The organism is Gluconacetobacter entanii (assembly GCF_013155425.1).
Classification (GTDB): Bacteria; Pseudomonadota; Alphaproteobacteria; order Acetobacterales; family Acetobacteraceae; genus Novacetimonas; species Novacetimonas entanii.
Map to the genome: position 1 here is coordinate 1 of NZ_JABJWD010000044.1, position 165783 is coordinate 165783.

At 65.0% G+C, this 165783-nt stretch carries 150 protein-coding genes and 1 tRNA gene; 65 read left to right on the forward strand and 86 right to left on the reverse strand.

The window, feature by feature from the left end; translation table 11 throughout:
• The first annotated feature begins 321 nt into the window (after positions 1–321).
• The 4 genes from HNH97_RS07840 (at position 322) to spt (ending at position 4939) form a co-directional block, all read left to right on the forward strand.
• On the forward strand, positions 322–1455 hold the full coding sequence (locus HNH97_RS07840; protein ID WP_110912892.1) for a sensor domain-containing protein: 1134 nt from the start codon (positions 322–324) through the stop codon (positions 1453–1455).
• A gap of 53 nt (positions 1456–1508) precedes the next feature.
• Entirely contained in the window at positions 1509–3245 is a 1737-nt protein-coding gene (locus HNH97_RS07845) for a fatty acyl-AMP ligase (protein ID WP_171790514.1), read from the forward strand.
• A 225-nt stretch (positions 3246–3470) separates the two neighbouring features.
• Entirely contained in the window at positions 3471–3722 is a 252-nt protein-coding gene (locus HNH97_RS07850) for an acyl carrier protein (RefSeq protein ID WP_003618505.1), read from the forward strand.
• 5 nt (positions 3723–3727) lie between these two features.
• Positions 3728–4939 (forward strand): serine palmitoyltransferase, encoded by a 1212-nt coding sequence (gene spt / locus HNH97_RS07855; protein ID WP_171790515.1) that lies wholly within the window; start codon positions 3728–3730, stop codon positions 4937–4939.
• On the opposite strand, the gene HNH97_RS07860 is transcribed toward spt, so the two are convergent.
• Together HNH97_RS07860 and HNH97_RS07865 are read right to left on the reverse strand one after the other, a co-directional pair.
• Entirely contained in the window at positions 4914–5900 is a 987-nt protein-coding gene (locus tag HNH97_RS07860) for a hypothetical protein (RefSeq protein ID WP_171790516.1), read from the reverse strand. The two genes, spt and HNH97_RS07860, sit on opposite strands and share 26 nt — an antisense overlap.
• A gap of 8 nt (positions 5901–5908) precedes the next feature.
• Positions 5909–6886, reverse strand: a complete 978-nt coding sequence (locus tag HNH97_RS07865; RefSeq protein WP_171790517.1) for a diacylglycerol/lipid kinase family protein — start codon at positions 6884–6886, stop codon at positions 5909–5911.
• Positions 6887–7069: 183 nt separating this feature from the next.
• Between HNH97_RS07865 and HNH97_RS07870 the strand changes: the two genes are divergently transcribed.
• The 8 genes from HNH97_RS07870 to HNH97_RS07905 all read left to right on the forward strand — a co-directional run bounded on the left by HNH97_RS07870 (position 7070) and on the right by HNH97_RS07905 (position 14217).
• Positions 7070–7984, forward strand: coding sequence for a metallophosphoesterase family protein (locus HNH97_RS07870; protein WP_171790518.1), 915 nt, complete (start codon positions 7070–7072; stop codon positions 7982–7984).
• Positions 7981–9219 (forward strand): LptF/LptG family permease, encoded by a 1239-nt coding sequence (locus tag HNH97_RS07875; protein ID WP_227744351.1) that lies wholly within the window; start codon positions 7981–7983, stop codon positions 9217–9219. The genes HNH97_RS07870 and HNH97_RS07875 overlap by 4 nt, the downstream gene beginning before the upstream one ends.
• Positions 9216–10334, forward strand: a complete 1119-nt coding sequence (locus tag HNH97_RS07880) for an LptF/LptG family permease (RefSeq protein WP_171790519.1) — start codon at positions 9216–9218, stop codon at positions 10332–10334. The genes HNH97_RS07875 and HNH97_RS07880 overlap by 4 nt, the downstream gene beginning before the upstream one ends.
• Complete coding sequence (locus tag HNH97_RS07885; protein WP_171790520.1) at positions 10331–11113, forward strand: sterol desaturase family protein; 783 nt, start codon at positions 10331–10333, stop codon at positions 11111–11113. The genes HNH97_RS07880 and HNH97_RS07885 overlap by 4 nt, the downstream gene beginning before the upstream one ends.
• Positions 11110–11892 carry a nucleotidyltransferase family protein gene (locus HNH97_RS07890; protein WP_110912799.1) on the forward strand — a complete coding sequence of 261 codons (783 nt, stop codon included), beginning with the start codon at positions 11110–11112 and terminating at the stop codon, positions 11890–11892. Before HNH97_RS07885 ends, HNH97_RS07890 begins: the two co-directional genes overlap by 4 nt.
• A gap of 40 nt (positions 11893–11932) precedes the next feature.
• Positions 11933–12463 carry an MmcB family DNA repair protein gene (locus HNH97_RS07895; RefSeq protein ID WP_320442950.1) on the forward strand — a complete coding sequence of 177 codons (531 nt, stop codon included), beginning with the start codon at positions 11933–11935 and terminating at the stop codon, positions 12461–12463.
• A 35-nt stretch (positions 12464–12498) separates the two neighbouring features.
• On the forward strand, positions 12499–13287 hold the full coding sequence (locus tag HNH97_RS07900; protein ID WP_171790521.1) for an inositol monophosphatase family protein: 789 nt from the start codon (positions 12499–12501) through the stop codon (positions 13285–13287).
• Positions 13288–13404: 117 nt separating this feature from the next.
• A complete protein-coding gene (locus HNH97_RS07905) occupies positions 13405–14217 on the forward strand; it encodes a lipid-binding SYLF domain-containing protein (RefSeq protein WP_456305399.1) in 813 nt (270 codons plus the stop codon).
• A 118-nt stretch (positions 14218–14335) separates the two neighbouring features.
• On the opposite strand, the gene mltG is transcribed toward HNH97_RS07905, so the two are convergent.
• From mltG to HNH97_RS07955, 10 genes are all read right to left on the reverse strand, one after another.
• Positions 14336–15325 carry an endolytic transglycosylase MltG gene (mltG, locus tag HNH97_RS07910; protein WP_171790522.1) on the reverse strand — a complete coding sequence of 330 codons (990 nt, stop codon included), beginning with the start codon at positions 15323–15325 and terminating at the stop codon, positions 14336–14338.
• Positions 15326–15377: 52 nt separating this feature from the next.
• Positions 15378–16664, reverse strand: coding sequence for a beta-ketoacyl-ACP synthase II (gene fabF, locus HNH97_RS07915; protein ID WP_110912803.1), 1287 nt, complete (start codon positions 16662–16664; stop codon positions 15378–15380).
• 72 nt (positions 16665–16736) lie between these two features.
• The gene (locus HNH97_RS07920; RefSeq protein ID WP_003618476.1) at positions 16737–16976 is read right to left on the reverse strand and encodes an acyl carrier protein; all 240 of its coding nucleotides are present in this window, start codon (positions 16974–16976) and stop codon (positions 16737–16739) included.
• Between the two features lie 272 nt (positions 16977–17248).
• Entirely contained in the window at positions 17249–18010 is a 762-nt protein-coding gene (gene fabG / locus HNH97_RS07925; protein WP_171790523.1) for a 3-oxoacyl-[acyl-carrier-protein] reductase, read from the reverse strand.
• A 72-nt stretch (positions 18011–18082) separates the two neighbouring features.
• Positions 18083–19003, reverse strand: coding sequence for an ACP S-malonyltransferase (gene fabD / locus HNH97_RS07930; RefSeq protein WP_244949367.1), 921 nt, complete (start codon positions 19001–19003; stop codon positions 18083–18085).
• A 117-nt stretch (positions 19004–19120) separates the two neighbouring features.
• Complete coding sequence (locus HNH97_RS07935) at positions 19121–19651, reverse strand: YdcF family protein (RefSeq protein WP_171790525.1); 531 nt, start codon at positions 19649–19651, stop codon at positions 19121–19123.
• Complete coding sequence (locus HNH97_RS07940) at positions 19648–20907, reverse strand: class I SAM-dependent methyltransferase (protein WP_171790526.1); 1260 nt, start codon at positions 20905–20907, stop codon at positions 19648–19650. Before HNH97_RS07940 ends, HNH97_RS07935 begins: the two co-directional genes overlap by 4 nt.
• Positions 20908–20916: 9 nt before the next feature.
• Complete coding sequence (locus HNH97_RS07945) at positions 20917–21678, reverse strand: glycine betaine ABC transporter substrate-binding protein (protein ID WP_171790527.1); 762 nt, start codon at positions 21676–21678, stop codon at positions 20917–20919.
• 120 nt (positions 21679–21798) lie between these two features.
• Entirely contained in the window at positions 21799–22665 is an 867-nt protein-coding gene (locus tag HNH97_RS07950) for a Dabb family protein (protein WP_244949361.1), read from the reverse strand.
• A 29-nt stretch (positions 22666–22694) separates the two neighbouring features.
• Entirely contained in the window at positions 22695–23519 is an 825-nt protein-coding gene (locus HNH97_RS07955; RefSeq protein WP_171790528.1) for an acyl-ACP desaturase, read from the reverse strand.
• A gap of 183 nt (positions 23520–23702) precedes the next feature.
• Here HNH97_RS07955 and sucC point away from each other — a divergent pair, with 183 nt between their 5' ends.
• The 7 genes from sucC to HNH97_RS07990 all read left to right on the forward strand — a co-directional run bounded on the left by sucC (position 23703) and on the right by HNH97_RS07990 (position 30621).
• Positions 23703–24905, forward strand: coding sequence for an ADP-forming succinate--CoA ligase subunit beta (gene sucC / locus HNH97_RS07960; protein ID WP_171790529.1), 1203 nt, complete (start codon positions 23703–23705; stop codon positions 24903–24905).
• Positions 24905–25777, forward strand: coding sequence for a succinate--CoA ligase subunit alpha (gene sucD, locus HNH97_RS07965; protein WP_110912810.1), 873 nt, complete (start codon positions 24905–24907; stop codon positions 25775–25777). Before sucC ends, sucD begins: the two co-directional genes overlap by 1 nt.
• A gap of 160 nt (positions 25778–25937) precedes the next feature.
• Complete coding sequence (gene bioB, locus HNH97_RS07970; protein WP_171790530.1) at positions 25938–26960, forward strand: biotin synthase BioB; 1023 nt, start codon at positions 25938–25940, stop codon at positions 26958–26960.
• Between the two features lie 31 nt (positions 26961–26991).
• Positions 26992–27627 (forward strand): 7-carboxy-7-deazaguanine synthase, encoded by a 636-nt coding sequence (queE, locus tag HNH97_RS07975; protein ID WP_110912812.1) that lies wholly within the window; start codon positions 26992–26994, stop codon positions 27625–27627.
• 1 nt (position 27628) lies between these two features.
• Positions 27629–28369 (forward strand): 7-cyano-7-deazaguanine synthase QueC, encoded by a 741-nt coding sequence (gene queC, locus HNH97_RS07980; RefSeq protein WP_171790531.1) that lies wholly within the window; start codon positions 27629–27631, stop codon positions 28367–28369.
• Positions 28362–28889, forward strand: a complete 528-nt coding sequence (locus tag HNH97_RS07985) for a 6-pyruvoyl trahydropterin synthase family protein (protein WP_110912814.1) — start codon at positions 28362–28364, stop codon at positions 28887–28889. The genes queC and HNH97_RS07985 overlap by 8 nt, the downstream gene beginning before the upstream one ends.
• Before the next feature lie 268 nt (positions 28890–29157).
• Positions 29158–30621 (forward strand): SulP family inorganic anion transporter, encoded by a 1464-nt coding sequence (locus tag HNH97_RS07990; RefSeq protein ID WP_171790532.1) that lies wholly within the window; start codon positions 29158–29160, stop codon positions 30619–30621.
• A 141-nt stretch (positions 30622–30762) separates the two neighbouring features.
• Here the strand turns inward: HNH97_RS07990 and HNH97_RS07995 are convergent, their stop codons facing one another.
• The 9 genes from HNH97_RS07995 to HNH97_RS08035 form a co-directional block, all read right to left on the reverse strand.
• Positions 30763–31677 carry a hypothetical protein gene (locus tag HNH97_RS07995; protein WP_320442951.1) on the reverse strand — a complete coding sequence of 305 codons (915 nt, stop codon included), beginning with the start codon at positions 31675–31677 and terminating at the stop codon, positions 30763–30765.
• Positions 31674–32630: an MlaD family protein gene (locus tag HNH97_RS08000; protein WP_171790533.1), complete on the reverse strand. Its 957-nt coding sequence runs from the start codon at positions 32628–32630 to the stop codon at positions 31674–31676. The genes HNH97_RS07995 and HNH97_RS08000 overlap by 4 nt, the downstream gene beginning before the upstream one ends.
• Entirely contained in the window at positions 32630–33325 is a 696-nt protein-coding gene (locus HNH97_RS08005) for a P-loop NTPase family protein (RefSeq protein ID WP_171790534.1), read from the reverse strand. The genes HNH97_RS08000 and HNH97_RS08005 overlap by 1 nt, the downstream gene beginning before the upstream one ends.
• Positions 33326–33327: 2 nt before the next feature.
• On the reverse strand, positions 33328–34242 hold the full coding sequence (locus HNH97_RS08010) for an MlaE family ABC transporter permease (protein ID WP_171790535.1): 915 nt from the start codon (positions 34240–34242) through the stop codon (positions 33328–33330).
• Positions 34239–36584: an adenylate/guanylate cyclase domain-containing protein gene (locus HNH97_RS08015; RefSeq protein WP_171790536.1), complete on the reverse strand. Its 2346-nt coding sequence runs from the start codon at positions 36582–36584 to the stop codon at positions 34239–34241. Before HNH97_RS08015 ends, HNH97_RS08010 begins: the two co-directional genes overlap by 4 nt.
• Before the next feature lie 151 nt (positions 36585–36735).
• On the reverse strand, positions 36736–37419 hold the full coding sequence (gene dnaQ / locus HNH97_RS08020; RefSeq protein WP_171790537.1) for a DNA polymerase III subunit epsilon: 684 nt from the start codon (positions 37417–37419) through the stop codon (positions 36736–36738).
• Entirely contained in the window at positions 37416–38024 is a 609-nt protein-coding gene (coaE, locus tag HNH97_RS08025; protein ID WP_171790606.1) for a dephospho-CoA kinase, read from the reverse strand. The genes dnaQ and coaE overlap by 4 nt, the downstream gene beginning before the upstream one ends.
• 44 nt (positions 38025–38068) lie before the next feature.
• Entirely contained in the window at positions 38069–38977 is a 909-nt protein-coding gene (locus tag HNH97_RS08030) for a shikimate dehydrogenase (protein WP_407716837.1), read from the reverse strand.
• A complete protein-coding gene (locus HNH97_RS08035) occupies positions 38974–39771 on the reverse strand; it encodes an N-formylglutamate amidohydrolase (protein WP_171790538.1) in 798 nt (265 codons plus the stop codon). Before HNH97_RS08035 ends, HNH97_RS08030 begins: the two co-directional genes overlap by 4 nt.
• Before the next feature lie 231 nt (positions 39772–40002).
• Between HNH97_RS08035 and argH the strand changes: the two genes are divergently transcribed.
• Together argH and HNH97_RS08045 are read left to right on the forward strand one after the other, a co-directional pair.
• Entirely contained in the window at positions 40003–41442 is a 1440-nt protein-coding gene (gene argH, locus HNH97_RS08040; RefSeq protein WP_171790539.1) for an argininosuccinate lyase, read from the forward strand.
• Positions 41439–41618, forward strand: coding sequence for a hypothetical protein (locus HNH97_RS08045; RefSeq protein ID WP_171790540.1), 180 nt, complete (start codon positions 41439–41441; stop codon positions 41616–41618). Before argH ends, HNH97_RS08045 begins: the two co-directional genes overlap by 4 nt.
• A 116-nt stretch (positions 41619–41734) precedes the next feature.
• Here HNH97_RS08045 and HNH97_RS08050 read toward each other — a convergent pair whose 3' ends face one another.
• Positions 41735–42157, reverse strand: a complete 423-nt coding sequence (locus tag HNH97_RS08050) for a cytidine deaminase (protein ID WP_171790541.1) — start codon at positions 42155–42157, stop codon at positions 41735–41737.
• Positions 42158–42249: 92 nt separating this feature from the next.
• Between HNH97_RS08050 and lysA the strand changes: the two genes are divergently transcribed.
• Positions 42250–43608 carry a diaminopimelate decarboxylase gene (gene lysA / locus HNH97_RS08055; RefSeq protein WP_110912903.1) on the forward strand — a complete coding sequence of 453 codons (1359 nt, stop codon included), beginning with the start codon at positions 42250–42252 and terminating at the stop codon, positions 43606–43608.
• Complete coding sequence (locus HNH97_RS08060; RefSeq protein ID WP_244949362.1) at positions 43605–46382, forward strand: DUF4175 domain-containing protein; 2778 nt, start codon at positions 43605–43607, stop codon at positions 46380–46382. Before lysA ends, HNH97_RS08060 begins: the two co-directional genes overlap by 4 nt.
• 176 nt (positions 46383–46558) lie before the next feature.
• Here HNH97_RS08060 and HNH97_RS08065 read toward each other — a convergent pair whose 3' ends face one another.
• The 7 genes from HNH97_RS08065 to glmU all read right to left on the reverse strand — a co-directional run bounded on the left by HNH97_RS08065 (position 46559) and on the right by glmU (position 55339).
• On the reverse strand, positions 46559–49186 hold the full coding sequence (locus tag HNH97_RS08065) for a cation:proton antiporter (protein ID WP_171790542.1): 2628 nt from the start codon (positions 49184–49186) through the stop codon (positions 46559–46561).
• Positions 49187–49439: 253 nt separating this feature from the next.
• Positions 49440–50072 (reverse strand): thiamine phosphate synthase, encoded by a 633-nt coding sequence (locus HNH97_RS08070; RefSeq protein ID WP_171790543.1) that lies wholly within the window; start codon positions 50070–50072, stop codon positions 49440–49442.
• Positions 50069–50842, reverse strand: coding sequence for a thiazole synthase (locus tag HNH97_RS08075; RefSeq protein WP_110093970.1), 774 nt, complete (start codon positions 50840–50842; stop codon positions 50069–50071). The genes HNH97_RS08070 and HNH97_RS08075 overlap by 4 nt, the downstream gene beginning before the upstream one ends.
• A 9-nt stretch (positions 50843–50851) precedes the next feature.
• Positions 50852–51049: a sulfur carrier protein ThiS gene (gene thiS, locus HNH97_RS08080; RefSeq protein WP_171790544.1), complete on the reverse strand. Its 198-nt coding sequence runs from the start codon at positions 51047–51049 to the stop codon at positions 50852–50854.
• Between the two features lie 25 nt (positions 51050–51074).
• On the reverse strand, positions 51075–52064 hold the full coding sequence (locus HNH97_RS08085; RefSeq protein ID WP_110912904.1) for an FAD-dependent oxidoreductase: 990 nt from the start codon (positions 52062–52064) through the stop codon (positions 51075–51077).
• Between the two features lie 54 nt (positions 52065–52118).
• Entirely contained in the window at positions 52119–53942 is a 1824-nt protein-coding gene (gene glmS, locus HNH97_RS08090; RefSeq protein ID WP_171790545.1) for a glutamine--fructose-6-phosphate transaminase (isomerizing), read from the reverse strand.
• Positions 53942–55339: a bifunctional UDP-N-acetylglucosamine diphosphorylase/glucosamine-1-phosphate N-acetyltransferase GlmU gene (glmU, locus tag HNH97_RS08095; protein ID WP_456305400.1), complete on the reverse strand. Its 1398-nt coding sequence runs from the start codon at positions 55337–55339 to the stop codon at positions 53942–53944. Before glmU ends, glmS begins: the two co-directional genes overlap by 1 nt.
• A gap of 81 nt (positions 55340–55420) precedes the next feature.
• Here glmU and HNH97_RS08100 point away from each other — a divergent pair, with 81 nt between their 5' ends.
• Positions 55421–56098, forward strand: coding sequence for an HAD family hydrolase (locus HNH97_RS08100; protein ID WP_227744349.1), 678 nt, complete (start codon positions 55421–55423; stop codon positions 56096–56098).
• Positions 56099–56107: 9 nt separating this feature from the next.
• On the opposite strand, the gene gyrB is transcribed toward HNH97_RS08100, so the two are convergent.
• The 6 genes from gyrB to mutM all read right to left on the reverse strand — a co-directional run bounded on the left by gyrB (position 56108) and on the right by mutM (position 64126).
• Entirely contained in the window at positions 56108–58576 is a 2469-nt protein-coding gene (gyrB, locus tag HNH97_RS08105; protein WP_216657575.1) for a DNA topoisomerase (ATP-hydrolyzing) subunit B, read from the reverse strand.
• Between the two features lie 98 nt (positions 58577–58674).
• Complete coding sequence (recF, locus tag HNH97_RS08110; RefSeq protein ID WP_171790547.1) at positions 58675–59799, reverse strand: DNA replication/repair protein RecF; 1125 nt, start codon at positions 59797–59799, stop codon at positions 58675–58677.
• Positions 59800–59824: 25 nt separating this feature from the next.
• Positions 59825–60949 (reverse strand): DNA polymerase III subunit beta, encoded by a 1125-nt coding sequence (dnaN, locus tag HNH97_RS08115; RefSeq protein ID WP_110912830.1) that lies wholly within the window; start codon positions 60947–60949, stop codon positions 59825–59827.
• A 112-nt stretch (positions 60950–61061) separates the two neighbouring features.
• Entirely contained in the window at positions 61062–62507 is a 1446-nt protein-coding gene (gene dnaA, locus HNH97_RS08120; protein ID WP_171790548.1) for a chromosomal replication initiator protein DnaA, read from the reverse strand.
• 379 nt (positions 62508–62886) lie between these two features.
• Entirely contained in the window at positions 62887–63156 is a 270-nt protein-coding gene (rpsT, locus tag HNH97_RS08125) for a 30S ribosomal protein S20 (RefSeq protein ID WP_003618383.1), read from the reverse strand.
• A gap of 103 nt (positions 63157–63259) precedes the next feature.
• On the reverse strand, positions 63260–64126 hold the full coding sequence (mutM, locus tag HNH97_RS08130; RefSeq protein ID WP_171790549.1) for a bifunctional DNA-formamidopyrimidine glycosylase/DNA-(apurinic or apyrimidinic site) lyase: 867 nt from the start codon (positions 64124–64126) through the stop codon (positions 63260–63262).
• 29 nt (positions 64127–64155) lie between these two features.
• On the opposite strand from mutM, the gene HNH97_RS08135 reads away from it, so the two are divergent.
• The 6 genes from HNH97_RS08135 (at position 64156) to HNH97_RS08160 (ending at position 71054) form a co-directional block, all read left to right on the forward strand.
• The gene (locus HNH97_RS08135) at positions 64156–64962 is read left to right on the forward strand and encodes a class I SAM-dependent methyltransferase (protein WP_171790550.1); all 807 of its coding nucleotides are present in this window, start codon (positions 64156–64158) and stop codon (positions 64960–64962) included.
• 13 nt (positions 64963–64975) lie between these two features.
• Positions 64976–66232, forward strand: coding sequence for a bifunctional phosphopantothenoylcysteine decarboxylase/phosphopantothenate--cysteine ligase CoaBC (gene coaBC / locus HNH97_RS08140; protein ID WP_171790551.1), 1257 nt, complete (start codon positions 64976–64978; stop codon positions 66230–66232).
• Complete coding sequence (gene dut / locus HNH97_RS08145) at positions 66229–66708, forward strand: dUTP diphosphatase (RefSeq protein WP_171790552.1); 480 nt, start codon at positions 66229–66231, stop codon at positions 66706–66708. The genes coaBC and dut overlap by 4 nt, the downstream gene beginning before the upstream one ends.
• A 74-nt stretch (positions 66709–66782) precedes the next feature.
• Positions 66783–68426 (forward strand): ABC transporter permease, encoded by a 1644-nt coding sequence (locus tag HNH97_RS08150; protein ID WP_390670400.1) that lies wholly within the window; start codon positions 66783–66785, stop codon positions 68424–68426.
• Between the two features lie 9 nt (positions 68427–68435).
• Positions 68436–69803, forward strand: coding sequence for an ABC transporter ATP-binding protein (locus HNH97_RS08155; protein ID WP_171790553.1), 1368 nt, complete (start codon positions 68436–68438; stop codon positions 69801–69803).
• A 126-nt stretch (positions 69804–69929) separates the two neighbouring features.
• Positions 69930–71054, forward strand: coding sequence for a class I SAM-dependent methyltransferase (locus HNH97_RS08160; RefSeq protein ID WP_171790554.1), 1125 nt, complete (start codon positions 69930–69932; stop codon positions 71052–71054).
• 399 nt (positions 71055–71453) lie between these two features.
• Here HNH97_RS08160 and HNH97_RS08165 read toward each other — a convergent pair.
• A tRNA-Cys gene (locus tag HNH97_RS08165) sits at positions 71454–71527 on the reverse strand.
• Positions 71528–71712: 185 nt separating this feature from the next.
• On the opposite strand from HNH97_RS08165, the gene HNH97_RS08170 reads away from it, so the two are divergent.
• The 4 genes from HNH97_RS08170 to msrA all read left to right on the forward strand — a co-directional run bounded on the left by HNH97_RS08170 (position 71713) and on the right by msrA (position 77701).
• Positions 71713–72411: a protein-L-isoaspartate O-methyltransferase family protein gene (locus HNH97_RS08170; RefSeq protein WP_244949363.1), complete on the forward strand. Its 699-nt coding sequence runs from the start codon at positions 71713–71715 to the stop codon at positions 72409–72411.
• 125 nt (positions 72412–72536) lie between these two features.
• Positions 72537–73973, forward strand: coding sequence for a TolC family outer membrane protein (locus HNH97_RS08175; protein ID WP_110913729.1), 1437 nt, complete (start codon positions 72537–72539; stop codon positions 73971–73973).
• Between the two features lie 295 nt (positions 73974–74268).
• On the forward strand, positions 74269–76965 hold the full coding sequence (locus tag HNH97_RS08180; protein ID WP_171790556.1) for a valine--tRNA ligase: 2697 nt from the start codon (positions 74269–74271) through the stop codon (positions 76963–76965).
• A 187-nt stretch (positions 76966–77152) separates the two neighbouring features.
• Complete coding sequence (gene msrA / locus HNH97_RS08185) at positions 77153–77701, forward strand: peptide-methionine (S)-S-oxide reductase MsrA (protein ID WP_171790557.1); 549 nt, start codon at positions 77153–77155, stop codon at positions 77699–77701.
• A gap of 54 nt (positions 77702–77755) precedes the next feature.
• Here the strand turns inward: msrA and HNH97_RS08190 are convergent, their stop codons facing one another.
• The 3 genes from HNH97_RS08190 to HNH97_RS08200 form a co-directional block, all read right to left on the reverse strand.
• The gene (locus tag HNH97_RS08190; protein ID WP_110913726.1) at positions 77756–78103 is read right to left on the reverse strand and encodes a hypothetical protein; all 348 of its coding nucleotides are present in this window, start codon (positions 78101–78103) and stop codon (positions 77756–77758) included.
• Positions 78104–78508: 405 nt separating this feature from the next.
• Entirely contained in the window at positions 78509–79477 is a 969-nt protein-coding gene (gene glk, locus HNH97_RS08195; protein WP_110913725.1) for a glucokinase, read from the reverse strand.
• Positions 79478–79685: 208 nt separating this feature from the next.
• A complete protein-coding gene (locus HNH97_RS08200) occupies positions 79686–80519 on the reverse strand; it encodes an SDR family NAD(P)-dependent oxidoreductase (protein WP_171790558.1) in 834 nt (277 codons plus the stop codon).
• 153 nt (positions 80520–80672) lie between these two features.
• On the opposite strand from HNH97_RS08200, the gene HNH97_RS08205 reads away from it, so the two are divergent.
• Positions 80673–81842, forward strand: coding sequence for a hypothetical protein (locus HNH97_RS08205; protein WP_171790559.1), 1170 nt, complete (start codon positions 80673–80675; stop codon positions 81840–81842).
• A gap of 166 nt (positions 81843–82008) precedes the next feature.
• Here HNH97_RS08205 and thiL read toward each other — a convergent pair whose 3' ends face one another.
• From thiL to HNH97_RS08260, 11 genes are all read right to left on the reverse strand, one after another.
• Positions 82009–82995 (reverse strand): thiamine-phosphate kinase, encoded by a 987-nt coding sequence (gene thiL, locus HNH97_RS08210; RefSeq protein WP_171790560.1) that lies wholly within the window; start codon positions 82993–82995, stop codon positions 82009–82011.
• 41 nt (positions 82996–83036) lie between these two features.
• On the reverse strand, positions 83037–83597 hold the full coding sequence (nusB, locus tag HNH97_RS08215; protein ID WP_110913721.1) for a transcription antitermination factor NusB: 561 nt from the start codon (positions 83595–83597) through the stop codon (positions 83037–83039).
• A gap of 85 nt (positions 83598–83682) precedes the next feature.
• Complete coding sequence (gene nrdR / locus HNH97_RS08220; protein ID WP_110913720.1) at positions 83683–84189, reverse strand: transcriptional regulator NrdR; 507 nt, start codon at positions 84187–84189, stop codon at positions 83683–83685.
• 131 nt (positions 84190–84320) lie between these two features.
• Positions 84321–86156, reverse strand: a complete 1836-nt coding sequence (gene recQ, locus HNH97_RS08225; RefSeq protein ID WP_171790561.1) for a DNA helicase RecQ — start codon at positions 86154–86156, stop codon at positions 84321–84323.
• A gap of 61 nt (positions 86157–86217) precedes the next feature.
• A complete protein-coding gene (locus tag HNH97_RS08230) occupies positions 86218–86592 on the reverse strand; it encodes an OmpA family protein (protein WP_110913718.1) in 375 nt (124 codons plus the stop codon).
• 152 nt (positions 86593–86744) lie between these two features.
• On the reverse strand, positions 86745–88442 hold the full coding sequence (gene cydC, locus HNH97_RS08235) for a thiol reductant ABC exporter subunit CydC (RefSeq protein ID WP_171790610.1): 1698 nt from the start codon (positions 88440–88442) through the stop codon (positions 86745–86747).
• Entirely contained in the window at positions 88442–90166 is a 1725-nt protein-coding gene (gene cydD, locus HNH97_RS08240; protein ID WP_171790562.1) for a thiol reductant ABC exporter subunit CydD, read from the reverse strand. Before cydD ends, cydC begins: the two co-directional genes overlap by 1 nt.
• A 96-nt stretch (positions 90167–90262) precedes the next feature.
• Positions 90263–92074, reverse strand: a complete 1812-nt coding sequence (locus HNH97_RS08245; RefSeq protein ID WP_390670335.1) for a sensor histidine kinase — start codon at positions 92072–92074, stop codon at positions 90263–90265.
• Positions 92075–92257 carry a NepR family anti-sigma factor gene (locus tag HNH97_RS08250; protein ID WP_110913743.1) on the reverse strand — a complete coding sequence of 61 codons (183 nt, stop codon included), beginning with the start codon at positions 92255–92257 and terminating at the stop codon, positions 92075–92077.
• A 176-nt stretch (positions 92258–92433) separates the two neighbouring features.
• Positions 92434–93006 (reverse strand): sigma-70 family RNA polymerase sigma factor, encoded by a 573-nt coding sequence (locus HNH97_RS08255; RefSeq protein ID WP_171790563.1) that lies wholly within the window; start codon positions 93004–93006, stop codon positions 92434–92436.
• A gap of 106 nt (positions 93007–93112) precedes the next feature.
• Positions 93113–93658, reverse strand: coding sequence for a sigma-70 family RNA polymerase sigma factor (locus HNH97_RS08260; RefSeq protein ID WP_227744536.1), 546 nt, complete (start codon positions 93656–93658; stop codon positions 93113–93115).
• Between the two features lie 99 nt (positions 93659–93757).
• Here HNH97_RS08260 and HNH97_RS08265 point away from each other — a divergent pair, with 99 nt between their 5' ends.
• The 3 genes from HNH97_RS08265 (at position 93758) to HNH97_RS08275 (ending at position 97949) form a co-directional block, all read left to right on the forward strand.
• Positions 93758–94495: a response regulator gene (locus HNH97_RS08265; protein WP_110913715.1), complete on the forward strand. Its 738-nt coding sequence runs from the start codon at positions 93758–93760 to the stop codon at positions 94493–94495.
• Positions 94496–94705: 210 nt separating this feature from the next.
• Positions 94706–96082 carry an alpha,alpha-trehalose-phosphate synthase (UDP-forming) gene (locus HNH97_RS08270; RefSeq protein ID WP_171790564.1) on the forward strand — a complete coding sequence of 459 codons (1377 nt, stop codon included), beginning with the start codon at positions 94706–94708 and terminating at the stop codon, positions 96080–96082.
• A gap of 55 nt (positions 96083–96137) precedes the next feature.
• Positions 96138–97949 carry an ABC-F family ATP-binding cassette domain-containing protein gene (locus HNH97_RS08275; protein ID WP_171790565.1) on the forward strand — a complete coding sequence of 604 codons (1812 nt, stop codon included), beginning with the start codon at positions 96138–96140 and terminating at the stop codon, positions 97947–97949.
• A 114-nt stretch (positions 97950–98063) separates the two neighbouring features.
• Here the strand turns inward: HNH97_RS08275 and HNH97_RS08280 are convergent, their stop codons facing one another.
• Entirely contained in the window at positions 98064–99077 is a 1014-nt protein-coding gene (locus tag HNH97_RS08280) for a Gfo/Idh/MocA family protein (RefSeq protein ID WP_171790566.1), read from the reverse strand.
• A 294-nt stretch (positions 99078–99371) separates the two neighbouring features.
• Here HNH97_RS08280 and secD point away from each other — a divergent pair, with 294 nt between their 5' ends.
• Together secD and secF are read left to right on the forward strand one after the other, a co-directional pair.
• The gene (gene secD / locus HNH97_RS08285; protein ID WP_171790567.1) at positions 99372–100925 is read left to right on the forward strand and encodes a protein translocase subunit SecD; all 1554 of its coding nucleotides are present in this window, start codon (positions 99372–99374) and stop codon (positions 100923–100925) included.
• A gap of 11 nt (positions 100926–100936) precedes the next feature.
• A complete protein-coding gene (secF, locus tag HNH97_RS08290) occupies positions 100937–101890 on the forward strand; it encodes a protein translocase subunit SecF (RefSeq protein ID WP_171790568.1) in 954 nt (317 codons plus the stop codon).
• A gap of 129 nt (positions 101891–102019) precedes the next feature.
• On the opposite strand, the gene HNH97_RS08295 is transcribed toward secF, so the two are convergent.
• On the reverse strand, positions 102020–102406 hold the full coding sequence (locus HNH97_RS08295; protein WP_171790569.1) for a hypothetical protein: 387 nt from the start codon (positions 102404–102406) through the stop codon (positions 102020–102022).
• Between the two features lie 200 nt (positions 102407–102606).
• On the reverse strand, positions 102607–103098 hold the full coding sequence (gene mscL, locus HNH97_RS08300; protein WP_171790570.1) for a large-conductance mechanosensitive channel protein MscL: 492 nt from the start codon (positions 103096–103098) through the stop codon (positions 102607–102609).
• Positions 103099–103405: 307 nt separating this feature from the next.
• Between mscL and rpmE the strand changes: the two genes are divergently transcribed.
• The 3 genes from rpmE to HNH97_RS08315 all read left to right on the forward strand — a co-directional run bounded on the left by rpmE (position 103406) and on the right by HNH97_RS08315 (position 105263).
• Entirely contained in the window at positions 103406–103636 is a 231-nt protein-coding gene (gene rpmE / locus HNH97_RS08305) for a 50S ribosomal protein L31 (protein WP_171790571.1), read from the forward strand.
• A 206-nt stretch (positions 103637–103842) separates the two neighbouring features.
• Entirely contained in the window at positions 103843–104433 is a 591-nt protein-coding gene (locus HNH97_RS08310; protein WP_244949364.1) for an Hsp20 family protein, read from the forward strand.
• Positions 104434–104684: 251 nt separating this feature from the next.
• Entirely contained in the window at positions 104685–105263 is a 579-nt protein-coding gene (locus HNH97_RS08315; protein ID WP_171790572.1) for a DUF1013 domain-containing protein, read from the forward strand.
• Positions 105264–105325: 62 nt separating this feature from the next.
• On the opposite strand, the gene HNH97_RS08320 is transcribed toward HNH97_RS08315, so the two are convergent.
• Positions 105326–105496 carry a YdcH family protein gene (locus tag HNH97_RS08320; RefSeq protein ID WP_110913707.1) on the reverse strand — a complete coding sequence of 57 codons (171 nt, stop codon included), beginning with the start codon at positions 105494–105496 and terminating at the stop codon, positions 105326–105328.
• A 163-nt stretch (positions 105497–105659) separates the two neighbouring features.
• Between HNH97_RS08320 and HNH97_RS08325 the strand changes: the two genes are divergently transcribed.
• The 3 genes from HNH97_RS08325 (at position 105660) to HNH97_RS08335 (ending at position 107596) form a co-directional block, all read left to right on the forward strand.
• A complete protein-coding gene (locus HNH97_RS08325; protein ID WP_110094011.1) occupies positions 105660–105860 on the forward strand; it encodes a YdcH family protein in 201 nt (66 codons plus the stop codon).
• 132 nt (positions 105861–105992) lie between these two features.
• A complete protein-coding gene (gene purE / locus HNH97_RS08330) occupies positions 105993–106451 on the forward strand; it encodes a 5-(carboxyamino)imidazole ribonucleotide mutase (RefSeq protein ID WP_110913739.1) in 459 nt (152 codons plus the stop codon).
• Positions 106448–107596: a 5-(carboxyamino)imidazole ribonucleotide synthase gene (locus HNH97_RS08335; protein WP_171790573.1), complete on the forward strand. Its 1149-nt coding sequence runs from the start codon at positions 106448–106450 to the stop codon at positions 107594–107596. Before purE ends, HNH97_RS08335 begins: the two co-directional genes overlap by 4 nt.
• A 117-nt stretch (positions 107597–107713) precedes the next feature.
• On the opposite strand, the gene HNH97_RS08340 is transcribed toward HNH97_RS08335, so the two are convergent.
• Entirely contained in the window at positions 107714–108403 is a 690-nt protein-coding gene (locus tag HNH97_RS08340) for a JAB domain-containing protein (RefSeq protein WP_171790574.1), read from the reverse strand.
• A 105-nt stretch (positions 108404–108508) separates the two neighbouring features.
• Here HNH97_RS08340 and HNH97_RS08345 point away from each other — a divergent pair, with 105 nt between their 5' ends.
• The gene (locus HNH97_RS08345) at positions 108509–109210 is read left to right on the forward strand and encodes an HAD hydrolase-like protein (protein ID WP_171790575.1); all 702 of its coding nucleotides are present in this window, start codon (positions 108509–108511) and stop codon (positions 109208–109210) included.
• Positions 109211–109213: 3 nt separating this feature from the next.
• On the opposite strand, the gene HNH97_RS08350 is transcribed toward HNH97_RS08345, so the two are convergent.
• Entirely contained in the window at positions 109214–109921 is a 708-nt protein-coding gene (locus tag HNH97_RS08350; protein WP_265176132.1) for a JAB domain-containing protein, read from the reverse strand.
• Positions 109922–110050: 129 nt separating this feature from the next.
• On the opposite strand from HNH97_RS08350, the gene HNH97_RS08355 reads away from it, so the two are divergent.
• The 5 genes from HNH97_RS08355 (at position 110051) to HNH97_RS08375 (ending at position 116744) form a co-directional block, all read left to right on the forward strand.
• Positions 110051–112291: an ATP-dependent helicase gene (locus HNH97_RS08355; RefSeq protein WP_171790576.1), complete on the forward strand. Its 2241-nt coding sequence runs from the start codon at positions 110051–110053 to the stop codon at positions 112289–112291.
• Positions 112288–113190, forward strand: coding sequence for a 50S ribosomal protein L11 methyltransferase (locus tag HNH97_RS08360; protein WP_110913704.1), 903 nt, complete (start codon positions 112288–112290; stop codon positions 113188–113190). The genes HNH97_RS08355 and HNH97_RS08360 overlap by 4 nt, the downstream gene beginning before the upstream one ends.
• Positions 113183–113704 carry a GNAT family N-acetyltransferase gene (locus HNH97_RS08365; protein WP_110913703.1) on the forward strand — a complete coding sequence of 174 codons (522 nt, stop codon included), beginning with the start codon at positions 113183–113185 and terminating at the stop codon, positions 113702–113704. Before HNH97_RS08360 ends, HNH97_RS08365 begins: the two co-directional genes overlap by 8 nt.
• A 61-nt stretch (positions 113705–113765) precedes the next feature.
• Positions 113766–115538 carry an aminopeptidase P family protein gene (locus HNH97_RS08370; RefSeq protein WP_110913702.1) on the forward strand — a complete coding sequence of 591 codons (1773 nt, stop codon included), beginning with the start codon at positions 113766–113768 and terminating at the stop codon, positions 115536–115538.
• A 177-nt stretch (positions 115539–115715) separates the two neighbouring features.
• Positions 115716–116744 carry an isocitrate/isopropylmalate dehydrogenase family protein gene (locus HNH97_RS08375; RefSeq protein WP_110527166.1) on the forward strand — a complete coding sequence of 343 codons (1029 nt, stop codon included), beginning with the start codon at positions 115716–115718 and terminating at the stop codon, positions 116742–116744.
• 194 nt (positions 116745–116938) lie between these two features.
• Here HNH97_RS08375 and uraH read toward each other — a convergent pair whose 3' ends face one another.
• The 15 genes from uraH to HNH97_RS08450 form a co-directional block, all read right to left on the reverse strand.
• The gene (gene uraH / locus HNH97_RS08380; protein WP_171790577.1) at positions 116939–117295 is read right to left on the reverse strand and encodes a hydroxyisourate hydrolase; all 357 of its coding nucleotides are present in this window, start codon (positions 117293–117295) and stop codon (positions 116939–116941) included.
• Positions 117292–117819 (reverse strand): 2-oxo-4-hydroxy-4-carboxy-5-ureidoimidazoline decarboxylase, encoded by a 528-nt coding sequence (gene uraD, locus HNH97_RS08385; protein WP_171790578.1) that lies wholly within the window; start codon positions 117817–117819, stop codon positions 117292–117294. Before uraD ends, uraH begins: the two co-directional genes overlap by 4 nt.
• A complete protein-coding gene (puuE, locus tag HNH97_RS08390) occupies positions 117816–118727 on the reverse strand; it encodes an allantoinase PuuE (RefSeq protein ID WP_171790579.1) in 912 nt (303 codons plus the stop codon). Before puuE ends, uraD begins: the two co-directional genes overlap by 4 nt.
• A gap of 4 nt (positions 118728–118731) precedes the next feature.
• A complete protein-coding gene (locus tag HNH97_RS08395; RefSeq protein ID WP_171790580.1) occupies positions 118732–119961 on the reverse strand; it encodes a pyridoxal-phosphate-dependent aminotransferase family protein in 1230 nt (409 codons plus the stop codon).
• Positions 119961–121229, reverse strand: a complete 1269-nt coding sequence (locus HNH97_RS08400; RefSeq protein ID WP_171790581.1) for an allantoate amidohydrolase — start codon at positions 121227–121229, stop codon at positions 119961–119963. The genes HNH97_RS08395 and HNH97_RS08400 overlap by 1 nt, the downstream gene beginning before the upstream one ends.
• The gene (locus HNH97_RS08405; RefSeq protein WP_171790582.1) at positions 121223–122818 is read right to left on the reverse strand and encodes a gamma-glutamyltransferase family protein; all 1596 of its coding nucleotides are present in this window, start codon (positions 122816–122818) and stop codon (positions 121223–121225) included. The genes HNH97_RS08400 and HNH97_RS08405 overlap by 7 nt, the downstream gene beginning before the upstream one ends.
• A gap of 6 nt (positions 122819–122824) precedes the next feature.
• Positions 122825–124192 carry an AtzE family amidohydrolase gene (locus tag HNH97_RS08410; RefSeq protein WP_171790583.1) on the reverse strand — a complete coding sequence of 456 codons (1368 nt, stop codon included), beginning with the start codon at positions 124190–124192 and terminating at the stop codon, positions 122825–122827.
• A complete protein-coding gene (locus HNH97_RS08415; RefSeq protein ID WP_407716838.1) occupies positions 124189–124419 on the reverse strand; it encodes a DUF4089 domain-containing protein in 231 nt (76 codons plus the stop codon). Before HNH97_RS08415 ends, HNH97_RS08410 begins: the two co-directional genes overlap by 4 nt.
• Before the next feature lie 42 nt (positions 124420–124461).
• Positions 124462–125928 carry an NAD(P)-binding domain-containing protein gene (locus tag HNH97_RS08420; protein ID WP_171790584.1) on the reverse strand — a complete coding sequence of 489 codons (1467 nt, stop codon included), beginning with the start codon at positions 125926–125928 and terminating at the stop codon, positions 124462–124464.
• A gap of 189 nt (positions 125929–126117) precedes the next feature.
• On the reverse strand, positions 126118–127074 hold the full coding sequence (locus HNH97_RS08425; protein ID WP_110913694.1) for a LysR family transcriptional regulator: 957 nt from the start codon (positions 127072–127074) through the stop codon (positions 126118–126120).
• Complete coding sequence (locus tag HNH97_RS08430) at positions 127071–127268, reverse strand: hypothetical protein (protein ID WP_171790585.1); 198 nt, start codon at positions 127266–127268, stop codon at positions 127071–127073. Before HNH97_RS08430 ends, HNH97_RS08425 begins: the two co-directional genes overlap by 4 nt.
• A gap of 45 nt (positions 127269–127313) precedes the next feature.
• Entirely contained in the window at positions 127314–128633 is a 1320-nt protein-coding gene (locus HNH97_RS08435; protein ID WP_244949365.1) for an amidohydrolase family protein, read from the reverse strand.
• A gap of 143 nt (positions 128634–128776) precedes the next feature.
• On the reverse strand, positions 128777–130264 hold the full coding sequence (locus HNH97_RS08440) for a Ppx/GppA family phosphatase (protein WP_110913693.1): 1488 nt from the start codon (positions 130262–130264) through the stop codon (positions 128777–128779).
• A gap of 80 nt (positions 130265–130344) precedes the next feature.
• Complete coding sequence (locus HNH97_RS08445; RefSeq protein ID WP_227744541.1) at positions 130345–132483, reverse strand: RNA degradosome polyphosphate kinase; 2139 nt, start codon at positions 132481–132483, stop codon at positions 130345–130347.
• Positions 132484–132761: 278 nt separating this feature from the next.
• Positions 132762–133535, reverse strand: a complete 774-nt coding sequence (locus tag HNH97_RS08450; RefSeq protein WP_227744539.1) for a P-loop NTPase family protein — start codon at positions 133533–133535, stop codon at positions 132762–132764.
• A 173-nt stretch (positions 133536–133708) separates the two neighbouring features.
• On the opposite strand from HNH97_RS08450, the gene purM reads away from it, so the two are divergent.
• Both purM and purN read left to right on the forward strand, forming a co-directional pair.
• A complete protein-coding gene (gene purM, locus HNH97_RS08455; protein ID WP_171790586.1) occupies positions 133709–134836 on the forward strand; it encodes a phosphoribosylformylglycinamidine cyclo-ligase in 1128 nt (375 codons plus the stop codon).
• Positions 134837–134838: 2 nt separating this feature from the next.
• Positions 134839–135465 (forward strand): phosphoribosylglycinamide formyltransferase, encoded by a 627-nt coding sequence (gene purN, locus HNH97_RS08460; protein ID WP_171790587.1) that lies wholly within the window; start codon positions 134839–134841, stop codon positions 135463–135465.
• 174 nt (positions 135466–135639) lie between these two features.
• Here the strand turns inward: purN and ndk are convergent, their stop codons facing one another.
• Positions 135640–136062, reverse strand: a complete 423-nt coding sequence (gene ndk / locus HNH97_RS08465) for a nucleoside-diphosphate kinase (RefSeq protein WP_110914326.1) — start codon at positions 136060–136062, stop codon at positions 135640–135642.
• A gap of 167 nt (positions 136063–136229) precedes the next feature.
• Here ndk and HNH97_RS08470 point away from each other — a divergent pair, with 167 nt between their 5' ends.
• The gene (locus HNH97_RS08470; RefSeq protein ID WP_171790588.1) at positions 136230–138122 is read left to right on the forward strand and encodes an ABC-F family ATP-binding cassette domain-containing protein; all 1893 of its coding nucleotides are present in this window, start codon (positions 136230–136232) and stop codon (positions 138120–138122) included.
• 289 nt (positions 138123–138411) lie between these two features.
• Positions 138412–139554: an AI-2E family transporter gene (locus HNH97_RS08475; protein ID WP_244949366.1), complete on the forward strand. Its 1143-nt coding sequence runs from the start codon at positions 138412–138414 to the stop codon at positions 139552–139554.
• 130 nt (positions 139555–139684) lie between these two features.
• Here the strand turns inward: HNH97_RS08475 and HNH97_RS08480 are convergent, their stop codons facing one another.
• The 4 genes from HNH97_RS08480 to HNH97_RS08495 all read right to left on the reverse strand — a co-directional run bounded on the left by HNH97_RS08480 (position 139685) and on the right by HNH97_RS08495 (position 144067).
• On the reverse strand, positions 139685–140266 hold the full coding sequence (locus HNH97_RS08480) for an HAD family hydrolase (protein ID WP_110914324.1): 582 nt from the start codon (positions 140264–140266) through the stop codon (positions 139685–139687).
• A complete protein-coding gene (locus HNH97_RS08485) occupies positions 140263–140754 on the reverse strand; it encodes a hypothetical protein (protein ID WP_110914323.1) in 492 nt (163 codons plus the stop codon). The genes HNH97_RS08480 and HNH97_RS08485 overlap by 4 nt, the downstream gene beginning before the upstream one ends.
• Positions 140755–140951: 197 nt before the next feature.
• Positions 140952–142091, reverse strand: a complete 1140-nt coding sequence (locus tag HNH97_RS08490; RefSeq protein WP_171790589.1) for a DegT/DnrJ/EryC1/StrS family aminotransferase — start codon at positions 142089–142091, stop codon at positions 140952–140954.
• Positions 142088–144067: a polysaccharide biosynthesis protein gene (locus tag HNH97_RS08495; protein WP_171790590.1), complete on the reverse strand. Its 1980-nt coding sequence runs from the start codon at positions 144065–144067 to the stop codon at positions 142088–142090. Before HNH97_RS08495 ends, HNH97_RS08490 begins: the two co-directional genes overlap by 4 nt.
• A 77-nt stretch (positions 144068–144144) precedes the next feature.
• On the opposite strand from HNH97_RS08495, the gene HNH97_RS08500 reads away from it, so the two are divergent.
• Positions 144145–145176 carry an MraY family glycosyltransferase gene (locus HNH97_RS08500; RefSeq protein WP_216657576.1) on the forward strand — a complete coding sequence of 344 codons (1032 nt, stop codon included), beginning with the start codon at positions 144145–144147 and terminating at the stop codon, positions 145174–145176.
• Between the two features lie 118 nt (positions 145177–145294).
• On the opposite strand, the gene HNH97_RS08505 is transcribed toward HNH97_RS08500, so the two are convergent.
• From HNH97_RS08505 to HNH97_RS08515, 3 genes are all read right to left on the reverse strand, one after another.
• On the reverse strand, positions 145295–145735 hold the full coding sequence (locus HNH97_RS08505; RefSeq protein ID WP_110914319.1) for a hypothetical protein: 441 nt from the start codon (positions 145733–145735) through the stop codon (positions 145295–145297).
• A gap of 111 nt (positions 145736–145846) precedes the next feature.
• Complete coding sequence (locus HNH97_RS08510; protein ID WP_390669887.1) at positions 145847–146269, reverse strand: MarR family transcriptional regulator; 423 nt, start codon at positions 146267–146269, stop codon at positions 145847–145849.
• A gap of 152 nt (positions 146270–146421) precedes the next feature.
• Positions 146422–147861: a leucyl aminopeptidase family protein gene (locus tag HNH97_RS08515; RefSeq protein WP_171790592.1), complete on the reverse strand. Its 1440-nt coding sequence runs from the start codon at positions 147859–147861 to the stop codon at positions 146422–146424.
• Between the two features lie 120 nt (positions 147862–147981).
• On the opposite strand from HNH97_RS08515, the gene HNH97_RS08520 reads away from it, so the two are divergent.
• The 3 genes from HNH97_RS08520 to fdxA all read left to right on the forward strand — a co-directional run bounded on the left by HNH97_RS08520 (position 147982) and on the right by fdxA (position 151447).
• On the forward strand, positions 147982–150612 hold the full coding sequence (locus HNH97_RS08520; protein WP_171790593.1) for a helicase-related protein: 2631 nt from the start codon (positions 147982–147984) through the stop codon (positions 150610–150612).
• Positions 150609–150941: a S4 domain-containing protein gene (locus HNH97_RS08525; protein WP_171790594.1), complete on the forward strand. Its 333-nt coding sequence runs from the start codon at positions 150609–150611 to the stop codon at positions 150939–150941. Before HNH97_RS08520 ends, HNH97_RS08525 begins: the two co-directional genes overlap by 4 nt.
• Before the next feature lie 176 nt (positions 150942–151117).
• Positions 151118–151447, forward strand: a complete 330-nt coding sequence (fdxA, locus tag HNH97_RS08530; protein WP_110094041.1) for a ferredoxin FdxA — start codon at positions 151118–151120, stop codon at positions 151445–151447.
• A gap of 132 nt (positions 151448–151579) precedes the next feature.
• On the opposite strand, the gene cyoD is transcribed toward fdxA, so the two are convergent.
• The 5 genes from cyoD to HNH97_RS08555 form a co-directional block, all read right to left on the reverse strand.
• Positions 151580–151912, reverse strand: a complete 333-nt coding sequence (gene cyoD / locus HNH97_RS08535; RefSeq protein WP_110914315.1) for a cytochrome o ubiquinol oxidase subunit IV — start codon at positions 151910–151912, stop codon at positions 151580–151582.
• Positions 151912–152517, reverse strand: coding sequence for a cytochrome o ubiquinol oxidase subunit III (cyoC, locus tag HNH97_RS08540; protein WP_171790595.1), 606 nt, complete (start codon positions 152515–152517; stop codon positions 151912–151914). Before cyoC ends, cyoD begins: the two co-directional genes overlap by 1 nt.
• Entirely contained in the window at positions 152517–154511 is a 1995-nt protein-coding gene (cyoB, locus tag HNH97_RS08545) for a cytochrome o ubiquinol oxidase subunit I (protein ID WP_171790596.1), read from the reverse strand. Before cyoB ends, cyoC begins: the two co-directional genes overlap by 1 nt.
• Positions 154512–154516: 5 nt before the next feature.
• The gene (gene cyoA, locus HNH97_RS08550; RefSeq protein WP_167400022.1) at positions 154517–155443 is read right to left on the reverse strand and encodes a ubiquinol oxidase subunit II; all 927 of its coding nucleotides are present in this window, start codon (positions 155441–155443) and stop codon (positions 154517–154519) included.
• A 721-nt stretch (positions 155444–156164) separates the two neighbouring features.
• Positions 156165–156944, reverse strand: coding sequence for a Bax inhibitor-1/YccA family protein (locus tag HNH97_RS08555; RefSeq protein WP_167400386.1), 780 nt, complete (start codon positions 156942–156944; stop codon positions 156165–156167).
• 277 nt (positions 156945–157221) lie between these two features.
• Between HNH97_RS08555 and thpR the strand changes: the two genes are divergently transcribed.
• The 5 genes from thpR to HNH97_RS08580 all read left to right on the forward strand — a co-directional run bounded on the left by thpR (position 157222) and on the right by HNH97_RS08580 (position 163346).
• Complete coding sequence (gene thpR / locus HNH97_RS08560) at positions 157222–157761, forward strand: RNA 2',3'-cyclic phosphodiesterase (RefSeq protein WP_110914311.1); 540 nt, start codon at positions 157222–157224, stop codon at positions 157759–157761.
• A gap of 467 nt (positions 157762–158228) precedes the next feature.
• Positions 158229–160451, forward strand: a complete 2223-nt coding sequence (locus HNH97_RS08565; protein ID WP_171790597.1) for a PQQ-dependent dehydrogenase, methanol/ethanol family — start codon at positions 158229–158231, stop codon at positions 160449–160451.
• A 51-nt stretch (positions 160452–160502) separates the two neighbouring features.
• Positions 160503–161903 carry a c-type cytochrome gene (locus HNH97_RS08570; protein ID WP_171790598.1) on the forward strand — a complete coding sequence of 467 codons (1401 nt, stop codon included), beginning with the start codon at positions 160503–160505 and terminating at the stop codon, positions 161901–161903.
• A 127-nt stretch (positions 161904–162030) separates the two neighbouring features.
• A complete protein-coding gene (locus tag HNH97_RS08575; RefSeq protein WP_171790599.1) occupies positions 162031–162735 on the forward strand; it encodes an NAD-dependent deacylase in 705 nt (234 codons plus the stop codon).
• Positions 162732–163346, forward strand: coding sequence for a uracil-DNA glycosylase family protein (locus tag HNH97_RS08580; RefSeq protein ID WP_171790600.1), 615 nt, complete (start codon positions 162732–162734; stop codon positions 163344–163346). The genes HNH97_RS08575 and HNH97_RS08580 overlap by 4 nt, the downstream gene beginning before the upstream one ends.
• 90 nt (positions 163347–163436) lie before the next feature.
• On the opposite strand, the gene HNH97_RS08585 is transcribed toward HNH97_RS08580, so the two are convergent.
• The gene (locus tag HNH97_RS08585) at positions 163437–164099 is read right to left on the reverse strand and encodes a MarC family protein (protein ID WP_227744544.1); all 663 of its coding nucleotides are present in this window, start codon (positions 164097–164099) and stop codon (positions 163437–163439) included.
• A gap of 178 nt (positions 164100–164277) precedes the next feature.
• Positions 164278–165783, reverse strand: a 1506-nt coding sequence (locus tag HNH97_RS08590) for a lysylphosphatidylglycerol synthase domain-containing protein (RefSeq protein WP_171790601.1), incomplete at its 5' end; no start/stop codon positions are given.

Genomic DNA, 165783 nt, shown 5'->3' on the forward strand with positions numbered 1-165783 from the left:
CCCCCCATTGTCAACGCCTTATGCAAACCCCGAAAAAACGGCGGAAAACCGGCAAACCCGTACCAAAAACTCCCATTCCCGGCACCATCCTACGAAAAAAAAGCAAAAAAAAGAGGAGGAGGCTCACGCCTCCCCCTCTCCCTTTCAGCTTACGCCACCAGCACGTCAGTCCGCGTCAACAGCATGCCCGTCAATCGGCGCCCTTATGTTGGGACATGATCAATGACAGGACACCCGGAACTTGTCTTTGTGCAGGCCTGTCCTCATACGTAAGGGGCTTTGCATCCCGCATCGCAATGACACAAATGGTCTGGATTGAACGTGCAGCGCGTTATTTTCCCTTATATTGGACATCCGCATCAGGAGTTCCATTCCCTTCCCATCGCAATGGAAATGGCCGCCCGCCACCCCGATGTCGAAGTCCATCTGGCAAGCCTGACGGAAAAACGCGAAGCGCACCTGCAATATCTGGCCAGCTTTTACCCAGAGGCACGGGTCCGATACGAACTGCTGAAACTGCCGCCCTTCATCCGCCGGCTGATCGACAGGCGCGGTCCGCAACCTGCAGACAAGATACTGGCCCTGTTTTTAAACAAAGAATATTTCCGAAAGTTTCAGGCAATCGTCGTTCCCGAACGCACCAGCCTGTATCTGCGCCGCATGGGCGTGCGGGAGCCCAAACTCGTCTGGACGCGGCATGGCGCGGGCGATCGGGCCGTCGGTTTTGCCAAGGATGTCCGGCACTTCGACTATATCCTGATGGCTGGCCACAAGGTGGAGCAGCGCCTGATGGCACAGGGCAGCCTGCGTCCCGGCCATTATAAAAATGGAATTTATGCAAAATTCGATCTGGTGCAGCGCATGAATATTCATCGCGACAGACTGTTTCAGAATGACCGCCCCACCGTCCTGTATAACCCGCATTTCAGCCGCCACTTGTCATCATTCCCAAAATTCGGCATTCAGATACTCGATTATTTTGCGCGACAGCAGAAATACAATCTGGTTTTCGCTCCGCACTACAGGTTGTTCGACAGCCATCGTACCCAGGCACAACGGCTGTTCCATCCGTACCGAAACTGCGGACATATGTTGTTTGATCCAGGTAGCGAGAAGAGCATCGACATGACCTATACCATGGGGTCTGACCTATATATGGGCGACGTCAGCAGTCAGGTCGCGGAATTCCTGACCACGCCGCGTCCGTGCCTGTTCCTGGATGCGCATGCGACCCACTGGCGCGACAACCCGAACTACACAAGCTGGTCCCTGGGGAACGTGATCCATTCCGTCGCGGATCTTGGCCATGAAATCGACAGGGCATTTACAATGCAGACCCAATTCCTAGACCGGCAGAAATCGTATATACATGACACGTTCGGCCATGCCGTGCCGGGGCCGAGCGCCGCAACTGCCGCGAATTCAATCATTGACTTTCTAAGGTCAAATGATTGATGACCGCGTTTTCTTCATTCCAAGTCCTGCCCGTGGAAGTCACATTACCGGAAATGACACGTCTCCCGACCCCTACAGATTCTGGCCAGCCGCGACGCTACGGCGATTTCGACACGTTCCTGCAGGCGCTCGATTACGCCGCGGAAGGCGAAAGTGGCTTCAATATCTACTCGGGCCGGGGTGAACTGCTGGAGGCTCTGCCCTACCGCACCCTGCGCGAACAGGCGCGCGAGGTTGCACAGCGCCTGCTGTCGCTCGGGCTGCAACCCGGTGAGCGCGTGGCGATCGTCGCGGAAAGCGATGGGGATTTCGCGCGCATCTTCTTCGGCTGCCAGTATGCCGGCCTGATTCCCGCCCCCCTTCCCCTGCCCGTCGCCTTCGGTGGGCGCGAGGGGTATGTGGCGACCCTGCGCGGCATGGTCAAAAGCGCGGATGCCTCGGCACTGGTCATCGCCTCCATCATCGCATCGTGGAAAGATGACCTGATCGAAGGGCTGGACCTGCGCTTTGCCGGTGTCCCCGAAGACCTGCTGGCCACGCCGATTACCGTGACCGACCTGCCTGAAGTCGGGCCGGACGACATTTCCTACCTGCAGTTTTCTTCCGGCAGCACGCGCTTCCCCATGGGGATCGCGGTGACACAGCGGTCGGGCATGGCGAATGCGCATGCCATCGCCCTCAACGGCCTGAAGGTCCGTGAAAAAGGCGACCGCTGCGTCTCGTGGCTGCCGCTGTATCATGACATGGGACTGGTCGGATTCTTCCTCACCCCCATGACGTGCCAGTTGAGTGTGGACCTGCTGCCGACGCGTGAATTCGCACGCCGCCCGCATGTCTGGCTGGACCTGATCAGCCGTAACCGTGGCACGATTTCCTACAGCCCGTCCTTCGGATATGAACTGTGCGCGCGCCGGGCGACGTCCATCTCGCTCGACCTGTCGTGCTGGCGGGTCGCGGGGATTGGTGGCGACATGATCCGCTATCATATCCTTGAGGACTTTGCCGAACGCTTCGCCGCTTCCGGCTTTGACAGCCACGCCTTTACCGCCAGCTACGGCATGGCGGAAACGACGCTGGCCATCAGCTTCGTGCCGCTTGGCTCTGGCATCCAGACCGATACGATCGACCTGCGCATCCTCGAGACGCAGGCCATCGCCTCGCCTTCCAATGATCCGTCGCAGATGCTGCGCACGTTCGTCATCTGCGGCGAAGTCCTGCCCGGCCATGAGCTTGAGGTCCGCGACAGCGAAGGCAGGGTCGTGAAGGACCGGCAACTGGGGACGATTTTCGTGCGCGGCCCCAGCCTGATGCAGGGCTATTTCCGCCAGCCGCAGGAAACCGCCAAGGTGGTCGATGCGGATGGGTGGCTCAATACGGGGGACCTTGGCTACATGCTCGATGGGCAGGTGGTCATCACCGGTCGCGCCAAGGACCTGATCATCATCAATGGCCGCAACATCTGGCCGCAGGACCTTGAATGGTCGGCGGAGACGGAAATCGCCACCCTGCGCAGCCGTGACGTCGCGGTCTTCTCCGTCGATGAAAGCGAGGGGGAAAAGATCGTGGCCCTGGTCCAGTGCCGCGCCACCACCCCCGAAGCGCGCGAGGCCCTGCGCAACGACACCGCCAGCCTGTTCCGGCGCCAGCACGGGGTTGATGTGTCGGTCATCCTTGTGCCCCCCCACACGCTGCCCCAGACGTCCTCGGGCAAGCTGACGCGCGCCCGGGCGAAGGCGATGCTGCTGTCGGGCGCGTTCAAGCCGATCGATACCAGCATTTCCGTGGCCTGATCCCACCGGCCCCCTGTCCGTTCCCGTCATGCGCCGGGAACGGATGTACTGCTGGCAGGTTAAAGCGGCACTGGTCAAAATACCGTTTTTCAATCATAAGGGGGGCCTTCATGGGGGGACACCATCAGGCGCGCCCCCTGTTCCGGAAAACCCCGGACTCTGGCAACGACACGCTGACCCCCTTTTCGGTGATATCCGGCAGGGTCATGCCATAAGGATGTAATAATGAGTGAAACGGTAGCGGACGTCTCGGCCATCATTGTGCAGACACTGCTGGCGAACCCCAAGGTTCCCCGTGACATCAATGGCGGCAGCAAGATCGTCGAGGATCTGGCGTTCGATTCACTGGCCGTCATGAACTTCGTCATGGAGATCGAGGACAAGCTTGACGTCTCCGTCCCCCTCGACCGGCTGGCGGATATCCGCACGATCGACGATCTTGCCGCCTGCATCGTCTCCCTCAAGCAGGCGTCCTGACCGGCATGTCCATTTTTTCGAAATATGAGGGGCTGTCACGTTCGCTTTCCGCCGTGACTGCCGAAGGTGGGCGCAACCCGTTCGACGTGGTGATCGAACGGCCGATTTCCTCGACGGTCGGGCTGATCGAAGGGCGCGAGACCCTTCTGTTTGGCACCAACAACTACCTTGGCCTCAGCCAGTCGCCCGCCGCGATCGAGGCCGCCGTGGAGGCCGCGCGCAAATATGGCGTCGGCACGACCGGTTCGCGCATCGCCAACGGCACGCAGGGCCTGCACCGGCAGCTTGAAGCCCGGCTGGCGGCATTTTTCCGCCGTCGCCACTGCATGGTGTTCTCCACGGGGTATCAGGCCAACCTTGGCACGATTTCCGCGCTGGCGGGCAAGGACGACTACCTGCTGCTCGATGCCGACAGCCATGCCAGCATCTATGACGGCAGCCGCCTGGGCCATGCGCAGGTCATCCGTTTCCGCCACAACGACGCCGACGACCTGCGCAAGCGTCTGCGGCGCCTTGATGGCACCCCCGGCGCGAAGCTGATCGTGGTGGAGGGGATCTATTCCATGATGGGCGACGTCGTGCCGATGGCGGAATTCGCGCAGGTCAAGCGCGAAACCGGCGCATGGCTGCTGGCGGACGAGGCCCATTCCGTGGGCGTCATGGGCGAGCACGGGCGCGGCGTGGCCGAGGCCGACGGGGTGGAAGACGACATCGATTTCGTTGTCGGCACCTTCTCCAAGAGCCTTGGGACGGTTGGTGGCTACTGCGTTTCCAACCATGACGGGCTGAACCTGATCCGGCTGTGTTCACGTCCCTACATGTTCACCGCGTCCCTGCCACCGGAAGTCATCGCGGCCACCATGGCGGCGCTGGACGAACTGGAAAACCGGCCCGAACTGCGCCACCAGTTGATGGACAACGCCCGTCGCCTGCATGCCGGGCTGAACGCTGCCGGCCTGCGCACCGGGCCGCAGGCCAGTCCGGTCGTCTCCGTCATCCTTGATGATGTGGAACAGGCCGTCGCCTTCTGGAACCGGCTGCTCGACCTTGGCGTTTATGTCAATCTCAGCCTGCCGCCCGCAACACCGGACCAGCACCCGCTGCTGCGCACCTCCGTCATGGCGACGCACACGCCGGCGCAGGTGGATCAGGCCGTCAGTGTGTTCGCTGCGGTTGCAGGCGAACTCGGCATCAATCGCGCCCCTGTTTCCGCCTGAAATACCCTGCCTGCCGCAGCGACCATAACAGGCGCGGCAGGCAGATCAGCGGGTGACGTTCGGCAAAGGGCGACAGCGGCAGGTCAATGCCGGAATGGCGCTTGATCTTCCATGCGATATAGCGCGCGCCCCCGGCGAAGGTGAATGCGCCCTTGGTCAGGCGGGCGATATTCAGCGGCTGCCCCATCCTGCGGCGCAGCCACCAGCCATCGCGCATGTCCTTGCGCCATGCGGCATCGACCGTCGGTTCCAGCACGTCCCCATGCTCCACGAAAGGCAGCCCGTCGGCCCGCCATGCCGCAGCCAGCAGCGCACGGTAACGCGCCTCGTGCCCCTGCACGATGGCACGCGGACGCTTGCGGCTGCTCTCGACCCGCAGTTCCGCGCCATAGGTGTTTGAAAACAGCGCGTTCCAGAATTCATCGGCCGTGCCCTGCCGGGGCCCCAGCGCCATGGCCCAGCGCGCGGCCATCGCCACCGCACGGATCAGGCAGCCAAGGATGGCGTCGGCCGCCTGCGCATCACGCACCCAGACCAGGCGCACGGGCTGGCAGAAGCGTGCCCATATCGTGGTGTCCAGCGTCCTGCGGCCGGTCATGTGGCGGAACTGCTCCAACGTCAGGATCGCGACCTTCGCGCGCACCATCCGTCCGTCCACGTGGCGTTCGTGATATTCAACGTTGGGGGGCAGCAGCCTGTTGGCCGTGCGCGCCCAGCCACCTGCGGGCCAGTCCGGCAGGCGTTCGACGATGATGTAGAAATCCAGCACCCCATCCAGGTCCGGCTGCCGCAGGGCGGAGCCATAGAACAGCACCCCGAGCGGGCGCGACGGACCGACCATGTCCGCGACAAAGGACGTGACGGCAGGAGGCACAGGCTGAACCAGTTCGGAGACCAGCAGGTGCGCGATCCCGCCTGCCGCACTGGCATCGGGGACAGGGTTCAGCGGGTGCGGGGCCATCTTCTCCCTCACGCCTGGATGAAATCGATGGGCGGCGTGACCGACAGGTAGGTCACACCATCGGGACCGGAATCCAGCACTTCGCCATCGAGCACGAAATCCTCCTTCATCTCCAGCCGGATGCGCCGGGCGCAGCCACTGTCATAGGCCGCATTGCGCCGCAGCCATGCGGGCACACGCCCGCGCAGCAGTGACAGCACCGCCCCCGTCAGGCGTGGCGGCATCCCCGCCACGTCGAGGTACCAGATGCCATCGTCATGCGAATCGTGCCCCTGCCAGAACGGCCACACGCCATGCGGCAGTTTCTGCAGGGTCGTCGCAAGGAACAGGAAACATGACCCGGCGCGCCGTGGCGCATCCTCCACCGTAAGCGCGACCCTGTCGCCCTGCATCCATTCCTGCCGGAAACGCCGCGACAGCAGATGCGCGATGGAGGAGCACAACGTCATGATCACCGCCATTTCATGCGAATACCGATCGAGAATCGCAGGCTGGTGCGCCAGTTCGATACCCCGCCGGAAGGCGGCCCCGCCATGGAACATGCCGACGACGGGGGAACGTTGCGGATCGCTCCAACTGACGACAAGGCCACGGCGGCGGCGGATGTTGCGCCGCATGTCGCCACCCGCCGCAAGGCGGTTGAGCCGTGACAGCGCCTCCATCCCGCGCAGCCCGAATCCCACATCCCCCGCGATCAGGTTCGTATTCCCCGAAGGCAGGATCGCGATCGCGGGCAGGTTGTCCGGGCTGTAATGACGATGCACCGCGCTCAGCACGTCACTCAGCGTACCGTCGCCGCCATCCACCACGATGCACTGCACATTGCGCCGCGCAAGGTCGGCCACGGCGCGCACCAGTTCGTCAGGTGCCTTGGGGGTCAGGAAATCATCCCCCAGCAACCGCCGCGCCATCATGCTGTATTGTTCGTTCCCGCTTCGATTCCGCCGACTGCGCGGATTATGGATAATGACGAAGCGTGGTGTCACGGACGGTCCCAATCGTTTAGAAATTTGACGTACGGGTCATAAGCAACCATCTGCCTCTTATTGCAAGCTAGGAAAACCCGCTTATCTCGACATATGGCCCGTCGGGATGGTGTGATCCATACATGACGAAGCCAGCAGACAAGCCGTCTGGCGCATCCAGATGCATCCGGGGGAAAGTGCCTTTTGACCGATATTCTCATTGCACATGCCTCCGATCTGCATCTGACACTCGACACCCTGCGCATCCGGGCGCGTGACCTGCTGAATAAACGCGCCCTGAGTTACCTGTCATGGCAGCGCCGGCGACTGATACACCGTACGGACGTCCTGCGGCGCGTGATGGCGGACATTGCGGCCCATGATGTTGACATGCTGGCGCTGACGGGGGACCTGACCAACCTTGGCCTGCCCGATGAATGCGCGCAGGCGGCACGCTGGCTGTCGGAACTGCCGATGCCGGTCACGGTGGTCCCCGGCAACCACGATGCACTCGTCAGCCACGACTGGCACCAGACCATCGGCAGGTGGGCTCCGTGGATGGGTCCCCTGCCCTTTCCCTTTGTCCGCCGGGTGGGGCCTGTTGCCCTGATCGGCATCAATTCCGCCCATCCCACCCCCTGTTTCCAGGCATATGGCGATATTGGCGCGCGCCAGGCCGCACGGCTTGCGGATGTGCTGGAGGAAACCGGCCGGCAGGGGCTGTGCCGTGTGGTCATGATCCACCACCCGCCCCTGGCCCGCCTGACACCGCGGCGCAAGTCCCTGCGCGATGCGGACAGGTTTGCCGCCTGCATCGCACGGCATGGGGCGGAACTGGTCCTGCATGGGCATACCCATGTCTCCACCCTTGCGACCCTGCCCGCGCCCGGTGGCCCGGTGCCCGTCGCGGGCGTGGCGTCCGCATCCGCGCAATCGTCAGACCCGGCGCGCGCGGCATCATGGAACCTGGTGCATATCTCCCCCCTTGATGGGGGATACCGCACGGAAATCACACGCAGGATCATGCTGCCCGATGGCAGGGCCGTCGCCACGCCACCGATTATTTTCACCACGGCCGCTTCATCCCCGACGCATTCGGGTATAAGCACGCCTCGATGAACCTTCCTCCGTCCATGCGCCGTGGTCTCCGGGGACTGATGCCCGGAACGCTGGATCATTACCTGCTGCAGCAGGTCATCCCGCCATTTTCCATCTCACTGGGCGTAGTGATGGCGGCGCTGCTGCTGGAACGGCTTCTGGCACTGTTCAACCTGCTGGCATCCAATGGCAGCTCGATGAAGACCTTCGTGTCGCTGCTGACGGACCTTGTGCCCCACTATCTCGGGCTGGCGCTGCCGGCGGCCATGTGCGTCAGCGTGTTTTCGGTCATCCGGCGGATGAGCCAGAACCACGAGATCGACGCCCTGATGGCCAGTGGCGTATCCATGTTCCGCATCGCGCGGCCCTTCATCGTCGTGGGGGCCATCCTCGGCGTGCTCAGCTTCTCGCTTTATGGGTTCATACAGCCTTATGCCCGCTACAATTACCGCTCGGCACTGTATTTCGCCAGTCATAGTGGATGGGCCCCGCACCTGCAATCGCACATGTTCGCGGCCCCCTCGCACGACCTGATGCTGACGGCGGAAAAGGTGGATGACGCGGGATCACGGATGTTCAAGGTCTTCATCCGCGACAACAGCAACCATGACCTGACGCGCTACATCACCGCGCGCAAGGGATACCTGTATATCCCCAACAATGACGAGAAGATCCGCCTCGACCTGGTTGACGGCACCATCATCACCGACCGGCATGACAAAAGCCCGAGCGTGATCCATTTCGACCATACGACGGAACTGTTTTCCCCCCACGGGCAACTCGACAAGCTGAAGGCCTACCGCACGCGCGGGCAGACGGAACGTGAACTGACGCTGCCCGAACTGTATCGCGGCATCCGCCACGGCATTGACGGGATCAAGCATTCCTATCTGGTCGCGGAACTGCATTTCCGCCTTGCGCGCACGGCGGCGATCCCGTTCATCCCCCTGCTGGCCTGTGCGCTGGCGGTCATGGCGAAGCGGCAGAAGCGCAGCATCGGCCTGCCTGTTGCGGCCATTGCGCTGGTGGGGTTCGACCATACGCTGCAGATGGGTCTCAGCCTTGTGGCGAACGTGCACATGTCGCCGCTGCTGGTAATCTGGCTGCCGACGCTGGTTTTCGGCACAGGCTGCGTCTGGGCGCTGGTCTGGCGCTGTGGGGGCCTGCGCATCCTGATGATGCCCGAACATCCCTCCAGCCAGCGTGAACTGTCGCCCGACGGCCTGCCGCGCCGCATCCAGGATGCACGCCCATGATCGGCTGGGCACGGCGCACCCTGCTGCCGGGCGGCAGCGTCCTGGTGGGATACCTGACGCGCGAACTCCTCTCCAAGGTCTTTGCCACCGCCGCCGTCATCATTGCGCTGATGGAGGTTCTGGCCCTGCTGGAGCAGGTCACGGAGATCATGAGTCGCCATCTCGGCCTGTCGGGGGTGCTGTATTACGCCGTGATCCGCCTGCCGCTGCTGTTTGGCAACGCCATGCCGCTTGCGGTGCTGATCGGGGCGCTGATCACGCTGGTGCAGCTTACAAGTTCGAACGAGATTTCCATCCTGCGTGCGGCGGGCCTTTCGACGCCGGGCCTGTTCCGCCTGTTCATGCCGGCCGTGCTGGGGCTTGGGCTGCTCTGTGTCGCTGTCGATGACCAGCTTGTCCCACGTAGCGAGATCGCGCAGGCACGGTGGTGGAACAGCACCAATCCCTCCCCCAATGGGGTCTCCCGCGATGTCTGGTTCCGCACCGGCATGACGCTGGTCAATATCGGCGGCGTGGCGCATGGCGGGCGGGAACTGCATGACGTGACCGTCTATCGCCGCGAGGATGACGGCAGCCTGCAGAAGGTCATCCACCTGCCGACGGTCCGCTATTTCATCAACCGCTGGGGCGGGGTGCCCGACCACAGCCTGACGGTGCTCAGCCCCACCCGGGTGGAACAGGCCGACAATACTGATGAAACGCGCCTCGTGCTCGACTGGCCGCAGGCGCTGACGCCCGATGTGCTGCTGCAGCTTTCGGAAAATACGCCGCTCTCGATCTCGACGATGCTGCGTGTCCTGCGTAATGAGTTCCCGTCCAGCCAGTCCCCGGCATTTTTCATGACCGAAATACTGGGTCGTATCATGTTACCCCTGACATTTACGGTTATGCTGTTATTGGCTATTCCTGTGGTTTATATCCCTCCCCGGGCCGGGACACGCAGTTGGCTGCCTGTCTGGTGCCTGGGTGCAGGTCTGGTGTTTGTCGTGTTTCAGGGGCTGTTGCGGGCTCTTGGCAATGCCGGTACGCTCCCCTCCGTGGTGGCGGTTTTTGTCGGGATCGTAATTTTCATTCTCGGCGTTGTGACAGTGCTATTGAGGATAGAAGAACGATGATTACCAGTACCCTGAAGAACACATCGATCCGGACGGGGCGCAGCTTCGACCTGGGAAAGATGAATCTTCGTCAACTGTGGATTGCCTATCTCACCTATCCGACCATCCTGCTTTATTTCGCACTGGCACTGTGCAGCTTCGGCATCATGATCCACACATTCGTGTCATGGCTGCCGGTCGTCATCAGCATCGTGTCGGTTGTCTTCGTCTATCCGCTGGTATGGTACGCGATTCACCGCTTCATCCTGCACGGGCGGTTCCTCTATCGCCTGAAATGGACATCGGCCCTGTGGAAGCGCATCCATTTCGACCATCATCAGGATCCGCACCTGCTCGACGTCCTGTTCGGATCGCCGCTCAATACCATTCCGACCATCGCAATCGTCACCATTCCCATCGGCTTTGCCATCGGGCAGGCGGCCGGGGCGGCGGCGGCCTTTGGCGCGGGCCTGACGATCACCTGCATTTATGAATTCTTCCACTGTATCCAGCATCTTAACTACAAGCCGAAGATGGCGTGGATCCAGCGCATGAAGCAGCGTCACGTGCTGCATCACTTCCACAATGAAAACGGCAATTACGGCATCACCAGCTTCATCGCCGACCGTCTGTTCCGCAGCTATTACGTCGATGCCAAAAGCTGCACGCGCAGCCCCAGCGTCTTCAACCTCGGCTATGACCAGGACGAGGCGAAGCGCTACCCATGGGTCATGGACCTGACGGGTTCGCCGCCGCGCGACCGTCCCGATGGCGCGAATCCGAACCGGAACGCCGCATGAGCACCGATGCGGGGCTGAATGTCCTCATCCTTGCGGGGAGTCGCCGTGGCGTGCGCGACCCCATGGCGCAGGCGGCCGGCATTTCGCACAAGGCCATCCTGCCGGTCTGTGGCCGCCCGATGATCACGCGGGTCTGTGATGCCCTGATGCAGGTGCCGGGCGTCAGGCGGATCGTGATCTGTATCGACAGCCCCGACGCCGTGCGCGACGCGGTCCCCCCGTCGGTCACGTTCCTCCCCGAGGCCGCGGGCCCGAGCGCCAGTGTCATGAACGCGCTTGGCGTCCTTGGTGCGCCACTGCTGGTCACGACGGCGGACCATGCCCTGCTGCGCCCCGAATGGATCAATGGTTTCATCGCCGATTCCACGCGCGCGAACTGTGACATGTCGGCGGGAATCGCGCTTGAGTCGGCCATCATGCGCGACGTGCCCGATACGAAACGCACGATGATCCGTCTGGCCGATGGTGCATTTTCGGGCTGCAACCTGTTTTTCCTGCGCACGCCCGCCGCGATGTCGGTGCTGAAACTGTGGCAGCGGCTGGAAAATGACCGCAAGCATCCGCTGCGCATGGCGCGCCTGCTGGGCTTGGGCATCCTGCTGCGATTCGTCCTGCGCCGCCTGACACGCACGGACGTGTGCGCGCGCATTGGCCAACTGACGGGTGCGCGCGTCAGCCTGATCCCCATTGATGACGGATGCGCCGCCGTGGACGTGGACAAGCCCGCCGATCTCGACCTGGTCACGCGCCTGATCGGGCGTGAGGCCCCTCCCGCATAGGGCAGAGCCGCAATACACCCTGTGACCCACGGTGTGAAACGTGCCATCAGATCTTCCCATGCGCTCCCCCCAACCGGACCTGCCGACCGCCGACATACAACCCGTGATCCGGCGCGCGGTTGCATGTCTGTGCGCGCAGCATGACTGGGCCGTGCTGCATGAAATGCCCCTGCCCAACGGGCGGCGCGCGGATATCATGGCGCTGTGTCTCGCCGGGCGCCTGACCTGTATTGAGATCAAGTCCGGGCTGCCCGATTTCCGCAGTGACCTGAAATGGCCGCAATACCGTCCATGGTGTGATGCGTTCTATTTCGCGGTGCCCCATTCCTTCCCGCAGACGGTCCTGCCTGACGATGTGGGCGTGATGGTGGTGGATGTGGCTGCGGCGTCGGGATACGGGCCTGCGATCGCCGATGCGGCCATCATCCGCCCCGCCCCGATGCACAAGCTGGCCCCCGCCCGGCGACGCAGCGTGACCCACCGTTTCGCCATGCTGGCGGCGCAGCGACTGAACCGGATGGAAGATCCCGCGCTGGCCACAGTGCTGCGCACGGCGTTACGTTCTGAATGACCGGCCCCAGCGCCCCTGTAGAAAAAGGAAACACCATGTCCAATCCCATCCTCTGCCGTTTCGAGGCCGCCCGTTCGGTCGTGCGCGACGCCGCCGCCCTGGCGATGAAGATGCGCCCCGCCCCCGGCGGCCCGCAGGCCACGCAGAAGGCCGCCCAGGACTGGCTGACGGAAACGGACGGCGCGGTGGAGGCCCTGATCTCCCAGCGGATTGGCGAGCTGTTCCCCGAGGACGGGTTCCAGGGCGAGGAGGAAGGACGCACCCGCACCGGCAGCCTGCGCTGGGTGGTCGATCCGATCGACGGGACCTCCAACTACGCGCGCGGGCGCAACCGGTGGTGCATCTCGCTTGGGCTGATGGATGGGGACACCCCGGTCGCAGGCATTATCGAGGCCCCGGCCCTGCGGGAAACCTATACCGCCGTGCGCGGGCATGGCGCGTTCCTCAACGGGCAGCCGATCCATGCCTCCCCCGTGTCCGACCCGGCAACCTCCCTGATCGAGATGGGGTGGAGCAACCGCGTCGGACCCGGTGTGTTCCAGCAGAAGATCGACGCCATCCTCGGCCTTGGGGCGATGCCGCGTTCGGGCGGGTCCGGCGCCATCGCGCTGGCCGAAGTCGCCTGCGGGCGGCAGGATGGCTATCTGGAAATGAGCATCAACCTGTGGGATGTCGCCGCAGCCCTCGTCCTGCTGGAGGAAGCGGGGGCGCGTGTTTCCCCCTTCCTGCGGGATGGCGGGCTGGACGGGGATGCGACCATCCTTGCCGCCGCGCCCAATATTGCCGATGCACTGTCACGCGCAGTTGGCGTATCAATGGATTGATGGACGTCGCGCATTGACGTAACCAGCCATCATTCGGCCATGAAAACGGGTCATGTCCCCCGGCGGGACAGGCCCGCTCATGCCGCGGTCCGGCACGATCGAAAGGGAGCACAAGGCGTGCGTAACGGTTTCTTCGTCAAAAGTCTCATGGCCGCAGCCCTGCTTGCGCTGCCCTGCAATGCCGTCATGGCCGCCACCGCGACCATGGAAAAGGAACAGAACCTTGTCGACAGGGCCACGCTTGCGGTGCGGGACATCTTTTCCGGGGCGAAGTCCACCAGCAAGATCACGCGCTACCTTGCGCAGGCGCGCGGCGTGATCGTGTGCCCGTCCGTCTTTCGCATGTCCATCGCCTTTGGCGGCGGCAGCGGCGGATGTGTCCTGCTGACGCGCGATGCGCGCGGTTCATGGTCGGACCCGGCGTTCTATACCATCACCACCGCCAATTTCGGCCTGCAACTGGGCATGCAGGACGCCGAGATCATGATGTTCGTCATGACCGACAATGGCGTGCAGTCGCTGCTCGACAGTCAGTTCAAGTTCGGGGCGGATGCCGGGACGTCCTTTGCCTCCTCCGGTTCGGGAATCGAAAGCGGGACGGCAGGATCGCATAACACCGACATCATGGGCGTGCAGAAATCAAAGGGCATGTTCGCAGGCGCCGCCCTGGGCGGATCGAAGCTGAAGGTCAACAGTCCGGCCAACCGCGCCTATTACAACCAGATCGTCGGGCCGGAAGACATCGTGATTTCCATGCGTGTCAACAATCCGGGGGCCGATCCCCTGCGCAGCGCACTGACCGAGGTCCTGACAGCGGCGCAGGCCAATGTTCCCACCGGTGGCACGAGCACCACGACATCCAGCAACCAACCCGTTGTCCAGCCTGCGCAGGCCGGACAGGTCCACAGCCAGGACCTGCCCAGCCAGTAAGGGAAATTACCAAAAGTTTCCGGGAGCCGCCTTTTTCCAGGAAGGCGGCGTCCTTCGAAGCTTGTTGAAAAAGCTTCCCCAAAAAAAACTTCTGAATGATTTTCGTTAACGGGCAGTTCTATTTGGGGGCTGATGTCTGGTGCTGCCTGAATGCGCTGACATGCCGGTTGTGATCGCCCAGACTGCTGGCGAAATCATGGCCGCCATGGCCATTGGCCACGAAATACAGCATGTCCCCATCCGCCGGATGGGCCGCCGCCTCCAGCGACGCCGCACCGGGGGAGCAGATCGGGCCGGGCGGCAGGCCCGGTATGACATAGGTATTATAGGGCGTGGACGTAGTCAGGTCCGTATGTGACAGCGCATGCCCCAGCGGTCCGGCCCCCTGATTGATGCCATAAACCACCGTCGGGTCCGACTGCAGCCGCATTCCCTGATGCAGGCGGTTGAGGAAGACACGCGCCACCATCGGCCGTTCCTCCGCCACGGCGGTTTCACGCTCGATCATGGAGGCAAGGACCAGCAGCGCCTGCGGATCTGCAATGGCGGGATCAGGCACCCGCCCGTCCCATGCATGGGACAGCGCACGGGCCATGGCGCGCTGCATGCGCTCCAGCAGCGCCGCACGCGACATTCCCCATTCATAATCATAGGTCAGGGGCATCACGCTGCCCTCCGTCGGGGACGTAAACGTCCCGTCCAGCGCGGGCGCATCTGCCAGCAACGCCGCGATCTGCAGCGCCGAACGCCCCTCCGGAATGGTCAGGCGATGGATGACCGGCCTGCCATGACGCAGCACGAAAAGGATCTGCTGCATGGACGCATGTGCGGGAAAGGTCAGTTCAGCGGCATGAAGCGCCCCGTCAGGACGGGTCAGGCGCACCGCAATACGAAAGACGGGATGGGTCCATGCATCATCGGGAAAGACACCGGCCGCCCGGAGCGAGGCATAGGCGCTGCCTTCCCCTCCCTTGGCCACCACGACCACACGTGCGTCCGGCAACGGGCCGGGACGGGTGAACACCCACATCCCGAAACCAATACCCGCCAGCCCCGACAGAACCAGAACAAGAAAAACGATACCCAGTCCGGCCAGAACCCTACGCACGCCACCCCTTTCGTATCATCCCCCCGTTACCGGGAGGTCTCAGCCCCTGTGTTCAGACACCACGCAGGATGATGCTGGCGTTTGTGCCGCCAAAGCCGAAGCTGTTGGACAGGATGGTGTCGATGCGACGTGCCTGCGCCTCATGCGCGACACGGTCGATCACGCTCTCCCGCGAGGGGTTGTCGAGGTTGAGCGTCGGCGGCGCGACATTATCGCGAATCGCAAGGATGGAGTAGATCGCCTCCACCGCGCCCGCGGCACCCAGCAGGTGCCCGATCGCCGACTTGGTGGACGACATCGCAAGCTTGCGCCCGTCATCACCGAACAGCCGTTCAACCGCCTCAAGCTCCAGGTCATCGGCCATGGTGGAGGTGCCATGCGCATTGACGTACTGGATGTCGGCCGGCGTCATGCCCGCGCTGCGCAACGCACCCTGCATGGCGCGGAAGGCACCGTCATGGCCCGCGGCGGGGGCCGTGATGTGATGGGCGTCGCCCGACATCCCGTAACCCACGACCTCGGCATAGATTTTCGCACCACGCGCCTTGGCGTGTTCGTATTCTTCCAGAACGACGATGCCCGCACCCTCGCCCATGACAAAGCCGTCACGGTCCCGGTCCCACGGGCGCGACGCCTTGGCCGGCGTATCGTTGAAATGGGTGGACAGGGCCTTGGCGGAACAGAACCCGGCAATGCCGAGTTCGCACACCGCAGCCTCAGCCCCGCCGGCCACCATGACGTCGGCATCGCCCAGCATGATCATGCGCGAGGCATCGCCAATGGCATGCACGCCGGTGGCGCAGGCCGTCACGACGGAATGGTTCGGCCCCTTGAACCCGTATTTGATGGAGACATGCCCCGAAACAAGGTTGATCAGCGCGGAAGGAATGAAGAAGGGCGACAGGCGCCGCGCGCGACCTTCCTTGACCGTGACCGATGCCTCGTAAATCGTCTGAAGACCACCGATCCCGGCGCCGATCATGACACCGGTGCGGCAGCGTTCTTCCTCGGTCTCGGGCTTCCAGCCGGAATCCTCGACCGCTTCGGTTGCTGCCACCAGTCCGAGATGGATGAAACGGTCCATCTTCTTCTGGTCCTTGACAGGAACCCAGTCGGAAAGAGTCAGGCAGTTTTCTTCGGTGGGCCCGGCCGGGACTTCGCCTGCGACCTGCGCTGGCAATCCTGACGGATCGAACGCGGAAATGCGGCCAAAGCCGTTTTCCCCCGCCACCAGACGTGACCAGTTATGTTCAATCCCCAGCCCGAGCGGACTGACGATGCCCATACCGGTCACAACAACGCGTCGCTGTTTCGACGCCAATCCGGCAGACTGTATCAACCCGACCTGCTCCCTGAATCTGACAATACCTGACTGTTTCTTTACTCAAGCCTCAAAAGCTGCAAACGCAGCTCAGGCGGCCTTCTGCTTCTCGATGTAGTCGATCGCGTCCTTGACGGTCGTGATCTTTTCCGCCGCATCTTCGGGGATCTCGACGCTGAAGGCTTCCTCGAACGCCATCACCAGTTCAACGGTGTCCAGGCTGTCGGCCCCGAGATCGTCGATGAAAGAGGCGTCCGGCGTCACCTTGCTTTCGTCAACACCGAGGTGTTCGACAACGATCTTCTTAACCTTATCGGCAATTTCGCTCATCTGTCTCTGCTTCCTGTCTGCCCCTGAAGAAACGGGCGGTTCGAAACTCATTCGTCCTGGTAACGTCCCGCAAACCGGAAACGCGAGAAAAAGCGTCCGGCCCGCTTCGGACGAAGCTGCGGGCGATTAGCACGGTTTGCGTGTCCACGCCAAGGCGATGATCGCATTTCCTTGTGCCTGCGGCGCATCATGTCGCGATGCGCCGCCCCGTTCACCCTCTCTTTTTTGCCACTTCGGCCCTGCTGTCCAGCGAAATTCTCTCCTCCCCCGCCTCAGGGCATCGCCATGCCGCCATTGACGTGCAGCGTGGCCCCCGTCACCCATGCCGCCTGCGCGGAGGCGAGGTAGACTACCGCGGACGCGACGTCGTCGGGCTGGCCCATCCGGCCCAGAGGAATCGCGGAAACCAGCTTTTCCTTCTGCGCATCGGGCAGGACATCGGTCATCGCCGTCTGGATGAAACCGGGTGCGACGACATTGACGGTCACGCCACGCGCGCCGGCTTCCTGCGCCATGGACTTGCTCATGCCAATCATGCCGGCCTTTGCGGCGGAGTAGTTCACCTGCCCCGCATTGCCCGTCACGCCCACGACGGAGGCGATGTTGATGATGCGCCCGCTGCGGCGGCGCAGCATCCCCTTGAGCGTCGCGCGCGACAGGCGGAACGGTGCCGACAGGTCCACGTCCATGACGCGGTTCCAGTCCTCGTCCTTCATGCGAATCGCAAGCGTGTCGCGCGTCAGCCCCGCATTGTTGACGAGGATGTCGAGCGGGGCGCCCGCCTTCTCCTCCGCCGTGGCGACAAGGGCGTCCGCCGCCGCCGCGTCCGACAGGTCGGCGGTGCAGACATGCAGCCGTCCCTCATCCGTGCCCGCGTCGCGCGCGATGGACGCCGCGACATCGCGCAGGACCTGCTCACGCGTGCCGGACAGGACGACACACGCCCCCTGCCCATGCAGCGCGCGTGCGATCGCACTGCCGATTCCACCCGACGCCCCGGTTACCAGCGCCACCTTTCCATCAAGCCTGAACATCTAACAGCCATTTTCCTTGCTACTTGGGATGGCGGTCCCGCCGCCTGCGGGACTGCCGCAACTGGTGTCGCCTCAGCGCGCCGCCAGGAACGCCTCGACATCGGCGGGGGTGCCGACCGAACGCGTCGCCACGTCGCCGTTGATGCGCCGCACGAGACCGGAGAGAACCTTCCCCGCCCCGATTTCGGTGAAACTGTCCACACCCATCGCCACCATCGCCTCCACGCTTTCACGCCAGCGCACGGTGCCCGTGACCTGCCGCACCAGCAGGTCGCGGATGGTGGCGGGGTCCGTCACCTTCGCCGCCGTCACGTTGGCGACGACCGGGATGACGGGGGTGCGGATTTCCTCATGCGCCAGGGCTTCACGCATGGCCTGCGCCGCGGGTTCCATCATGGAGCAATGGAAAGGCGCGGACACCGGCAGCGCCAGCGCGCGCTTGACCTTGCGTGCCTTCGCAATGGCGATCGCACGTTCGATGGCCGGCATCTCGCCCGCCACGACCACCTGCCCGCCGCCATTGTCATTGGCGATCTCGATGATCTCGCGCCGGTCCGGCTGGCCTTCTTCCTTCACGACCGCTGCTTCCTCGCAGATGGCGCGCGCCTGTTCCAGATCCACGCCAATCAGCGCCGCCATGCCGCCGCGGCCCACGGGCACGGCCTTCTGCATCGCCTGCCCGCGCAGGCGCAGCAGGCGCGCCGTCTGCGTCAGGCCGAACGACCCCACTGCCGCCAGCGCCGAATATTCCCCCAAGGAGTGCCCCGCCACCAGCGCGACCTCCGTGCGCAGGTTCACCCCGCCCTCACGCTCCAGCACGCGCAGCACGGCGAGCGAGACGGCCATCAGCGCGGGCTGTGTGTTTTCCGTGCGGGTCAGGTCCTCGATCGGGCCTTCGAACATCAGCTTCGACAGGTGCTGGCCCAGCGCGTCGTCAACTTCCTGGAAGACTTCGCGCGCAGGGGCGAACGCTTCGGCAAGGTCGCGTCCCATCCCGACGGACTGGCTTCCCTGGCCGGGGAAAATAAAGGCTTGCACAGGCATGGCTGTCGTGTCCCGCTCAATGTTCAAAAAAATCCCTGCGGTGATGGCGGCACGACGCACCCTCTGTCAATCGCGCGATGACGCCCCGCGCCTGCCCTGCGCCAGCATCAGCAGCACATCCCACGGCAGGGCCGCGCCCTCACGCAGGCGCCAGAACCACCGCCGGGACACCGAGCGCGCGGCCGGATGCGGCGGGGGCGGCACCCGCATGACCCGCCAGCCGGCAAGCGCCATCAGCGCCATGCAGCGCGGCAGGTGATAGGCGCTCGTGGCCACGGCCACCGGCCCGTCATGCCCCATCGCATGCAGCAGTCGCGAACAGGCCCGCACCGACTCCAGCGTATCGCGCGCCGTCTCCTCGGGCAGGATATTTTCCCCGGCAATGCCAAGGTCACGCAGCATCGTGGCCATGACCGCGGCCTCCGACGGCAGCCCGTCACGCGCGGCCCCCGTGGGGATCAGCAGGGGATGTTCACATGTGCGCGCAAACGCCGCCGCCGCCTCCACCCGCAGGCGCAGGGTGCGTGACGGCGTGCCGTCCGGGCGGACGCGTGCGCCAAAGATGACAATCGGCAGGCGACCGCCATCGCCTGTCACTTCGGTGCGCGCAGCAGCACCCGGTTCAGCCCGGACAGGGTGGCAAACATCGTGCGCCAGATCGTGGCAAACCGCGCGGCGGGAATGCCCCGCGTCTCCATGATGGCGGCAAGGTCGCCCACCGTGCGCTCCCCATCGATCAGCGGCAGCAGGCCGCGTGTCTGCGGCGGCACCGCGACGGGCACCACCAGCGTGCCGAACGCAAAGGGCAGCCGGTCGTCCGGCCCGATCTGCTTCGCCAGTTCGACGCCGGGAATTTCCCGCATCACCGGCACGGAATCCATGGCCATCGGGTCCGCGCGTGACACCGGGCTATCGGCACGGGTGACATAGGCCACATGCGTCGCCATGTTGCCCGCCAGGTCCTCCGCCACGGCGGCGCGGTCGCGTTCGGGCATGTCGCGCAGGCGCGCACGCAGGCGCGGGTCCGCCAGCAGGAGCGCCGGGTCGTAGCGCAGCGGTTCCATCAGGCACGCAACCGACAGCCCCGCACGGTCCAGCAGGCCGAACAGCGCCGTCACGTCATAGGCCCGGTCACGCGGGTTGAGCAGCAGGTCATACAGCCCCGCATCCCCGCCCGTCAGGTGATCGCCAAAATTGGTGTTCTGCCGCAGCCATGCGGTGGCCGGCAGGTGGCGCATGACACGCCGCGCCACATCCAGCCTGCGTGCCGGCGCCTCCTCCAGCGGGGCAAGCCGCGCCAGCGCGTCCTGCACCATGTACACACCCGTCCGGCCATAGGGCGCATAGACCATAAGCCCCATGCCCCCACCCGGCGCCAGCATCCCCGTAAGCGTAGACAGCACCGCATCGGGGTCCGGCAGGTGGTGCAGCACGCCGCAGCAGTCGATGTAATCGAACGCCCCGAGGTCAAGCGCATCCAGCCGCGTCAGGTCCCCCGGCACGAAGCGGATGTTTTCCAGCCCCCGCGCCTGTGCCCGTTCGCGCGCGATGCGCAGGGCATGTTCCGACCGATCGACGCACACGACCTCGCCGGGACGCGCCTCACGCGACATGTGGGTGGCCAGCATGATGGCCCCGTCCCCCGTGCCGCATCCCGCGACCAGCGCGCGCAGTGGCCGCGAACGCGGACGGGTCGCGCCGAACACCCAGTAGTCGATTTCACGCAGGTGGCTGGGGCTGCCGATCAGCAGCCGCCGCTTTTCCTCACGCGGGTCACGCTCGGGATAGGGATAGGCCTCGTACTGTGCCGCAAGCCCCCCATCGCGCGCATCACCGCCGCCGGTCGCGTCCATGGCCGGGCCTCAGCGCGGCAGAAGCTTGCCGCGCTGCCATGCCTCGGCAGCGGCGTCGGCGCTCATGCCTTCCACGCGCATGGCATGGTCAAGCGCGCTGACCACCTTGTTGCCCAGCGTCAGTTCATCGAGTTCGTCGAGCATGTCACTGTCGAGTTCCGGCCTGACGGCGCGACGCACCAGCATGCGCGCCGTCTGCGCCGTGCCCAGCGCCCCCTTGGGATCAGCCAGCGGCGTCAGGTTGGTGCTGCCATAATGCAGGAAGTTCGGCTGCCACAGCGCGATGATCGCCGGATCGCCGGTCCTGATCGCCTGGTCGGCATATTCCACCACGTCCTCATCGGGGCGGGCGGCGATGGTGAAGCCATGTTCCGTCAGGTTGTAGGCCGCAACCCCGTGGCGCACCCGGTCCAGCACGGACTGCGCGGTCACGATCTCACGGTTCACGTCATGGCCATCGGCGGCGAGTTCGGCGATCGAGGTCAGGCCCGTGGCGGCGGAAGTGGGCAGGTACCAGCCGAATTCCGGCCGATACAGGTCGCCCAGCGGCTCCATCCCCAGCGCGGGGTCGAGGTAGGCCGCATCCACATCCGGCAGCCATGCGGATACGAACAGGTCGATATCACCATTGCGCATGTGCGCCATCAGCGCCTCATGCGTGCCGGGGACATATTCGATTTCCAGTTCATAGGCTTCGAGCACGCGCGCAACGGCGGCGGCCGTGGCCTCGTGCAGTGTTTCGTCCAGGTGTCCAAGCGTGACCGATGTCATGAGAATTCTCCATTCTGGCGGGTGCGTTCCTGACAGGCGCACATGATCGACACAAGCGCGACACTCCCGAAACCCGATATGTCCATCCCCCTGCCCGCGTCATGGGCGGGGGGGTCGTCTTCATCCCTGCTGCTGCGTCATGCCGGGGCGCGTGACCGCGGCACGGCGCGTATGCTGCACCTGACGCGAAGGCAGCGCGTAATCGAACACCAGCACCCCGATGATATAGGGTGCGGCAAATTTCTTGAACGCTTCATGCGCGGGGTCGAAATAGGCGGGATCGCTGACCACCGGCTTCCCGACGTAGTAATTGCGGTCGCCTTCGGAATTGAAGGTCACGATGAAGCCCTGCTCAAAGCCCTGGTCCACGCCCTCGCCGCTCATCTGCACGCCGGTTTCGATGCTGGCTATGACCTGCTGGCCGTTGTCACGGCGCGACACCTGGCCCAGCGCCATGAACCTGCGCACCACCTCCGCGCGCTGGGCGTCGGTAATGGTCGGCAGGAAGCGCATCAGCACGATATGGCGCACCTTGCCGGGATGGAAATCGGGCGCGGTAAAGGCGCGCAGCCCGATCTGCGCCGCCTGCAGGCGGACCGCGCGTGCCTCCTCGCCCAGTTCCGGGGCGTCGGGGCCGCCGCTTGGCAGGGGGCCGGTCGGTACTACGGGCGCAGGCAGGGGCGGCGCCGCGGTGGGCTGCGGCGTGGCGACGGATGTGGCCGGGACTGCTGGGGCTGCCGGGGCAGGTGTTGCGGTCGCCGGGACCGTTGCCGGCGCCGTCGATGCGGGCTGCGCCGCAGGGCCGGTGGCCGCCGTGGGGGTGGGGGCGACGGACGCATCGGGCGCGTCGGCGTGGGCCTGCGGGATCGTGCCCATCACCGGGACCGCAACGGACAGGACCGCACCAAGCACGAGCCGCGGGAACCTGCCCGCGACCGCCGTGCCTGCCGCCGGACCCGCCATCGTGCGCCAGTATCTTACCGTCATGCCTTCTCCGTCTCCGCGTGCCATGCGCCTCAGGTCGCCACCGTCATGCGGGCAAATCTTTTCTGCTGAAATTTCAAAAGGTAATAGAATGCGCGTGCAATCACCGCATGAAGCCTGCCATGCGGTGTCCATCCTATCGTCTTGAGGATCATGCCCGTCACCCGGTTGGTATGGCGGGGCTGATAGACCTTGAGCGCGCGCGACATGTACGCCGCGATGCAGCGCCGGTGGTCATAGGGCTGCCCCGGCGCGTCGTTCGTGGTGTGGTAGGCGGAGGCGAGTTCGTCGTCCTCGCTTTCGCCCACACGGCCGAGTGCGATGCGCGCGCGCTGCCACACGCCAAGCTTCTCACGCTCCAGGTAACGGTGCATGTGGTCATAGAACAGCTTGAAATGGCGGTATTCGTCGGCGGCGATCTGCTTGCACACCGCCTTGAGCACAGGCTCATCCGTCGCATCGGCCAGCGCGGTATAGAACGAGGACGTCCCGGTCTCCACCATGCAGCGCGCGATCAGTTCCCCCGTGCGCGACCCCCGGATGGAGGTATCGACATCAAGGTCCAGCCGGTAGGATTTCCGGTACCGTTCGAACGCATCCATGTAGTTCCATGACGGATCCGCCAGCATCGCCCACCGGCCCAGCGCATCGCCATGCTGCACTTCCTCATGCGCCCAGCGGTCGGCCGCCTGTCGGAAATCGGGGTCATCCGCAAACACGTTCTTGAGATACGCGGCGTAATCGACACCGTTGCGCTCCACCACCGACGCGGCCTTGACGAGGGGGATGATCTCCGGATTTACCCGTGACGGATCAAATCCGTCCCAGTCCATCTGCTCAATGCGCCAGTGTTTCATCGCAACCCGTACTCTCGCATAAACTCCGTCAGCCCCACCGGGACATGTCATTACGCCGCACGACATGGCACATGTTTCGCCATAACGCCAAGCCTGCGTATCATGGATCGTTGTAAAACCCCGTACGGATCGTGTACGCCACATTCCGCAGACAACAAGAAAAACGACAGATTGGGTCGCAAGATGAATATTCACGAATATCAGGCCAAGGCGCTGCTGCGTTCGTTCGGCATGCCCGTGCCTGACGGTCGTGTCGCCACCTCTGCCGAAGATGCGGCGTCCGCCGCGCGCGAGCTTGCGGCACCCCTGACCGTGGTCAAGGCGCAGATCCATGCCGGCGGCCGTGGCGCGGGCCATTTCGCAGGCGCCGCCGACGACAGGGGCGGCGTACGCCTTGCCCGCAGCGCCGAGGAAGCGGGTGCCGCCGCACACGCCATGCTGGAGCACACCCTGGTCACGAAGCAGACCGGACCGCAGGGCAGGATTGTGCGCAAGGTATACATCGAATCGGGTTGCGACATCGCCCGCGAACTCTACCTCTCGCTTCTGGTGGATCGCGCCAATGGCCGCATCGCCGTGGTCGCGTCGTCCGAAGGCGGCATGGAGATCGAGGACGTCGCCGCCGCCCACCCCGAGCGCATCCTCAAGGCCAGCATCGACCCCGCCCTTGGCCTTTGCGATTACCAGTCGCGCGACCTTGCGGTGAAACTCGGGCTGAAGGGCCGCTCCATCCGGGCGTTCCAGAAGGTCGTGCGCGCCGCCTATGACGCGTTCTGCGGGCTGGACGCCGCCATCGTGGAGATCAATCCCCTGATCGTCACCGGGTCGGGCGACCTGCTGGCGCTGGATGCGAAGATGTCGTTCGACGACAGCGCGCTCTACCGCCATCCCCACCTTGCCGAACTGCGGGACGAGGACGAGGAGGACCCGCGTGAGCGCGAGGCCGCGCGGCATGGCCTCGCCTATGTCGGGCTCGACGGGTCGATCGGGTGCATGGTCAATGGCGCGGGCCTTGCGATGGCGACGATGGACATCATCAAGATGGAGGGCGAATCGCCCGCCAACTTCCTCGATGTCGGCGGCGGCGCCACGACCGAGCGCGTGGCCGCGGCCTTCCGCATCCTGATGTCCGACCCCAAGGTGCGCGGCATCCTCGTCAACATCTTTGGCGGGATCATGCGCTGCGACGTGATCGCGGAGGCCATCATCGCCGCATCACGCGACACGGGCCTGAACGTGCCGCTGGTGGTGCGCCTTGCCGGCACCAATGTGGAGCGCGGGCGCGCCCTGCTGGCCGAATCCGGCCTGACCATCATTCCCGCCGACGACCTGGGCGATGCCGCCCGCAAGATCGTCGCCGCCGTTCGCACCGCCGGAGCAGCCTGATGTCCATTCTTGTCAACAGTTCCACCAAGGTCATCACGCAGGGCTTCACCGGCGCGCAGGGCACGTTCCACACGGAACAGGCCATCGCCTATGGCACCCGCATGGTCGGCGGCGTGACCCCGGGCAAGGGGGGCGAGGTCCATCTCGGCCTGCCGGTGTTCGACACCGTGGCCGAGGCGCGTGAGGCGACCGGCGCCGATGCGTCCGTCATCTATGTCCCGCCCGCCGGCGCCGCCGATGCGATCCTGGAGGCGATCGCCGCCGAAATCCCGCTGATCGTATGCATTACCGAGGGGATTCCCGTGCTGGACATGGTACGGGTGCGCATGGCGCTGGAACGTTCGTCGAGCCTGCTGATCGGCCCGAACTGCCCCGGCATCATCACGCCGGGCGAATGCAAGATCGGGATCATGCCCGGCCCCATCCACCGGCGCGGCCATGTGGGCATCGTCTCGCGCTCCGGCACGCTGACCTACGAGGCCGTGGCCCAGACATCGGCCATCGGACAGGGGCAGAGCACCTGCGTCGGCATTGGCGGCGACCCGGTCAAGGGTATGGATTTCACCGACGTGCTGGAACGCCTGATCGCGGATCCCGACACCCATTCGATCGTCATGATCGGGGAAATCGGCGGCACCTCGGAAATCGAGGGCGCGGAACTGATCCGTGCCAGCGGCACGAAGAAGCCGGTCGTGGGCTTCATCGCCGGGGCGACCGCGCCGCCGGGCCGCCGCATGGGCCATGCGGGCGCGGTCATCACGGGCGGCCATGAAACCGCCGCCGCCAAGATCGAGGCCATGCGTGACGCCGGCATCCATGTCAGCGCAAGCCCGGCCGAACTGGGCACCACGCTGGCGCGCATCCTGGGCTGAACCCCGGCATCGGGGGGACGCATGGACGTTCCCCCGCACATCCCCGCCGGGGCCTGCGCCAAAAAACGTTCCACGGTGCCGCGCAGTCCGTGACAAGGAACGCCATTGTATGGCAGATGCTGCTTTCCCCAACCCCCGAACCGTCCGAGGATCCCGCCAGATGTCCGATGGCCTTACCGCGGCCACCCTGCCGCCCGCGACCACCCCCCCGGTCCTGCCGACGTCATCCATCAGGACCGACTGGACCCGTGACGAGGTCGCAGCCCTGATTGCCCTGCCATTCCCCGAACTGCTGTTCCGTGCGCAGGGCGTGCATCGCCAGCATTTCGACCCGACGGAAATGCAGATCTCCACCCTGCTGTCGATCAAGACCGGTGGCTGCCCCGAGGACTGCGCCTACTGCCCGCAGAGCGCGATGCACGAGGATGGCGGCGTGAAGGCCAGCCGCCTGATGGCGGTCGAGGCGGTCATGAAGGAAGCCCGCGCCGCGCGTGACGCCGGGGCCGCGCGCTTCTGCATGGGGGCGGCGTGGCGTTCCCCCAAGGAACATGACCTCGAGACCGTCTGCGCGATGGTCGAGGGGGTGAAAAGCCTTGGCATGGAAACCTGCGTGACGCTGGGGATGCTCGACAACGCGCAGGCGCACCGCCTGCGTGAGGCGGGACTGGATTACTACAACCACAACATCGACACCTCCCCCGAATATTATGGGGAGATCATCAGCACCCGTACCTACCAGGACCGTCTGGATACGCTGTCGAACGTGCGCGACGCGGGCATCAATGTCTGCTGTGGCGGGATTGTCGGCATGGGCGAGGACGAGAATGACCGCGCGGGCCTGATCGCGACACTGGCGAGCATGCCGCGCCATCCCGAAAGCGTGCCGATCAACATGCTGGTCCGCGTCGAGGGCACGCCGCTTGCGGCGAAGGACGCCGACGTGGTCGATCCCATCGAATTCGTGCGCATCATCGCCGCCGCCCGCATCACCATGCCTACCAGCCGTGTCCGCCTTGCCGCCGGGCGCGAAGACATGAATGATGAGGCGCAGACGCTGTGCTTCCTCGCGGGGGCTAACTCCATCTTCTATGGCGAGAAGCTGCTGACCACGCCCAACCCCGCCGCCAGCCGCGACATGCGCCTGCTGAAGCGGCTGGGCATGCACACAACCGGCGCCTGCTGAAACACTGCCGTAACCAAGGTCACGTCCTGTCATGTCCTATACGGTAAAGGAGATCTTTCCCACGTTGCAGGGTGAAGGCGGCCAGAGCGGCCGGGCGGCTGTCTTCTGCCGCTTCGCCGGCTGCAACCTGTGGTCCGGCCGGGAGGAGGACCGCAGTGACGCGGCCTGCCGGTTCTGTGACACCGACTTCATCGGCACCGATGGCGAGGGCGGTGGCCGCTTTGCCGATGCCGCGGCCCTGGCCGATGCGATCGCCGCCGCGTGGCCCGCGCCCTCGCGCGCGGGGGCCTTTGTCGTCTTTACGGGGGGGGAACCACTGCTGCAGCTTGATGCGGCGCTGATTGACGCGATGCATGCGCGCGGCTTCTTCATCGCCGTGGAAACAAACGGGACCGTCGCCGCACCTGATGGCATCGACTGGATCTGCGTCAGCCCCAAGGCGGGCACGACGCTGGTGCAGGCATCGGGGCAGGAACTCAAGCTGGTCTTCCCGCAGCCCGGCCTGATGCCCGAACAGGTGGCGGGCCTGGAGTTCACGCAGTTCTGGCTGCAGCCGATGGATGGCCCCGACCGCGTGGCCAATACCGCGCGTGCCGTGGAATACTGCATGGCGCACCCGCAATGGCGGCTTTCGCTGCAGACACACAAGCTGATCGGGATTCCCTGACATGACCATTCCCGCTCCCTCCTGCGCCGGACCTTCGGGTGAGAGTGCGCTGGTCGTCTTTTCGGGCGGCCAGGATTCGGCGACCTGCCTTGCATGGGCGCTGTCACGCTTTGCGCATGTGGAAACGCTGGGCTTCGATTACGGGCAGCGGCACAGTGTCGAACTGTCGTGCCGCGAAAAACTGCGCGACGGCATGGCAGCGCTCGACCCCGCATGGGGCGCGCGGCTTGGCCCGGACCATACGCTGTCGCTCGACGCACTTGGCGCGGTGTCGGACACCGCGCTGACGCGCGAGGCGGAGATCACGCTGGGCGAAAACGGCCTGCCCACGACCTTCGTCCCGGGGCGCAACATCATCTTCCTGACCTTTGCCGCAGCACTGGCCGCACGCCGCAATGCGCGCCACATCATCACCGGCGTGTGCGAGACGGACTATTCCGGCTATCCCGACTGCCGCGATGACACGATCAAGGCGCTGCAGGTGACGCTCAACCTCGGCATGGCCAGTCGCCTCGTGCTGCATACGCCGCTGATGTGGATCGACAAGGCGCAGACATGGATGATGGCGCGCGAACTTGGCGGTGACGCACTGGTGGACCTGATCAACCGCGAAAGCCATAGCTGCTACCTCGGCACGCGCGGCGTCATGCACCCGTGGGGCCATGGCTGTGGCACCTGCCCCGCCTGCCAGTTGCGGCGCGCCGGATGGGAACGGTTCGAGGCCATGACATCCGATGCTTGAACTGGTCTTTACCCGGCGCTTCTGCATGGCGCACCGCCTGCTTTCGGGGGAAAGCGAACGCTGTGCGCTGCCGCATGGCCATAACGAATATGTCCGCGTGACCCTGCGCCCGACGAACCCTGCGCGCCTGGACGGGACGCAGAACATGGTCGTCCCCTTCCACCGGGCCAAGGGGACATGGCACGGTTTCGTCGATAACAGCCTCGACCATGCCTTCCAGCTTGGCGAGGGCGATCCGCTGCTGTCATGGTTCCGCACACATGAACCCGAACGCGCGGGGCGGATCGTGGTCACCCCCGGCGATCCGACGACCGAACTGATGGCCTGCCTGATGATGGCGAAGCTCAATGCGTTCCTGCACGCCGATGGCGACGTGCTGACCTGCGCGGAAATCGTGCTGGAGGAAACGCCGACCAATACCGTGCGCTATGCCGGGGATCCGCTGCTGATGCTGCCCACCCCCCGTCCGCCGCAGGAATGCTGGTGGCGGCGCGCGGACATGAGCATTTCGGACAACTGACGCCCGTCCCGTGGCGGCACGGGCGCGGTTCTTCTTTTTACGGCAAAAACCGGGGCACAAAATCCGCCAGCCTGTTATTGTCTGGCGGATTTTGAAGACCCTATTTCGCGCGACCAGAATGTCCGGGGCGCTTTTTCACGAAAAAGCATGAACCGGCAGGTTGCGATCCCAACAGGACCGCGGGGACTTCCCCATATCTCGGGGAGTCCGCATGCAGCATTGATGCATGTATCCCCCTTTTCCCGTGGACCAGAATGGAAATGAACGGATGAATGGACTGACACGCTATCGCGACGAATGGTTTGGCAACATACGGCGCGACATCCTTGCCGGGATGGTGGGCACTTTCGCGCTGATCCCCGAAGTGATCGCCTTTTCCTTTGTCGCGGGTGTCGATCCGGAGGTGGGGCTTTACGCCTCCTTCGTCATCAGCGTGGTCATCGCCTTTACCGGTGGGCGGCCGGGGATGATTTCCGGTGCCGCCGGGTCGGTCGCGCTGGTGGCGGCGGCGCTGGTGCGGGGGCATGGCGTGCAGTACCTGCTGGCGGCGACATTGCTGGCGGGCCTGTTCCAGGTGGTCTTCGGCCTGCTGCGACTGCATGTGCTGATGCGCTATGTCTCGCGCTCGGTCCGGACGGGATTCGTCAATGCACTGGCAATCCTGATCTTTTCCGCGCAGGTACCGCACATGCTGCATGTCTCATGGCATACCTACGCCATGATCGCGCTGGGGCTTGTCATCATCTATGGCGTGCCGAAATTCTTTACCGCCATTCCCTCCCCCCTCATCTGCATCGTGGTCCTCAGCGCCGTCGCGGCGGCCATTCCCATGCCGCTGCATACCGTGGCCGACCTTGGGCGCCTGCCCGACAGCCTGCCGCACCTTGTCTGGCCTGACGTGCCGTTCAGCAGTGCGACACTGGGGATCATCGCGCCCTATGCCCTCGCCATGGCGACGGTGGGCGTGCTGGAATCCATGATGACCGCCAGCGTCGTCGATGACATCACCGAAACCCACAGCAACAAGCGCATGGAATGCACCGGCCTGGGCATCGCCAACATTGCGGTGGGCCTGTTCGGGGGCATCGCGGGATGCGGCATGATCGGGCAGACAGTGGGCAACCTGCGTTATGGCGGACGCGGGCGGCTTTCGACCTTCGTAGCCGGGGCGTTCCTGCTGCTGCTGATGGTGGCGCTGCGTCCCTGGGTGGCGCAGGTGCCGGTTGCGGCACTGGTGGCCATCATGATCATGGTCTCCGCCAGCACATTTTCATGGTCGTCGCTGCGTGACCTTGTCCATCATCCCCGCCTGTCGAGCACGGTCATGCTGCTGACGGTCGCAGTTGTCGTCACCACCCATGACCTTGCGGCAGGCGTGGTCGCGGGCGTACTGCTCAATGGGGTGTTCTTCGCCTTCCAGGTGTCGAAGATGCTCGACATCACCAGCACCTGCGACGCCAGCGGGGAAGTCCGCACCTATGTCGTCACGGGGCAGGTCTTCTTTGCCTCGGCCGACAGTTTTACCGACGCCTTCGACGTGCGCGACACTGCACGCACGGTCCGTATCGACCTGCGGCAGGCGCATTTCTGGGATATTACGGCGGTCGGCGCGCTGGAAAATATCGTCACGAAGATGCGCCAGCATGGCATGACGGTGGAGGTCATCGGACTGAACGAGGCGAGCGCCACACTGGTCAACCGCCATTCCAGCATTGAGGTCGCCCCGACCTGATCCGGTAGACCGTTGATAAGAGAAAAACATTTTGGGACGCCGCCCTTTTTTGGAAAGGCGGCGTCTTTCGAAGCTTTTTGGAAAAAGCTTCACCAAAAACTTCTATAACCTGCACCATATGCCGGGTTTACAGGCAGCCGCCTATTTTTTCGCGGCTGTTGTCTTGCCTGTTGCTGCCTTCTGGGCCTGCGCCGTGGGATCCGCGAACGGGTCGGGCATGCTGATGGTCCCGGCAAGCTTGCGCCACACATCGGCATTCTGCGTGTCGCCTTCCTTCTGCGCGCTCTGGCTGGCGCGCATGTACAGGTCCGCCGCCTGCGACGCATTGCCCGCCTGTCCCGCCGCCCGTGCCGCGACACTCAGGCCACGCGCCATGTCGCGATATTCCACATGCGTCTGCCGCGCCGAGACCGCCTGCATCGCGTCCTGATAGGCCGTCTGCGCGTCCCCACCCTCGACCAGCAGCCTGCGCGCCGCAATTTCCTGCGCATCGGCCAGCCATGACCATGCCGATGTCTTGGGCAGTTGCGCGAAATAGGTACCGGCGCTGTCCAGTGTCGTCCTGTCGCCACGGGCATCGGCGATGATACCCGACAGAAGCTGCGCCTTCTCCACGATCGCGGGATCGGACGCACGTGCGGCCAATGCTACGGCGCTCGCGGCTTCGTCAAAACGCCCAAGCCGATAAAGCGCCCCCGCCTGCACAAGGTCCAGACCCGTGTCATCCGACTGCGCCCCACGCACCGACAGCGCCGCGCGCGTGGAGGCCACGGTGGACAGGGCATCCTGCGCCTTGTTTTCATCAAGCTGCACGACGGCAAGGTTATAGCCCGCATCCCCGATGGCGGTGACATCGTCACGCGCCAGCGCCCGGACACCCGCCGCGCGGTACTGCCCCTCCGCCACCGACAGGCGATCAAGGTCCACCGCGTCACGCCCGGTATCCATATCCTGCGACAGGGTGCTGTCGGTCGGGGCCTGGACCTTGCTTCCACCACCACAACCGGCGAGCAGAAGCACCATGGCGGCAGAGGCCAGATATGTTGCGCGCATCATGGCTGCACCTTCCGCGGCGACAGTCGGCCATGTTTCTGCGTTGGCGTGCCGTGACCGCCCAGGATCCACAGGCCACGCATCTGGTCCACCAACTGCTGCAGGCTGTGGGCCGTCGACTGCGCCTGCACCAGAAGCACCGGAAGCTGCTGGCTGGCATCGTTGAGGTTCTTGGTAATCGCCGGCAACTGTGGCGATGCGTCGCGCAGGTCGCCCGTTGCCTTCTGCACATTGGCCATGCTGGCGTCGGCTTTCTTCATCACGGTGGCCAACTGTCCCTCGATGGGGGTGAGCTGGGAGATCGTGGCGTTCAGCGTCGTGATCGTCGCCTCCGCCTGGCGGATCAGGTCGTCGTTGGTCATCAGGCGGCCAATCGACCCCTTGCCCGCATGCATGTCCGTGATGGTCGCATCCATCGTCGCCATCATGTGCTGCGCGTTATCAAGCACCGGCATGATGCGCGCGCGGATATCGGCAAAGGTCTGGGTAATCGTGTCCGCCGGGTTGGGCGCGTTCGTCGCGTTCAGGACGGCATAGCTCCAGTCCAGCTTTTCCCCCGTCCCGCGGGAGATATCGATATAGCTTGCACCCGCGACAACGAACTGCCGCCGGATCACGGCCGCGCTGTCACGGCGGATATAGGGTTCGATGTCGGGGTCGATTTCGGCAATCGCATACATGCCGCCCGACGGGTTGATCCGCACGCGGCGGATCGTGCCGGCATGGATGCCCATGACCTCCAGGTTGTCGCCCACCGACAGGCCACCCACCCCATTTTCAGGCAGGACAATCCGCAACCGCCCCGCAGGCGTCAGCCAGTTGCGCAGGACACCGGCCTCCAGCACCGCGCCAAACAGGATCAGCAGCGAGAAAAGGACAAGAACACCAACCCATTCATCCGCATAGCGGACACGGACAAGCTGACGGATTCCATAGGATTGTTGTTTCTGTGCCATTATATCACCCGCATGGGGAAAAGGCCTTCATCAAGAAGGCGCATGTGAATGTTCACCGCCTTGCGATAGACATTCCATGACGATGCATGCCGCGCAAGCCAGACCACGCCGCATCCCCGGTCGCGCGCCGCGGTCAGGGTCTCGAGAAACGGAAGTACCATTTCTGCTGGCAGCATATCGGATATATCCTCCAGAACAAGCAGGTCGGGCCGTCCCATGAAGGCCCGGACACACGCCGCGCGCGCCAGATCAGCCGTGGACAGGTGGTCGGGCGTGCTGATCGGCAGGCCGGGGAAACCGAACTGTTCCCCCAGGGTCGTGGCCGCGGCGACCACATCCTCGAAATCATCCGTGGTGTGGTAAAGCTGTTGCATCATGATGTTCAGGTGGGTGCCCAGCATGTTGATCCACCCGCCCGCACGCGGGATGCGGCCGATGCGCCCACGCAGCGCGTTAAGCTGCCGGTCGGCAAGCGTGCTCCAGTCCAGCCCCATGAACCGGCACGTCCCCTGCGACAGGGAAATCATGCCCGAACACAGGTCTGCGAACATCGCCGCACGCCCGGAATCGCGGCAGTCGATCACCGCGCAGTCACCGGGCATCAGCCGGAAATCATAGGGTGTGGGCATCAGGCCCGTTTCCTCGAACGAGGGAACGACCTGGCGCATTTCCAGAAGGGGAGCGTTTGCCACCATCGTCAGAAATCCAGCATGAACAGGATGTTGACCACCATGATGAGCATGATGCCACGGGCGAAACCACGCGGCATCAATGTCGCGATCGTATCATTGTTGCTGACGGTCAGGCCGGAAACACACGCCCCCAGACCGACAAAGAACCCGACGAGGAGGAATTTGAGCGGGATGATCAGGTAATCCCACGTCGTCATCGCCGTCAGCACGTTGAAGAAGAACGTCCAGACCGAGGAATTGATCGCCCCCGTCGCATGGGCCACGAAAAAGCCCATCAGCAGGGAGACCAGCGCAAAGATCATCCCCAGCGCGAACCCGCCAAGCGTAAAGGCGAAGGCGCGCGGCATCACCAGCGTCAGGAACGGATCGAGGCCACGCGCCTGCATGGTGCGCACCTCCCCATTGAGCACCATCAGCCCGATTTCCGTCAGCGACAGCATGCCGCTGCGGCCCAGCAGGATGATGCCCACCAGGATGGGCGTGATTTCACGGACAAGGACGGAAACGAGGATCGACCCCGTCATCTGCGCCATGCCTGCAAAGCCGAGCCAGTACGCCGCCTGCGACACCACCATCAGTCCGGCCAGCGTGGCGGTGACGACCGTGCTGATCAGGCCCCCGCTGAGGACCTGCCGCAGGCAGTGGCGGAATTCGAAGATGACCGGCCTGCGCCATGAATTGGGCCGCAGGCTTTCGCGGAAGGTTCCCCACCCCGCACCCACCAGCATGAGGGTAAAGCGCACCTGATGGCGGACAAAGCGCCCGATCGCCGCAAGCCATGGCGCAACCCGGAACAGCAGCCGTACAAGCGGCGGCGGCGGTGCGGCGGGTGCGTCAACCGTCCCCGCCGCCGGGTGGGGCGGGGGCGTGGCGGGCGCTCCCGCCGATACGTCAGGGGATGTGGGATCGTTCGGGGTCATCGCCGTCCGGCCAGCACGTAGGTCCGTGTCAGGCCCATCCCCGGCACGAAGAAACGTCCACGTTCACGGAACAGGAAGGACTGACGCAGGCTGAGATACATTTCCTCCGTCACCTGGATGGTGCCCGCATCCGGCGCGCCCTGCGCCATCAGTTCGGCCATGCCCATCGCATCGCCCCACAGGTTGAACACCCGTGGTTCCTGCCCCAGCAGGCCGCCGAAGACCGGGCCGACATCGATACCGATGCGGAAGACCGGGTCGAGGTCCGCCTTCGCCAGCATCGACATCGTCACTTCACGCATCGACAGCGCGGCGTTGGCCATCCTTTCGGGGGCGCTCTTGTCCGGGGTCTTGGAACACCCGGCCACGCAGACCAGCCTGTGGCCCAGCATGCGGATCGAATACAGGCCGTAATGACGGGCGATGTCCTGCAACTGCTGCGCCATTGCGTCAATCAGCTTCAGGTTTTCCGACGGGTCGTTCTGCGCCGTCATCACCATGTCCGACAGGCTGATGACCATGATCGCCACGGCCGGATAGAAACCTTCCAGCTTGCTGGGATCGACATCAAGCGGATACGCGCCATCGACCTTGAGCGACCCCGGCGGCACCAGGAAGCCCTGGCTGGGATCGGGGGCTTCTTCCTGCACCTTCTCGTTATCGGCGAGTTCGGCGCGCGCCGCCTCGACGGCGGTGTAATGCTGGGCGGAGAAGCGGGTCGCGGCGATGCCCGCGATCATGTCCACGAAATGCGTGACCAGCGACGCCTGCGGCGCGTCCTCCAGCGTGATGACGCCCACGGGACCGTTCGCCCCGAGGATCGGGCCGAGGAACAGGCTGTGGCTGCCCATCGAACGCATGTAGAGGCGGTAGAAGTTGGCCGTGCGCTCATCCTTGGAGGCATCGGCGACCAGCAGCGAATCCCCGTGGGAGACGGCGTCGAAGAATGTCTTGAGTTCACTGGTGGACAGTTCGAACCCGCCGGAATGGGCATCCTGCTGACGGTCGTACGAATCGATGCACATCAGCGTGGCGCCATCATGCAGGATGCGCCAGATCCCCGCACGCCGCGCCTGCGACAGGTCCACAAGGCTTTCCGTCAGGATCAGCGCGTCATCGGACGGGTTGAACAGTTCGGGATAGGACGCGACCGTCTGCAGCGAATGGCTTTCGTAATTGGAAATCGCGCGGAAGCGTTCAAGGTCATGCTGCACATGTTCCGTCTTGCGCCCCTGCCGGAACAGCAGCACCGCAAGGATGGAGGACATGATGACGACAAGGAAGGCGAAGAACAGGTTCTGCCGCCCGTCAGCCTTGGCGAACTGTGCGAAATCGCTTTCGGGCGCGACAAGCATCAGCACCCAGTTCTGTGACGCCAGCGGCACCGGCGACAGCATGGCGATGTAGTTCTGCCCCTTGCTGCGGATGGTGCGCGTGCCATAGCTGTGGACGCGGTACTGATCGAACGCCTTGGACATGACCGGGTAATGCACTGGATCAAGCAGCATCTTCGCCGGGTCGCCGTGGGCCGCGGCCTCGATCTCGTGCATCTTGTGGCCGGCCAGCACGTGGCCCGACTGGTCCAGCAGGATGCCATGCCCGCTGCGCCCGATCTTCAGCGCATCGAGAAAGTCCGTCAGGTGGCTGAGCGACATGTTGATGGCATAGACGTAGGTCTTGCCGGTCGCCGTGGTATAGGGCATGCCCGCCGAAATCGCCATCTGCTTGGTGACCTCGACGATATAGGGCGGGGTCCAGACCATTTTTCCCGCCTTGACCGCCTCCTGGTACCACACATGCAGCCGCGGGTCGTAGTCGTTGGCCTTGGTCTTCTGCTCGCTGACAAGCTTGCCGCTGTCATCGAAGATGTGATGGATGAACGTGGCGTTGGGCGTGCCCTTGTCCTGCAGGGTGATCTGCTCCAGCCCCTTGTTGTCGGGGCCGCGCTGCACCAGGCTGAAATTGCCGTCACTGTCGGCAAGGTAGTAGGACTGGATCTGCGGCACGTTGCGCAGCATGCTGCCGCTGTAGCCGTAGAAGATCTTGTCCTCCACCGAAGGGTTGCCACGCTGGAGCATGTCGCGTGCGATCACGGCCCCGGCCGATGCGGGGGCGAGGTAGTTGTTGACCTCGTTGCCGACATATTCCTGCTGGCTCAGCAGCAGGCTGTGGGTCAGGCTCAGCGCCCCGTTGCGCACCGTGCGGTAGGAATGCCAGCCGACACCGGCAATCACGGCAATGACCATCAGGACCCCGGCGACGGGAATCCCCACATGGGTGACAAAGCGCCTGAACTGATCGGAAGGGGCAACCGAGGGATCGACAATCTCGTCCGGGGACACTGCTCTCTTCCTGTCTTTACAATAACCTGACGCTACGCCCGTACGATCCTAGATCATGCAGGCGCGAAGGGCCACACCCCCAAGCGCATGAAAGCGATGACAAGGGGACAACGCAAACCCCGGATGCCTCACATCCCGGCGAAAAAAACCTTCAGGCGCGCCACAATGGCTCCGCCAGCGCGTCCACGAATGTGGCATGCGCCGCAAGTTCCGCCGCCTCCGGGGTGATCCGCACCACCGCATGACCCGCGGGGCGGGCATATTCATAGGTCGCGGTCGGGGCGCCGCCCCCTTCCTCCACCGACAGGCCAAGGCCACGCTGCCTGCCGCCGCTGAGTTCGATATACACCTCGGCCAGCAGCTTGCAGTCGAGCAGGGCGTTATGGGTCGTGCGCGCCGACAGGTCGATGGAAAAGCGGCGGCACAGCGCATCGAGGCTGTTGGGCATCCCCGGGAAACGCGCGCGTGCAATCTGCAATGTATCAACCATGCGCGACATCGCCAGTTCCGGCAGTCCCGCACGCCGCAGTTCGGCATTGAGGAACCCGAAATCGAACGCTGCATTATGGGCGATCAGTTCGTCATCGCCGATGAATTCAAGGAATTCCGGTGCGATGTCCGCGAATTTGGGCTGCCCCTCCAGATCCGCGCGGGTGAAGCCGTGCACGCGCGACGCCTCCTCCGGCACGTCGCGCTCGGGGTCAATCAGGACGCGGTAACTGCGCCCGCTTGGCAGGTCGCCGATCAGTTCGAGGGCCGCGATCTCGATCACGCGGTCACCGGTCAGCGGGTCAAGCCCCGTGGTTTCGGTATCGAACAGGATGGAACGCTTCATGTGCGGCCCCTTTCTTCTGCATGGCGCAACGACGCCACGACCGTGCGGACCTGCCGCCATGTCAGCGCGCGCGACAGTCCCGTAAGGATAACGTGATCGGCGCGCGCCCGGCGCTGCCGGTCATCCATCTGCCGCGCGATGATGGCATCCACCTGTGCGCGGTCCATATGCCCACGCGCCAGCACGCGATGGCGCTGTATCCCGCGCGGCGCGCTGACGGCGATCACGCGGTCACATAACGCATCCATCCCCGCCTCATACAGCAGCGGGATGTCAAGTACTGCCATCGGGCAGCGTGCGCGGCGCGCGGCGCGCAGGAACGCACCGCATTCATCACGCACCATCGGGTGGATGATGCCCTCAAGCTTCCTGAACAGTGCGGGATCCGCCATGACCGCCCGCCGCAGCGCCGCACGGTCCAGCACCCCATTGCGCACCGCACCGGGGACAAGCCGGCCGATGGCGGGCAGCGCCCGGCCGCCGGGGGCCTGCAGGCGATGCACGACGGCATCGGCATCGAACACCCGCGCGCCCAGCCGACGGAGCATCGCGCCCACCGTGCTCTTGCCCATCCCGATACCGCCGGTCAGCCCCACGACGATCATGCCGCGCCTGTGGCGCCCATATCCACGCATGCCGACAGGCCCGGTCAGGATTCCTCACCCCGCAGGTCGGCATCGAGCAGGGCCTCGACCTCCGGCCCGATGACGGGATCGGTGCCAAACCATTTGCGAAAGCCCAGCCGCGCCTGATGGATCAGCATGCCCAGCCCGTCCACGCATCGCAGGCCGCGCGCCGCAGCAGTGCGCAGCAACGCCGTCTGGCGCGGGACATAGACGATGTCGCACACCACCAGCGCAGGCGTCGCCAGCGCCAGGTCAACCGGCAGGTCGCCCGGCGGCCCACCATGCATCCCGACAGAGGTCGTGTTGACCAGCATGTCGCACCCCGGCAGCACCGTCCCCAGCCCGTCCCAGGGCGCGACATCGACCATCGCGCCCGCCTCCGCATCCGCGCGCATGGCGTCCGCCAGTTCGTGCGCACGCGCCGCCGTGCGGTTGGCGATGGTCACCGCAACCCCACGGTCCAGCAGGCTCGCCGCGATGGCCCGGGCCGCGCCACCCGCGCCAAGCAGCAGCGCCCGCCCGCCCGTCACCGCGATGCCGTGCGCCTCCACATTGGCGACGAAGCCGTCACCATCGGTCGAATATCCTTCGATGGCGCCGTCGGGCGCAAAGACCAGCGTGTTGACCGAACCGGAACGCCGCGCCGAACGGTCCAGCCGGTCAACGATGCGAAAGGCCGCTTCCTTGTGCGGGATCGTGACATTGGTCCCACGAAAGCCTGCCGCCTGCAGGCCGCGCACCGCAACGTCAAACGCGCCGGGCCGCACCGGCAGGGGCACATAGGCCCCGTCAATTCCATACTGCGCCAGCCAGAAATTATGCATCAGCGGCGAACGCGAATGCACCACGGGCCAGCCGATGACACCCGCCAGCGCCGTCCGTCCGCCGATCCTGCGGGGCGTGGGAAGTGCCTGCATGTCCGCCTGCGTCATGCGCCCATCCCTTCCCATGCCTGTGGCAGGATCCGCGCAAGGCGGTCCGCCCATTCACGCTGTCCTTCCTCCGTCGCGATCAGGTCCTGGCGCACCTCCAGTTCCAGATAGGCAAGGCCACGCCCTTCGGCATGGGTGGGTATGGTATAATCGCTGACATCGGTCAGGGCATAGGGTTCGTTATTGCCGATGACGAGGCCCTCTTCACGGGCCAGGAAATCGCGCACCCGCAGGCCGAAGGCAGGGTTGCGGTTATGCAGGACCCCGGCATGCCACGGGCGGCTGACCCCGTTCATTTCCGGCGTGAAGCTGTGCAGCGCCACCACGACGACCGGCAGGCCCGCGGCACGGCGTGCCGACAGTTCGGTCGCGATCCGGTTGTGGTAGGGGTGGAAGATCTCCTCCACCCGCGCGCCTTCATCCTCGACCGACAGGTCAAGGTTGCCCGGCACCTGCGTGCCGTCGCTTTCGCGCACGATGGAGGTCGGATGCCCCGGCGCACGGTTGCAGTCGATCACCAGCCGGGAATAGGCCTGCTCGATCAGCAGGCTGCCAAGCTGCCCGGCCAGCGCCCTGCCCATCCCGGCAATGCCGATATCCCACGCGATATGCCGCGCGCGGTCCTCCTCGGCCACGCCAAGGTCACCCAGCCGCTGCGGGACCGCGCGACCGGCATGATCGCTGACGAACAGGAACGGCGAATCGCCCCCGTGTGTGCCCGGCATCGTGGCGGAGGGGCCAAATTCAACCACCGGCGACGGATCTTCGTCGCCCAGAAGGCGCGTCATGTTCATGGCGGTCCCGACAACTCCTGTCCGTGATCTTGCATTTTGGCAGACCCTACCGGCCACGACGCCCGAACGAAAGGGGCGCGGGGAATTCTGTTCCGGTGCCCCGGCCCACTTCTGCGTCATGACCGTGCGCCAGCACGCGATTGCGCCCGCCGTTTCCCGTCATTAGGGTGCGTCGGTCGCGCCGGGGCGCGGCATCCGATGGGTCCGTACAGATGGCTGGGGCACGACGACATGTCTGCAAATGAAAAGAACACCACCAACACGCATCAGGCGAACGCCCAGTGGGGCGGCCGTTTCGCCGGGGGACCTGCGGCCATCATGCAGGACATCAATGCCTCCATCGGCTTTGACAGGGCGCTGTGGCGGCAGGACATCGCAGGGTCACTGGCGCATGCGGCGATGCTGGCGAAGACCGGCATCATCACCACCGGGGACGAGGCGGAGATCCGCAGGGGCCTGAACGAAATCGCCGCCGAGATCGAGGCCGGCACCTTCGACTTCAGCACGGCACTCGAAGACATCCACATGAATATCGAGGCCCGCCTGTCCGAACGCATCGGCGAGGCCGGCAAGCGCCTGCACACCGCGCGATCGCGCAATGACCAGGTCGCAACCGATTTCCGCCTGTGGGTGCGCGACGCCATCGACGGCCTCGATGCGCAGGTCGCGGCCCTGCTTGAAACCCTGTGCACCCGCGCGCTGGAACATGCCGCGACCCCCATGCCCGGCTTCACCCACCTGCAGACGGCGCAGCCCGTGACGTTCGGCCACCACCTGATGGCCTATGTCGAAATGCTGGGCCGTGATCGCGGGCGGCTTTCGGATGCGCGGCGCAGGCTCAACGAATCCCCGCTTGGCGCGGCGGCGCTGGCGGGCACGTCCTTTCCCATCGACCGGGAGATGACGGCCCGCGCGCTCGGCTTCGACCGCCCGACGGCCAATTCGCTCGATTCCGTGTCGGATCGCGATTTCGCGCTGGAATACCTCTCCGCACTGTCGATCATGGCGATGCACCTGTCGCGTCTGGCGGAGGAAATCGTCATCTGGTGTTCGGCGCCCTTCTCCTTCATCCGCCTGTCCGACGCCTTCACCACCGGGTCGTCCATCATGCCGCAGAAGCGCAACCCGGATGCGGCCGAACTGATCCGGGCGAAGGGCGGGCGCATCACCGGCGCGCTGGTCGGCCTGCTGACGGTGATGAAGGGGCTGCCGCTGGCCTATGCCAAGGACATGCAGGAGGACAAGGAGCCCGTCTTTGCCGCGACCGATGCCGCCGCCCTGTCGCTGGCGGCGATGGATGGCATGATCCGCGACCTCAGCGTCAATGAGGAACAGATGCGCGCGTGCGCCGGGTCGGGCTTCTCCACCGCAACCGACCTTGCCGACTGGCTGGTGCGTGTCCTGAAACTGCCGTTCCGCACCGCCCACCATGTCACCGGCCGCCTTGTGGGCAAGGCGGAGGCGCGTGGCGTGGACCTGTCGCAACTGACGCTGGAGGAGATGCAGGCCGAGGAAGCAGGCATCACCGCCGATATCTTCGACGTCCTGACGGTGGAGGCCTCGCTGGCGTCGCGCACCAGCCATGGGGGCACCGCGCCGGACAATGTGCGCGCGCAGGCCCGGCGCTGGCAGAAGGCGCTGGCGGCGGAAAAGGGAGCACACAAGGCATGAACACCCGCCACGCACGACAGCGCCGGGGGCGCATCGCATGGGTCCTGACCTGCCTTATCGGGCTTTCGCTGGTGGGCAGCATGCTGGGTGCCTGCGGGCGAATCGGCTCGCCCCAGCCGCCGGGACCGCGCTCGGACTTCACCTACAACCGCAGCTACCCCGCACCTGACCGTTAAGGGAGAATCCGAAGAAGTCTATTGGTGAAGCTTTTTTCAAAAAGCTTCAAAGGGACGCCGCCTTTCAGAAAAAAGGCGGCACCCGAAAGCCCTTGGTTCTTCACGAAGACAGACGGTCACAGGTTCTCCGGCCCAAACCCGTCAGGCAGCAGGTCCCCAAGGGTACGCCGCGCAAGGATATTCCCCTGCGGATCGACCATGTCGATCTCCACGGAGGCGGCTGCGAATTCGCGGATTTTCTGCCGGCATCCGCCACAGGGAAAACAGGGCTGCGGCCCGCCGCCGCACACGACGACCCTACGCAGGGACCGCCCGCCCGCAGCCACCATCGCGGCGATGGCCCCGGCCTCCGCGCAGGTGCCTTCGGGATAGGCCGCATTTTCGACGTTGCAACCCGCAAAGATGCGACCGTCCCCATCCTCCACCGCGGCGCCCACCGCGAATCCGGAATAGGGTGCATGGGCATTGCCCCGCACCGTGACCGCGGCCTCCGTCAGGCGTTGTCCGGGATGCGGGGCCACCGGGTCGTGATGTTGCATGATGCCTTCTTCCTTTCCTTCGTCCCTGTCATGACGTGCACCACGATGAATTGCACCTTGGAAGCTGCCGGGTGAACCGGTATCCTGTCGCGATGGCTGACACATTTTCCACTCACCCGGGGCAGGACCCGACATTACAGGACCTGCTGGCCGCGCGCCCTGCCCTTTCGATGCATGCCATCGACGGGCTGGTGTTCGAAGATGTCCCCCTCAATGCGATCGCCGATGCGCTGGGCACGCCCACATGGGTGATGGGCGCGCAGACCCTGCGCACGCGCTATCACCGGCTGGACCGGGCGATGCGTGATGCGGGGCTGGATGTGGACATCCATTTCGCGGTGAAGGCGAACGACCACCTTGCGGTGCTGAAGATCCTGCGCACGCAGGGGGCGGGGGCCGATGTCGTCAGTGGCGGCGAACTGCGCCGCGCCATGGCCGCAGGCATCCCCGCGAACGAGATCGTCTTTTCCGGCGTGGGCAAAACCCGGGCGGAGATGGAACTGGCGCTGCATCACGGCATCGCGCGGATCAATGTCGAAAGTGCCGAGGAACTGGACCTGCTGTCGGCGGTGGCCGTGGCGTGCGGGCGCACGGCCCCCGTGGCCCTGCGCATCAATCCCGATGTCGATGCCGGCACCCACGCCAAGATCACGACCGGGCTTGCGGGCAACAAATTCGGCATCCCCTATGACCGCGCGGTGGAGCTTTACGCCCGCGCGGCCAGCCTGCCGGGCATCCATGCCGCCGGGGTTGCGGTGCATATCGGCAGCCAGATCGAACGGATGCAGCCCTATCGCGCGGCCTATGCCCGCGTGGCCGACCTTGTCCGCGCCATCCGCGCGCGTGGCCTGGGCGTGGAGGTCATCGACTGCGGCGGCGGGCTTGGCATTTCCTACCGCCATGAAACCGAAGGCGCGCCAGAGGCCCTGGCCCATGCCATCCGCGCGGAGCTTGGCGATCTGGGCACCCGGCTGGAGATCGAGCCGGGACGCTGGCTTGCCGGGCCTGCGGGGCTGCTGCTCAGCACCGTTGTCCTGCGCAAGCGCGGATATGACGGGATGCCGCCCTTCATCGTGCTGGACGCGGCGATGAACGACCTGGCCCGGCCCAGCCTGTATGACGCATGGCACGGCATCATCCCGCTGTCGGCCCGCGATGCCGTGGCCCCTGCGGAACAGGTGCATGTCGTCGGCCCCGTATGCGAAAGCGGCGACACGTTCGGCCATGACCGCACCCTGCCCCGCCTGCATGATGGCGCGCGCGTGGCGCTGCTTGATACCGGGGCGTACGGCATGGTCATGAGTTCGACCTACAACGCGCGCGCCATGGCAGCCCAGGTGCTGGTTGACGGGTCACGCTGGGACGTGATCCGCGCGCGCCAGAAGATCGAAACCCTGTGGGAGTGCGACATCATCCCCGAGACCCTGACCCGTCCCGCCGGAGCAGAATGACGCAGGCGGGCGACATTCCGGCCGGCACACCGGCACGCGGCCCCACGACGGCATCGGTGTCGGACATGTCCTCCTTTGCCGCACGCCTTGCACGGGTGCGGGGGCGGACGCGGCGTGTCCTGTGGGTCGAACGGCTGTGGCCCATCATGCTGCCGATTGCGGACGTGGCGGGGGGCGTCGCCCTCCTCGGCCTGCTGCGCATTCCCCAGCGCCTGCCCGATGGCGTGCATGCCGCGGCACTGCTGGCGCTGGGCGCGGGGTGCGCGGCATGGGGCCTGCGCCGTTACCGTCAGGGACATGCGCCGGACGACGCCACGCTCGACCGGCGTATCGAACAGGCATCGGGCCTGGCGGATCGTCCATTGCAGACCCTGCTCGACACGCCTGCGCGCACTTCGGCCGACCCTGCCGCCACCCGTGCGGCGGAGGCCCTGTGGCGCATCCACCTGCAGCGCACCGGCGCACGGATCGGACGGCTGAAGGCCGGGTGGCCACGACTGTGGCCCGTGGGGCGCGAAACGTCATGGGCGACACTGGCGCTGGCGCCACTGCTGGCGATCGGCCTGATCTGGGCCGGGCCAAGCGCACCGGGACGGATCGGGGCGGCGTTCATTCCCGGCACGGATGATGCGGAGGCACCGCGACCGCAGATCCATGCGTGGATCACCATGCCCTCCTACGCCCCCGGCGCGCCGGTCTTCCTTGACGAACGCAGGGGCACGGCCACCGTCCCGGCGGGCGCCGTGCTCAGCGTAACCGTAACAGGCCTGCATGGCACGCCGGTCCTGCGTGCGCGTCCGGCCACAAAGGGCGCGAGCATCGGCCCCCACACATTCCATGCGCTGGACCCGGCCAACTGGTCGGTGGAGGCCCCGCTTCTGGCGGATGGCGCGCTGAGCCTGCGCGGACGCGGACGGGTGCTGAGCCAGTGGGACCTGAAGGTGACGCCCAATCCCGCCCCCCTCGTCACATGGGGCGCGAACCCCGGCGCGACGGATGGGGAATGGCGCACGCGCCTGCCCTACAAGGTCTCGCAACCCTATGGCATTGCCTCGCTGCGTGTGGAAATGCGCCTGCCGGGGGACGAGCATGTGGCCCATGCGCGCGTGCTGTCGGTGCCGATCCCGCTGAACGGGCATCCCCATTCGGCCGAGGCCGTGGCCACGCCGGACCTGTCATCCGACCCGTGGGCGGGCGAGGATGTCATCGCCACGCTGGTCGCGACCAGCGACAGCGGCATGAGCGCGACCTCCGCCCCGGTGCATTTCCGCCTGGGCGCGCGGGTGTTCCACAACCCGATGGCCAAGGCACTGCTCGATATCCGCAAGCGCCTCGCCCTTGGCCGTGAAAGCCGCTTTACCGCAGGCGAGGAACTGCACGGCCTGGGCATGACCTCCGCGCCGATGACCCACAGTCCGGGCCTGATGATCGCCCTGAGCAGCGTGTCCTACCTGCTCAGCCTGCATGAGGTGGACACCGCGCAGGCCATCGAGCAGGCGGTGGGCCGGTTGTGGTACCTGGCGCTGGATGTCGAACATGACCGCCATGACGACATCGCCAACAGCCAGGCCGATTTCGACATCCAGATGGCCGAAGAAGCCCTCGACGCGCAGATCGAGCATATGCGCGAACCCGACGGCAAACCCACCCATTCGGCGCAGGCGCAGGCCGAACTGCAACGCCGCGTGCAGGCGCTGAAGGATGCGATCCAGCGCAAGATGCAGGCCCTGATGGAACAGGCGATGCGCGACCATTCCGCCATCCCGGCCATGCCCGAAATGTCGCAGACAGGGGAGCAGAACCTGTCGCGCATGATGCAGCAGTTGCAGGAGGACGCCGCCAACGGGCGTTCCGCCGATGCGCTGGACAGGCTCCACCAGATGGAGGACATGGCCAGCCAGATGCGTAACGCGACACCGCAGGACATCATGCAGGCCGCGCGCCAGTATCAGGCACAGCAGGACATGCGCGAGCAGCAGGCCGCCCTGCGTGACCTGATCCACCAGCAATCCACCCTGCTGGACCACACCCAGCAGCGGATCGAGCAGGACGCGGCCAGTGCGGCGGCGCGCCAGACCGACATGGACACCATGAATGACGACGAAGACCTGTCGAACCTGTCCACGCCGGAACTGCTGCGGCGACTGGGCCTGACCCCGTCGGGACAGCAGGCCGCCCCGCAGAAACAGCCTCCCCCCGCCGAAAGCCAGACGCCCGAAGCGCATGAGGAACAGCAGCATGCCGACCGTGCGACACAGCATGCGCTGGCCCGTGCGCTGCATGAACTGCAAAAGGAGTTCAAGACCCTGAGCGGCAAGGATGTCCCGGCGCTGAAGCAGGCGCTGTCGGACATGAAGGCCGTGCGCACCGCCCTGACGGCGGGCAAGGACCCCGACGCCGCCACGGCGGAACGCAAGGTCCTGGCGGACCTGCAGAAAGGCGGCCAGCAGATGCGCCAGTCGGCAAAAGGATCGGGCAAGGGCATGACGATCTTCCTGCCGTCACTGGCCGGAAGCAAGGGATCCGGCGGGTCGAAACCCGGACAGCCAGACGAGGAAGAAACCCCCGACAGCGCCAGCAAGGAACCGCGTGACCCGCTGGGCCGCAAGACCGGCGATGGCAATGCGGGCATGGACAGTGACACCCACGTGCCCGACAAGGCCGCCCGCGAACGCGCGCGCGAGATCGAGCAGGAACTGCGCCGCCGCGATTCCGACCGCACCCGGCCGCCGGAGGAACTGCAGTATCTTGACAGGCTGCTGCAGTCGTTCTGATCCGGTTTTTTGTCGGATGAAGGTTTTTGGATCAGAAGGCGATATCCAAAAACTTTTATTCTTCTTCACCAGCCTTCGCGAAGGCTGCATCTTTCGAAGCTTTTTGAAAAAAGCTTCACCAAAAACGTCTTAATGACTGGATGATGATTGTGCGGGCAGGGATTATCCCCCTGCCCTCAATCCTTTTTATCGGGGTCCGTGTCCTCGCGCATCGGCAGGGCGGAGGTGACAGGCGCGATCGCCAGTTCGATCGCATCGTCGGATGGCGACACGCCCGGCCTGTCCTTGCCCTCCCCCGGCAGCAGCCGTGCATCGGGCAGTTCCCCGTCCGCACGCGCCTGCGCCAGCTTCATCAGGTTGTCACGCACAACGGGATATTCCTCCACAAGGCGGCGGAAGGTGCGCGCACTCATCGTCAGGAAATGCCCGAACTGCAATGACCTGCTCGTCGCGGCGACACGCGCACCGGTCAGGGCTTCTTCCGCGCCGATCACCGCCCCCGCGCCAAAGCGGACATCACGTTCGGCGTAATGCGTCTCCGCCAGGCCCGCGCTGATGAAATAGATGGTGTGGACTTTCTGCCCGCGCTTGTACAGCCGCTCCCCGGGGGAGGAGAAATGCAGCGACATCTTCATCGACAGGTCATGCAGCACCCCGTCAGGCAGCCCCTTGAAGATGGCGAACCCGTGGATACGGCTTTCGATCCCGGCCTTGATGTTGAACTTCAGCCGGAAATCCAGATGCGCGCGCCGCTGCTCCACATCGCGGTGCAGTTCACGATGCAGTTCATCGCTGAGCAGGGATTCCGACAGGAGGGAGTCGTATTTCTCCTCCTCCAGCCGCAGGGCCACCTGCCGCAGCATCCGGTTCTCCAGCGCCTCGGAATAACCATGGTAGTGCAGGCGCAGGGTCTGCAGGGCCTCATCCAGCAGCTTGCACTGACGGCCCAGCACCTCGCCGACGATTTCGCTGATGCGCACGCCCAGCGTCGGCTCCATGCGCGTGCGCATGAACCGCGTCAGGGAGAGGGAGACGAAATGCGCGATCATCAGCATCTCGAACCGTTCGGTCATGCAGTACATCAGCGGCAGGTCGAAATGCAGGCGGTGATGGATCGCCTGCGCGATGCGGAACCGCAGCGACGGCTTCAGCCTGCGCCGCAGCGCGCGGACGTAGCCAAAGCGTCCCTCCAGCCGCGCGCCATCGACCATCGCCTCTGCCGAGCGCAGCAGCGTTTCCATCACCCTGCGCGACAGGCCCTGTATGCGGAACAGGTCCAGCAGGATGGAGCGTTCGCGGTTGCCGATCACGATCAGCGCCAGCGTCACGCGCTGCCGGTCGCCCAGCGCGGTATCGAACGTGTTGGCCTGCTGTTCCGTCGTCACCCGACGGTCGAGGAACTGCACCACCGAGTTCGTGACATTGCGTGAAAAGCCGAGTTCGCCCGCAACCTCGCGCGTCTGGTCGCGCACTTCGCCCAGTCCGATGGCAAGGATCTGATGGCGCAGCGCCTGGTCGATCAGCGGCAACTGGTCCAGTTTCAGGAACAGCACGAGATAACGCAGCGTCGTGCCATTGACGAACAGGGTAATCAGCACGAACCCCGTGGCGATGATGCCGATGAAGTGCGCGATCTGGGTGGAGACATGCTCGTTCTCCGTCACGGCCAGCGCCAGCGCCAGCGTGATCGCGCCACGCAGCCCACCCCAGACCATCGTGATCTTGAACGGGGTCGGCACCGGCGGCGACAGGCGGGTGGCGGCAAGGATGGGCAGCATCCCGAACACCACGGACGCACGCGCCAGAAGCCCCGCCCCCGTCGCGATCAGGATCAGCACGCAGTCCCAGCGCGTCATCCCCGCCAGCAGGCGCGGCACCAGCATGGAGGCCAGCACGAACACCAGCGACCCCGCCCAGAAGACAAGCTGCTGCCACAGTTCATTGAGGAAGCGCCATGTCTGCGGCCGGAAGGTGGAAGGGCCGTAGATGGAGATCGTCAGCCCCGACGCCGCCGTGGCGACCACGCCGGAAAAGCCGAGGAATTCGTCACACACGATATAGGACAGGTACGGCAGCGCCACCGTCAGCGTGATCTCCGCGGCGGGCGCGGCCCCGATGGTCGCGATCAGCATCAGCGTCAGGCGGCCAAAGACCACCCCGATCACCAGCGCGCCGGCGAACGACACCAGGAATTCCAGCACCGCGCCACCCAGCATGATCTTGTGATGCGCGGTGATGGAGGCCAGCAGGATGGAGAAGATGGAAATCGCCGCCGCATCATTCAGCAGCGCCTCCCCCTCCACCAGTCGGGTCAGGCGGCTGGCCGCGCCAATTTCCTTGAATATCCCCGCCACGGCGGACGGGTCGGTCGTCGCCACGATGGAGCCAAGCAGCAGGCACACCGCCAGCGGCAGGCCCGCGAACGGATACAGCGCCAGCCCGATCGTGGCCGTGGACACCACCACCGCCACCACCGCCAGCAGCAGCACCGTGGCCGTTTCATGCGCCAGACGCCGCACGTCAATGCCCAGCGCGCCCTGAAACACGAGGATCGGCAGGAAGATCAGCAGGAACGCTTCGCTGTTGAGCGGGAAATCCAGCAGCGTTTCAGCCGCACCACTGAAAATCTCCAGATGCGCGCTGCGCAGGACAAGGTCCGCCACCCCGCCGATGACAATGCCAACGATGGCGAGCAGAACCGTTTCCGACAGTTCCAGACGACGGGCAATCGGCTGTACGGTACTGACGACCACCAGCAACATGGCAATCGCCATCAGAATTGCCGCAAGACCCGCTATCGCCATTCAACGCCCTCAAATTCTGGAAACCAGATCCCCGTTCCGGACCATCCTGTCGTGCAACCATGGACAGAATATGTCCGCCACCCGAAGATTTCCCGTCCGGGCGGGGATAAAAAACGCCACGTCACCATTTTTCACCCGTCCCGATGACGGGCGGCCGGCCTGCCGTCCTAACCTGGCATGTCGTTCATGAAAATTCCGCCTACACCTCGATTGTATTTATGCCACATCCTCGTTGCAGATAATACACAGAATTTCAGGCCCCCGCACCGACCGCGTCCCCGGCCACCTGCGTCGCCTCCAGCCACGCCCGGACCTGCCCCGCGGGATCGGGCATGCGGATGAAATCCGACACGGCGGAGACGCAGTCGGCACCGGCCGCGATGCATGACGGCGCGCGCGCCAGCGTAATTCCGCCAATGGCCACCAGCGGCAGGTCCCCCACCAGGCGCTTCCATTCACGCAGGCGCTCCACCCCCTGCGGCCCCCACGGCATTTTCTTCAGTTTTGTGGGCCATACCGGCCCCAGCGCAACATAATCGGGACGCACATCCAGCGCGCGGTGCAGTTCCTCGTGACTGTGGGTGCTGACCCCGAGGCGCAGTCCGGCACGGCGGATCGCGGGCAGGTCGGCCTCATCAAGGTCCTCCTGACCCAGATGGATGAAGTCGAGTCCTTCCTCGATCGCGACCTGCCAGTAGTCATTGAGCACGAGGCACACACCATGCGCCCGCGCCAGTGCGGCACCGTGGCGTATTTCCGCACGCAGCGCGTCCCCGTCCATGTCCTTGAGCCGTAACTGTATCAGTTTTGCACCGGCCTGCCCCAGGGTCGCGATCCAGTCCGCACGATCCACGACGGGGTAAATGCGCGAGGGAAGCGCCCTCATGCCAGCACCGCCTGACCGATCGTGGGCGTGGAGGGCACGGCCATGTCGCGCGCCTCCATCGGGTCGGCGACATAGGCCATGCGCCCGGCCTCCACCGCCATGGCGAAGGCGCGGGCCATCTCCACCGGGTTGCCCGCCTTCGCCACCGCCGTGTTGATCAGCACCGCGTCATAGCCAAGTTCCATCGCCTGCGCCGCATGCGACGGCACGCCGATTCCCGCATCAACCACCAGGGGGATGTCGGGGAAATGCGCCCGCAGCGCACGCAACCCGAACAGGTTGTTCAGCCCCTTGCCCGACCCGATGGGGGCACCCCACGGCATCAGCACCTCGCACCCCGCGCGCAGCAGGCGTTCCGCGCCGACCAGGTCCTCCGTCATGTAGGGGAAGACCTTGAACCCGTCCTCGCTGAGGATGCGCGCGGCTTCCACAAGGGCGAACATGTCAGGCTGCAGCGTATCGGATTCCCCGATCACCTCCAGCTTGATCCAGTCGGTGCCGAACACCTCGCGCGCCATCTGCGCCGTGGTCACGGCCTCGCGCACGCTGTGGCAGCCTGCGGTGTTGGGCAGCACCGGCACGCCAAGGTCGCGGATCAGGTTCCAGAATGCCTGTCCCGCGCGCTGCCCCGCCGATTCACGGCGCAGCGACACGGTCACGACGCCTGCATTCGCATGCCGCACCGCATCGGCCAGGATTTCGGGCGAAGGGTATTGCGCCGTCCCCAGCATGAGGCGGGAGGACAGTTCCGTTCCATAAAACCGGGTCATGTCGCGTGCCTATCCCCCCTGCATCGGCGCCAGGATTTCCACCCGGCACCCTTCATGAAGCGGCTGCGCGCCACGCCGGGCGGCGGCGATGAAATCGCCATCGACGGCGGTCGCGACACAGGCGTCGCCATAGCCAAGTTCGCGCAGCAGGGCGTCGAGCGTCCGCACGCCAACGTCATGAACTTCCTCGTTCACAAGGATCTTCATCCGCATTCTCCTCGCTTTGCGCCGATCAGGAACCGAACACGATATCCGCCGCTTCCCGCGCCCGCACGGGCGACAGTAGGAAGCCATGGCGATACATGCCATTCACATAAATTCGCTTACCATCGCGCCGGACGGCAGGCATGTTGTCCGGATATGACGGGCGCAGGCCGGTTCCGGTTTCCAGTATTTCCGCCTCGCCAAAGGCCGGATGCAGGGCATAGACCGCACCGAGGAGTTCCACCATCGAGCGCAGCGTCATGCCACCGGCGTTTTCGCTTTCGATCATCGTCGCTCCCACCATGAACACATGGTCAGCGCGCGGGACAATGTAAACCGGGATGCGCGGATGCAGCATGCGCACCGGCCGCGACAGCGTGACATCGGGGCAGCGCAGCAGCAGCATCTCGCCCCGCACGCCGCGCATGTCCGACATCACGTCGCGCGCGGCAATGCCGGTGCAGTCCACGATCCAGTCATAGGCCCCTTCGTCATACGTCACGGGCGCATTGCACACGACCCGACCGCCCAGCGCCTCCACCCGGCGGCCCAGCGCCATCAGCGCGTCACGCGGGTTGACGTGGCCTTCATGTTCGAAAAACAGCGCACGGGAAAAACGGTCGCCCAGTTCAGGCTCCAGTTGCGCGATCTCCGCCTCCCCGATCGTGCGGAAATGCGACGTGCGCCGCCCGAACCGCGCGATTTCGCCCACATCGCGCGCGGGCGCCAGCACCAGCGTGCCGTTGCGCACCACGTCGGGCACATGCGCATCCCACCAGTCGAGCGAGGATAGCGACTGCGCCGTCACCTCCGGCGTCGCGGACTCCGCCTCGCACCACGGGGCGAGCATCCCGCCCGCCTTCCACGACGCGCCGGAACCGATGCGTGGCCCGCGTTCATGCACCACCACGCGCGCGCCGCGTTCGGCCAGGGTCACGGCGGCCGTCATGCCCGAAACCCCCGCGCCAAGCACCAGCACGGACGGGCCGTGGGCGGATGGCGCGGACTCGGCAGACATGTGCGGCGGCTGTGACATCGGCTGGATCCTTGATCTGTCGTGGGGGCGGGAACGCTATTCCACCGTGACCGATTTGGCGAGGTTGCGTGGCTGGTCCACGTCCGTCCCCTTCAGCAGCGCCACTTCGTAGGCGAGTATCTGCACCGGGATGGTCTGCACGATGGGGGCGGTGAATTCGTCCACCGTGGGAACCTCCACCACCACTTCCGCCACATCGCGCAGGCGGGGCGCGCCCTGCGTGTCGGTAAAGACCAGCAGTCGCCCGCCACGCGCCTTCGCCTCCTGCAGGTTCGACAGCGTCTTGTCGAACAGGCGGCCCGACGGCACGGTCGCGACCACCGGCACCGTGCGGTCGATCAGGGAGATGGGGCCATGCTTCATCTCGCCCGCGGCGTAGGCCTCCGCATGGATGTAGGTGATTTCCTTGAGCTTGAGCGCCCCTTCGAGCGCCACCGGAAAGGACGACCCGCGTCCCAGATACAGCACGTCGCGCGCGCCGGCGACGATGGCGGCCATGCGGCGGATCGCGTCGCGCTGCTCGAACACCTCGTTCGCGCGGCTTGGCAGGTCGAGGAGCGCGGTGACCATCGCCTCCTCGGCGGCGGCGTCCAGATGCCCGCGCGCGCGCCCGAGTGCGACCGTCAGGCAGGCAAGGACCGAAAGCTGCGCCGTGAACGCCTTGGTGCTCGCGACCGAGATTTCAGGCCCCGCCACCGTGCCCAGCACCGCGTCGCTTTCGCGCGCCATGGTGCTCTGCTCCACATTGAGGACAGAGACGATATGCTGCCCTGCCTGGCGCATCCCGCGCAGAGCGGCCAGCGTGTCCGCCGTCTCCCCCGACTGGGAAATCAGCAGCCCAAGCCCACCGGGCACCAGCGGCGGATCGCGATAGCGCATCTCGCTCGCCACATCGATATCGACCGGCAGGCGCGCATACTGCTCCAGCCAGTAGCGGCCGATCATCCCGGCATAGAAGGCGGAACCACATGCCGTCACCACCGCGCGCGGCACCGTGGCCAGGTCGAACGGCAGGTCCGGCAGCACGACGCGCCGCGTGGCGGGGTCGATCAGGCGCTGCAGCGTCTGTCCGATCACGACGGGATGTTCGTGCAGTTCCTTTTCCATGTAATGCCGGTACCCATCCTTGCCCACCGATCCCGCGATCAGCGCGGTGGTGCGGATGGGGCGCGTGACGGACCTGCCCTCCATGTCGAAGAACTCCGCCCCCTGCGGCGTCACGATGGTCCAGTCCCCGTCATCGAGATAGGCGATGCGGCGCGTCAGCGGCGCCAGCGCAAGGCTGTCGGAGCCGAGGAACATCTCGTCCTCGCCAAACCCCACCACCAGCGGCGCGCCATGGCGGGCACCGATGACCATGCCGTCATGCCCGGCAAAGATCATCGCCAGCGCATAGGCCCCCTCCAGACGTTTCAGCGTCTCATGCGCCGCATCGCGCGGGGAGAGGCCACGGCGCAGGTGATAATCGATCATCTGCGCGATCGTCTCGCTGTCGGTATCGGTGGAGAAGGTCTGGCCCGCCGCCTCAAGTTCGCGGCGCAGCTCCTCGAAATTCTCGATGATGCCGTTATGCACGACCGAGACGCGTTCGGTGCCATGCGGGTGGGCGTTGTTTTCCGTCGGCGCGCCATGCGTGGCCCAGCGCGTATGCCCGATTCCCGTCACCCCGGGCAGCGGCACGCGCGCCAGCACGCTGGCGAGGTGGTCAAGCTTGCCCGCCGCACGACGACGCTCTACATGGCCATTTTCCAGCGTCGCGATCCCCGCCGAGTCATAGCCGCGATATTCAAGGCGACGCAGCGCGTCGAAAATGACCGGGGTGGCCTGATTCCTGCCAACGACACCGACAATGCCACACATCAGCCACGCTCCTTCGCTGCCTTGAGCCGGTCGCGAAAGGCCCTTGCGTATCCGGCCTTGTTGTCCTGCCCCGCCCGTCCGAACGCCATGGCGTCGTCGGGCACGTCCTTTGTAATCACGCTTCCGGCCGCGGTGATTACCCCTGCCCCCAGCGTCACTGGCGCCACAAGGATCGAATCCGACCCGATGAAGCTGCCTTCACCAATGACGGTCGTGTGCTTGAACACGCCATCGTAATTGCAGGTGATGGTCCCTGCACCGACATTGGTCCGCGCGCCCACCTGCGCATTGCCCAGATAGGTCAGGTGATTGGCCTTCGCCCCCTCGCCCAGCGTCGTGGCCTTGAGTTCGACGAAGTTGCCGACATGGGCGCGCGCGCCGACATCGCTGCCGGGACGCAGGCGGGCATATGGCCCGATCAGCGCGCCCTGCCGGACCACGCATCCTTCCAGATGGGAGAAGGAGCGGACCTCCACGTCGCGCTCCACCGTGACACCGGGGCCGAAGACGACATGCGGATGAATGACCACGTCCGGGGCCAGCACCGTATCAGTGCACAGGAACACCGTGTCCGGCGCCACCAGCGTCACGCCCTTTTCCATCGCGTCATGGCGCAGGCGCCGCTGCACGCTGGCCTCCGCCACGGCGAGTTCGGCGCGCGAATTGATGCCGCGCAGTTCGTCCTCCGACGCCACGACGGCGCGCACGCACACGCCATCGGCCACGGCCTGCGTCACCACGTCGCCAAGGTAGTATTCACCCTGCGCATTGTCGTTGCGCACCTCATTGAGCCAGCGGCGGAAATCCTGCGCATCGGCGCACAGCACGCCCGCATTGCACAGGTCGATAGCGCGTTCCTGCGGCGTGGCGTCGGCCCATTCGACAATCCGCACCACATCGTCACCCTGCGTCACGACGCGGCCGTACCGCCCCGGATGGGCGGGCCGCATCGCCAGCAGCGCAAGGCCCACGCCCGGCTGCCTGCGGCAGGCGAGCAGGTCGCGCATGGTCTGCGCGGTAATCAGCGGGTTGTCGCCATACAGCACCGCGACATCGCCCGTGCCGAAATACGCCTCCGCCTGCAGCGCCGCGTGCGCGGTGCCAAGGCGGTCGGCCTGCACCACCACCGCATGCGGCGCGGCGAGGGCCGCGACATCCTCCATCCCCGGACCGACGACGACCACGATATGGTCGAACACCTGTTCGGCGTTATCGAGCAGATGGCGCAGCATCGGCCGCCCCGCAAGCGGATGCATGACCTTGGGCCGTTCGGAACGCATGCGCGTGCCCCGCCCGGCGGCAAGGATGACCGCCGTGGCCTGACGGGACGGGGAAGGCGAGGATGGGGAAGATGGAATGGTGCTCATGACTTTTTGCGGGTAGCCCCCGCCCGGCAGACCTGTCAAACCCGGAGAGGAACAAGATACCATCACTTAGATTTTCCGATTGCTACCACAAGAGCCACCGAGGAGTGCCGGATGCCTGCCCTTCCCCCCCGCCTGGCGGTTTTCGACATGGACGGCACGCTGATCGACAGCCTGCCGGACCTTGCTGCCTGCGCCTGTCGCCTTCTGCATCACTATGGCCTGCCCCCCATTACTCCCGACACCCTGCGCCCCATGATCGGCGATGGCGTAGGCGTGCTGGTGCGTCGCCTGCTGGCGCATGCGGGCGATGCGGCGCGCGGCATCGACCCCGATGACGCCGTCGGCCGTTACATGGCGGATTATACCCCACATTCGACCGACCTGTCGCATCCCTTCACCGGCACCCGCGCCACCCTGTCGGCCCTGAAGGGCGCGGGATGGAAGCTTGCGGTCTGCACCAACAAGCCGGTGGCGGCGGCACGGCACATCCTGCGTGTCATGAAACTGGACCCGTGGTTCGACGCGGTGGGCGGCGGTGACAGCTTCGCCGTGCGCAAGCCCGACCCGCGCCACCTGCTTGGCACGATCGAAATGGCGGGCGGCGTGCCCGGACGCACGATCATGGTGGGCGACCACCGCAACGACATCGCCGCCGCAACGGGTGCGCATGTGCGCGGCATCTTCGCCCGGTGGGGATATGGCGCGCCGGAAATGGAGGCCGGGGCGACCGCAGGCGCGGATTCCATTTCCGAAATCCCGCATATCGCCCGCGACCTGCTCCCCGACTGATCCCTGCCCTCAGACGTCGAGGTTCGCGACCTTCAGCGCGTTGCCGACGATGAAGTCGCGACGCGGTTCGACCACATCGCCCATCAGGGTGGAGAATACCTGCGCCGCGTTCTCCACATCGCCCACCCGCACCTGAAGCAGCGTGCGCATGGCGGGATCAAGCGTGGTTTCCCACAACTGCGCATCGTTCATTTCACCCAGTCCCTTGAACCGGTTGATCGAAAGCCCGCGTCGCCCCTGCGCGATGATGCGTTCATAGACCGAGGCCGGACCGTCGAGCGTGAGGGTCTGGCTGTCGAGTGACAGTTCCACCCTGCTGCCGAAATCGGCCGCGATACGGTCATGGTGTTCGGACAGCCAGCGGACCTCCGCACTGCGCAGGGTCGCGGGATCAAGGCGATAGACCTCGCCCACGCCACGCACGCTGCGCGCCATTTCCAGTCCGTCAGCGCTCGCCGCGACCTTCCACCCACGCTCCGATTCCGCGGAGACGGCATCAAGCCGCGACTGAAGTTCGATGACCCGCTCCGGTGTGGCCGCCGGATTGGCCGACAGCGCACCGGCAATGGCCGCCTGTTCAAGGATCCAGACCGGCGCGCGCACCGCAAGCCGCGACAGGGCGCGCGCGACATCGCGGATGAAGGCGACCTCGGTCCGCAGTGCATCGCCCGTCACCTCGCGCCCGTCGGCATAGCGCAGGGTCGCATGCGCCAGCGCCTTGTCGAGCAGGTATTCCTCCAGCGCCGCATCATCCTTGAGGTACCGCTCGTCATTGCCGCGCTTGGCGCGGTACAGCGGCGGCTGCGCGATGTAGAGGTAGCCGTTTTCGATCAGTTCGGGCATCTGCCGGAAGAAGAACGTCAGCAGCAGCGTGCGGATGTGCGATCCGTCCACGTCGGCGTCCGTCATGATGACGATGCGGTGGTAGCGCAGTTTTTCCAGCGAGAAACCGCCATGTTCCACGTCGCCCCGCCCGATGCCCGTGCCGAGCGCCGTAATCAGCGTGCCGATTTCCGCCGAGCCAAGCATGCGGTCGAATCGCGCGCGCTCCACATTGAGGATCTTGCCCTTCAGCGGCAGGATCGCCTGGAACCGGCGGTCACGTCCCTGCTTGGCCGTGCCCCCTGCGGAGTCACCCTCCACGATGAACAGTTCGGACTTGGCCGGATCGCGTTCCTGACAGTCAGCAAGCTTCCCCGGAAGCGAGGAAATATCGAGCACCCCCTTGCGCCGCGTCAGTTCGCGCGCGCGCCGCGCCGCCTCACGCGCGGCGGCGGCGTCCATCACCTTCGCCACGATCTGGCGCGCTTCCTTGGGATGCGTCTCGAACCAGTGGGAAATCATGTCGGCGGCGGCGGCATGCACCACGGGCTGCACCTCCGACGACACCAGCTTGTCCTTGGTCTGCGAGGAGAATTTGGGATCGGGCACCTTGACCGACAGCACCGCCGTCAGGCCCTCGCGCATGTCCTCGCCCGCCAGCGCGTGGGAATCCTTCTTCGACGCATTCGCCTCGGCATAGCGGCCGACGATGCGCGTCAGGGCCTGGCGGAACCCGGCAAGGTGGGAGCCGCCGTCACGCTGGGGGATGTTGTTGGTGAAGCACAGCATCGTTTCATGGAAACTGTCGTTCCATGTCAGGGCGAATTCGACCTTGATGCCGTTTTCCTCGTTCTGCAGGCTGCCGGTGATCGGCGGCTCCACGATCGGGGTCTTGCCATGGTCAAGCCATTCGACAAAGGCGGACAGCCCCCCTTCGTAATGGAACGATTCCTCCCGCGCGGGGGTATGGCGCTCGTCACGCAGGATGATGGCCAGGCCGGAATTGAGGAACGCCAGTTCGCGCAGCCGCCGCTCCAGCACGGAAAACTGGAATTCGACGATGGCAAAGGTCTCGGCGCTCGGCTTGAAGGTGACCTGCGTGCCGCGCGGTTCGTCACTGTCGCCCACGACGCTCAGCGGCGCCTCGCGCTCACCGGCGCGGAAGCGGATCATGTGCTCCTTGCCGTTGCGCCAGATCCGCACCTCCATCCATTCGGACAGGGCGTTGACGACCGCAGCGCCCACGCCATGCAGGCCGCCGGAGACCTTGTAGGAATTCTGGTTGAACTTGCCGCCCGCATGCAGCTTCGTCAGCACGACCTCGGCGGCGCTGATCCCTTCCTCATGATGCATGTCGGTCGGGATTCCGCGCCCGTTGTCGCGCACGGTGACGCTGCCGTCACCATTGAGCGTCACGATGCAGGTGGTCGCATAACCGGCCTGTGCCTCGTCCACCGCGTTGTCGATGATCTCGAACGCCATGTGGTGCAGGCCGGAACCATCGTCGGTGTCGCCGATATACATGCCCGGGCGCTTGCGCACCGCGTCCAGCCCCTTGAGAACCGAGATGGAGGCCGCATCATAATCCGCAGCCGTGACGGGAATATCCCCCGCTTCGGCATCGTGTTTCTGATCGGGATTGGATGGGTCAGACATGCCGGACAGATGCTCCACAACAGGGTCACGCGTTGAAGGAGTGTTATACATCGAACCCGCCCCCGTGACCAAGCTTTCCCCTTCATAAATCGGGGGAATCAGGGAATTGGGAGCAGAGCGCCATCACGGGGCATGACAAAGGCCGCCTGATCGCGCAAGGGTCCGAACTGTGCCGCGTCCGTGCCGCTGAGCATCACCGTCGTCTCCAGCCGCCCGATGGCGCGGAACAGCGCATTGCGCCGCGCCTCGTCCAGATGCACCAATGGTTCGTCCAGCAGGATCAGTGGCGCCTGTCCCCGCGCCTGCGCGATCAGGCGCGCATGCGACAGCACCACGCCGACCAGCATCGCCTTCTGCTGCCCCGTGCTCGACTGCGCGGCGCTGCGCCCCGTGGCGCGGTCATGCATGTGCAGGTCGGTGCGGTGCGCGCCGACGGACGCGCTGCCCCGCGCACGGTCGCGCCCCCGTGACGCCGCAAGCTGCGCGCGCAGCCAGTCCTCCACCGCAAGGGCGGGTGTCTGGCGCAGGCGCTGCGCGATGTCGCTTTCCAGCGCCATTACCGTTGCGGGAAACCCGTCGCACAGCGCCACGTCATCCCCATTGAGCAGCGTAACAAGCCCCGCCCGCGCCGCCGTGGCCGCAACGCCATGCCGCGCCATCGCATCCTCCAGCGCGGACAGCCATGCGGGATCGGCCCCGCCCGCGGCCAGCAGCCGGTTGCGCTGCATCATCGCATGGTCATGGGCGGCAAGTTCACGCGCATGGCCCGGTTCCATCGCAAGGACAAGCCGGTCAAGGAAACGGCGCCGCCCCGCCGCCCCTTCCTGGAACAGGCGGTCCATCTGCGGTGTCAGCCATACGGCCGAAAGGAAATCGGAAACCCGTCCCCGGTTGCGCAGTGCCTCCCCATCAAGGCGGACGACACGGCGTTCGGGACGGGCGGGGTCGGACCCCACCGCGAGTTCGCGCATTCCCGCCTCGACCCCGTCGGGCACGTCGATGCGCGCCGCAACACCCCAGCGCGTGCCGCCATGACGCGGCAGGTCCGCCACGCGCGCCCCGCGCAGGCCACGGCCGGGCAGCAGGAGGGAGACGGATTCAAGGAGGTTGGTCTTGCCACTGCCATTTTCGCCCACAACCACCGTGACCGGCGTTTCAGGCGTCCATGACAGATGGCGGTAATTGCGGAAATCCGTCAGGACCAGCCGCGAAAGGTGGGCCATACGTGCCCGAAGACCCGACGCGCGATCAGACGCGCATCGGCATCAGCACATACAGTGCCGAAGGACGGTCCACATCACGCACGATGGTGGGGGCGGAACTGTCGGAAAACGCGAATTCGACGTTCTTGTCAATCTGGTCGGTGATGTCGTTGAGGTAGCGCGCCTGGAACCCGATCTCGATCGGGCTTGCATCATAGACGACGTGGCTGTCGTCAAGCTCCTCCGTCGCGGTACCCTGGTCCTGGCTGGCGGCGGACAGGGTCAGCAGGTTCTGCGTCACCGTCAGCTTGACCGGGCGGGAGCGTTCCTGGCTGATCGCGGCCACGCGGGAGACCGCGTCGGAAAAGATCTTCTTGCCCACATGCAGGATCTTGTCGTTGCCGGTGGGGATCACGCGCTCATATTCCGGGAAGGTGCCGTCAATCAGCTTCGACGTCAGGATCACGTTGCCCACGGTAAACTGGATGCGCGTATCCGACAGGGCGACGCCGATATGTTCCGGCCCTTCCTCCAGCAGCTTGCGCAGTTCATTGACCGTCTTGCGCGGGATGATGACGCCCGGCATGCCTGCGGCACCTTCCGGCAGGTCGGTTTCCACGCGCGCAAGGCGGTGCCCGTCGGTTGCGACCGCGCGCAGCATCGGCCCCTGCGGGGTTTCGGCCACGTGGAAATAGATGCCGTTGAGGTAGTAGCGCGTCTCCTCCGTGGAGATGGCGAAGCGACTGCGGTCGATCAGGCCACGCAGCGCCTGCGACGCGATGGTGAATTCATGCGGCAGCGCCCCCGCCATCATGGAGGGGAAGTCGTCCACGTCCAGCACGTTGAGGCTGGTGGTGAAACGCCCCGCCCGCAGGGCAAGCGGCGCATCGCCCCCGGCCTGGTCAAGTTCGACCACGGCGCCATCGGGCAGGCGGCGCACGATGTCGCACAGCACGGCGGCCGGCGCGGTCACCGCCCCGTCACGCAGGGTTTCCGCCGAAATACCCTCCACCACCGCGATTTCCATATCGGTCGCCGTCATGGTCATCAGGCCGTCCGTGACATTGATCAGGACATTGGCAAGGATGGGGATGGTGTTACGCTTCTCTGCCACGCCCTGAATATGCAGCAGCGCCTTGAGCAGGGTCGCGCGATCAGCCTTCAGCTTCATGTGTAACAAATCCTCCTTGCCCGGCGGCACGGCCCGTTACAGGACGGCGCAATGGGGGCAATAGGTCTAGCAGCCTGATGAAGATGCGAAAAGAGGGCGCAGCCGGAAAAAGTCAGCTTTCGAGCATCCGCCGCAGGAGTTCGACATCCTCCGCAAAAGCGGGATCCTGCTCCATGAGTTCCATGACCCGCCGCACGGCATAGATCACGGTCGTATGGTCGCGGTTGCCGAACTTGCGCCCGATTTCGGGAAGCGAGCGCGAGGTCAGCTGTTTCGACAGGTACATCGCCACCTGCCGGGGACGCGCCACCACGGTCGAACGCCGCGCCGAGGACATGTCCGTCAGGCGGATGTTCCAGTGTTCGGCAACCTTGCGCTGTATTTCCTCGATCGTGACGCGGCGGTTGTTGGCCTTGAGGATGTCGTGCAGCACATCCTGCGTCGCCTCCAGCGTCACGGGACGGCCGAACAGGTTGGCGTGCGCGATCAGGCGATTGAGCGCGCCCTCAAGTTCACGCACGTTGGACGTGATCTTGTGCGCAAGGAATTCCAGCACCTTGGCCGGCACATCGACACCCGACGCCGTGGCCTTCGCCTCAAGGATGGAGATGCGCAGTTCGAACGTGGTCGCATGGATGTCGGCCACCATGCCGCAGCCAAGGCGCGTGCGAAGCCGGTCCTCCAGCCCCGACAGGTCGGAGGGCGACTTGTCCGCCGAAACCACGATCTGCCGCCCGGCATCGACCAGCGCGTTGAAGGTGTGGAAGAATTCTTCCTGCGTGTTGTCCTTGCCGATCAGGAACTGCAGGTCGTCGATCATCAGCACATCGACCGAACGCAACTGCTCCTTGAATTCCATGGTCGATTGCGAACGGATGGCGGCGATGAAGCGGTACATGAACTTCTCGGCCGACATGTAGGCGACCGAGACCCGCCCCTCGCGCACCAGTTCGGAACCGATCGCATGCATCAGGTGCGTCTTGCCAAGGCCGACGCCACCATACAGGAACAGGGGATTGAAGCCCGGGCTTGACGGGCGTTCGGCCACGCGCCGCGCGCAGGCATAGGCGAATTCGTTGGGCTTGCCGACCACGAAGGTCTCGAACGTGAAGCGCGGGTCAAGCGGGGCAGCAAGGTCGCTGCGCACCTCCGCCGTGCGGGGTTCCTCGACCACGGCGGCTTCCACGACGGGGGCGGCGACCGGCGCGGCGGGATGGGACTCGGCCGTCGCGGCCTCCCCTTCCGCTGACGAGGACGGGCCACGCGCCACCTGGAGTTCGACGCGCCGGATGGCCGGGATTTCCGCATGCCACAGCGCGCCAAGGCGATCCCCGTACTGCCCCCGCACCCAGTCGCGCAGGAAGCGCGTGGGCAGGTACAGCGTGATCTCGTCCTCCTCGACGGGGCCGACGCCCATCTGCCTCAGCCAGGTGTTGTATTCCACCTCCCCGACCTCGGCCTTGAGGCGGGCGCAGATACGCGACCAATGGATGTCGAGAATGCTTTTCTGCGCATTCGCCTCGGCAACCTCGTCATATCCTTCCAGTCCGCCCGTCATCTTCACTCCCGGCCATTCAGGGACATGACAGTCCGCGTCCGCGAAATGCCTGTTCAACGTTAAACACACCATCCCCAACGCATGCGGACACGTTCGCGTTTTCCGCGCCATGAAGGCACGAAAACCCATGCGCCGACACATCGACGCCCCAGCAGCATACCGATGAGGATGCCCAGAAGTTAGTGCAGGGAATCGGAGGAAGCAACGGGAATCTGGCCGGGCGACGATCAAAACCGACTCCGCGACAGAAAAACATACGAAAAAGAAACAGCCCGAAAATAAAAAGGACCACACCATGCCGAAATGACACGATGCAGTCCCAATCATTACACGGAAAATACTTTATCCGTATAAGCAGCCATCAATCCAATTCAATGGATCAGGCAGCCGCCAGCGCCTTGATACGTGCGGACAGGCGCGAAATGCGACGGGCCACGGTGTTGGCGTGCATGACGCCCTTGCCGACCGCGCGCTGCAGTTCAGGCTGCGCCGCGCGCAGGGCGACGGAGGCGTCTTCTTTCTTGCCGGCCTCAATCGCGGTCTCGACCTTCTTGACGAAGGTGCGCACGCGGGAGATGCGGGCGGTGTTGCGCGCGTTGCGGCGCTCGGTCTGACGGATGCGCTTACGCGCTGATGCAGTATTGGCCATCGTTCTCAGTTCAGCAAAAAATCAGGTTACGGCGGTCCGCCACCCGATAGTTGCGGACATCCAGATATCAGGATCGCGGTCTAGTCCACCCTTTCCCCATCCGTCAAGACAAGTCTTGCGCCACCGTCGCGGTTTCCTGCCGCCGGGGACAGAAAAATGACGACCGCCCGCCCTGCACGATCCGCTCCACGCCACCGCAGGCGGGTGGGCCGGGACAGTCGGGACAGCCCTGCCCCGCGCGGCCATACACACGCCACGCATGCTGGAAATACCCAAGCTCCCCGTCGGGTTTCACGTAATCACGCAGACTCGACCCGCCAGCGGCGATCGCCTCGGTCAGGACATCGCGGATGCTGGCCACGAGGACGGTGCATTCCGCGTCATTCAGGCTGCCTGCCATGCGTTCGGGATGCACGCCCGCGCGGAACAGGGCTTCGGACACATAAATGTTGCCAAGGCCCGCCACCACGCGCTGGTCCAGCAGCAGCGCCTTGACCGAGGTCCTGCGCCCCCGTGCCGCGCGGGCCAGTCCTTCGGCATCGAACCCGTTGCCCAGCGGTTCCGGCCCCATGCGCGCCAGCAGGGGATGTGACGTGGCCGTATCGGCCGCCAGCAGGTCCACGATGCCAAAACGCCGCGGGTCCACAAGGCCGCAGCGCGCGCCCTGTTCCGTCACGATCAGCAGGTGCTCATGCCGCGCGGCGGGCACACTGACGTCATGGCCCAGCACGACACGGCCCGACATGCCCAGATGCATCAGCAGCGCCTGCCCGTCATCAAGGTGGATGAGGATGTATTTGCCCCGCCGCCCGAACCGCGTGATCACGCGTCCGCGCAGCGAGTCGGCCAGTCCCGGCGGGAAGGGCCAGCGCAGCCCCTCACGCAGGGGGGTGGCAGTTGCAATCTTGTGACCTTCGAGATGCAATCGCATCCCGCGCATCACAGTTTCTACTTCAGGGAGTTCCGGCATGACTGATTATAAGGTTATATCTCCGGATCATGAGCGACAATAGCCACCATCCCCACTCCGCCCCTTCCCCGTCCGCTGGCGCAGCGCCAGGCGGCGGCCCCTCCGGCACGACCGATTTCGGTTTCCGCGACGTCCCGGTCACGGAAAAGAAATCCATGGTCCGCCAGGTCTTCGACAGTGTCGCGGGCAAATACGACGTCATGAACGACGTCATGTCCCTGGGTATTCACCGGGCATGGAAAAAGATCTTCGTCACCGAACTCGGCCCGCACCCGGACCTGCGCCTGCTCGACCTTGCCGGGGGAACGGGCGACATCTCGTTCGGCTGGCTGCGTGGCGGCGGCGGCCCCGCGATCCTGTCGGACATCAATGTCAGCATGCTGGCGGTCGGACGTGACCGTGCGCTGTCGCGCGGCCTTGTCTCCGGCCTGAACTTCGTCGCCGTCGATGCAGAGGCCATTCCCATCGCCGACTGTTCCGTCGATCGCGTCTCCATCGCGTTCGGCCTGCGCAACTGCACGGACAAGCTACAGGTCCTGCGCGAGGCGCGGCGCGTGCTGCGTCCGGGCGGGCGGTTCCTGTGCCTTGAGTTCTCTCGCGTGCAGGTCGCGGCCCTTGCCCCCGTTTATGACGCATGGTCGTTCCAGGTCCTGCCGCGCATGGGTGCGGCCATCGCAGGCGACCGCGAAAGCTACCAGTATCTTGCCGAAAGCATCCGCATGTTCCCCGACCAGGAGACGCTGGCGGAGATGATGCGCGAAGCCGGCCTGGAACGCGTGACCTACCAGAACCTGTCGGGCGGGATCGCGGCGATCCATTCGGGCTGGCGCATCTGACGGGGCCAGGGTGATGAATGACGCGCGCCCGTCCGTCCTGCTGGTTGTATGTGGCGGGATCGCCGCGTTCAAGGCGCTGGAACTCGTCCGCCGCCTGACGGCGCGTGGCGTGCGGGTGCGCGCGGTCCTGACCCGCGCGGGCGCGCAATTCATCACCCCGCTCAGCCTGCAGGCGCTGACGGGGGAGCGCGTTTACGAAGACCTGTTTTCCCTGACGGACGAACAGGAAATGGGCCATATCGCCCTGTCGCGCGGCAGCGACCTGATCGTCGTCTGTCCCGCCACGGCGGACATGCTGGCGCGCATGGCGGCGGGACTGGCCGATGATCTGGCAAGCACGGTGCTGCTGGCGACCGACACGCCGGTCATGGCCGTTCCTGCGATGAACGTGCGCATGTGGCTGCATCCCGCAACCCGCGCCAATGTCGCGACACTGGCGGCGCGCGGCGTCACCTTCGTCGGGCCGGAAGACGGCCTGATGGCCTGCAATGAAACCGGGCCGGGCCGGATGAGCGAACCGGACACCATCGCCGACGCCATCATGGAGGCCCTGCGCCCTGCCCCGCAACCGCTGCGTGGCCTGCGCGCGCTGGTCACGGCGGGGCCGACGCATGAACCGATCGACCCGGTGCGCTACATCGCCAACCGCTCCTCGGGGCGGCAGGGATATGCGATCGCCGATGCGCTGGCGCGCGCGGGGGCCGAAGTGACGCTGGTCAGCGGACCGACCACCCTGCCGCCACCTGCGGGCATTGCGCTGCGGCGGGTGGAGACGGCGGTGCAGATGCTCGCTGCGTGCGAGGCCGCGCTGCCGTGCGACATCGCCATCTGCACCGCCGCCGTGGCCGACTGGCGCGTGGCGCAGGCAGGCACGCGCAAGATCAAGAAGACACCCGGCGCGCCCCCGCCGACGCTGGCGCTGGTGCCCAATCCCGATATCCTTGCCCACCTGTCACGCCCCGGCCCGCTGCGTCCGCGCCTTGTGATCGGTTTTGCCGCCGAAACCGACGATGTGCGCGACAATGCGACGGCCAAGCGCCAGCGCAAGGGCTGTGACTGGATCATCGCCAATGATGTCCGCGCGGAAACCGGCATCATGGGCGGAGATGAAAACGAGATCACACTGATCACCGCCACAGGTTCCGAACACTGGCCCCGCATGTCCAAGGACGCGGTGGCGGCGGGACTTGTGCGCAGGATCGCGGCGACATTCGCCACCACACCTGACATCGCCCCAGATGACATTCCCCCAGACGGAGTCCCTGCATGAGCATCCCCCCCCTGCCCGTTCGCATCCGCCGCCTCGCCCATGCCGAGGGACTGCCGCTTCCTGCCTATGCCACCGCCGGGGCGGCGGGCATGGACCTTGTGGCGGCGGTGCGTGAACCCATGACGATCTGGGCCGGCGGGCGCGCACTGGTGCCCACGGGCCTGTGCGTTGCGCTGCCGGCGGGATACGAACTGCAGATCCGGCCGCGTTCGGGCCTTGCGCTGAAACATGGCATCACGCTGCCCAACGCCCCCGGCACGATTGACGAGGATTATCGCGGGGAGATCGGCATCATCATGCTCAATACCGGGGAGGAGGCCTTCGTGATCGAACGCGGCATGCGCATCGCGCAGGCGGTGCTGGCCCCCGTCGTGCGCGGCGTGTGGGAGGAATGCGACACCCTTGACGATACCGCGCGCGGCACCGGCGGCTTCGGCAGCACCGGGACACAGGCGGCACCGGGGACGACAGGGTGAACGAACCACCACTTCCCGCGCACAGCCACAGGGTCCGCCCGAACCTGTTCGACCTTGTGGGACTTGTCATCCTGATGGGACTTGCCGTGGCGCTGGCCACGGTGGGACGGCGCATGCTGGTGCCGCTGCCGCCCGCCACGGCGCAGGTCATCCACCTCGACCCGATATGGCTGCCGGGCTATGCCCTGCGCACGACGTTCCGCATGTTCGCCGCCCTGCTGGCGTCGGTGGCCTTCACCTTCACCTATGCCGTGTGGGCCGCGAAAAGCCGCCGCGCCGGGCAGATCCTGATCCCGGTGCTCGATATCCTGCAATCGGTGCCGATCCTTGGGTTCCTGACCTTTACGGTGGTCTTCTTCCTCGGGCTTTTCCCCGGGCAGATGATGGGCGCGGAACTTGCGGCGATCTTCACCATCTTCACCAGCCAGGCCTGGAACATGGCCTTCAGCATGTACCAGTCGCTGCGCACCGTGCCTGCCGATCTGGAGGAAGCGGCCCGCTGCTTCGGGCTGACGGCGTGGCAGCGGTTCTGGAGGCTGGAGGTGCCGTTCGCCATCCCGTCGCTGGTGTGGAACGCCATGATCTCCATGTCCGGGGGATGGTTCATGGTCGTCTATTCCGAGACGATCACCGTGGGCAACACGGACATCGCCCTGCCGGGTATCGGGTCGTATGTCGGCACCGCCATCGCGCATCGCGACCTGCCGGCGATCTTCTATGCCATCGTGACGATGCTGGTGGTCATCCTTGCCTATGACCAGTTGCTGTTCCGCCCGCTGGTCGCGTGGTCGGCGCGTTTCAGTGTCGAGGACACGCAGGGCGAGGCCGCACCCGACCCGTGGGTGCTCGCACTCCTGCGCCGGACATCGCTGCTGCGCCGCACCAGCGATGCGCTGGGCCGGGCGCTGACCTTCATCGGCTGGCTGCGGATCGGGCGCGCCCCCTCCGACGTCACGCCATCACATGTCTCGGGCCGCGTGCTCGACCTTGTCTGGTGGGCGTGCCTTGGCGTGTGCACGCTTGTGGTGGGGGAACGGGTGGTGGCCTATGCCGCCGGGCATTTCACCGCGTCGCAGGTGCTGCATGTCATGGGGCTGGGCGGACTGACGCTGCTGCGCGTGCTGGCGACGCTGCTGGTGGCGTCGCTGATATGGGTGCCGGTGGGCATCTGGCTGGGGCTTGATGCCCGCCGCGCACGCCGGGCGCAGTTCGTGGCACAGTTCATGGCCGCCTTTCCCGCCAACCTGTTCTTCCCGCTGTTCGTGCTGTTCATCGTGCGCTTCAACCTCAACAGCAACATCTGGCTGACGCCGCTGATGCTGCTGGGCACGCAGTGGTATATCCTGTTCAACATCGTCGCAGGCGCCGCGTCCTATCCCACCGACCTGCTCGAAGCGGCGCGCAATTTCCAGGTGCGTGGCCGGTTGTGGTGGATGCGCGTGATGCTGCCGGGTATCGTGCCGTTCTTCATCACCGGGGCGATCACCGCATCGGGCGGGGCGTGGAACGCCGCCATCGCCACGGAAATGGCAAGCTGGGGCTCCACCACGCTGCGCGCGCAGGGGCTTGGCGCCTATATCGCGCAGGCCACAATCGACGGCGCGACCGACCGCGTGGGGCTGGGGATGGTGGTGATGTCCATGTTCGTCCTGCTGTTCAACCGTGCGGTATGGCGTCCGCTGGCCAATTACGCCGCGCGCCACTTCACCTTCAACTGAAAGCCCGAGATGCCTTCCGCACCGCCCTCACCGCATACGCCCCCCGAAAGCGAGACCCTGGTCCGGATCATCGACTGCAAGCAGGCGTACCACAAGGAAAGCGCGACCGACCTTGTCGTGCTGGACAATGTGAACCTGACCCTGCATTCGGGGGAGATCGTGGGACTGCTGGGCCGGTCCGGGTCGGGCAAGTCCACGCTGCTACGCATCATCGCCGGACTGCTGACGCCCACATCGGGCGAGGTGATCTGGAAAGGGAAGAAACTGACCGGCCCGGCCGCGGGCATCGCCATGGTGTTCCAGTCCTTTGCGCTGTTCCCGTGGCTGACGGTGCAGAAGAATGTCGAACTGGGGCTGGAGGCCAAGGGCGTTCCCGCGGCCGAGCGCGAGGACCTTGCCGAACGCGCGATCGACCTGATCGGGCTGGGCGGGTACGAAAATGCCTATCCCAAGGAACTGTCGGGCGGCATGCGCCAGCGCGTGGGCCTGGCGCGCGCGCTGGTGGTGCATCCCGACCTGCTGCTGATGGATGAACCATTTTCGGCGCTTGATGTGCTGACGGCGGAAAACCTGCGCACCGACCTTGTGGAACTGTGGTCGGAGCGCAAGCTGCCGATCAAGTCGATCCTGCTGGTGACGCACAATATCGAGGAAGCGGTCCTGATGTGCGACCGCATCCTGATCTTCTCCTCCAACCCCGGGCGGGTGGCGCATGAACTCAGCGTGCCGTTCGACCATCCCCGCAACCGCGAGGACGCGGCCTTCCGGCAGTTCGTGGACCGTATCTATGCCCTGATGACCCGTCGCGCGCCGGTCATTTCCGAAGCCGACCTGACCGAGGCCGGGATGGCCACGGCCACCCCGCCGGTGGAAGCCATCGCCCTGCCCCGCCTGGCGATCAACACCATGGTCGGCATGATGGAGACACTGGCCGCCGACCCGCTGGACGGGCGCGCCGACCTGCCGCTGCTCGCCAGTCGCCTGCAGCTTGAACTCGACGACCTGTTCCCGCTTGGCGAATCGCTGCAGTTGCTGGGCTTTGCGGAGCTTGAGGACGGGGACATCCTGCTGACGCCCGAGGGCATGCGCTTCGTCCAGAGCGAACATGACGAGCGCAAGCAGATCCTGTCGCACAGCCTGCTGCGCAACATCCCGATGGTCCGTTCCATCCGTTCGGTCCTGGACGAACGCCCCAACCACCGCGCCAGCGCCGAACGGTTCCGCGACGAACTCGAAGACAGCATGTCACCCGATTATGCGAAACAGACGCTGCAGACCCTGATCGGGTGGGCGCGTTATGCCGAACTGTTCGACTTTGACGAGGAAGCGGACCAGCTTTTCCTTGATGATCGTGACCGGAGCAACGGTGCGGTCTGATTCGCGGCGATATGCCTTCTGTAAATCAGGATGTCGAAAATCTTAATTTTGACATTCCGGGCAGGCATGCCAGTCATCACGGAAAAATACCAATGAACGCATAAAATAACTGCATGCAGGGCGGATATGGACATCAGAAACACCATCCAGAAACTTGTTGATGCCTGCAAAGACCATGAAAAGAACAGCCGGATCACAAAAGGGGTCAGCCGGTACCTGAGCCGCGCCTGTGAACATAAGATACAGGCGATGCTGCGGCTGGTGGACCCGCAGTCCCGGCCGAACATGACGGTACTGAATGAAAGACTGCGGGACATCGACCTGATATCCCTCAATATAAAGGCGAACGGATACAGGCTGGCCCGCCTTCTGGCCGAAACGCTGCCCCCCGCCACCCATGACGGGCCGCAGGACATCCAGCCCGGATCGAAGCTGTGCACGCAGGAAGATATCGCCAGCGACTGGTCCAGATACTGGTCCAGTGAACTGAAGCTGCCGGTCGTGTTCCATCGGAAACTCTGGGAATATACCTATCTCCTGCAGGCGCTGCATGCTTCCGGCAACATCGCCCCCGGCCGGGTCGGGCTGGGTTTTGGCTGCGGGCTGGAACCCATCGCAAGCTACCTTGCCTCAAGGGAGGTGAAGGCGACCATCACGGACCTGCCCCCCGAACACCAGCGTGTCGCAGGCTGGGCCAGCAGCAACGAATATGTCGAGACGCTGGAAAAGGCGCATGTCGCGGACCTGGTGGACCGCGAACAGTTCATCCGCATGGTCAGCCACCGGCATGTGGACATGAATGCAATACCCGATGACCTGTCAGGGTTTGATTTCTGCTGGTCCGTCTGCGCGCTGGAGCATCTTGGCTCCATCCAGCAGGGGCTGGATTTCATCGAGGCCTCGCTGCGCACGTTGCGGCCGGGCGGCACGGCGGTGCATACGACGGAGTTCAACATCAATCCCGAAGGCCCGACGATCGACAACTGGATGACGGTACTGTTCCAGAGGAAACATATTGAAGATCTGGTGCAGAAACTCGAAAGCCAGGGCCACACGGTCGCCCCCCTCGATTTCAGTGCAGGCAGCCAGCCCATGGACCAGTTCATCGACATCCCACCATGGAATGACGACCTGCTTGGCCCGGTGATGGGGCAACTGGACATGCGCCGCAACGCGAACCACCTGAAACTGTCGGTCGATGGCTTTGTCGTGACATGTTTCGCAATCACCATCACCAAGGGCGGTGGCTGACGTCGCAACATCATGTGGCGGCATGGATGACTGCATATGCCGTCACACGTTATTCAGCGCGATGAAGAATAGAGAAGTTTTCAGGCGCTGAATTCTTGGTCCTTTTGCCACCAGACTCGATGCGCAACCTGCCCCGGTCGTCAACCATCGGGCATGGACGAAAGGTGCAAACCGCGCGAATCCGGTATTTTGTGCAGGTTTTATCGGAGCCTGGCATGCAGGATGGCGGCATCCGTCAGCATCGATACCCCCGCCCTTTTGACGATACCCCCACGGATACCCCCATAAGCTGCATCATTCGGTGACTGCCCATGTCATCGCATGTCCAAAGTTATGCGACGAAAACGGCGGTTTTTCGGGGGATATGTCAACCACGGTCCTTCCCTGTCATGGAAGGATTGGAGGTCCGGGCGGGAATCGAACCCACATTCACGGATTTGCAGTCCGCTGCATCACCACTCTGCCACCGGACCTGACCGGGACAAGCGCTATATCCACTCAATCGCGCTGCAGGTCAAGCCGTTGTGTGCGACCAACCTGCTAGGCAGACATGAAAACCGGGAATAGAACGGAACGTGCGGGAAACAACAATCAAGCACCCGTCGCGATTGCACGGAACGTCGTCCCGCCCGGGCGGGAGCCGATGGAAGGGAAGGTCATGAAGCAGCCAGTTATCGAATATCCCCCCCTTGATTACGAGGCGGCGCGCCAGCGCATGGTCGATGCGCAGATCCGCCCCGCACAGGTGAACGACCCGCGCATCATCGCCGCGATGCGCCGCGTGCCGCGCGAACTGGCCGTTCCCGAATCCATGCGGGAATTCGCATATGCGGACCAGTCCCTGCCCCTGCCGGACGGGCGGGTACTGACGGAACCGCGCGTGGCTGCACGCATGCTGCAGGTCGCCGCCCCGCAGGAAGGCGAGCGTGTACTGGTGGTGGCCGCCGGGACGGGCTACCTCGTGACGCTGGCCTCAGCGATGCAGGAAGGACTGCGGATTGACGCACTGGAATCCGACGCACCCCTTGCGGCCATCGGACGGTCCCTGTGCCAGACCTTCGCGCCGGAGGTCACATGGCATGCAGGCCCCCTGTCGGCGGGCGTGCCGGGCAATGCGCCTTATGACCTGATCCTGATCGACGGGGCGGTCCGCACCATCCCGCCCGCCCTTGTCGCGCAATGCGCGCCCGACGGCCGCATCGTCGCCCCGATCTGGCCGGTGGATGGCGTGCCGTCGGTCTGCATCGTCCAACCCACGGCGGACGGCACCGCCACGCGCGCGATATTCGATGCAAATGTGCCCCTGCTGCCGGAACTCGCCCCTGCGCCGGCCTTCTCGTTCGATGCCTATGCCTGAAACGGCGGCACGCCCCGCATCGCGCACGTGCCGGGGGCGGTTAACCTGAGCGCAATATCCCCGCGATAGTGTCAGCCCCGCAGGCAGTTACGCCTGCGCCATGGGCCGGACGCTGGGGATATTACATGAAGGGATACTGGGTCGCTGGAATCGGGTTTGCCGCCAGCCTGCATGCGGGTACGGCACTGGCACGCAGGCCGCCGCCCGCGCCGGAAGCCCCCGTCACGGTTCCCCATACCCTGCAGGAGGCACTGGCCGCCGCGTATCTGAGCAATCCGGTCCTGCGCAAGGAGCGCGCCACCCTGCGCGCGACCGACGAACAGGTACCCGCGGCCCTTGGCGGATGGCGGCCGACCATCACCGGCACCGCCAACATGAGCTATTACAGCGGCAGCATGCTGATGGCCCCCGAAGGCGGCGGAAACGGATATGCCCGACGCTATGACCTGCCCGGCTATGGCGCGGGCGTGAACATCAGCGAACCGATCTATACCGGCGGGCGCACCACGGCCTCTACCCACCGTGCCGTGCATGACGTGATGGCGGAACGCGCGCGCCTGATCCTGACCGAGCAGCAGGTCTTCACCGATGTCGTCAACGCCTATGTCGGCGTGATCGAGGACCAGCAGATCCTCCAGATCGATATCAATAACGAGAAATTGTACCAAGAACAGCTCCACACCACGGAACTGCGTGCCCACGGGGGCGAGATCACGCATACCGACGTGGCCCAGGCACAGGCCGCGCTGTCGGCCGCGCGCGCCACGCGCCAGCAGGCCGAAGGCACGCTGGAGGCGGCGCGCGCGACCTACCTGCAGGTGGTCGGCACGGAAGCCCCGGACAACCTGCAGCCGCCACAGCCGCTTGTCCTGCCGGTGCAGTCGGAACAGGACGCCACGGCGCGCGCGGTGGAAAACAACCCCAGCGTCATCGCCGCCCTGTTTGACGAGGCCGCGCGCAAGGACGCGGTGGGCGTCGCCTTTGCGGCGCTGCTGCCCTCCATCAGCGCGCAGGCCAGCTACGCCCATGACATCAACCAGGAGGAAGGGCGCTCCAACTACGACAACAAGATGGCGCTCGTCTCCGCTTCGGTCCCGATTTATCAGGGCGGCAGCGAATACGCCGCCGTGCGCGCCGCCAAGCAGCAGGTCGCGCAGGCCCATCGCGCCGTGGAGGCCCAGCGCCGCAGCGCCATACAGCTTGCGCAGGCCAGTTGGCAGCGCATCCTTGCGAACCGTGCGGCCATCACCAGCAACCGCGAGGCGATTTCGGCCAACATCTCCGCCCTTGCCGGGGTGGAACGGCAGGCGATCGTCGGCACCGGCACGACCCTTGCCGTCCTGCAGCAGCAGGAAACCCTGCTGCAGGCACAGGTCGCCCTGGTCATGAGCCTCGGCAGCCTCGTGCAGGCGTCCTATCAGGAGGTCGCGGCGATCGGACGGCTGACGGCGCGTGACCTGAACCTTGATGTGCCGCTCTATAATGAAAAGGCGTATTACAAGGCCGTGCATGACCGGCTGTGGGGCATCAGTGACTATGCCCTCAAGGAGCCGGGACGCTGAGCGCGGGGTCGTCTTTACTCCGGACACGCAATGTTCTTCGAAGCTTTTTGAAAAAAGCTTCACCAAAAACTTCCGGTACCCTGCGAAGTCGTGCAGAGGCTGACTTTTCCCTTTCCCGAAGTCATGGTTTCCAAAGGGCGATGCCCTTTGGCGGGTTTCAGGGCAGAGCCCTGAGCCTCTCCCAAACAACCCGCGCATCTTGCGCCGTTTCTTTCGTGGCGGATTGGGGTATATCTGCGTGCGGCGGACATGTCGTGCGCCCTGCGTCTGATTTAGGTGGATCTGGTTTTTAGCAATGCTCGATAAGTCTTTCTCCCCCGGCGAGACGGAAACCTCCCTTTACGCATTGTGGGAGGGATGCGGAGCATTCGCCGCCGATCCCAGCAGTCCGCACCGCCCCTATACCATCATGATCCCGCCGCCGAACGTCACCGGCACGCTGCATGTCGGCCACGCCCTGACGATGACGTTGCAGGACACGCTGATCCGCTGGCGGCGCATGCAGGGGCGTGATGTCCTGTGGCAGCCCGGGACCGACCATGCGGGCATCGCGACGCAGCTTGTGGTCGAACGGATGCTGCAGAAGGAAGGCACGTCGCGGCAGGAACTGGGCCGCGAAGCGTTCGAGAAGCGCGTGTGGGAATGGAAGGCGCAGTCCGGTGGCGGCATCACGACGCAGTTGCGTCGCCTCGGCTCCTCCCTCGACTGGCCGCGTGAGCGCTTCACGATGGATGAGGGCCTGTCGAAGGCCGTGCGTGAAGTCTTCGTCACCCTGTATCGCGAGGGGCTGATCTATCGCGACCGGCGCCTCGTCAACTGGGACCCGGCGTTCCGCTCCGCCATTTCCGACCTTGAGGTCGATAACAAGGAAATGCGCGGCAGCCTGTGGTACATCCGCTACCCGGTGGAGGGACAGCCCGGCCGCACCATCACGGTGGCGACCACGCGGCCCGAAACCATGCTGGGCGACATGGCGGTGGCGGTCCACCCCGATGACGAACGCTATGCCGACCTTGTGGGGCAGTCGGTCATCCTGCCACTGACGGGACGGCGCATCCGCATCGTCGCGGACGAACATTCCGACCCTGAAAAAGGCAGCGGTGCGGTCAAGATCACGCCTGCCCATGACTTCAACGATTTCGAGGTCGGACGTCGCCACAACCTCGACATGCCCAGCGTGCTCGACGCCGATGCCCGCATCACGCTGGAGGAGATCGAGGACGAACTGCGCGCCGAGGACGGCATCGCCGACCCCGCCTTTGTCCGCACATTGCAGGGCATGCCGCGTGACGAGGCGCGCAAGGCGATCGTGGCCGAGCTTGAACGGCTGGAATGGCTGGAGAAGATCGAGGCGCACACCAACCAGGTCCCCCATGCCGAACGCAGCGGCGCGGTGGTCGAACCCCGCCTGACGACGCAGTGGTACTGCGATGCCGCCACCCTCGCCGCCCCCGCGATCGAGGCGGTGGAGACGGGACGTGTCGAATTCGTGCCGCGCCAGTGGGAAAACACCTTCTTTGCATGGATGCGCGACATCCAGCCCTGGTGCATCAGCCGCCAGCTCTGGTGGGGGCATCGCATCCCGGCATGGTACGGCCCGGACGGGCATGTATTCGTCGCCCATGACGAGGCCGATGCCCAAACGCAGGCCCGCGCGCATTACGGCCATGACGAGGCCCTGACCCGGGACGAGGACGTGCTGGATACGTGGTTCTCCTCCGCGCTGTGGCCGTTCTCTACCCTTGGCTGGCCGGAGCAGACGCCGGAACTTGCGCGTTATTACCCCACCGATGTGCTGGTCACGGGGTTTGACATCATCTTCTTCTGGGTTGCGCGGATGATGATGATGGGCCTGCACTTCATGAAGGACGTGCCGTTCCGCAAGGTGTTCATCCACGGGCTGGTCCGTGACGAACGCGGACAGAAGATGTCCAAGAGCAAGGGCAACGGCATCGACCCGCTGGAGATGATCGACACCTATGGCGCGGACGCCATGCGCTTTACGATCTGCGCGCTGACGGGGCTGGGCCGCGATGTGAAGCTGGGCCGCAGGAAGGTGGAGGAATACCGCTCCTTTACCACCAAGCTGTGGAATGCCGCGCGTTTTTGCGAAATGAACCGTGTCGCCCCGGTGGCGGGCTTCGATCCCGCCACTGTGAAGTCCCCGCTGGGCCGCTGGCTGCTGGCCGAGGCCGGGCGCGCAATCACGGATGCCACGGCGGCGCTGGAGGCCTTCCGTTTCGATGAATACGCGGCCACCTGCTACCGCTTCGTGTGGAACTGCTTCTGCGACTGGTTCCTTGAATTCGCCAAGCCGGTCTTCAACGCCGAAGGGGACACACCCGAAGCCGCCGAAACCCGTGCGGTCACGGCACATGTGCTGGGCCTGATCCTGCGCCTGCTGCAACCGGTGATGCCGTTCATCACCGATGAGTTGTGGCACCGCTTCGGCTATGGCGCGCAGGGCAGCCTGATGCAGGCGGCATGGCCCGTGCCCGACACCGTGACCGATGCCGCGCAGGCCGGGGCGGAGATGGAATGGCTGATCCGCTTCATCACCGAAATCCGCACCGTGCGGGCGGAAATGAACGTGCCGCCGTCACGCCTTGCCCCCGTCCTGCTGCGCGATGCATCGGCGCAGACACTGGCGCGCGCGGAAAAATGGTCCGAGGCCATCGGCCGCATGGCCCGCGTGTCCGAAGTCCTGCCGCTGGAAGGGGACATGCCGCAGGGTGCTGCGCAGTTGGTGGTGGATGAGGCCACGCTGGTCCTGCCGCTTGCAGGGATCATCGACATCGCGCAGGAACGCCAGCGCCTGGAGAAGGAATGTGGCAAGGTCGATGGGGAAATCGCCAAGGTCGAGCGCAAGCTGGGCAATGCCGATTTCGTCGCCCGCGCCAAGCCCGAGGTGGTGGAGGAAAACCGCGAACGCCTGGCCGCGTTCCGTGCGGAGCGCATCCGCCTTGATGCCGCGCTGGCGCGTATTTCCTGATCGTGCCGCCGCCATCACTGGCGGCGGGCCTTCATCCTGACAAACTGTTGAAAAACAATCGTTTGGTAAAAAAGTAAAAGTTTTCGGGTGCCGTCTTCTGATCGAAAAAGGCGGCGTTCCTCGAAGCTTTCTGAAAAAAAGCTTCACCAAGAACTTTTATCAGTTTCAGGCAGGCAGGGAGCCTCCCATGACACAGCACAAGACAGAGACAGCCGTTCTGGCCGGTGGATGCTTCTGGTGTATCGAAGCGCCCCTGCGTGACATACGCGGCGTCCTTTCGATCGAACCCGGCTATGCCGGCGGGCAGACGCCTGACCCGACCTATGAGGCAGTCTGCACCGGAAAGACAGGCCATGCGGAGGTCGTGCGAATCGAATTCGATCCCGCCATCCTGTCCTATCGCGACCTGCTGGGCATGTTTTTCGTCCTGCATGACCCGACAACCCTGAACCGGCAGGGCAATGATGTCGGCACGCAGTACCGTTCGGCCATTTTCACCCTGTCACCGGAACAGGACCGGATCGCCCATGAGGTGTGCGACGGACTGACGGCCGCCCATGTCTGGCCCGACCCGATCGTGACGCAGATCGTGCCGCTGGATCATTTCTATCCTGCCGAAACCTATCACCAGGACTATTTCGCCAAAAATCCGGGCAATCCGTACTGCGCCGCAGTCATCCCGCCCAAGATCGCAAAGATCCGCAAACTGTTCCGTGATCGCCTGACAACAGCCTGATCGCAACATCCTCCATCCCGCCGGATCTTGGGATGGAGGATGCAACCGGACATATCAGGGCTTCGGGTCGAACCCGTCCATCAGCCCATCAAAAAATGACCTCAGCCCCAGTCGCGGGGACTGCGCCTGTTCAATGGCAACCCCGTTGACCCCGTCCTCCGGGTATTTGGGCAGGGTGGGAATGGCCGCGTTCAGTTCCCGCCACAATGCCGCAAGCTTCTGGTGCTCCGCCTCGTGCGAGGCCGCGATATCCTGCACCAGTTTCATGCATGCGACGGCCTGCGGGTCCTTGTTCTTTACCCCATCCTTCAGCACGGTGGCGATCTCCAGCACGTCACTGGAACTCTGGTCCATCTGCGCGGACAGGGCGGAATAGGCATCTAGGATCGGTTTGAGATTCATCGGGTCTTCTCCCTCGGGTTTCACTGACATTTCTATCGTTTCCGCACCAACTGCGCACCATGCAGCGGACCGCAATTTCCCTCCCGTTCCCTGTTCCCTGTTCCCTGCCACGACACCATGAAACCATGCAGGTCCGCACATAAAGATCCGGTGCGCGGCCTGCTCCATGCTTCGTGCACAACCCCACGGAACCACCGGAAGTTGCCCCGGACCGCGTACAGGCTTCCCCCTATATCACCACAAGAATTATGTAATGTGCGATAAAAACAAAGCCCCGATCATGCCTCTCCCCTGCCCCACAGGCCCACGGACAAAAAAAGGGCGGCGGGATCATACGTCCCGCCGCCCCTGCCCTGTCCCGTCACGCGCCTCAGGCGACGCGTACGGGCACGATATCCGTGGATCCTAGCGATAGGCCTCGGCAAATGCCGCTGCAGCGCCAAGCAGCCCCGGCTGGGGATAGGTAATCAGCTTGACCGGCATCGCGGCCATCAGGCTTTCGAACCGTCCCTTGGCGACAAATCGCTCCGCAAAGCCGGACGCGCCGAGATGCTTGGCCAGACGCAGCCCCAGCCCACCGGCGATCACCACGCTGCCACCGCCCTGCGCCAGCGCCAGGTCGCCCGCAACCGTGCCCAGCGACAGGCAGAACCGCTCCAGCGCGGCGCCTGCCACGTGGTCGCTGCCATCAAGCGCCATGGTCCACAGCGTCTTGTCATCACGGGTACGCACCGGCAGGTTGCCGATCTCGGCAATGGCCTCATAGAGGTTGGCAAGGCCCGGCCCCGACACCACGCGCTCGACCGACACCCGGCGATAGCGCAGCCGCAGCAGTTGCAGGATACGGTCCTCGAACTGGTCGAGGGGGGAGAAATCAATATGCCCGCCCTCGGTCTCGCACACGAAATACCCGCCCTTGCGCCGCACGACATAGGCAGAACCCAGACCCGTGCCGGGACCGACAATCGTGATGATCCCTTCCTTGGGCAGCGGCATGTCCGGGCCACAGACATGCTGGAGGCTTTCTTCACCCACCTGTGCGACCGCATGGGCGACAGCGCCGAAATCATTGACCAGCACATGCTCGTCAATGCCCAGCTTGGCCCCCAGTTGCGCGGGCTGGATGACCCACGGGTTGTTCGTCAGCTTCAGGATATCGCCCTTGATCGGGCATGCGACCGCAATGCCCGCCGCACGCGGCAGGGGCTTGCCCACCACGCGGCCAAATGCCTCCCACGCCAGTTGCAGGCTGGCATGTTCGGCGCATTTCAGGGTCGTGGCCTCGCCCAGGCTGACGACACGGCCGCCCTCCACCTGCGCCAGTGCGAAACGGGCATGGGTTCCCCCGATATCGACGGCTACAATTTCTTTCATGTGGGATTATTCTCCGCAGTCAGCAGGCAATCTTCTTTCGGGGGTGCGGGCCCGTTGCACGCCATGAAACGTCGCAAGTCCCGTCCCCGTCAAATCAGATCCTCTAAAATAGTGATGGGTTGTCTCCCCAGCTAAGGCAGGGAGATGACGAATGACATTGATAAAAGTCACGTTATCCCATCAATTCCGACATCGGATCGCAGGAATATTATTTTTTCTGTCCGTCCTGCGGTGCCTGCCCGCGCGGCACCTGGCCTGCCTTCAGCCGTGACAGGATCCACCGCTTCAGCGGCCATGGCACGATGACGTCCACAAAGCGCAGGATGGAAAACAGGAACGGGAACACCAGATGCGCCTGCCCGCGATCGACCGCATGGGCGATCTGCCGCGCGGCGGAGGCCGGGGTCTGCAGGAACGGCTTGAAGCCCACCACGCGGCGGCTCATTGCCGTATCGACAAAGCCGGGGGAAACCAGCGTGACCCCCACCCCATGCGGCGCCAGCGCCATGTGCAGCGATTCCGAAAACCGCTTCAGCCCGGCCTTGGACCCGGAATAGGCGGCGGCGAACGGTATGGCGTGAAAGGCCGCGACCGAGCCGATCAGCACGATATGCCCGTGTCCACGCCGGACCATGGCCTCTGCCGCGGCGGCGGCCATGGCCGACGGGGTGGCGTAATTGACCAGCCCGAGTTCCAGCACCATCTCCGCCTTTTCGGTCACGTCGTCGGCGGTCTTCATGTCGCCAAGCCCTGCGGCAAGGATGGCAAGGTCGATGGGGGTGGCGGCGTCATCCTCGCGGTAGGCCGCGATGGCGGCATGCCCGTCCTGCAGGTCAAGCGCGCGCGTCGTGACATTGACCCCGCAACCGCGGCAGTCGCGTGCGATGGCCTCCAGCCGGCCCGCATCACGCCCCCAGAGCAGGAGATTGCGCCCCTTCCGGGCATAAAGCCGCGCCAGTTCCGCGCCGATCCCCCCCGATGCACCGGTAATCAGCACCCGTCCATGGGCCCCGTTCATGGTCTGGCTGGGCTGTGCTTCCATTGTCTGTCTTCCTTTCCACCACCATTTTGTGCCATCAGCACAACGAACGGGTTATTCAACCTTTCTACACCACTCGCGGGTATCTCCGCCACGCCGTGCCCCGCCGCGCGGCACTGGCTGATGCGCGCACAGTCAGGAAGCTGCGGACAGGTCATGAACGAAGCCGACCAACTTGTCATTATTCCCGTTTCCGGTTTTCGTCAGATGACCACCTTCATCCAGTTGCCGCGCCTGCTTTATGCAGGGCTACCGGGATATGTGGCCCCGCTCGACATGGTGCAGCGCGACCTGCTGCTGCCCACCCGCAACCCGTTCTTCCGCCGTGGGCAGGCGCAGTATTTCCTTGCCATGCGCAACGGGCAGGCCGTGGGCCGCATTTCCGCGCAGATTGACCCCGTCGCCATTGCCCATATCGGTGAGAAGGTCGGCTTCTTCGGCGCGCTGGACGCGGTGGACGACCTCAGCGTCGTTTCCGCGCTGATCGACGCGGCGGCGATGTGGCTGCGTGAACGCGGGATGAAGGTCATGCGCGGCCCGCAGACCCCCAACAGCAATGGGGAGTTCGGGATGATGATCGAGGGGCAGCACGAACTGCCCATGGTCGCCATGCCGTGGCATCCGCACTGGCTGCCGGGCATGATGGCGGCATGCGGGATGGTCGGGCAGGAAGACCTCCTTGCCTATCGCATCTTCACCGGCCCCGATGCGGAGGAAGCGCACCTTGTCCCCTCCAGCCTCAGGATGGGCGAAGGGCGACTGGGCAGCATCACCACGCGCGGGCTGGACATGAGCAGGCTGCATGAGGAAGGGGAAACCCTGCGCCAGCTTTACAACGATGCATGGCGCAACAACTGGGGCTCCCTGCCGCTGACCCGTGACGAGATGAACGGCATGATCAGCGAGCTTCGTCCCCTGCTCAAACCCGAGCATTACGTCCTGATCGAGCAGGACAGCCAGCCCGTGGCCTTCGCGCTGGTGGTGCCCAATGTGTATGACATTTCCGCCGACCTTGGCGGCGCGCCGTCGCCCGTGGGGTGGCTGAAACTGGGCAAGCGGCTGTTGCGGCATGAATTCCATTCCGCCCGCGTCATCCTGCTTGGCGTCAGTTCCCGGCTGGAGGGAACGGCGCTTGGTGCGATCATGCCCGCGCTTGCGATCTCCGAACTCATGAAACGCGGGCGCAGCCTGCCCTACCGGACGGTGGAGCTTGGCTGGGTGCTGGAAAGCAACCTGCCGATCCGCCGCCTGATCGAACGGATCGCGCCACAGCCCTACAAGCGCTATCGCGTGTATGACCGCGCCCTGACCGACGACGACCTGTAAGCCACGGGGGGGCACCCTGTTTCTTGGGTGCCGGGCTGTGTGGGAGCTGCCGTTTTTCATTGGGATGAGGCTTTTTGAAGCTTTTTGAAAAAAGCTTCACCAAAAACTTTTATAACCTTCAGTATATTACTGAAAATATCATCCCAAAAAAGAACCCTGCCGCCCCCTACAGATGGCTCCATCCCGTGCGCGCGACCTTCACCGCAGCACCCTGCGCATCACGCAGCCGCACGCCAGCACCCCCTGCAGGATCGACGAAACGCCCGATGCGCGTCATGCGCACCCCGTGATGGCGACCGCGCGCCAGCAGCGCCTGTTCATGCTCCGGCGGCACCGCAAGCAGCAGTTCGTAATCATCCCCACCCGTCAGGCAGGTTTCACGCCATTGCGGTCCCGCCGCCCGCGCGGCATCGGACAGGGGCACGCGATCGACCTCAATCACCACCCCCACCCCGCTCTCGCGCGCCAGATGGCCCGCATCCTGCACCAGCCCGTCGGAGATATCCATCGCGGCGGAGGCGATCCCGTGCAGTCCCAGCCCAAGGCGCGGGCATGGCAGGCGATAACGCGTGGCAAGGACATGGCCCGGATCCGGCACCTGCCCACGCAGCGCCAGAAGCCCAAGCGCACCATCCCCGATCGTGCCCGTCACCCACAGCCCATCGCCCACACGCGCCGTCGTACGGCGCAGCGCGCACCCGGGGGCCACATGCCCCACGATCGTCAGGGACAGCACCAGCGGCCCCGTGGTGGATGTCGTATCCCCACCCAGCAGGCCCAGCCCATACGTCTCCTGATCGGCATGCAGGCCGGCAGCAAAGGAGGTAAACCAGCCCTCCGCAACATGGCGGGGACGCGCCACCGTCAGCAGATAGCCCAGCGGCGTCGCATCCATGGCGGCAAGGTCCGACAGGTTGCAGCGCAGCAGCTTGCGCCCCACCGTATCGGCGGGGTCATCGGGCAGGAAATGCACGCCCTCGACCATCGCATCGACCGCCATCACCATCTGCCGCCCCGCAGGCGGGGTCAGGACGGCGGCGTCGTCACGCAGGTCCAGCGCCCCCTCCCCCGCCAGCGGGCGGAATATGCGGCCGATGAAGCCGAATTCCGCAGGCAGGGCGTCAGTTTCGCCTGATGGGTGGGGGGTGGACATACCGTTCTCTCCAACCGGTCCCTGCGACATCCCGCGCGGGGTCAGGGGACCGAAGGTTCACCATCGGCCGCCGGAGTCGCAGGGGCAGCTTCGCCGCCCGCGATACGACGTGACATCGCATCGAGAACGCCGTTGAGCATGCGCGGTTCATCGCCGGAGAAGAAACCGTGTGCGACATCCATGTATTCATTGATGATCACGCGGCTTGGGGCCGGATCCTGCGCGGTCAGTTCCCCACCCGCCGCACGCAGCAGCGCACGCAGCACGGGATCAAGCCGTTCCATCGGCCAGGAGGACGGCAGGACATCGACCACCATCGCGTCGATCTCCTTCTGCCGGGCCACGCTGCCACGCACGATGGCGGTGAACAGGCGCACATCGGCGTCAGGCACCAGCCCTTCGGCATAACCGGACGAGGCCTTGCCGGTCGCAAGGCGATGGCGGGTGAACTGCGACACCACGGCTTCGGCATTATCGCCCGCCTGCTCGATCTGGAACAGGGCCTGCACCGCGCCCACGCGCGATGCCGTGCGTGAACGGTTTCTGCCGCCGCGGGGTGTCTCGCCCGAAGGGGTGTCACCGGGGGCACCTGTCTGTGTCATCTCAACTGTCTCCTGCTGTCGGGCGTCGTGCGCAATGCAGGGCTTCATCGCCTCTTTGGCGCATGGGGTCCATAGGCTTTTGCCGTCATTTGTCCTCCACGGGCGGGTTCTCCCCGTCCTGAGGGGCCGCATCCGCCGCGACCGAGGTGGAGATCGTCTCCAGTATCGCAGCGAAATCCTTGGTTTCCCTGAAATCCCAGTGCACGCTGGCAAAGCGGATATAGGCGACCGAATCGACTTCCCGCAAAGTTTCCATGACCCGCCGCCCGATATCGACCGACTTGATATCAGGCTCGCCCGCCGCCTCAAGGTGACGGACCAGTCCGTTGACGATGCGTTCGATACGTTCCTCGTCCACCGGGCGCTTGCGCAGCGCGATGCGCACGGACCGCGCCAGCTTGTCGCGTTCGAACGGCACGCGCCGGCCGTCCGCCTTGACCACGATCAGGTCACGCAACTGGATGCGCTCGATCGTCGTGAAACGCTGCCCGCATGACGCGCAGATGCGACGCCTGCGGATCGCGGCCCCGTCCTCGTGCGGGCGGCTGTCCTTGACCTGGGTATCTTCATGTCCACAAAATGGGCAACGCATGGCAACCACTCGATTCAGGCGGGAATGCTGCGGGCCATGGGACCCCACAATCCCGCATCTTCACATTTCATTAGCAGAAAAACATGTCCTTCGCAGGACCGGCATCAGGGGAACACGGCGTGGGACAGGCGTCAGGCCGTCGGTGTCGTGGACAGGACCTGCAGCACCGCATCGCCATAGCGTTCCAGCTTGGACGACCCCACCCCCTTTATGGTGCCAAGTTCATGCAGCGTGGTGGGATGTTCCTGCGCGATGTCATGGAGCACCGCGTCGTGGAAGATCACATAGGGCGGGATTTCCTGCTCCCGCGCCTCCCCCAGCCGCCATGCCTTGAGCGCGCGGTACACCGCCGCCACGTCGGGCGGCAGCGTATCGGGATCGAACCGGCCGCTGCCTCCACGCTTTTCCCCCGCCGCCGCGCGCAGGTCCTCGGTCGCGTCCTCCCGCAGGGAGACGACCTCCTCCCCCCGCAGGATGGGACGCGCGCGCGCCTCGTCAAGGGAGAGGGCATTATATTCGCCGCTGACACGGATGGCGCCACGCGCGATCAGTTGCCGGATCACGCCGCGCCAGAACGCCTCCGGCCGGTCCTTGCCAATGCCATAGACACTCAGCCGGTCATGGCCATGGCGCGCGGCCATGTCGGACGCCTTGCCGCGCAGGACGGTGGCCACATGCACCGCGCCAAAACGCTGCCCCGTGCGATAGATGGCCGAAAGCACCTTCTGCGCCGCCACCGTGCCGTCGAACGTGACCGCCGGGTTGCGGCAGTTGTCGCAATGCCCGCAGGGCTGTTCCAGCCGTTCGCCAAAGCATGCCAGCAGCGCCTCCGTCCGGCATCCCGTCGTCTCCGCCAGCGCGATCATCGCCTCCAGCCGTGCGCTCATAATGCGGCGCTGGGCCTCGGGTGCATTGGACTGCTCCAGCCAGTAGCGGGCGCGGGCGATGTCGTCGCCACCATACAGCAGCACCGTCTCCGCCGGTTCGCCGTCGCGTCCCGCACGCCCGATCTGCTGGTAATACCCCTCGGGCGAGGAGGGCATGTCCAGATGCACCACCGTGCGCACGTCGGGACGGTCGATCCCCATGCCGAACGCGATGGTCGCCACGATGACCACCGCCTCGCCCGAGCGGAAGCGCATCAGGGCGGCGCGCTTTTCCACCGGCGACAGACCCGCATGAAACGCCAGCGCGACATAGCCGCGATCGCACAGGGATTTCGCAATCCGCTCCGTCTTGTTGCGGCTGCCGCAATAGACGATCCCCGCCTCCCCCTTGTGACGGTCGAGGATGCTGACAAGCTGGCGCATCTCCGACGTCTTGGGACGCACCACGACGTCAAGGTTGGGGCGATGGAAGCTGGCCTTCAGCACCGTGGCGTCGGGCATCGCCAGTGCTTCGAGGATGTCGCTCTGCGTGCGCGGGTCCGCCGTCGCGGTCAGCGCGATGCGCGGCACGCCGGGGAAATGGTCCGGCAGGGTGGCAAGCGCGCGGTATTCGGGACGGAATTCATGCCCCCACGCGGAAATGCAGTGGGCCTCGTCAATCGCGATGACCGACAGCGTCAGCCGTGAGAGGCGTTCAAGCATGCCCGGCGACAGAAGACGCTCTGGCGAGACATAGAGGATGTCCAGACGCCCCGCCGCAAGGTCGGAGCGCACGCGCGTCGCGTCATCGGCCTCCTGCTCGGAATGCAGGGCGCCCGCATTGACGCCAAGCTGCCGCAGGGCCGCGACCTGATCATCCATCAGCGCGATCAGCGGGGAGATGACAAGCCCGGTGCCCGGACGGCTGAGGGCCGGCACCTGATAACAGACGCTCTTTCCCCCGCCCGTCGGCATCAGGACAAGGCAGTCCTGCCCGGCCATGACCTGATCCACCGCCTGCTGCTGCAGGCCGCGGAAATCAGGGAAGCCGAAGACACGCGACAATATGCCGCGCGGGGATGTGTCGATATCCGCCGCCATCGTCACACACCCGTCACGGCCGCAGGGGTCCACGCCATGCGCAAACGCGTCCCGTCGGGGATCAGTTGCGGGTGACCTCGATCTCGACCCGGCGGGAGGCAAGGGCGCCGTCCTCGTTGTTCACGGGACCACGGGGCTGCTGGCGGATGCGGCTGGCGTCCACGCCATCGACGACAAGCTGGCGGCCCACGATCTTGGCGCGGTCGATGGCAAGCAGTTCGTCAGCGGACAGGTCCTTGGACGCGGCGGCGTAGCCTTCGACGCGAACGGTGCCGTGACCGGCCAGCGCGCGCTGCGCCGCCTGCGAGATGACCGTCTGGGCGGGGGTATCAAGCTGGGTGGAGTTCTGGGTGAAGAAAACAACGAACTTCGCGGGATGTCCCCCCGCGCAACCCGTCAGCAGACCAAGACCCAGAAGGAGAGACAGGCGACGCATGATGGACCACTCCATGATAAAAATATATTTACACGGGATCGTCGCGGCCGCGTTCCCTTGTTGTTACGCGGGTGCGATGTGACCCCTAATTTCCGCTACTTCGTGCCCGCTGAGTGCCCCTGCGTCAATCCTTTCCGGCCGCAGGGCGCCCATTACCGCGTCACCGCGACGGCCTGACCGCCCGAAATACGCCATATTTGATCCAGTTGCTCCACCCCCGTCAGGCGATGGGCGATCAGGATGACGGTACGCCCCTGCGTCACTTCGTTCAGGGTGCGCAGGAAATCCTGCTCCGTCGCGGCATCCAGTCCGGTGGCGGGTTCGTCAAGGATCAGGATCGGCGCCTGCGACAGCAGCGTCCGCGCCAGCGCGATGCGCCGCCCCTGCCCGCCGGAAACACGCGCGCCCCCTTCGCCCAGCCATGTATCGAGGCCTTCGGGCATGTCGCGCACCAGGTCGCCCACGCGCGCACGGTCAAGCGCCACCCACAGGTCGTCTTCGGTCGCATCGGGCCGGCCAAGCAGCAGGTTGGCGCGAATCGTATCCTCGAACAGGTGCGTCGCCTGCGACAGCCACGCCATGCGCTGGCGCAGGGCATCATCGTCGATGGTGGCGATATCCACCCCGCCCAGCAGCACACGCCCCGCATCCGGGGCCACGACCTTCAGCAGCAGCGCCGCCAGCGTGGACTTGCCCGCGCCGGACGGCCCCAGAACGGCCACGCGGCTTCCGGCGGGGATCTGCAGCGACAGGCCATCGAACACCGGCACGCGGTCGCTGGACCAGCGGAAATGGATGTCCTCGAACCGGATGTCCGTGCCCGCGGGGGCCGGGGCCGTGCCCTGCGTCGTCGCGCCATGGGGGTTTTCATCCACCGCGACCACACGTTCGGCCGCCCGCGTCACGTTCCCCGCCAGCGCACCGGCGCGGGTCAGGCCGCCGATGCTTTCGAACGCCGCGACCGTCAGGAACAGCACGCCCGCCGCGGGCAGCGGGGCCAGCGGTCCCATGCCGCCGATGCCAAGTGCCGCCGCCAGCACCACGACCACCGCCACCTGCCCGCACAGGTACGATGCCATCCCCGCCAGCGCCAGCGCGCGTGACTGGCGCATCTGCGCACGGTACAGGGCATCATCGCGCGCCGTGACATGCGCCAGCATGCGCCCTTCGGCGCCAAAGGTACGGATTTCACGCAGGCCACTGACCATGTCCAGCACGCCAATGCGCAACTGCGCCGCCTGATGGTTGACCAGTCCCCCGTCGCGTCGCGCCAGCACGGCGGCGCAGGCGGGCATCACGAACGCGCCAAGCGCAAACAGGACCGCAATGGCGATGGCCAGCGGCGAATTGACCAGGTTGATGGCAATGAACAGGAACGGCAGCACCAGCAGGGCACCGGCCAGCGGCACGATGATGCGCAGGTACAGGCCGTCCAGCGTCTCCACATCCGAGACCAGCCGCGACAGCAGATCCCCCGCGCGCCGGAAGCCCAGCCCCGCCGCCGCACCGCGCGCCAGGTGACGGAAAAACCAGACGCGCACGTCCGCCAGCGCGCGGAACATCGCATCATGGGTGACCAGACGTTCCACATACCGCATGACGACGCGCGCAACACCCAGCACGCGCAGCGCCGCGACCGTGATCACGATGCCGCCCATCGCCATGCCCGCGACACGGATCCCCGCCTCACGCATCAGCAGCAGGCCACACAGCAACGCCAGCAGCGACAGGATGCACCCCGCCGTCAGCAATGGCGCACGCTGCCGCCAGATCGACAGGATCGTCAGGACAGGCCCCAGCACATGCGCCCGCTGTCCGGTATGGTGACGATGTTCCGTGCGCGAGCGCATCATGCCGCCGTTTCCCCTGAAATCACCTGTCCATGGTCAAGATCGACCCGCTGCCCCGTGAACATGCCCACCGCCGCGGAATGGCTGGCCAGGATCACGGTGCGCCCCTGCGCCAGCCTGCGCAGGCAGTCGAAGACGTCCGCCTCCGTCGCGGGATCGAGGTGCGACGTCGGTTCGTCAAGCAGCAGCAGCGGCGCATCCTTGAGGAAGGCGCGCGCAATCGCGATGCGCTGCGCCTGCCCGCCCGACAGGCCGAATCCCCCTTCGCCAATGCGGGTTTCCAGTCCCTGCGGCAGGCCATCGGCGAAACGATCGACCGCAGCCGCGCGGATCGCCGCCTGCACGGCGGCCTCATCCGCGTCGGGACGGGCAAAAAGGATGTTTTCACGCAAGCTGCCCGCGAACAGGACCGGCTTCTGCCCGATCCATGAAATCATCTCGCTCAGCGCCTGCGGCATGATCGTCGTGATGTCGGTGTCATTGAACAGCACACGCCCCTGCGCGGGCGTGATGAAGCCCAGCAGCATCTCCATGATGCTCGACTTGCCCGACCCCGACGGCCCGGCAAGGATCAGCGTCTGGCCCGCAGGCACGCTGAAGCTGACATCACGCAGGGTCGGGCCACGCGCCGCGTCCCATGTGAAATCGACATGCTCGAACCGCACGCCGACGCCATGACCGCCCGTGGCACCGGTGCCAAGGACCCTGTCCTCCGCCGTGCGGACCTGCGTCGCCGATGGCAGGGCCACCATGGCCGCCGCCGCACCCGAGGCATGGGCACGGTCCTGGTACGCCAGCGCCAGCCCCCGGAACGGCGCGAAGAATTCCGGCACCAGGAGCACCACGAACAGCGCGCGCACGGCGGTTTCCGTCATCTGCGCCGCCGGTGCCCCGGACTGGTGCAGCGCCATCAGCACGGCCCCGTTGCGCAGCGCGATCACCACCAGCGCCACCACCATGGCACAGTCGATGGAGGCCGAGGACAGGAACGCCACGCGCAGCACCTTCATCGTGCGCCGCCGCAGGTCATCGGCGGAGGCGGCCAGCCTGCGGGCCTCGTCCTCCGTCCGGCCGGCCAGCACGATGGTCGCGATCCCGCGCACGCGGTCAAGGAAACGCGCCTGAAGCCGCTGCATCGCAAGGAACTGGTTGCGGGAGGCGACGGCCGCGCCAATGCCGAAGATCGCCTGCCCGAACGGCACGGCAATCCCGCACAGCGCCATGACCAGCGCCGATCCCGGCTGCACGAAGGCCGCGATGACGCCAAGGATGAAGGGGGCGGCCATCCACAGGATGGATGCGGGGAGCCAGCGGGCGAAGAAACCGTCCAGTGCCTCGATCCGGTCCACCGCCAGCGCCGTCAGCGCGCCGCTGTGCTGCTGGCGCAGCAGGGCGGGGCCGCCGTGGAGGATGGATGACACGACCTCACCACGCAGCCGCCTGCGTGCCTGCATGCCCGCGCGCGCCGCCGCCATGTCCGAGAGCGCCTGGCACACGGCCCGCAGCAGCGCGAGGACCACCAGTCCCGCCAGCGACCATCGCGCAGGCGTGCCCGCATCGGACGGCAGCAGCACATGGCCAAGGACATTGGCCACGCACCACACCTGCCCCGCCCCCAGCATGCTGGAGATCAGGCCAAGGCACACGACGGGCATGGCCTGCCTGCGCCCCAGACGTGACTGCGCCCGCGTCCACGCCTTCATCACTGTCTTGTCATCACTCATGATCGCTCCCTATACCGAATGAACCGGATCAGGGACAGTCATCAGGCCCCGTGGGGGTGTAACGCTGGCATGGGGCAGCCATGCAATTTTTGCCCCTCAGATATCATCCTGATCGGGTTCGGGCTGCTGCAGGACGAACACCAGCACGTAGCGCGTGCCGTTTTCCTCGAACATCTGCAACTCCCCGCCCAACTGCCGGGCGAACCCGCGGATCAGTTGCAACCCGATGCCGCTGCGCTCCTCGCTCCCGCGGCGCACGCGCCCCGCCGCCATGCCCACGCCGTCATCGGCGATCCACAGGCAGGCGCGCATCTTGTCCACCTGCCGCAACCCGACCTCCAGCGTGCCGCGCGCGCCATCAGGGAAGGCGTATTTTATGGTATTACTGACCGCCTCGGTCACGATCAGGGCCAGCGGCACCGCCTGGTCGGGGACCATCAGCAGGTCCTCCACCTGGATGTCGAGCGTGATGCGCCCGTCATCCGCCTCCCCGATCGCATGCATGATCTGCCCGCACAGTTCGCGCACGAAGCTCTGCATGTTTAGGTTGTACAGCCCCCCCTCGGCATAGAGGTAGCGGTGCAGCGTCGCCAGCGCACGCACGCGGTCGCGGGCCTGAGCGAATTCCTCCCGCGCGGCAGGCTGCGTGATGCGCCCGGCCTGCAGGTTGAGCAGGGAGGCCACGATCTGCAGGTTGTTCTTGACCCGGTGGTGCATTTCCTTGAGCAGCAGTTCCTGCCGCACGGCCGCGCGTTCCAGCCTGCGTTCATGCCGCGCGAGCCTGCGCGTCGCCTTGCTGAAGGCATGCGCAAGCTGGCGCACCTCGAACGGCATGGCCCAGTTGGAGCGGACATCATACACGCCACCCAACTGCCACAGATTGACCGATGCCGTCAGCTTGCGCAGGGGGGAGACAATCAGCACGTCCGCGCTTTTCGACGCGCCCAGCAGGCCCGTCAGCAGCAGCAGCCCGCCACCGACCAGTGCTATGGCGAACATCAGCACGGCGTGGCGTTCATTGGCGTTGCGCCGCGTCACCGCCAGCACGAAGACGCCGCCTTCGACACGGCCAAGGGAGAATGCACCATCCGGCAGGGCGCCGCTCGCATGGTCATGGCCACCGCGCATGATCCGCCGCACCCGCTCCATCAGCATGGCGGACGGCATGCGGGGCCAGTCGCAGTCCCCGCACAGGGGCGCCGCGGCGGAGCCATCGGGACTGAGCAGCCAGATCGCAACGGGATTGTCGCGCTGCACGATATCCAGGCGCGGGTCGCCCGGACGCAGTTTCCCGTCATCCCACGACAGCGGCATGATGGCCGTCAGGAAACCGCTGCGGGCAAGGTGGCCGCTGCCATCGCCGATCATGGTGGCGACGGTCACGCGAAAGGCGACGGGAATCCCGTGGGAATCCGCGCCCCCGTTGATGGCGGAAACACGCACATCCCCCTGGAAGCGCGGCATGTCGTCAAGCACGAGGCGCCTGCGCCCCTCCGCCCTGCCGACCTGCGTCACGATGTTGCCCAGCGCATCGACCAGCGCGATCTGGTCGTAATGATGCCCCGTCAGGGACTGCGCCAGTTCCAGCATGCGCCGGATACCTTCGTCATCCAGCGCCATATGGCCGACGACACGCAGCATGCTGCCCAGGTCATCGACCTCATGGCGGATCTCGAGGTTGAGGCGCTCCAGCGTCAGGTCGGTGCGGAAGCCGGGGGCGGCAATCGTCTTGTCATAATTGCGCCAGGCCTGCACCGCACCGATCAGGGCGATCGGCATCGCCGCGAACAGGATGATGGCCATCATGCGCATCCGCACCGCATCGAACAGCCGACCGATACGGAGCAGGGTGCGCCAGGGCCTGCCCTCGCCATTCCGGGATGCGGAACGGCGGAACATGGTTTTCATCTATTTCTTGCGCTCGCGGTCGTTTTCTATCAATCGCAGCAGTTCGTCAGGTACCGGTTCGTTGGCGACATCATCGAACAATTGGTGCAGTCCCCGCTTCAACCACAGTTCGAATGCGTCATTCGACCCGTTTTTGCTTTTCTTATCTGGTTGCCTAGGAGGACAGTTCTCCTTTAACGGCATCTCATTTTCCCGAAGCTTATACTCATCTACCCACAAACTTCGGATAAGCATCGCAGTTGCAATCTATTTTCCGAAAGAAGTCGGGAGCAAACCAGTTCCCGCCCCTTTCCCGTGCCACATTTTGATCACAATTCAAAGCATCATTTTAAGAATTGGTTACGTTCCCGATCCCTTCATCAGCCCATCTGGGTGCGCGCGGCGTCACGCGTGGCGCCCCCTGCGCGCAGGCGGGCGACGACACCACGCAGGCGCACCGTCTCCGTGCTCTGCTCCTCGCCTTCGAGCCAGGTCTCAAGCTGGCGGCGGGCGCGAAAGACGCGGCTCTTGGCGGTCCCCACGGCGCAGCCACTGGCTTCGGCAAGTTCCTCGTAGCTCATGCCCTGCATGACGACCATCACCAGCGCCTCGCGCTGGTCGGCGGGCAGGCGGTCCATCGCGCTGGCGAGTTCCTTGACCGCGAGGCGTTCCTCATGCGCGCCGCTGCACGCCAGCGCGGAGGTGGGCACATCCTCGATATCGCCGGTCTCGCGCTTCTTGCGCAGGTCGGATATGAAACGGTTGCGCAGGATACGGTGCATCCATGCGGGGAAATTCGTTCCGGGGGTAAAGCTGTGCTGCGCCGAGAGCGCATTGCACACCGCGTCCTGCACAAGGTCATCGGCAGCGGCGCGGTTGCGTGTCAAGGACAGGGCCTGGACCCGCAGTCGGGGCAGGAGGGCAATCACCTGGTCGTGAAAGTCATTTGTCATTGTCGTGTCCCCTTTCATACACGTCCAATGGACGGGCCGGCGAAAGGGTTGCATATAAAATGTAACGAAACCGTGAGTTGCAGCACATTCCCGCAACGCCACGGCCTCAGTCCTGTCCCCCGGGGTCGGGCGGGGGCGTTCCGTCAGGCGCGCTGGCGACCATCGCCATGATCTGCGCGCGTGCGCGCGACACCCGCGCCTTGAGCGTGCCGACACTGACGCCGCAGACCTCCGCCGCCTCGGCATAGGTCATTTCCTGCACCCCGACGAGCAGCAGCGCCTCGCGCAGGCGGGGCGTCAGCCGCCAGATCACCTCGTCAAGGTCGCGCAGGTCGTCCCCCCTGCTGGCTGGCGCGTCGGCGCGGGCGAGGTCGGGGCTGGCGGCGTAATCGGACATCACGTCGCGTTCACGCCTGCGCCGGCGCGCGGTTTCATAAAAAAGGTTGCGTGCTATGGTATAGAGCCATGCACGCAGGTTCGTGCCCGGCTGGAACTGTTCCAGCGCGGCAAGCGCGCGCAGCACCGTTTCCTGCACCAGGTCATCGGCCGAGGAGACCTCCCCGGTCAAAAATCTGGCAAAGCCCCGCAATTGCGGCAAAAGAGACATGATCTCCTTGCGCAGTTGGGTTACGGTCTGCGAATTGGCTGACATGCTCTGGGTCAGTGTGTTTGACTCTCCGTGTTCCGGCAGCGCAGCCTAACGCCGTAATGGTTTACGGTGTAACAATTTCTTCGGGGAGATGAAGTCCACATGCCGCTTTCCCGGCGTCAAGATCTGCTCCGCGCCCTTCCCTATGCCAGACGCTATGCAAGGGCGCTGTCCGGCAGCCAGTCACGGGGGGATCTCCTCGTGGCCGAGAGTCTGCGTGAACTTATCGCCGTCGATGATCCCGCCATGCGTCCGCGCCTGCGCCTGTACCAGTGGATATCGCGTCACTACACCTCCTCCACCACGCCGCCCGCGTCGGGCGACCTGACGGTGCTCGACCGGCAGTTGCTGCTGCTGACCGCACTGGAGGAACTCAGCCTTGCGGATGCCGCGCGCGTGCTGGGACTGGACGAGGCGACGGCGCGCACGACACTGGAACATGCCTATGCGGGCCTGCGTTCGTGCGCGCAGACGAATGTCCTGATCATCGAGGACGAACCCATCATCGCGATGGATATCGAGGAACTGGTCCACAAATGCGGGCACAAGATCGCCGGTGTCGCCGCGACGGAAAAGGAAGCGATCGAGATCGCGACCCGCACGCGCCCGGGCCTGATCCTTGCCGACATCAACCTTGGCGCGGGGGGCGACGGCATGACGGCGGTGTCGCAGATCCTGCAGCAGCAGAACATTCCCGTGATCTTCGTCACCGCCTACCCCGAGCGCCTTCTGACGGGCGAGAGGATCGAACCCGCCTTTGTCATCACCAAGCCGTTTGAGCCACTGACACTGGCGATCGCGACCTACCAGGCGGTCAGCGGCGGCCTGCCGCTGGGCTGATCCCCGGCACGGCCGCCCCGGCACGCCGGCATGACCACCCGCCCGCGATGGCGGGATGCGGCAGATGGACGCAGAACAGTCACGCGATACAGGCATGACGATGACTGCCTTGCATCCGCTGCACACCCTGCGACATTGTGATGGCACCCGGATCACGCATGCCTGCGCAATGCACGCATCCCACGTGCGGACAGATTGGAAGAGGAAAACATGAAACGGCTGGTCATCGTCTCCAATCGCGTCCCCGTCCCCAAGGAAGGCCTGCGGCCCGGGGGGCTGGCGGTGGTGCTGCATGACCTGCTGGCGCTGCAGGGCGGGATGTGGTTCGGCTGGAACGGCACCACCAGCCCCGATGCGGAAACGACACCGCCGCAGATCCAGCACGCAGGCGGCGTCGAATACGCCACGATCGGCCTGACCCCTGCCGAGCACAGGCATTACTATACCGGCTTTTCCAATTCGACCCTGTGGCCGCTGATGCACTCCCTGCCGGAGTTCATCCATTTCGAACGCCGCGAACTCTCGACCTACTGGGCGGTGAACGAACGGTTCTGCGACAACCTGCTGCCGCTGCTGCGCGAAGACGACACGATCTGGATCCACGACTACCACCTGCTGCCCCTCGCCGCGCAACTGCGCCGCAAGGGCGTGCGCATGCCGATCGGCTTTTTCCTGCACACCCCCTTCCCCGCGCCGGACATGCTGGCCATAGCACCGGACGGGGGCACGTTCCTGCGTGACCTGCTGTGCGCGGACCTGCTGGGGTTCCAGACCGGTGACGACACCGCCAACTTCATCTTCGCCGCACAGCGCACGGCAGGCGCCAGGCTGGTCGCCCCCGACACGCTCTCGTTCGAGGGGCATACGGTGCGCGTCGGCGCCTTTGCGGTGGAAATCGACCCCGATGCCTTTGCCAAGACGGCAACCGACGCAGCGGAGGCCCCGGAACTGAAGCAGCTTCGCACCTCCCTTGCCGGGCGCAAGCTGATCTTCGGCGTGGACCGGATGGACCCGACCAAGGGCCTGTGCGACCGGCTTGCGGGTTATGACCGGCTGCTCGAAAGCTATCCCATCTGGCAGCGCAACGTCACATTCCTGCAGATCGCCGCCGAAAGCCGGGTGGATGTCGCCGCCTACAAGGCACTGCGCAACGAGCTTGAAAGCATGATCGGCCGGCTCAACGCCCGGCGCGGGCAGCCCGACTGGACGCCGCTGCGCTTCCTGACGCGCGGCAGTCCGCGCCGCGTCGTGGCGGGCTACATGCGCCAGGCGCAGATCGGCTACATCACGCCGCTGCGCGACGGGATGAACCTTGTGGCCAAGGAATATATCGCAGCCCAGGACCCCGACGATCCGGGCGTGCTGATCCTGTCACGCATGGCCGGGGCCGCCAAGCAGCTTGAGGCGGCGCTGCTGGTCAACCCGCTGGACCATGACGACCTTGCCGATGCGCTGAACCGGGCGCTGGGCATGCCCAAGGCCGAACGCCGCGACCGCTGGCAGGCGTGCCGCGCGCACCTTGATGGCTGCACCGCGCTGGGCTGGGGGCAGGCGTTCCTGCGCACGCTCGAAGCCACGGTGACCTGAACGCGCGGCCCATCGTTTCCCTTGCACGGGCGGCGGGAGTAGGTGACAAACGCGCATGGCCTTACCTCCGCTTCTTCTCCTTCAGGATATCACCCTGACCCTCGGTGGCGCGCCGCTCCTTGACGGGGCGGGTTTTGGCGTCGCCCCCGGCGAACGCATCTGCCTTGTCGGGCGCAATGGCTGTGGCAAGTCAACGCTGCTGCGCATCGCCACGGGCGAACTGCTGGCCGATGGCGGGACGCGCTTCCTCCAGCCCGGCACGACCGTGCGTTACCTGCCGCAGGAACCGGACCTGTCGGGGTTCGAGACCACGCTGGACTACGTTCTGGCGGGCATGGGACCGGGCGACCCGGATTACCGCGCGGCGGCGCTGCTGTCGGAACTGGGCATGACGGGACGCGAAAACCCGGCCAACCTGTCGGGGGGCGAGGCCCGGCGCTGCGCGCTGGCGCGGGCCCTTGCGCCGGAGCCTGACCTGCTGCTGCTGGATGAGCCGACAAACCACCTCGACATGCCGACCATCGAATGGCTGGAACGCGAACTGCTGTCGCTGTCGTCGGCCATGGTCATCATCAGCCATGACCGCCGGCTGCTTGAAACGCTGTCACGTTCCGTCGTGTGGCTGGACCGTGGGGTGACGCGCCGGCTGGACCATGGGTTCGCAAGGTTCGAGGCCTGGCGTGAAGAAGTGCTGGAGCAGGAGGAACGCGACGCGCACAAGCTTGACCGCCAGATCGCGCGCGAAGAGGACTGGATGCGCTATGGCGTGACGGCACGGCGCAAGCGCAACGTCCGCCGCGTGGCCGAACTCGCCACCCTGCGCCAGACCCGGCGCGAGGCGATCAAGCCCGCCGTGGGCGCAAAGATGGAAGCGCGCGAGGCCGAACTGTCGGGCAAGCTGGTTTCCGTCGCCGAAAGCCTGTGCAAGTCCTATGGCGAACATGACATCGTGCGCGACCTTGACCTGCGCATCCTGCGCGGCGACAGGCTGGGCATTGTGGGTGCCAACGGGGCGGGCAAAAGTACGCTGCTGCGCCTGATGACGGGGCAGGACACGCCCGACAGCGGCACGGTCACGGTCGGCACGGCCCTGTCGATCGTGACGCTGGACCAGCAGCGCCGGCAGCTTGACCCCAACCGCACCCTTGCCGACACGCTGACGGGCGGTGGGGGTGACATGGTGCAGGTCGGGCACGAAAAGCGCCATGTCATCGGATACATGAAGGATTTCATGTTCCGCCCCGAACAGGCCCGCACACCGGTCGGCGTCCTGTCGGGGGGGGAGCGTGGGCGCCTGATGCTGGCCTGCGCGCTGGCGCGGCCGTCGAACCTGCTGGTGCTTGACGAACCGACCAACGACCTTGACCTCGAAACGCTCGACCTGCTTCAGGACATGCTGGCGCAGTATTCCGGCACCGTGCTGCTGGTCAGCCATGACCGTGACTTCCTCGACCGTGTCGCCTCCTCCGTCCTGATGGCGGAAGGGGCAGGCCGGTGGGTCGAATATGCCGGTGGTTACAGCGACATGCTGGCACAGCGGCAGGACGAGACACTTGCCACCCGGCACGAGGCCCCTGCCCCGGCCAGGGCACGCCCGGCGCAGCAGCCTGCCGCGAAACCCGCCAGCCGCAAGCTGTCCTACAAGGACCAGCATGCGCTGGAGCGCCTGCCCGGACAGATCGCGGAGCTTGAGGCGGAGATCGAGGGCCTGCGCGCCACCCTGGCCGATCCCAACCTCTATGCCCGTGACCCGGACGGCTTCACCGCCACCACGCAGAAACTGGAGGACGCGCAGGCGAAGCTGACGGCGGCGGAAGAACGGTGGCTGGAGTTGGAGATGCTCAAGGAAACGCTGAAATCCGGCTAGTCGAATTAGCAAAGTAGATAAAAGTTTTTGGGTGCCGCCTTTTTTAAAAAGGTGGTGTCTTTCGAAGCTTTTTGAAAAAAGCTTCACCAAAAACTTCTACCTTTGAATATCCTTTCACTCCGGGACGTGCAGCAGTCCCGACGCCTCCATGCGTGCGCGGGTATCGGCAATGCTCTGTCCCACGGCGAGGGCGGCGGCCAGCGCGCGCCGCCCGGCCTGCGCATCCACCAGCACCGGCGCACCATCAAGGCAGGAGGCGGCAAAGGCCTCATGCTCCGCCGCCAGCGTGTCATGGTCGCTCCATGTCACGCTCTGCCGCCGGAAGCCGCCCGTCCCCGGCAGGGGCAGGCCGCTCTTACGCCCGATCATCGTCAGCTCACGACGCACGAAATCCGCCGACAGGTAGCCTTCCTGCGAAAACAGGCGCATCCGCCGCTCGGTCTTCAGCGAAATCCGGCTGGCGGTAATGGTCGCGACACAGCCATTTTCAAACCGGACGCGGGCGTTGGCGATATCCTCATGCTCCGAACTGACGGCGGCACCCAGCGCATCGACGCTGGCGATGGGGCTGTCCACGATTGCCAGCACGAGGTCGAGGTCATGGATCATCAGGTCGAGGATGACGGAAACATCCGTCCCGCGCGGCTTGTACGGCGCGATGCGCGTGGCCTCGATATACAGGGGGCGGCTGATGCGTTCGGTAATCGCACGGTGTTCGGCCGAATAACGCAGAAGGTGGCCGACCTGCAGCACAAGCCCCCGCGCGGATGCCAGGGCGGCAAGGCGGTCGGCCTGCTCCAGCGTCGCGGCGATCGGCTTTTCCACCAGTACGTGACGCCCGGCCTCCAGCGCCTGCTGCGCCAGTTCGAAATGATACTCGGCAGGGGCCGCCACCACGATGGCGTCCGAGACCTCCAGCAGGTGCGCATATGACAGCGCAGGCGCCCCCCCGGCCTCCCGCCCCACCTTTTCGGCGCGCGCATGGTCGGGGTCGTAGATGCCCGAGAGGGTTTCACGCGCACAGGCGGCGACCTTGAGCGCATGGTACCGCCCGAAATGCCCGGCCCCCGCGATTCCAACCCGCAGGCGGCGCCGCACCGCCGCGCCATCCGATCGTGCCTGCACCATGAACGCCGCTCCCAACCATCATTCCGCGTGCCTGAAGCAGTCTCATGAATGGGCGCGTTTCACAACCCGCCCCACGGACGCAGCCGCCATACAGGGCCGTCCCGGACCTCACGCAGATGCGACAAAACGGCAACGCAATGACCCTGACCACCGCAACAGCGGTTGCATCCTGCGCTGTGGACCGGCATGTTCCCGCCCTGTTGTCATTGCGCCATGACGCCATGACGCCACAGATACGACACCAACAGACAGGGAGCCGGTCGCGGCCGGGCGTGGGGAGCACTCCTTTCAGTCATGATGTATTATAGTCGGCTCAAGATGGCTTCGGTCATTGGCATATGCCTGATCGGCCTGGCGCTGTGCCTGCCCAATTTCATACGCCAGCCCGCAGCCTCGATCCCGTGGCGGCAGATCCACCTCGGGCTTGACCTGCGCGGCGGGTCCTACCTGCTGCTGCAGGTGGACATGCACAGCGTCACCTCCGACCGCCTGCGCACGCTGACCGATGAAACCCGCCAGACGCTGCTGAAGAACGGTCTGGGTTACCGCAACCTCACGACCGGGGCGCAGGCGGTGACCTTCACCCCGCGCGCACCTACGGAGGCCGAGGCCGACCTGAAGGCGCTGCGGGCGATGCCGATGAACGTCCCCTCGGAGTTCAGCGTCAGCCAGACGCCCGACGGCCTGATTTCCGTCGCCCTGTCGGAGGAAGCCAGCCACCAGCGCGCCCGCGACGCGATCACGCAGTCGATCGAGATCGTGCGCCGCCGCATTGACGCCACCGGCGCGATCGACCCGCAGATCACCCGCCAGGGGGAAGACCGGATCATCGTCGAACTGCCCGGCATCAGCGACCCCGAGCGTGTGAAGCACCTGCTGGGCACCACGGCGAAGATGACCTTCCACCTTGTCGCGGATTCCGCGATCGGCTCCGCCGTGCCGCCGCCGGGCGTGAGCATCCTGCCGATGAGCGAGGCCGCGCAGGGCACGCTTCCGGTCTATAACCATGTGGATGTCGATGGCGCGGACCTGACGAATGCATCGGCCTCGATCGACCAGCAGAGCGGTGAGTGGGCCGTCAACTTCACCTTTGATTCCGTCGGTGCCCGCCAGTTTGGCGAGGTCACGCGCGCCAATGTCGGCAAGCGCTTTGCCATCGTGCTGGACAACAAGGTGATCGAGGCCCCGGTCATCCGCACCGCCATCACCGGCGGGTCGGGCCAGATCACCGGTGGGTTCAGCGCGCAGCAGGCGACCGACATGGCGCTGCTGCTGCGTGCCGGTGCGCTTCCCGCGCCGCTGAACGTGATCGAGCAGCGCTCCATCGGGCCGTCGCTGGGCGCCGATTCGATCCGTGCCGGCGCGATGAGCCTGCTGGCGGGCCTTGTCCTCGTCATCGCGTTCATGACGCTGTTCTATGGCCGGTTTGGCTGGTACGCGAACATCGCGCTGCTGGCGAACCTGGTGCTGATGATCGCCATCCTGTCGATGTTCGAGGCGACGCTGACGCTGCCGGGCATGGCGGGCATGCTGCTGACCCTTGGCATGGCGGTGGACGCCAACATCCTGATCAACGAACGCATCCGCGAGGAAATCGCGCGCGGCCGCACCGCGCTGCAGGCGATGCAGGCGGGGTTTGAACGCGCGACCTCCACCATCATCGACAGCAATGCCACCGCGCTGCTGGCGCATGTCATGCTGTTCGTATTCGGAACCGGGCCGGTCAAGGGGTTCGCCCTGACCATCACGATCGGCATCGTGACGACCCTGTTTACCACCCTTGTGCTGTCACGGATGCTGATGGTGCGCTGGTATGCGCGCACCCGTCCGACAGTCCTGCCGGTCTGAGGCGCGCTGACATGATCCTTGATCGTCCCCTTCTGCGTTTTGTCCCCCGTGGCACGAAAATCGACTTCATGCGCGGGCGCTTCATCGGGCTTGCGACATCGGCCGTGCTGTCGATCGCATCGCTGATCCTGTTTTTCCATCCCGGACTTACGCTCGGCCTCGATTTCCGGGGCGGCATCGTGGTCGAGGCCCACACGCAGGGACCGGCCGACGTATCGGCCATCCGCGCGGCGCTGGCGGCGCAGCATGTCACGGCGGCAGGGGTGCAGTCCTTCGGCGGTCCCGATGACGTGCTGATCCGCCTCGACACCCCATCGCAGAGCGATCCCGCGCATGAGGCGCAGACACAGGCGCTGGTGGATTCCGTGCGCCACGCCATCGGCACCATTCCCGGCGCGCAGGTCCTGCGCGCGGATGCGGTCGGGGCCTCCGTCTCGGCGGAACTGTTCCGCAACGGCATGCTGGCGCTGGGCATCAGCCTGCTGATGATCCTCGCCTATATCTGGTTCCGCTTTGAGTGGGAATTCGCGGTCAGCGCCGTGGTCACACTGGTGCTGGACCTGACCAAGACGGTCGGATTCCTTGTGCTGACGCATTTCGAATTCGACCTTGTGATGGTCGCGGCGATCCTGACGATCCTTGGCTATTCCACCAATGACAAGGTAGTGGTGTATGACCGCATCCGCGAAAACCTGCGCAAGTACCGCTCCATGCCGCTGGCGGAACTGATCAACCTGTCGATCAATGAAACGCTGAGCCGCACGCTGGGCACGTCATCCACCGTGTTCCTTGCGGCGCTGCCGCTCGCACTGTTCGGGGGGGCAAGCCTGTCGGGCTTTGCGTGGGTCATGCTGTTCGGGATCGTGGTCGGGACGTCCTCGTCCATCTTCATCGCCGCCCCCCTGCTGCTCCTGCTTGGTGAGAAGCGGCTTCGGCGCAACGCACGGCCGGCCGTGCGGAAGTGAAAGCTGCCGGGGCAGTCATTTCATAAAGTCAGGGAAATTCCGGATGCCGTCCTTTTTCATAAAGGGCGGCATTCTTTTTTGGAGCTTGCTGAACAAAGCCTTCACCCGGAACTTCTGTTTCCCAACGGGTTATCGTCCGGCATTCTTCAGCAGGGCGCGGGCGTCGGGGATGCAACGCGGCGCGGGTGGTGCGTCCTTGCCCGGCATATCCGGCTGGTCCGTGCAGGCGATGATCAGTTCGACCGCCTGGCGCGCGCGTTCACGCCTGCGGCGCGAGGGGTGCATCAGGTTGTTCAGGATCATCAGCTTGCCGTATTTCAGCGAAATCGACATGTCCTGCACCTGCTCACGCGACAGGGCCCCATCCTGCACACGGCTGAGCAGCCCTCCTTCGGCCATCGCATAGGACGTGACCAGCAGGTAGCTCTGCACATCGGGGGGCAGATGATTGACGTCGCGCACCTGCCCATGACAGGCCGCAAGGGTGCAGCAGCCGGCCATGGCGATAACCGACATGCGTAATTGCCTGAAAATACTTTTCATCAGGCCCCAAGCCTAGCACGTTCCCGCACGCCATGGGCAAGGGATCAGATCACGCCCCCTCCCCGCGCCCTGTCCCGCCGGGGGCACGATGGCGCGGTGGATATAAAAAAGGGCGGGCCCGGCGCACTGCCGGAACCCGCCCCGTCATGGACGTAACCACGCGTGACCGCAGATCAGGCGGTGGGCGGCGTCTTCGTCTTTTCCTGCGCCTTGAGGACATCAAGGATGTCCTGCAGCAGGAGTTCGCTGCGCGGCGGCGGCGGGGGTGCCGCAGGCGCTTCCTTCTTCGCGGCGAAGCGGGAAATGATCCGCACCACCCAGAAAATCACGAAACCGATGATGATGAACTGGATCACGGCGTTGAGGAACACGCCGATATTGAGCGTCACCGCACCGGCCTTCTGCGCATCCGCCAGGGTGGCCATGTGCGGGCCGCGCAGGGTGATGAACAGGTTGGTAAAGTCGATGCCCCCGATCAGCAGCCCGAGGAACGGAGTAAAGATGTCCTTCACCAGGCTGTTGACGATTGCGGTGAAGGCCGCGCCGATGATCACACCGACCGCAAGGTCCACCACGTTTCCGCGCATCAGGAACGCACGGAAATCCCCCAGCCAGCTTGGGGCATGGATGTCGGGCACATGCAGATGCGTAGGCTTTTGCGCCATCTGTATCTTCCTCTGAAAAGTATATTCTTCGATCTGTCTAACAACCCCCCGCCTTATTTACGACAGGGGAAATGACACGGTGTGTCATCAACAGTGCGGGTGAGGCTTACAGGTGACAGAATTCCGTCATTTGCACTGATATTTGTAACGTGGCGGATACATTTTGGATCCCGCCGAAGCGTGCGGATGCGCCATGGCCCGGCCCGCGGGCAATCAGATGTTGATCGGGCGTGCGTCCTCGTCTATACGCCAGCAAAAGTCATGCCCCGGTCGGCATCGGGGTCCTTCAGCGCGAAAGTTTTTGAACATGAAGTCCGGCATCCACCCCGATTACCACGAAATCAACGTCATCATGACCGATGGCACCGAATACAAGACCCGCTCCTGCTATGGCACGCCCGGCGCGACGCTGCGCCTTGATGTCGATCCGAAGTCGCATCCGGCGTGGACTGGCGTGCAGCGCATGCTCGACACCGGGGGCCAGGTTGCCAAGTTCAACAAGAAGTTCGGCGGTCTGGGCCAGCGCAAGAAGGGCTGAGGCACGTAACGCCTCCCTGTTTGTGTGTCAGGTCTGCCTGTCAGTATGCAAATGCCCGGCCCTTGAAAAAGGGACCGGGCATTTCCATTTCCAAGGGGTCGCAATGCCGCATGCCGGGTTGCGATGGATACCGACAGTACCGCGGTCCGCTCCGGCGTGAGGGACCGCATGACAGTAGACCTTGCTCTTATTCAGGAGGTTTTCTCATGAGTTACGATTTTGCCCCCCTGTTCCGCAGCGCCATCGGTTTCGACCGTCTGGCGCAACTGGTGGATACGGCGGCACAGAACCCCGTCAGCCCGTCCTATCCCCCTTACAATATCGAGAAGGTGGCGGATTCGCAGTATATGCTGACGATGGCGGTGGCGGGTTTCGGCCCTGACGACATCGAACTGACGGTGCAGGACAATACGCTGATCGTGGCCGGGCGCGTCGCCAGCACCCAGCCTGAGCGTGAAATCCTGTATCGTGGCATCGCCAGGCGCGCGTTTGAACGCCGCTTCGTCCTTGCGGACCATATCGTGGTGGAAAATGCCAACCTCGATAACGGCCTGCTGTGCATCGCGGTGCGCCATGTCGTCCCCGAGGCGCTGAAGCCGCGCCGCATTCCCATCTCTTCGGGCACGCCCGCGACGGTGGAACAGGCGACGGCGGAACAGGCCGGGGCGGACGCATCCCCCGCAACGCAGGCCCTGCCTGCCGCCCTACAGGACGAGGCCACGCCACAGCCACCCGCCATGCCCGCGCCCTTTGCGGGAACACCACAGGACGCCGCGCCATCCCGGCAGGCGGCCTGAGATCGTCCGGTGCGGACATGTGGGGAGGCTGCTTCTGCGGCCTCCCTTTTTTCATGCCCGGATTTTATGGCCTCCGCACGCACACGGCCCTTGACCTTTTGGGTGCGTCCCCTTCATATCCCTTGCTTCAAGTGCTTTTGTTTTTTGCGCGCCAGCAGGCACGCATGGTGTCGCCGGCGGCACTGACGATCTGCCCTTTCCCCAAGGTGCCTGCGCGTGGCGCCATCACACGCAGTAGGACCTGTTTTGCAATGAACGCTCTGCCCCTTATGCCCAAGGCCACCGCAGTGTGGCTGATTGAAAAGACTGCGCTGACCTTTACCCAGATCGCCGAATTCTGCGGCATGCACCCGCTTGAGGTGCAGGCCATCGCCGATGGTGAGGTCGCACAGGGGATCGTGGGCTACAACCCGGTGAAGAACCACCAGGTGACGCAGGCGGAAATCGAACGCTGTGAAAAGGACCCGGCCCAGCGCCTGAAGATCCTGCCTGCCCCCAACCCGATCCACCGCCGTTCCAAGGGCGCGCGCTATACCCCCGTGGCCAAGCGCAACGACCGCCCGGACGCGATTGCGTTCCTGCTGCGCAATTTCCCGCAACTGTCGGAAGTGCAGATGGTCAAGCTGCTGGGCACGACCAAGGACACGATCGAAAAGGTCCGCACCCGCCAGCACTGGAACAGCGCGAACATCAAGCCGCGTGACCCGGTCATCCTTGGCCTGTGCAGCCAGACCGACCTCAATGCGATGGTCAATGCCGCCAACGAACGCCTTGCCCGCGAAGGGCAGGCCGTGCCGCAGCCGATCGAACTCGACAACGACCCGATCTGATGGCGTGTTCCGGCCCCTGCCATTCCCATGGCGGGGCCGGGTGATGCGCGATGGCGCGGGGTTCAGCCCCGCACGCTGAGCCGCTCGATCTCCTCCTTGAGCCGCAGCTTTTCAAGCTTGAGTCGCATCAGCACCCGCTGGTCGGGCATCGGTCGCCTGTCCTCGTCAAATATCCGGTCATCCAGACGGGCGTGACGTGTCTTGAGGCTGTTGATACGTGCTTCGTACAGCATGGACTCTCCTCCAGCATGTTTGGCTACGACGCGGGTACGCTAACGCAAGGCGCGCGCCAGATGCCATGACAAAATCGCAGGTGACGGCGAATTCGCGACCATTTCGTTTTTCGGGCGCGATGTGGTTAGGATGGGATCATGTTCATGTGCTGGATGGAGCGCCATGCTGACAGACCGGGATACCCTCCTTCGCAAGCTGCACGAACTGCGCAGCGAGCATCGCGATCTTGACACCGTCATCAGCCGGATGGGTGAGCAACCCGTGGACCAGTTGCAGATCCAGCGCCTCAAGAAGCGCAAGCTGCTGCTCAAGGACGAGATCATGTGGCTTGAAAGCCGGCTGATCCCCGACAGCATTGCCTGATCGCGGCGTTTCACCTATCTGCCGCAGGGAATGTCCCTCCCCCAGACCGAAAGCCGTGAAAGTAAAGACGCCGTGACCAATTCCCCCGCCCCAACCGCCCCCAGCGACAGCGCCGTGAGCGTGGGCCTGATCATGGGCAGCCAGTCCGACTGGGAAACGATGCGCCACGCCGCCGCCGTGCTGGAGGCGCTGGAGATTCCGCACGAAATCCGCATCGTCTCCGCCCACCGCACGCCCGACCGGCTGGCGGAATACGCCCGCACGGCGCGCGCGCGGGGGCTTTCGGTCATCATCGCGGGCGCAGGGGGCGCGGCGCACCTGCCGGGCATGTGCGCGGCGTGGACCAGCCTGCCGGTGCTGGGTGTCCCGGTGGAATCGCAGGCGCTCAAGGGCATGGACAGCCTGCTGTCGATCGTGCAGATGCCCGGCGGCGTGCCGGTCGGCACCCTTGCGATCGGCCGCGCCGGGGCCAAGAACGCGGGACTGCTTGCGGCGTCGATCCTGTCGCTCGGTGATGGGGCGCTGGCGCAGCGCCTGGATAACTGGCGCGCGGAACAGACGGAGTCCGTGGCGCAGGAACCCGTGACATGAAGCCGCTTTCCCCGAACGCCGTCCTTGGCATCGTCGGCGGCGGCCAGCTTGGCCGCATGTCGGCGGTGGCGGCCGCGCGCCTTGGCTTTCGCGCCCACATCCTGACGACGGAGGCCGATGGCCCCGCCGCACAGGTGGCGCATGCGGTGACCGTGGGTGTCTATGACGACCATGACGCGCTGCGCCGCTTTGCCAATGCGGTCGATGTCGTGACGTTCGAGTTCGAGAATATCAGCGCCGACGGGCTGGACCTGCTGTCCTCGCTCCGGCCGGTGCACCCGTCGGGCCACATCCTGCGCATCAGCCAGGACCGCATCGCGGAAAAGACGTTCCTGCACGATGCCGGCATCCCGCTGGCCCCGTTCCATCTGGTCGAAAGCGAATCGGACCTGCAGGTCGCGGCAGATGCGCTGGGCTATCCCTTCATCCTCAAGACCACGCGCCTGGGATATGACGGCAAGGGGCAGGCGCGCATCCATGCGCCCGAAGACCTTGCCCCCGCCTTCGCCCGCCTGTCGCCGCACCCGCTGGTGGCCGAAGGCATGGTCGATTTCGCCTGCGAGGTCAGCGTCATGGTCGCGCGCAACGCGGCGGGCGAGGTCGTGACGTTCGATGCGACGGAAAACCGCCACCGCAACGGCATCCTCGACCTCAGCCTCGCCCCTGCGCGCATTCCCGCCGAACTCGCCACCCGTGCGCGCGGCCTTGCGACGGACATCGCCTGCGCGCTCGACCTGATCGGCATCATGGGGGTGGAGATGTTCGTCGATCGCGATGGCGGGCTCCTGGTCAATGAAATCGCGCCGCGCCCGCACAATTCGGGCCACTGGACGATGAATGCCTGTCCCGTGGACCAGTTCGAGATGCATGTCCGCGCGGTGACCGGCCTGCCCCTGCCGCCCGCGACACGCCACAGCGACGCGGTGATGAAAAACCTGATCGGGCCGGACGACATGGCGCTGTGGCCGCAGGTCATGGCGACACCCGGCCTGCTGGCGCACCATTATGGCAAGGCGCAGGCCCGTCCCGGCCGCAAGATGGGGCATGTCAACGTGCTGTTCCCCCATGGCGGCCTGCCCGGCGAATTCGGGGTGCAGGACGCGCTTGGCCCCTTGGCGACACTTGCGGACGCCAGCGCGGAATAAGAGGCCGATCAAAAAGGATGAAAGTTTTTGGGTGCCGTCTTTTGATCGCAAAAGGGGGCACCTTTCGACGATTTCCCAAAAACCTTTATGGTTTCAGCACATTACGGGATACGCCCCCTAGATCAGGCCCATCTTTCGGAAACTGATGCTGCGTCCATTCCCGACCACGAAATGATCGTGCAGGTGGATGCCCATGACACTGGCCACCTGCTGTATATGCAGGGTCATCTGGATATCCGGGGCCGAGGGCGTGGGATCGCCGCTGGGATGGTTGTGCGCAAGGATCAGGATGCGCGCATCAAGGTCGAGGGCGCGGCGCATGACCTCACGCGGGTAGACCGGGGCTTGGTCCACGGTGCCGATCCCCATGATGCGGTCCTCGATCAGGCGATGTTCCCCGTCAAGGAACAGCACCCGGAACTGCTCCGTGCTGTCATGCGCCATGACCGCCTGCAGGTAATCCACGACCCTCTGGTGCCCCGACAGGGCATCGCCCTGCCGGACATAGGCGCGATGCAGGCGCAGGGCCGCTTCGCGCACGGTGGCGATCATGGGGGACAGTGACGGGTAGGCGCCAAGCACCGCATCAAGGTCATTCGGATGGGCCGACAGCGCCATTCCGGCGGACCCGAACCGCGCAAGCAGCACGTCAACGAGCGTGTCGGTATCGACACTCCCCGCCTCCAGCGTGCACAGCACATGGCGCAGCAGCGCCCGGTCGTCCATGCCCGTGCTGTCCCCGGCACTGTCGCGGGGGCCATCCCACGGCGCGGGCAGGGCATGAGGATCGGGGGCATAGGTTCCCATTTGCGGGCATATCCGTGCAGATGTCGATAAATTCGGGACAGATGGCCCGACGACAGGGCATAGTAGGGTCCAATAATCGATAACAGACGGAGGTTACATACCCGCATGAATTTTTCCGCACCCCACGCCCCGCGCAATGCGGTCCTGTTCGACCTTGATGGCACGATCATCCGTTCCCACGACGGCATCATCGAATCCATCCATGCCGTGCTGCGCGACATGGGGCATGAACCGGACCTGTCGGTTGACCTGACATGGGTGGTGGGGCCGCCGCTGCGCGATCTTCTGGCCCATATCCTCGCCCATTACGGCGATGACCGCGTGGACGAGGCGATGGAGCTGTACCGCAAGCATTACGAAGGCGGCGGCATGCGCAAAAGCCCCCTGTTCGACGGGATGCGCCATGTGATCGAAAGCCTGCACGTGGCGGGAACGCGACTGTTTGTCGCCACGTCGAAGCCGCGCTACCTCGCGCGCAAGATCCTGCACCTGCGCGACCTGTCGCAATATTTCGACGGCCTGTCGGGCGCACGCGCGGATGACAGCGGCGCGGAAAAGCCCGAACTGATCGCCGCCCTCCTGCGGGAACATGACGTCGCGCGCAACCATGCGCTGATGATCGGGGACCGGCGTTTCGACATCACCGGCGCGCATGCGAACCATGTCCGCGCGCTTGGCGTGCTGTGGGGATATGGGGGCCGCGACGAACTGATCGCCGCCGGCGCCGACGCGCTGGTCAGCCAGCCTGACGAACTGCTCGAGGCCATCGACACGCAGTTCAGGCTGATGGCCAAACACGCCGCCTGAGCGCTACAGCATCTTCTCCCGCCGCAGGGAGGTCCAGCCTTCCTCCCCCGCGATGATGCAGTCATGCATGACCGTGGACAGCAGGCGGCCATGGGCCTCCACCTGCCGCATGACGGTGGCCGCCCCCTCCATCTGGCGGGGCGTGGGCGGGAATGTCCCGTCATCCCACACCACCACGATCGAGACCGCATGCAGCCGCAGCACGCGTTGCAGGATATCGCGGCACATGTCGGCAGGCGGCCCGTCCGGCACCCGTTCCTCCCCCACCAGGCGGTTGGTCGCATTGAGCAGCAGGAGGGTCACCCGTCCTGCCGCCGGACGGCCCCGTGCGGGCAGGGCGGCGCGCGTGGTGGCGTAATGGCTCCATGCCGCATGCAGGTCGTGGATATAGGGCTGCGGCCGCGCATCCCCCCGGCACAGGCGTCCCGCCACCATGGCAGGCAGGCCCAGCACCGCGCAGGCGCGTGGCCCCACGCCCGCCGCGCGCAGGGCATCATGGCCCGCCGACAGCACCGCGGAAAGCGACCCGAACCGCGCGATCAGGTCCTTGGCCAGCGGCTTGGTGTCGCGACGCGGGATCCCGGCGAACAGCAGCACCTCCAGGATCTCGTAATCCGCCAGCGACGCCCCGCCCGCCGCACGGATGCGCGCGCGCATGCGGGCGCGATGGCCGCCGGGGCCGGTCCTGCCACTGACTGCGCGTGATGCCACATATCCTCCCGCCTTTTTACCTTTCGCCATGCGCATCATGGCCGATGGCGGGCCCTCACCACAATGATGCAGGTCTGGTGCGCGTGGTCATGGCCTGCCGGGACCGACATTGCTATAGGTGGCCGTGTGATGGACAGTCCTTTCCCCCCCGCCCGCGTTCCCGACGGAGACGCGCCCGATTACCTTGCCCGGCTCAACCCGGAGCAACGCGCCGCGATCGAGACGACGGACGGCCCGCTGCTGGTCCTTGCCGGCGCGGGCACGGGCAAGACGCGCGTGCTGACGACGCGTTTCGCCCATATCCTGCTGTCGGGACGCGCGCGCCCGAACCAGATCCTCGCCGTGACCTTCACCAACAAGGCCGCCCGCGAAATGCGCGAGCGAATCGGCGCACTGCTCGGCGCGCCGGTGGAGGGACTGTGGCTGGGGACGTTCCATTCCCTGTGCGCGCGCATGCTGCGCCGCCATGCGGAATATGTCGGGCTGTCGAGCAGCTTCACCATCCTCGACACCGATGACCAGATCCGCCTGCTCAAGCAGGTGATCGAGCCACGCCGCATCGACACCAAGCGCTGGCCGCCGCAGGGGATCATGGGCGTCATCCAGCGCTGGAAGGACCGTGGCCTGACGCCGCAGCGTGTCAGCAAGGCGGAGGACAGCGACTTTGCCGACGGCAAATGCCGCGAGATCTATGCCGATTACCAGAAGCGCCTGATCCAGCTTAACGCCTGCGACTTTGGCGACCTGATGCTGCACATGACGGAGATCATGCGCACCCATCCCGACGTTCTGGCGCAGTATCACCGCTTCTTCCGCTACATCCTGGTCGATGAGTACCAGGACACCAACACGATCCAGTACCTGTGGCTGCGCCTGCTGGCCCAGCGTGGGGAGGGGCCGGCGAACATCTGCTGCGTGGGCGATGATGACCAGTCGATCTATTCCTGGCGCGGGGCGGAGGTGGAGAACATCCTGCGTTTCGAGCGTGACTTCCCCGGCGCCCATGTCGTACGGCTGGAACGCAACTACCGCTCCACCCGGCAGATCCTTGGCGCGGCGTCGGGCCTGATCGCCCATAACGAGGAACGGCTGGGCAAGACGCTGCATCCCGGGCGCGAGGATGCGGAGGGCGAGAAGGTGCGCGTCATCTCCGTATGGGATTCGGATGACGAGGCCCGCATGGTGGGCGAGGAACTGGAGCGCCTGCACAATGACGGCCATCCCCTGTCGGAATGCGCCATCCTGGTGCGCGCGGGATTCCAGACCCGCGCGTTCGAGGAACGGCTGATCACCATCGGCCTTCCCTATCGCGTGGTGGGGGGGCTGCGCTTTTACGAACGCGCGGAAATCCGTGACGCGCTGGCATACATGCGGGTGCTGTCGCAGCCCTCGGACGACCTTGCGTTCGAACGCATCATCAATGTCCCGCGCCGGGGCATCGGCAATACCGGCCTGCAGAAACTGCACCTGCATGCCCGTGCGCGCGACATCCCCCTGACCGCCGCCGTGCTGGAGATGCTGGCGGCGGGGCAGATCAAGGGCCGCGCACGCGAACACCTTGCCGCCCTGATGAAATGTTTCGGGCAGTGCCGCGAGGACCTGCCCCGCGAAGGACATGTGGTGGTGGTCGAACGCCTGCTTGAGGAGAGCGGCTACCTCGACATGTGGAAGGCGGACAAGTCGCCCGATGCGCCGGGACGTCTGGACAACCTCAAGGAACTGGTGCGCGCGCTGGCGGATTTCGAGAGCCTTGGCGGGTTCCTCGAACATGTGGCGCTGGTGATGGAGACGGAGGAGAACGCGGGCAACGAACGGCTGAGCATCATGACGCTGCATGGCGCCAAGGGGCTGGAGTTCGATACCGTGTTCCTGCCGGGATGGGAGGAAGGGGTCTTCCCCTCCCAGCGCACGCTTGACGAAGGGGGAGCGAAGGGGCTGGAGGAAGAGCGCCGCCTTGCCTATGTTGGGATCACGCGCGCGCGCCTGCGCGCGATCATCAGCCATGCCGCCAACCGCCGCATCTATGGCAACTGGCAGTCCGCGATCCCCAGCCGCTTTGTCGAGGAACTGCCCCCCGAATACGTGCACGCCACCGGGGATGCGACGCGCGCGCGCCATAATGCCGCAATGCGCAGCCCGGTGTTCGGGGCCACGCCCTTTCCGGTCGTGGCGCGCCGCCGCGCCGTCGTGGACGTCACGACATCGGACACACCGGCGCGCAAGACGGCCTTTCCCATTGGCACGCGTGTCTTCCACCAGAAATTCGGCTACGGCACCGTAACGTCCGTCGAAGGCAACCGCCTGGAGGTCGCGTTTGAAAAAGCCGGCCCCAAACGGGTGATCGACACTTTTGTTGAGCAGGTATCATGACCATTCCCCCCCGCCGCCACGCCACCGAACTGGAGACCATTGCGGTCACCGTCCCGCCGGAGGCCGTGGAAGCCTATGAAAACGCGCTGTCCATCGTCTGCGCGACCATCGGCATTTTCGAAGTGGACGACGCGCAGACCCAGTGGCGGGTCGAGGGCGTGCGCGATATTGGCAACGGGGAAGACGAACTGCGCACCGCCCTTGTGCTGGCGGCGGCGCTGACGGGGGTGGACGCGCCGCTTGAACGCACGCCCACCGAATCCGAAGGATGGCTTGCCCGCACGTACGAGGCGTTTCCCGAACAGACGGCGGGCCGTCGCTTCGCCATTCGCGGCACCCACCTCGAACCCGGCACGAACCCGCAGCGCATCACCCTCGTGCTTGATGCAGGCGTTGCGTTCGGGTCGGGGGAACATGGCTCCACGCGCGGGTGCCTGCGCGCGCTGGAAATGATCGCCCACCGTCGCCCGCGCCGCATCCTTGACCTTGGCTGCGGGTCGGGCATCCTCGCCATGGCGGCGGCGGCACTGCTGAAGCAGCCCGTGCTTGCCACCGATATCGATCCGTGGTCGGTGCGCGTCACCCGGCGCAATGCGCGGATGAACGGGCTGTCGCACCTGCTGTCGTGCCATCTGGGCAATGGGTGGAGCACGCCTGCCATCCGCAGGCATGCGCCCTATGACCTCGTGTTCGCCAACATCCTCGCCCGCCCGCTGTGTTCGATGGCGGCCGACCTGGCGCACAACCTGCTGCCCGGCGGCACGGCCATCCTTGCCGGGCTGCTCAACACGCAGGTGCGCATGGTGCTGTCGGCGCATCGCCGGCAGGGGCTGGTGCTTGAACGCCGCCTGCGCGAGGGGGACTGGGCCACGCTGATCCTGAGGAAGCCCGATGCCTGACCCCGTCACGGACATCCATATCCGGCCCGCGACGCCCGAGGACATTCCCGCGATCGTGGACATCATCAACGATGCCATCCGCAACAGCACGACATTGTGGGAAACGCGCGAAACCACGGTGGCGGTGCGCCTCGACTGGCTGCGTGACAGCAATGCGCAGGGCTTTCCCATCCTCGTCGCGGTGACACCCGACGGCACGGTGGCGGGATATTGTAGCTGGAAGACGTTCCGCCCGTTCTCGGGCTATGCCCACACGGTCGAACATTCCATCTACATCGCCCCGGCCTACAAGCGGCGCGGCATCGGCAGCCTGCTGCTTGGCCATCTGTGCGACCTTGCGCGCAGATCGGACGTGCATGTGATGGTCGCGGCCATCACCGCGTCGAACACGCCCTCCCGCCTGCTGCATGAACGCTTCGATTTCCAGCCCGGCGGCATGATCCCGCAATGCGGGACGAAGTTCGGCAGGTGGATGGACCTGATGTTCCTGTACAAACTCGTCCCCAACGACTGACCGCCGTCATGGACATGACGCGCCCCAGCCTTTCCCCCTTTTCCAACCGGAGCCACGTTCCATGACGGATGCCCCCACCCGCCTTCACGCATTACGCGAAACCCTGCGACAGGCCAGCGTCGATGGCTTCATCCTGCCGCGCGGGGATGAACATCTGGGCGAATATGTCGCCCCCTGTTCCGAACGGCTTGCCTGGCTGACGGATTTCACCGGCAGCGCGGGCATGGCGGCGGTGCTGATGGACCATGCGGCGGTCTTTTCCGACGGCCGTTACACCACGCAGATGGAACATCAGGTCAATGGCCTGTGCTGGGAACGGCTGCACCTGATCGAAACGCCCCCCGCACAATGGCTGGCGCAGCACGGGGCGAACGCGCGCATCGGGTACGACCCGCGCCTGCTGAGCGAAAAGGCGCTGCTGCCGTTCCTTGAGGCGGGGCTGACGCTTGTGCCGCTGGTGCGCAACCCGGTGGACGCCATCTGGACCGACCGGCCGATGCCGCCCTGCACCCCATGCCTTGAACAGCCGCTTGAATATAGCGGCCTCGACAGCGCGACAAAGCGCGCGACGCTTGCGACACAACTGCGCGACTCGGGTGCGGACTGCGTCGTGCTCAGCGACCCGGCCTCCATCGCGTGGCTGCTCAACATCCGGGGCAACGATGTGCCCTATACCCCGCTCAGCCTGTGTTTCGCCATTGTCCATGCCGATGCGACCGTCTCCCTGTTCATCGACCCGGCCAAGCTGACGCCGCGTACGCGCGAATGGCTGGGCGAGGAGGTGCGCACCTTCCTCCCCGATGACCTGCCGGCACACCTTGCGGCACTGGCGGAACGTCGGGTGCAGGTGGACCCGGCCGCCAATTCCGTGTGGTTCATCCAGACGCTGGAGCAGGCCGGGGCCACCGTCCTGCGCGCCACAGACCCGTGCGTGCTGCCCAAGGCGATCAAGAACCCGGTGGAACAGGACGGCGCGCGCCGCGCCCACGAACACGACGCGGTGGCCATCTGCCGCTTCCTGCACTGGCTGCAGACAGAGGGCGTCGGCACGGGCGAACTCGAAGCGACCGAGCGCCTCGACGCCTTCCGCAAGCAGTGTCTGGATTACCGGGAGGAAAGCTTCCCCGCCATTTCAGGTTCCGGCCCCAATGGCGCGATCATCCATTACCGCGTAACACCGGACACCGACCGCATCCTGCGCCATAACGAGGTGTACCTGATCGACAGCGGGGCGCAGTATCCCTATGGCACGACGGACATCACCCGCACGGTCTGGACCGGCCCCGAACAGCCCGACGATGATGTGTGCGACGCCTTCACCCGTGTCCTGCGCGGGCATATCGCGCTGGCGCGGGCGCATTTCCCGCAGGGGACCACGGGCCATGCGCTCGACGTGCTGGCGCGTCAGGCGCTGTGGGAAGGCGGGCTGAATTACGACCATGGCACCGGCCATGGAATCGGCAGCTACCTGTCGGTGCATGAAGGGCCGTGCAACATCTCCACCCATTACCGTCCCGTCCCGCTCGAGGCCGGGATGATCATCTCCAACGAACCGGGATATTACCGCCCCGGTGCGTTCGGCATCCGGCTGGAGAACCTGCTGCTGGTCCAGCCTGCGGTCACCAATGGCGAAAACCGTCCCTTCCTTGCGTTCGAGGTGCTGACCCTCGCGCCGTTCGATCGCCGCCTGATTGCGGTGGACATGCTCAACACCACCGAAATCGCGTGGCTCGACGCCTATCATGCACGGGTTTTTGAACAGGTGGCCCCACATCTGGACAATGTCGGGCAGACATGGCTGGAGGCGGCCTGCGCACCGCTGAGCGCCAGATAATGTGACCACGAATATGGTCCCGGACGGGGGTGATGGAATTGTCACATGCCGGTCTGGGGCCTAGGACTTTTTACCAGTTCCGACGCAACTGGATCCGACAGCGATACACGGAAACAGCCAAGCCGGTGCGCAACCTGACCCGCAGTCAGGTGCAAGCACGATAGGGAGACGTTCAAAATGTCCGCAGAAAAAACAATTCCCGCCACCCTGATCCCCGGCGACGGGATCGGCCCCGAAATTGTTGACTCCGTCATCGAAATCCTTGACGCCGTCGGCGCACCGTTCAAGTGGGAGAAGGCGCTCGGCGGTGTGGCCGCCCTTGACGCCACCGGCAGCCCGCTCCCCAAGGAAACCATCGAAAGCATCCGTCGCACCGGCCTCGCGCTGAAGGGTCCGCTGACCACCCCCGTCGGTGGTGGCTTCAAGTCCATCAACGTGACACTGCGTCAGGAGTTCGGCCTGTTCGCGAATGTTCGTCCCACAAAGACGATCGTGCCGGGCGGCCGCTTCGACAACATCAACCTCGTCATCTTCCGCGAGAACCTCGAGGGCTACTACGCCGCGCTCGAAAACTACATCCCGGTCGGTGATGACCCGCATGCCATCGCCACCAGTGCTGGCTACACCTCGCGCGCGGAATGCAACCGCATCGTCCGCTATGCCTTTGAATACGCGGTCAAGAACAACCGCAAGCGCGTGACGCTGGTGCACAAGGCCAACATCCTGAAGCTGCTGACCGGCCTGTTCCTTGAGGAAGGCCGCAAGGTCGCGAAGGAATATGAAGGCCGCGTCGAAGTGAACGAGCGCATCGTCGATGCCTGCGCCATGCAGCTTGTGACCGATCCGTGGCAGTTCGACTGCATTGTCACCACCAACCTGTTCGGTGACATCCTGTCCGACCTGACGGCGGGCCTGGTCGGTGGCCTCGGCCTCGCCCCCGGCGCGAACATCGGTGAAAAGGCCGCCGTGTTCGAGGCGGTCCATGGGTCCGCCCCCGACATCGCGGGCCAGAACAAGGCCAACCCGACCGCGCTGCTGCTGGCGGCGAACATGATGCTGCAGCATGTCGGCCGCAAGGACCTGGCCGACCGCATCGACAGCGCCATCAACAAGGTCATCACCTCCGGCGCGGTGCGCACGGGCGACCTTGGCGGCAAGGCGACCACGACCGACCTGACGGCCGCGCTGAAGCAGGCGCTGGTCTGATCTTTCCTGCCCGTTCCCGCAATGGCGCATTGCCGTTGCGGGACAGGTAAAAAAGGGCCGTGGCATCACCTGCCACGGCCCTTTTTCGTGTTCTGGCACCCCCGCCCAAAAGCCCGCATAAAAATATCAAAAGTTTTTGGTGAAGCTTTTTTCAAAAAGCTTCGAAGAACGCACCCTTTTGGGACAAAGGCCAGTCAGCTTCCGCGATAGGTCGAAAACCCGTAGGGCGAAACCAGAAGCGGCACATGGTAATGCCCCCCCTTCTCCCCCGCCGCGCACTGCGCCATGCCGAATGCGATCGGCACGACATCAAGGAACGGCGGGTCCGACAGCGCCACGCCGCGCCCCCGGAAATAGGTCGCGACCCCGAATTCCAGCCGGTAATTCCCGGCTTTCATATCCCCCACCGCCGCCGACAGGTCGGGGCAGCGCCCGTCCGTGTTCGTCACACCGGCAAAGAGGCGCTCATTACCCGACCACAGGGTAATTTCCATTCCCGCTGCCGGCTGCCCCGAAACAAGGTCGAGCACATGGGTCGAAAGGGTGCTCATGGTGCGTCCTCCAGCCGTTTGAGGATATCTGCCTGCCGCAGGGCCGCGATCTTCGCGATTTCATCAAGGGCCGTGGCAATCTCCGTCTCCGGGTCATGCGCCAGCCGCCGCTCCATCTCGCCCAGGATCCGCGCCTTGTCCGACAGGCGGACACAGATGATGAACGGGATGCCGAATTTGGCCGCATAGGCGTCGTTAAGCGTCCGGAACCGGGCGAATTCCTCCGGCGTCAGGCGATCCAGCCCGGCCGAGGCCTGTTCGGTGGCGGACGCATCCGTCAGTGTCGGATCCACCCCGGCCCGCCGCGCAAGTTCGGGATGCGCGCGGATCAGGGCCATCTGCTGCGCATCGGTGGCGCGGCGCATTTCATGCTCCATGACGCGCAGCATGTGCGCTGCGTCATCGAAGGGCCGGTAGTCCAGCGCCTGTTCCGCCACCCATGGGGAATGTTCGAACATCGGGCCGAACAGTTCGATGAAACGTGCCTCGTCCAGCGCATTGGCGCGTGCAATGGCCAATGTCATGCCGGATGCACCGCAAGCCAGTGACGCGCGATGTCCAGCCGGGTCGCAACCCAGACCTGTTCCCTGCTGGCGATGTAGTCAAGGAACCGCGCCACGGCGCGCGCACGCCCCGGACGCCCCGCCACACGGCAATGCAGTCCCACCGACATCATCTTTGGCGCGGCGGCCCCTTCCTCATACAGTTCGTCGAACGTGTCGCGCAGGTAGTTGAAGAACTGCTCCCCTTCGGTAAAGCCGTTCAGGGCGACGAAACGCATGTCATTCACATCGAGCGTATAGGGCACGATCAACTGCGCCCGGCCATTGCTGCGGTCATAGTACGGCAGGTCATCGGCATAGGAATCGGCGTCATAGACAAATCCGCCTTCCTGCGCGACCAGACGCGCGGTATTGGGACTGGTGCGGCCCTGGTACCAGCCCAGCGGGCGCGAACCCGTCACCTGCGTATGCAGGGCGATGCATTCGGCGATATGTGCGCGCTCCACCGCTTCGGGGATGTGCTGGTAATCGATCCAGCGCAACCCGTGGGAGGCGATTTCCCACCCGGCATCCTTCATCGCACGCACCGCGTCGGGATTGCGGGCCATGGCCATCGCGACACCGAACACCGTCACAGGCTGCTTACGCTGCGTGAAAATCCGGTGCAGGCGCCAGAACCCGGCCCGTGCACCATATTCATACAGGCTTTCCATCGCGATCGCGCGCGCACCGGGGATCGACGGCGCGCCGATCATTTCCGACAGGAACGCCTCCGACCCGCGATCGCCATGCAGGATGGAATTTTCGGCGCCCTCTTCATAATTGATGACGAACTGCACCGCGATACGCGCGCCACCGGGCCATTTCGGGTCAGGCGGTGACCCGGCATAGCCGACCAGGTCACGCGGATATCCGTTGGGCTGCTCCATCACATCACTCCCCATATTCCGCAAGGGCCGCATCCACGGCACGGCCGGAGACAAGGCCATGCCCCTCCTGGCGCAGCACCGCCTCCAGCGCGCCAAGCGTAAGCAGCACCCTGTTCTTCGCCGCGTTGTAGCCCATGGCACCAATCCGCCAGATCCGGCCCTGCAGGGGACCAAAGGCGGAACCGATCTCGATCTCGAAATCCTCGCGCATACGCGCGCGCACCTTCTCCCCATCGATACCTTCGGGGATGTACACACCGGTCACGTTGGCCATGCGGTGTGCGTCACTGCCGAACAGGGTCAGTCCCATCGCACGCAGGCCCGCCCCCATCGCGCGGGAGGCTGCGGCATGGCGGGCGAAACGCGCCTCCAGCCCTTCCTCGACCATGATGCGCGCGGCCTCGCGCGCGGCATACAGCATGCTGGTCGCTTCGGTATGGTGGTTCAGGCGCTTTTCGGACCAGTAATCCATGATCATGGACAGGTCGAAATAGTTCGAGGCAATACGCGCGCGCGTCCCGTCCGTGGTATTCGCGCTGCGGATCCCGGCCTCCACATGGCGGCGCGACATGATGTATGCGGCGGCACGATCCGAAATCGTGATGGGCGAGGACCCCGGCGGCCCCCCCATGCATTTCTGCAACCCGCCCGTCACGATATCCACGCCCCACCGGTCGGTTGCAACCGGCATCCCGCCCAGCGTCGCCGTCGCATCGACATAGGACAGGACATCATGCCTGCGGCACAGTTCCCCCACCCCGTCGAGTGGCTGCGCCATAGTGGTCGATGTATCGCCATGGATGCACGCCAGCACGTTGGGGCGGTGCGCGATGATGCCGTCCTCGATCTGTTTCAGGGTCGCGACCTCGCCCCACGGGATGTCGATGGTAAAAATTTCCGCACCGATCCGCTGCGCGATTTCCGACAGCAGCAGCCCGAACCGCCCCGCCCGCACGATCAGCAGCCGAGATCCCGGTTCCAGCAGCGAGACCAGCGCCGCCTCGATCCCCGCGCGGGCCGTGCCATCGACCAGGAACGTCCAGCGGTTTTCGGTCATGAAGACCGTACGGTACAGCGCCATCGTCTGGTTCATGTAGTCCGTCATTTCCGGGTCGAACTGCCCCAGCATGTCGGCGGCCATGGCGCGCAGCACGCGCGGATGAACGTTGACCGGCCCCGGTCCCATCAACATGCGTGCGGGAGGGTCGATCTGGCCAAAAATGTTCTGTGTCATCAGGAACGTCTTTCAAAAAGGCACACGAAATCCGTCAGCGCGCGCAGGGCGACCTCCACATCCGCCGCCGTCACGGCTTCGGCGGGGTTGTGGCTGATGCCCTTTTCACAACGGATGAACAGCATGGAGACGGGGACACGGTGCGCCATGACCATCGCATCATGGCCCGCGCCACTGACCAGCACGCGCGCGGGCACCCCGGTCACGTCCGCCACCGCCTGTTCCATCAGGACGGTCAGGCGCGGATCGCACGGGGTGGCGTCAAGATCCTGCTGCAACGTGACATCAAGGGTGATGTCACGCCGGGCGGCAATCTGGCGGATGTCGTCGATGATGGCACGCGCCGCCGCGTCACGCACCGCATTGGTGCCCGCACGGACGTCGATGGTGAACATCACGTCGCCGGGCACGACATTGGCCGCGCCGGGCTGTACCTCAAGCCGTCCCACCGTCGCGACAAGGTCGGCGGGGCCTGCATTGCCAACCCGTTCCACCGTGCCGATCGCCTCCGCCGCCGCCGCCAGCGCATCGCGGCGCAGGTGCATGGCGATCGTGCCCGCATGGCCCGCCATGCCCTGCATCGTCACACGGTAACGGTGCTGTGCCGCGATCGCGCTGACCACGCCCACGGCGCGGCCTTCGGCCTCCAGCACCGGCCCCTGCTCGATATGCGCCTCGACATAGGCCAGCACGCGATCGGGGGCGATCCGGGCTTCGTCGATCGTGGCAAGGTCGAGGCCGAATTCCGCCAGTGCCTCGGCCAGCGTGATCCCGTCACGATCGGCCATCGACAGGTCGAACCCGTCACGCACCCCCGCCACCGTGCGCGAGGTCAGCATGGCGGCGGGAAAGCGCGACCCTTCCTCATCCCCGAACCCGATCACTTCGATCGCGAAGGGAAAGCGCCGTCCGGCCCGCGCGAAACCGGCCACCACCTCAACCCCGAGGATGACGCCCAGCATCCCGTCATACCGGCCACCATTGCGCACGCTGTCCACGTGCGAACCGATCAGCAGCGACGGTGCATCGGGCACAGTGCCTTCGTAACGTCCCACCACATTGCCCACGGCATCGACGCGCACGGACATGCCGGCCTCATCCATCCATCCCGCGATGCGGTCCAGCGTCGCGCGATACCCCGCCCCGAGGTAGGGACGGAACAGGCCATCCGTGTCATCGGAATAGGGCGCGCGTCCCAGCAGGTCACACCGCGCCACGGCGCGCTGGCCCGAGGGAGGAAGCGCGGAAATCGGCGACAATCCTACCATGCTGCCACGCCTCCGTCGCTGCGCGGGTCGGTGGCCCCTTCGATCAGGCCGGTCCTGTCATGCCGCACCAGTGCGCCCGCATGCCCCATGGTGGAGGTGAACGGTCCCATCCGCTCCATCTGGTGACCTGCGGCCTGCATGCGCGCAATCAGTTCGGGGTCAAAGCGGTCCTCGTATTTCAGGCTGACGCTTTCCTCCCCCCATGTCCGGCCCAGCAGCCAGCGCGGCGCGGTGACCGCACGCTGCAGCGGTACGCCATAGCAGGCATAGCGGGTGAAGACGGCCGCCTGCGTCTGTGGCTGCCCCTCGCCCCCCATGGTGCCATAGACCATGGTCCGCCCGTCATCGAGGCGCGCGCCTGCCGGATTGAGGGTATGGAACGGCTTGCGCCCCGGACGCAGACCGTTCCACCCGTCGGGATCCATGCCGAAACTGGTACCCCGGTTCTGCCACACCACGCCGGTGCGCGGCAGGACGACGCCCGATCCATATTCGAAATACAGGCTCTGGATCATGCTGACGGCAAGCCCGTCGGAATCGATCACGCCCAGCCACACCGTATCGCCCGCCTGCGACGGGTGGGGCCACGGGGCCGCGCGCTGCGGGTCGATGGAGGCCGCCATCCGGTCCAGCGCGCCCGCATCATCAAGGATATCCTGCGCCTGCACCGTCATCAGCGCCGGGTCGCCCACATGCGTGTCGCGATAACGGAAGGCAAGCTTCGTCGCCTCCACCAGCGTATGCATGTAGTCGTAGCTGTCCACCTTCGCCGCGCGCAGGCGGTCGAACAGCGACAGGATCAGCAGGGAGGCCACGCCCTGCGTCGGCGGCGCCACGTTATAGAGGTCCGCCCCACGGATGCGTGCATGCAGCGCAGGCTGGTGCACGGCACGATGAGATTGCAGGTCCGACAGCGCAAGCGGACTGCCCAGCGCCGAAAGGTCGGCAGCAAGGTCGGCGGCGATACGCCCGCGATAGAAACTGTCCAGCCCCTCGTCCGCCAGCGCGCGCAGCGTGCGGGCAAGGCGCGGGTTGTGCAGGATGTCGCCCGCCTGCGGCAGGCGGCCTGCTGGCATGAACTGATCGGCGAAACCGGGGACGGCGCGCAGTTCATCGACCTTGGCGCGCGTGATGTCCGCCATCCCCGCCGTGACCGGAACACCCTGTTCGGCGTAATAGATCGCATCGCGCAGCACCCGGCCAAGCGGCAGCCCGGGCTGTAGCGCATGGCTCCATGACAGGGCCATGTCCCACCCGGACACCGTGCCCGCGACCGTGTTCGCCGCCAGCGGCCCACGCCACGGGATACGGTCCATCCCGGCATTGCGGTAGAACGCAACGTCGGCCTTCATGGCCGCCGCCCCGCTGGCGTCGATGCTTTCCGCACGCCCGTCCGGCCACAGCGTCAGCCAGAACGCATCGCCGCCAATGCCGGTCATGTGCGGATAGACCACCGCCAGCGCCGCCGCCGTGGCAACGGCGGCCTCGATCGCCGTGCCCCCGGCCTTGAGGATATCCAGCCCTGCCTGGCTGGCGAGGTGATGGGGCGATGTCACCATCCCCCGGCACGAACGCGGCGTGTTGAGCATGGTCGGTCAGCCCCCCGTGGTCAGCGGTGTGCAGCGGGCAAGTCCCGCGCGTTGCAGTTCCCCGGCCACGGCGAACAGGGCGGCCTCCGCCCCCGGCGCACCGATCAGTTGCAGCCCCAGCGGCAGGCCCGACGGATGCGCCAGCGGCGCGGACAGCACCGGCACCCCCGCAAGGCTGATGGGCTGGGTGAACAGGCCAAGGTTGGCGCGGGCCGGAACCTCCCGCCCCTCGACCATGATGGTCGGCTGGTCGATGCGCGGCGCGGGGCCCACAGTCGCGGGTGCCACCAGAACGTCATGCTGGCTGAACAGTTCATGGATGCGCGCACGAAACCAGCGACGGAAGCGCTGCGCCTGCACCAGGGTGGCCGACGGCAGCATCGCACCCGCCATCAGGCGGCTGCGCGTGGCGGGGTCGTACTGCATCGCGCGCTGGCGCAGGCGCGCCAGATGCAGGCTGCCGCCCTCGGCCGCGGTAATCAGGAAGGATGCGGCGCGCGCACGCGCGGCCTCGGGCAGTTCGACGACCGTCGTGCTGCCCAGGTGGCGCATCACTTCGTCAATGGCGGCAACGAAACCGGCATCGATATTGCGCGCGAACCATCCGCCAAGCCGCGCGATCCGCAGCGACGCGACATCGGGCAGCGCATCGGGCGCGCGGCCGTCCATGACCGCGAACACGGCGCGCAGGTCCTCCACCGTGTCCGCCATCGGTCCCACGACATCAAGGCTGGCGGCAAAGGGATAGGCGCCTTCACGCGGAATGCGGCCGAATGTCGGCTTCAGCCCCCATACACCGCACAGCGCGGCCGGCAGGCGGATGGAGCCATTGGTGTCCGACCCCAGCGTGAACGGCATCAGTCCCGCCGCCACCGCCGCCGCCGAACCACCCGACGACCCACCGGCAAGGCAGGCGGTGTCATGCGGGTTGCGCGTCGTGCCGGTATGCGCGTTCTCCGTGGAGAAGCCATAGGCGAACTCGTCCATGTTCAGGCTGGCCACCGCGATCGCGCCCTGCGCCTGAAGGCGCGCGACGACCGTTGCATCGTGCGTCGCGGGCGGGTTGCCACGCAGGACGATGGAGCCTGCCGTCGTCACCTCGCCCCGGATGTCGAACAGGTCCTTGACCCCGAACGGCACGCCCGCCAGCACGCCGGGGTCCTCGCCCCGGGCGATGCGCTGGTCGATCTGTTCGGCGCGCGCCACGGCGGCGGGGCCGAAGATGCGCGTCACGCTGTTGAAACGGGTGTCGCGTGCCTCGATATCGGCGATGACGCCGGTAATGACGGAAACGGCGCTGCGCCGTCCCGCGCGGACGTCACTTGCGATCTGCAACGCCCCGGTGGGGTGGCGCGTGTCGTGTGCCTGCGTCACGGGGTGTACTCCCCTGCCGGTTCGCACGTATCGGGCAGGACAAACCCGTTCAGCAGGTCGGCATATCCCTGCAGCAGCGCGGCATTCGCGGCCACGTCGTTCATGCAGGCCGGCGGGACGGCAAGCCCGATGCAGCGCGCGGCCTGCACCACTGGAAAGATGTCATCGCCGCCCTGCGCCACCGGCATCGGTGGTGGCACCGCATCGTCATTCATGGGGCTGCTCATGCGCTTCGTCTCCCGGAGATCTGTGTCGTTTACCGGTTTCTTTTAGACGGGATCACATGCGGGGGGGTCAAGGCTGATCAGTTCGGGCGTGTCATAGGACAGCAGGCTGTCGAGGTGGGCCTGACCGTCCGCGACATACAGGTCGCGCCCGATGCCCTGCGCCAGACGCTCGACGCCGAAGCGCATGCCGCTGATGGAAGCACCCGACAGCCCCATGCTCGGCGTGGCGGAGAAGGTGAAGTTGTGGATGTTCGCCAGCATCGGCGCCAGCGGGTCGGCCGGGTCGCGCGCGACGAACTGGTACCGCTCCCCAAGGTAGGGATAGGCGCCCAGAACCTCGCTTTCCTCGCCCGCGGGCGGGGTATAGCGCTCCCCCCACAATGCCACGGCATGCGCGAACGAACGGGTTTCGGGACGGCGCGACAGGTCCACGGCGAAACCGGTGCCGATGATGACGAAATCGAACGTCATCTCCCCCTTCGGGGTCTGCACCACGATCTCGTCCCCGCGCATGGACACGCCCTGCCACGGGCATCCGGTGTGATAGGCGAAATTCGCATGCCTGCGGCAACGCCAGAACGTGTCCTGCGGCGGTGGCTGGTTCAGTTCGAAGATGCGCCGCATGAAGCCCCAGCGAAGCCGGTCCTCCAGCGCGCAGAAATAGGCGAGGAAGCCCGTATTCTCCATCCAGCGGTACGGGTTGATCGAAGGGATTTCCCGGCGGCGCAGGCATAGCGTGACCGACCCGGCCCCGGCCTCGAGCGCGGTGGCGGCATTGTCGAAGGCCGAAGCCCCCGCACCCAGCACGCCCACGCGCCTGCCCTTCAGGGCGGCGAAATCAATGGATTCGGACGTATGGGCAAAGCGTTCGCGCGGCAGGCTGTCGCGGATGAAGGCGGGCACATGCCATTCGCCACATCCCTCGATCCCGGTCGCGAGCACCAGCTTGCGCGCGTAATGGACCTGCCGTTCCCCCGACGCGGTGCGAAACGACAGGCGCAGCAGGCCGTCTTCCCACGTTACCCCTTCGAACGCATGGTCATTGGCGACCGGCAGGTCGAGGATGTCGCGATACCAGTCCAGATAGGCCTGCCAGTCCTGACGCGGGATCTTGTCGAGCTTTTCCCACGCCTGCACGCCATAACGCGCCTCGAACCATGCACGCGGCGTCAGGCTGGGCACGCCAAGGTCGGGGCCGGTGACATATTTGGGCGTGCGCAGGGTAATCATGCGCGCGAACGTGACCCATGGCCCCTCCCCCCCGCGCGGGGCACGGTCGAACACCTGCACGTTGTCGATGCTGCCGCGCTTGAGCGCAAAGGCCGTGGCAAGGCCGCCCTGTCCCGCGCCGATGATCGCGACATCCAGCACGCGCCGCCCGTCATGATAGCGCGGCGGCACCCATTCGCGCCGGGGATAGCCAATGACCCCGAGGTCACGGCGCACGGCCCTGCCGAGCGCGTCAAGACCATCGCGTGCGTCCGTGCCGTCATGTCCGTGCATCGTCATCTGCCTGTCCCACCGTCATTCGCGTCGTTACCGATGCAGCGGCCATGGCGTCCCCCGACGCCATGCCAGGCTGTCCCCCCAACCGCACCGTTGATGGAACCAGTGTAATCAGGCAGGCGTCTGTTTCGTCCAGTAGAATGATTTGACCATTCTGTTTCCGAAAACAGAACAGCAGGCCCGGACAGGTGCTTACAGGACCTGTTCGTCCCCCACGCCCTGAATGCGGCGCAGTTCCTGGCGCAGTTCCTCGATCACCGTTTCCAGCAATGGCGGCAGCCAGCGCGATTCCCGCACATAAACCCCAAGGTCCGTCACCGCGCGCGTATCGCGCAGCGGCACATGGCACAGGCGTTCATGCCCGGCCTGCATCTCCACCGCCAGGGGCGACTGGAACGCAAGGCCGCTGCCGGCGGCGACCATGCGATTGGTCAGTTCGATGGAACCTGTATGCAGCACGACATGCAGGTGTTCGTGCCACGGGCGCAGCATCGGTTCCATGACACGGTACAGCGACAGGGTGCGCGTCGGCAGGATCAGGCGATGGCGGACACATTCCTCGATCGTGACGGTGCGCAGGTGCGCGACGGGATGGTCGGGCCGCACCACCGCGCCGACCGGGAAATGCGCCACCGCGACACGGCGCAAATCGGGATACAGCGCCAGTGAAAACGCGATGCCAAGGTCCACGCTGCCATCCTGCAGGGCGGAGACGATGTTCTTGGGCGAGCCGATTTCCACATTCAGGTCCACGGCCGGATACATCCGCGTGATCCGTTCAAGCAGCGGCGGCAGGAGCTGCCCGGTCACGCCCTCCACCGCCATGATCCGCAACCTCCCGTCCTGACGGCCGGACAGGGCGTTGATCTGCTCCTCCGTGCGGGCGGCGTCCTGCATGACGGTCACGATATGCCGCGCCATGATGCGCCCCACCTCCGTCAGGACCATGCCTTCGGGCAGGCGGTCGAACAGCGGCGCGCCGACCTCCGCCTCCATCTGCGCAAGCTGCCGGGTCAGGGCGGAGGGCGTGACGTTCAGGCGGCGCGCGGCCTCGCGGATGGAGCGGCATTCGCGCACGGCGTTGAAATAGGAAATCCCCCGCGCGTGCAGGCGCATCATGCGTGGGGTGCGCAGGACGGGTTCACTCATGATGCCACCCCTGCGGCGCGACGGGCGGCCTCACCATGCCCGCAACCACCATGGCGGCGTGACGCCATCGTTCCACCATCGCGCATCGCACGCCATCTCCCATCAAGGTCCACCCCAGCATCCATCGCATCCGGCACCGCCGCGCCCCCATGGGGACAAGGCGGTACGGAACATGCCCCGCGATGATACTTCATTCCCGCGACACCGCCAGAGAGTGCACCGGCAAAAGACGATCCGTGCTATCCCCCCTGCATCGCAAGGTGCGCCCTGCGCCGGATGCGCGCGGCAAGGTCCCGCCCGAAACAGGGCCGGTCAACATGCTGCCCCCCACCCGCCACGCATGGATGTGTCACGGACCACGCCACGGCACCGCCACGTACCACATGCCGGACCGCGCCGGACACGGTGGGCGCGCCCGGGCACGGGGACAGCGCCCGCGCCGGTGCCTGCGGATCCCATAGCAGGAGGTCGGCATCCGCCCCCACCATGATCGCGCCCTTGCGGGGATGGATGTTGAATGCGCGCGCCGCATTGGCCGACGTGACGGCCACGAATTCCTCCGCCGACAGGCGACCGGCACACACCCCATGATGCCACAACAGCCCCATGCGCCCCGCAAGGTCGGGCATGGCGTCCGTCCCATCCCCACCCGCGCCGCTGGCACTCATGCCCAGCACACCCGCCGCCAGCGCGCCCCACAATGGCGCATGCTGCGCACCATCGCGCAGCGGCGGCAGGCCGTCATCGCAGGGCAATGTGTCCAGATCGTCCCCCTCCAGCACGAGATGCCGGGGCAGGACCTCCGCACTGACGCGCTGCCCGCGCAGGCGCGCGGCGGCGATGGCGTCCACCGCGCCGCGCGTGGAGACCGGCCCGACATGGACCGGCGCACCCAGCACACCCGCCATCATGATGGCACGCGCAATGCCGCTTCCCTCGATCGGGGGGGCACAGGACAGGGCCTGCGCCTCCGCCCCCTCGATCCCGGCGCGGTGCAGGCCCGCGCGCAGGTAGGCCGTGACCTGCCCCCCATGGCCGTCGAACGCACATAACGCGCCCAGTTCCAGCGCATGGTCGATCACGCCCATGACCTGCGTATCGTCCATCGCCCCACCGCAGGACAGGCGAAAGGAGTTCACGCCGCACGCCTGCGTCACCTCCGCCATGCCCCGCGCGACATCCGTATCCCAATGCCCGATCATCATATGGGCGGACACATCGACCCCAGCCCCGCGCGCGGCCTGCCGCCAGTCCCGCCATGCCGCCCGCAGGCCCTGCCCGCGTGGCGCGGCGACGCAGTCGATCACGGTGGTCGTTCCCGCCGCCAGCAATGCCGGTCCCACACTGGCCATGCGATGTGCATCCGCGCCGATGCGGGTATGCGGGTCCACCCCGCCAGGCATCACCAGCAGGCCGCCCGCATCCAGCACGTCACAGCCGGCCGGGATGTCCAGCGACGGGCCAATGGCGGCGATTTCGCCATCATCGCCACACAGGACGTCGATCCTGAACGAAGCCTCCGCCGTGACCACCGTCCCGCCACGCACCAGCAGCATCATACCCCCGCCATGGATAAGTGATTGATAAACGAATAAAAGTTTCCGGGTGCCGGTTTTTTTCAAAAAGGCGGCGTCCTTCGAAGCTTTTTGAAAAAAGCTTCACCAAAAACTTTTTAATGTTTGCCTCCGGTGTGGTCCCGGAGTCAGGCGCATTCCTCGATCCCGGTGGCGACCGACAGGCTGCTGCCCAGCCGATCCAGCCTGCGCCGCACGCTTTCGCCCTGTATCACGGCCCGCCCCGACGCAAAGCGCAGGACCAGCCTGTCCCCATCGAACACAAGTTCCGTCCCGCGCAGCAGCGCATCGGTCCCGCCACTGACGCTGTAGGCCAGGCGCAATGCCTGCCCCAGCACCAGTGCGCGTGCGAACTGCGTCTCGTCCAGCAGCAGGCGCGACGGTTCAAGGCACGACGTCGCCATGTCCACGCCGTAACGCACCGCCAGCGTCAGGGCGAGGAAGGCGCGCGCCTCGTGCGAAAATCCCACCCCCTGCATGCGCAGGATCCGCAGGTAGGTCTGCTCCGCCCGGTATTCGGGATGGTCATACGACCCGACATCCGACATCCAGCACGCGGCATGGCGCAGGCGACGGGCCACATCCCCCTCCCCGGGGAAAAGCGGCGCGGTCCATGTCGCAAGGCGCAGCGGCAGCGTCATGCTGCGGCCCAGGCGGCCACACATCTCCCGCGCCACGGCCTCCTGCGGGTCCATGTCGGCCACGGCGGCCGCGACCTTGCGCATGTACCATCCCTCCCGCAGGCCATCGACGCAGAAGACCAGGCGCGCAGGCTGCACCCGGCGGATCAGGCGACGCAGCACGGTGGCGGCAAAGGGCGCATCCTCCAGCCGCTTGCGCGGCACCCCCGGCAGGCGTTCAAGCGTCCGGCGCGACGAACCGATGATCCAGTCCGCCATCTCCCGCGCGGCTTCCGCGCCAAGTTCGTAAAGATGGACGATATTGAGCGGATAGGACGTACGCGCGATCTGCAGGCGCGCCAGCGCGCGGAACCCGCCGCCCACCAGATACAGCGACCGTCCCCGCACATCATCCAGCCATCCGATCTGCGACAGGTCGGTGTCCACGACCTGTCGCGCCTGCGCAAGGTCCCCCTGCGCGCGGTCATTGAGGCGGATGACCCCGAGCGGCAGCGTGCAGGCATTGAGTTTCTGCCCCCCCACCAGCCGGATCAGTTCCAGCGAACCGCCACCGATATCGGCCACAAGCCCGTCGGCATCGGGAATCCCGCACAGCACGCCGGTGGCGGAATAATCGGCCTCCTGCTCCCCCGACAGGATGTGGATCGGCACGCCGGGCAGGCGTGCGCGCAGGCCGGCCACGAATTCCGGCCCGTTGGTGGCATCACGCACCGCCGCCGTGGCCAGCACCTCGAACGGGCTTGCATCCATGCCGCGCGCGATCGCGTTGAAACGGGCCATGACCTCCATGGCCATCGGCACCGCCTCTTCATTCAGGCGGCCCGTCGCGTTGAGGCCACGGCCAAGGCGCAGCACCACCTTTTCGTTGAAGATCGGCACCGGGTTGCGCGAAATCCCGTCAAACACCACCAGGCGCACGGAATTGGAACCCAGGTCGATGACGGCGGAACGGTCCTGCCCCGATGCGCCGCTCATGCCCGGGGTCCGGCCATGGTGGCGGGGGCCGGTGCGTCAGGGATGTCTTTCATGCCGGCCATGACGCTGCTGTCCTTGGTTTAATCCTCAATACTCTGCTCCGTGTGCCACGGCTGTGATGCGCTGACGCGGATACCGCCATCACCGGGGGCACGTCCACCACCCGAGGGATGTTCCATGAAATATTCGTGGGCCGAAAATGGCGCACGTCCCGGCTCCAGCCGTCTCCATACGCCATTTCGCTGCAATATCCATGACTGGAGGTTGTCCTTCAGGTCCGCCATCATGATCTGGTTCAGCACACGGTCATGTACCGCCGGGTCGCGCATGGGCACCATGCTTTCCACCCGCCAGTCCATATTGCGCACCATCCAGTCGGCCGAGGAGATGTAGAGTTTCGCCTTGCGCGACGGCAGGCGATGCCCGTTGCCAAAGGCATAGATGCGCGCATGTTCGAGGAAGCGGCCCACGATCGACTTCACCCGGATGTTTTCCGAAAGGCCCGGCACACCCGGACGCAGGCAGCAGATGCCGCGCACCACCGCCATGATATGCACCCCCGCGCATGACGCGGCATAAAGCCGGTCGATCAGCCCCGGATCGACAAGGGAGTTCATCTTGAGCCAGATGCGCCCCGGCCGCCCGGCCTTCACATGCTCGATTTCCGCATCGATCAGTTCATTGAGGGTGGAGCGGATGGTCACGGGGGAAAAGGCGATCGCCTCCATCCGCGCGGGCATGGCATAGCCGGTCATGTAATTGAACAGCCGCGCCGAGTCGCGCACCAGTTCCGGGTCGCAGGTGAAGAACGACAGGTCGGTATAGATGCGCGCCGTGATCGGGTGGTAATTGCCGGTCCCGAAATGCGCGTAGGAGCGCAGCGTCCCGCCCTCGCGCCGGACGACGAGGCTGAGCTTCGCATGGGTCTTGAGGTCGGAGAAGCCGAACACGACCTGCACGCCCGCCGCCTCCAGCGCGCGGGCAAGGCGGATGTTCGCCTCCTCGTCGAAACGCGCGCGCAGTTCGACCATCGCGGTGACGGACTTGCCCGCCTCCGCCGCCTCGATCAGGGCCTTGACGATCGGGCTGTCGCGCGACGTGCGGTACAGCGTCTGCTTGATCGCCACCACCGCCGGGTCCAGCGCCGCCTGCCGCAGGAACTGCACCACCACGTCGAAACTCTCGAACGGGTGGTGCACGATCATGTCGCGCGCGCGGATCGCGGCAAAGCAGTCGCCCCCGCAATCAATGATCCGTTCGGGGAAACGCGGCGTATAGGGCGGGAACAGGAGGTCGGGCCGGTCATCGACGATCATCTGCTTGAGATCGACGACACCGATCAGCCCCGACTGCACCAGCACCTCGTCCGGGGGGGCATCAAGGGACGCCGCCATCGACCGGGCAAGGTCCTCGGGCATGCGCGCCTCGATATCGAGGTGGATGACCACACCGCGACGCCGGCGTTTCAGCGCGCTTTCATACGAACGGACCAGGTCCTCGGCCTCGTCCTCGAACTCCACGTCGGTGTCGCGCACGACGCGCATGACGCCCCATTCGCCCGCGACAAGGCCGGGGAACAGGCGGCCGATGCACATCACGATCAGGCGTTCGAGCAGGATGAAGCGCGTCTGTCCCGGCGGCGACAGGGAATCGGGCATGCGGATGAAGCGTTCGATGCGCGAGGGCAGCAGGATCAGCGCCTCCATCACGAACTGCCCGGTGCGCGCGTTCATCAGGCGCAGCGCCTGCGCGATTCCCATGTTGGGAATGAACGGCAGCGGATGGGCCGGGTCGATCGCAAGCGGCGTCAGCACGGGGAAGACACGCTCCATGAAGCAGGTGTCGAGCCATTCGCGCTCCGCCGTGTCCAGTTGCTCCTCGTCACACAGCACGATGCCCGCGCCGGAGAGTTCATGCAGCAGGTCGCGCCAGATGCGCTGCTGCTCATGCAGGAGGCGGGCGGTACGCTCGCGCACCGCGACAAGTTGCTGCGCCGGGGTCAGGCCATCGGGCGACGGCGCGATCAGCCCCTCGCGCACCTGTCCGACAAGGCCCGCGACACGCACGGAGTAGAATTCGTCAAGGTTGCTGGCGCTGATGGACAGGAACCGCACCCGTTCCAGCAGCGGGTTGCGCGGGTTGTCCGCCTCGTCCACCACGCGCTGGTTGAAGTCCAGCCATGACAGTTCACGGTTGATGAAGCGTTCGGGCGAATTCATGCCGGGGCATGGCGCTTCCGCAACCTGCTCATGCACCACCAGCGCCTGCGAGGGCGGCTCCTTGCGCGTGCGGGCGCGCGGGGCCCGGCGCACGGGACGGCGCGGCGCGTCTTTGCCATCCCCGGCCGCCGGGGTGGTGGAGGCTGACTTGCGCGGAGGTCTGGACAAGGAACTCGATCTCCCGATTGGGGGCCTGCGTGCGGGGGACGGGCATGGCCGGAAGGACAGGTCCACCCACACTAGGCCAGCAGCCCGAACCTTGACCAGAGGGCGCGCGCCTATTCCGCCCCGTCCACCATGATGGCGTCGGCATCCGGGTCGCTGTCCATCCCCATGTCCGCCATGGCCGGGTCATGCGCCAGCAGGTCGCCCAGTTCCGCGATCGCCATCGCGCGCGTTACCGCCCGCCCGGTGGCAAGGGCCACATGGTCCAGCCGCCGCGCCACCTCCAGCATGGTTGCGGCCGTGCGCGGCAGGCGCGGCAGCAGCCAGTCCACGACGGCGGGGGCCACGACGATCTGGCGTTCGGCCAGCAGGCGCAGCAGCACGATACGCAGCAGCATGTCCTCGGGCTGTCGCACCTCCACCGCCATGGTCGCGCGCAGCCTGCTGCCAAGGTCGGGCAATGTGACGGGCCAGTGCGCGGGCGGTCGGCGGCCACTCAGGGCAAGGGCCATGCCATGTTCGCGCGCGCCATTGAGCAGGTGCAGCACCGCGCGTTCATCCCCGCAGCGTTCGGCATCGTCCACCGCGATGGCCACGATGCCCGACCCGCGTCCCGCGCCAAAGATGCGCGCGACATCCGCGCGCGTCAGGTCCGGCCCCGACAGCAGCACGGCATCATGCTCGGCGGCCCATATTTCCAGCAGGTGCGTCTTGCCACATCCGCGCGCGCCCCACAGGGCAAGCCGCCGGTCGGGCCATGCCGTGCGGCCAAGAAGCCATGCGCGCGCGACCGCGTTGGACGGCGCGGCCACGAAATCCGCGCGCGTGAAGCGTGGCATGTGCGCAAAGGGCAACACAAGCTGCCCGATCGTGTCGCGGATCGGCATTTTCTCCGTTTTCAGCCCCGTGCACCCAACCACCGCTTGGAGCGCGGCCCCGGCTTGACGTAAAGAAGCGCGAAGACCGTATTGACCCCAATGCTGTCGCATCCATCGCGTCCTCCATAGCCTGCGTGCGGGAGTCCGGGGAAGCGATAGTTTGACGATGAAGGCCCTTGCGCATGACCTCCGCCGCTTCCACCCCCTCCACCCCCCTGTCCACCGACGCCACGGACGCGACCGCGGGCGCAACCTATCGCGACGCGGGCGTGGACATCGCCGCGGGCGACGCGCTGGTGGAGGTGATCAAGCCCGCAGCGCGCGCAACCGACCGTCCCGGCACGATGGGGGGACTTGGCGGCTTTGGCGCCCTGTTCGACCTGAAGGCGGCAGGCTTCACCGACCCGGTGCTGGTGTCGTGCACCGATGGCGTGGGCACGAAGCTGATGATCGCGATCGAAAGCGGCCTGCATGAAACGGTGGGCATCGACCTTGTGGCGATGTGCGTGAACGACCTTGTGGTACAGGGGGCGACGCCGCTCTTCTTCCTTGATTATTTCGCAACGGGCCACCTGTCGGTGGACGACGCGGCCAAGGTCGTGCGCGGGATCGCCGCTGGCTGCTCCGGTTCCGGCTGTGCCCTCGTGGGGGGGGAGACGGCGGAAATGCCGGGCATGTATGCCGCGGGCCATTATGACCTTGCCGGGTTCTCGGTCGGGGCGGCCGAACGCACCGCCCTGCTGCCGCGCGACATCCGCCCCGGCGACACGCTGATCGGCCTGCCGTCGGCGGGCGTGCATTCCAACGGCTTCTCGCTGGTGCGCGCCATCGTCAAGCGCTCCGGCCTGGCATGGGACGCGCCGTGCCCCTTCGCCGGGGGGCAGACGCTGGCGCAGGCGCTGATGACCCCGACGAAGCTGTATGTCCATCAGATGCTGAACCTGCATCATGCGGGCCTGCTGCAGGCGGCGGCGCACATCACCGGCGGCGGCCTGCCGGGCAACCTGCCGCGCGTCCTGCCGCGTGGCATGCGCGCCGTGATCGACGCCGCATGGCCCGTCCCGCCCGTGTTCAACTGGCTGGCGAAGACCGGGCAGGTCACGACGGAGGAAATGCTGCGCGTCTTCAACTGTGGCCTTGGCATGGTGCTGGTCACCCGTGACCCCGAAACCGTGATGAAGCGCCTGCACGATGCCGGTGAAGCCGCCCATGTCATCGGCCGGATCGAGGCCGCCGGCAGCGCCGACGCGCCGGCGTCGCTGGAGATGAAGGTGTCGCCCGATTTCGGCGTGGCGGGTACGGGCGCCTGAGGATGACGGCCACGACGAAACGCCCGATCGGTATCCTCATCAGCGGGCGCGGCAGCAACATGGGCGCGCTGATCGCGGCGTGCGCGGCACCGGATTATCCCGCGCGCATCGCCATCGTCATCAGCAACAACCCCGACGCACCGGGGCTGGAGACCGCGCGGGCGGCGGGACTTGCGACGAAGGCGATCGACCATCGCACCTTCGGCCGCGACCGCGCGGCGCATGAACGCGTGATCGACGCCACCCTGCGCGATGCGGGGGTGGAGGTCGTCTGCCTTGCCGGATACATGCGCCTGCTGACGCCGTTCCTGACGCAGGCATGGGCGGGGCGGATGCTCAATATCCATCCCAGCCTGCTGCCTTCCTTCCCGGGCCTGCACACGCATGAACGCGCGTTGCAGGCCGGGGTGCGGCTGCATGGATGCACCGTGCATCTGGTCACGGAGGTGATGGACGAAGGCCCGATCATCGGGCAGGCGGCGGTGCCGGTCCTGCATGGTGACACGCCCGACAGCCTCGCCGCGCGTATCCTGACGCAGGAGCACCTGCTGTATCCGGCGGCGCTGCGCCGGGTGCTGATGCCTGACACACGGCCCGAAGCCACAGCGGACGCGCTGTTGTGTGTCTGAAACAATCTGTTGATAACAAATAAAAGTTTTCGGGCGCCGCCTTTTCCCAAAAAGGCGACGTCTTTCGAAGCTTTTTGGAAAAAGCTTCACCAAAAACTTTTGATACTTTCTCTCCCGCGCATAAAAAAAGCCGGCATTGCTGCCGGCTTTTCCCACTGATGTCCGAACGGACGATCAGGGCAGGATTTCGGTGCCTGCGAAGAAGAACGAGATTTCGTTCTTCGCGTTTTCCAGGCTGTCGGAGCCATGGACGGAGTTCGCTTCGATGCTTTCGGCGAACTGCGCGCGGATGGTGTGGGCCTCGGCCTTCTTCGGGTCGGTCGCGCCCATCACTTCACGGTTCTTCGCCACCGCGTTTTCGCCCTGCAGCACCTGCACGACAACCGGGCCGGAGACCATGAAGGACACCAGATCTTTGTAGAACGGGCGTTCCTTGTGCACTTCGTAGAACGCGCCAGCGGTGGCGGGCGTAAGCTGGATGCGCTTCTGCGCCACGATGCGCAGGCCCGCGTCCTCGAACACGGCATTGATCTTGCCGGTCAGGTTGCGGCGGGTCGCGTCGGGCTTGATGATCGACAGGGTACGTTCGACAGCCATGGAACTGGCTCCTTTAACTCAAATACATTGGTTCGACAGGACACGATGCCCGTCGAAGGGCAGGTGTCCCTGCCTCACGCCATCTAGAGCATATCGGTCAGGACTGGTAGGTACTACTGCGACGAATCCTGCCATCCGCGCCACATATTCCCGGAGTATCGCGTTTCGTGAGCCTGCTTGTCATATCCGACCTGACCCTTCGCATCGCTGGACGCACCCTTCTCAACGGGGCCAGCCTGACCATTGATCCCGGCCGCAAGGTGGGGCTGGTCGGGCATAACGGGGCGGGGAAATCGACGCTGCTGGCGGCCATCGCGGGGGATATCGCGCCCGATGGCGGGGAAATCCGCCTGTCGTCGCGCGCGCGCATGGCCCGCATCCGCCAGGAAGCCCCCACCGGGCATGGATCGCTGCTCGACACGGTGCTGGCGGGGGATACCGAACGCACCGCACTGCTGGCGGAGGCCGACAGCGCGACCGACCCGATGCGCATTGCCGACATCCATGAACGCCTGCGCGCCATCGACGCCCACAGCGCGCCCGCCCGCGCGGCGGGGATCCTGTCGGGGCTGGGCTTCGACATGGCGGCGCAGGCGCGCCCGGTTTCGGACTTTTCGGGGGGATGGCGCATGCGCGTGGCGCTGGCGACCGCGCTGTTCCTCAATCCCGACCTGCTGCTGCTTGATGAACCGACCAACCATCTCGACCTTGAGGCGACGCTGTGGCTGGAGGGGTGGCTGGCGCGCTTTTCGGGTGCTGCCCTGATCGTCAGCCATGATCGCGGACTGCTGGACCGTGCGGTGGACGCCATCGCCCACCTTGACCGCGGCAAGCTGACGCTGACCCCCGGCGGGTATGAGGAGTTCGTGCGCATCCGCACCGAACAGGCCCTGCAGCAGGCACGCATGGCCGAACGCATCAATGCCCGCCGCGCACACATGCAGTCCTTCGTGGACCGCTTCCGCGCCAAGGCGACCAAGGCGAAACAGGCGCAGGCACGGCTCAAGGCGCTGGAGAAGCTGCCGGTCATCGAATCGGTGGTGGAGGACGCACCCAGCCAGTTCTCCTTCCCCGAACCCTCCCCCCTGCCGCCGCCGATGCTGACGATGGACCGGGTTTCGGTCGGGTATGGCGACACCACCATCCTGTCGAACCTGTCGCTGCGTATCGACATGGAGGACCGCATCGCGCTGCTTGGCGCGAACGGCAATGGCAAGTCCACCTTCGCCAAGCTGGTGGCCGGGCGGCTTGCGCCGCAGTCGGGCACCCTGTCGCACAGTCCGCGCCTGCGCGTGGGTTATTTCGCGCAGCACCAGGCGGAGGAACTGCGCCCCGACGAAACGCCGGTCGATCACATGGCCCGCGCCCTGCCCGATGCGACACCCGTGGCGGTGCGCTCGCAACTGGCGCGCTTCGGGCTGGATGCGGCGCGTGCCGAAACGGTGACGCGCGACCTGTCGGGGGGGGAGAAGGCGCGCCTGCTGCTGGCGCTGGCCACGCGCGATGCGCCGCACCTGCTGATCCTCGACGAACCGACCAACCATCTCGACCTTGACGCGCGCGACGCGCTGATCCGCGCACTGGCGGAATTCGAGGGCGCGGTGCTGCTCATCAGCCATGACCCGCACCTTGTCGAACTGGTGGCCGACCGGCTGTGGCTGGTGGGCGATGGCGGGGTCCGCACGTTCGAGGGCGACATGGCGGAATATCGCGCGTGGCTGATCGAACGCGCCCGCGCCGCGACCTCCGGCGGCGACAGTGCGCGTCCCGCCCCTGCCCCCCGGCGCGAGGACCGGCGCGAACGTGCCGAGGCCCGCAAGGCGCTGGCCCCGCTGCGCCGGCGCATCCGCGACGCGGAAGCCCGCATGGCGAAGCTGGCGGCCGAACAGGCGAAGGTGGAGGCGCGTCTGGCCGATCCCACCCTGTATGAAGCGGCGGACAGCGCGGACGAAGTCACGAAGCTCAACACCCGCCTTGCCGCGCTGCGCCGCGACCATGCGGCGGCGGAAGAGGACTGGCTGGCCGCGGAAACGGAACTGGAGGAAGCCGAGGCCGAATGAACGGCCGGGAGGACTCCGAAAACCATTTCCGGGTCCTTGAGTGATGAAAATAAAAGTTTCCGGGATAGCTTCCCCAGAAACTTTCAAATGATTTTCAGCCGGTCTTACACGCTTCCTTCATTCCGGGGACGGCATCTGTCGTTCCCGGCGGCGCCCTGCGTCCCATGCCAAAAAAATCGCCATCCCGCCGGGGCACCGGGCAGGTCCGTGCGTTTGACCTGAGCCCCTTGCGCATGCGGGGCAAAACGGTTCCGATTCCCCCATAATCCACCAACCCATGGATATCTTTATGGCCTCTTCCACCACCGAGCATGATACCGGCCATGACACGGGCCACGACACCGCGCCGGAGTCCCACGGCGATGCAGGTGACGACGCCCCGACCAACCCGCAGGCCGAACAGCTTGCGCGCATCCACCACCTGCTGCGCCTTGCCCTGACGATCACGGTACTGGTCGTGTCGATCTGGCTGGTGGGTGACGTGCTGATGGTGCTGTTCGCGGCGACCCTTGTGGCCGTGATCCTGCACAACCTGGCGCGCCATCTGGAACGGCGCACACGCATGCCTTACTGGATCGCGCTGAGCATTGTCGTGCTGACCATCATCTCCGCCCTGACCGCCCTGATCTGGAGCAGCGGCCCGGAGATTTCCGAACAGGCCATCCGCCTGCGCACGGCACTGAGCGAGCAGGCGCACACCCTGCGCGACCATATGGGTGACAGCACGCTGGGGCGCATGATCCTCGACAACCTGCCGACCTCCTTTGGCGGGAACGAACATTCCTCCGGCGGCAGCGGATTCGGCTCCATCGCCGGGTCGATGACCGGGTTCGTGACCTCCGCCTTCGGTGCGGCGGGCACGCTGGCGGTCATCCTGATCGCGGGACTGTATTTCGCCATCTCGCCCGAAATCTATGTCAACGGCATGCTGCGCCTTGTGCCGCGCATCTACCGCATGCGCACGCGCGACCTGCTGCTGACGGCGGGACAGACGCTGTGGGCATGGACGGCGGGACAGGCGCTGGACATGACGGTGGTGGGACTGCTGTCGTTCATGGGGCTGTGGATCATTGGCGTGCCGCTGGCACTCGCCCTTGGGGTCGTGGCGGGACTTGCGAACTTCATCCCCTATATCGGCGCGTTCGTCGGGGCGGTGCCTGCCGTGCTGATCGGCCTGTCGCAGGGCACGCGGGAGGGACTGACGGTGCTGGGCCTGTATGCCGCCATCCAGTTCTTCGAAGGAAACGTCATGGCGCCACTGATCCAGCGCCATGCCGTGAAGATGCCGCCCGGCCTGACCATCCTGTCGCAGACGATCTTTGGCACGATCCTTGGCATCCCGGGGCTGATCCTCGCCTCCCCGCTGACGGCGGCGCTGCTGGCGATGATGGACCGGGCCACGCCGAAACTGTCGGATGACGAGCGGGTCTGAACAGTCAGGAAAATAAAGTTGTAAACGTTTCCGGGTGTCGCCTTTTTTCAGAAAGGCGACGTCTCCTGAAGCTTTTTGGAAAAAGCTTCACCAAAAACTTTTACTCTATGAACAGGTATTCCAGACGGGCCTATGCCAGCGTCGCGACATCGACATAGGCCATGCCCGCGTTGCGGGCGGCGGTCATGCCTTCACGGCTGTCCTCGAAGACAAAGCAGTGTTCGGGCGCGACACCAAGGCGCTGGGCCGCCGCAAGGAACAGGTCGGGCGCGGGCTTGCCATGCGCCACGTCGTCAATGGTCAGCATGGCATCGAACAGGTGGTCGAGTCCCACACGCGTCAGCGACGCCTCCACGATCCGGCGCGACCCGTTGGAGGCCACGGCCATCGGCAGGCGGCGGTGATATTCCCGCGCGATCGACGCCACGACCGAGATTTCCTCCAGGTCCACCAGCATGTCATGCAGGCTCTGCCGCGCGGTCGCGATGATCAGTTCGCGATCCACCGCAGCCCCAAGCCTGTCCTCGACGATATCGAGCACCATATGTTCCGACAGGCCCCCCTGCCCCCGGAACCATTCGCGCGAAATGGGCCGTCGGGTCACCTGCTCCAGCGTCGTCATCCACGCCCGCAGGTACAGCGGCAGCGTATCGACCAGCGTCCCGTCGCAGTCGAAGATCAGCGCCTTCACGCCCGGCGGCACGACACTCATGGAAAGGCGGACCGGGGATAGTCGAACTGGTTGGCCAGTTCACGCAGCGGGGCGAAGTCCTTGTCATTGAAATGATGGATCCGGATGACCGCGCCGGGCTTTTCCTCGATGAAGACGGTGTTGTTCCAGTCGGCGGCGCTGATCCCGGTCCACAGGGTAATGCGGAACGGCCCGGAATCCGCGGGCGCGCCGGACGCGTTGTCAACATGCGCCACCTGCATTTCCATCACGGCGTCCCCGCTCGACGGGGGGGTCTGGCCCAGCGGGCCCCAGCCCGATTTGTGCTCCGCCAGCCAGTCATTGAGCATCTTGACCTGTGCCGCGGTCAGGACCCGGTCCTTGCGCATCGGGCCGACGGACATGGTCCCTGACTGCAACTGCGGGAAGGTCAGCGGATGGAAATTGGGCATGGCCATCGACCACAGCCCCGCGGCCGTACCAATCGTGATGACCAGGAACCCGATCAGCAGGGCTGTCTCGCGTCTCATATGTGTCTGTTCTCCCTGGCGCGTGGATATGCGCCGTGTGCCACGGGACGCGCGGACGCACGCCCCATCACTGCCGGATCACGCGGCAGGCTGCGATATTGTGATCCAATACCGCAAATCCCCCGCCCGCGACCACCCTGCCAATGGCGGGACAGACGCGCGCCCGCGCCATCCCCACACGCCATTTTCAACCGTCGTCACGCACCGCATACGGCGGCCACGACCCGCGCCACGTCATGATCCGTCAGCACGGAATGCAGCGGCAGGGCGAGGATACGGCGCGACAGATCCTCCGACACCGGCAGGGATACGCCGTCATGATGCGGCCGGTACGCAGGCTGAAGGTGCAGGGGCATGGGGTAATAGACGGCGCTTGCGACATTGCGGGCCTTCATCTGTTCCTGAAGCGCCGCGCGGTCCTGCGCATCGCGCGTCAGCACGGAATAGATCGCCCAGGCCGATTCGCTGTCGGGCACGCGCGCGGGCGGGACGACGCGCCGGGCAATGCCCGCGTCATAGGCCTGCGCGATCTCGCGCCGGCGCTTCAGGTCGTTATCGAAGATATCCATCTTCGCCAGCAGCACGGCCGCCTGCAGCGTATCAAGCCGCGCATTCATCCCCGTGCGCAGGACCTCGTAACGGGTCTTGCCCTCCCCATGGCTGCGCAGGGAGCGGTAGAGTTCCGCGCGCTCCGGGTCATCGGTCAGGATCGCGCCCGCATCGCCATAGGCGCCAAGCGGCTTTGACGGGAAGAAGGACAGCGTAGTCGCCGCCGCCTCCCGCCCCAGCTTCCGGCCCGACAGGCTCGCGCCAAAGGACTGCGCGCAGTCGGCCATCAGAAACATGTCCTCCGCCGTGGCGATGGCGCGCAGTTCGGGCCATGGCGCGGGCTGCCCGAACAGGTCCACGCCGATGATCGCGCGCGGGCGCAGCCTGCCCTGCGCACGGACATGGGCGATGCGTGCACGCAGGCTGGCGGGATCGATCTGGAACGTGTGGGGATCGACATCGACGAAAACCGGCGTCGCCCCCAGCACCAGCGGCACCTCCGCCGTGGCGGTATAGGTGAAGGCGGGCAGGAACACCGCATCGCCCGGACCGACTCCTTCGGCCATCAGGACGACCTGGATCGCATCCGTGCCCGAGGACACGCCCACGCAGGCGGCGGCCCCGGCATACGAAGCCAGCCGTTCCTCAAGCTCGGAGACTTCCGGCCCCATGACGAAGCGGCAGTGCTTCATCACGGCGTCGATGCGCGCGCGCAGGTTGGGGCCGATTTCCTCCTGCTGTCGGGCCAGGTCCAGAAAACCGATCGGTTTTTCAGCCGGGGAGGTCATGACACATTCCTTTCGCGGTCGGTCCGTCGGGCTGGCGCCGTGTGGTCGCCACGCTGTCCCGTATGGACGAATTCAGGCACAAGCTCCTTGAGCAGCGCAAGCGCGGTCCGGTCGTCGCCCGCCCTGCACGCCCCTACAATCGCATCCATGATAGACGTCGCCAGCGCAAGGTCCACCGTGCGCGGCGTTGCCATGCGCAATCCGCTGCAGCCGGTGGGACGCGGTACCTCGCGCTGGTGGAACAGGTCCTCGGACAGTTTTTCGCCCCGGCGCGCGCCGGTGAAGCGGATCTCGATATCCTGTCCCGGCCGCAGGCCGGCAAGGACGATCATCTGGTGCGCAAGATCGACGATGCGCACTGGCTGTCCCATGTCGAGGACGAAGATCCCCCCCATGCGCAGCATGTCGTCGATCTCCCCCTCGCCGGGGCGGCTGTCCAGTCCGCAGGCGCTGGCCTGCAGCACGAGGGCCACGGCCTCCGCCACGGTCATGAAATAGCGTTCCATGTCCGGGTCGGTGATCGTCAGCGGGCCGCCGCGTTCGATCTGGTGGCGGAACAGGGAGACGACCGACCCGGCCGAGCCCAGCACGTTGCCAAAGCGCACGGTGATGCAGCGCAGGTCCGTCCCGTCACGGCGCGCCACGATGTCGAGTGCCTGGCAGTACATCTCCGCCACGCGCTTGGACGCGCCCATGATGCTGGAGGGATTGACGGCCTTGTCGGTGGAAATCTGCACCATGGCGCGCGTGCCGTGCCGCCGTGCCGCGTCGGCGACCACACGGCTGCCCTCGATATTGGTCAGCAGCCCTTCGCACGGATTGTCCTCCACCATCGGGACATGTTTCAGCGCGGCGGCATGGAAGACCAGTTCGGGGCGGTACTGTGCGAACACCTGCCCGATACGCTGCGGGTCGCGCACATCGGCGATCACGATATGGCGTGGCACCTGCGGGGCCTGTTCGGACAGGTCCACGTCAATCCGCCACAGCGCATATTCCCCGTTATCGAGCAGGATCAGGCTGGCGGGCGCATAGCGGGCGATCTGGCGCACAAGCTCCATGCCAATGGACCCGCCCGCCCCCGTCACCAGCACGCGCCGCCCGCGCAGCATCTCCGCCAGGCGCCCGAAATCGGGGGCGACAGGGGGACGGTTGAGCAGTTCCTCGATCTCGACGGGGTAAAGCTCGCTCCATTCCGGGGCGGTGACCGCCGCGATATCGGGCATGCGGCGGACCTGCACGCCATGCGCCTGCGCGGTGCGCAGCACGGTGGCCAGCGCGGTTCCCTTGCAGCACGGATCAACGACCAGCAACGGTGACGCTTCCGCATCCCTGTGGCACAGGCGCGCCAGCACGGTATCGAGTTCATCCACCGTGCCCAGCACGGGCACGCCATGGATCCGCCGCCCCCGGCGGTGCGCGCCATTGACGACCATTCCGGTCACGGCCATCGCCGCTGACGCCGCATGCATGAACAGATCCGCGCTGCGCCCGTCCGCGACCAGCACGACGCGGTACTGCCCGGCCTGCCCCCCGCGCGCCCGGCGCTGCTGGCGCCATAGTCGCCAGCGCTGGTAGGTCAGGCGACTGCCGACCAGCATGACCAGCAGGACAAGCCCGTGGATGACGGGCAAAGCCGGTCCCGGCACCCCATGGCCACCAAGGGCCATGCCCGTGACACACAGGAACACCGCCAGGGCCGCCGCCCACGCCAGCCGCCAGAAATCCGCCGCCCCGGAAAAGCGCCAGTGCTGCTGTGCAATGCGAAAGGGCATCCCCGCCGCCAGCAGCGCCGCGCCACCGGGCAGCATCACGCGCCAGTCCCACGCCAGACCACCACCCGGATGGTCCAGCCACTGCGCGCACGGCACGGCACAGGCCCCGATACAGAAATCGAGACTGATGTTCACCACGATCGCCTTGGCCGTAAGGAACCGGTGGACAAGCGCGTCAGGCCTGAGGGATTGCACAACCATTGCCCCTCCCCCTATAGCCCAGCAACGAAAGCGCCCAAAGGAAAGATCATGTCCCAAAGCGTAAAGTCGGCCCGGTAATGCACAGGTCACTGCCGTTCATGGTGCTTCTGGTGGCGATCGGGGCGGTCTCCATGCTGCTGGTACGGATCATGGTCCGCGTGCGCGTGCTGGACCATCCCGTCGCACGCAGCGCCCACAGCGTACCCGTCCCGACCGGTGGCGGCATCGGCATCATGGCCGCGTTCATGGCGGGGATGCCGGTTGCCGGCGCGATATGGGGATCCGGGACGCAACGGCCCGCATCAGGGCATTTTGGCACGGCCGGGTTTATCGGCGCGCTGGCGCTGCTGTGCCTTGTTTCATGGTACGACGACCTGCGTCCGCGCCCGGTGGCCGTCAAGCTGCTGGCACAGTTCGCCGCCGCCATGGTGATCGTCGCCTGCCTGCTGCCCCCCGCCACGACCTCCACGGCCGCGACGCTGCTGCTGGCCATCGGCAGTGTCGTGTGGCTGGTGTTCATGGCGAACTGCGTGAATTTCATGGACGGGATGAATGGCCTTGTCTCCGGCACGTCGCTGTGCGCGTGCCTGATGCTGCCATGGCTTGCCCCCGCGCCCGTGGCCGCCACCGTCATTCCCATCGCCGGGAGCATGGCCGCCGCGATCGCGGGATTCCTGCCGTTCAATTTCCCCCGCGCCCGGATTTTCATGGGTGATGTCGGCAGCCAGGGATGCGGGATGGTGCTGGGCACGCTCGGCCTGCTGCTGGCGCATGGCGGGGATGGCGGATGGGCGGTCATGCCGCTGCTGATGTCCGGACTGCTGTGTGATGTCACCTTCACGCTGCTGCGCCGGTGGCGTGCGGGCGAGTCGATCGTGACCGCGCACCGGGGCCACCTGTACCAGGTCGCCCATCGCAGCGGCCTGCCCTGCACGCTGCTGTCCCCGCTGGCATGGGGGATGTGCCTGTGGGGCGGCGCACTTGCGTGGCTGCTTCGCCATGGCGGGATCCCGGCATGGGCCGCCTTCGCCCTTGCGGCCGGGACACAGGCGGCATGGGCGGGATATGTCCGCCACCGTGTCCGCACCCATCCCGTCGGCCGGTGGTAGGCCACGCCAGCCATGGCCACGAACGCCAGCGAAATGCCAGCAGATACAAAAACAGGGACCGGCCGCGATGGCTGGTCCCTGCTGTCATGCGATCCGATCCCGGCACAGGCCGGCAGGATTATTTGGCGAGGGTGATCTTCATGCCCTGTGCCGCCGCGGCAAGGCGTCCGCCCTTGCTCTGCGTCACCAGCTTGATCTTCACCCCGTTGGGATTGCTCAGCACGATGCCGCCCACGCCCGAACCCGCCGTGGCCTCGCCGTTGACGGCGGCATAGCTGCCCTCGAAATCCTTGACGGCGTGCAGGTTATAGACCTCGCCACTGCCCGTAACCTTGGAATATCCGACGGCGGCGACCGAACCGCCATCAATACGGAAACGGTAGGTATGGTGCTGGAACGTCAGGCGCCCCGAACCCCATGTCCGGCCAATCCCGATATCGGCGGACTGAACCTTGATCGTGACATGTCCCACAGGTGTTCCAAGCGCGTCATCGGCATGGGCGACTGCACCAAGAAGGGGCAGCGCCATCAGGCCTGCTGCCGCCGCGCGGGTTACCATGCGAATCATCGAATTCTCCTGTCCGTTACCGTCTCAAGAACCATAGCCCCTGCATAATGCGCCGCACGGGCCACGGTTGCACCGCGCCCCGCCGCCATCATGGATGCATGATCAGCCCGCGCGACGCATGCGCGCATCCATGCTGCGCACGCGCGCCTTGCGCACGGGGGCCTCGGCTTCGCGATCCTGCTGCGGGGCGCTGACCTCGTTCACGATGGCCACCAGGTCACGCAGGTAGTACTTGCCCTCGATCGTGCGGCGGATCAGGACGGAGCGGCCATCCATGTGGTCACGCACCCGCTTGACGAGCTTGAGGTCCTCCAGCCGGTCCAGCGCGCGCGTGATCGCGGGCTTGGAGACCTTCAGGTCCGCCGCAAGGCCGCGCACGGTATGCGGGCCTTCCTGCTGGTAGCAGGTCAGGAAGACCCCCAGCTGGCGCGCGGACAGATCCGGGCCATCGCGCCGCACCATCGAGACGATGGTATCGCGCAGGACGTTGATCATGGAATCCGAACCTGATGACTGTGCCATCATTTCAATCCTTGTTCTGCTGTCCATGGCCGGACCGGGGCGAAGACTCCGCACCCGGCCAGGACATGGGATAAGATGGTGTTGCACATATAATTGGCAATTACGGCATATATAAGTCGCAGAATGCAAATTAGTTTCCGGATCGGATCGTTACATCACTGTCCCATTATGTCCTCGATATTAAATATTTTTAATATACCGCCGTAAGTGGCTCTTAAACAAAGACTTTCCCCACCTTCCGGCCGACCGGGCCGTGCGGAATCATTCCATCCATACGTGTCGATATGAGCCCAGCGCACACCAGTTTTGACAAAATTCTGCAAAAACAGGGCGGCCGTTACGGCCCCGGCCATCGGTCGGGATGAAATATTGTTCATATCTGCCACCGGACTGCGCAGCCATGCGCGGTACCCGTTCCACAGGGGCAGGCGCCACATCGGATCCGCGCACATGTCCCCCGCCGCCAGCAGGTCCACCGCTACCGCGTCGTCATTGCTGAACAGCGCGGGCAGGTCCGGCCCCAGCGCCACGCGCGCGGCCCCCGTCAGCGTCGCGGCGTCAAGCAGCAGGTCGGGGGCGGAGTCGCAGGCCTCGCTCAGCAGGTCGCACAGCACAAGCCGCCCTTCGGCGTCGGTATTGCCGACCTCCACCGTCTGTCCCGAACGCGTGACGATCACGTCGGACGGCCGCATGGCGTGGCCCGACACGCTGTTTTCGACACAGCCCAGACGCAGTTCCAGCCGCAGCGGCAGGTCACGCAGCATAATGAGCCGTGCGAGGGCGAGCATCAGCGCCGCGCCGCCCATGTCCTTCTTCATCCGCAGCATGGAGGACGCGGGCTTGATGTCATATCCGCCCGTATCGAAACACACCCCCTTGCCCGCCAGCGACAGCAGCGGCGCGGTCGCGTCCGCCGCACTGCCGCGCCATTCGGCCACGACGACGCAGGGGGGACGGTCCGACCCCATCCCGACATGGGCGACGGTGGGATAGGCCGCCTGCAATGCCTCCCCCGTGACGACACGCACCTGCGCGCCCAGCGGTTCCAGCGTGGTCCGCGCCGCCCGTGCCAGGTCATCGGGTCCCATCAGGTTGGGTGGCGTATTGATCAGATCACGCGCCTGGCACATGCACGCCGCCACCTGCGCCGCGCCAATGGCCTGCGGCGTCACGACCAGACGCGCCTGCGCCCCGGTATCGGGTTGCGTGCGGCCGAATGCGGGCATGCGGTACCCGCCCAGACAGAAGCCAAGGACGATATCATCCGCCGTCACCCCCGCCGGGGCCTGCACGCGCCACGCACCGGCGGGCAGGTGCGCCGGCAGCACGCCATACACGAACGGGTCGCAGGCCTCGTCCTGCGGACCATCGCCCAGGCCCAGCAATGCCGCGTCCACCCCCTTTTCCCCCGGCAGCAGCAGCACCTGCCCATGGGTCGCGCCAAATCCGGCATCGGTGGCGAACGCCGCCGCCGCCCCACCGATCAGGTCCGCAAGCTGCGGCAACTGCGCGGGCCGCAGCGCATGGACCACGCGTACCGGCAGGTCACCTGCCGCCGCCTCTGGCAGCAGGCAGGGAAAATCCTCAAATGTCATGACATTGCCCTTTCAGGTCATTTGCCCCAGCGTGCGTCCGCCACGCGCGGCATGCAACCTGTCAGGCGTGATATGCTGGTTTTGCTTGCATTTGCCCGCCACTCGCCAGAGCATGCGGATATGACGGGTGTACCCACGGGGGCTGGCCCCCTTCATTCCGCCGCCGGACGCGCGACCGGCATTTCGTCCTCCGCGCAGGTGCGCGCCGTACTCGGCCCCACCAACACCGGAAAGACGCATCTGGCCATCGAACGGATGCTGGCGCATGCCAGTGGCATCATCGGCTTTCCGCTGCGCCTGCTCGCACGCGAAAATTATGACCGCATGGTCGCGCGCAAGGGCGTGGGCAAGGTCGCGCTCATCACCGGCGAGGAAAAGATCATCCCTCCCGATGCGCGCTGGTTTTCGTGCACGGTGGAGGCCATGCCCCTCGACCGCCGGGTGGCGTTCGTCGCGGTCGATGAAATCCAGCTCTGCGCCGATCCCGACCGCGGGCACATCTTTACCGACCGCCTGCTGCATGCGCGCGGGCAGGTGGAGACGATGTTCCTTGGCGCCGACACCATCCGCCCGCTGCTGCGCCGTCTGGTGCCGGGAATCGAGATCGACCACCGTCCCCGCCTGTCGCACCTGGGACATATGGGGGCGAGCAAGCTGACACGCCTGCCGCCACGTTCGGCCATCGTCGCCTTCTCCGCGGCCGAGGTCTATGCCATTGCCGAACTGATCCGCCGCCGCCGTGGCGGGTGCGCGATCGTGATGGGGCAACTCTCCCCGCGCACGCGCAATGCGCAGGTCGCGCTGTACCAGAACAAGGAGGTGGACTACCTCGTCGCGACGGATGCGATCGGGATGGGGCTGAACATGGACGTCAACCATGTCGCCTTCGCCAGCCTGTCCAAATTCGACGGCACGCGCATGCGCCCCCTGACTCCGGCGGAAATCGCGCAGGTGGCCGGACGCGCGGGGCGTGGCCTGCGCGATGGCACGTTCGGCACCACCGGGATGTGCCGCCCCCTGTCCGAGGAGGTCGCCGAAGCGGTGGAGGAACACCGTTTCGACCCGCTGACACGCCTGTCATGGCGCAACAGCGACCTTGATTTCTCCAGCCCCGACGCACTCCTCACAAGTCTCGGGCGCTCCCCGCCACGGCCCGAACTGACGGCGGGGCACGAGGCGTCGGATGTGCTCGCGCTGGCAAACCTTGCCGCCAGCCCCGAAATCCGCACCCTTGCCCGTTCACGCGCGGCGACGCGCCTGCTGTGGGAAGCCTGCCAGATCCCGGATTTCCGCAAGCTGGGCGATGACAGCCATATCCGGCTGTGCGCGCGAATCTTCTCCCACGTCATCCGCGATGGACGGGTTCCCCCCGCATGGATGGAAGGGCAGATCGCCGCCTTCCTGCGGCCGGAAGGCACGATCGATTCCCTGATGCACCGCCTGTCGGGCATCCGTGTCTGCGCCTATGTCGCCGCGCGCCCCGACTGGCTGCGCAATGCCGAATACTGGCAGGAGCGCACGCGCGATGCGGAAAACCAGTTGTCCGACGCGCTGCATGCGCAACTGACCGCGCGTTTCGTGGACCGCCGCGCCGCAACCCTGATCCGGCGGCTTGATGAAGGCAGCGCGGACGACCTGCTGTCCGCCGTCACGGCACAGGGCGAGGTGCTGGTGGAGGGGCATTCCGTCGGGCGTATCGCGGGGCTGGACCTGATGGCCGATGGCATCGACGCACCGGATGGCCGCCTGCTGATGCGCGCGGCGCGACGGGCGGTGCGCACCGAAATCCCGCGCCGCGTGCATGTGCTGGCCCATGCGCCCGACTCCTGCTTCGATATTGCGCAGGACGGGCGGCATCTGATGTGGGAGGGCGTGAATGTCGCCCGCCTGCGCCGTGGCCATGACCTGCTGCATCCAAGGATCGAGGTGCTGGACAACCCGCTGCTGGACAATGTGCAGCGCGAACGCATCCGCGAACGCCTGCAGCAATGGCTGGAGCGCCATGTGCGCGACGTGCTGGCCCCGCTGTTCGCGGCACAGGCTGCGGTGCCCGACGACCCGGCATTGCGCGGAATCGTGCATCGCCTGATGGAAGATGGCGGCGTCACCCCACTGCACCGTGACGAGGCGCGTTCGCGCGTCCTGCACGGGCATCTGGGCCGTCTGGGCATCCGCATGGGGCATCTGGCGCTGTTCATGCCCGCGCTGATGAAACCGCGCTGCATGCGCCTGCGCGCCATCCTGACCTGCGCGCATATGGAGACGGACATCCCCGAACTGCCGGCCGCCAGCGTGATTTCCGTCCCCCATGACCTGCTGCCCGCGACATTCATGGACCGCATGGGCTGGATGCGCGCGGGGCCGGTGCGTATCCGCGCCGATATCGCGGAAAAGCTGGTCACCGAACTCACACGGCAGACCCGGCATCATCCCGTGCCGCTGTCGAACGCCCTTGCCTCGCGCCTGAGCATCCGGCGTGACGCGGTCCTGGCCGTGCTCAAGGGTCTGGACATCCATGTCCGCCCGGCGCGCCCGATGCCGCCGGCGCAGTTCGGTCCCCCTGCCCCCGTCATGCTGATGGGACGCCTGCGTCACAGGCCCGCGCACACGCCCCCCCGGACCGTCCCGTCGCGGGCACATGCCGCCCCTCCCGCAGGGAACCGCAGGCCCCATCCCGCCGCGCGTGGCGGACATGACGCGGGGGATCATCCCTTTGCGGCCCTGGCCGTGCTGAAGGTGCGTCAGTCATGAGCCGCAAGGGGGCACGGGAGGCCGGACCGGGGGAAGACGCCCCACAGGTCCAGCGCCTTGACCTGTGGCTGTGGCATGCCCGTTTTGCGCGGAGTCGTAATGACTGCGCGGAATTCATCGCGGCGGGACAGGTGCGCATCAATCGCCAGCGCACGGTGAAGGCCCACGCACAGGTGCATCTGGACGATATCCTGACACTGCCCGCGCCCGACCGGCGCAGCGTCATGGTCATTCGCGTGACAGGCTTCGCCCGTCGTCGTGAGGGCGCGTCTGCTGCACGGATGTTATATGACGTTATTCCAGAAATTGATGAAAAGCATCGCACATAGCCCACATCGCCACGGATTATTCATTTGTGGGCGTCTTTGACTTGCCACAATGGCAAAACCCTCTCATATCTTCGGCCATTCCGGATGAGGTTTTCTGCCCTGGCTGGCGCCCTCATCTCATGTCCCTGGCTGAAGATATACTGCTTTGGCCTGCAAATAATGATCGGAGATAGGCGATGACCTATGTGGTCACCGAAAACTGCATTCGCTGCAAATTCATGGATTGCGTCGAGGTCTGCCCCGTCGACTGCTTCTATGCTGGTGAAAACTTCCTGGTAATCAGCCCGGACGAATGCATCGATTGCGGCGTGTGCGAACCGGAATGCCCGGCCGAGGCGATTTTCCCCGACAGCGACGACCGCGCCACCGCATGGGCGGAAATCAACGCCAAATATGCAGGCGTATGGCCCAACATCACCCGCAAGGGCGAACCCCCCGCCGATGCGGAAGAATGGAAGGACAAGCCCAACAAGGCTGAACTGCTGTCGCCGGAACCCCAGAAATAAAACTGATCCGGTAACACCGTTCCATCAAAAAGGGCCGGCGAGGATTTCCTCGCCGGCCCTTTTTTTCGACCAATGGTTTCTTCAACCGCTGTCCGGATACCCCGAAGGATATCCGGACCGTGCTGATATCGCTTAGCGCGACATCATGTTGATCGAGGTGTCGTGCATGATGAAGACCGTGCCGCCAACCAGGATCAGAACCGTCACGACCGTGAAAGCAAAGGCCATGACATTCCAGCGCTGTTCGGACGAACCGTTCATGTGCAGGAAGAAGATCAGGTGAACGACGATCTGCACCACGGCCAGGAGCGTGATCGCCCCCATGGTTCCGGACGGTGAGAACGTATGCGCCATCACCAGGCCGAAAGCCGCAGCCGTCAGCAGGACAGAAATCACGAACCCGGTGAGGTAAGACCCTACACTCCCGTGGCTCTCGCCTGAGGCGGATGTATGTGCATCAGACATCAGACCACACTCATCAGATAGACAAAGGTGAAGACACAGATCCAGACGATGTCCAGAAAGTGCCAGAACAGGCTGAGGCAGGTGAGCTTGCCGATCATGCGCTCGTTCAGCTCGGTCTTGCCAGCCGTCTGGAACAGCAGGACCGCCATCCACAGCAGGCCGCAGGTGACATGCAGACCATGCGTGCCAACCAGCGTGAAGAACGACGACAGGAACGCGCTGCGATCCGGGCCGTTGCCTTCGGCAATCATGTGAGTGAACTCACGGATTTCCATGAACAGGAAGCCCAGGCCCAGCAGGAAGGTAACCCCCAGCCAGACCCGCATCGTGCTGATCTTGTTCTCGTGTGCGGCGATCATGCCGAAACCGTAGGTGATGGAGCTGAACAGCAGGATCGCCGTTTCAATTCCCACACCCGACAGTTCAAAGACCTCATGACCGTTCGGTCCGCCGTTAAACTGGGTCCGCAGCACCGCGAACACAGCAAACAGCGTGCCGAAGATGATGCAGTCCGTCATCAGATACAGCCAGAACCCGAACACCACGGGAGATTCGTGGTGTTCTTCGTGGGCGTGGGCCGCATCAGCAGTAATATTTTGCGCCATTATTCTGCTGCCTGTGCTGCCATAAGTTTGTGAGTGTGCTCGTTTTCAATACGGGCAACCTCGGAGACCGGCACATAGTAGTCGACATCGTTGTCGGACGAACGTGCGATCACCGTAGCGATGACACCAATCAGACCAACAGCAGCCAGCCACCAGATCCACCACACGGCAGCAAAGCCAAGGATGAAGCTGAACGCACCGATAAGGAAACCACAGGCCGTATTCTTCGGCATATGGATGGGCTGGTAATCAGCACCCGCGCAACGCGTGTCGATACCGGCTTCCTTGTCGTGGGCAAACGCATCGAGTTCATGAACAACCGGCAGAACCGCGAAGTTGTAGAACGGCGGGGGCGAAGACGTGGACCATTCCAGCGTACGAGCGTTCCAGGGATCGCCCGTCATGTCACGGTTTTCAGCCAGGTTGCGATCACGGATCGAAACATACAGCTGCGTCAGCTGGCACACGATACCCAGGGCGATCAGGACCGCACCGAATTCCGCGATCAGCAGCCAGGGATGCCATTCGGGGTTGTCGTAGTGGTTCATACGACGGGTCATGCCCTCGAAGCCCAGGACATACAGCGGCATGAACGCGAAGTAGAAGCCAACGAACCAGAACCAGAACGCCCGCTTGCCCCACGCTTCGTTCAGCTTGAAGCCGAAAGCCTTGGGGAACCAGAAGTTCATCGCCGCGACGTAGCCGAAATACACACCACCAATAATCACGTTATGGAAGTGGGCGATAACGAACAGACTGTTATGCAGCACGAAGTCCGAAGCCGGGATCGCAAGCATAACGCCGGTCATGCCACCGATGGAGAAGGTGATCATGAAGCCGATGACCCAGTACATGGTCGCGTGGAATTCGACGCGGCCCTTATACATGGTGAACAGCCAGTTGAAGATCTTCACGCCCGTCGGGACCGCGATGATCATGGTCATGATGCCAAAGAACGCGTTGACGTTCGGGCCGGCACCCATGGTGAAGAAGTGGTGAACCCACACAACCAGCGACAGGACCATGATGGAGGCCGTGGCGTACACCATCGTCTTGTAGCCGAACAGCGGCTTGCGGGAGAAGGTCTGGGTGATTTCGGAGAAGGCACCGAAGGCAGGCAGCACCAGGATGTACACTTCGGGATGGCCCCAGCCCCAGATCACGCTCAGATAGAGCATCTGGTTGCCGCCGCCGTCATTGGTGAAGAAGTGCATGCCCAGGTAACGGTCAAGACCCAGCAGACCCATCGCAACGGTCAGGATCGGGAAGGCCACCATGATCAGCACGGTCGTGCAGAAGATGGTCCAGGTGAACACCGGCATCCGCATGTAGTCCATGCCAGGCGCACGCATCTTCACGATCGTCGCGAAGAAGTTCACACCCGTCAGCAGCGTGCCGACACCCGACAGCTGAACCGCCCAGATGTAGTAGTCAACACCGACGCCGGGGCTGAACTGCTGTTCGGACAGCGGGGGATACGCCAGCCAGCCGCACTGCGAGAACTCACCGATGAACAGGGAGACGTTGACCAGCAGGAAGCTGATGGTCGTCATCCAGAAGCTCAGCGTGTTCACGAAGGGGAAGGCAACGTCGCGCGCACCGATCTGCAGCGGAACCACGATGTTCATCAGACCCTGCATGAACGCCATGGCCATGAAGAAGATCATGATGGTGCCGTGGGCGGAGAAGATCTGGTCATAGTGGTGCGGCGGCAGGTAACCGGGGTTCCCGGCATAGGCCAGCGCAAGCTGTGAACGCATCATGATGGCGTCGGCAAAACCGCGGAACAGCGCAACGAGCGCGACCACGATATACATGACACCAATACGCTTGTGATCGACCGAGGTCAGCCACTCACGCCACAGGTAACCCCATTTGCCGTAATAGGTGATCAGACCCAGAACGGCCAGTCCCGCGATCGCGGCACCAATGAAGGTCCCTACAAGGATCGGCACATCGATAGGAATGGCCGACCAGGTTAATTTTCCTAACATCTGTCCTATTCCTTCATATTCATGTCGGACATTGCGGACTGCTGCATGTGCAGCATCTTGCCGGTGCTCTTATCCATGACCATGCCGTTGTTGTACTTGGCAACGATATCGTCAAACAGAGTCGCATCGACATGCGAGAAGTACTCGACCGGGTTCGCCTCGCTCGGGGCGGCCAGCTTGGGATAGCTTGCGCTGTCCAGCTGCTCGGACGAAGCCTTCACCTTTTCCACCCACGCGCTGTACTGGTCCGCCGGCATTGCCAGCGCACGGAAACGCATGTCGGAGAAGCCGCGGCCACTAAAGTTAGAGGATTCACCCTGGAAATCGCCAGCTTCGTTTGCAATCAGGTGAAGCTGCGTCTGCATGCCCGCCATGGCGTAGATCATGGTGCCAAGCTGCGGGATGAAGAACGAGTTCATCACGGAATCAGAGGTAATCCGGAAATCAACCGGCGTATTCACCGGCATTGCCATCTGGTTGACCGTGGCGATCCCCTCATCCGGATAGATAAAGAGCCACTTCCAGTCCAGGGCCACCACTTCGACGTGGATCGGCTTGACGTTCGCTTCGGCCTCAAGCGGCTTGTACGGGTCAAGCGAATGGCAGGTCTGGTAGGTCAGCACAGCCAGGAACAGGATGATCAGGCTGGGAACGGCCCAGATGACCACCTCGATCTTGTTGGAATGCGACCATTTCGGCAGGTACTCGGCCGAGGTGTTGGACTGGCGGTAATGCCAGGCAAACCACAGCGTCAGGATACATACCGGAATGACCACCAGCAGCATCGCTACGGTGGAGGTCAGGATCAGGCTTTTTTCCTGGACCCCGATCACACCCTTGGGGTTCAGCGTATCCCAATCGCATCCCGCCAGGAGGGCTGCGGAGGACAAGCACATTAATTTCGATAATCTTGGCAAGATTTTTTTCTTCATCTCACGCCTCGTTGGTTTCGACATCACCCTATTTCGCTCACATCCTCGCTTCATCCACGGGCACTAACAACAACGGTCACGTTATACGCACGCCACGGGCCATGCATCTGCATTCGTGCAGGCAACAACGTCCCACAACAGCGACATCGCGCCTTCGTCAACTCCCGAAAATCAAACATATGGTTTTTTTCGGTTTGCATCTGTCATGAGTTGGTTGCCGACCGGCTGACCATGATTTCGATCAATCCAGCCCATCAGATATCAATCCTGGTTTCTATCAGGGCAGATCGGACCGGTAATCGCGATGCCGTCCTGTGTCTTGAAGCGTACCTTTTTCGTGCCGTATTCCCTTTCATATGTTTTCTCTATTCAAGGGTTATCCGACCTGAACCCCTCCATAAGCAAGTCTTCACATAATATTTCAATAGATTTCAAAGATGGGGGAATATCTTATTTTTTTACATAAAAACAATGCATTAACCGTTTCTCTCGTGCATCACACTCTTGTCAACTAACTGTTTCTCATAATGAATAAGTCTTATTTCGAACAACGTTTGTTCCATAACGCCCTGAAATGTTCCCATTGTGTTCGTACTTCGCCCATATCGGGCCACGACATGAAAAAAGCCCGCCACTTTCGTGACGGGCTGATCTGCCTGAGTCTTTCATATCCATTCCCGACATGGCCCGCAGGAACAGGCCGGGAGCATGTGAAGCATCTTCAGTCGTTGTTGTTGTTACGCACACCCATGAACTGCAGCAGGAACTGGAACAGGTTGATGAAGTTGAGATACAGGTCCAGCGCGTCATAGACCGCGCGGCGGGCCGCCATATCCGGCCCTTCATAGGCCGCGAACTGCTGGTAGTTGAACTTGATGCGCTGCGTATCGAACATGGTCAGCCCGATGAACAGCAGCACGCCAACCACGCTGTAGATGAAATAGACGGCCGGGCTGTGCAGGAACAGGTTCACGAGTCCGGCGATCACCAGACCGAACAGTCCCATCATCAGGAACGAGCCAAAGCGGGTCAGGTCGGCGCGCGTGGTGTAGCCCCAGATGGACATCGTGGCGAAGGTCGCCGCCGTGATGAAGAACACCCGCGTAATCGACACCCCGGTGAACACAAGGAAGATGTTGGCCAGACTGCAGCCCATCACCCCGCAGAACAGCCAGAACAGCGCCTGCACCGCCTGCAGCGACAGGCGCGTCACGCCAAAGGACATCACCAGGACGAATCCCAGCGGGGCGATCATCGCCAGCATGCCCAGTCCGGTCGGGCGGAAGATATCGCCCCCGGGCGTCTGCACCGCCTGATAGAACACGGACTGCAACGCGGCATTGTGTGCGATCAGGTAGGCAACCAGCCCCGTCAGCACCAGCCCCGAAGTCATCCAGTTATAAACGCGCAACATATAGGTCCGCAGTCCCATGTCGATGGAACTGGCGGCACCATTTGCCGTAGGTCTGGCAAAAGTTCGCGAATCCGGGCCAAAAGCCATTTCAAGTTTCCTTCATTCACGTCGTGCGAACGCGTCATCCCTGAATGTGGGGCATCCTATAGAGGCTTCAAGAACGTTCGCGTGGCCAACACATTAAAAGATGGCAACACATGCCCCCTGCCCGGACATGATACCCGGCAAAGGCCACTGCGTCATAGATACGTACATTAGTATATAGTACAGCCTGACATCATCTGGCCCGGCAGACGGGGCAATACTCCCGCACGTCACCCCGCGGCTGGCATCTTCCACCCCATCTGCCTGACTGGTCCGCCTGATGAGACTTTTCATTGCCCTCGGAATCCCCCACCCCCTTTCAGCACGCCTGGCGGAGCTGCGCGGCAGCCTTGCCGAAGTGAACTGGGTGCCGCCGGAAACCTACCACCTCACGCTGCGCTTCATCGGGGAGGTCACGGACCGGCACCTGATGGAGGACATCCACCACGCGCTCTCGGCCATCCGTGCGCCATCCTTCGACCTGCTTGCCGATGGGCCGGGCCTGTTCGAACGCCCCGCGGCACCCGCGACGCTGTGGATGGGAGTCGTCCGGAACGAATCCCTCCTCCATCTCCAGCGCAAGGTGGATACCGCCATGCGGCGTGTCGGGCTCGATGACCGGCGGCGGCGGTTCGTGCCACACATCACCCTTGGCTCCATCCCCCATCCTGACCCGGCGCGACTGGCGCCATGGCTGGGGCGTCATGGCCTGGCCGATGGCGCGGCGACCACCATCGAGGCCTTCTCCCTCTACAGTTCGCTACGGGGCAAGGAGTCTCCCGTCTATGAGGTGCTGGAGGATTACACCCTGAGTCCCTGACGCAGGGTTGCATCACTTTCGAAACAAGTGCCCGTTCGATACCGCCTGGTCACATATTTTACGAATATATGAAATGCATATGTGGCATATAAAGTTACCGGCACATGACCTGCCACCTGCGGCCAGAAGGGAAAATATCCTTTAAAAACAGGAACATTTCAAAAGATTACACGCAGGTCATCTTGTGCGAATCATTGCTTATACGACACCTTGTTCACAACTTAGTGATCATGAACACTAAAATGTCAGAAGACGTATGTAATCCCGCCGGTATGTTCGGATGAAACGGACTACCTGCTTTTTCTCCCTGTCGAAGGCCGGTTTTTCAATCCCTTGGGGACGTGTAGTGACTGGAGCCGGATTTGTGGCTCCGCTCCTGCCCCTTGAAATGAAAAGCCTCCTGCGGCGGAAAGTTGCAGCGGCGGCGTCCCGAATTCGAAACCGTTAGTTTTCTGAGGACATCACATATGATTTCTGCCGTTTTCGGAAAAAGACGTTCTCTGAGCAGAACGCTTACAGCCGGAACGATATGTGCGGCTCTCGTCTCCGGCTACGCCAACATGGCATTTTCCGCTGATGAGGGTCAGGGCCAGACGGGCGAGGCGATCATCCATGCGGATGACCATCCCGGCGACTGGATGACCTATGGTCGCACATATTCTGAACAGCGCTATAGCCCGCTGGATCAGATCAACCGTTCCAATGTCGGAAACCTCAAGCTGGCCTGGTATCTCGACCTTGATACCAACCGTGGCCAGGAAGGCACGCCGCTGGTTGTCGATGGCGTCATGTACGCCACCACCAACTGGAGCATGATGAAGGCGATCGACGCCGCCACCGGCAAGCTGCTGTGGTCCTATGACCCGCGCGTGCCCGGCAACATCGCCGACAAGGGCTGCTGCGACACCGTCAACCGCGGTGCGGCGTACTGGAATGGCAAGGTCTATTTCGGCACGTTCGATGGCCGCCTGATCGCGCTGGATGCCAAGACCGGCAAGCTGGTCTGGAGCGTGAACACCATTCCCCCCGATGCCGAACTCGGCAAGCAGCGTTCCTATACGGTTGACGGTGCCCCGCGCATCGCCAAGGGCCGCGTGATCATCGGTAACGGTGGTTCCGAATTCGGTGCCCGTGGCTTTGTCACCGCGTTCGACGCGGAAACCGGCAAGGTTGACTGGCGCTTCTTCACGGTTCCCAACCCCAAGAACGAGCCTGATCACGCAGCATCCGACAGCGTGCTGATGAACAAGGCCTACCAGACCTGGAGCCCGACCGGCGCCTGGACCCGCCAGGGTGGCGGCGGCACCGTGTGGGATTCCCTTGTCTATGACCCCGTGACCGACCTGGTCTACCTGGGCGTGGGTAACGGCTCCCCCTGGAACTACAAGTACCGTTCCGAAGGCAAGGGCGACAACCTGTTCCTGGGCAGCATCGTCGCGCTGAAGCCTGAAACCGGCGAATATGTCTGGCATTTCCAGGAAACGCCGATGGACCAGTGGGACTTCACCTCGGTCCAGCAGATCATGACGCTTGACCTGCCGATCAACGGTGAAACCCGTCACGTCATCGTCCATGCGCCGAAGAACGGCTTCTTCTACATCATCGACGCCAAGACCGGTGAGTTCATCTCCGGCAAGAACTACGTCTATGTGAACTGGGCCAGCGGCCTTGATCCGAAGACGGGTCGTCCGATCTACAACCCCGACGCGCTGTATACGCTTACGGGCAAGGACTGGTACGGCATTCCGGGCGACCTTGGTGGCCACAACTTCGCCGCGATGGCCTTCAGCCCCAAGACGGGTCTGGTCTACATCCCGGCGCAGCAGGTTCCGTTCCTGTACACCAACCAGAAGGGTGGCTTCCTTGCGCATCCTGACAGTTGGAACCTTGGCCTTGACATGAACAAGGTCGGCATCCCCGACTCCCCCGAAGCGAAGGCTGCCTTCGTGAAGGACCTGAAGGGCTGGATCGTTGCATGGGATCCGCAGAAGCAGGCCGAAGCATGGCGTGTTGACCACAAGGGCCCGTGGAACGGTGGTATCCTGGCGACCGGTGGTGACCTGCTGTTCCAGGGTCTGGCGAATGGTGAATTCCACGCCTATGACGCCACCAACGGCACGGACCTGTTCCACTTCGCAGCGGACAGCGGCATCATCGCTCCGCCTGTGACCTACCTTGCCAAGGGCAAGCAGTATGTTGCGGTTGAAGTGGGTTGGGGCGGCATCTATCCGTTCTTCCTGGGTGGCCTTGCGCGCACCAGTGGCTGGACGGTCAACCATTCCCACGTGATTGCCTTCTCGCTCGATGGCAAGGCTGGTCCGATGCCCAAGCAGAACGACCAGGGCTTCCTGCCCGTCAAGCCGCCTGAGAAGTTCGATGCGAGCCGCACCGATAACGGCTACTTCCAGTTCCAGACCTATTGCGCGGCCTGCCATGGCGATAACGCCGAAGGCGCGGGCGTGCTGCCTGATCTGCGCTGGTCCGGTTCCATCCGCCACACCGATGCGTTCTACAACGTCGTTGGTCGCGGTGCGCTGACCGCTTACGGCATGGATCGCTTCGACGGCAACATGAACCCGAACGAGATCGAGGATATTCGCCAGTACCTGATCAAGCGTGCGAACGAAACCTACCAGCGGGAAGTTGATGCGCGGAAGAACGCAGCCGGTATCCCCGAGCAGCTGCCGTAAACCCGCTTTTCTTAATTTTTCGCATCAACGCGACGCATGATGGTGAACATAATGATCAACAGGCTTAAGGTGACTTTCGGCGCGGCAGCGCTTAGTCTGCTGGCTGGCACGGCATTGGCGCAGACGCCCGATGCCGAGCTGGTCCAGAAGGGGGCATATGTCGCAAGGCTGGGTGACTGCGTGGCATGTCACACGGCCCTGCATGGAACGGCGTATGCCGGCGGGCTTGAAATCAAGAGCCCGATCGGGACGATCTACTCGACCAACATTACCCCCGATCCCACATATGGTATCGGCCGCTACACCTACGAGGAATTTGACGAAGCCGTTCGTCATGGCATCCGCAAGGATGGTTCCACGCTGTATCCGGCGATGCCCTATCCTTCCTTCTCCCGCATGACGAAGGAAGATACCCGTGCGCTGTATGCATACTTCATGCATGGCGTGAAGCCGGTGGCACAGCCGGACAAGCAGCCCGAGATTTCGTGGCCGATGTCCATGCGCTGGCCGCTGTCGATCTGGCGCATGATGTTCTCTCCCTCGCCCAAGGATTTCACGCCGGCTCCCGGTACGGATCCTGAGGTCGCACGGGGTGAATATCTCGTGACGGGCGCCGGGCATTGCGGTGCGTGTCATACCCCGCGTGGCTTCGCCATGCAGGAAAAGGCCCTGGACGCTTCGGGTGGTCCTGACTTCCTGGCCGGTGGCGCACCGATCGACAACTGGGTCGCCCCGAGCCTGCGTAACGACCCGAACGTGGGTCTGGGACGCTGGTCCGAGGATGACATCTACCTGTTCCTGAAGTCCGGCCGTATCGATCATTCGGCTGTCTTCGGCGGCATGGGCGATGTCGTGGCGTGGAGCACGCAGTACTTCACCGACGACGACCTGCACGCCATCGCGAAATACCTGAAGAGCCTGCCGCCGGTTCCGCCGTCACAGGCCCCCTACAGCTATGACGCGACAACGGCGAACACACTGGCTTCGGGTAACATCTCCAGCATTCCGGGCGCCGATACCTACGTCAAGGAATGCGCCATCTGTCACCGTAACGACGGTGGTGGCGTGCCGCGCATGTTCCCGCCGCTGGCTGGCAACCCGGTTGTCGTGACCGACGACCCGACCTCGCTGGTGAACGTGATTACGCATGGTGGCGTCCTGCCGCCGAGCAACTGGGCACCGTCCGCCGTGGCGATGCCGGGTTACAGCAAGTCGCTGTCGGCTCAGCAGATCGCGGACGTCGTCAACTTCATCCGCACCAGCTGGGGCAACAAGGCGCAGGGCACCGTCACTGCCGCCGACGTTACCAAGCTGCGCGACACGGGGGCCCCGGTCTCCAGCGCGGGCTGGAACTCCACCAGCAGCGGATGGCTTGTCTTCCAGCCGCAGCCTTATGGCCATGGCTGGACGTTTGCACCGCAGACGCACACCGGCGCAGACAACGCGCAGTAAGGCTGACTGGTTTCATACCGGTCGTGACTATCAGGGACCGCCGCAGACATTGTCTGCGGCGGTTTTCTTATGCGCGCCAATCGTCCACACTGCGCCCACAGACAGTCACGAAGACAGGGAAAGCCCCATGCAGCGCATCGTTGTCCTGACTGGCGCAGGAATAAGCCAGGAATCAGGCCTCCAGACCTTTCGGGGGGAAGACGGGCTGTGGAACCACGAACGGATTTCCGACATCTGCACCCCCGAAGGATTTGCACGTGATCCCCTGCGGGTGGACCGGTTCTATAACGGGTTGCGCGCCGAGCTTGCCGATGTGCAGCCCAATGCGGCCCACAGGGCGCTGGCTCATATGGAGGAATGTGCCGCCACGGGAACGTGGGATGGCGAGATCCTGATTGTCACGCAGAACATCGACGACCTGCATGAACGCGCGGGCAGCCGCAATGTCGTGCACATGCACGGGGAACTGATGCGGGTGCGCTGCACGTCCTGCGGGGCCACGCCAGCATGGCATGGCGACTGCCTGCCCCAGACCCCATGCCCGCACTGCCATCGTCCCACGCTGCGGCCCGATGTCGTCTGGTTCGGGGAAATCCCCTATCACATGGCCCGGATCGAGGCGGCATTGCAGGCGTGTGACCTGTTCGTGGCCATCGGCACGTCGGGCGTGGTCTATCCCGCGGCGGGATTTGTGCAACTGGCCCGCACGCATGCCGACACAATGGAATTCAACATGGAGCGTTCCGCCGGGACCGACCTGTTCGACCAGACAGTGCTTGGCCCCGCCACGAAAACCGTGCCCCGATGGGTGCGCGAGATCACCGGGTCATGAAGCCCCCGCCCACCCCGCCACGCAGCGCCGACGCCGGGGCGCAGGCGCTGGAACAACTGGTGCGCGACATCCGCGCCTGTACCGCATGTGCCGCTGTCCTGCCGCTTGGCCCGCGTCCCGTGCTGCATGTCTCCCCCACCGCGCGCATCCTGATTGCCAGCCAGGCCCCCGGCACGCGCGTGCATGAAACGGGACAGTCCTTCAATGATGCCTCTGGCGACCGGTTGCGTGGCTGGCTGGGGATCGACCGCGCGACTTTCTACGACTCCACACGCATCGCCATCATGCCGATGGGCATGTGCTATCCCGGCCGTATGCCAAAGGGAGGCGACAGGCCCCCGCGCCGGGAATGTGCCCCGTTATGGCGCGACCGGGTCCTGGCGCTGATGCCCGATATCCGCCTGACGCTGCTTGTCGGATCCTATGCGCAGAATTATGTGCTGGGGCCGGGCAAGGTGGAGGACCGCGTACGGCATTACCGCGATTTCCTGCCGCAATATTTTCCCCTGCCACACCCGTCATGGCGGACCGGCGCATGGGAACGCCGCAGCCCATGGTTTGGGGAGGAAGTCCTGCCTGCCCTGCGCAGGGCCGTGCATGCGCTGCTGTAGCGGCGAGGGGCTGACTTTTCTCAAAAAATGCTGCGTCTTTCGAAGCTTTCTGGAAAAAGCTTCACCAGAAACTTTTGTTCCCTGTTTTTGTCAGTGCGTCAGTTGCACGACATTGCGCGCCATCGACATGACGACCCCCTGCACGCCCGAAATCAGGATCTGCACCCCGATCGACAGCAGGATCAGCGCCACAAGGCGTGAGACAATGCGCGTCCCGGTCGTCCCCAGCAGCTTCATCAACTGCTCGGCATAGGCATAGGCGATCCAGATGATGCACGCCACCGCCAGCGCCGCGGCGGACAGGATGCCATAGAACATAACCGTGCTGACGCCGGTCGATCCTTCGGAACTCAGCGCAATGGCCACGGCAATGGTGCCCGGCCCGACGGTAAAGGGCATCGTCAGCGGAAAGAACGCCAGTTCCATCCCGTTGGTCCGCGTGGCGCTCAGGCCGCCCTGACTGGCCTGTGCCTGCTTGCGCGCCTCCTCGGTTTCGGGCGCCTGCAACAGCGACCACGCCCGCACCGCCACCACCAGGCCACCCGCGATGCGCAGCGCGTCGATCGTAATGCCGAAGAAGGACAGGATCGTCCCGCCCATCCAGATGGAGGCGATCATCAGCATGGCGGAATAGAACGCCACGGTCCGCGCCAGCGCCACACATTCAGCCCTGCTGCGCCCTGCCGTGACCTGCGCGAAGATCAGCGCCGCACCCAGCGGATTGACGATGGAAAACAGGGCCGGGAACGCCATCAGGAACGCGCCCGACGCACTGGTCAGGCCAATGGGCACGCTCAGATGACTCAGAACATCATGGGAAACGGCCACACTTCATGCCTTTTCTCGGGCTGGACTACCGTCATGCACGGGGGGAAACGGTCTTCGCGTTCACAGACATGCCTTTATCCGCTGATCCACGCCATATCCACCCCTAGTTGTGCATGAGCGATTGCAAAAGGCGCGCATCCGTCGGACGTGCACACAGATAGAATGTCTCCACCCCGGGGGAATGGGCTTCCTGCGCCGGACCCGGCAGCGGCCATGCCGTCAGGCCGAGGTCATTGTAAACCGACAGGAACATCGACCCCACGCACCAGAAGGCAGGCTGGCGTCCCTCCTGCACCGCAAGGTCACGCAGCCACCAGATGGCGGAGACGCAGTCCTCCGCATTGCCGGCGGGATCGCCCAGCCCGATCAGGAACGTCCCGCGCCGCACGAACGGCAGCAGCGCCTGCCCCCGCGCGCCCACGATCAGGCCAGAGGGCATCCACGCGACACCCACCGCGTCAACGGCATGGTCAAGCATGTGGTACTGCGCCTGCCCCTCGCCATCCCATGGCATGATGGCGATGCGGCCGGGCCGGATCAGGCGCATGATCATCAGCAGCCCCAGCATGACCGCCAGCCCCATCGTCCAGCGCCCGACGCCGGAGGAGGACGCGAACAGCATGATCTCCCACCAGCTTCCACCCAGCGCATCATGCGGCCCCGCACAGGCCAGCACGATCACGCAGGCGATCAGCAGCAGCAGCGACATGATCGTGGGAAAGGAGAGCGGTTCGCTCAGCACCCGGGCATGGCGGTAATAGGAATTGCGGAACGGCGCGATCAGGATCGCCACCAGCGCCATCAGGGCCGGGATGACAAGGGGCGATCCCCGCAGCAGCGTCAGTCCCGCCGCCGCCGCCAGCAGGCCCAGCGTGACCTTCCACGCCAGCGTCACGCGCTGCGACAGGCCGATGGCCAACCCGATCAGCGCGACACCAATCAGCGACAGCAGGTAATCCCCCGCCATGCCGAACAGCGTATGCAGCCTGCCTGCGGCATTGTCCCACGTTTCGGGGTCGAGGATGGTCAGCGCGATCAGCACCCCACCGCACAGCGAGACCGCGCCCGTCGCCACGGCGACGGAAAAATCCGCCTCGCTTTCGCGGATCACGACACTTGGCCGGGCGGTGCGCGGCCCGCGCGCGGGGCTGTCCTTCCCCGCCTTGCGCGACAGCAGCACCGCATCCCCGCGCAGGAACAGTTCATGCCCCGCGAACATCACCCCCGCAAGGAACAGCGGGATGATGTAGTAGAACAGGCGGAAAATCAGGATGGCGGTAATGATGCTGGTGCTTGGCATGTAACTGCCCAGCGCAAGCATCATCGCCCCGTCAAAGACACCCAGCCCCCCCGGGACGCTGGCGACCAGCCCTGCGGTATAGGATGCGATGTAGATCGCAAGGAACACGCCATAGCCCAGGCCCGGCGCATCGGGGAGGAAGATGTAGGCAATGGCCGCCGTCGCCGCGACCTCCGCCGCCGAAACCACCGTCTGCGCCACTGCCATGGAGGAGGACGGGAACGTGATGGTCCACCGCCACAGCGTCACCTCGTTCAGGCGACGGCCCAGCAGGATATAGAGCGCAACCCCACCCCACAGCAGCAGGCC

What these genes read in the sequence shown, in the direction of transcription:
- HNH97_RS07845 (WP_171790514.1), top strand. Translation starts at nt 1,509, where the DNA reads ATGACACGTCTCCCGACCCCTACAGATTCTGGCCAGCCGCGACGCTAC.
- HNH97_RS07850 (WP_003618505.1), top strand. Translation starts at nt 3,471, where the DNA reads ATGAGTGAAACGGTAGCGGACGTCTCGGCCATCATTGTGCAGACACTG.
- spt (WP_171790515.1), top strand. Translation starts at nt 3,728, where the DNA reads ATGTCCATTTTTTCGAAATATGAGGGGCTGTCACGTTCGCTTTCCGCC.
- HNH97_RS07860 (WP_171790516.1), bottom strand. Translation starts at nt 5,900, where the DNA reads ATGGCCCCGCACCCGCTGAACCCTGTCCCCGATGCCAGTGCGGCAGGC.
- HNH97_RS07875 (WP_227744351.1), top strand. Translation starts at nt 7,981, where the DNA reads ATGAACCTTCCTCCGTCCATGCGCCGTGGTCTCCGGGGACTGATGCCC.
- HNH97_RS07880 (WP_171790519.1), top strand. Translation starts at nt 9,216, where the DNA reads ATGATCGGCTGGGCACGGCGCACCCTGCTGCCGGGCGGCAGCGTCCTG.
- HNH97_RS07885 (WP_171790520.1), top strand. Translation starts at nt 10,331, where the DNA reads ATGATTACCAGTACCCTGAAGAACACATCGATCCGGACGGGGCGCAGC.
- HNH97_RS07890 (WP_110912799.1), top strand. Translation starts at nt 11,110, where the DNA reads ATGAGCACCGATGCGGGGCTGAATGTCCTCATCCTTGCGGGGAGTCGC.
- HNH97_RS07900 (WP_171790521.1), top strand. Translation starts at nt 12,499, where the DNA reads ATGTCCAATCCCATCCTCTGCCGTTTCGAGGCCGCCCGTTCGGTCGTG.
- HNH97_RS07920 (WP_003618476.1), bottom strand. Translation starts at nt 16,976, where the DNA reads ATGAGCGAAATTGCCGATAAGGTTAAGAAGATCGTTGTCGAACACCTC.
- fabG (WP_171790523.1), bottom strand. Translation starts at nt 18,010, where the DNA reads ATGTTCAGGCTTGATGGAAAGGTGGCGCTGGTAACCGGGGCGTCGGGT.
- fabD (WP_244949367.1), bottom strand. Translation starts at nt 19,003, where the DNA reads ATGGGACGCGACCTTGCCGAAGCGTTCGCCCCTGCGCGCGAAGTCTTC.
- HNH97_RS07940 (WP_171790526.1), bottom strand. Translation starts at nt 20,907, where the DNA reads ATGGACGCGACCGGCGGCGGTGATGCGCGCGATGGGGGGCTTGCGGCA.
- HNH97_RS07945 (WP_171790527.1), bottom strand. Translation starts at nt 21,678, where the DNA reads ATGACATCGGTCACGCTTGGACACCTGGACGAAACACTGCACGAGGCC.
- HNH97_RS07950 (WP_244949361.1), bottom strand. Translation starts at nt 22,665, where the DNA reads ATGACGGTAAGATACTGGCGCACGATGGCGGGTCCGGCGGCAGGCACG.
- HNH97_RS07955 (WP_171790528.1), bottom strand. Translation starts at nt 23,519, where the DNA reads ATGAAACACTGGCGCATTGAGCAGATGGACTGGGACGGATTTGATCCG.
- sucC (WP_171790529.1), top strand. Translation starts at nt 23,703, where the DNA reads ATGAATATTCACGAATATCAGGCCAAGGCGCTGCTGCGTTCGTTCGGC.
- sucD (WP_110912810.1), top strand. Translation starts at nt 24,905, where the DNA reads ATGTCCATTCTTGTCAACAGTTCCACCAAGGTCATCACGCAGGGCTTC.
- bioB (WP_171790530.1), top strand. Translation starts at nt 25,938, where the DNA reads ATGTCCGATGGCCTTACCGCGGCCACCCTGCCGCCCGCGACCACCCCC.
- queE (WP_110912812.1), top strand. Translation starts at nt 26,992, where the DNA reads ATGTCCTATACGGTAAAGGAGATCTTTCCCACGTTGCAGGGTGAAGGC.
- queC (WP_171790531.1), top strand. Translation starts at nt 27,629, where the DNA reads ATGACCATTCCCGCTCCCTCCTGCGCCGGACCTTCGGGTGAGAGTGCG.
- HNH97_RS07985 (WP_110912814.1), top strand. Translation starts at nt 28,362, where the DNA reads ATGCTTGAACTGGTCTTTACCCGGCGCTTCTGCATGGCGCACCGCCTG.
- HNH97_RS07990 (WP_171790532.1), top strand. Translation starts at nt 29,158, where the DNA reads ATGAATGGACTGACACGCTATCGCGACGAATGGTTTGGCAACATACGG.
- HNH97_RS07995 (WP_320442951.1), bottom strand. Translation starts at nt 31,677, where the DNA reads ATGATGCGCGCAACATATCTGGCCTCTGCCGCCATGGTGCTTCTGCTC.
- HNH97_RS08000 (WP_171790533.1), bottom strand. Translation starts at nt 32,630, where the DNA reads ATGGCACAGAAACAACAATCCTATGGAATCCGTCAGCTTGTCCGTGTC.
- HNH97_RS08005 (WP_171790534.1), bottom strand. Translation starts at nt 33,325, where the DNA reads ATGGTGGCAAACGCTCCCCTTCTGGAAATGCGCCAGGTCGTTCCCTCG.
- HNH97_RS08010 (WP_171790535.1), bottom strand. Translation starts at nt 34,242, where the DNA reads ATGACCCCGAACGATCCCACATCCCCTGACGTATCGGCGGGAGCGCCC.
- dnaQ (WP_171790537.1), bottom strand. Translation starts at nt 37,419, where the DNA reads ATGAAGCGTTCCATCCTGTTCGATACCGAAACCACGGGGCTTGACCCG.
- coaE (WP_171790606.1), bottom strand. Translation starts at nt 38,024, where the DNA reads ATGATCGTCGTGGGGCTGACCGGCGGTATCGGGATGGGCAAGAGCACG.
- HNH97_RS08030 (WP_407716837.1), bottom strand. Translation starts at nt 38,977, where the DNA reads ATGACGCAGGCGGACATGCAGGCACTTCCCACGCCCCGCAGGATCGGC.
- HNH97_RS08035 (WP_171790538.1), bottom strand. Translation starts at nt 39,771, where the DNA reads ATGAACATGACGCGCCTTCTGGGCGACGAAGATCCGTCGCCGGTGGTT.
- argH (WP_171790539.1), top strand. Translation starts at nt 40,003, where the DNA reads ATGTCTGCAAATGAAAAGAACACCACCAACACGCATCAGGCGAACGCC.
- HNH97_RS08045 (WP_171790540.1), top strand. Translation starts at nt 41,439, where the DNA reads ATGAACACCCGCCACGCACGACAGCGCCGGGGGCGCATCGCATGGGTC.
- HNH97_RS08050 (WP_171790541.1), bottom strand. Translation starts at nt 42,157, where the DNA reads ATGCAACATCACGACCCGGTGGCCCCGCATCCCGGACAACGCCTGACG.
- lysA (WP_110912903.1), top strand. Translation starts at nt 42,250, where the DNA reads ATGGCTGACACATTTTCCACTCACCCGGGGCAGGACCCGACATTACAG.
- HNH97_RS08060 (WP_244949362.1), top strand. Translation starts at nt 43,605, where the DNA reads ATGACGCAGGCGGGCGACATTCCGGCCGGCACACCGGCACGCGGCCCC.
- HNH97_RS08065 (WP_171790542.1), bottom strand. Translation starts at nt 49,186, where the DNA reads ATGGCGATAGCGGGTCTTGCGGCAATTCTGATGGCGATTGCCATGTTG.
- HNH97_RS08070 (WP_171790543.1), bottom strand. Translation starts at nt 50,072, where the DNA reads ATGAGGGCGCTTCCCTCGCGCATTTACCCCGTCGTGGATCGTGCGGAC.
- HNH97_RS08075 (WP_110093970.1), bottom strand. Translation starts at nt 50,842, where the DNA reads ATGACCCGGTTTTATGGAACGGAACTGTCCTCCCGCCTCATGCTGGGG.
- thiS (WP_171790544.1), bottom strand. Translation starts at nt 51,049, where the DNA reads ATGAAGATCCTTGTGAACGAGGAAGTTCATGACGTTGGCGTGCGGACG.
- HNH97_RS08085 (WP_110912904.1), bottom strand. Translation starts at nt 52,064, where the DNA reads ATGTCTGCCGAGTCCGCGCCATCCGCCCACGGCCCGTCCGTGCTGGTG.
- glmS (WP_171790545.1), bottom strand. Translation starts at nt 53,942, where the DNA reads ATGTGTGGCATTGTCGGTGTCGTTGGCAGGAATCAGGCCACCCCGGTC.
- HNH97_RS08100 (WP_227744349.1), top strand. Translation starts at nt 55,421, where the DNA reads ATGCCTGCCCTTCCCCCCCGCCTGGCGGTTTTCGACATGGACGGCACG.
- gyrB (WP_216657575.1), bottom strand. Translation starts at nt 58,576, where the DNA reads ATGTCTGACCCATCCAATCCCGATCAGAAACACGATGCCGAAGCGGGG.
- recF (WP_171790547.1), bottom strand. Translation starts at nt 59,799, where the DNA reads ATGGCCCACCTTTCGCGGCTGGTCCTGACGGATTTCCGCAATTACCGC.
- dnaN (WP_110912830.1), bottom strand. Translation starts at nt 60,949, where the DNA reads ATGAAGCTGAAGGCTGATCGCGCGACCCTGCTCAAGGCGCTGCTGCAT.
- dnaA (WP_171790548.1), bottom strand. Translation starts at nt 62,507, where the DNA reads ATGACGGGCGGACTGGAAGGATATGACGAGGTTGCCGAGGCGAATGCG.
- rpsT (WP_003618383.1), bottom strand. Translation starts at nt 63,156, where the DNA reads ATGGCCAATACTGCATCAGCGCGTAAGCGCATCCGTCAGACCGAGCGC.
- mutM (WP_171790549.1), bottom strand. Translation starts at nt 64,126, where the DNA reads ATGCCGGAACTCCCTGAAGTAGAAACTGTGATGCGCGGGATGCGATTG.
- HNH97_RS08135 (WP_171790550.1), top strand. Translation starts at nt 64,156, where the DNA reads ATGAGCGACAATAGCCACCATCCCCACTCCGCCCCTTCCCCGTCCGCT.
- coaBC (WP_171790551.1), top strand. Translation starts at nt 64,976, where the DNA reads ATGAATGACGCGCGCCCGTCCGTCCTGCTGGTTGTATGTGGCGGGATC.
- dut (WP_171790552.1), top strand. Translation starts at nt 66,229, where the DNA reads ATGAGCATCCCCCCCCTGCCCGTTCGCATCCGCCGCCTCGCCCATGCC.
- HNH97_RS08150 (WP_390670400.1), top strand. Translation starts at nt 66,783, where the DNA reads ATGGGACTTGCCGTGGCGCTGGCCACGGTGGGACGGCGCATGCTGGTG.
- HNH97_RS08155 (WP_171790553.1), top strand. Translation starts at nt 68,436, where the DNA reads ATGCCTTCCGCACCGCCCTCACCGCATACGCCCCCCGAAAGCGAGACC.
- HNH97_RS08160 (WP_171790554.1), top strand. Translation starts at nt 69,930, where the DNA reads ATGGACATCAGAAACACCATCCAGAAACTTGTTGATGCCTGCAAAGAC.
- HNH97_RS08170 (WP_244949363.1), top strand. Translation starts at nt 71,713, where the DNA reads ATGAAGCAGCCAGTTATCGAATATCCCCCCCTTGATTACGAGGCGGCG.
- HNH97_RS08175 (WP_110913729.1), top strand. Translation starts at nt 72,537, where the DNA reads ATGAAGGGATACTGGGTCGCTGGAATCGGGTTTGCCGCCAGCCTGCAT.
- HNH97_RS08180 (WP_171790556.1), top strand. Translation starts at nt 74,269, where the DNA reads ATGCTCGATAAGTCTTTCTCCCCCGGCGAGACGGAAACCTCCCTTTAC.
- msrA (WP_171790557.1), top strand. Translation starts at nt 77,153, where the DNA reads ATGACACAGCACAAGACAGAGACAGCCGTTCTGGCCGGTGGATGCTTC.
- HNH97_RS08190 (WP_110913726.1), bottom strand. Translation starts at nt 78,103, where the DNA reads ATGAATCTCAAACCGATCCTAGATGCCTATTCCGCCCTGTCCGCGCAG.
- glk (WP_110913725.1), bottom strand. Translation starts at nt 79,477, where the DNA reads ATGAAAGAAATTGTAGCCGTCGATATCGGGGGAACCCATGCCCGTTTC.
- HNH97_RS08200 (WP_171790558.1), bottom strand. Translation starts at nt 80,519, where the DNA reads ATGGAAGCACAGCCCAGCCAGACCATGAACGGGGCCCATGGACGGGTG.
- HNH97_RS08205 (WP_171790559.1), top strand. Translation starts at nt 80,673, where the DNA reads ATGAACGAAGCCGACCAACTTGTCATTATTCCCGTTTCCGGTTTTCGT.
- thiL (WP_171790560.1), bottom strand. Translation starts at nt 82,995, where the DNA reads ATGTCCACCCCCCACCCATCAGGCGAAACTGACGCCCTGCCTGCGGAA.
- nusB (WP_110913721.1), bottom strand. Translation starts at nt 83,597, where the DNA reads ATGACACAGACAGGTGCCCCCGGTGACACCCCTTCGGGCGAGACACCC.
- nrdR (WP_110913720.1), bottom strand. Translation starts at nt 84,189, where the DNA reads ATGCGTTGCCCATTTTGTGGACATGAAGATACCCAGGTCAAGGACAGC.
- recQ (WP_171790561.1), bottom strand. Translation starts at nt 86,156, where the DNA reads ATGGCGGCGGATATCGACACATCCCCGCGCGGCATATTGTCGCGTGTC.
- HNH97_RS08230 (WP_110913718.1), bottom strand. Translation starts at nt 86,592, where the DNA reads ATGCGTCGCCTGTCTCTCCTTCTGGGTCTTGGTCTGCTGACGGGTTGC.
- cydC (WP_171790610.1), bottom strand. Translation starts at nt 88,442, where the DNA reads ATGCGCTCGCGCACGGAACATCGTCACCATACCGGACAGCGGGCGCAT.
- cydD (WP_171790562.1), bottom strand. Translation starts at nt 90,166, where the DNA reads ATGAGTGATGACAAGACAGTGATGAAGGCGTGGACGCGGGCGCAGTCA.
- HNH97_RS08245 (WP_390670335.1), bottom strand. Translation starts at nt 92,074, where the DNA reads ATGAAAACCATGTTCCGCCGTTCCGCATCCCGGAATGGCGAGGGCAGG.
- HNH97_RS08250 (WP_110913743.1), bottom strand. Translation starts at nt 92,257, where the DNA reads ATGCCGTTAAAGGAGAACTGTCCTCCTAGGCAACCAGATAAGAAAAGC.
- HNH97_RS08255 (WP_171790563.1), bottom strand. Translation starts at nt 93,006, where the DNA reads ATGACAAATGACTTTCACGACCAGGTGATTGCCCTCCTGCCCCGACTG.
- HNH97_RS08260 (WP_227744536.1), bottom strand. Translation starts at nt 93,658, where the DNA reads ATGTCAGCCAATTCGCAGACCGTAACCCAACTGCGCAAGGAGATCATG.
- HNH97_RS08265 (WP_110913715.1), top strand. Translation starts at nt 93,758, where the DNA reads ATGCCGCTTTCCCGGCGTCAAGATCTGCTCCGCGCCCTTCCCTATGCC.
- HNH97_RS08270 (WP_171790564.1), top strand. Translation starts at nt 94,706, where the DNA reads ATGAAACGGCTGGTCATCGTCTCCAATCGCGTCCCCGTCCCCAAGGAA.
- HNH97_RS08275 (WP_171790565.1), top strand. Translation starts at nt 96,138, where the DNA reads ATGGCCTTACCTCCGCTTCTTCTCCTTCAGGATATCACCCTGACCCTC.
- HNH97_RS08280 (WP_171790566.1), bottom strand. Translation starts at nt 99,077, where the DNA reads ATGGTGCAGGCACGATCGGATGGCGCGGCGGTGCGGCGCCGCCTGCGG.
- secD (WP_171790567.1), top strand. Translation starts at nt 99,372, where the DNA reads ATGATGTATTATAGTCGGCTCAAGATGGCTTCGGTCATTGGCATATGC.
- secF (WP_171790568.1), top strand. Translation starts at nt 100,937, where the DNA reads ATGATCCTTGATCGTCCCCTTCTGCGTTTTGTCCCCCGTGGCACGAAA.
- HNH97_RS08295 (WP_171790569.1), bottom strand. Translation starts at nt 102,406, where the DNA reads ATGTCGGTTATCGCCATGGCCGGCTGCTGCACCCTTGCGGCCTGTCAT.
- mscL (WP_171790570.1), bottom strand. Translation starts at nt 103,098, where the DNA reads ATGGCGCAAAAGCCTACGCATCTGCATGTGCCCGACATCCATGCCCCA.
- rpmE (WP_171790571.1), top strand. Translation starts at nt 103,406, where the DNA reads ATGAAGTCCGGCATCCACCCCGATTACCACGAAATCAACGTCATCATG.
- HNH97_RS08310 (WP_244949364.1), top strand. Translation starts at nt 103,843, where the DNA reads ATGAGTTACGATTTTGCCCCCCTGTTCCGCAGCGCCATCGGTTTCGAC.
- HNH97_RS08315 (WP_171790572.1), top strand. Translation starts at nt 104,685, where the DNA reads ATGAACGCTCTGCCCCTTATGCCCAAGGCCACCGCAGTGTGGCTGATT.
- HNH97_RS08320 (WP_110913707.1), bottom strand. Translation starts at nt 105,496, where the DNA reads ATGCTGTACGAAGCACGTATCAACAGCCTCAAGACACGTCACGCCCGT.
- HNH97_RS08325 (WP_110094011.1), top strand. Translation starts at nt 105,660, where the DNA reads ATGCTGACAGACCGGGATACCCTCCTTCGCAAGCTGCACGAACTGCGC.
- purE (WP_110913739.1), top strand. Translation starts at nt 105,993, where the DNA reads ATGGGCAGCCAGTCCGACTGGGAAACGATGCGCCACGCCGCCGCCGTG.
- HNH97_RS08335 (WP_171790573.1), top strand. Translation starts at nt 106,448, where the DNA reads ATGAAGCCGCTTTCCCCGAACGCCGTCCTTGGCATCGTCGGCGGCGGC.
- HNH97_RS08340 (WP_171790574.1), bottom strand. Translation starts at nt 108,403, where the DNA reads ATGGGAACCTATGCCCCCGATCCTCATGCCCTGCCCGCGCCGTGGGAT.
- HNH97_RS08345 (WP_171790575.1), top strand. Translation starts at nt 108,509, where the DNA reads ATGAATTTTTCCGCACCCCACGCCCCGCGCAATGCGGTCCTGTTCGAC.
- HNH97_RS08355 (WP_171790576.1), top strand. Translation starts at nt 110,051, where the DNA reads ATGGACAGTCCTTTCCCCCCCGCCCGCGTTCCCGACGGAGACGCGCCC.
- HNH97_RS08360 (WP_110913704.1), top strand. Translation starts at nt 112,288, where the DNA reads ATGACCATTCCCCCCCGCCGCCACGCCACCGAACTGGAGACCATTGCG.
- HNH97_RS08365 (WP_110913703.1), top strand. Translation starts at nt 113,183, where the DNA reads ATGCCTGACCCCGTCACGGACATCCATATCCGGCCCGCGACGCCCGAG.
- HNH97_RS08370 (WP_110913702.1), top strand. Translation starts at nt 113,766, where the DNA reads ATGACGGATGCCCCCACCCGCCTTCACGCATTACGCGAAACCCTGCGA.
- HNH97_RS08375 (WP_110527166.1), top strand. Translation starts at nt 115,716, where the DNA reads ATGTCCGCAGAAAAAACAATTCCCGCCACCCTGATCCCCGGCGACGGG.
- uraH (WP_171790577.1), bottom strand. Translation starts at nt 117,295, where the DNA reads ATGAGCACCCTTTCGACCCATGTGCTCGACCTTGTTTCGGGGCAGCCG.
- uraD (WP_171790578.1), bottom strand. Translation starts at nt 117,819, where the DNA reads ATGACATTGGCCATTGCACGCGCCAATGCGCTGGACGAGGCACGTTTC.
- puuE (WP_171790579.1), bottom strand. Translation starts at nt 118,727, where the DNA reads ATGGAGCAGCCCAACGGATATCCGCGTGACCTGGTCGGCTATGCCGGG.
- HNH97_RS08395 (WP_171790580.1), bottom strand. Translation starts at nt 119,961, where the DNA reads ATGACACAGAACATTTTTGGCCAGATCGACCCTCCCGCACGCATGTTG.
- HNH97_RS08400 (WP_171790581.1), bottom strand. Translation starts at nt 121,229, where the DNA reads ATGGTAGGATTGTCGCCGATTTCCGCGCTTCCTCCCTCGGGCCAGCGC.
- HNH97_RS08405 (WP_171790582.1), bottom strand. Translation starts at nt 122,818, where the DNA reads ATGCTCAACACGCCGCGTTCGTGCCGGGGGATGGTGACATCGCCCCAT.
- HNH97_RS08415 (WP_407716838.1), bottom strand. Translation starts at nt 124,419, where the DNA reads ATGAGCAGCCCCATGAATGACGATGCGGTGCCACCACCGATGCCGGTG.
- HNH97_RS08420 (WP_171790584.1), bottom strand. Translation starts at nt 125,928, where the DNA reads ATGACGATGCACGGACATGACGGCACGGACGCACGCGATGGTCTTGAC.
- HNH97_RS08425 (WP_110913694.1), bottom strand. Translation starts at nt 127,074, where the DNA reads ATGAGTGAACCCGTCCTGCGCACCCCACGCATGATGCGCCTGCACGCG.
- HNH97_RS08430 (WP_171790585.1), bottom strand. Translation starts at nt 127,268, where the DNA reads ATGAAGTATCATCGCGGGGCATGTTCCGTACCGCCTTGTCCCCATGGG.
- HNH97_RS08435 (WP_244949365.1), bottom strand. Translation starts at nt 128,633, where the DNA reads ATGATGCTGCTGGTGCGTGGCGGGACGGTGGTCACGGCGGAGGCTTCG.
- HNH97_RS08440 (WP_110913693.1), bottom strand. Translation starts at nt 130,264, where the DNA reads ATGAGCGGCGCATCGGGGCAGGACCGTTCCGCCGTCATCGACCTGGGT.
- HNH97_RS08445 (WP_227744541.1), bottom strand. Translation starts at nt 132,483, where the DNA reads ATGAATTCGCCCGAACGCTTCATCAACCGTGAACTGTCATGGCTGGAC.
- HNH97_RS08450 (WP_227744539.1), bottom strand. Translation starts at nt 133,535, where the DNA reads ATGCCGATCCGCGACACGATCGGGCAGCTTGTGTTGCCCTTTGCGCAC.
- purM (WP_171790586.1), top strand. Translation starts at nt 133,709, where the DNA reads ATGACCTCCGCCGCTTCCACCCCCTCCACCCCCCTGTCCACCGACGCC.
- purN (WP_171790587.1), top strand. Translation starts at nt 134,839, where the DNA reads ATGACGGCCACGACGAAACGCCCGATCGGTATCCTCATCAGCGGGCGC.
- ndk (WP_110914326.1), bottom strand. Translation starts at nt 136,062, where the DNA reads ATGGCTGTCGAACGTACCCTGTCGATCATCAAGCCCGACGCGACCCGC.
- HNH97_RS08475 (WP_244949366.1), top strand. Translation starts at nt 138,412, where the DNA reads ATGGCCTCTTCCACCACCGAGCATGATACCGGCCATGACACGGGCCAC.
- HNH97_RS08480 (WP_110914324.1), bottom strand. Translation starts at nt 140,266, where the DNA reads ATGAGTGTCGTGCCGCCGGGCGTGAAGGCGCTGATCTTCGACTGCGAC.
- HNH97_RS08485 (WP_110914323.1), bottom strand. Translation starts at nt 140,754, where the DNA reads ATGAGACGCGAGACAGCCCTGCTGATCGGGTTCCTGGTCATCACGATT.
- HNH97_RS08490 (WP_171790589.1), bottom strand. Translation starts at nt 142,091, where the DNA reads ATGACCTCCCCGGCTGAAAAACCGATCGGTTTTCTGGACCTGGCCCGA.
- HNH97_RS08495 (WP_171790590.1), bottom strand. Translation starts at nt 144,067, where the DNA reads ATGGTTGTGCAATCCCTCAGGCCTGACGCGCTTGTCCACCGGTTCCTT.
- HNH97_RS08500 (WP_216657576.1), top strand. Translation starts at nt 144,145, where the DNA reads ATGCACAGGTCACTGCCGTTCATGGTGCTTCTGGTGGCGATCGGGGCG.
- HNH97_RS08505 (WP_110914319.1), bottom strand. Translation starts at nt 145,735, where the DNA reads ATGGTAACCCGCGCGGCGGCAGCAGGCCTGATGGCGCTGCCCCTTCTT.
- HNH97_RS08510 (WP_390669887.1), bottom strand. Translation starts at nt 146,269, where the DNA reads ATGATGGCACAGTCATCAGGTTCGGATTCCATGATCAACGTCCTGCGC.
- HNH97_RS08515 (WP_171790592.1), bottom strand. Translation starts at nt 147,861, where the DNA reads ATGACATTTGAGGATTTTCCCTGCCTGCTGCCAGAGGCGGCGGCAGGT.
- HNH97_RS08520 (WP_171790593.1), top strand. Translation starts at nt 147,982, where the DNA reads ATGACGGGTGTACCCACGGGGGCTGGCCCCCTTCATTCCGCCGCCGGA.
- HNH97_RS08525 (WP_171790594.1), top strand. Translation starts at nt 150,609, where the DNA reads ATGAGCCGCAAGGGGGCACGGGAGGCCGGACCGGGGGAAGACGCCCCA.
- fdxA (WP_110094041.1), top strand. Translation starts at nt 151,118, where the DNA reads ATGACCTATGTGGTCACCGAAAACTGCATTCGCTGCAAATTCATGGAT.
- cyoD (WP_110914315.1), bottom strand. Translation starts at nt 151,912, where the DNA reads ATGTCTGATGCACATACATCCGCCTCAGGCGAGAGCCACGGGAGTGTA.
- cyoC (WP_171790595.1), bottom strand. Translation starts at nt 152,517, where the DNA reads ATGGCGCAAAATATTACTGCTGATGCGGCCCACGCCCACGAAGAACAC.
- cyoB (WP_171790596.1), bottom strand. Translation starts at nt 154,511, where the DNA reads ATGTTAGGAAAATTAACCTGGTCGGCCATTCCTATCGATGTGCCGATC.
- cyoA (WP_167400022.1), bottom strand. Translation starts at nt 155,443, where the DNA reads ATGAAGAAAAAAATCTTGCCAAGATTATCGAAATTAATGTGCTTGTCC.
- HNH97_RS08555 (WP_167400386.1), bottom strand. Translation starts at nt 156,944, where the DNA reads ATGGCTTTTGGCCCGGATTCGCGAACTTTTGCCAGACCTACGGCAAAT.
- thpR (WP_110914311.1), top strand. Translation starts at nt 157,222, where the DNA reads ATGAGACTTTTCATTGCCCTCGGAATCCCCCACCCCCTTTCAGCACGC.
- HNH97_RS08565 (WP_171790597.1), top strand. Translation starts at nt 158,229, where the DNA reads ATGATTTCTGCCGTTTTCGGAAAAAGACGTTCTCTGAGCAGAACGCTT.
- HNH97_RS08570 (WP_171790598.1), top strand. Translation starts at nt 160,503, where the DNA reads ATGATCAACAGGCTTAAGGTGACTTTCGGCGCGGCAGCGCTTAGTCTG.
- HNH97_RS08575 (WP_171790599.1), top strand. Translation starts at nt 162,031, where the DNA reads ATGCAGCGCATCGTTGTCCTGACTGGCGCAGGAATAAGCCAGGAATCA.
- HNH97_RS08580 (WP_171790600.1), top strand. Translation starts at nt 162,732, where the DNA reads ATGAAGCCCCCGCCCACCCCGCCACGCAGCGCCGACGCCGGGGCGCAG.
- HNH97_RS08585 (WP_227744544.1), bottom strand. Translation starts at nt 164,099, where the DNA reads ATGGCGTTCCCGGCCCTGTTTTCCATCGTCAATCCGCTGGGTGCGGCG.